Annotated in this window: 204 protein-coding genes and 5 pseudogenes (1 of these 209 cut by a window edge); 89 read left to right on the forward strand and 120 right to left on the reverse strand. The window is 71.0% G+C overall.

What is annotated here, in order from left to right:
- Both VA596_RS23785 and VA596_RS23790 read right to left on the reverse strand, forming a co-directional pair.
- A protein-coding gene (locus VA596_RS23785) for a (2,3-dihydroxybenzoyl)adenylate synthase (protein WP_323330144.1) crosses the window boundary here: on the reverse strand, window positions 1-539 show its 5' portion. Its footprint begins 1,120 nt before the window's first position; 539 of the gene's 1,659 nt are visible here — the first part of the coding sequence; it begins with the start codon at window positions 537-539; the stop codon falls past the left edge of the window.
- The gene (locus VA596_RS23790; RefSeq protein ID WP_323330145.1) at window positions 536-2,011 is read right to left on the reverse strand and encodes an FAD-dependent monooxygenase; all 1,476 of its coding nucleotides are present in this window, start codon (window positions 2,009-2,011) and stop codon (window positions 536-538) included. The genes VA596_RS23785 and VA596_RS23790 overlap by 4 nt, the downstream gene beginning before the upstream one ends.
- Window positions 2,012-2,148: 137 nt before the next feature.
- Between VA596_RS23790 and VA596_RS23795 the strand changes: the two genes are divergently transcribed.
- The 3 genes from VA596_RS23795 (at window position 2,149) to VA596_RS23805 (ending at window position 7,137) form a co-directional block, all read left to right on the forward strand.
- Entirely contained in the window at window positions 2,149-4,245 is a 2,097-nt protein-coding gene (locus tag VA596_RS23795; protein WP_323330146.1) for a hydantoinase/oxoprolinase family protein, read from the forward strand.
- Complete coding sequence (locus VA596_RS23800; RefSeq protein WP_323330148.1) at window positions 4,242-6,533, forward strand: hydantoinase B/oxoprolinase family protein; 2,292 nt, start codon at window positions 4,242-4,244, stop codon at window positions 6,531-6,533. The genes VA596_RS23795 and VA596_RS23800 overlap by 4 nt, the downstream gene beginning before the upstream one ends.
- A 211-nt stretch (window positions 6,534-6,744) precedes the next feature.
- Window positions 6,745-7,137 carry a hypothetical protein gene (locus VA596_RS23805; protein ID WP_323330149.1) on the forward strand — a complete coding sequence of 131 codons (393 nt, stop codon included), beginning with the start codon at window positions 6,745-6,747 and terminating at the stop codon, window positions 7,135-7,137.
- A gap of 456 nt (window positions 7,138-7,593) precedes the next feature.
- On the opposite strand, the gene VA596_RS23810 is transcribed toward VA596_RS23805, so the two are convergent.
- Complete coding sequence (locus VA596_RS23810; protein WP_323330150.1) at window positions 7,594-8,715, reverse strand: epoxide hydrolase family protein; 1,122 nt, start codon at window positions 8,713-8,715, stop codon at window positions 7,594-7,596.
- A gap of 85 nt (window positions 8,716-8,800) precedes the next feature.
- Between VA596_RS23810 and VA596_RS23815 the strand changes: the two genes are divergently transcribed.
- Window positions 8,801-9,358 (forward strand): CGNR zinc finger domain-containing protein, encoded by a 558-nt coding sequence (locus VA596_RS23815; RefSeq protein WP_323330551.1) that lies wholly within the window; start codon window positions 8,801-8,803, stop codon window positions 9,356-9,358.
- A 42-nt stretch (window positions 9,359-9,400) separates the two neighbouring features.
- On the opposite strand, the gene VA596_RS23820 is transcribed toward VA596_RS23815, so the two are convergent.
- Window positions 9,401-12,445: an AfsR/SARP family transcriptional regulator gene (locus VA596_RS23820; RefSeq protein WP_323330152.1), complete on the reverse strand. Its 3,045-nt coding sequence runs from the start codon at window positions 12,443-12,445 to the stop codon at window positions 9,401-9,403.
- A gap of 218 nt (window positions 12,446-12,663) precedes the next feature.
- Between VA596_RS23820 and VA596_RS23825 the strand changes: the two genes are divergently transcribed.
- Window positions 12,664-13,329, forward strand: coding sequence for a hypothetical protein (locus VA596_RS23825; RefSeq protein WP_323330153.1), 666 nt, complete (start codon window positions 12,664-12,666; stop codon window positions 13,327-13,329).
- A gap of 23 nt (window positions 13,330-13,352) precedes the next feature.
- On the opposite strand, the gene VA596_RS23830 is transcribed toward VA596_RS23825, so the two are convergent.
- The 3 genes and pseudogenes from VA596_RS23830 to VA596_RS50680 all read right to left on the reverse strand — a co-directional run.
- Window positions 13,353-14,852, reverse strand: a complete 1,500-nt coding sequence (locus VA596_RS23830) for a carboxylesterase/lipase family protein (protein ID WP_323330154.1) — start codon at window positions 14,850-14,852, stop codon at window positions 13,353-13,355.
- Entirely contained in the window at window positions 14,849-15,817 is a 969-nt protein-coding gene (locus VA596_RS23835; protein ID WP_323330155.1) for a hypothetical protein, read from the reverse strand. Before VA596_RS23835 ends, VA596_RS23830 begins: the two co-directional genes overlap by 4 nt.
- Before the next feature lie 593 nt (window positions 15,818-16,410).
- Window positions 16,411-16,671: pseudogene (locus VA596_RS50680) on the reverse strand (hypothetical protein); the annotation flags it as partial.
- A gap of 451 nt (window positions 16,672-17,122) precedes the next feature.
- Here VA596_RS50680 and VA596_RS23845 point away from each other — a divergent pair.
- Window positions 17,123-18,247 (forward strand): FAD-dependent oxidoreductase, encoded by a 1,125-nt coding sequence (locus VA596_RS23845; protein WP_323330158.1) that lies wholly within the window; start codon window positions 17,123-17,125, stop codon window positions 18,245-18,247.
- 31 nt (window positions 18,248-18,278) lie between these two features.
- On the opposite strand, the pseudogene VA596_RS23850 reads toward VA596_RS23845, so the two are convergent.
- Window positions 18,279-19,343, reverse strand: a pseudogene (locus VA596_RS23850) (HAD-IC family P-type ATPase); the annotation flags it as partial.
- Window positions 19,344-19,501: 158 nt separating this feature from the next.
- On the opposite strand from VA596_RS23850, the gene VA596_RS50685 reads away from it, so the two are divergent.
- The 5 genes and pseudogenes from VA596_RS50685 (at window position 19,502) to VA596_RS23870 (ending at window position 23,994) form a co-directional block, all read left to right on the forward strand.
- Window positions 19,502-19,801 (forward strand): hypothetical protein, encoded by a 300-nt coding sequence (locus tag VA596_RS50685; RefSeq protein WP_410171919.1) that lies wholly within the window; start codon window positions 19,502-19,504, stop codon window positions 19,799-19,801.
- A gap of 64 nt (window positions 19,802-19,865) precedes the next feature.
- Window positions 19,866-20,195: pseudogene (locus VA596_RS50690) on the forward strand (BTAD domain-containing putative transcriptional regulator); the annotation flags it as partial.
- Between the two features lie 231 nt (window positions 20,196-20,426).
- Entirely contained in the window at window positions 20,427-22,727 is a 2,301-nt protein-coding gene (locus tag VA596_RS23860) for a glycoside hydrolase domain-containing protein (protein ID WP_323330161.1), read from the forward strand.
- Entirely contained in the window at window positions 22,727-23,410 is a 684-nt protein-coding gene (locus tag VA596_RS23865; protein WP_323330163.1) for a hypothetical protein, read from the forward strand. Before VA596_RS23860 ends, VA596_RS23865 begins: the two co-directional genes overlap by 1 nt.
- Window positions 23,411-23,436: 26 nt before the next feature.
- Window positions 23,437-23,994 (forward strand): hypothetical protein, encoded by a 558-nt coding sequence (locus VA596_RS23870; RefSeq protein WP_323330165.1) that lies wholly within the window; start codon window positions 23,437-23,439, stop codon window positions 23,992-23,994.
- Between the two features lie 83 nt (window positions 23,995-24,077).
- On the opposite strand, the gene VA596_RS23875 is transcribed toward VA596_RS23870, so the two are convergent.
- Window positions 24,078-24,404 carry a DUF4832 domain-containing protein gene (locus tag VA596_RS23875; protein ID WP_323330166.1) on the reverse strand — a complete coding sequence of 109 codons (327 nt, stop codon included), beginning with the start codon at window positions 24,402-24,404 and terminating at the stop codon, window positions 24,078-24,080.
- Between VA596_RS23875 and VA596_RS23880 the strand changes: the two genes are divergently transcribed.
- Window positions 24,337-24,756, forward strand: a complete 420-nt coding sequence (locus VA596_RS23880) for an STAS domain-containing protein (RefSeq protein WP_323330168.1) — start codon at window positions 24,337-24,339, stop codon at window positions 24,754-24,756. The genes VA596_RS23875 and VA596_RS23880 overlap by 68 nt on opposite strands.
- Before the next feature lie 312 nt (window positions 24,757-25,068).
- On the opposite strand, the gene VA596_RS23885 is transcribed toward VA596_RS23880, so the two are convergent.
- On the reverse strand, window positions 25,069-25,506 hold the full coding sequence (locus tag VA596_RS23885) for a hypothetical protein (protein ID WP_323330170.1): 438 nt from the start codon (window positions 25,504-25,506) through the stop codon (window positions 25,069-25,071).
- Between the two features lie 1,103 nt (window positions 25,507-26,609).
- Entirely contained in the window at window positions 26,610-26,822 is a 213-nt protein-coding gene (locus VA596_RS23890) for a hypothetical protein (RefSeq protein ID WP_323330172.1), read from the reverse strand.
- Window positions 26,823-26,877: 55 nt separating this feature from the next.
- On the opposite strand from VA596_RS23890, the gene VA596_RS23895 reads away from it, so the two are divergent.
- The gene (locus tag VA596_RS23895) at window positions 26,878-27,249 is read left to right on the forward strand and encodes an LLM class oxidoreductase (protein ID WP_323330174.1); all 372 of its coding nucleotides are present in this window, start codon (window positions 26,878-26,880) and stop codon (window positions 27,247-27,249) included.
- On the opposite strand, the gene VA596_RS23900 is transcribed toward VA596_RS23895, so the two are convergent.
- Window positions 27,185-27,880, reverse strand: coding sequence for a TetR/AcrR family transcriptional regulator C-terminal domain-containing protein (locus VA596_RS23900; RefSeq protein WP_323330176.1), 696 nt, complete (start codon window positions 27,878-27,880; stop codon window positions 27,185-27,187). The genes VA596_RS23895 and VA596_RS23900 overlap by 65 nt on opposite strands.
- A 28-nt stretch (window positions 27,881-27,908) precedes the next feature.
- Here VA596_RS23900 and VA596_RS23905 point away from each other — a divergent pair, with 28 nt between their 5' ends.
- On the forward strand, window positions 27,909-28,532 hold the full coding sequence (locus VA596_RS23905) for a nitroreductase family protein (protein ID WP_323330178.1): 624 nt from the start codon (window positions 27,909-27,911) through the stop codon (window positions 28,530-28,532).
- 39 nt (window positions 28,533-28,571) lie between these two features.
- On the opposite strand, the gene VA596_RS23910 is transcribed toward VA596_RS23905, so the two are convergent.
- The 8 genes from VA596_RS23910 to VA596_RS23945 all read right to left on the reverse strand — a co-directional run bounded on the left by VA596_RS23910 (window position 28,572) and on the right by VA596_RS23945 (window position 37,544).
- Complete coding sequence (locus VA596_RS23910; protein WP_323330180.1) at window positions 28,572-29,834, reverse strand: bifunctional folylpolyglutamate synthase/dihydrofolate synthase; 1,263 nt, start codon at window positions 29,832-29,834, stop codon at window positions 28,572-28,574.
- Complete coding sequence (pabB, locus tag VA596_RS23915; protein ID WP_323330182.1) at window positions 29,831-31,933, reverse strand: aminodeoxychorismate synthase component I; 2,103 nt, start codon at window positions 31,931-31,933, stop codon at window positions 29,831-29,833. The genes VA596_RS23910 and pabB overlap by 4 nt, the downstream gene beginning before the upstream one ends.
- Window positions 31,905-32,708: a dihydropteroate synthase gene (gene folP / locus VA596_RS23920; protein WP_323330184.1), complete on the reverse strand. Its 804-nt coding sequence runs from the start codon at window positions 32,706-32,708 to the stop codon at window positions 31,905-31,907. Before folP ends, pabB begins: the two co-directional genes overlap by 29 nt.
- Window positions 32,709-32,793: 85 nt before the next feature.
- Window positions 32,794-33,084, reverse strand: coding sequence for a hypothetical protein (locus VA596_RS23925; protein WP_323330186.1), 291 nt, complete (start codon window positions 33,082-33,084; stop codon window positions 32,794-32,796).
- A gap of 21 nt (window positions 33,085-33,105) precedes the next feature.
- Window positions 33,106-34,371, reverse strand: coding sequence for a radical SAM family heme chaperone HemW (gene hemW, locus VA596_RS23930; protein WP_323330188.1), 1,266 nt, complete (start codon window positions 34,369-34,371; stop codon window positions 33,106-33,108).
- Window positions 34,359-35,042, reverse strand: coding sequence for a hypothetical protein (locus VA596_RS23935; protein WP_323330190.1), 684 nt, complete (start codon window positions 35,040-35,042; stop codon window positions 34,359-34,361). Before VA596_RS23935 ends, hemW begins: the two co-directional genes overlap by 13 nt.
- A gap of 20 nt (window positions 35,043-35,062) precedes the next feature.
- A complete protein-coding gene (locus VA596_RS23940) occupies window positions 35,063-36,184 on the reverse strand; it encodes an acyltransferase domain-containing protein (protein WP_323330192.1) in 1,122 nt (373 codons plus the stop codon).
- Window positions 36,185-36,212: 28 nt separating this feature from the next.
- A complete protein-coding gene (locus VA596_RS23945; RefSeq protein ID WP_323330194.1) occupies window positions 36,213-37,544 on the reverse strand; it encodes a M20/M25/M40 family metallo-hydrolase in 1,332 nt (443 codons plus the stop codon).
- A gap of 163 nt (window positions 37,545-37,707) precedes the next feature.
- On the opposite strand from VA596_RS23945, the gene VA596_RS23950 reads away from it, so the two are divergent.
- From VA596_RS23950 to VA596_RS23965, 4 genes are all read left to right on the forward strand, one after another.
- Complete coding sequence (locus VA596_RS23950) at window positions 37,708-39,096, forward strand: condensation domain-containing protein (protein ID WP_323330195.1); 1,389 nt, start codon at window positions 37,708-37,710, stop codon at window positions 39,094-39,096.
- On the forward strand, window positions 39,093-39,329 hold the full coding sequence (locus tag VA596_RS23955) for an acyl carrier protein (protein WP_323330197.1): 237 nt from the start codon (window positions 39,093-39,095) through the stop codon (window positions 39,327-39,329). Before VA596_RS23950 ends, VA596_RS23955 begins: the two co-directional genes overlap by 4 nt.
- Window positions 39,326-41,329 carry a beta-ketoacyl synthase N-terminal-like domain-containing protein gene (locus VA596_RS23960; protein WP_323330199.1) on the forward strand — a complete coding sequence of 668 codons (2,004 nt, stop codon included), beginning with the start codon at window positions 39,326-39,328 and terminating at the stop codon, window positions 41,327-41,329. The genes VA596_RS23955 and VA596_RS23960 overlap by 4 nt, the downstream gene beginning before the upstream one ends.
- An 88-nt stretch (window positions 41,330-41,417) precedes the next feature.
- Complete coding sequence (locus tag VA596_RS23965; protein ID WP_323330201.1) at window positions 41,418-42,254, forward strand: methylenetetrahydrofolate reductase; 837 nt, start codon at window positions 41,418-41,420, stop codon at window positions 42,252-42,254.
- Here VA596_RS23965 and VA596_RS23970 read toward each other — a convergent pair.
- Window positions 42,248-43,195: an aldo/keto reductase gene (locus tag VA596_RS23970; protein ID WP_323330203.1), complete on the reverse strand. Its 948-nt coding sequence runs from the start codon at window positions 43,193-43,195 to the stop codon at window positions 42,248-42,250. The two genes, VA596_RS23965 and VA596_RS23970, sit on opposite strands and share 7 nt — an antisense overlap.
- A 237-nt stretch (window positions 43,196-43,432) precedes the next feature.
- On the opposite strand from VA596_RS23970, the gene VA596_RS23975 reads away from it, so the two are divergent.
- The 6 genes from VA596_RS23975 to VA596_RS24000 all read left to right on the forward strand — a co-directional run bounded on the left by VA596_RS23975 (window position 43,433) and on the right by VA596_RS24000 (window position 50,697).
- Window positions 43,433-44,446 carry a hypothetical protein gene (locus tag VA596_RS23975; protein ID WP_323330205.1) on the forward strand — a complete coding sequence of 338 codons (1,014 nt, stop codon included), beginning with the start codon at window positions 43,433-43,435 and terminating at the stop codon, window positions 44,444-44,446.
- A gap of 85 nt (window positions 44,447-44,531) precedes the next feature.
- A complete protein-coding gene (locus tag VA596_RS23980; protein ID WP_323330207.1) occupies window positions 44,532-45,287 on the forward strand; it encodes an IclR family transcriptional regulator in 756 nt (251 codons plus the stop codon).
- A gap of 64 nt (window positions 45,288-45,351) precedes the next feature.
- Entirely contained in the window at window positions 45,352-47,067 is a 1,716-nt protein-coding gene (locus VA596_RS23985) for an AMP-binding protein (protein ID WP_323330209.1), read from the forward strand.
- A gap of 35 nt (window positions 47,068-47,102) precedes the next feature.
- Entirely contained in the window at window positions 47,103-48,350 is a 1,248-nt protein-coding gene (locus tag VA596_RS23990; RefSeq protein WP_323330210.1) for an MFS transporter, read from the forward strand.
- The gene (locus VA596_RS23995) at window positions 48,347-49,486 is read left to right on the forward strand and encodes a hypothetical protein (RefSeq protein ID WP_323330212.1); all 1,140 of its coding nucleotides are present in this window, start codon (window positions 48,347-48,349) and stop codon (window positions 49,484-49,486) included. Before VA596_RS23990 ends, VA596_RS23995 begins: the two co-directional genes overlap by 4 nt.
- A complete protein-coding gene (locus VA596_RS24000) occupies window positions 49,483-50,697 on the forward strand; it encodes a putative PEP-binding protein (RefSeq protein WP_323330213.1) in 1,215 nt (404 codons plus the stop codon). The genes VA596_RS23995 and VA596_RS24000 overlap by 4 nt, the downstream gene beginning before the upstream one ends.
- 499 nt (window positions 50,698-51,196) lie before the next feature.
- Here the strand turns inward: VA596_RS24000 and VA596_RS24005 are convergent, their stop codons facing one another.
- A complete protein-coding gene (locus tag VA596_RS24005) occupies window positions 51,197-52,228 on the reverse strand; it encodes an isopenicillin N synthase family dioxygenase (protein WP_323330215.1) in 1,032 nt (343 codons plus the stop codon).
- A 254-nt stretch (window positions 52,229-52,482) separates the two neighbouring features.
- Here VA596_RS24005 and VA596_RS24010 point away from each other — a divergent pair, with 254 nt between their 5' ends.
- Complete coding sequence (locus tag VA596_RS24010; RefSeq protein WP_323330217.1) at window positions 52,483-53,646, forward strand: S8 family peptidase; 1,164 nt, start codon at window positions 52,483-52,485, stop codon at window positions 53,644-53,646.
- Between the two features lie 54 nt (window positions 53,647-53,700).
- On the opposite strand, the gene VA596_RS24015 is transcribed toward VA596_RS24010, so the two are convergent.
- From VA596_RS24015 to VA596_RS24025, 3 genes are all read right to left on the reverse strand, one after another.
- Complete coding sequence (locus VA596_RS24015; RefSeq protein WP_323330219.1) at window positions 53,701-54,522, reverse strand: hypothetical protein; 822 nt, start codon at window positions 54,520-54,522, stop codon at window positions 53,701-53,703.
- Between the two features lie 543 nt (window positions 54,523-55,065).
- Window positions 55,066-55,206 (reverse strand): hypothetical protein, encoded by a 141-nt coding sequence (locus VA596_RS24020; protein WP_323330221.1) that lies wholly within the window; start codon window positions 55,204-55,206, stop codon window positions 55,066-55,068.
- A 407-nt stretch (window positions 55,207-55,613) separates the two neighbouring features.
- Window positions 55,614-56,213, reverse strand: a complete 600-nt coding sequence (locus VA596_RS24025) for a TetR/AcrR family transcriptional regulator (RefSeq protein ID WP_323330223.1) — start codon at window positions 56,211-56,213, stop codon at window positions 55,614-55,616.
- A gap of 109 nt (window positions 56,214-56,322) precedes the next feature.
- Here VA596_RS24025 and VA596_RS24030 point away from each other — a divergent pair, with 109 nt between their 5' ends.
- Window positions 56,323-57,018: an SDR family NAD(P)-dependent oxidoreductase gene (locus tag VA596_RS24030; RefSeq protein WP_323330226.1), complete on the forward strand. Its 696-nt coding sequence runs from the start codon at window positions 56,323-56,325 to the stop codon at window positions 57,016-57,018.
- A 306-nt stretch (window positions 57,019-57,324) separates the two neighbouring features.
- Here VA596_RS24030 and VA596_RS24035 read toward each other — a convergent pair whose 3' ends face one another.
- The 5 genes from VA596_RS24035 to VA596_RS24055 all read right to left on the reverse strand — a co-directional run bounded on the left by VA596_RS24035 (window position 57,325) and on the right by VA596_RS24055 (window position 65,319).
- Window positions 57,325-58,335 carry a helix-turn-helix transcriptional regulator gene (locus VA596_RS24035; RefSeq protein ID WP_323330227.1) on the reverse strand — a complete coding sequence of 337 codons (1,011 nt, stop codon included), beginning with the start codon at window positions 58,333-58,335 and terminating at the stop codon, window positions 57,325-57,327.
- 214 nt (window positions 58,336-58,549) lie between these two features.
- The gene (locus VA596_RS24040) at window positions 58,550-59,380 is read right to left on the reverse strand and encodes an MEDS domain-containing protein (protein WP_323330229.1); all 831 of its coding nucleotides are present in this window, start codon (window positions 59,378-59,380) and stop codon (window positions 58,550-58,552) included.
- Window positions 59,381-59,648: 268 nt separating this feature from the next.
- Window positions 59,649-61,646, reverse strand: a complete 1,998-nt coding sequence (locus tag VA596_RS24045) for a SpoIIE family protein phosphatase (RefSeq protein WP_323330231.1) — start codon at window positions 61,644-61,646, stop codon at window positions 59,649-59,651.
- A gap of 1,404 nt (window positions 61,647-63,050) precedes the next feature.
- The gene (locus tag VA596_RS24050; protein ID WP_323330233.1) at window positions 63,051-64,925 is read right to left on the reverse strand and encodes a Calx-beta domain-containing protein; all 1,875 of its coding nucleotides are present in this window, start codon (window positions 64,923-64,925) and stop codon (window positions 63,051-63,053) included.
- A gap of 124 nt (window positions 64,926-65,049) precedes the next feature.
- Entirely contained in the window at window positions 65,050-65,319 is a 270-nt protein-coding gene (locus VA596_RS24055; protein ID WP_323330235.1) for a hypothetical protein, read from the reverse strand.
- 436 nt (window positions 65,320-65,755) lie between these two features.
- Here VA596_RS24055 and VA596_RS24060 point away from each other — a divergent pair, with 436 nt between their 5' ends.
- Window positions 65,756-66,982 (forward strand): cytochrome P450 family protein, encoded by a 1,227-nt coding sequence (locus tag VA596_RS24060; protein WP_323330237.1) that lies wholly within the window; start codon window positions 65,756-65,758, stop codon window positions 66,980-66,982.
- A 454-nt stretch (window positions 66,983-67,436) separates the two neighbouring features.
- On the forward strand, window positions 67,437-68,051 hold the full coding sequence (locus VA596_RS24065; protein ID WP_323330239.1) for a TetR/AcrR family transcriptional regulator: 615 nt from the start codon (window positions 67,437-67,439) through the stop codon (window positions 68,049-68,051).
- A gap of 30 nt (window positions 68,052-68,081) precedes the next feature.
- On the opposite strand, the gene VA596_RS24070 is transcribed toward VA596_RS24065, so the two are convergent.
- Both VA596_RS24070 and VA596_RS24075 read right to left on the reverse strand, forming a co-directional pair.
- Complete coding sequence (locus VA596_RS24070) at window positions 68,082-68,423, reverse strand: UBP-type zinc finger domain-containing protein (protein WP_323330241.1); 342 nt, start codon at window positions 68,421-68,423, stop codon at window positions 68,082-68,084.
- 68 nt (window positions 68,424-68,491) lie between these two features.
- Window positions 68,492-69,448, reverse strand: coding sequence for a helix-turn-helix transcriptional regulator (locus VA596_RS24075; protein WP_323330243.1), 957 nt, complete (start codon window positions 69,446-69,448; stop codon window positions 68,492-68,494).
- 111 nt (window positions 69,449-69,559) lie between these two features.
- Between VA596_RS24075 and VA596_RS24080 the strand changes: the two genes are divergently transcribed.
- Together VA596_RS24080 and VA596_RS24085 are read left to right on the forward strand one after the other, a co-directional pair.
- Window positions 69,560-70,018, forward strand: coding sequence for a nucleoside deaminase (locus VA596_RS24080; RefSeq protein WP_323330245.1), 459 nt, complete (start codon window positions 69,560-69,562; stop codon window positions 70,016-70,018).
- A gap of 41 nt (window positions 70,019-70,059) precedes the next feature.
- Complete coding sequence (locus VA596_RS24085; protein ID WP_323330247.1) at window positions 70,060-71,022, forward strand: isopenicillin N synthase family dioxygenase; 963 nt, start codon at window positions 70,060-70,062, stop codon at window positions 71,020-71,022.
- Between the two features lie 21 nt (window positions 71,023-71,043).
- Here VA596_RS24085 and VA596_RS24090 read toward each other — a convergent pair whose 3' ends face one another.
- Together VA596_RS24090 and VA596_RS24095 are read right to left on the reverse strand one after the other, a co-directional pair.
- Window positions 71,044-72,246, reverse strand: coding sequence for a hypothetical protein (locus tag VA596_RS24090; protein WP_323330249.1), 1,203 nt, complete (start codon window positions 72,244-72,246; stop codon window positions 71,044-71,046).
- Between the two features lie 294 nt (window positions 72,247-72,540).
- A complete protein-coding gene (locus tag VA596_RS24095; RefSeq protein ID WP_323330251.1) occupies window positions 72,541-73,827 on the reverse strand; it encodes a GGDEF domain-containing protein in 1,287 nt (428 codons plus the stop codon).
- Between the two features lie 393 nt (window positions 73,828-74,220).
- On the opposite strand from VA596_RS24095, the gene VA596_RS24100 reads away from it, so the two are divergent.
- Window positions 74,221-75,129, forward strand: a complete 909-nt coding sequence (locus tag VA596_RS24100; protein WP_323330552.1) for a chitinase — start codon at window positions 74,221-74,223, stop codon at window positions 75,127-75,129.
- Between the two features lie 156 nt (window positions 75,130-75,285).
- Window positions 75,286-76,641 (forward strand): purine-cytosine permease family protein, encoded by a 1,356-nt coding sequence (locus VA596_RS24105; RefSeq protein WP_323330253.1) that lies wholly within the window; start codon window positions 75,286-75,288, stop codon window positions 76,639-76,641.
- Here the strand turns inward: VA596_RS24105 and VA596_RS24110 are convergent.
- From VA596_RS24110 to VA596_RS24160, 11 genes are all read right to left on the reverse strand, one after another.
- Window positions 76,629-77,132, reverse strand: a complete 504-nt coding sequence (locus tag VA596_RS24110; protein WP_323330255.1) for a hypothetical protein — start codon at window positions 77,130-77,132, stop codon at window positions 76,629-76,631. The two genes, VA596_RS24105 and VA596_RS24110, sit on opposite strands and share 13 nt — an antisense overlap.
- A gap of 140 nt (window positions 77,133-77,272) precedes the next feature.
- Entirely contained in the window at window positions 77,273-79,054 is a 1,782-nt protein-coding gene (murJ, locus tag VA596_RS24115) for a murein biosynthesis integral membrane protein MurJ (protein ID WP_323330258.1), read from the reverse strand.
- A gap of 97 nt (window positions 79,055-79,151) precedes the next feature.
- Window positions 79,152-79,409, reverse strand: a complete 258-nt coding sequence (locus VA596_RS24120) for a hypothetical protein (RefSeq protein ID WP_323330260.1) — start codon at window positions 79,407-79,409, stop codon at window positions 79,152-79,154.
- 86 nt (window positions 79,410-79,495) lie between these two features.
- A complete protein-coding gene (locus VA596_RS24125; protein WP_323330262.1) occupies window positions 79,496-80,107 on the reverse strand; it encodes a TetR/AcrR family transcriptional regulator in 612 nt (203 codons plus the stop codon).
- The gene (locus tag VA596_RS24130; RefSeq protein WP_323330264.1) at window positions 80,104-80,937 is read right to left on the reverse strand and encodes an SDR family oxidoreductase; all 834 of its coding nucleotides are present in this window, start codon (window positions 80,935-80,937) and stop codon (window positions 80,104-80,106) included. The genes VA596_RS24125 and VA596_RS24130 overlap by 4 nt, the downstream gene beginning before the upstream one ends.
- Before the next feature lie 10 nt (window positions 80,938-80,947).
- Window positions 80,948-82,114 (reverse strand): acyl-CoA dehydrogenase family protein, encoded by a 1,167-nt coding sequence (locus VA596_RS24135; protein WP_323330267.1) that lies wholly within the window; start codon window positions 82,112-82,114, stop codon window positions 80,948-80,950.
- Window positions 82,111-84,060, reverse strand: a complete 1,950-nt coding sequence (locus VA596_RS24140; RefSeq protein WP_323330269.1) for an acetyl/propionyl/methylcrotonyl-CoA carboxylase subunit alpha — start codon at window positions 84,058-84,060, stop codon at window positions 82,111-82,113. The genes VA596_RS24135 and VA596_RS24140 overlap by 4 nt, the downstream gene beginning before the upstream one ends.
- Before the next feature lie 7 nt (window positions 84,061-84,067).
- Window positions 84,068-85,666, reverse strand: a complete 1,599-nt coding sequence (locus tag VA596_RS24145) for an acyl-CoA carboxylase subunit beta (RefSeq protein WP_323330271.1) — start codon at window positions 85,664-85,666, stop codon at window positions 84,068-84,070.
- The gene (locus tag VA596_RS24150; RefSeq protein WP_323330273.1) at window positions 85,663-86,811 is read right to left on the reverse strand and encodes an acyl-CoA dehydrogenase family protein; all 1,149 of its coding nucleotides are present in this window, start codon (window positions 86,809-86,811) and stop codon (window positions 85,663-85,665) included. Before VA596_RS24150 ends, VA596_RS24145 begins: the two co-directional genes overlap by 4 nt.
- Complete coding sequence (locus VA596_RS24155) at window positions 86,808-88,499, reverse strand: acyclic terpene utilization AtuA family protein (RefSeq protein WP_323330275.1); 1,692 nt, start codon at window positions 88,497-88,499, stop codon at window positions 86,808-86,810. Before VA596_RS24155 ends, VA596_RS24150 begins: the two co-directional genes overlap by 4 nt.
- On the reverse strand, window positions 88,496-89,287 hold the full coding sequence (locus VA596_RS24160) for a TIGR03084 family metal-binding protein (protein ID WP_323330278.1): 792 nt from the start codon (window positions 89,285-89,287) through the stop codon (window positions 88,496-88,498). Before VA596_RS24160 ends, VA596_RS24155 begins: the two co-directional genes overlap by 4 nt.
- 140 nt (window positions 89,288-89,427) lie before the next feature.
- Between VA596_RS24160 and VA596_RS24165 the strand changes: the two genes are divergently transcribed.
- The 7 genes from VA596_RS24165 to VA596_RS24195 all read left to right on the forward strand — a co-directional run bounded on the left by VA596_RS24165 (window position 89,428) and on the right by VA596_RS24195 (window position 99,404).
- Window positions 89,428-90,258: an enoyl-CoA hydratase-related protein gene (locus tag VA596_RS24165; RefSeq protein ID WP_323330280.1), complete on the forward strand. Its 831-nt coding sequence runs from the start codon at window positions 89,428-89,430 to the stop codon at window positions 90,256-90,258.
- A complete protein-coding gene (locus tag VA596_RS24170) occupies window positions 90,255-90,854 on the forward strand; it encodes an acetoacetate decarboxylase family protein (RefSeq protein ID WP_323330282.1) in 600 nt (199 codons plus the stop codon). The genes VA596_RS24165 and VA596_RS24170 overlap by 4 nt, the downstream gene beginning before the upstream one ends.
- Before the next feature lie 303 nt (window positions 90,855-91,157).
- Window positions 91,158-94,109: a ribonucleoside-diphosphate reductase subunit alpha gene (locus VA596_RS24175; RefSeq protein ID WP_323330284.1), complete on the forward strand. Its 2,952-nt coding sequence runs from the start codon at window positions 91,158-91,160 to the stop codon at window positions 94,107-94,109.
- A gap of 14 nt (window positions 94,110-94,123) precedes the next feature.
- Window positions 94,124-95,197, forward strand: coding sequence for a ribonucleotide-diphosphate reductase subunit beta (locus VA596_RS24180; protein ID WP_323330286.1), 1,074 nt, complete (start codon window positions 94,124-94,126; stop codon window positions 95,195-95,197).
- 156 nt (window positions 95,198-95,353) lie between these two features.
- Window positions 95,354-96,814 carry a cytochrome P450 gene (locus VA596_RS24185; protein ID WP_323330288.1) on the forward strand — a complete coding sequence of 487 codons (1,461 nt, stop codon included), beginning with the start codon at window positions 95,354-95,356 and terminating at the stop codon, window positions 96,812-96,814.
- A gap of 237 nt (window positions 96,815-97,051) precedes the next feature.
- On the forward strand, window positions 97,052-98,872 hold the full coding sequence (locus VA596_RS24190; RefSeq protein ID WP_323330290.1) for a putative bifunctional diguanylate cyclase/phosphodiesterase: 1,821 nt from the start codon (window positions 97,052-97,054) through the stop codon (window positions 98,870-98,872).
- A gap of 70 nt (window positions 98,873-98,942) precedes the next feature.
- Entirely contained in the window at window positions 98,943-99,404 is a 462-nt protein-coding gene (locus VA596_RS24195) for a peroxiredoxin (RefSeq protein ID WP_323330292.1), read from the forward strand.
- Here the strand turns inward: VA596_RS24195 and VA596_RS24200 are convergent.
- From VA596_RS24200 to VA596_RS24220, 5 genes are all read right to left on the reverse strand, one after another.
- Window positions 99,401-99,928 carry a GNAT family N-acetyltransferase gene (locus tag VA596_RS24200; protein ID WP_410171920.1) on the reverse strand — a complete coding sequence of 176 codons (528 nt, stop codon included), beginning with the start codon at window positions 99,926-99,928 and terminating at the stop codon, window positions 99,401-99,403. The two genes, VA596_RS24195 and VA596_RS24200, sit on opposite strands and share 4 nt — an antisense overlap.
- Window positions 99,929-99,945: 17 nt before the next feature.
- Window positions 99,946-100,476 carry a GNAT family N-acetyltransferase gene (locus tag VA596_RS24205; protein WP_323330294.1) on the reverse strand — a complete coding sequence of 177 codons (531 nt, stop codon included), beginning with the start codon at window positions 100,474-100,476 and terminating at the stop codon, window positions 99,946-99,948.
- 41 nt (window positions 100,477-100,517) lie between these two features.
- Window positions 100,518-101,687 (reverse strand): LCP family protein, encoded by a 1,170-nt coding sequence (locus tag VA596_RS24210; protein WP_323330296.1) that lies wholly within the window; start codon window positions 101,685-101,687, stop codon window positions 100,518-100,520.
- Window positions 101,688-101,823: 136 nt separating this feature from the next.
- A complete protein-coding gene (locus VA596_RS24215; RefSeq protein ID WP_323330298.1) occupies window positions 101,824-103,077 on the reverse strand; it encodes a cyclopropane-fatty-acyl-phospholipid synthase family protein in 1,254 nt (417 codons plus the stop codon).
- Between the two features lie 95 nt (window positions 103,078-103,172).
- Window positions 103,173-103,865, reverse strand: a complete 693-nt coding sequence (locus VA596_RS24220) for an alpha/beta hydrolase (protein WP_323330300.1) — start codon at window positions 103,863-103,865, stop codon at window positions 103,173-103,175.
- Between the two features lie 131 nt (window positions 103,866-103,996).
- Here VA596_RS24220 and VA596_RS24225 point away from each other — a divergent pair, with 131 nt between their 5' ends.
- Both VA596_RS24225 and VA596_RS24230 read left to right on the forward strand, forming a co-directional pair.
- Window positions 103,997-104,725 carry an SIS domain-containing protein gene (locus VA596_RS24225; RefSeq protein ID WP_323330302.1) on the forward strand — a complete coding sequence of 243 codons (729 nt, stop codon included), beginning with the start codon at window positions 103,997-103,999 and terminating at the stop codon, window positions 104,723-104,725.
- 97 nt (window positions 104,726-104,822) lie between these two features.
- Entirely contained in the window at window positions 104,823-105,983 is a 1,161-nt protein-coding gene (locus tag VA596_RS24230) for a serine hydrolase domain-containing protein (protein ID WP_323330304.1), read from the forward strand.
- Between the two features lie 136 nt (window positions 105,984-106,119).
- On the opposite strand, the gene VA596_RS24235 is transcribed toward VA596_RS24230, so the two are convergent.
- Window positions 106,120-107,994, reverse strand: coding sequence for an ABC transporter ATP-binding protein (locus VA596_RS24235; protein ID WP_323330306.1), 1,875 nt, complete (start codon window positions 107,992-107,994; stop codon window positions 106,120-106,122).
- A 97-nt stretch (window positions 107,995-108,091) separates the two neighbouring features.
- Window positions 108,092-108,535 (reverse strand): MarR family winged helix-turn-helix transcriptional regulator, encoded by a 444-nt coding sequence (locus VA596_RS24240; RefSeq protein ID WP_323330308.1) that lies wholly within the window; start codon window positions 108,533-108,535, stop codon window positions 108,092-108,094.
- 72 nt (window positions 108,536-108,607) lie between these two features.
- On the opposite strand from VA596_RS24240, the gene VA596_RS24245 reads away from it, so the two are divergent.
- Entirely contained in the window at window positions 108,608-109,459 is an 852-nt protein-coding gene (locus tag VA596_RS24245) for an LLM class flavin-dependent oxidoreductase (protein WP_323330310.1), read from the forward strand.
- A 72-nt stretch (window positions 109,460-109,531) separates the two neighbouring features.
- The gene (locus VA596_RS24250; RefSeq protein WP_323330553.1) at window positions 109,532-110,857 is read left to right on the forward strand and encodes a glycosyltransferase 87 family protein; all 1,326 of its coding nucleotides are present in this window, start codon (window positions 109,532-109,534) and stop codon (window positions 110,855-110,857) included.
- On the opposite strand, the gene VA596_RS24255 is transcribed toward VA596_RS24250, so the two are convergent.
- The 5 genes from VA596_RS24255 to VA596_RS24275 all read right to left on the reverse strand — a co-directional run bounded on the left by VA596_RS24255 (window position 110,844) and on the right by VA596_RS24275 (window position 118,552).
- A complete protein-coding gene (locus VA596_RS24255) occupies window positions 110,844-111,053 on the reverse strand; it encodes a helix-turn-helix domain-containing protein (RefSeq protein WP_003071237.1) in 210 nt (69 codons plus the stop codon). The genes VA596_RS24250 and VA596_RS24255 overlap by 14 nt on opposite strands.
- A gap of 178 nt (window positions 111,054-111,231) precedes the next feature.
- A complete protein-coding gene (locus tag VA596_RS24260; protein ID WP_323330327.1) occupies window positions 111,232-112,860 on the reverse strand; it encodes an ABC-F family ATP-binding cassette domain-containing protein in 1,629 nt (542 codons plus the stop codon).
- A 146-nt stretch (window positions 112,861-113,006) separates the two neighbouring features.
- Window positions 113,007-113,657 (reverse strand): acVLRF1 family peptidyl-tRNA hydrolase, encoded by a 651-nt coding sequence (locus VA596_RS24265; RefSeq protein ID WP_323330330.1) that lies wholly within the window; start codon window positions 113,655-113,657, stop codon window positions 113,007-113,009.
- A 65-nt stretch (window positions 113,658-113,722) separates the two neighbouring features.
- Window positions 113,723-116,602: a S8 family serine peptidase gene (locus VA596_RS24270; protein WP_323330332.1), complete on the reverse strand. Its 2,880-nt coding sequence runs from the start codon at window positions 116,600-116,602 to the stop codon at window positions 113,723-113,725.
- A gap of 381 nt (window positions 116,603-116,983) precedes the next feature.
- Window positions 116,984-118,552: a deoxyguanosinetriphosphate triphosphohydrolase family protein gene (locus VA596_RS24275; RefSeq protein WP_323330334.1), complete on the reverse strand. Its 1,569-nt coding sequence runs from the start codon at window positions 118,550-118,552 to the stop codon at window positions 116,984-116,986.
- 82 nt (window positions 118,553-118,634) lie between these two features.
- Between VA596_RS24275 and VA596_RS24280 the strand changes: the two genes are divergently transcribed.
- A complete protein-coding gene (locus VA596_RS24280; RefSeq protein ID WP_323330336.1) occupies window positions 118,635-118,979 on the forward strand; it encodes a PASTA domain-containing protein in 345 nt (114 codons plus the stop codon).
- A gap of 124 nt (window positions 118,980-119,103) precedes the next feature.
- Here VA596_RS24280 and VA596_RS24285 read toward each other — a convergent pair whose 3' ends face one another.
- Window positions 119,104-119,739 (reverse strand): SRPBCC family protein, encoded by a 636-nt coding sequence (locus VA596_RS24285; protein WP_323330338.1) that lies wholly within the window; start codon window positions 119,737-119,739, stop codon window positions 119,104-119,106.
- Window positions 119,736-120,092 carry an ArsR/SmtB family transcription factor gene (locus tag VA596_RS24290; protein WP_323330340.1) on the reverse strand — a complete coding sequence of 119 codons (357 nt, stop codon included), beginning with the start codon at window positions 120,090-120,092 and terminating at the stop codon, window positions 119,736-119,738. The genes VA596_RS24285 and VA596_RS24290 overlap by 4 nt, the downstream gene beginning before the upstream one ends.
- A gap of 157 nt (window positions 120,093-120,249) precedes the next feature.
- On the opposite strand from VA596_RS24290, the gene VA596_RS24295 reads away from it, so the two are divergent.
- Complete coding sequence (locus VA596_RS24295) at window positions 120,250-121,914, forward strand: GGDEF domain-containing protein (protein ID WP_323330342.1); 1,665 nt, start codon at window positions 120,250-120,252, stop codon at window positions 121,912-121,914.
- Window positions 121,915-121,916: 2 nt separating this feature from the next.
- Here the strand turns inward: VA596_RS24295 and VA596_RS24300 are convergent, their stop codons facing one another.
- From VA596_RS24300 to VA596_RS24320, 5 genes are read right to left on the reverse strand one after another with little or no spacing between them, the layout of a single operon-like run.
- Window positions 121,917-122,402, reverse strand: a complete 486-nt coding sequence (locus VA596_RS24300; RefSeq protein ID WP_323330344.1) for a hypothetical protein — start codon at window positions 122,400-122,402, stop codon at window positions 121,917-121,919.
- A gap of 17 nt (window positions 122,403-122,419) precedes the next feature.
- On the reverse strand, window positions 122,420-123,580 hold the full coding sequence (locus VA596_RS24305; RefSeq protein ID WP_323330346.1) for a sulfotransferase family protein: 1,161 nt from the start codon (window positions 123,578-123,580) through the stop codon (window positions 122,420-122,422).
- An 8-nt stretch (window positions 123,581-123,588) separates the two neighbouring features.
- Complete coding sequence (locus VA596_RS24310) at window positions 123,589-124,371, reverse strand: SDR family oxidoreductase (RefSeq protein WP_323330554.1); 783 nt, start codon at window positions 124,369-124,371, stop codon at window positions 123,589-123,591.
- Between the two features lie 2 nt (window positions 124,372-124,373).
- Window positions 124,374-125,564 (reverse strand): hypothetical protein, encoded by a 1,191-nt coding sequence (locus VA596_RS24315; RefSeq protein ID WP_323330348.1) that lies wholly within the window; start codon window positions 125,562-125,564, stop codon window positions 124,374-124,376.
- A complete protein-coding gene (locus VA596_RS24320; protein WP_323330350.1) occupies window positions 125,561-126,040 on the reverse strand; it encodes a nuclear transport factor 2 family protein in 480 nt (159 codons plus the stop codon). The genes VA596_RS24315 and VA596_RS24320 overlap by 4 nt, the downstream gene beginning before the upstream one ends.
- Before the next feature lie 39 nt (window positions 126,041-126,079).
- Between VA596_RS24320 and cysD the strand changes: the two genes are divergently transcribed.
- The 3 genes from cysD to VA596_RS24335 all read left to right on the forward strand — a co-directional run bounded on the left by cysD (window position 126,080) and on the right by VA596_RS24335 (window position 129,705).
- Entirely contained in the window at window positions 126,080-127,012 is a 933-nt protein-coding gene (gene cysD / locus VA596_RS24325; protein WP_323330555.1) for a sulfate adenylyltransferase subunit CysD, read from the forward strand.
- Window positions 127,012-128,835 (forward strand): adenylyl-sulfate kinase, encoded by a 1,824-nt coding sequence (gene cysC, locus VA596_RS24330; RefSeq protein ID WP_323330352.1) that lies wholly within the window; start codon window positions 127,012-127,014, stop codon window positions 128,833-128,835. The genes cysD and cysC overlap by 1 nt, the downstream gene beginning before the upstream one ends.
- Window positions 128,836-128,919: 84 nt before the next feature.
- The gene (locus VA596_RS24335) at window positions 128,920-129,705 is read left to right on the forward strand and encodes a hypothetical protein (RefSeq protein ID WP_323330354.1); all 786 of its coding nucleotides are present in this window, start codon (window positions 128,920-128,922) and stop codon (window positions 129,703-129,705) included.
- Window positions 129,706-129,709: 4 nt separating this feature from the next.
- Here VA596_RS24335 and VA596_RS24340 read toward each other — a convergent pair whose 3' ends face one another.
- From VA596_RS24340 to VA596_RS24350, 3 genes are all read right to left on the reverse strand, one after another.
- A complete protein-coding gene (locus VA596_RS24340; RefSeq protein ID WP_323330356.1) occupies window positions 129,710-130,366 on the reverse strand; it encodes a response regulator transcription factor in 657 nt (218 codons plus the stop codon).
- A complete protein-coding gene (locus VA596_RS24345) occupies window positions 130,363-131,580 on the reverse strand; it encodes a sensor histidine kinase (protein WP_323330358.1) in 1,218 nt (405 codons plus the stop codon). The genes VA596_RS24340 and VA596_RS24345 overlap by 4 nt, the downstream gene beginning before the upstream one ends.
- A gap of 187 nt (window positions 131,581-131,767) precedes the next feature.
- On the reverse strand, window positions 131,768-132,301 hold the full coding sequence (locus tag VA596_RS24350; RefSeq protein WP_323330360.1) for a snapalysin family zinc-dependent metalloprotease: 534 nt from the start codon (window positions 132,299-132,301) through the stop codon (window positions 131,768-131,770).
- A gap of 169 nt (window positions 132,302-132,470) precedes the next feature.
- Here VA596_RS24350 and VA596_RS24355 point away from each other — a divergent pair, with 169 nt between their 5' ends.
- A complete protein-coding gene (locus VA596_RS24355; protein ID WP_323330362.1) occupies window positions 132,471-134,414 on the forward strand; it encodes an ABC1 kinase family protein in 1,944 nt (647 codons plus the stop codon).
- Here the strand turns inward: VA596_RS24355 and lepB are convergent.
- Both lepB and VA596_RS24365 read right to left on the reverse strand, forming a co-directional pair.
- A complete protein-coding gene (gene lepB, locus VA596_RS24360; protein WP_323330364.1) occupies window positions 134,338-135,093 on the reverse strand; it encodes a signal peptidase I in 756 nt (251 codons plus the stop codon). The genes VA596_RS24355 and lepB overlap by 77 nt on opposite strands.
- A gap of 38 nt (window positions 135,094-135,131) precedes the next feature.
- Complete coding sequence (locus VA596_RS24365; protein ID WP_323330366.1) at window positions 135,132-135,464, reverse strand: YnfA family protein; 333 nt, start codon at window positions 135,462-135,464, stop codon at window positions 135,132-135,134.
- Window positions 135,465-135,481: 17 nt separating this feature from the next.
- Here VA596_RS24365 and VA596_RS24370 point away from each other — a divergent pair, with 17 nt between their 5' ends.
- Window positions 135,482-136,279, forward strand: coding sequence for a DUF4184 family protein (locus VA596_RS24370; protein ID WP_323330368.1), 798 nt, complete (start codon window positions 135,482-135,484; stop codon window positions 136,277-136,279).
- Here VA596_RS24370 and VA596_RS24375 read toward each other — a convergent pair.
- From VA596_RS24375 to VA596_RS24405, 7 genes are read right to left on the reverse strand one after another with little or no spacing between them, the layout of a single operon-like run.
- Window positions 136,269-136,664, reverse strand: coding sequence for a metal-sulfur cluster assembly factor (locus VA596_RS24375; protein WP_323330369.1), 396 nt, complete (start codon window positions 136,662-136,664; stop codon window positions 136,269-136,271). The genes VA596_RS24370 and VA596_RS24375 overlap by 11 nt on opposite strands.
- Window positions 136,661-137,110 (reverse strand): Fe-S cluster assembly sulfur transfer protein SufU, encoded by a 450-nt coding sequence (sufU, locus tag VA596_RS24380; RefSeq protein ID WP_323330371.1) that lies wholly within the window; start codon window positions 137,108-137,110, stop codon window positions 136,661-136,663. The genes VA596_RS24375 and sufU overlap by 4 nt, the downstream gene beginning before the upstream one ends.
- Window positions 137,107-138,435 carry a cysteine desulfurase gene (locus VA596_RS24385; RefSeq protein ID WP_323330373.1) on the reverse strand — a complete coding sequence of 443 codons (1,329 nt, stop codon included), beginning with the start codon at window positions 138,433-138,435 and terminating at the stop codon, window positions 137,107-137,109. The genes sufU and VA596_RS24385 overlap by 4 nt, the downstream gene beginning before the upstream one ends.
- A gap of 37 nt (window positions 138,436-138,472) precedes the next feature.
- Window positions 138,473-139,243, reverse strand: a complete 771-nt coding sequence (gene sufC, locus VA596_RS24390; RefSeq protein ID WP_323330376.1) for a Fe-S cluster assembly ATPase SufC — start codon at window positions 139,241-139,243, stop codon at window positions 138,473-138,475.
- A 27-nt stretch (window positions 139,244-139,270) separates the two neighbouring features.
- Window positions 139,271-140,443 (reverse strand): Fe-S cluster assembly protein SufD, encoded by a 1,173-nt coding sequence (sufD, locus tag VA596_RS24395; RefSeq protein WP_323330378.1) that lies wholly within the window; start codon window positions 140,441-140,443, stop codon window positions 139,271-139,273.
- Window positions 140,444-140,445: 2 nt separating this feature from the next.
- Window positions 140,446-141,894: a Fe-S cluster assembly protein SufB gene (gene sufB, locus VA596_RS24400; protein WP_323330380.1), complete on the reverse strand. Its 1,449-nt coding sequence runs from the start codon at window positions 141,892-141,894 to the stop codon at window positions 140,446-140,448.
- Complete coding sequence (locus tag VA596_RS24405) at window positions 141,891-142,727, reverse strand: helix-turn-helix transcriptional regulator (protein ID WP_458364014.1); 837 nt, start codon at window positions 142,725-142,727, stop codon at window positions 141,891-141,893. Before VA596_RS24405 ends, sufB begins: the two co-directional genes overlap by 4 nt.
- A 143-nt stretch (window positions 142,728-142,870) precedes the next feature.
- Between VA596_RS24405 and mptB the strand changes: the two genes are divergently transcribed.
- The 6 genes from mptB to VA596_RS24435 all read left to right on the forward strand — a co-directional run bounded on the left by mptB (window position 142,871) and on the right by VA596_RS24435 (window position 148,713).
- Complete coding sequence (gene mptB / locus VA596_RS24410; RefSeq protein WP_323330557.1) at window positions 142,871-144,502, forward strand: polyprenol phosphomannose-dependent alpha 1,6 mannosyltransferase MptB; 1,632 nt, start codon at window positions 142,871-142,873, stop codon at window positions 144,500-144,502.
- 6 nt (window positions 144,503-144,508) lie between these two features.
- Window positions 144,509-145,435 carry an ABC transporter ATP-binding protein gene (locus VA596_RS24415; protein ID WP_323330382.1) on the forward strand — a complete coding sequence of 309 codons (927 nt, stop codon included), beginning with the start codon at window positions 144,509-144,511 and terminating at the stop codon, window positions 145,433-145,435.
- Window positions 145,432-146,217, forward strand: coding sequence for an ABC transporter permease (locus VA596_RS24420; protein WP_323330384.1), 786 nt, complete (start codon window positions 145,432-145,434; stop codon window positions 146,215-146,217). Before VA596_RS24415 ends, VA596_RS24420 begins: the two co-directional genes overlap by 4 nt.
- A 218-nt stretch (window positions 146,218-146,435) precedes the next feature.
- A complete protein-coding gene (locus VA596_RS24425) occupies window positions 146,436-146,687 on the forward strand; it encodes a hypothetical protein (protein WP_323330385.1) in 252 nt (83 codons plus the stop codon).
- A gap of 84 nt (window positions 146,688-146,771) precedes the next feature.
- The gene (locus tag VA596_RS24430; protein ID WP_323330387.1) at window positions 146,772-147,743 is read left to right on the forward strand and encodes a COX15/CtaA family protein; all 972 of its coding nucleotides are present in this window, start codon (window positions 146,772-146,774) and stop codon (window positions 147,741-147,743) included.
- A gap of 49 nt (window positions 147,744-147,792) precedes the next feature.
- Window positions 147,793-148,713: an acyl-CoA desaturase gene (locus tag VA596_RS24435; protein ID WP_323330389.1), complete on the forward strand. Its 921-nt coding sequence runs from the start codon at window positions 147,793-147,795 to the stop codon at window positions 148,711-148,713.
- Window positions 148,714-148,934: 221 nt separating this feature from the next.
- On the opposite strand, the gene VA596_RS24440 is transcribed toward VA596_RS24435, so the two are convergent.
- A complete protein-coding gene (locus tag VA596_RS24440) occupies window positions 148,935-150,098 on the reverse strand; it encodes a hypothetical protein (protein ID WP_323330391.1) in 1,164 nt (387 codons plus the stop codon).
- Window positions 150,099-150,570: 472 nt separating this feature from the next.
- Here VA596_RS24440 and VA596_RS24445 point away from each other — a divergent pair, with 472 nt between their 5' ends.
- The gene (locus tag VA596_RS24445) at window positions 150,571-151,248 is read left to right on the forward strand and encodes an alpha/beta fold hydrolase (RefSeq protein WP_323330393.1); all 678 of its coding nucleotides are present in this window, start codon (window positions 150,571-150,573) and stop codon (window positions 151,246-151,248) included.
- Here VA596_RS24445 and VA596_RS24450 read toward each other — a convergent pair.
- Together VA596_RS24450 and VA596_RS24455 are read right to left on the reverse strand one after the other, a co-directional pair.
- The gene (locus VA596_RS24450) at window positions 151,245-152,108 is read right to left on the reverse strand and encodes an ATP-grasp domain-containing protein (RefSeq protein WP_323330395.1); all 864 of its coding nucleotides are present in this window, start codon (window positions 152,106-152,108) and stop codon (window positions 151,245-151,247) included. The genes VA596_RS24445 and VA596_RS24450 overlap by 4 nt on opposite strands.
- Entirely contained in the window at window positions 152,105-152,410 is a 306-nt protein-coding gene (locus VA596_RS24455; RefSeq protein ID WP_323330397.1) for a hypothetical protein, read from the reverse strand. The genes VA596_RS24450 and VA596_RS24455 overlap by 4 nt, the downstream gene beginning before the upstream one ends.
- 95 nt (window positions 152,411-152,505) lie before the next feature.
- Here VA596_RS24455 and VA596_RS24460 point away from each other — a divergent pair, with 95 nt between their 5' ends.
- Window positions 152,506-153,477, forward strand: coding sequence for a quinone oxidoreductase family protein (locus VA596_RS24460; protein WP_323330399.1), 972 nt, complete (start codon window positions 152,506-152,508; stop codon window positions 153,475-153,477).
- A gap of 35 nt (window positions 153,478-153,512) precedes the next feature.
- Here the strand turns inward: VA596_RS24460 and VA596_RS24465 are convergent, their stop codons facing one another.
- The 4 genes from VA596_RS24465 to VA596_RS24480 are packed head-to-tail and all read right to left on the reverse strand — an operon-like array spanning window position 153,513 to window position 157,233.
- Window positions 153,513-154,043 carry a hypothetical protein gene (locus VA596_RS24465; RefSeq protein ID WP_323330402.1) on the reverse strand — a complete coding sequence of 177 codons (531 nt, stop codon included), beginning with the start codon at window positions 154,041-154,043 and terminating at the stop codon, window positions 153,513-153,515.
- The gene (locus VA596_RS24470) at window positions 154,043-154,366 is read right to left on the reverse strand and encodes a hypothetical protein (protein WP_323330403.1); all 324 of its coding nucleotides are present in this window, start codon (window positions 154,364-154,366) and stop codon (window positions 154,043-154,045) included. The genes VA596_RS24465 and VA596_RS24470 overlap by 1 nt, the downstream gene beginning before the upstream one ends.
- Before the next feature lie 43 nt (window positions 154,367-154,409).
- Window positions 154,410-154,970, reverse strand: a complete 561-nt coding sequence (locus VA596_RS24475; protein WP_323330405.1) for an FKBP-type peptidyl-prolyl cis-trans isomerase — start codon at window positions 154,968-154,970, stop codon at window positions 154,410-154,412.
- A 10-nt stretch (window positions 154,971-154,980) separates the two neighbouring features.
- Window positions 154,981-157,233 (reverse strand): HelD family protein, encoded by a 2,253-nt coding sequence (locus tag VA596_RS24480; RefSeq protein ID WP_323330407.1) that lies wholly within the window; start codon window positions 157,231-157,233, stop codon window positions 154,981-154,983.
- A 292-nt stretch (window positions 157,234-157,525) separates the two neighbouring features.
- On the opposite strand from VA596_RS24480, the gene VA596_RS24485 reads away from it, so the two are divergent.
- Window positions 157,526-157,669 (forward strand): hypothetical protein, encoded by a 144-nt coding sequence (locus VA596_RS24485; protein ID WP_323330409.1) that lies wholly within the window; start codon window positions 157,526-157,528, stop codon window positions 157,667-157,669.
- A gap of 53 nt (window positions 157,670-157,722) precedes the next feature.
- On the opposite strand, the gene VA596_RS24490 is transcribed toward VA596_RS24485, so the two are convergent.
- Genes VA596_RS24490 through VA596_RS24505 form a run of 4 tightly spaced genes read right to left on the reverse strand, consistent with a single transcriptional unit; the run spans window position 157,723 to window position 159,935 of the window.
- Window positions 157,723-157,848, reverse strand: a complete 126-nt coding sequence (locus VA596_RS24490; RefSeq protein ID WP_323330410.1) for a hypothetical protein — start codon at window positions 157,846-157,848, stop codon at window positions 157,723-157,725.
- Window positions 157,849-157,864: 16 nt separating this feature from the next.
- The gene (locus tag VA596_RS24495) at window positions 157,865-158,452 is read right to left on the reverse strand and encodes a hypothetical protein (protein WP_323330411.1); all 588 of its coding nucleotides are present in this window, start codon (window positions 158,450-158,452) and stop codon (window positions 157,865-157,867) included.
- Between the two features lie 8 nt (window positions 158,453-158,460).
- Complete coding sequence (locus VA596_RS24500) at window positions 158,461-158,913, reverse strand: hypothetical protein (RefSeq protein WP_323330413.1); 453 nt, start codon at window positions 158,911-158,913, stop codon at window positions 158,461-158,463.
- Between the two features lie 41 nt (window positions 158,914-158,954).
- Window positions 158,955-159,935, reverse strand: a complete 981-nt coding sequence (locus tag VA596_RS24505; protein ID WP_323330415.1) for a heme o synthase — start codon at window positions 159,933-159,935, stop codon at window positions 158,955-158,957.
- 294 nt (window positions 159,936-160,229) lie between these two features.
- Here VA596_RS24505 and tkt point away from each other — a divergent pair, with 294 nt between their 5' ends.
- From tkt to pgl, 6 genes are read left to right on the forward strand one after another with little or no spacing between them, the layout of a single operon-like run.
- Window positions 160,230-162,329 (forward strand): transketolase, encoded by a 2,100-nt coding sequence (gene tkt, locus VA596_RS24510; RefSeq protein ID WP_323330417.1) that lies wholly within the window; start codon window positions 160,230-160,232, stop codon window positions 162,327-162,329.
- Window positions 162,330-162,340: 11 nt separating this feature from the next.
- Window positions 162,341-163,453 carry a transaldolase gene (tal, locus tag VA596_RS24515; protein WP_323330419.1) on the forward strand — a complete coding sequence of 371 codons (1,113 nt, stop codon included), beginning with the start codon at window positions 162,341-162,343 and terminating at the stop codon, window positions 163,451-163,453.
- Between the two features lie 8 nt (window positions 163,454-163,461).
- Window positions 163,462-165,084, forward strand: coding sequence for a glucose-6-phosphate isomerase (locus VA596_RS24520; RefSeq protein WP_323330420.1), 1,623 nt, complete (start codon window positions 163,462-163,464; stop codon window positions 165,082-165,084).
- Window positions 165,081-166,604 carry a glucose-6-phosphate dehydrogenase gene (zwf, locus tag VA596_RS24525; protein ID WP_323330422.1) on the forward strand — a complete coding sequence of 508 codons (1,524 nt, stop codon included), beginning with the start codon at window positions 165,081-165,083 and terminating at the stop codon, window positions 166,602-166,604. Before VA596_RS24520 ends, zwf begins: the two co-directional genes overlap by 4 nt.
- Window positions 166,601-167,668, forward strand: a complete 1,068-nt coding sequence (gene opcA, locus VA596_RS24530; protein WP_323330424.1) for a glucose-6-phosphate dehydrogenase assembly protein OpcA — start codon at window positions 166,601-166,603, stop codon at window positions 167,666-167,668. The genes zwf and opcA overlap by 4 nt, the downstream gene beginning before the upstream one ends.
- Window positions 167,665-168,444, forward strand: a complete 780-nt coding sequence (gene pgl / locus VA596_RS24535; RefSeq protein ID WP_323330426.1) for a 6-phosphogluconolactonase — start codon at window positions 167,665-167,667, stop codon at window positions 168,442-168,444. The genes opcA and pgl overlap by 4 nt, the downstream gene beginning before the upstream one ends.
- Before the next feature lie 58 nt (window positions 168,445-168,502).
- Here pgl and VA596_RS24540 read toward each other — a convergent pair whose 3' ends face one another.
- The gene (locus VA596_RS24540) at window positions 168,503-168,871 is read right to left on the reverse strand and encodes a VOC family protein (RefSeq protein ID WP_323330428.1); all 369 of its coding nucleotides are present in this window, start codon (window positions 168,869-168,871) and stop codon (window positions 168,503-168,505) included.
- Window positions 168,872-168,932: 61 nt separating this feature from the next.
- Here VA596_RS24540 and VA596_RS24545 point away from each other — a divergent pair, with 61 nt between their 5' ends.
- Window positions 168,933-169,382: a MarR family winged helix-turn-helix transcriptional regulator gene (locus VA596_RS24545; RefSeq protein ID WP_323330430.1), complete on the forward strand. Its 450-nt coding sequence runs from the start codon at window positions 168,933-168,935 to the stop codon at window positions 169,380-169,382.
- Window positions 169,383-170,210: 828 nt separating this feature from the next.
- On the opposite strand, the gene VA596_RS24550 is transcribed toward VA596_RS24545, so the two are convergent.
- Window positions 170,211-170,771 (reverse strand): TetR/AcrR family transcriptional regulator, encoded by a 561-nt coding sequence (locus VA596_RS24550; RefSeq protein ID WP_323330433.1) that lies wholly within the window; start codon window positions 170,769-170,771, stop codon window positions 170,211-170,213.
- A gap of 125 nt (window positions 170,772-170,896) precedes the next feature.
- On the opposite strand from VA596_RS24550, the gene VA596_RS24555 reads away from it, so the two are divergent.
- The gene (locus VA596_RS24555) at window positions 170,897-172,048 is read left to right on the forward strand and encodes an FAD-dependent oxidoreductase (RefSeq protein WP_323330435.1); all 1,152 of its coding nucleotides are present in this window, start codon (window positions 170,897-170,899) and stop codon (window positions 172,046-172,048) included.
- A gap of 290 nt (window positions 172,049-172,338) precedes the next feature.
- Window positions 172,339-173,538, forward strand: coding sequence for a sensor histidine kinase (locus VA596_RS24560; RefSeq protein WP_323330436.1), 1,200 nt, complete (start codon window positions 172,339-172,341; stop codon window positions 173,536-173,538).
- Between the two features lie 1,048 nt (window positions 173,539-174,586).
- Here VA596_RS24560 and VA596_RS24565 read toward each other — a convergent pair.
- The 6 genes from VA596_RS24565 to VA596_RS24590 all read right to left on the reverse strand — a co-directional run bounded on the left by VA596_RS24565 (window position 174,587) and on the right by VA596_RS24590 (window position 179,907).
- Window positions 174,587-174,931, reverse strand: coding sequence for an RNA polymerase-binding protein RbpA (locus VA596_RS24565; protein WP_323330437.1), 345 nt, complete (start codon window positions 174,929-174,931; stop codon window positions 174,587-174,589).
- 109 nt (window positions 174,932-175,040) lie between these two features.
- Window positions 175,041-175,271: a preprotein translocase subunit SecG gene (gene secG / locus VA596_RS24570; RefSeq protein WP_323330438.1), complete on the reverse strand. Its 231-nt coding sequence runs from the start codon at window positions 175,269-175,271 to the stop codon at window positions 175,041-175,043.
- A 126-nt stretch (window positions 175,272-175,397) separates the two neighbouring features.
- Window positions 175,398-176,183: a triose-phosphate isomerase gene (tpiA, locus tag VA596_RS24575; protein ID WP_323330440.1), complete on the reverse strand. Its 786-nt coding sequence runs from the start codon at window positions 176,181-176,183 to the stop codon at window positions 175,398-175,400.
- Entirely contained in the window at window positions 176,183-177,397 is a 1,215-nt protein-coding gene (locus VA596_RS24580; RefSeq protein WP_323330442.1) for a phosphoglycerate kinase, read from the reverse strand. Before VA596_RS24580 ends, tpiA begins: the two co-directional genes overlap by 1 nt.
- Before the next feature lie 5 nt (window positions 177,398-177,402).
- A complete protein-coding gene (gene gap, locus VA596_RS24585; protein WP_323330445.1) occupies window positions 177,403-178,407 on the reverse strand; it encodes a type I glyceraldehyde-3-phosphate dehydrogenase in 1,005 nt (334 codons plus the stop codon).
- Window positions 178,408-178,725: 318 nt separating this feature from the next.
- The gene (locus VA596_RS24590; RefSeq protein ID WP_323330447.1) at window positions 178,726-179,907 is read right to left on the reverse strand and encodes a winged helix DNA-binding domain-containing protein; all 1,182 of its coding nucleotides are present in this window, start codon (window positions 179,905-179,907) and stop codon (window positions 178,726-178,728) included.
- A gap of 73 nt (window positions 179,908-179,980) precedes the next feature.
- Between VA596_RS24590 and VA596_RS24595 the strand changes: the two genes are divergently transcribed.
- Window positions 179,981-180,625: a LysE family translocator gene (locus VA596_RS24595; RefSeq protein ID WP_323330449.1), complete on the forward strand. Its 645-nt coding sequence runs from the start codon at window positions 179,981-179,983 to the stop codon at window positions 180,623-180,625.
- Here the strand turns inward: VA596_RS24595 and VA596_RS24600 are convergent.
- The 5 genes from VA596_RS24600 to VA596_RS24620 are packed head-to-tail and all read right to left on the reverse strand — an operon-like array spanning window position 180,606 to window position 188,553.
- Window positions 180,606-180,956 carry an ArsR/SmtB family transcription factor gene (locus VA596_RS24600; protein ID WP_323330450.1) on the reverse strand — a complete coding sequence of 117 codons (351 nt, stop codon included), beginning with the start codon at window positions 180,954-180,956 and terminating at the stop codon, window positions 180,606-180,608. The genes VA596_RS24595 and VA596_RS24600 overlap by 20 nt on opposite strands.
- Window positions 180,953-181,741 carry a TIGR03620 family F420-dependent LLM class oxidoreductase gene (locus VA596_RS24605; RefSeq protein ID WP_323330452.1) on the reverse strand — a complete coding sequence of 263 codons (789 nt, stop codon included), beginning with the start codon at window positions 181,739-181,741 and terminating at the stop codon, window positions 180,953-180,955. The genes VA596_RS24600 and VA596_RS24605 overlap by 4 nt, the downstream gene beginning before the upstream one ends.
- 37 nt (window positions 181,742-181,778) lie before the next feature.
- Window positions 181,779-186,266, reverse strand: coding sequence for a hypothetical protein (locus VA596_RS24610; RefSeq protein ID WP_323330454.1), 4,488 nt, complete (start codon window positions 186,264-186,266; stop codon window positions 181,779-181,781).
- 11 nt (window positions 186,267-186,277) lie between these two features.
- Window positions 186,278-187,078 (reverse strand): hypothetical protein, encoded by an 801-nt coding sequence (locus VA596_RS24615; protein WP_247049175.1) that lies wholly within the window; start codon window positions 187,076-187,078, stop codon window positions 186,278-186,280.
- Window positions 187,078-188,553, reverse strand: a complete 1,476-nt coding sequence (locus VA596_RS24620; RefSeq protein WP_323330458.1) for a hypothetical protein — start codon at window positions 188,551-188,553, stop codon at window positions 187,078-187,080. The genes VA596_RS24615 and VA596_RS24620 overlap by 1 nt, the downstream gene beginning before the upstream one ends.
- A gap of 118 nt (window positions 188,554-188,671) precedes the next feature.
- On the opposite strand from VA596_RS24620, the gene VA596_RS24625 reads away from it, so the two are divergent.
- From VA596_RS24625 to VA596_RS24635, 3 genes and pseudogenes are all read left to right on the forward strand, one after another.
- Window positions 188,672-189,109, forward strand: coding sequence for a PPOX class F420-dependent oxidoreductase (locus tag VA596_RS24625; RefSeq protein WP_323330460.1), 438 nt, complete (start codon window positions 188,672-188,674; stop codon window positions 189,107-189,109).
- A 61-nt stretch (window positions 189,110-189,170) separates the two neighbouring features.
- Entirely contained in the window at window positions 189,171-190,115 is a 945-nt protein-coding gene (hemF, locus tag VA596_RS24630; RefSeq protein ID WP_323330462.1) for an oxygen-dependent coproporphyrinogen oxidase, read from the forward strand.
- A gap of 323 nt (window positions 190,116-190,438) precedes the next feature.
- Window positions 190,439-192,430 (forward strand): annotated as a pseudogene (locus VA596_RS24635) (PQQ-dependent sugar dehydrogenase); the annotation flags it as partial.
- Window positions 192,431-192,488: 58 nt separating this feature from the next.
- On the opposite strand, the gene VA596_RS24640 reads toward VA596_RS24635, so the two are convergent.
- Complete coding sequence (locus tag VA596_RS24640; RefSeq protein WP_323330465.1) at window positions 192,489-192,863, reverse strand: hypothetical protein; 375 nt, start codon at window positions 192,861-192,863, stop codon at window positions 192,489-192,491.
- A gap of 106 nt (window positions 192,864-192,969) precedes the next feature.
- Here VA596_RS24640 and VA596_RS24645 point away from each other — a divergent pair, with 106 nt between their 5' ends.
- Window positions 192,970-194,097, forward strand: coding sequence for a hypothetical protein (locus tag VA596_RS24645; RefSeq protein ID WP_323330467.1), 1,128 nt, complete (start codon window positions 192,970-192,972; stop codon window positions 194,095-194,097).
- Here VA596_RS24645 and VA596_RS24650 read toward each other — a convergent pair.
- Window positions 194,072-194,680 carry a TetR/AcrR family transcriptional regulator gene (locus VA596_RS24650; protein ID WP_323330469.1) on the reverse strand — a complete coding sequence of 203 codons (609 nt, stop codon included), beginning with the start codon at window positions 194,678-194,680 and terminating at the stop codon, window positions 194,072-194,074. The genes VA596_RS24645 and VA596_RS24650 overlap by 26 nt on opposite strands.
- 73 nt (window positions 194,681-194,753) lie before the next feature.
- On the opposite strand from VA596_RS24650, the gene VA596_RS24655 reads away from it, so the two are divergent.
- The 4 genes from VA596_RS24655 to VA596_RS24670 all read left to right on the forward strand — a co-directional run bounded on the left by VA596_RS24655 (window position 194,754) and on the right by VA596_RS24670 (window position 198,220).
- Window positions 194,754-195,629 carry a sterol desaturase family protein gene (locus VA596_RS24655; RefSeq protein WP_323330470.1) on the forward strand — a complete coding sequence of 292 codons (876 nt, stop codon included), beginning with the start codon at window positions 194,754-194,756 and terminating at the stop codon, window positions 195,627-195,629.
- 97 nt (window positions 195,630-195,726) lie between these two features.
- Window positions 195,727-196,101: an effector-associated constant component EACC1 gene (locus VA596_RS24660; RefSeq protein ID WP_323330472.1), complete on the forward strand. Its 375-nt coding sequence runs from the start codon at window positions 195,727-195,729 to the stop codon at window positions 196,099-196,101.
- On the forward strand, window positions 196,082-197,284 hold the full coding sequence (locus VA596_RS24665; protein ID WP_323330474.1) for a caspase, EACC1-associated type: 1,203 nt from the start codon (window positions 196,082-196,084) through the stop codon (window positions 197,282-197,284). The genes VA596_RS24660 and VA596_RS24665 overlap by 20 nt, the downstream gene beginning before the upstream one ends.
- 6 nt (window positions 197,285-197,290) lie before the next feature.
- Window positions 197,291-198,220: a transporter substrate-binding domain-containing protein gene (locus tag VA596_RS24670; RefSeq protein ID WP_323330476.1), complete on the forward strand. Its 930-nt coding sequence runs from the start codon at window positions 197,291-197,293 to the stop codon at window positions 198,218-198,220.
- Between the two features lie 138 nt (window positions 198,221-198,358).
- On the opposite strand, the gene VA596_RS24675 is transcribed toward VA596_RS24670, so the two are convergent.
- Window positions 198,359-199,402, reverse strand: coding sequence for a glucosyl-3-phosphoglycerate synthase (locus tag VA596_RS24675; RefSeq protein ID WP_323330478.1), 1,044 nt, complete (start codon window positions 199,400-199,402; stop codon window positions 198,359-198,361).
- A gap of 87 nt (window positions 199,403-199,489) precedes the next feature.
- Here VA596_RS24675 and VA596_RS24680 point away from each other — a divergent pair, with 87 nt between their 5' ends.
- Window positions 199,490-199,834, forward strand: a complete 345-nt coding sequence (locus VA596_RS24680; RefSeq protein ID WP_323330480.1) for a hypothetical protein — start codon at window positions 199,490-199,492, stop codon at window positions 199,832-199,834.
- Window positions 199,835-200,047: 213 nt separating this feature from the next.
- Here VA596_RS24680 and whiA read toward each other — a convergent pair whose 3' ends face one another.
- From whiA to uvrC, 4 genes are read right to left on the reverse strand one after another with little or no spacing between them, the layout of a single operon-like run.
- A complete protein-coding gene (gene whiA / locus VA596_RS24685; protein WP_323330482.1) occupies window positions 200,048-201,043 on the reverse strand; it encodes a DNA-binding protein WhiA in 996 nt (331 codons plus the stop codon).
- Window positions 201,043-202,035 (reverse strand): gluconeogenesis factor YvcK family protein, encoded by a 993-nt coding sequence (locus tag VA596_RS24690; protein WP_323330558.1) that lies wholly within the window; start codon window positions 202,033-202,035, stop codon window positions 201,043-201,045. The genes whiA and VA596_RS24690 overlap by 1 nt, the downstream gene beginning before the upstream one ends.
- Before the next feature lies 1 nt (window position 202,036).
- Window positions 202,037-202,894, reverse strand: coding sequence for an RNase adapter RapZ (rapZ, locus tag VA596_RS24695; RefSeq protein ID WP_003101350.1), 858 nt, complete (start codon window positions 202,892-202,894; stop codon window positions 202,037-202,039).
- A gap of 42 nt (window positions 202,895-202,936) precedes the next feature.
- Entirely contained in the window at window positions 202,937-204,910 is a 1,974-nt protein-coding gene (gene uvrC, locus VA596_RS24700) for an excinuclease ABC subunit UvrC (protein WP_323330484.1), read from the reverse strand.
- Between the two features lie 166 nt (window positions 204,911-205,076).
- Between uvrC and VA596_RS24705 the strand changes: the two genes are divergently transcribed.
- Complete coding sequence (locus VA596_RS24705) at window positions 205,077-205,799, forward strand: S1 family peptidase (RefSeq protein WP_323330486.1); 723 nt, start codon at window positions 205,077-205,079, stop codon at window positions 205,797-205,799.
- 72 nt (window positions 205,800-205,871) lie between these two features.
- On the forward strand, window positions 205,872-206,648 hold the full coding sequence (locus VA596_RS24710; protein WP_323330488.1) for an exodeoxyribonuclease III: 777 nt from the start codon (window positions 205,872-205,874) through the stop codon (window positions 206,646-206,648).
- 102 nt (window positions 206,649-206,750) lie between these two features.
- Here the strand turns inward: VA596_RS24710 and VA596_RS24715 are convergent, their stop codons facing one another.
- The 7 genes from VA596_RS24715 to rpe form a co-directional block, all read right to left on the reverse strand.
- Window positions 206,751-208,835, reverse strand: a complete 2,085-nt coding sequence (locus VA596_RS24715) for an AIPR family protein (protein ID WP_323330490.1) — start codon at window positions 208,833-208,835, stop codon at window positions 206,751-206,753.
- A 153-nt stretch (window positions 208,836-208,988) separates the two neighbouring features.
- Window positions 208,989-210,215 (reverse strand): hypothetical protein, encoded by a 1,227-nt coding sequence (locus VA596_RS24720; protein ID WP_323330492.1) that lies wholly within the window; start codon window positions 210,213-210,215, stop codon window positions 208,989-208,991.
- A gap of 491 nt (window positions 210,216-210,706) precedes the next feature.
- Window positions 210,707-211,102 (reverse strand): PH domain-containing protein, encoded by a 396-nt coding sequence (locus tag VA596_RS24725; RefSeq protein ID WP_410171923.1) that lies wholly within the window; start codon window positions 211,100-211,102, stop codon window positions 210,707-210,709.
- 50 nt (window positions 211,103-211,152) lie between these two features.
- Window positions 211,153-211,659: a 6,7-dimethyl-8-ribityllumazine synthase gene (gene ribH / locus VA596_RS24730; protein ID WP_323330497.1), complete on the reverse strand. Its 507-nt coding sequence runs from the start codon at window positions 211,657-211,659 to the stop codon at window positions 211,153-211,155.
- Window positions 211,656-212,975 (reverse strand): bifunctional 3,4-dihydroxy-2-butanone-4-phosphate synthase/GTP cyclohydrolase II, encoded by a 1,320-nt coding sequence (locus VA596_RS24735; RefSeq protein WP_323330559.1) that lies wholly within the window; start codon window positions 212,973-212,975, stop codon window positions 211,656-211,658. Before VA596_RS24735 ends, ribH begins: the two co-directional genes overlap by 4 nt.
- A gap of 11 nt (window positions 212,976-212,986) precedes the next feature.
- On the reverse strand, window positions 212,987-213,622 hold the full coding sequence (locus VA596_RS24740) for a riboflavin synthase (protein WP_323330499.1): 636 nt from the start codon (window positions 213,620-213,622) through the stop codon (window positions 212,987-212,989).
- A gap of 87 nt (window positions 213,623-213,709) precedes the next feature.
- Window positions 213,710-214,381 carry a ribulose-phosphate 3-epimerase gene (gene rpe, locus VA596_RS24745; RefSeq protein ID WP_323330560.1) on the reverse strand — a complete coding sequence of 224 codons (672 nt, stop codon included), beginning with the start codon at window positions 214,379-214,381 and terminating at the stop codon, window positions 213,710-213,712.
- A gap of 120 nt (window positions 214,382-214,501) precedes the next feature.
- On the opposite strand from rpe, the gene VA596_RS24750 reads away from it, so the two are divergent.
- From VA596_RS24750 to VA596_RS24765, 4 genes are all read left to right on the forward strand, one after another.
- Window positions 214,502-215,701, forward strand: coding sequence for a sensor histidine kinase (locus tag VA596_RS24750; protein ID WP_323330501.1), 1,200 nt, complete (start codon window positions 214,502-214,504; stop codon window positions 215,699-215,701).
- Window positions 215,698-216,357 carry a response regulator transcription factor gene (locus VA596_RS24755; RefSeq protein WP_323330503.1) on the forward strand — a complete coding sequence of 220 codons (660 nt, stop codon included), beginning with the start codon at window positions 215,698-215,700 and terminating at the stop codon, window positions 216,355-216,357. The genes VA596_RS24750 and VA596_RS24755 overlap by 4 nt, the downstream gene beginning before the upstream one ends.
- A gap of 157 nt (window positions 216,358-216,514) precedes the next feature.
- Window positions 216,515-217,906 (forward strand): alkaline phosphatase, encoded by a 1,392-nt coding sequence (gene phoA / locus VA596_RS24760; protein WP_323330505.1) that lies wholly within the window; start codon window positions 216,515-216,517, stop codon window positions 217,904-217,906.
- 106 nt (window positions 217,907-218,012) lie between these two features.
- Entirely contained in the window at window positions 218,013-219,140 is a 1,128-nt protein-coding gene (locus tag VA596_RS24765; RefSeq protein WP_323330507.1) for a serine hydrolase domain-containing protein, read from the forward strand.
- 100 nt (window positions 219,141-219,240) lie between these two features.
- Here the strand turns inward: VA596_RS24765 and VA596_RS24770 are convergent, their stop codons facing one another.
- The 5 genes from VA596_RS24770 to fmt all read right to left on the reverse strand — a co-directional run bounded on the left by VA596_RS24770 (window position 219,241) and on the right by fmt (window position 223,629).
- On the reverse strand, window positions 219,241-220,041 hold the full coding sequence (locus VA596_RS24770; RefSeq protein WP_323330561.1) for an SLATT domain-containing protein: 801 nt from the start codon (window positions 220,039-220,041) through the stop codon (window positions 219,241-219,243).
- Window positions 220,042-220,106: 65 nt separating this feature from the next.
- A complete protein-coding gene (locus tag VA596_RS24775) occupies window positions 220,107-220,568 on the reverse strand; it encodes a cell division protein SepF (protein WP_323330509.1) in 462 nt (153 codons plus the stop codon).
- A gap of 219 nt (window positions 220,569-220,787) precedes the next feature.
- Entirely contained in the window at window positions 220,788-221,285 is a 498-nt protein-coding gene (locus VA596_RS24780; RefSeq protein ID WP_323330511.1) for a flavoprotein, read from the reverse strand.
- Window positions 221,282-222,706 (reverse strand): RsmB/NOP family class I SAM-dependent RNA methyltransferase, encoded by a 1,425-nt coding sequence (locus VA596_RS24785; RefSeq protein WP_323330513.1) that lies wholly within the window; start codon window positions 222,704-222,706, stop codon window positions 221,282-221,284. Before VA596_RS24785 ends, VA596_RS24780 begins: the two co-directional genes overlap by 4 nt.
- On the reverse strand, window positions 222,703-223,629 hold the full coding sequence (gene fmt, locus VA596_RS24790; protein ID WP_323330515.1) for a methionyl-tRNA formyltransferase: 927 nt from the start codon (window positions 223,627-223,629) through the stop codon (window positions 222,703-222,705). The genes VA596_RS24785 and fmt overlap by 4 nt, the downstream gene beginning before the upstream one ends.
- Window positions 223,630-223,826: 197 nt before the next feature.
- Between fmt and VA596_RS24795 the strand changes: the two genes are divergently transcribed.
- Together VA596_RS24795 and VA596_RS24800 are read left to right on the forward strand one after the other, a co-directional pair.
- Entirely contained in the window at window positions 223,827-224,312 is a 486-nt protein-coding gene (locus VA596_RS24795) for a GNAT family N-acetyltransferase (protein ID WP_323330517.1), read from the forward strand.
- 45 nt (window positions 224,313-224,357) lie between these two features.
- The gene (locus VA596_RS24800) at window positions 224,358-224,660 is read left to right on the forward strand and encodes a GNAT family N-acetyltransferase (protein WP_323330562.1); all 303 of its coding nucleotides are present in this window, start codon (window positions 224,358-224,360) and stop codon (window positions 224,658-224,660) included.
- Window position 224,661: 1 nt separating this feature from the next.
- Here VA596_RS24800 and ggt read toward each other — a convergent pair whose 3' ends face one another.
- On the reverse strand, window positions 224,662-226,461 hold the full coding sequence (gene ggt, locus VA596_RS24805) for a gamma-glutamyltransferase (protein WP_323330519.1): 1,800 nt from the start codon (window positions 226,459-226,461) through the stop codon (window positions 224,662-224,664).
- A gap of 200 nt (window positions 226,462-226,661) precedes the next feature.
- Here ggt and VA596_RS24810 point away from each other — a divergent pair, with 200 nt between their 5' ends.
- From VA596_RS24810 to VA596_RS24820, 3 genes and pseudogenes are all read left to right on the forward strand, one after another.
- The gene (locus VA596_RS24810; protein ID WP_323330521.1) at window positions 226,662-227,480 is read left to right on the forward strand and encodes a GH25 family lysozyme; all 819 of its coding nucleotides are present in this window, start codon (window positions 226,662-226,664) and stop codon (window positions 227,478-227,480) included.
- A 193-nt stretch (window positions 227,481-227,673) separates the two neighbouring features.
- On the forward strand, window positions 227,674-229,425 hold the full coding sequence (locus VA596_RS24815) for a helix-turn-helix domain-containing protein (protein WP_323330523.1): 1,752 nt from the start codon (window positions 227,674-227,676) through the stop codon (window positions 229,423-229,425).
- A gap of 95 nt (window positions 229,426-229,520) precedes the next feature.
- Window positions 229,521-230,603, forward strand: a pseudogene (locus VA596_RS24820) (hypothetical protein); the annotation flags it as partial.
- Window positions 230,604-230,686: the final 83 nt, after the last annotated feature.

Consider the following 230,686-nt stretch of genomic DNA (forward strand, 5'->3'; position numbering starts at 1 on the left):
CCGGCGTCGAGGTCCGCGCCGAGCCCGGCGACGGCGGTGCCGCGCGGGTCGTCGCCCAGCACCAGCACGTGCCGCAGCGTCGGGTGGTCACGGCCCTGCTCGAGCGCGAACCCGACCAGGTCGAACCCGCCGGTCTCCACCAGGTGCGCGACGGCGCCGACCCGGCGGCTGACCGCGCCGATCTCGTGCCCGCGGTGGGCCGGCAGGGTGCACACCGGGACCAGGCCCGCCTTGAGCACGCCGTACCAGGCGAGCACCGTGGCGAGGCGGTTCGAAACCTGCAGGAGCACCGGGTCCCCGGGCCGCAGGCCGAGCCCGGCCAGGCCCGCGGCCAGCAGGTCGGTGCGCTCGTCCAGCTCGGCGAAGGTGATCCGGCCGTCGAGGGCGACGACGGCCTCGCGGTCCGGGTGGGCCCGCGCGACGAGGTGCAGCTGGTCGGTGATCGTGCGGGTGCCCCACAGCCCGCCGTCCCGGTAGGCGCGCACGGCGGCCTCCGGGTAGGCGACGACCTTGTCACCCCAGCTGCCACCCCAGCTCATGCGGTCTCCTCGATCAGGTCGGTGCGGGCACTCACGAGCCCCGCGGCCAGGTCGTCCCGCAGGGCCGCGGGCCCTTCCACCAGGATGAGCCCACCGGCTTCGAGGCGGACGCGCTCGGCGAGGTCCAGCCGGGTGAGCAGCGCGCCGCGGTCACCCGGTCCGGTGAACCGGAAGCCGGTCGCGCCCCGCTCGCGGGCCGCGCGGGCCCGGGCCACGACCGCGTCGCCGGTCTCGTCCCACGGGTCCGCGACGACGTCGTCGACCGTGACGAGGTCGCCGGGCGGGGTGACCGCCCGGTCCAGGACCCAGTCGACGAGCCCGTCCGCGGGCGGCGACGTCCCGGCGTACTGCGTCAGCGCCGTGGTGACGAGGGCCGGGCTGCCGGCCGCGAAGCGCTCGAGGGGGACGTTCCCGGCGCGGGTCATGTAGGCGACCATCAGCTGTTCGGCCGGCAGGTGCGCCCGCGAGGGGAACGACTCCCACCACAACTGGCTGCGGCGGGCCAGCTCCTGCAGCCGTTCGACGCCGGGACGGCGGTCCGCCTCGTAGCCGGCGAACGCGCTCTCGAGGTCGTCGGCGTCCCGGAGCGCCTCGACCAGGCCGATCGCGTCCTCCATCGCGAGCTTCGTGCCGGAGCCGATGGAGAAGTGCGCGGTGTGCGCGGCGTCGCCGAGCAGCACGGTCGAGCCGGCCGACCACCGGGCACAGTGGACGGTCCGGAACCGCAGCCACCGCGTGCGGTTGCCGATCAGCGGGTGCCCGCGCAGCAGCTCGGCGAACGCTTCTTCCAGGTACCGCAAGGACGTTTCGTCCGAGGAGGTCTCTTCGGTGGTGACGTCAAAGCCGGCCCGGCGCCAGGTGCGCTCGTCGGTCTCGATGAGGACGGTGCTGTGACCCGTGCCGTACGGGTAGGCGTGGGTGACGAAGACGCCGTGCTCGGTGCGCACCGGCGCGAACACCGCGTCGTCCAGCGCGAAGTCGGCCCCGCACCACAGGTACAGGCCGCGCCCGGTGCCGATCGCCGCCCCGAACGGGCCCTGCTCGCGGGTCGCGCTGCCGACGCCGTCGGCGGCGACCACCAGGTCGGCGTCGAGGTCGGCGGCCGACCGGCGGACGCCGAAGCTCAGGCTGACCCCGGCCTTCTCCGCGTGGCGCTGCAGGATCGCCAGCAGCTCGGTGCGGGCGACGCCGATCAGGCGGTCGTTGCGGACCCGGGCGACGCGCCCGCCGACCCGCAGGGTCATGTCGTGCCGGCACCCCGCGGCGACGACGTCGCGCAGCGTGTCGGGGTCGGCCGCGGCCAGCTTGCGCTGGGTGCCGGCGGCCAGCCCGACGCCGAACCCGAAGGTCGCGTCCGGCTCGCCCTGCTCGTGCACGACGACTTCGCAGGACGGGAACGCCAGCTTGAGCAGTCTCGCGGCGTAGAGCCCTCCCGGCCCGCCACCCAGCACCGCGACCCGACGTGGCTGCATCCCGACCTCCTTGTTTGACGAATACGTCGACTATTTGACGTCAACGACCACGACCCGTCAAGAGGGTTGACTCTCGTCACATGCGTTGAATAGTCTACGCCGCAGTTAGCAACCTCCCGCGCAAAGGAGCGTGAGTCATGGCCTATGTCATCGGCGTGGACGTGGGCGGCACGTTCACCGACGCGGTTCTGGACGACGACGCCGGGACCGTGCTCGCCGCCAAGTCGCCGTCCACCCCGCCGGACTACTCACGCGGTGTGCTGGACGTGCTCGGACTGCTGGCCGAGCAGCTCGGCCGGTCCCTGCCCGAGATGCTGGCCGACACCCACCACATCGCGCACGGGACGACGTCGTCGCTCAACGCGCTGGTGACCGGCAACGTGCCCCCGGTCGGGTTCCTCACCACCAAGGGCCACCGCGACTCGATCTTCATCATGAACGTCGAAGGCCGCTACCTCGGCCGCGCACCCCACGAACTCCAGCACGTGCTCGGCCAGGCGAAGGACCACGGGCTGCTGCCGAAGCGGCACGCGCTGGAGGTGACCGAACGGATCGACCGCGACGGCGCCGTCGTCGTCCGGCTCGACGAGGACGAAGCCCGCGCCGCGATCCGCGCGCTGCTGGCCGACGGCGTCCGCGCGATCGCCGTGTCGCTGCTGTGGTCGTTCCGCAACCCGGCGCACGAACAGCGGATCCGCGAGCTGATCGCCGAAGAGGACCCGGACGTCTTCGTCGCGCTGTCGTCGGAGGTGAGCCCGCGCATCCGCGAGTTCGCCCGCAACGCGACCACGATCATGAGCACCCAGATCGGCCCCGGCCTGCGCGACTACCTCACCGCGCTCGAGGACTCCCTGCGCGAGAACCGGCTTTCCGGGCCACTGCTGGTGATGCAGAGCAACGGCGGCGCCGTCGCCGCCCGCGAGGCGCCGGCCGCGGCGATCAGCACCGTCGGCTCCGTGCTCACCGGCGGCGTCATCGGCTCGGTCGCGCTCGGCCGGCAGCTCGGCCACCGCGACATCATCTCCACCGACGTCGGCGGCACGACGTTCCTCGCCGGCCTGGTCGTCGACGGCGAACCGGTGCGCGACACCACCACCGTGATCAACCACCACCCGATCAACGTGCCCACGCTGCGGGTCGACGCGATCGGCTCCGGCGGCGGCGCGATCGCGTGGCTCGACGCCGGCGGCAACCTGCGCATCGGGCCGCGCAGTGCGCAGGCCGTGCCGGGCCCGGCGTGCTACGGCAACGGCGGCACCGAGCCGACCAACACCGACGCCAACCTGGTGCTCGGCATCCTGCCCGAGCGCGGCCTGCTCGGCGGCCGGAAACCGCTTTCCCTGGAGCTGGCCCGCGAAGCGATCGACACGAAGATCGCCAAGCCGCTGGGCCTCACCGTCGAGGAGGCCGCCGCCGCGATCTACACCGTGCAGAACGCGCAGACCGGCGACCTGCTGCGCAAGACCGTCGTCGAAGCCGGGCACGACCCGCGCGGGTTCGTGCTCTACGCCTTCGGCGGCGCGGGCCCGGCGCACTGCGCGGGCTACGCGGCCGAAGTCGGGTGCACCGAGGTCGTCGTCCCGCTCGGGCCGGTCGCGTCGGCGTTCTCCGCGTTCGGGCTCGCGTCGTCGGACATCGTGCTGGCGGCCGAGCTGTCCGACCCGCTGAACGTGCCCTTCGACCCGCAGCGCGCCGAACGCAACTTCGACCGGCTGGAGCAGCAGGTCCGCGAGGGCCTGGACCGGCAGGGCCTGAAGTTCGAGAAGGTCGAGCTGTACCGCGAAATCGACATGCGCTACTCGATGCAGCTGGCCGAGGTCACGACGCCCGTTGTTCAGGGACCCCTGGACACGGCGGCGATCGAGGAAGCCGCGACCGGCTTCGAAGAGCGTTATGCCGCGCTGTACGGCAAGGACGCCGGCTTCCGCGAGGCCGGGATCCAGGCCATCACCTTCCGGGTCCGCGGCGTCGGCATCCTGCCGTTCAGCCCGAAGCTGCCCGAGGTTCCCGCCGCGGATTCCCCCGCCACGCCGGCCGGCACCCGGCCCGTCTGCCTCGACGCCGCCGCCGGGTACGTCGACACCGCCGTCTACGACTACCGGGAACTGCGCAGCGGCCACGTGCTGGCCGGCCCGGCGATCATCGAGGTCCCGACCACCACGGTCGTGGTGCCCGCCGGCTCCACCGGCACGGTCGACCACCTCGGCAACCTCACGATCAGGAGCGCCGCATGAGCATGCCCATTCCTGGCTCGGAGCAGTTCTCCAGCCGTCCCGTCGACGTCGACGAGCTGCGGCGGTCACTGCCGTCCACTTTGGACGTCCACAGTGTCACCCAGGACCAGATCGACGCCCTCGACCCGCTGACCTACGAGGTCGTCCGGCACCGGCTGTGGTCGGTCACCGACGAGATGGGCGAGGCGCTCAAGCGCATGTCCGGCTCGCCGATCGTCACCGACGCCAACGACTTCGACTTCGCCATCTCCGACGAGCTCGGCCAGGAGGTGCAGGTCGGGCTCTACAACACGATGCTCGTCGGCGCGGTCGACCTCGCCATCTACTGGACGCTGCGCCACCGTTCCGCGAACCCGGGCATCGAAGCCGGCGACATGTTCCTCACCAACGACCCGTGGGTCGGCGGCGGCCTGCACCAGAACGACGTCATGGTCTACCAGCCCGTCTTCCACGACGGGAAGCTGTTCGCCTGGACCAGCGCCATCGCCCACCAGCCGGACCTCGGCGGCGTCGGGCTCGGCTCCTTCTCCCCCGCCGCCGAGGACGTCTTCTCCGAGTCGCTGCCGACCCCGCCGGTGAAGGTCGTGCGCGGTGGGCAGCTGCAGCGCGACGTCGCGGACCTCTGGGTGCGCCGCTCCCGCGTGCCGATGCTCGTCGGGCTCGACCTGCGCGCGAAGGTCGGCGCCAACAACGTCGGCGCCGAGCGGCTGCACGCGCTGATCGCGCAGTACGGCCCCGACACCGTCAAGGCCGTCATGAAGCGGATGATGTCCGACGCGGAAAGCCGGTTGCGGGACAAGCTTTCCGCGCTGCCGGACGGCAGCTGGTCGGCCACCGGGTACCAGGACCAGTCGCACGAGGGAGACCGCGGCCTGCACAAGATCACGGTCACCACCACCAAGACCGGCGACCACCTGAGCTTCGACTTCACCGGCACCGACCCCCAGGCCGGCGTCATCAACTGCACCTACGCCGGCATGCGCGGCGGCGTCATGCTCGCCATCCTGCCCATCCTCGCGGGCGACATCCCGTGGTCGGCGGGCGGGCTGATGCGCTGCTTCGACCTCGTCACCGAGGAGGGCACGCTCAACAACGCGACCTTCCCCGCCGCCGTCGGCCGCGGCCCGATCGGCCCCGCCTGGCTCACCGGCAGCCTCGTCGCCGAGTGCCTGGCGCAGATGCTCGACCGCGACCTCGAGCTCGGCAAGAACGTCCAGGCGACCTGCTGCGGCACGTGGGACACGGCGGTCATCGCCGGGCTCGACGAACGCGGCGAGACCCCTGCGCCGTTCCTCAGCATCCTCATGGAGCCGATGGCCGGCGGGTACGGCGCGCGCCCCGACGCCGACGGCATCGACACCGGCGGGCTGTTCTGCATCCCGATGGGCCGCGTCCCCGACGTCGAGATGACCGAGTTCCTGTACCCGGTGCTGACGTTGTGGCGGCGCGAGGTCCCCGACTCCGGCGGCCCCGGGCGGCACCGCGGCGGGCTCGGCGCGTCGATCGCGATGACCCCGCACGGCACGAGCATCCCGATGGGCCTGGTCCTGGCGTCCGCGGGCAAGGCCGTCTCGCAGAACAACGGCCTCGCCGGCGGCCACCCGGGCAACAGCGGCCTGGACGTCGTGGCGCGCCAGAGCCGGATCGCCACGCTCCTCGCCGACGGCCGCCTGCCGTCCACTTTGGACGAAGTGAGCGACACTTTGGAGCCCGGCCAGAACTACGCCTCGAGCTACCTCGCGCCGGGCGAGGTATTCGCGATGACGTGGCAGGGCGGCGGGGGCTACGGCGACCCACTCACCCGGGAGCCCGCGGCCGTGGCCCGCGACCTGCGTGAGGACAAGATCACGGCGGACGCGGCCACCGCCGTCTACGGCGTCGTCCTGTCCGACGGCGAGGTGGACGAACCCGCGACCACGGCCGAACGGCAACGCCGCCGGAACGCGAGGCGCGACCGTTCCCAGGCGTCGGCGTCGCTGGGCAAGACGGACCTGACCGGCGCCCGCCGCCTCGACGACAACCTCGTCGAGCCCGCCCAAGGGGGCCTGGCCTGCGGCCACTGCGGCGAGCACCTCAGCACCCCGGACGGCGAACCGGCGGTCGCGGTCCACGAAGGCCCGCCCTCGGACGCCGGACCGCAGATCATCGCGAACGCGGCCGACTACGTCGACGCTCGCGTGGTGTTCCGCCAGTACTGCTGCCCGTCCTGCTGGACGGCGCTGTACTCCAGCGTCGTGCCGGCCGAGCACCCCAACACGCTGGCCCTGCTCGGGCACCGCACCGGTTAGCCGACCCGCCGGTCGCCGGGGCGGGCGTGCACCCCCGCCCCGGCGAGCGGCGGCACGGCACACCGCACCCACACGAGGCGCACGATAAAACACGTCTGGCGGTGTACCGGACCCCGCCGGTGCCCTTGCCTGGAGAAGCGACACGACCGGGTCCGGTGGGAGACCACGCGCCACGGGCCGACGGATCTGCTGGTGGGGCGGCGATGATCTGGTGACAGCCGACGACGGTCATGGCCGCGGGCTGGTCAGGAGATACAAGCGCCGGCCCGAGGACGTACCGCCCGGCGAAGCCGCGGATCTCAGGCGGCGCCACGACTCGGGCGAATCCCTGGCCAAGCTGATGGACGGTTTCGAGGGCAGCTACCGCACCCTGCGTGCGGTGCTCCGCTCCACAGGTGTCGTCTTCCGCCCGCCACCGACCACACCACCCGCTCCGCCAGGCCTCGCCGAGGTCTATCTCAGCGGCAAGTCGCTCGCGGCCACCGGCGAGGAGTTCGGCCTCACGCCCGGCGTGGTCGGCCGCATGCTCGACAACGCCGGCGTTCCGCGGCGGCGGCAAGGACGACCGGCCAACCCCCACTCGAGCGAGCCGCAGGACACCTGAGCGCGCCGCCGGACGCCGTCAGCACAGCCCGGCCCTGGTCTTCCTGAGTCACGGCCGGAGACGGAGGGGGTGTACTCGCGTCTCCTGCCCGCGCGGAAAGGCGGGCCGCCGGATCAGGTCCGTCGGTCCGGGGCCGGCGCCTAGTAGAAGCGCCACCACGCCGGCATGAGCACCAGCAGGCCGAACGCGAACATGCTCAGAGCCATGATCTGGGCCTGGTACCGCTTCACGAGTCTCCTAGGTCCGGCGGAGCTGGACCGTCACATCAAGTGGACCGTCCGCAAGTTATTGCGCCGAGACCTTAGCGTGGCCATCCGAGCCGGAAACTCCCGGGGTCCACCTTTTCAGCTACAGGCAACCCGTCCGCGCGGCGGAACCGACACCACGCCGACCCCGGAGATCGGTATCCGCACGCGGACCCTACCCCATAGAGTGACCACAGATGCCGGAGAGTAGTCAGCGGAAGAGGCGGAAGAACCCGCGCACCTGCTCGACCAGCGACTCCGGCTGCTCCAGCGCGGCGAAGTGGCCCCCTCGCGGCAGTTCCTCGAACCAGCGCAGGTCGGTGAACCGCAGCTCGGCCTCCCGCCGCGACGGGCGGGTGATGTCGCGCGGGTAGACCGACAGCCCGGACGGCGCGGTGACCTTGTCCCGGAAGCTGGCGAAGCTCTCCCAGTACAGGCGCGCCGACGACGTGGCCGACGCGGTGAACCAGTAGACCGAGATCTCGTCGAGGATCTGCTGCCGCGACACGGCGTCCTCGGGACCGCCGTTGTTGTCCGTCCAGGCCTGGAACTTCTCGGCGATCCAGGCGGCCTGGCCCGCCGGCGAGTCGGTGAGGCCGTAACCGAGCGTCTGCGGCCGGGTCGCCTGCTGCCCCGAGTACCCCCGGCCGGTGCGCTGGAACTCCTTCGCCGCCTCGAGGTTCGCCAGCTCCGACGGCGTCGGGTCGTCGAACGTGCCCGCCGCCACGGACCCCAGGTTCAGGTGCACGGCCGCGACCCGCTCGGGCGCCACCTCGCCCAGCGCGCCAGACACCGCCGAGCCCCAGTCACCGCCCTGCGCGCCGTACCGCTCGTACCCCAGTGACACCATCAGCGCGTCCCAGGCACGCGCGGTCCGCGTGACGCCCCACCCGGTCGTGGTCGGCTTGTCGCTCCAGCCGTACCCGGGCAGCGAGGGCGCGACCACGTGGAACGCGTCCGCCGGATCGCCGCCGTGCGCGCGCGGGTCGGTCAGCGGGCCGAGGACGTCCAGGAACTCGAGCACCGAACCCGGCCACCCGTGCGTGAGCACCAGCGGGAACGCGTCCGGCTCCGGCGAGCGGGCGTGCACGAAGTGGATGCCCAGCCCGTCGACGGTGTCGCGGAACTGCGGGAAGACGTTCAGCCGCGCGGCGAACCCGAAGTCGTAGTCCTCGGCCCAGCTGCGGCACAGCTCCTGGGTGTAGGCCAGCGGGATGCCCTGCGACCAGTCGTCCACCGGCTCGGGCTCGGGCCACCGCGTCCGGCGCAACCGTTCCCGCAGATCCGCGATCTCGGCTTCGGTGACACTGACCTCGAACGGCTCGGCCGCCACGGCGGCTCCCTTCGTCGGTAGGATGTGACACGTAAAAGCTCCTTCGAATGTCACCGTACGGACCGGCCAGGAGACACGTCAAATGATGGACACGTGTAACAGACCATCGGCGGTCCAGACGGCCGTCGATCTCGCCAACACCCTGAGGCCGGTCAAGGGAGACGACACACTCGAGACCGTGGAGCAGCTCCAGGCGTTCCTCGACACCCATCCGGCCGCGGCGGACAGGACCGGCCCGCGCCTCACCCGCACCGACCTGGCCGAGGTCCGCGAGCTGCGCGACACGGTGCGTGCCGTGCTCGAACGAGCGAGCACCGACGCGGCCGGAGCCGCAGCCCTGATCAACGACGGCCTGCGTCACAACCGCGCCACCCCGGCCCTGCGCCACGATCACGACCGCTGGTGGACCGAGGTCACCTCCGACACCGACCGCTGCGCGGCGCACCTGGCCGCAACCACGCTCAGCGCCCTGGCCACCGTGATCACCACACTCGGCCCGGCGCGTCTCGGGGTGTGTGCCGGTCCGACCTGCCGGGCCACCTTCGCGGACCTCTCACGCAACGGCTCGAAGCAGTACTGCACCCGAACCTGCGCGCACCGAGCCAGCGTCGCGGCCTACCGGAGCCGGAACAACCCACGCTGAAGGCCGGCACCTGCCGGGTCGAGCAGGCGTCCCCCGGACACCTCAGTTCCGGCCGTCGGCGCCGCCCCCGACACGACCCAGCCGCAGTCGCGGCGGCGGCATGGCCACCGTGTCGCGCTCGCCCTCACGAGCCGCCGGAATCAGCGGCCCGCCGGCGTCCAGTTCGGCCAGCAGGGCCTCGATCTGCCGCGCCTTCGTCACCCGCTCCCGCCCCCGGTACAGCTCGGCCGCTCGCTCCCACAGCGACCGCGCGTCTTCCCGGTTCCCGTGCGCGTGCAGGATTTCCGCGAGCACGGCGAAAGCCCGCGCCTGACCCGTCGCATGGCGCGATCGGTCGGCCAGCTGCACCGCCCGGCCCGCGTGCCGCAGCGCCATCCGGTCATCACCCTGGGCGTGCCGCAACCGGGCCAGCACCGTGTTCAGCTTCATCGCCGCGGGAAGGTGCTGCCCCTCGTTCACCAGATCCGACGCACACCGGCACTGCCGCTCCGCGTCGGCGAACCTGCCCAGCCGGACGTACAGCTCGCCCAACGCGATGTGCGACTGGATCTGCCCCGCGACGTCGTCCATGCCGGCCCGCCGAGCCAGCCCCTCCTGGTACAGCCGCAGCGCGTCCTGTTCACGCCCGTGCTGTTCCAGCAGGGCATCAGCCAGCCGATGCGCGGCAGCGGCCCAGCGCTCGGGCTCACCCAGCCCGCGTGCGAGCTCGAGCGCCTCCTCGTACATCGACGTCGCCTCCTTGGCCCGGTCGGCGTGCAACCGCCCGCGCGCCAGGTTCAGCAACACCGAAATCCGGCCGATCACGATGCCGTGGGCATCGACGAGTTCCAGGGCTCGTTGCAGGAACCGCTCGGCCTCGCTGTCGTTGCCGACCAGCAAGAGGACATGACCAAGGTCGTTCAGGCTCGAGGCCTGGGCCGGAACGTCGCCGGCCGCGGCGGCAGAATCCGCGGCGACGGTCAGCCCGACGATGATGTCGTCGTAGAAACCATGCCTGTCCAGCACGTCTCCGGTCACCGACGGAATCATCCAGGCGATGTCGTGCCGGCCGTGCCCGGCGGCGACGCGTACGGCACTGGTCAGATTGGCCCGCTCCCGGAGCAACCATTGCCTCGCCGGGACCGCGGAGCCGAACAACGGCTTTTCCGCGGGTACCAGCGTCTGCGGCAACGGTGGCCGTTCCTTGTGCGGGTACAACAGCCGATGTGCTTCGAAGGCGGCCTGCAGGTAGAACTCGAGCATGCGCTGCCGAGCGGCGTCCACATCGGACAGCCGCCCGGCGAGGGACGCGGCGAACACGTGCAACAGGTCGTGCACGCGGTAACGATCCAGGTCGGCCGGATACTCGATCAGGTGCGCCGCCACGAGCACGTCGAGCGACCGCCGCACCGCCGTCACGCTCCGCCCGTCCGCTGCGGCGAGCGCCTCGGTGCTCACCTCCGCACCCGGGTGCAACCCCACCACGGCGAACACCCGCTGCTCAGCCGGTGGTAACGCCCGATACGACACCGTGAACGCCGACCGCAGGCTTCGGGCGGGCAGGTCGCCCTCGTCACCGAGATCCAGCAGCATCTCCGCGTCCTGCAACGAGTTCGCCAGGGTCGCGAGCCGGGTTCCGGTTCGAGCCGCCGCGCGGTCGGCCACCAGGGTCAGCGCCAGCGGATTTCCCTGGCACATCCTGATCAACGCGGCGACACCGTCCCGGTCGTGCCGTGCCCGCTGCCCGATCCGGCGGACGAGAAGACCTCCCGCGTGCCGCGGATCCAGCGGCAGCACCGTGACCACCGGCGGCGTCAGCTTCGCCGACAGCGACTTCAGCTGCCACCGGGACACGACCACCACCGTGCACGACGCCAGGACCCCGATCAGGGAGTCCACCTGGTCGGTGCTGCGGACGTTGTCCAGCACGATCAGCATCGGCCTCCGCTCCAGCAGGCGCGTCAGTTTCGCCGCGCGTGCCACGGGGCTCACGACTTGATCCACCGGGTAGTCGAGCAGCGAGAGCAACGTGTCCACGACTTCGCCGGCTTCGGCGCGCCTGGCCTGGCTGTCTCCGCGCATGTCCAGCAGCACGACGTTGTTCCGGTAGCGTCCCGCGGCTCGATGCGCCCACCGCACGGCGACGGCGGTCTTCCCCACTCCGGGGCCACCGGTCACCACCACGACGCCACGACGCGGGCGCCCGGCCGAATCCGTCGTGAACGCGTCGAGCTCCACCAAGAGCTCGTCGCGGCCGTCGACGTGCTCCAGGTCCGGCGGCAGGTGCCGCACGACCGGCACTTCCCCGGCCTCCGCTCGCGGGTCCGGCACGGGTGCACGAGGGAAGATCCCCTCACCGCGGATGATCACCTCGTCGTGGACGGCGAGCAGCTCGTCCGCGGCGCGCAGTTCTCCGGCCTCGCGATAGCGGCGATGCGTCGCGAGAAAGTAGTCGGTGGCTTCCGACGGGCGCTCGGCGGCCGCCAGCGCACGAACCATCAGCTTGGTGAGGCTGAGCTGCATCGGATGAGTGCGCTGCAGCTCGCCCAGCCGGCCGACCGCGGCCGCCGCCTGGCCGGCCGCCAGCTGCTCGGTGGCGAGGAACGCGTTGGCCGGTATCCACTCCGACCTCAGCCACCCGGTCCGCCACCGCTCGGCCGGCTCGGTCTGCAGGTCCGCCAACGGCGTGTCCCGCCACAAGCCCACCGCTTCCACCGCCTGCGCGTGTGCTCGCTGCCCCTGTCCCGCGTCACGGAATCCGCGGGCCTGGGCCATCGCCCGGGCGAACCCGACGTGGTCGATGCTTTCCTGGGCCACCTCGAGCAGGCAACCACGCTTGCTCGCCTCCACCCGGGCCGGCACCTGGTAGGTGTCGAAGACCTGCCGCAGCCGGGCCGCGTACTGGTGGATCGTCGTCAACGGGTTGCGGGGCGGCTGCTCGTGTTCGGCCCACACCCACGCCACCAGTTCATCGACCGGCACCCGGTGGTTCGCCGAAACCAGCAGCGCGGCCAGTACCTGCCGCACCCGGGGGCTGGACCAGTTCACGTCCACATTCCCGTGCAGGCGCACGGCCGTCCGGCCGAGAATTCCGAACACGAAATCCATTCGTACCCCCCTCGTCACGGCACCCCGATGCCGCAGCCCTCGCACCCATCCGATAATCACATTCCCGCCCGGAAAATACCAGGTCACAAACGTGACAGAACGCCGCTGACAACCGATGATGATCGATTGTCAACGACCGGATGAACAGGCCGGAAGGCAATTCTCAAGATCCTCCGGAAACTGGTGACGGATACCGGACACCACCGAAGGAGCACACGATGAGCCACGATCCCGTCCCGCGCCCTTCGGCGTCACCCGAGGCCGCCACCGCGCACTGCACGATCATCGGGCTCGACATCGAGGGCTTCGGCCGGCACGACCGCAGCAACACCAACCGCCTGCGAATCAGGAAAGGCCTCTACCAGGCCGTCCAGAACGCCTTCGACGCCGTCGGCATCGCGTGGGTGTCCTGCCGTCACGAAGACCTCGGCGACGGCGTGCTCATCCTCGTTCCCGCCGACATCCCCAAGCCCCTGTTCGTCGACGAGTTGCCCGAAACCCTCACCGATCAGGTGCGCCGGTACAACGCGTCACACCCGCGGCAGGAGAAAATGCGGCTTCGGCTCGCGGTGCACGCCGGTGAGATCAGCTACGACGACCACGGCTTCACCGGCGCGTCGATCATCCACACGTTCCGCCTGCTCGACGCCCCCGAGCTCAAAGCGACTCTCGCCGCGAACGCCGCGCTCCTGGCCATGGTCAGTTCCGCGTGGTTCTTCGACGAGGTGATCCGGCACAGCGAGTACAGCAACTCCACCTGCTATCACCGGACCGACATCACCAACAAGGAGACCACCACACAGGGCTGGATCCGGCTGGTACCGGCGCGACGGAACACACGCCGGCGAATTCAAGCCCACAACATCGACGGGCCGGCCGCATAGGCGCCGGCTCGTTCCCGGCGGTGTCAGGGTTTTCCCGCTCCCCCGCGCGTTTCCTGGTGGCTCTTGCGGTCGGCCACACGCCTCCGCCACGCCTTCAACTGCGCGTCACGCGGCGCATCCACAACAGACGACGTCGGCGCGTCGAAAACCATCGTCGGACGCTTCCCGTCCCAGCCGCGCCAACCCGGATCCCCCGTCGACGCGAACGCCACCCAAGCCGCGTGCATCTCCTCCGCCAGCTTCTGTGGTGCCTCCGGGCCGGTCAGCGGCGTCCAGTCCGGCGACGACAGCCGGTCGAACACGAACGGGAGTTCCATCACGTGCGCCGCGCCCAGGTTCTCCACCTGGCTCTGCCAAGCGAACTCGTACACGTAGGTCGGCGCCGCGCCGCGGGCCAGGCGGGCGTCCGCGGTGCGGTGCAACGGGATGCGCAGCAGCAGGTCGACCACGATGGTGCCGAACAGCTCGCCGCGCCCGGCCGACGGGTACGCGATGCGGTAGGCGCGCAGCACCCGGCGGCCGATGCGGAACCGCAGCCGGGCCGCCGTGAACAGCAGCCGGCCGACCCGGTCGATCAGGCCGGACGGGACGAACCACAGCCGGTACTCCTCGGCCGTCCAGCCCAGCAGCACCGGGATCGGGTCGCCAGCACCGTCGAGGATCGCCTCCAGCGGCCGCCGGGGAACGATCTCGTCGCCGATCGCCGCGCTGTAGCCGGCGCCGCCGGTCAACGGCGTCGAACCCGCCATCACCGCCGCCTCCGCCGCCAGCAGCCGCTCCGGCGGGATGCCGGAGAACGCCGCCCGGGTCGGGGCGACACCCAGCTTCCGGGCGATCTTCCGCGTGATGCGCCCGGCGCTCTTGCGCGTGCTCGCCATCGGGGCGCCGCTCTGGATCACCACCCGGTCGAACAGCTCGGCCGCCCCCGGCTTCGCCAGCAGGGTCCCCAGCGCGATCGCGCCCGCGGACTCGCCGAACGCCGTCACGGTGCCGGGGTCGCCCCCGAACGCGGCGATCTCGGCGCGGACCCAGCGCAGCGCCGCCACGACGTCGCGCAGGCCCACGTTCGCCGGCGCGTCCTCGAAGACCGAGAAGCCTTCGGAGCCGAGCCGGTAGTTGACCGACACGAACACCACGCCGTCCCGCGCGAAGGCGGTGCCGTCGTAGCCGTCGAGGGCGTTCGAGCCGTGCGCGAACGAACCCCCGTGCACCCACACCATCACGGGCCGGTCGCGGGCCCCGGCGGGCGCCCACACGTTGACGTTGAGATACTCCTCCCCCGGCGTGACGACGTTGGCGAGCAGCCGCGCGGTCTCGGCGCTGTACGGGTTCTGCGGTGCCGTGGGCCCCATTACCGTCGCGTCGCGCACGCCGTCCCAGGCCGGTACCGGAGCCGGCTCGGCGAACCGCCGCTGCCCGACCGGCGCCGCCGCGTAGGGGACGCCGAGGTAGCGGTCGATCCCGTTCTCCCGCGTGCCGCTCAGCCGGCCGCCGGAGATCCGGACGGTGGGCTCCGAAGTCATGCTGGTGTCGCCTTTCCGGTCCGCAGGTAGAAACAGTTGTCCTCGAGACGCATTGTCGGTTCCGGGTGCGTGATCCGCACGCCGTAGCTGTAACCGTGCGAGTGAACTTCCAGCCCGCCTTCGACGGCGACGACGTCCACCTTGCCGTCCCCGACCTCCAGCTCGCCCAGTTCCGCGAAGTGCTTCCGGGCCGAAGGGAAGGCACTGTCGGGGCTCGACGCCCAGGCGTGGTGCGCGGCGTCCTGCCGGACGTGCCCGGTCCACACGACCTTCGAGGTGCCGGGTGACGCCGAGCCGGTCACGCGCTCGACCCGCCAATCCGCGCCGTCGAAGCGGCCCAGTTCGACGTCGATCGCGACCGTCGCGGCCGAACGGGTGTTGTTGACCAGCCACAGTTCCACGGCGTCCCCCACCGCCCGGAAGCTGGCCGCCGGCGGCGCCGACGCGCGGGCGACCGCGTAGTAGGCGGCCTTGGGGACGCCGTCGACGTCGACGAGCGACCAGCTCATCGCGGGCCAGGTGTCGTTGAACTGCCAGACGAGGGCGCCCGCGGTGTGCGGTTGCCGCCGCCGGAAGTGCTCGATCGCGAAGGCCATGCCCTCGGCCTGCACCGCCTGGGTGAGGGCGGTAAATTCGTCCACATCGGACGGAACGCCGGTCGTGACCTCGAGCAGCGCGTCCCCCTTGTCCGGCGGATCGTCGGTGAGGTGCCGGTCGAAGATCTCGTCGTGCAGGGCGACGCCGGGCAGCCACCGGTCCAGGGTGCCGCGGTCCGGGGCGGAGAGGATGCCGAACTCGCTGACGAAGCGGCCGGTGTCGTCGGCGTAGCGGCGGTAGTGCCGCACGTCGCCCGGTGTCGGGTACTCCGGCGATCCGGTGGCGAACCCCGGGGCGACCAGCCCGTGCCAGACCTCCCAGTCGTGCCGGTCGCCGTCGCGCACGCCGTTGACGCCGTCCTCGCCCACGGGCTTCCCGGCCAGTACGGCACGAGCCCGTCGTGTTCGGTGACGGCGCCGGGCAGGACCTCGTGGAAGATCCGCCGGCCCCAGTCGCCGTTCTCCTCGCCGTGGTTGCGGATCAGGTGCAGGACCTCGACCTCGTTGTTGCCACACCACAACGCGAGGCACGCCCGGTTGCGCAGTCGGGCGACCTGCGCCCGAGCCTCGGCCGCGACCTCGGCCCGGAACTCCGCCAAGTCGCCGGGGTATTCGGTGCAGGCGAACATGAAGTCCTGCCAGACGAGCACGCCCGCTTCGTCGCAGGCGGTGTAGAAGTCGTCGTGCTCGTAGACCCCGCCGCCCCAGACGCGCAGCATCGTGAGGTGGCCGTCCCGGGCCTGGCGGACGCGCTCGCGCAGGAGGTCGCGGTCGCTGGAGCCGACGAACGGGCTCGGCGGCACCCAGTTGGCGCCGCGCACGAAAAGCGGGAAGTCGTTGAGCAGGAAGCGGAAGAAGCGGCCAGGCTCGACGGGGTCCGCGCCGCGGTCAAGGGTGATGGTGCGCAGGCCGACCCGGTCCTGGACGACGTCGAGGAGGACGCCGTCGGCGGTCAGCTCGATCCGGACGTCGTGCAGCGCCGGCTCGCCGAGGTCGTGGGTCCACCACAACACCGGATCGTCCAGCTCGACCTCGGTGGCGCGGGAGTGGTCGGCCGCCAGGTCCGTGACGCCGACGCGGTGCCCGGTGAGGACCGCGCGGTGCTCGGTGCTCAGCCACACCGGACGCCAGATCCCTCCGGACGGCAGCCGGGGCGCGAACTCCCAGCCCCAGGAGAAGCCCGCCTTCCGCAGCCCGCCGGGGACGATTGTGGGGAGCCGCACCGGATGCCGCGGCGCGCCGGGGTGTGCGCCCGCACCGGAACCGCGGCAGGTCAGCCGGACGCGGGTTGCAAGCTGTTCATGAGCAGGCCGAGGGCGAACTCGAAGCGGTCATGTCCGGTGCCGGCGACCGGCTCGGCGACGTGGCGTCGAGCCTGCGGGAATTCTCGGCCGGCAGTGCGGTGAAGCGATCCAGCAGTCCTCGTGGCCGAGCACCCATTCCTGGTCCTCGTGCCGGCGCCGTTGGACAGTGCGTCGCGGGTCCAGCCGGCCGTTCTCGGTTCGATGCCGGCCGCCAGCAGGATCGCCGGCACTCCCTCGCCGACGACGTCCAGGGCGGCGTCGGTGATCGGCGGCCATGCCGGTCACGGTACTTGACAAGAACTAAGTTCGTTAAGTAGAACCTAGTTCGTAAGTACGAACTAAGTTCGTTCATCGAAGCGGAGGTAGTCGGATGCGAGTGTCCGTTGTCGGAGCCGGCCTGGGTGGCCTGGCTCTCGCGCAGGGTCTGCGTGGCGCCGGGATCGAAGCCGAGGTGTTCGAGCGTGACCCCGGGATCACCGCGCGGTTCCAGGGCTACCGGCTCGTGCTGAACCCGACCGGTTTCCGGGCGGTGCGCGAGTGCCTTCCGGTGCGCTGGCACGCGCTGCTGGACGAGATCGTCATGGACGCCTCCGCGGAGCAGCTGATCCTCGACCCGCAGCTCACCGAGATCGGCAGGCTCGGCGCCGGCCGGACCGGCACCGTGGTCGACCGGCAAGTGCTGCGTCACCTGTTGCTGACCGGCCTCACCGTGCACACCGGTGCCGCGCTGACCGGCTACGACGTGCTGGCCGACGGCACTGTCCAAAGCCGGTTCGCCGGCCGCGACCCGGCACGGGCGGACCTGCTCGTCGGCGCGGACGGCGTCAACTCCGCGGTCCGCGGGGTGCTGTCGCCGCGGACGTTCCCGACCGACACCGGCGTCCGGTTCGTCATCGGCCGCACCCCGCTGACCGACGAGTTCGCCTCCCTGGACAGAGCCTACGGCTCGAAGATCACCGGTGACGGCGTCAGCCTGCTGCTCGGCGCGATGCGCTTCCGCACCCCGCCGAAGGAGGCCGCCGAGCGACTGGCCCCCGAAGTCTCACTGCCCGACATCGGCGACTACGTGCGCTGGGCCATGATCCTGCCGCCGAACGGCTCGCTCGAGAGCCTGTCCGCGCAGGACGCCGTGCTGTCCAGAATGGACGGTTGGCACCCGGAGCTGCGCGCGCTGGTCGAGCAGGCCGACCCGGACAACAGCACCCTGCTGTCCATCCGGGTGGTCGAGCCCGGACAGCGCTGGGCGGCCGGCCCGGTCACGCTGCTCGGCGACGCGATCCACGCCACCTCCCCCACCGGCGGCAACGGGGCGAACACCGCCCTGCGTGACGCCGACCTGTTGCGCCGCTGCCTCGTCAAGGCCGACGAAGGCCGCCAAGACCTGCTCGACGCGATCGACGACTACGAACGGCAGATGTTCGAGTACGGCACCGAAGCCGTGCGCAACAGCCTCGAGAGGCTGCCCGCCTTCGCTCCCGAGGCGACAAATTCCTGAGGTCGAAACGCACGTCGCCCGGCCAAGCACGGGCCGCCAGCCGCTGCGTCACCGGCAGGACGAAGAACAACCCGGAAATCAGCACCATCACCGAGACCGGACCGGCCTTCCACCACGTGTGCGGCCGCGCGATGACCCCCAGCACCCACACCGCGAGCACCATCAACGTGATCAGCGCGGCCTGGCTGGTGTCACAGCCGGGATGCACCAGGACGTAGGCGACGAAGCAGGCCACGGCGATCGCCACCCCGGCCGGAACGGCCATCCGCAGCACCCGGCCCACGAACCCGCCACGCGCACGGTCGTTGTTGGGGGCCAGCGACAACACGAACGCGGACAGGCCGATGGTGAACCAGCCGATCACTCGCCGCCCCTCGCCCACGAACTGCGGCAACGTCGCGAAAGCGTTGTCCAGCAACACGATCTGGGCCACCGATCGGGTCGCGGGGCTACCCGCCCCCATCGCGACACCGACGTCCGCGTCCTTCAGCGCGAGGACGTCGTTGACGCCGTCGCCGGTCATCGCGACCGTGTGCCCCCGCGACTGCAGGGCCGCGACCATGGCCCGCTTCTGAGCCGGGCTGACCCGTCCGAACACCGTGCCGGTCTCCACCTCGGCGGCCAGCGCGCCGGGATCCTCGGCCAGCTTCCGGGCATCGACCGGCGCCTCGGCTCCCGGCAGCGCCAACACGCGAGCGACCGCGCCCACCGACGCGGCGTTGTCGCCGGAGATCACCTTCACCGCCACGCCTTGCGCGGCGACGTAGCCCAAGGTCTCGCGTGCGTCACCGCGGATCTTCTGCTCCAACACCGTCAGGGCGACCGGGGTCACCTCGCCGGGCGCTCCCGGCCCGGCCGAGCAGCAGCACCCGCAGCCCCTGCGCGCCGATCCGCTCGGCTTCGCGCGCTCCGCCGCGCCGTCGGGCAGCAGGACGTCGGGTGCGCCGAGCACCCACGTGCCGGTTTCACCGAAGTCCGCGCCGCTCCACTTCCGGGCGGAGGAGAACGGTACGACCGTCTTCGCGACCCAGCCGGGCGCGGGTGGGCAGGCCTGCGCGATCGCTTGCAGGCTCGCGTTCGGACGGGGGTCGGCGGCCGTCGTCCGCTCTCCAGCCAGGCCCGTTCCATCGGAGCACTGCTCGTCCACGTTCTCATCCCGCACGTGAGCGCGGCCGTACCTGGCCGAGCCGTCGAGGCTGGTCGGCCTCTCTCGGCGCGCCAACACGAGCGTTCACCCGCCGGTTCCGCAGGGAGGTGGGCCCGAGCCCACGCGGATGGCTGGTCCACCGGCGGCTGGTCCGTGCTCGGCACCTGCGGAAGACGACCCGCCTGCCGATCACCGAGGTCGCCGGCGCGGCAGGGGTTCGCAGACCCGCTCGTGCTGCGCGGGCACCTTCGGAACACCACGGGCCTGATACAGAACACCTACCACCGCGCGTACTCCCACCCGCTGACCCCGCTCGGCGCGACCGCGTACCGCCAGCCGCAGCAGGTGGAACCGGCGGTGACAGCAGTGGTCACGGTCCTCGATGCGGAACGCGGTCATCACCATGATGATGTCTGTGTGGCTGATCAGCACCGGCGACGAACATTCACGTGTTGCCCATTGCCGTAGACGATGCCCCTCCCGTCCGACGACCGCCGTCCGGCGCGGCCAACTCCGCGCCGACCCGCTCCATCGGCGGCAGGATCGCCCCGTCCACGCTCGGAGGGCTGTCGGCAGGACATCACAGCCGGTGACGTGGAGGATCGGTTGCTCACCCGCGCGGGTGGTTATCTCCTGTGCGTCGAGCCCGGCGAACGCGACCAGGCGGCGTCTGAGCTGCGGGAACTCGCGGCACGGAACCCGCTGCGGGAAACCCCGTGGGCACAGGCGATGCGGACCCTGGCGCACGCGGGCCGCCGAGCCGAAGCGCTGGAGGCGTACCTGCAGATCCGCCGCCGGCTGGTGGAAACCCTGGGCATGGAGCCGGGAGCGGCCCTTCGCGAACTGCACCAGCGCATCCTCCGCGGCGGCTTCCCGGGCGACGCGGTCTTCGCGGCCCACACCCGGATCTTCGGCCGAGGTCGACCCCGGCCACTCGGTCAAGGGTCCGATCGGCTGTCCTCGACGATCGGGACCGGTCCCGGGCCTGCCCCCGCAGGCTCTGCGCAGTGCCGCGCAGCCCGAGGAGTGTCAGTGGTCGATCAGATGGTTCTTCAGGCCCAGCAATGGGTCAACGCGACGTACACGGCCGCCGCCGGATACCAGCGGTGCCCTGAAGACGGCCGCACCGGGTGGTCGACGATGTACTCCCTGACGATGGCGCTGCAGCGCGAAATCGGCATCACCACGCTCTCGACGTCGTTCGGCCCGGCGACGCTGGCGGCCTTGACCGCGCGTGGCGGTGTCCCGTACACGGAAACGAACCGGAACATCGTCAAGATCGTCCAGAGCGCCTGCTACTGCAAGGGGTACAACGCCGGCTCGATCAGCGGCTACTTCGACTCGACGACACAGTCCGCCGTGCTCGGGATGACCGCCAACGCCGGGCTCGGCACGTCGTGGTCGCAGAACTCGCCGAAGCTGATGAAGGCCCTGCTGACCATGGACGCCTACGTCGTGGTGTCCGGCGGCAGCCCAGAAGTGCGCGCGGTCCAGCAGTGGCTGAACGGCCGCTACCTCCCGCGCCGCGACTTCTTCGTCATGCCGTGCGACGGGCACTTCTCCCGAGATGTCCAGAAGAACCTGCTGATGGCGATCCAGTACGAGCTCGGGCTGAGCGACGACCTGGCGACGGGCACGTTCGGGCCGACCACCCAGAACGGGCTGCGCGTCCACACCGTGCAGCAGGGCTCGACCGGGATCTGGGTACAGCTCTTCAGCGCGGCGATGGTGTTCAACGACCGGGGTCGCTTCACCGGCACGTTCGACGCGGACCTCGCCGCCGACGTCGCGGACTTCCAGGGTTTCTCGGCGCTGCACCTCACGTCCCAGGCAGACTTCGCCACCTGGGCCCAGCTGCTGGTCTCCACCGGGGACCCGACCCGGCCCGGCAGCGCCTGCGACTGCAGCACGACGGTCACCGCGGCGCGCGCCGCCGCGTTGAAGGCCGCCGGGTACTTCGCCGTCGGCCGGTACCTCGACCAGGTACCCGGCGGGCTGGACAAGAAGATCAAGCCGGGCGAGCTGCAGACCATCTTCGACGGCGGGCTGCGGGTGTTCCCGATCTCGCAGTACAACGGCGGCGAACGCGGCTACTTCACCCAGGCCCAGGGCGTCGCCGACGCGACGGCCGCGCACGACGCGGCGGCCGGGTACGGGTTCGCGCCCGGAACGGTGATCTACTTCGCGGTCGACTACGACGCGACGCAGGAGGACATCGACGCCTACGTCGTGCCCTACTTCCGCGGCGTCGTCGCCGGCTTGGCGAGCCGCGGAAAGCGCTACCTGCACGGCGTCTACGGCTCGCGCAACGTCTGCGCCGAGGTGACCCGGACGACGCTGGCCCGCTGGTCGTTCGTGTCCGGCATGTCGACCGGGTTCTCCGGCAACCTCGGGTTCCCGCTGCCGGCCAACTGGGCGTTCAACCAGATCCAGACGACCACCGCCGGCTCCGGAACCGGCGCGATCCAGATCGACAAGGACGTCTGGCAGCCGGGCACCGACCCGGGCACGGCCGTGGTCGGCGGCGGCGGCGACGGCCAGATCCAGCTGTTCCTCGACAGCCTCCAGCAGATCTACGACGCCGCCGTCGGCTACGGGCAGGGCGATCCGAACCTGCTGGTCATGGAGTACCTGCGGCACTGGGACTACGACAACGCCCAGTTCGACCAGCTCATCGGGCCGATCGACCAGAACTGGATCCAGTACGCGACCGCGCACGGGATCACCCACGTCGCGAACATGCCGGACCCGTTCTACGGGATCGTCATCGACCCGGCGCACTTCGGCGCGTCCTGCAACGGCGCCTACCTGATCCCGCCGCCGCCCGGCGTCGCGTTCAACCGCGGTGACGTCGCCGGCTGGGCGGGTGACCTCTACACGTTCTACGGCGAATGGCGCCGCGACAGCGACAGCATCGCCTCCGGGTACGACTACTGCCGGCAACGGCTCGCCAGGATCGACGACACGACCGGCACGTTCAAGCTCACGGACCTGCTCGAGGACTCCACCGCCTACACGATCGCCACGGCCGTCCGCGGTGGCCGCACCATCGTGCAGGCGATGCAGGACCACCTCCTCGGCGGCTACACCACGAGGCTGAAGCGGTTCGTGCAGGACCGGCTGGGCGGCACCGCGGCCAGTATCGCGGCCTTCGCACGGGAGGCCCTGCTGCGGGCCGACGACACCGTGATCGCCCTCGGCCGGATCTACCTCATCGAGACGACCGGCGGGGTGCCCACCGCCCAGCCCAACTCCCTGCCCGACTCCCTGCTCGATCCGTTCTGCCAGGGCTTCGGCGAGACCCTCGCCGCGCTCGTCACCCAGGAGGGCTGATGACCATCCGACTGTCCGACCCCGACGGCTCGGGGCTTTCCCGCCGCCGCGTGCTGTTGTCGAGCCTCGCCCTGGCCGGCGGGGCCGTGGCCGGTCTGCCGGCCGCGACGGCGTCCGCGGCGCCCCGGAACGGGACCGCGGCCTCGACGGCCAACGGCTGGCCGGTGCTCCCGTCGGCCGTGACGACCCTCGTGGAAGGCAGTGACCTCACCGTTTCGCTGTGTCCGGGACCGGCGACGGTGATCCTGGTCCATTGCCTGCGGCGTTACCTCTACGAGGTCGACGCGACGGTCCGCCAGGACGAGCTCACCGGCTACCGCGCCGATCGGGTGGCGTCGACGGCGGAGGCGGGCAACCACCGGTCGGGCACGGCGATCGCGGTCCGGCCCGCGGCCTACCCGGACGGCGTGGCCGGTGGCTACTTCCCACCCGGCGTGGCGGTCATCCGCGACATCGTCGCCGAGTGCGAGGGAGTCGTGCGGTGGGGCGCCGACTGCGTCCCGGTGCAGGAATCCCGGTTCCAGATCGACGTCCCGCCGAGCGACCCGGCGCTGCTGCGGGTGGCGGACAAGATCACGGCCTGGGCCGGCCGGCCGGGTGAAGGAGCGGGTGTCGTCGTCGATCCCGCCGAGCCGGGCCGCCGGGCGGCCGCCATCGCACTTCAGCGCCAGCAGCGGCGCTGATCACCCGAAACAGGAGGAGCTCCACCATGCGGTTCGGTTTTCGGAAGACGTTCGCCGTCGCGGCGCTGGCCGCGGTCGCCGCGACGGTGCTGTCCGGGGCGCCGGCCTCGGCCGCGACGCGGTTCGCGGCCGACGGGACACGGGCCGGCCTGACCGCCGGCCAGGTCGGCTGGCTGCAGGGCGAGGTGAACCGGTACCTCGCACGGACATCCGGGCAGCAGACCGGGCTCAACGTGGTCAAAACCGCGACCGGCGCCGAGTTCAGAGCCGCCCTGCCCGGCGAGGCCCATCCCCGGAACCTGAGCGCCACGGCCGCGTCCGGACCGTGCGACGGCGGGACGGCCCCTGGGTACCTGTGCGTCTACAGCGGCCCGCACGGCACCGGTTCCCAGATTGCGATGTACACCTGTGGTGGCATCGATCTGCCCAACTGGAACGGGTACGGCTCGTGGGGTGACAACCAGACGCCGGGCACGGTGACGTACTTCTACACGCAGTACTACGGCATCGCCGACAAGTTCACCGCGAAGTCCAACAACCAGAACTACAACTGGACGCCGGTCTGGCACATCGACCCCTGCTGAGTCGCGGCATCGGGCTTGCGTGCGGCCTCGACCCGGCCCGCGCGCAAGCCCGACGGCACCGCCGCGTCGTCGCCGCGGTGGCGCTACGACACGGTCACCGAAGAGCGGATCGGCCAGTTCCAGCAGAGCGCGTACGTGCCGGGGGCCGGCGACGACGGCACCGTCACGGTCTGCGCGCCGGGCAGCCAGGTGCGGGGGTCGGCGGCGAGCGGGATCCGCGTCACCACACCGGTGGCGGTGTTGCGCAGCACCGAAGACACGGTGCGGGGATGGGCCGCCGCCGCGTAGCCGGCGCTCGCACCCGGGCGCGATCGACGGGCACACCCGAGGTCGGTACACCACATGAACCACGTCCTGCCCCTGACCTGCTCAGCGGTCGAGATCAACGCGGCCACCGTGCGCATCGACATGGCCGGTGACCTGGAGTTCGCCCGGGCCCGTGCGCTGCAGGACCTCGCGGCCACGGCGCCGGCCCAGGCCGGGTTGCGCACGCCGGTGCTCGACTTCGCCGAACGGGGCTTCCCGGACTCCTCCGGCCTGTCCACGCTGCCGATGATCCATCGAAACGCCGCGACGGCCGGTGCAAGGCTGCGGCTGCAGGCGCGCACCCACCGGCTCGATCTCATGCTGCGGCGCACCGGCCTCTATCGGTACCTGGTCACCGATCCCAACGCTGAACCCGCGCCCCGGGAACCGGTCAGCTCCACCCGCCGCCGCAGCTGCGCCGATGGCACCGCCAGAACACACACGGCTGCGGTCTGAACCGGACCGTCCTGGCGAACTTCACGACGGGACTTCCGGCGCGAACCGGAGGCCGTGCCGGCCTTGACGATCACGCCAAACAGGTCGATCACTCGGCGAAGTCGCTGCCACCTGGCATCGCGTTACCCAGCGAGGCCAGTCCACGACCAAATTCAGGATCGCTACAGGACGATCAGCTCCAGACTTGCTGGCGCGATCGACCGCGGCGACCTGGTGGACAGCGGAGACACGCGAGGAACCGGAAAGTCGGCTGACCGAGTACGGCCGTGAAAGTGCCGGCAGCAGACAGGACCGCTCCTGCTGTCGAAGCGCTCAGCCCACCAACTGCTCCGCGACCGCGTCGCGGTGTGCGTGGAGCGGCTCGCTGCACTGGCTCGGTCCCGGCAGGCAGATCTGGATCTTCACCCGGTCGAAGCCGCCGACCACGTTCGTGGTGAGCGAGACGTTGAACGGCACGTCCTCGCCTGGGCGCGCGGTACGGGTGTCGCTGTCAACCTTGGTGCTTCCGGCGTAGGCCTCGAAGTAAACGGTCGTTCCGGAACCGGACAAGGACCTGATCTGCCCCTTCACCAGCGCCGAGCGATCGCTCCAGACGATGCCGCCGTTGGACTGGGCGGGACAGGGCGCGACCGGGACGCACACGATGAACGTGTCGTTCGGCCAGGTGGCGGCTGGGCTCGCGGCAGCGAGCGTCGTCGCCGTCATCAGCGCGGCTGCGGCCACCGCGCCAGTCAGCAGAAGTCGGATCATGAGCCGGATCCCTCCCCGGGGGCCCCGGCCGGTCCGGAGCCTTCGGCGGGTACACGCCCGAACCCGCGAAGCGGTTGCGTCCGCATACACGAATCACTCGGGAAACAACGCAGCAGTCAACCGGACGGCAACACCACATCCCTCGGCCGGTGGTCGCCGATCAACGGATATTGCGGTCCGAGAACCGCCTCCCGAATGTCCCCTACGCGGAGATGCTTCGCTCTGCCCCCAGAGCCTTCCGGAGGTTCTCGGCAGAGACCGGGCGCTGATACCGCCGATCCTCACGCCGTGCCCAGGCGACTGAGACCATTCCCCGGTATCTGTCACCGCACGGAAAGGCAGGGCCCACCTGAGACCACGAGCATCTCGAGGTCAGGATTCAGCGGGGAGGACAGCTGAGATCGCCGCCGGTTCCCGGCGCGACCAGACCGCGGCTGCGGCGAGCGCTCCCGCGGTCCCCGCCCACGCAATCGCCGTCGCCGCCCCGACCGGTTGCGCGAGCACCCCGCCGAGCACGACCCCGCACCGGCGGCGGAGTCAGCTGCACGAACGTCGCGCCCGCCGTCACCTGATACGCCGAGCACAACGCCGTGTCCGGCGAACGCCTTCCGGGCCGGCGGCACCGGGTGCGGCTGCTGTGTCACCAGCACGACCAAGCGATCTTGCCTTCCCGAGCTGTCCGCGCGACGATCACAGCGCTCGTGTCCCGGGGCAGAGGGGTGAAGCGGTGCGAGCAGATCCCACGAGCAGATGGTCACGGCCGCCCACGACGTCACGCCGAGCGTTCATCGCCGTGCTCGGGCTTGATCGTTGTCGCCGCCCAGGCCGGCACGCCGAGTCCGTTGCGAACCTGTGAGCATCAGCCTGCGCGCAAGGCCTCCACGACGGCTGGTAAGGGATCGGTGTCCGTGACCGTGCCCTCGGTCGAAACCGGAATCCGGTGGTGATCCGGCTCGTCATCCGCCGGCGGCCCAGGTCTTGGAAGCGGGCCCGGTCATCGAGGGGGAGGTAACAACCGGGCCCGCGCGCACAACATACCCAGCTTCGCGGCCAGAAATGCCTCAGCTCCCGAACTTCCTCCATGTGGATGCAGAACCAGCCCTTCACGGTCCTGGGGGCGGATCAAGATCGGCGAGGCTCTCGGCGACGGCGTGGCTGAGCACCCCGAGGAACCCGCGGCGGGGACACAGGGGGCGCCGCAGATCGCGCCACGTCGCGCAGAAGCCCTCGACCACCCGCCGTTCCAGTTCCTCGTCACTGCTGCCGCCGGCCTCGAGCGACGGCTGCAGGACCGTCTTGCTACTCCCTCCCGCCAAGATCACTCTCGGCCGGTTTCCGGTGCGACGCAACCGTCCTGTTCGACCGTCACGCGTGCGCACCCGGCTCGCCGAGCAACGCGTGCACCGCGTCGGCGTCGAGGACCTCGGGAGCCCGGTAAAGGTCGAAGCCGCGGTCCGCTGGAGGCTGGGCGGTCGTGTCGGTGAGGGCTCGGGCGCCGAGGGCGCGATCCCGTTCCCCACGCCGGAAGAAGCGGCCGCGCACGCGTGGACGGACGAAGACCGCGCGCTGGTCGCCGACCGCGTCGACACCCAGCTCACCGGCTCGCCGGCCACGGTCACCGCCCGGCTCCGCCAGCTGCAGGAGGCCACCGGCGCCGACGAGCTCGTCATCACGACGATCACCCACGACCACGCGGACCGGGTCCGGTCCTACGAGCTGCTCGCCGAGCACTGGAACCGCTGAGCGGCAAGGGATCCGGCCGCAGGCCGGCGGTGAACACCGCGAGCTGGTACTCGAAGTCCTGGACGCAGTCGCCGGCCTCCAGAGCGGGCAGCACGCGGTGGAGGCTCGGCAGCTCCTCGGCCGTCACCATCCGGCGGAACCACGCCACGACCGGCTCGGCCCGCTCCGCACCGGCGCCGGTCGCGGTCGTACCGACGAGCACCGAGCCGAACAGCATCCCCAGCAGGGACCGGTAGCCGCGAGCCGCGGCTTCGTCGGACAGACCGGCGTCCAGCAGGGACTTCACCACCGCATCGATCACGCGCAAGGCGCCGGCCGAGCGTGGATTCGCGTCCTGCGCCGCCAGCGCCCGGACCACGACCGGGTGCCGGGAGAAGCTCGCGTGCAGACCTTCGGCCAGCGAGCGGAGCCGCTCGTCCCAGCGCTCCGCCGGGTCGGGCAGGGCGACTTCCTCGAAGATCCGCGCGGTGAGCCCGTCCAGCAGGTCGCCCTTGTTCTCGACGTGGTTGTAGAGCGACATCGCCTCGACCCCCACCGCGGCGGCGACCTTGCGCATCGACAGGGCCGGCAACCCCTGCTCGTCAGCCAGCCGCAACGCCGCGTCGAGGATTTTCTCCCGGGTCAAAGACATACTTACAGTGTACGCATACAGTGTAAGTATGGACGCCGAAACCGTGCTCACCACCACCCGATCGGTCCGCCGCAAACTCGACTTCGACCGCGAAGTGCCGCAGAGCGTGCTCGACGACTGCCTCCGCATCGCCCAGCAAGCCCCGGCAGCGGGCAGCATGGCCGCGCAGTTCCGCTGGCTGCTCGTCCGCGACGCCGGCGCGAAGGCCGAAATCGCCCGGTACAACCGCGAAACCGCCGAAGCGTCGTGGGCGAAGTACGGGCACCTCGTCGAAAAGCGCGCACTCGAGTCGGCCCAGTACCTCGTCCGCAACCTCGAGCGCGTGCCGGTGCTGGCCATCCCCTGCATGATCGGGCGCCCACCCGCCGACACGTTCTCCCAGTCCGCCTACTTCGGTTCCGCCTACCCGGCCATCTGGAGCTTCCAGCTCGCCTTGCGCGCCCGCGGGCTCGGCAGCTCGATCTGCGGCTACCACCTCCAGGACCACGAAGCGGACGTCGCCGCCGTGCTGGGCATCCCGGACGACGTGCAGCAGATCAGCCTGCTGGCCGTCGCGTACACCACCCAGCGCGACTTCCGGCCCGCCGCCCGCCCCGGCTTGGCGACCACCGTCTACTTCGACACCTGGGAGCGCACGGCACCGGACGCGTGACGAGGACCGGTTCCACCCCGGGCACGATCCGGCAGGCGGTCACGGCGGCCCGATCGCGGCCAGCAGGTGAAAGGAGCCTGCCACGATGATCGGCACGTCGTCTTCGGCCGACGTCACCGCACGGCACAGGGCGGCGGCCGGGTCCCGCTCGACCGTCGCCGGGACGCCGGCCGCCCGGGCTGCCGAGGCGATCTCGTCGGCGGAACGTGCCCGTGTCTCGGGGTGGTCGCCACCGCCGGAGGTGAACTCCGTCGCGATCACGAGAGCGGCGAGCGGGGCGATCGTGCGGATGACGGCAGCCAGGTCCTTGTCCGGCTTCACCGCCAGCACCCACGGCACCGGCCGTGAACCGAACAGCTCCCGGACGGTGGCCACCACGGCGGCGAGCTTGAGCGGGTTGTGGGCGCCATCGAGAACCACGGTGTGGTTGCCGATGGTCCGCCTTTCGAAGCGACCGGGCAGCCGCGCCGACGCCAGTCCCCGCGCGATCGCGCCGGCCGTCACCGTCCAGCCGTCGCGACGGGCCAGGAACTCGGCCGCGCGCACGGCGACGAGCGCGTTGACCGCTTGGTGGCGCCCGGCCAGCCCCAAGGGGATCCGCACGTCGAGAGCACCGTCGACGAAGTCCAGCAGGCACTCGCGGTCGGCGGCCGACCGGACGAGGACGGCGTCGACATCCGGGCTGTTGCGGACGCTGATCGCGGCACCCCCGTGCGGGAAGATCCCGGCCTTCTGCGCCGCGATCTCCGGCAAGGTGCCGCCGAGCACCTCCGTGTGGTCGAAGCCGATGGACGTGAGCACCGCCAGCTTGTCGGGGCGCGTGATCGTGTTCGTCGCGTCGAGGAGCCCGCCGAGCCCGGTCTCGATCACGCTGTAGTCCACCCGGCCGGCGAACAGGTCGAACGCCAGCGCGGTGGTGACCTCGAAGAACGTAGGACGGCCGTCACCGGCCGACTCGGTTTCGGCGATCGCCGGGCGCAGCCGGTCCACGCCGGCGGTGAACTGCTCGGGCGTGACCGTGGTGCCGTCGATCCGGAAGCGTTCCAGCACGCTGTGGACATGGGGTGACAGGTGCGCTCCTACGCGGAACCGGTGCGCCGTCAGGATCGCCGAGAGGAAGGCGCACACGGAGCCCTTGCCCGCGGTTCCCGCCACGTGGACCGTCCGCGGCACGTCCTGCGGGTTGCCGAGACGCCCGAGCAGCGCGCGGACGCGTTCGATTCCGGTGCCGTCGAACGCTTTCACCGGAGTCAGTTCCTCGAGGAGGTACCGCACCGCGGGCAGCCGCGCCGTGCTCGTCATCGCCGGCTCCCGGGAAACCCGGTGTGCAGGAGCCGCAGCAGGGGAATCGCCTTGACGGCGGTCTCCTCGTACTCCTCGTCCGGGTCGGAAAGCGCGACGACGGCGCCGCCGATGCCGTAGGACAGCTCGCCCGGGCGCACCACCGCGGTCCGGATGACGATGCTGAGGTCGGCGGCTCCGGTGAGGGAGAAGTAGCCGATCGCGCCCGAGTAGATCCCCCGCGGACCGTCCTCCAGGCTGTCGATGATCTCCATCGAGCGCTGCTTCGGGGCACCGGTCATCGACCCGCCGGGGAACGCCGCGCGAACGCAGTCGACGGCGGAACAGCCCTCGCGCAGGCGCGCGGTGATCGTGCTGACCAGCTGGTGCACGGTCGGGTGGCTCTCCACCGCGAAGAGGCTCGGAACCGTCACCGACCCCGGCACGGCGGTACGGCTCAAGTCGTTGCGGACGAGGTCGACGATCATGAGGTTCTCCGAGCGGTCCTTCTCGCTCGCGGCCAGCTCCGCCGCCAGCAGCCGGTCCTCCTCCGGCGTCGAGCCGCGGGCGCGGGTGCCCTTGATCGGCGCGGACTCGGTCCGGCCGGTGGAATCGACGCGGAGGAACCGCTCCGGTGAGGCGGACAGCACGCTCGTGTCGCCGAAGGACAGGAAGGCGGCGAAGGGCGCCGGGCTGATCCGGCGCAGCAGGCGGTAGCACTCCCACGGATCGAACGCGCCACGCGCCACCGCCGTGTTGGTCAGGCACACCTCGTAGGACTCGCCGATCGCGATCTTCTCCTGACAGCCGGCTATCTTCTTGATGTAGGGCTCCCGGTCGTACCGCAGCTCGAGCGATACGTCGCGCGGAATCGGCTCGGGCGGCGGCAAGGCGGTGGTGGCGACCGCGCGGAGCCTTTCGACGGTCTCGTCCAGCCAGGCGTCCTGCGCCGCGGCGGACGACGCCGGGTCCTCCTCGGGGACCAGGGCCAGAACGTGAGTGGTGCCCTCGCGGTGGTCGAGGACCACCGCCCGGTCCGCGAATACCAGCTCGGCATCCGGGATCGCCGACCGGTGCGCGGCCGTGCCACCCGTCTCGGCCTTGAGTTCGTACCCCAGGTAGCCGACCCAGCCCAGGGCGAAGCCGGTGCCGAGATCGGGCTTGCGCGTGACGCGGTACCGCCGGAGGTCCGCGTCGAGCCAGTCGAAGAACCCGGACGCGATGGTCTCCCGCACCGGGCCGGCGCCGCCACGGCGGGTCACGGTCACCGTGCCGGCCGCCACATCTGCGGTGACGGTCCGCGCCCACGGGCCGGTCCCGTCGCCCATGATCGAAAACCGGCCGCCGGACGCGCTGTCCAGCCAGAACGCCGACGCCCGGCCCCGGAACAGCTCGTGGAAGGCCCGTTCGCCGTCCCAGCCGGTGGGGACCGTGCGAACCGCCACCTGGAAGGCCGGCGCCGCTTCCGGGGCCGGGCGGGGCTTCACCGGCCGCAGGACCGGCCGGCCGCGCCCGCCGGGCGTCACCCGCCGGTGTTCGCGCCACCACGCGTGCGTGAGATCGCGGAAGTTGCGCAGCAGCAACCGGCCGTGCTCGGTGTGGATCGACTCGGGGTGGAACTGAACCCCCCACAACGGAAGCCGCCGGTGCGCGATCCCCATCGGGACGCCGTCTTCGGCTCGTGCGGTCACCTCGAGGGAATCCGGTATCCCGTCCAGCACGAGCGAGTGGTAGCGCACGGCCCGGAAGGGCGAGGGGATCCCGGCGAACAAGCCGGTGCCCGGGTGCCCGACCATGCTGACGCGGCCGTGGCGGGGCTCGGCGGCGCGACGCACCTGGGCTCCCGAGCCGACCCCGATGCCCTGGAACCCCAGGCAGATCCCGAGGATCGGCAGCCGCGCGGCACGCACGACCGCGGCGCACACGCCGAAGTCCTCGGCGCGCTCCGGGGTTCCTGGTCCGGGAGAGATCACCATGTTGTCGAAACCGTCCGGCAAGGACGCCGACCACCGCGGGTCGTCGTTCTCCACGACGACCGGCTCGGTGCCGTTGATCTCGGTCAGGTAGTGGTGCAGGTTGTAGGTGAAGGAGTCATGGTTGTCGATGAGCAGGGTGTTCATGCCAGGTGTCCCCCGTGATGGCGCTCGCCACGCGTAGCCCGTCCAGGGTCGCTCGCACGTCGTGGACCCGGATCAGGTCCGCGCCCGCGGCTGCCGACCAGGCCGCTGCCACGACGGACCCCGGGACCCGCCGTTCCGGCCGGGTTTGGCCGGTGGCGTGCCCGATGAAGGACTTCCGGCTGGCGCCGACGCAGACCGGGAAGCCGGTCGCCACCAGCTCGCCGACCCCGCGCAGCAGGGCGTAGTCGTGCCGCGGCCGCTTGCCGAACCCGAGCCCGGGGTCGATCCACAGCCGGGTGACCCCGGCGGTCTTGGCCTTCTCCGCCCGGTCGACGAGGTAGCCGGTGACTTCGCGCAGCACGTCGTCGTATCCGGGGTCGTCCTGCATGGTGGCGGGCGTGCCGCGCTTGTGCGTGGCGATCCAGCCGGCTCCGAGGTCCGCGGCGACAGTGTAGAGCTCGGCGGACACGTCGTTGAGGATGCTCGCGCCGGCCTTGATGCACGCCCTCGCCACGCTTTCCTTGGTGGTGTCGACGGAAACCTCGCACCGTCCCGCCAGCGCTTCCACGACCGGCAGCACCCGGCGCAGCTCCTCGGCCTCGCCGACCGGTCGCGCACCGGGCCGGGTCGATTCCCCGCCGACGTCGATGATGTCGGCGCCGTCCCGCAGCAGTTGCTCCGCCCGCCGGATCGCCGCGCCGGGTTCGTCGTACAGTCCCCCGTCGGAGAAGGAATCCGGGGTGACGTTCAGGATTCCCGCGATCCGCGGACCCATGGTTCCTCCCGGTCTCGCGCCGGGGCCGGTCCGGCGACGCGGCGGCCACCGCCACCACCTCGCCGGACCGGCCTCCGGCCACGGTTCAGACAGCGAGCGCGTCGGCCTCGACGTCGCGGCGGACGGCCACGTTGTTGTCGGCCTGGATGTCCGCCCAGCGGGTGCGGAGCTTCTGGAGATTGGCCGCGTACGGCGACAGCGACAGTCCCTTCACGACGTCGACCACGGCGAGGGTCTCCGCCGAGGTTAGGTCGATGCCTGCCTTGCTGACCGCCTTGTAGGGATCCGCGATCAGGTCCGGCAAGAACTTCTTCGCGTCCTTGCGCGCCACCTCCAGCACGAACTCGACCTTGCCGAGCGCATGGGCTAACAGCATTTCCTCTTCCTCCCTGGTGTGTCAGACGGCGAATGTCTTCATCACTTCGGTCGCGTACCGGATCCCGGCTTCGGTCAGGGTCCAGCGGCTGCCCCTCGTGGTCAGGTAGCCCGCCGCGACCAGCCGCTCCCGCTCGGCCGAGAGCGCGGTGTCCACGCTGACTCCGGCACGCCGCTCGAGCGGTGCGGTGTCGATGTCGATCATGCAGAGGCTCATGGCGAGATCTCGTCGCAGCTGGTCCTCGCCGCTCATCCGGATGCTCTTGCCGACCGGTGCGAGCCCTTCCGCGATCCTCCTTTCGTAGGCGGCGTGGATGACGTCGTTCTCCCACAGCTGCCCACCGGCCCGGCTGTAGGCACCCGGGCCGAGCCCCAGGTAGTCCGACCCGTCCCAGGTGGTGATCACGTAGTCGCACGCGTGCCCGGGCCGGCTGTACTCGGTGAGCGAGTACCGGGACAGCCCGGCGTCCTCCAGGCGCCGCAGGGTCGTCTCGCGCATCTCCTCGATCGCGTCCTCGGACGGACGCTCCGGTGCGTCGCCCTGCCGCAGCTGCCGGTCCAGCAGCTCGTCGGGGAACACGATCAGCGGGTAGACCGAGATGTGCGGGACTTCCAGCGCGATCGCCCGGTCGAGGCTTTCCTCCCAGTCCCGGGTGCTCTGGCCTGGCAGTCCGTACATCAGGTCGATGTGCAGGTTTTCGAAGCCCGCTTCCTTGGCCGCCCGCACCTGGGAGACCGCCATCGCCACGTCGTGCGAACGGTTCAGGCGGCGCAGGACGTCGTCCTGGAAGGCCTGGATGCCGATGCTGACGCGGTTCACGCCGGCTTCGAGGAGAACCTCGTAGTCCCCGGCGGACTTCGTGCCGGGCTCGCATTCGAGGGTGACCTCCGCGCCGCCGGAAAGGCCGAACCGGTCTCGCAGGTCCCGCAGGAACCTGACGATGTCGGCGTTCGGCAGCAGCGACCCCGTCCCGCCGCCGATGTAGACCGAGTGAACGGCGGCGGCCGAGAAGTCGTCGCGCGCCCGCACCAGGTCGAGCTCCCGCCACAGGTGATCGGCGAAGTTCGCCAGCGAGCCCCGCCTCAGCCGCTTGCGCTCGAAGGTGCAGAACGTGCAGATCTTCTTGCAGAACGGGACGTGGAGGTAAATCGAGTAGCGCTCCCAGCGCTGCGCCGGGACTTCCTCGTCGCGGTGCCACAGGAACTTCGGCGGGTGGTGGAAGACGTACGCCGCATCGTTTCGGGGCGGCGTCGCGGCGTCCGACGCCAGGACCTCTAGTGACGCCATGAGAAAATCCTTTCCGGAGGACTGCCGACGGGGCACGAATCAATGCACTCACGGCACTCGAGGTAGCTGCGTTCGGTCAGGGCGATGGCCTCGCTCTTCGGATTCCACGGCGCGGCGACGAGCTTCGAGCACGCCGCCGCGTTGAAGTCACCTGCGCTCAGCGCGTCGGCCGGGCAGTCCGTGATGCAGGCCATGCACTTGACGCAGACGTCTTCGGGATAGGCCGAGAGCGGGTCTTCTTCCAGCTCTCCGGGGGTGGCGAGTGCTTCGATCTGCAGCCAGCTGCCGTAGGTGGGGTGCAGGAGAAGGTTGTTCCACCCCCGGGTGCCGAGCCCGGCGAGCTCGCCCAGCTCGACCATCGAGACGCCGTTGGCGGTGTGCTCGCTCACGCTGAGGACTTCCTCGCCGGCCTCCCGCATCGCGGAGCGCGCCGCGTCGAAACCCAGTGCCAGCACGTAGTTCGCCATGAGCGAGCGCCGATCGCCGTGCCGGTGCCAGACCCACAGCCCCTCGTCGGTGATCGGGACCGCGTAGACGAGGACGGACCACCCCACCAGCTCGGCCAGCTTCGCCCGCGCCGCGGCCGGAGCCCGCTGCACATCGCGCTCCGATATCCGGCAAACCCCGTGAACGACGTCCGGGATGACGGTTTTCACCGCGTCCACCATCAACGCCCGACGCTGCCGTGGACTCAAGAGCCCTCCCCCGTATCCGACGATGCACCGGACGAGTCGACCATGACCGCGACCCCGGGTCCACGATTCTCAGCGGGCTTCTCTCCGAATGAGAACGCATCCACGTCACCGGAAACTCGTTGCCCGGCCAGCGAAAAGCCGCGCGTCCTCAGCACACCGGCGGTGCCGAGCACCCGGCCGAGCGCGGATGTCCTTTCGATGCGGCCGGGCAGGCTCGTGAGCAGTGTGTGCCGGGCCGCGGCCGCCCGGCGCCGGCGGGCCAGGGTGATCAGCGTGTCCCCGGGGCCCACCTCGAGGAAGGCCTTCGGCTCACCGTCCATCGCCGTCGACAGGGCATCGGCGAAGCGCACCGTCCGCCGCAGGTGGGAGACCCAGTAGCGGGGATCCCGGGCGTCGTCGTCGCCGACCGGCTCGCCGTTCGTGTCGGAGATCCACGGAACGGCGGGGGCACGCAGCTCCACGTCGCGGACGTGGGCGCCGAACTCCGCCAGCACCGGATCGAGCAGGTGGGAATGGGCCGGGCTGGAGATCCGGAGCCGGAGGCTCTCGACCCGCCGCTCGGCGAGCTCGGCCTCGAACCGCGCGATCACGGCCGGCGAGCCGGACACCACGCACTGGGTGGCGTCGTTGACCGCGGCCACCGAAAGTTCCCCGGGCAGCAGGGATCCGAGGTCGTTCTCGGGCAGGAAGACCGCGAGCATCGCCCCGGCCGGGAGGCTGCCCAGCAGCCGGCCGCGGGCGACCACGAGGGCCAGCGCGTCGGCGACGGACAGGACGTCCGCCGTGCAGGCCGCGGCGTAGGCGCCGAGGCTGTGGCCCAGCACGCACGACGGGGAGAGCCCCCAGGACCGCCACAGCCCCGCGAGCGCGTACTCCAGGGTGAACAAGGCGGGCTGGGCGGTCTCCGCCCCGTCGTGTGCCGCGGCGGAGGCCGGTTCTCCGAGCAGAACCCGCCGGACCGAGGCGCCGAGCCCCGGCTCGAGCGATCCCGCGCACTCGTCGACGCGGTCGCGGAACGCGGGCTGGTGCTCGTAGAGCTCCCGGGCCATTCCCGGGTACTGGCTCCCCTGCCCGGGGAAGAGAAAGGTGACCGGGAGCGGACCGGGGCTCGCGTCCACTGCACGCTCCTTCCGATGGTTCTGCGGCTCACGCCATCCGTTCCGCGACCCCGATCCACAGCGCTCGCAGCAGGAGCAGTGATTCGTGGTCGATCCGCTCGTCCACGCCGTGGAACATGGCGAAGTACTCCTCCGCCGGGATGGCCGTGCCGAACAGGCCGAACCCGTAGCAGGGCGAGCCGAAGGGCCGGACCCAGCGGCCGTCGGTGGTCGCCGAGCTCAGCGCCGGGACCATGCGCGCGCCCGGCATCAGTTCGTCGACGGTTTCCTGGAGGGTCGACCACAACGGCGTTTCCGCGGCGGACACCGCGCCGTCGCGCCAGCCGTAGAACTCCAGGTGGACGTCGGCACAGCCGGTGAAGAGCCCGGAGAGCGCCGCCTCGACCTCCTGCCGGGTCTCCCCGGGGAACACCCGGACGTCGAGGTGGATCTCCGCGGTCGAGGGGATCACGTTCTTCTTCCCGCCGGCGCGCACGATCGTCGGTGTCATGGTGGTCCGCGTGACCGAGTGGAAGTGCCGGGCCAGCCCGACCGGCAGCCGGTCGAGCGTCTTGTCGAACGTGTCCACCGTGGACAGCCCGGCCAGCCAGCCGGTGGGCAGGGCCATGCCCTCCGCGTAGCGCCGCCACAACGCGTCCAGTCGCGGTCCGGGCGCGTAGCCCCGCAACCGGTCGAGCACCTCGGGCAGCTTCATGAGCACGTTGTCGGTCCGGTAGGGGTACGCGCCGTGCCCGGGCGTGCCGCGGATCCGCACCGTGCAGCCGAGCGTGCCCTTTTCCCCGACGAAGCACTCGAGCTTGGTGCCCTGGTCGGTCGGCAGCGGGAACCCGCCCGACTCCGTCAGCACGGACCGGTCGCGGAAGTGTTCGGGGCGGTGGCGGGCGATCCAGCCGGCGCCGAGCCGGCCGCCCGCTTCCTCGTCGGCGACCGCGCAGAACGTGAGGTCGTGCCGGGGGCGGAAGCCACGCACGGCCAGGTGCCGCAGTGCCACGGCCATGCTCGCGGTCATGCCGAGCATGTCGATCGCACCGCGTCCCCAGACGGCGCCGTCGCGGTCGATGCCTTCGAACGGCGGGACGGACCAGTACTGCTCGTCGGCGGGCACGACGTCGGTGTGCCCCAGCAGGGTCAGCCCGCCGGCCGGGCCTTCGTGTCCGGGCAGGGTGGCGATCAGCGAGCCACGGCCCGGCTCGGGCTCGACGAGCTCCAGCCGGAGCCCTGCACCGTCGAGGTGGTCGCCGAGCAGTTCGGCGCTGGTCGTCTCGCCGACCTCGTCCGACGTGCCGTCGTTCACGCACCGGTTCCTGATGAGCGCGCTGACGAGTCCGGTGCACTCCTTGAGGATCGCGTCGTCTGACACCCGCGAGAACCCCCTTTTCGAACGCTCTTCCTTCCCGATGCCGACCTCAGCCGACCAGTGCCGGGGATGGCTCGTCCAGCATTATCAGTACAATTCTCGCTCGTCGAGAACGAGTTTTTCGATACCTTGACGAAATTGCGAAAACAGTGTTTGACTCCGGATCATGCTCGGCGAATTTCCCCAGCACGTGTCGTCGGTCGAGGCGTACGGAATGCAGCGCGAGATGAGCCTGCACGCGGAACCCGATGCGGCCGGCGACCCGGAGACCTCGCGCAGCGCGCCCGTCTTCGACGCGTACGCCATTTCCGGCGACCTGGACGCGGACGCGCTCCACCGCGCGGTCGAGCTCGTCCTCGCCGGTGCGGACGTGTTGCTCGGCCGGCTCACCGGGCGGGGACCGCGGGCGCGGTTCGTCCGCACGGCGCGGGCCGCGGGCGTCCCCGTCACCCGGGCCGACCTGCGGGGCTGCCCCGAGCACGCCCGGGAAAACCGGCTCGGTTACCTCCTCCACCACGCCTGGACCGGGTTCCGGGACCTCCAGAACGGACCGCTGGCCTCCGCGGTCCTCGTCCGGCTGGCGGAGCACGAGCACGTCCTGGCGGTCACCTTCGACCACACCGTCAGCGACCACACCAGCCTCGTCGGCGCCTACCGGCTGATCTCGGCGACCTACGACCGCCTCACCGAAGGGGCGGCCGCCGACGCCGGGCGGATCGCCAGGTCGCCCAGCTTCTTCGAGTTCGCCCGCGCGGCCGAGGACGACGGCGAGGGCCGTGCGAACGCCGCCGCTTTCTGGCGCGAGGCGGCCCGGGTACCGCCCGCGACCTTCGACTTCCCCGGCGGCAAGTTCCGCCCGTGGCGGGACCGCACCGCCGTCGCGAGCCCGGGAAAGCAACTCGCCGAGCGCGAGCTCCGCGAGCTCTCGTCCGCTTGCGCCCGCTTGGAGACCACGCCCAGCCACGTCTTCCTCGCGGCGATCACCCTCGTGGCAGCGGGGGTCACGGAGACTCCCTTCGCGCCGGTGGGTTACCTTCGCGGCGGCCGGCCGATCAGCCGGGCACCGGTGTTCGGACCGCTCTGGGAGACCGTGGCGACCTGCGACGTCCCCGAAGCGCACCACAAGTCCCTCGGCGAGTGGGCGCGTGCCTTCGCCGCGCGCAACATGGCGGCGCCGCCCCTGCGGGGACTGGCCCTGGTGGACTTCGTCGACCTCGACAGCGCCGTCGAGCTCAGACGGCTGTCGCTCAACACGTTGCGGCCGACCGGCACCGTGCCCTCGGCCCGGCTGCGCTGGAAACTGCTGGAGCTGCACCACATCCCCGAGCCGCCGGCCCACCCGGTGCGGGGCAACCGGCGGAACGTCCAAGCCCACCTGGCGTTGCACGAGAACGGCGTGTACGTCAGTCTGCGCCACGATCCCGGGGACCTGCCCGACGGCGGCCGGTACCTGGCCGCCCTGAGCCACGCCGTTCACCTCATCGCCGACGAGCCCGACGTGGAACGAGCGCGTGCCGCCGCGCGGGTCGCGCGGAAGCTGGAGGTCGGGCCGTGACGGAAGAACCGATCGACGAGCGGGTGGGCGCGCTCTGGACCCGGGTCCTCGGCATGGCCCCGGCGGGTCCGCACGACGACTTCCTCGAACTCGGCGGGGCATCGATGCTCGTCATCCGCTTCCTCGCCGCCGTGGAGACGGACTTCGGGGTCCGGATCCGGGTCGAGGACTTCCTCCGCGACTCCACGTTCGGCGCGACGGTGCGGGCCGTGTCGGCGCCCCGGGCCGGATGAGCACCGCGATCGTCGGGATGGCCTGCCGGTTCGCCGGGGCGGCCGGCTTGGCGGCCTTCTGGGACCTGCTGCTCCGCGCGGGCGACGGCGGAACCGATCTCGACGAGCCGGCCACCCCCGACCCGCGTTACGTGCCGCGCGGCTACTTCCTGGAGAACCCGACCGGCTTCGACGCGGAGTACTTCGGCATGACTCCCGAGGAGGCCGCCGCCCTGGACCCCGCCCACCGGCTGCTGCTCGAATGCGTGGACGAGGCCCTCGGCGACGCCTGCCACCAGGCGCCCGGCAGCAGGCCCACGGTCGGCCTGTTCGCGGCGTCGGCGCCCAGCACGTTCCGCGAGCGCCCGGTCGACGCCGATCCGACCCTGACCGCCCGATTCGGCGAGTTCGCGCTGCGCGCGATGAACGATCCGGCGGCGTTGACCGCCGGAGCGGCCTACCGGCTCGGGTTCACCGGTCCCTGCGTAACCGTCTCGACGGCCTGTTCGTCGGGGCTGACCGCGGTCCAGCTCGCCGGCCTCGCGCTGGAGCGGGGCGAGTGCGACATCGCGATCGCCGCCACGGTCGACCTCGTGGACCCCAGGCCGTCCGGGTACGCCCGCACGGCGGACGACGGCTTGCTCTCCTCCACCGGACGGCCCCGGAGCTTCGACGCGGCCGCGGACGGCACGGTCTTCGCCTCGGGGGCCGGCGCGGTGGTGCTGCGGCGGTTGCCGGACGCCCTGGCCGACGGTGACCACGTCTACGCGACGATCCGCGGCGCCGCGATGAACAACGACGGCGCGGCCCGGCTCAACTTCACCACGCCGAACTGGGACCGGCAGGAAGAGGTCGTCCGGCTGGCTCTGGACCGCGCGGACGTCGGGCCCGGGACGGTCGGGTTCGTCGAGTGCCACGCGCCCGGCACGCCCGTGGGCGACATGGTGGAGTTCCACGCACTGGCCTCGGTGTTCCGCGAGGTGCCGGCGGGGAGCACCTGCGTCGTCGGCTGCGTCAAACCCAACATCGGGCACGCCGGGGTCGCCGCGGGCATGGCCGGCCTGATCAAGGCAGCGCTGGCGGTCCGGCACGGGGTCATCCCGCCCACCGCCGGGTTCCGCACGCCCAGCCCGGACCTGCCGTTCGACGCGACGCCGTTCTTCGTGAACACCCGGCCGGTCCCGTGGCCGGCCGGTGACGGCCCGCGACGGGCCGGTGTCAGCGCCTTCGGCATCGGCGGGAGCAACGCCCACGTGGTCCTCGAGCAGGCGCCACCCCCGGACGACGGTGCCGAGGGGCCGTCCGTGCCGTGCCTGCTCCCCGTCTCGGGGCGTACCGAGGCGGCGGCGCTGACCGCACGCGACCGGCTCGAAAGCGCCCTCTTGGCCGGTGCCGAGGCCGTCACCGACGTGGCGTTCTCGTTGCAGGTCGGCCGGGTGCACCACCGCTGGCGAACCGCGCTCGTGCACAACGGCGAAGGGGGAGCGTGGAGCGCGGTGACCGAGGCCGGGCGCTCGCCCCGGATCGCGTTCGTGTTCCCCGGCGACTCCGGTGCCTACCCGGGGATGGGCCGGGAGCTCTACGAGACCTGGCCCGGCTACCGGGTGCACGCCGACGCCCGCGCGCACGCCACCGAGCCGCTCGCGGCCGGGTACGCCCTCGCCGGGCTGCTCGTTTCCTGGGGGATCGAGCCCAGCGTGGTGGCCGGCATCGGCACGGGACGGCTCGCCGCCGAGGCCGTCGCGGAGCGGCTCACGGCGGCGGAGGTCGTCGACGCCGGTGCGCCCCTGGCCGGCCGGGCCGACCTGCTCCTCATCCTGGGCCCCGGAGGGATTCCCGGCCCCTCTGCGGTCCCGGCGGTCACCGCGATGGCCGAGGGTGGCGAGTCTGCTGCACTGCTCGGCGCCGTGGCCCGCGCGTGGACGCTCGGGGCGGAACCGGACTGGCGGCGGTTGTGGCCGGACCGGCGGCCCCGGCGGGTGCCGTTGCCGCATTATCCGTACCAGCGCGTGCGGTGCTGACCCGTTCCGACGATGCGGGAACGCTGGTTTCGCCGAAAAGCGAACGATAATCTCCGAACGCAACGCCGGTACGGCTGGGGAGGAACCGTTGCCTTCACCCGACACATCCGAAAAGCTCGACACCCACCGGTTCGAGGTGATTTGCGAGGTCGAGCCGCCGACTCGCCCGGACCTGACCCGGGTGCGGCACCAGATCGGGGTGCTGAGCCAGGTGGCCGGTTCATTCCTGGTTCCCGACAACCACATCGGCCGGGCGACGGTGTCGAGCGTGGCGGTGGCCCGCGAGGTGCAGGCGATGGGAGCCCGGGGAATCGCGTGCCTGAACTCCCGGGACCGGAACCTGCTGGGTTTCCGGCGTGACCTGTTGACCGCGGCCGCCTACGGCGTGGAGCGCTTTCTGTTCGTCCACGGCGACAAGCCCAGCTCCGGCAGCCGGACCAGCGAGCTGACCGTGCGCGCGATGGCGGAGGAAACCCGGACGGCCACGGCGGACCCGGTCTTCGCCGGGTGCGGGCGGTTCGAGGTCGGCATGACGTCCGGCTTACGGCCGCTCCCGGCGTGGAAGGCCACCGCCGACTTCCTGTTCGCACAGATCAGCTTTTCCCTGGAGAACCTGCTGCGGTGGCGGGAGAGCGTCCGGCCGGCCGGCCGGGTCTACGCCGGGGTGATGGTCCTGGCCAGCGCGGCCATGGCCCGCAACCTCGCCGCGTCGATCCCGGACATCGCCATCCCGGACCGCCTGGTCGAGGCGGTCGAGGCGGACCGCGACGCCGGGGTCGAGGCCGCTTGCCGTCAGGTGCTGGCGATCCGGGACAGCGGCGCCTTCGACGGCGTGCACCTGGTGCCGGTGAGCCGGTACCGCCAGGTCGCCGCGCGGCTCGAAGCGGAGTTCGGGCCGCGCCGCGCCGCGCGGGCCCGTCAGTAACGCGCGCCCTCGACCCGGCCGGCGAGCGGGTCGAGGGCGGCGAGGTCGTCCGGGGTCAGCGTGAGGTCCACGGCCGCGGCGTTCTGCTCCAGCCACTTCACCCGCTTCGTCCCCGGGATCGGCACCACCGGGACACCGAGCCGGTCGGCTTGGGCGCGGACCCAGGCCAGCGCCACCTGCGCGGGCGTCGCGCCCCTCGCGGAGCCGACGGCACGGATCGTCTCGACGAGAGCCTCGTTCGCCGTCGCGGCGGCACCGGTGAACCGCGGCATCCGGGTCCGCATGTCCCGGTCGCCGCCGGGCCGGCCGACCGTCCCGGTCAAGAACCCCCGGCCGAGTGGTGCGAACGCGACGAGGGCGACGCCGAGCTCGCGCATGGTCGCCAGCGCCTGCGTCTCGACATCGCGCGTCCACAGTGAATACTCGCTCTGCACGGCGGTGATCGGGTGCACGGCGTGGGCCCGGCGCAGCAGCTCGCCGTCGACCTCCGACAGCCCGAGATGTTTCACCTTGCCCTCGGCGACCAGCTCCGCCATCGCACCGACGGTCTCCTCGATCTCGGCGGTCACCGGCGGCCGGTGCAGGTAGTAGAGGTCGATCACGTCGGTGTCCAGCCGGAACAGAGAGGTCTCGCACGACCGTTTCACATATGCGGCTTCGCCGCGAACGGTCCGGCGGGCGCCCCCGGCCGAATTGTCGATGCCGAACTTCGTCGCCAACCGCACTTCGTCCCGGCGCCCCGCGATCGCGCGCCCGACGAGGACCTCGTTGTGCCCGGCGCCGTAAATGTCCGCGGTGTCGAGAAACGTGATCCCGAGCTCGAGCGCCCGGTGAACCGTCGCGATCGACTCGTCCCAGTCCGGCCTGCCGTACCCGTCGCTCATCCCCATGCAGCCCAGTCCCTGCTCCGAAACGGTGAGCCCGCCCAGCACCGTCGTCATCGGTTCCCCCATTCGCGTCGTCCGCCACCGGCAACAATGGGGATTCCGGACTCCCCGGCGGCATCGTACCCACAATAGTTTGCCGGCGGCGGAGAACAGTGCGACCGGGAAAATCAAGCGATCCCGGCGGTTTTCCCGCGGTTTCCCAGAGGCTGGAATTTTGTCGACAGGGTCCAGACCACTCGGTAATTCTTGCTTGTGCAGAGATCGCGGCTTCACGCGCTCCACATCGCGGGGGTGGACATCATCGTGGAACGGCACGGATCACCCCGCCTGCTCGAGGTGAACGACCGGCCACTCGGGCTGAGCGCGATCCGGCACGCCGGTCTTTCCCCCGCGCAACGGCTGGCCCACGACCTGCGGGCGCACGCGGGCGACCGTGGCGAGGTGGGGGTCGTGCTCGCAGAGGCGTTCGCGCTGCCGCGCCCGGTCACCGTCCGGGGGCCCGTCCGGATCAGCGCACCGGCTTCCGGGGACGACGCGCGGATCGGCGCCGTCACCGCGGACCTCACCGCCTTCTCGGACGCGGTGACTTCGAAAGGGGGAACGGTGGTCTTCGCCGGGGCCACGGACCGGCCGCCACTCGCGCCGGGGACACCGGTGTGGAACCGGTCGACCCGCTCGCTCGGCCGGGAGTTCGCCGTGGTGAACTCCGCCGCGGCGTCGGCCGTCTGCGTCGACAAGACGGTGCTGCGCGGGCCCGAGGCGCGCGCAGCGGCCGCCGGTGCTCTCCACGTGCTGAAGCCGCGCTGGGGTTCTGGCAGCCGGCACGTCCACCGCGGCACGCTCGCCGAACTCGACGGGATCCGGCGCGCCCACCCGGGCGAGGTTTTCCTCTGCGAGCCCTGGATCGACGGCGCGGTGCTCCAGTGCGCCGGAAAGCCCTACCGGTTCGATCTGCGCGTCTTCGTGGTGGGCGGCCGCGCCGCGGGCACGGTGGTGCGGCGCGCCGCCGCCCCGGCCGTGGCACCGTTCGACGACTCGCCGCTGTCCTGGCTCACCACGACCGGTCCCGTCCTGAACGCCGTCGCCGGCGCGGACCGCCGCCCATCCGCGCGAGACGGGCTGGCACGGTTGCCCGGCACGTGGCTCGCCGGGGCGGCGGAACTCGCCGAAAGCACGGTCTCCGCCGCCGAGCGGGCCGCCGCGGGCGCCACCGCGGCGGGAGAACGCCCGGAATTCGGGCGCCTGCACGGCATCGCCGGCCGACTGGTGCCGGTCCCGCTCGGGTTCGCGGAGGCGGGGAGCTGATTTTGCGGTTGCGCACTGGGGATTTCCGCTGAGCACGACGGCGGTCGGGGGCGATCATTCGCCAGTCGAACAGGGGGTAGTGCGGATGAGCGCGCGCGAGACGTCATCCCTGATCCGGGGACTTCGGATTCTCGAATCCATCGCTGTCGCGGGCAAGACGAACGTCGAGGACCTCGCCGCACGCACGGGCGTGCCGATCTCCACGGCCTACCGGTACATGCGCAGCCTCCGCGAGCACGACTACCTGACCGAGTCCGGCGGGCTCTACTCGCTGGGCACGCGGTTCGCGCTGGATCCCCACCGGGGCGGCTCGGGGCACCTGGTCCAGATGGCCGACGCGGTGCTCCGGTCGCTCCGGCAGCGCACCGGGCAGACCGCGGTGCTCACCGTCCGCGTGGGCAGCTCCGCGCTCTGCCTCGACCGGGCGGTCTCCCCCACCCCGGACTACGCGCCGCCACGGGGCACGGTCCTCGCGCTCGACGCCGACGCCAGCACCACTCCGCTGCTCGCTTTCGCCCCCGCCTCGCTGGTCCAGGACATCGCGGACCGGCAGAACCGGAGCGCCGAAAGCATCTTCGGCAAGCTCGGGCTCATCCGCGAACGCGGCTGCGACGTGACCCGCGGGCGGCCCACGCCGGACACCGTCGTGGTCGGGGCGCCGGTTTTCCGCGAAGGCCGGTGCGTGTGCGCGGTGAGCGTGCTCGGCCCGGGACGGGCACTGCACGGCGCGGCGCTCGACCGCGTCGTGCGGATGGTCCGGGACGCCGCCGGGCACTTGACCGGGGATCTGGCCTCCGCCGACGGCGCGGTCGCCTGGATCGCCTTGGAGAACCAGGGATGAACGATCGGATGACCTTCGAACCGGTTTCCGGGAGCGAACCGTCCACCACCACCCGGACGACGGCGTGAGCGGGGTGCCGCTCGTCGCGGCCACGGTTCCCGAGCTGCTCCGGCGCCGCGCCGCGGCGGAACCGGACGCGGCCGCCGTCATCGACCCGCGAGGCCGGGTGCTGCGGCCCGGCCCGTGGCTGGCCGAGGCCGAGAGGCTGGCCCGCGGACTGGTCCACCGGGGCGTCCACGCCGGCGACTTCGTCTGGCTCGTCGCGGCGGAGGAGGACTACCGGGACTTCGCGGTCGCGTACCTGGCGGTGCTGCTGGCGGGCGCGGTCGCCGTCCCCGTGTCCGCCGGCGACCACGCTCCGGCACTTCGGGCCCACCCGAGGCTGCGCGACGCGTTCACGCTCTCCTTCGGCAGCGGTCCCGGTGTCGCGTTCGCCGACCTGGCGGCCGGGCCGGAAGCGCCCGGACCCCTGCCCGGGATCCGGCCGGACATGCCGGCGGAGGTCTCGTTCACCTCCGGCACGGAGGGCGAGCCGAAAGCGGTCGTCTCCTACCACGAGACCCTGTGCAGCACCTACGCGTCCGAGGCCCTCACCTCCCAGCCGCAGCAGGGCAGCCGGTTCCTGCTCGCCCTGCCCTTCGGGCACACCTTCGCCCAGACGATCTTCATTGACGCGCTGCAGACCCTGGGCGCCGAACTCCACGTGCTGTCCGGGTTCGAACCCCGCGCGTTCGTCGCCGAGCTGGGCAGGCGGTCCATCGCCGTGACCTTCCTCGTCCCGTCGATGCTGGAGATCCTGATGCGGGAGCCCGAGCTGGACTGGGCCGGCGCCACCGCGCTCGAGGTCGCCTGCGTCTCGGGAGCCGCGGTCCGCCGGGAAGCCCTGGACTTCCTCGCGAGGCAGGTGCCGCACGCGACCGTGGTCAACTCCTACTGCGGCACCGAGGTCTGGCCGGCCGGCACCGACTGGGTCTACCGGCCCGACGAGCCGGTGTCGGCCGGATTGCCCTGGGAAGGAAGGGAAATCCGCGTCACCGGCCGGGACGGCGAGCCGCTGCCGCCCGGTGAAGTGGGGACGCTGAGCATGGCTTCGCTCGGCGTCCTGCCCCGCACGCCGCTCGAGGACGGGGGCAGGCCCGAGCGCGGCCGCTGGATCCGCACCGGGGACCTGGCGTCCATCGGCGCCGACGGCAGGCTGACCATCGTCGCCCGGGCCGGTGACGTGTTCGACTGCGGCGGCGTCCTGATCTCTCCGGAGGAGCTGGAAGCGGTGCTGCTGGACCACCCGGCCATCACCGACGCCGCGGTGGTGCCGGCCGCCCACCCGACGTTGCAGGCGATCCCGGTCGCCCTGGTCGTCACCGCGCGGCCGGTCGAACCCGCCGACGTCCTCGCCTTCGCCCTCGACCGGCTCGGCCCGGAGCGGGCGCCGCGGTCGGTGCGGCTCGTGCCCGCGGCGCCCGGGATTCCCCGCAACCGCGCCGGGAAAGTCCTCCGGCGGGAGGCCGCCGCGCTCCTGGACCGCTTGGCCGGGGCGGAGTTCACCGCCGATCACCGGTCGGTCGAGCTGTACCTGGCGACCACGCTCGGCGATCTGCTGGGCGCGCCGGCGCGGCCGGGCAACTTCTTCGAGCTCGGCGGCGACTCCCTCACCGCCCTGAAGCTGTGCCTGCGGCTCCAGGCCGACCACGGGATCCGGCTGGACGCGCGGCTGATCCGGGAACACCCCGAGCTCGGCGATCTCGCGAAAGCGATCACCGGCACCGACCGGCTCCGATGAGCCCGGCCCCACGCTCGCCGGGAAAGGACGGTGGCATGCTCTCGACCCGCCGCGTGCCGCGGCTGCTGGAACCATTCGGATCGCGGGCGTTCGCCCAGCTCTGGGTGAGCCAGGTGCTCAGCCGCGTCGGTGACGGCATCTTCAGCGTCACGCTCGTGCACGTCCTGGTCGCCGAGCGCGGTTCCGCGGTGGACTTCGGCGCGCTGCTCGCCGCGCAGAGCCTGGTCGGCCTGCTCCTGCTCGTGTACGGCGGGGTCGTCGCCGACCGGTTCAAGCGCACCCGGGTGATGGCGGGCGCCGACCTGCTACGCGGGACGGCCGTGCTCGCCATGGTCTTCGTCCCCGTTGACGGGCCGCTGTGGCTCTGGGGCGTCCTCACCTGCGTGGTCGGCGCGGGCGGTGGCCTGTTCCGGCCCGCGTACTCCGCGGTGGTCCCCACCCTGCTCCCCGAGCGTGACCTCGAGGCGGGCAACGCGCTGCGGTCGATCGGGTCCCGCGCGGCCATGATCGCCGGGCCCGCCCTCGGCGGGCTCGTCGTGCTCGTGGACAGCGGGCTGGCCTTCGGCTTGGACGCGGCGACCTTCGCCGTCAGCCTGGTGATGCTGCTGGGCATCGTGGAGCCCGCCCTCGCGGCCGGCGGCCCGCGCCGGAACGTCGCGGTCGAAGCGTGGCTGGCGATCCGGGCCGTGCGCGAGCGACCCTGGATCGCGGCGACCATCTGCTCCGGCGCGGTCCAGATCCTCCTCGTCATCGCTCCGCTGACGGTGCTCCTGCCCTTGGCGCTGCACGATCGGGGCCAGGACGGGTGGTTCGGGTTCCTGACGTCCACCATGGCCGTGGGAGCGGTGCTCGGCATGGTCACGGCCGCGCCCCGGCGACCCGCGCGGCCGGGTACGACGGCCATGCTCGGCACGCTCACCCTCGGCCTTCCCCTGACGTGCTACCTGCTTCCGACGCCGCTGTGGCTGCTCGGCGGAGCCCTGTTCGCCGCCGGTTACGGCTCCATCCTCTTCACCGTGTACTGGCCGTCGGCGTTGCAGCGGGCGGTCCCGGTGAACCTGCGCGCGCGGGTCTTCGCGCTGGACGAGCTGGGCGCCTACCTCCTGCAGCCGGTGGGGCTGGCGCTGACGCCGCTGGTGGTGACCGCGGCGGGGTTCCGGCTGCCCGTCGTGATCGCGATCGCGGCCCTGGCCGTGACCGCGCTGCTGCCCCTGGCCGTCCCCGGGGTGGCGCGTTTCTCCGACGTGGAAGGTGTTCGCACGGAACCGGGACGCGGCCGATGAAGAGCGCGATCCTCTTCGGTGCCGGCGCCGACATCGGCAGCAACCTGCTCGGGCGCAACGATCCGGAGCGCGACGGGTTCGCGATCACCGACGTCGTCACCCGGCACATCACCGCCGATCCCGAGCTCGCGTCGCTGTCGTCGCTCACCCAGCTCTACGGGCGGCTGCTGCTCGCGGACCCCACGCTGCTCGGGCGGCTCACCACGGACGAGGCCGGCTCGCGGCTGGTCATCGACGGCCGCCCGGTCACCGTCCACTTCGGCGAGCTCGAGGACGACTCGATCTTCGAGCTGGGGTGGTTCGACCTGGCCATCCTGGCGACGCACCGCGCGCACATCAGGTCGCCGGAAACGCTTGCGCGGCTCGGCAGGCTCGCCGACCGAGTGGTGGGCCTGGCGGAAAACCCGGCGCTTCCCGCGCTCTACCCACCGCTGGCCGGGGCCGACACCCGGCTGCTGGGCCTCACCGAGCCCGTGCCGGACACCGGGCGCGGCTACGCGCTGGGCAGCTGCCAGAGCGTGGGCTGGGCTGTCCAGCTGCGTGGCCTGCTCGAAGCCGCCGCGCTCGCCGGGCTGGACGACCTCGGGCTGGTCCGGGCGGAGGTAGAGGTCGTGCACCCCGACACGGCGTCGAGCCGGTTGGGCACGCAGGGCATCGGCGCGCGGCGGGAGGACGCCCGGGACAACCTCCGGCCGGGCTTCTCCCAGCTCCAGTCCACCATGCTGCGGGTACCGGGCATCTCGGCGCTCAACACCGTCTCCCTGCGGGTGCTCACGCAGCCGCCGGGTTACCAGGTGTGCCGGTTCTTCGTCCGGGCCCGCCTCGACGCCGACACGGTCCGGGCCGGCTTCGCGCGGGCGGCCGCGCTGCTGCCGGACGTCGTCGGGACCACCGACCTCCCGATCGGGTCCCGGGCCTTCTCCCGCTCCCCCGCGGCGGCCACCGTCATCACGGCGGACAGCCACCTGAAGGTCGTCGGCGACGTGCTGCCCGGCTCGGGCATCACCGAGGTCGTCACCCAGGCGTACGTGCACAACACGACCGGCTACTGCACCAGCGTGCTGGCCGCCGGGCGGCTGCTCGTCACGAGTCCGGAGCGCACGACGCTGCTGCCGCCGCTGCGGGCGAGCGCGTGACGGACGAGCCGGCCCCGGCCGGTGCCGGCACTCCGGCGACGCTGCGCACCCGCACGCTGGCGATGCCCGATCTCCCCTTCACCGCGGTCGCCCACCGGGGCGAGCCGCCGGAAACCGGGACGGAAACCCTGCTGCTGGTCGAGCGCTCGCTGTCGTTCGGCGCGGTGCGGGTCGCGCTGGAGGACGCGCGGGTGGCCGGCATCGTCGTGGGCGACCCGTACGTCCCCGACCACGCCCGGAAGATGCTCCGCGAGGGTGGCAAGGCGCTCGTCCGGTGCGACGAAGACCTGTCGGCCGTCGTCGACGGCGCCCGCTACCAGGTGGACGAGCACGGCCTGATCGACCTCGGCCGGCTGCCCGTCCCGGTCAGCGCGATCTGCTCGTACTTCACCGACGACACCGAACGGCTCTACCAGCGGTGGAACGTCCGCGACGTCGGGTACTTCCGGCTGAAGTTCTGCCTCTTCCGGCTCTACGCAGAGGAGCCCTCCGCCTACGCGAAACCGGACCTCATCGCCGACCAGCTGACCGGGGAACTCGAGCGGCTGGCCCGGCGGGGGTGGCGGCGGGTCCGGCTGGTCCTGTCCGATCCCACCACGAGCGAGCTGCGCGAGCTGGGCATCGACGTCCCCCGGGAGGCCAACCCCGAGCTCGGCGCCAGGGGCCCGCGCGAGGCTCAGCGCTGGTGGCCCGAGCTGCAGGCGATCGACGCGCTGCTGCGGGCCCACCCCGAGCTGGAGGTCGAGGTGAGCATCCCCTTCGTCTCCAGCATCGCCGAGTACGAGCTGGTCGCCGACATGGTCCGGACCGAGGGGCTGACCGGCCGGATCCGCCTCGGGTTCACGCTGGAGGTCCCGGCGATGGTGTACGCGCTGCCCGAACTGATGGCCCGGTGCCGCCCCGCCTTCGTCGCGGTCGGCACGTCGGACCTGTTCGCCTTCGTCAACGCGATCGACCGCAGCCACAGCACCCTCAAGGTCGATCCGTTCAGTGCGGTCAACCGGCAGGTGGTCACCCAGATCGCCACGGCGGCCGCGGAGCTGGGTGTCCCCTTCTTCTTCTGCGGCGAGCTGCGGCACAGTCCGGCCGCGCTCCGCGAGTTCGTGGCCCGGGGGTGCACCGAACTCATCGCCGGTCCCTCGGCGATCGAGCTCGCTCGCATGGTCCGCGCCTCGGCCGAGCGGAAACAGGACGGCGAAAGGGTTCCTTGACCGCCGGGGCGGTTCACCCGCAGTCCCGGCGGTCGTCGCCCGGTGACGGGCTCAGAGGTAGCCGATCCCGGTGCGCCCACAGCCGTCGGCCGATCGCCGGTCCGGGTTGAGCCGGACCTCGGTGACGCCACGGCGTGTCTCCCAGGGCCCGCTCGGCGGCGAGTACGGCGACCAGCACCCACCCGATGCGACACCCGAGCAAGGCCTCATCCTCGCTGCGCACCCCACCCGCAGCGAACGGTTTCACCGGTCGTAGCGAACTCCGCCTCGACAACAATGCGCTCGAGAGCGTCACCATTACCGCCGGGCACCGCCGGCTCGGCTACGCCGGTTTCGGCGGCGACCCCGATGCCTGGGAAATCCGTCGCGCCGAAGCCGGTCGATCACCGAAGTGGACTTCTGCCCCGAGGAACACAAGCAGCTGTTCGAGGCCCCGCACGGCGGACTCCGGGTCGGTCCGGGCGGGCGCCGGCGTGGATCTGGCGGGTCTCGAAGGTGCTCACCCGCGCTCCGCCAGCACGTCGCCCCACCAGCGCTGCGCAACCTTCGGGTGCGACCGCAGCCAGCCGACCAGCGCGTTCTCCCCGAACGCCGCGTGCAGCGGGTTGTCCGCGTCCTCGCTGACGCCCTTCGCGTCCGCAGCCAGCTCCGGCGGGAGCCGCAGCGGTTCGACGACAGCGTCGAGCCGGGGCCCGAGGAAGAACGGCACCGAGAACCGCTCGATGCCGGCCGGCGGGCTGACGACGCGGTGCCGGGTGGCCGTCAGGTAGCCCTGGGTCGCGATCTCGAGCATTTCGCCGATGTTGAACACGAAGCTGCCCGGGATCGGGGTGGCGTCGATCCAGCTGCCGTCGGCCGCCTGGACCTGCAGCCCGCCGATCTCGTCCTGCTGCAGCAGGGCCAGGTAGCCGTAGTCCTTGTGCGCGCCCACACCCTGGTCCTGCTCGGCCGACGGCCGTCCGGGATACCTCAGGATCTTCACGTGCGTGGACGCTTCTTCGTCGAACCACGCGTCGAAGTAGTCCTCGTCCTGGCCCAGCGCCGCGGCGAGCGCGCGCAGCACCTCGCGGCTGACGCGCAGGGCTTCGGCCTGCCATGCGAGGGTGATCTCCCGGAGTCCGGGAAGCGCTTCCGGCCACTGGTTGGGACCAATGAGCCGCTGCCACGCCGGCCCGCCGGGCGCGACCGGGTCCCGTTCCGGGCCGATGTCGATCTGCTCCCGCCAGTCCGGCGACCCGCCGGTGTACTCGTGACCGGTCCGGGTGTATCCACGGAACTGCGCGGAACGGATGTTCTCGATCGCCAGCCGCTCCTCGGCCGGCAACGCGAAGAACTGCTGGGCCGCGTCGAAGATCCCACTGGTCAGCCGCTCGGGCACACCGTGGCCGACGACGTAGAAGAAGCCCACTTCGTGCGCGGCGCGGCGCAGCTCGGCCAGGAACTCGGCGCGGTCCGCGGCGGGGTCGCGGAAGCGCGAGATGTCGATCAGCGGCAGGACGGTGGCCGCCCCGGATTCCTCGAGCGTCGTCACGTCGGGCAGCCTAAGCCGCCTCGGCGCCCGGGTCGGGCGTTCCCACATCGCGGACACGCGGGGGCCCGACGCCGGCTTTTGTCCAGGGCGTCCAGTCCGCGGAAACCTCCTTTCGTCGCACGGAAAGCGCTTGCCCAGCGCCGATACGGAGCCGTAAAACCAGCCGCAAAACCGCAAAAACCCGTGACTGCCGAAGAAACACCCGGCGACCTAACTTCGGAGTCGGAGAAACCCACCTTCCCCGAGGAGCAGGAATGCGCGCAGCGAGATCCGTCGGAGCCGCCGTCGCCGTCACGGCAGCCGTCGTCCTGACCGGAGTCACCCCCGCCCAGGCCGCAGAAGGCATTGTGCTCGGCGCGGCCGACGCCAACGCCGTCACCGGCAGCTACATCGTCGTGCTCAAGGACAACGCGACGAACCGCGGCGACCTGGCCCGGCGCTACAGCGGCACCGTCGACCGGGTCTACACGCAGAACCTCGCCGGGTTCTCGGTGCACCTGGACGAAAAGCACGCCAAGCGGCTCGCCGCCGACCACGCGGTCGCGTTCGTCGAGCAGGACAAGACCGTGCGCACCGAGGCCGTGCAGCAGAACCCGCCGTCCTGGGGCCTGGACCGGATCGACCAGCGGAACCTGCCGCTGGACAGCAAGTACACCTACGCCACCACGGCGTCGAACGTGAACGTCTACGTGCTCGACACCGGCATCCGCGCGACCCACCAGACCTTCGGCGGCCGCGTGCACCAGGGCTACGACTTCGTCGACAACGACACGAACGCCGACGACGGTTACGGGCACGGCACGCACGTCGCCGCGACCATCGCCGGGTCGCAGTACGGTGTCGCGAAGGGTGCGCAGCTGTACCCGGTGCGCGTGCTCGGCTCCGACGGCAGCGGCACCACCGCCGGCGTGATCGCCGGCGTCAACTGGATCACCTCCCACGCCCAGAAACCGGCCGTCGCCAACGCCAGCCTCGGTGGCGGGGTCTCGACCGCGCTCGACACCGCCGTCCGCAACTCGATCGCCTCCGGTGTCACCTGGGCGGTCGCGGCCGGGAACTCGAACGCGAACGCCTCGACGTCGTCGCCGGCCCGGGTGGCCGAGGCGATCACGGTCGCCGCCGCGGACAAGACCGACACCCGCGCGTCCTTCTCCAACTACGGCGCCGGGGTCGACCTGTTCGCTCCGGGAGTCGGCATCACGTCGGCGTGGAACACCAACGACACCGCCACCTACACCGGCAACGGCACGTCGTTCGCCTCCCCGCACGTCGCCGGCGCGGCGGCGCTCTACCTGGCCACCCACACGACGGCAACCGCAGCCCAGGTCGCGCAGGCCCTGATCACCGCCTCGACCCCGAACCTGGTCAAGAACCCGGGCAGCGGCAGCCCGAACCGGACGCTCTACGTCACCCCCTGACCGCCGCCACGAAAGGAAGGTGTGGCCCCGGCACCCGCCGGGGCCACACCCGTTTCACGGTTCCCAGCGGATCCCGATCCGGCCCACGACGTCGGCCTCGGCAACGTGCACGGTCCCACCGGAGTCCGGCACCAGCTCGCGGCCGGCGTCCTCGGCGTGGACACGGACGCACTGCGCCGGCAGCTCGGCGAACCGGGCTTCGAGCAGGTAGTCGCGCACCGGCCGGTCGAAGATCCGTACGTACCCCCGCGCGACGGGGTGGGCCGGGAACGTCGCGCGGTATTCGACGACGACGGACTCGCCGGGTGCGGGCGGTGAGTCCAGCACGAGTTCGGCGGTCAGCCGGTCGTGGTCCAGGTCGTGCTCGACGATGCCGACACGGCAGTTGCGGTCCGCGAAGATCTTCGGCGCGACGCCCGGTTCGAAGTGCCACCGCACGGGCCAGCGGTCCAGCCCGGCTCCGGTGGCGCGCAGCACGACGCGGGCCCGGACGGCCGAGAGCCCGCCAAGCGCGTCGATCTCCGCTTGGTCGTGCTGGCTCACGGTCACCAGCTGCCCGGCCCGGCCACGGACCGGAGCCCGGCCACGCGGGCGTGGCGGCCCGAGCAGGATCCCGAGCGACCCGGCGGGCAGCTCGAGCACCTGCTCCAGTCCGGCAAGGACACGCAGGGACTCAGCGCGTTCCGGCCGGCGACGGCCCGACTGCCAGAGGCTCAACGTGGGCACGCTGACCGAAAGCCCACGCCGCGCGAGCCGGTGGCGGATACGGTCGAGCGACAGCCCGCGGGCGGCGATCGCCGCCCGCAGCGCGGCCGGGAACGGCCCGTGTGCGAGCAGGTGGTCGAGGTCGGCCGGCCGTTCGGTGGCGCGGTGCATGAGGGCTCCTCGGGACGGATCGGTCGCGGAGACACGCTCAGCGACAACAGACCCGTCTCGCGGGCACCTTCGGACACGGTCGTGTGAGACGCCATCCCGTTGCTATGCACCGAAAGTAAGAACACGTGCGTAAAGTGTCAACGATGTCCGAATCATGAACATCACTCACGACACACCTTGCCAAGTCGCTCACGGCAAACTCTGGGATCGGCCCGGCAACAGCGGGATCATCGAGGGACAGTGCTGCTTGTCGTTCGAACGTCCGCACATCACGTCCGCGAACACCTCGATGTGCTGTGACCCTGCTACGCAGTGAAGAGGTCGAACGCCGCGCCATGCATTCAGCTCGGCAGGAGATCGTCGACACCCCGGCAAGCACGTCGCCGTCCGCGCTGGTCTGGGCCCTCGGACCGAGGATGCTGCGGATCGACTGCCCGGCACGGACGGCAGCGAACCAACGTCGGCGCGGTCCGGTGTGCGGCACCTCGGCGAGGGTCGCGTCATGCTCGACTTCGGCCAGCAGCCCGGCGCCAATCCGGATGATCAGCGGGTTGCCCAGCCGGCGCGGAAGATGGCGAACAGCTCAAGCGGGTAGGTGCGCAGAGCGCCGGTGTCCAACGTGGGCGGCAACGCGTCGGCGACCTTGCCCCGGATCAGCTCGGAAAGCTGAAGACGCCTCGACAAGCCGCATCCGCACCGCACTCGCGCGAAGCGCCGACGTAAACCCTACGGAGCGGCTCTCACCGGAGCTCGGCAAGTCAGTCAGGTCGTGAGGGACCAGTACTCGGATCCTTCGATCTTCCCGAAGATCTCCTGCTACCGGCCGAACGCTACTGCTCTCATCACCCAGCCAGGCGAGCAGCCCGAACCGCAACGCCGCCCACGACCAGCCACAACCTCCTGCGTCCGACACGCACAGCACACCAACCCGCACGGACCAGTCGCGAATCAGCCGAAGGGCTGCACCAGCGCGGAATTCCCGGCCGTAGCGAACGCACCCTTGTGCCGCGAGCCGGTCGAAAACGGATGTCCGCGCGCGCTCCAGTGCCGAGGCCGAAGCAGCGCCCTGCGGCCCAGCCGGCCGGCAGCACTCAGTCAGCGCGGGGCCGGAGCAGGTCCTCGCAGAGAGTGTCCACGAGGCCGCGGGGAACGCTCGCCCCCGTGAGGGCACAGTAGACGACCGGACCCAGCAGCGCGTCGATCGTGGCGTCGGGGCCGAGCTTGGGGGCGATCTCGCCGGCTTCGGTGCCGGTGGCGAGCAGCTCGCGCTCCCGGACGCGGCGCGGGCCGAGGAAGCGCTCGTGCAGGCTCTTCGCCGTGCCGGGATCGTGCTGCGCCTCGGCGAGGAGGGCGAGCAGGACCTTGCCGGCGGGATCACGGGTGACGAACCGGGCGAAACCACGCACGTAGCCGCGGATGCTGTCCGCCGTCGGGCTGCCGGCCGGGACCGGCAGCCGCTTCTCGCTGTCCTCGATCAGCGTGTCGAGGAGGATCTCGACCTTCGAAGGCCACCAGCGGTAGATCGTCTGCTTGGCGACGCCGGCCCGGCGGGCGATGGCCTCGACGGTCAGCGCCCCGAAACCGTGCTCGACGAGCAGGTCGTCCGCAGCGTGGAGCACGGCCAGGCGCGCGGCGTCGTCGCGCCGGTTGCCGGAGTGCACCCGGCGGGGCTGAGGCTTTGCGGCGGACATGCGCGACACGATACCCGGCGCCACCGGTGTCACAACGTCGAGACGCGACGTCTTGTCTAGACGCGACGTCTCGTCTAGGTTGAGGTTTCCACCCCCCGAAGGAGTCGTTGTGTTCCCTGATGCCCACCGCCATGCCCTCGTCATCGGCGCCTCGCGAGGGCTGGGGCTCGTCCTCGCCGTCGAACTCACCCGGCGCGGCTGGCGGGTGACCGCCACGACCCGCACCAGCGGCGGCGAGCTGCGTGCGCACGCCGCCGGCTCGGCGGGACGGCTGACGGTCGAAACCCTGGAGATGACCAGCTCCGCGCAGCTGACCGCGCTGCGCGAGCGCCTGTCGGGCCACCACTTCGGCCTGCTGTTCGTCAACGCGGCGATCGACCGCGGCAACCTGCCGATCAGCGAGGTCCCGGCCGAGATGTTCACCGAGGTGATGACCACCAACGCGCTGAGCCCCCTGCACACCCTCGAGGCCCTGCGCGCGCTCGTGGTGCCCGGCGGCACCGTCGCGGTGATGTCCTCCGAACAGGGCAGCGTCTCACGCAACACCGAGGACGGCTTCGAGCTCTACAAGGCCAGCAAAGCTGCGCTCAACCAGCTGATGCGCAGCTACGCCACGCGTTACGCCGACGACGGGCACACCAAGCTGCTCATCGACCCCGGCCACAACCGGACCCGGCTCGGCGGCCCCGGCGCTCCTCTCGTCGCCGAGGAGACCATCCCGGCCGTCGTCGACGTCCTCGAGGCCCAAGCCGGCGCGCCGGGGCTGCAGTTCCTGGACCGTCGCGGCGAGGTCGTACCCTGGTAACGCCTCATCCGGCGCGCATGTGGAGGCTTGACCGCTCAATCCCCACCGCCGCTCACTCCGAGACGGCTGGACGCCTTCTGAGCAAGAGAAGACTGGCCACCCCTGCCAGCGCCGCGCAGCACGCGACCGCGACCACGGTGGGGGTGAAGGCGTGCGCCGACGCCGCGGCACCTGGTCCGTGCCGCAAAGACAGGTAGAGGGTGCCGAGCGTGGCGACCCCGACGACCTGCCCGAGCTGCAAATGTGCCGGGTACCCCGGCGACGGTCCACTAAACGCCTCGCCGTCAACCGCACGCCCGGCAGGCGCTACGCGTCACGGTCCAGGGTTTGGCTCGGCAGGACCCCGTAGGCGTTGCGATACCCGGTGGCGAACCGGCCCGGGTTCGAGAACCCCCACCGATAAGCGGTCGCGGTGACCGAGCCGTGCCCTCGGTCGGTGGCGAGCAGCTCGTGGTGGGCACGGTCGAGGCGGACCCGGCGCAGGTAGGCCATCGGCGTTGTGCCGAGGTGACGGCGGAACGCCAGCTGGACGGCGCGGGGGGTGACGAACGCCGCGGCGGCGACGTCGGCGACGGTGATGTCGGTGTGGGCGTTGTCGTCGATGAACGCGATGGCGCGGCGGAGAGTCTCAGGACGGGCATCGCGGCTGCCGGGGCCGAGGGGGTCCGTGCGGACGGTGCCGGGGAAGACTTCGAGGATGGTGGCGGCCAGGTGCCGGGCGGCGCTGCCCATGATCAGCGGGCTGGCGGCGGCCAGTTCGTTCTCGAGCATGTCGTGCGCGTAGGTGGCGGTGCGCTTCCAGAGTGCGGCGGCGGCCGGGGAGACCGGGCGCAGGGTGTCGAACCGCAGCTCGGGCGGAGGCCGTCCGGGCAGGATCCCGGCGGCTTCGGCGAGGGCGTGGGCCGGCACGGTGAGGATCGTGGCGCGGAAGTCGAGGCAACGGACCTGGTAGTCCCCGTGCGGGAAGCTGCCCAGGAACGCGTCCCCAGGGACGTAGCGTTCGGTGTGCTTGCCCAGTTCCGCTTCGGTGCCGCCGGTGATCAGCGTGGTCACCGACACCTCGTCGGTGCCGTCGAGGTGCAAGGTCAGGTCCGGGGGCATGGTGAAGTCCACATAGCTCAGCCCGCCCGCGCTGACCTGGGAGATGGACACCGGCGACACCCGGGCCAGCCGGCCGGCTTTCGGTGGCTGGGCGCGGTACATCCGGTCGATGAAGTCCTGCGCCTCGTCCGGATCGGTGGTGGCGAACTGGAAACGCTGCCGCCCGCTGTCGGACGTCGTGCCGGAGTCGGGTTCCTGCGGTGGTTGCTCGGCCACGTTCGCTCCCGCGCTGCCTTACGGGCTACTGGTGTAGCGCCGGTGAACCGAAGGGTTTTCCCTCGTGCGCAACTTGTCAAGGCACGACGTGCGCGTCACCGGCGCAGCGCAGCCGGGCGCCATCCGGAACCGGAGCCGCGGCCCAACCAGGCAGGGCCGGTATTCCGGACATCGGCCACGTGGCTTTGGGCAGACTCCTCGCGGCCTCGCGCGGTCAGTTGTCCAGGACGATGACGCCGGAGGCGAGCAGTCCGGAAACGTGCAGTACACGCTGGACCAGCGGCCCGGCGTCGAGGAAACGCACCTGCTCTGCGCTTCGGCCGAGCGGCGCGGTGGCCGCGTCCAGCGCGCGCAGGCCGGCCGCGGACAGGAGCCTGAGGCCCGCGACGTCGACGGTGCGGACACCAGCCTGGATCGCCGCGCTCAGCACGGCGGCGAACCGGGCGGCATTGCTACTTTCGATCTCCCCGGTCAGGGTCAGCCGGTCACGGTGGCGGTAAGCGGCGAAGACGACGTCTTCCACCGCCGGTGCGTGCACCCTCAGCAGCCCATCGAGGTCGTCGTCGGTCTCGACAGCCAGGTCGTAGCGGCACAGCACGGCCACCGCCGCCGCGGCCGCCAGCTCGGTCAGGTCGCGTTCGTGCGCCATCCTGGCCGCCGGCTCCGGAGCGATGACCCGCAGCGCGGATCCGTCACAGGCCAGCGCCAGACCCGCGTAGCCCTCGGCGCGAGCGCGCCCGAGGTGCTCCTCGTGCCACGCGCGCAGCGCGGCAGGCCGCCCGCCGGTATCGGCGAACACGTCCGCCGCATCGACCGGCGTGACACTGCCGGGATCACGGCCAGCCGATCCGATCAGCTCGGCCACAGGCCAGGCGAGCCCGGTGTACTTGCACAGGACCCGGAACCCCCGGTCGAGGGCGGCACCGACCCACGCTCCGGTCCGCTCCCGCGCAACCCGCGGCGAGCGGTGGACCAGCATCGAATGCCCTTCGGCCGACATCGCCGCCGGGCTGTCGCACGAGGACTGCTCGGCATCCGTCGCCACCACTCACCCCCTGCCCACAACGAGCCGTCGAACCAAGCTCCGGACCACCACCGTGGCCCGCTCGAACGGACACCCGCACCACACCGAGCGAAATCACGGGAGACAGAAAACGAACCACGGCATCCGCACCGGCAACACCGTCGAGCCCCGGACAGCCGGCGGCTGCGCCGCCACGCCGTTTCCGTAACGCTCGCGGCACCCAGGGATCGGTGAAGATTTGGTCCAGCTCGCCGCTGTTCCCGCGGGCCACGGAATCGGCGGCGTCAGATCAGCCGGCGTCGTCGGATTCCGTGTCGGGGTCGAGAGTCCGGTGAGGCAGGTCCACCAGCGTCATGACCATGTCGGCGTTGCCGCCGACCGGGGCGAACAGCACGAGCTCGGTGTGGTTGCCCCGGTGCAGCGCGGCGAGCTTGTGCAGCACCGCGACTCCGGCGCTGGCCAGGTGGGTGACACCGGTCAGGTCAACCGTGAGCGAGCGGGCACCAGTGGAACCGGCGGTGAGGATCTCGTGTTCGACGGTGGCGGCGGTGGCGCCGTCGATCGGGCCGTCGATCCGCAGCCGCGGTTCGGGCGCCGACGGCTGGTCCAGAACGATCAGCGGGTCGGCCTGCGGTGCCGGCCGCGCACCGGCGGCCGGCCCCCGGGATTCGGCGGTGAGCAGCCTGGCCGGCCGGTTCAGCCGGTGACGGACGATCGCGGTGGTGCCGTGCGCGTCGTGATCCAGCTGCAGGCTGTCCACGACGCCGGAGGTCACGTGCAGCCCGAGACCACGATCGGGCGAAGGCCGGGGCTCGCGCCATCGCCCCTGGTCGATGACCCGCACCTCCAGCCGGCCGGTGCTGTCGAGCGCGGCGGTGACGGTGACCGGGTGGGTGTCCGGAGAGTCGAGGTAGGCGTGGTCGATCGCGTTGGTGACCAGCTCCACCACGGCGTGCCGGAGCGCGTCGATGTCCGGACGGGCGACCCGGGCGGTGGTCAGCCACTCGTCCAGGCCGGTGCGAAGGGTGACCAACGAATCGGTGTCGGCGGGAACAGTCAGGGCGAACCCGGCCGGCGCCGGGGTGAGCTGGGCCGCCAGCAGGGTGATGTCGTCGTCGTGCCCGGTGGCGCGGATCATCAGCTCGATGGTCTGCTCGCAGACCCGCTCGACGGTCAGGCCGGGACTGCCGGGCAGGGCCCGGTCGGCGGTGACGTCGGCGGCAACCCGCGCGAGGTCGACCGTGCTCGTGCTCAGCTCCTGGCCGGGGCGTTCCAGGATGCCGTCGGAGTAGAGCAGCACCAGGTCACCGGTGGTCAGCTGGGTGGTAGCGGACGCGCGGTCTCCCTCGAAGCCCAAGGGGCCGCCGGCGGTGGTGTCGAGGTAACGCCCCTTGTCCTCGTCGCCGGCCGGTACGAGCAGCGGAGGTGGGTGGCCTGCCGTGGTGTAGGTCAGCTGCCCGGTGGCGGGGTCGAGCACCGCGACGCAGACGGTGGCCGCGCGAGCCCCCGGGATCCGGGCGGTCGCCGCGTCCGCGGCCTGCACGGCGGCGAGGACGTCGCCGGTGCCGGCGAGGTGCTCCTCCAGGACGATGCGCAGCTGGCCCATGGTCGCCGAGGCGCTCACGCCGTGGCCGACGACGTCGCCGACGACCAGCGCGACGCGGCCGTCCTCCAGCGCCAGAGCGTCGTACCAGTCGCCTCCCGCTGCGGTGTCGGCGTCGGCGAGCAGGTAGCTGGCGGCGATCTGCGCCCGTGGGAGAACCGGCACTCCGGCGGGCAGCAGCTCACGCTGCAGCGTGTCGATCACGTCGCGGGCCTGGGCGTAGCGGGCCTCGGCGACGTCGGCGCGTTCCTGGGTGGCGCGCCGCTGCCGCTCCTGCTCGGTGACGTCGACGACCTGGGCGATGACGCCGGTGACCTCGCCGTCGGCACCCCGTTGCGGGACGGCGGTGACGTCGACGAACACCTCGATCCGCCGGCCCTGCTGCTCGAACTGGGCCCGCATCGCCCGCACGTCCAGGGGGTTGCCCGTGCGGTAGACGCCGGCGAACATCTCGAAGATCTGCTGCCCCATCGTCTCCGGGTACACCTCGCGGAACGGCAGGCCGATCATCTCCGACCGCCCCGCCAGGACGCGGTAGGCGGCGGTCGTGGCGGTGACTTCCAGCTCCGGACCGGCCATCGCGAGCACCAGCACCGGCATGGCGTCGAACACCCGCCGCACGTCCTCCTCGCGCCCGATCTGCCGATCCGCGACCGCGTCGTACTCGTTGCCTTCAGAAGTCACTCGTTCCTCGCCTCCGCAGCCGAGCGCCCACCGTGATTCAGCAGAAATATCAGGGCTGTGATACCCGCGCAGCCCGTGGCCAAGCCTGTCGGCCACTTCGGGCAGGCCGCGTCACCCGCCACCCCCGGTCGCCGCGCGTTGTCCCCCTGGGCGGGGCGTTCGACACCCCAATCACAAGGCCGTGACCAACGAGCTACGGCATGCATTGACGGATCTCCCCCGCGGACTTGTCCGCGGGGGAGATCACCCACGCTCTCGACACCAGCTACCGAGCCGCTGAGCCGCCCAGACGTGCAGTCACGACCAGCCTGGGGGTGATGACATGAACGAGCAGACGACATCCGTCCAGCGGTGCAGGACACACCGTGCGGCCCGGATGCCGGCTTCACGCAGGTGAAGGCCGCGAGCGCGGACCCGATCCGCCACGGCTTTCCGGCCTGCCACGTGGTGCTGCGACTGCGTCCGGACGCCCTGATCGTCAACGACTTGAGTCACACCGTCTGCGCACCTGCAGCAGCTTCGAGCCGGCCGTCCGGTGCGGCGCACCAACGGCCAGGCAGGTTTGACGCCGAGCAGATCTCTGCGGACCCCCGGTGTGTTTCGCCGACTATCCCGTCTACGAAACCTCTTACACCGACGCGAGGGGAACGCATGGAGCGTAAATCATGGGGAGTTCGACCGCGGCGACTCACCGTCTCGCGTCCCCATGGCGATCCAGTGGTCGTCACCTTCGCCGGTGAGTTGGATTCCGGCACAGTACTCATCGTGGTACGCGCGATCGGCGCCATTCTCACCAGCTGCCCATCACCGAAAACCATCATGCCGCAGCCTTTCTCGGCCGGTGGATTGGACCGGGTGCTGGACATCTACCCCGACCGGACGTCGGCGCTACGCGTCGACGAGAGAACCCGCCCACGCGATCCGGTCATGCGCCCTGATCGGAGATTTCGGCCATCGGTCCTCCTCGGTGCGGTTGATCATGATTGGCAGATCGCCCTGATGAGGTCTGACAAACGCCAGATCCGGCGTCGGGCGATTCCCGAACCACCGTACGGACTCGCACTGTCCGGATCGTCGACACGGCCCGGGAGGTGCCGGTGAGCCATGAGACGCACGTTGTCCTCATCTCGGGCGGGCTTGCCGATCACCTTGAAAGCCTTCGGGTCGAGATGCCCGGGCGCCACGCTTCTGTGGTCCTCGAGTCCGAATGCCGGCGCGGCAACTGCAGGACGCCGGCCAGGCGCCGCACGTTGTCCATCCGGCGATCCGGCCTGGTCGCGGGCGTAGCGCAGAACCGCGGGGTAGTCGCGGCGCAGCGCTCACCGAAAGGCAGCCGCCGGAGTTCCGCCACGCGTGAACCGCGGCCGGGGCGGGGTTTCGCCCGCCCCGGCCCGGTTCACCGGATCACCGCCGGCAGGGGTCGCCGGCCGGGTGCGCGACGGTTCCGTGCACGTCGGCCTGGGACTCCGCCAGCACGATCTTCGCCAGCGCGGTGTCCAGCGCCACCGCCTGCTGCTTCACCACGCCACCCGAAACGGTCTGGCCGTTCAGCTTCAGCGAGCCGATCACCAGCGGGATCGTCAACGGGGCCGAACCGACCGTGACCGAGACACCGTTGATCTTCAGCGACGCCACGTTCGAGCTGCCGGTCAACACCGGGGCGAGCCCGCCCGTGGCCGGCTGGCAGGTCGCCGCCGCCTGGGACTGGATCACGCCCAGCTCGATCGTCAGCCCGACCGTGCTGATCACCGTCTTGTCGATCTTGGCCGACGCCTGCGCGTGGTCACCGGCCGCCGGGGCCACGGACTGGTTGTCCGGGGTCAGGTCGGTCGACGACGTCAGAGCGTGGGTCTGCACCTGGATCAGGCCGGCGTTGAGCGTCGCGTCGAGGACGGTCTTGCTGTCGTCGGCGCACGGCAGGTTCTGCGGGTTCGCCACGGCGGCGGTGACGCCGAGGACGTTCGCCGCTGTGCCGGTGCAGGAGAAGGCGCCGTCCCGGTCGTCGTCGACGATCGTGCCCACACCCGTCGGGTCGACCAGTCCCGCGCCCACCGGGGCCGAGAGGGTCACGGTGAACGTCTCGTCCGGCTCGTCGACGGTGTCCGGGTTGACCGGCACCGTCACCGGCTTGCTCGTCTCACCCGGCGCGAACGTGACGTCGCCACTGGTGGCGGCGTAGTCGGCTGGCGCGGTGGCGGTGCCGTTCGCGGTGGCGTAGTGGACGCTCACCGGGTTCGGGCTCACCCCGCCGAGCAGGGACACGGTGAAGGTGGCCGGCACCGGCGCCCCGCCCGAACCTTCGGCCACCGTGACGTCGTTGATGCTCAGGCCGAGCACGCGCACGGTGGTCGTCTCGACGAAACCGCGGGACATGCCGTCGACCAGGTAGTCGACCGAGCAGTGATAGGTGCCTGGGGCGGCGCCGGCCGCGGTGGCGATCGTCTCGGTGAACGTCGCGACGTCACCGCTGGTCACCTTGGCGCTCGCCGGGGCGTTCGTGAGCGTCAGCTGCGGGTCGCACGTGGTGACGTGCGGGGTCACGGTGACCTCGATGGACTTGATGCCGGTCAGGATGGCCTGGGACACCTGGTTCGAGGGCACGTTGTTCAGCAGGACACCCCCGGTGGCGTCGGCGATGGCGCTGGCCTGCCCGTCGGCGTCGAGGTTGCCGACGTTGACCGCGACGACGCGGATGTTCGCCGCCTTCAGCGCGGCGATCGTGTCGGCCAGCGAGTGCCCGCCGCTGGGGTCGTGCGACGGCGCGTCGCCGAACCAGGCGACGATGCGGGTGCCGTCGGGGCGGAAGGTGACCGCGCCGGTGGCCAGCTGGTAGAGCGCGTTGAGGTCGGCTTCGGGAAGGTCACCCCCGCCGGAGGCCACCCATTGGTTCGTGCCCGCCTGGACCGCGGCGGTGTCGCCGGTGATGCCCTGGTTGACCTTGAACGGCACCGAGTCGGTGAAGTCCTTGTACTCGGCGACGCCGAACTGGGCGGTCGGCTGCGCGGCGAGCACGTCGCCGGTGATGGCGTTGGCGTTGGTCCGCACGTTCGTGATCGCGCCGCCCATGCTGCCCGTGGTGTCGGCGAGCAGGACGAGGTCCGGGTTCGGCGGGACGGCGGAGGTGGTGACGTGCTTGGTGACGGTCGTGCTCTGCCCGGCGGCGAGTGTGAGGTCGACGGTGGCCGGGTCGACGCCCGGCGGCGCGGCGGCCGCCACCGCGGTCGGGGCGAGCAACGCGCCGACCGCGGCGAGGGCGACGAAAACTGATCTTCGCGACATGGGTTTCCCTTCGGGCACCGGCGAACGGCCGGATTCGGTGTGGGGTTCCTGTGAAGAGACGGAATACCCGGGAATTCGTTAGCCGGTCCCGGAAACGTCACTCGGAGCGCCCTGCGTCAAGGCCTCAACGGGCTACCGGCGTGCGCACAGGACCACGCAGATCATGGCCGAAATGCGCCGAACGATCGAAATCCGCCGGGAAACTGTCACACTTCGGAGTGACGAAGATTGCGTTTTCCGAAACAGTGAGTGTCGGGATTTCCGCTGATGCACCGGTTTGGCGCGAGAAGTGAACCCGGATGTCGTAGCGCGGACAGGTGAGCGCCGGCTCCGCGGCCGTCGAACCGGCCGACGTCAGATGAGCGAGTGACCACACCGACTGGAACCTGCTCACCGCACGGCGTGAACGCTCAGCGCTCGGCCGCCCCGCCGCGAAACCGCATTAATTACCCATCGTTCACCTGATCCGGGCGCCAATATCCCCCACGCGGGTGACTTCACTGGGCTGGCGGATTAGTGCCGGTTGCGCGTCATTTCACTCGTTGAGGGCACGCGAGCCGCGTCCTCGCGGTGGCAGACTTATCAATGCTGCCGAACGGCGATCCTTGGGAGGGGTAACGCCACAACGGGAACCCGGAAGGCGCTGGCCGATTCAGGCGGCAACAGTCCACTCGGCCGCGGCGCACCTTTCCTGCAGCGTGGGGTTTGGACGCTCTTGAATCGAGCGCGACCGTGATCTGCATCCTGGACGCGCACTGATCCGCAGCCGGTATTCCGTATCCGAGTTCGGCCGGGGTCCACGCGAGAACCGACGGGGGGGGGGAATGAGAATGGAACAGCCGATCACGCTCGACGTCACCGCCTCCGACGTGCACGCCGAAGGCGCCCGCCTGCGGGAACGGGGGCCGGTCACCCGGATCGAACTGCCCGGTGGCGTTCCGGCCTGGGCCGCTACCGGCAACGATGTCCTGCGTCGGCTGCTGGCCGACCCTCGGGTGTCCAAGGACGCGGTGCAGCATTGGCCCGCGTTCACCAACGGGGAAATCGATGAAGACTGGCCGCTGCGGATCTGGGTGTCGATCCGGAACATGTTCACCGCCTACGGCGCCGACCACCGGCGGCTGCGTTCCCTGACCGCCGCCGCCTTCACCGCCCGCCGCACCGAGGCGCTCCGCCCGAACGTCGACGAAATCACCCGGGACCTGCTCGACGCCCTCGACGCGGATTCCGGTGACGCGCCCGTCGACCTGCGGGCGCGGTACGCCTACCCGCTGCCGATCGAGGTCATCTGCCGCCTGTTCGGCGTCCCCGGCGACAAACAAGCCGGGATCCGCGAAGTAGTGGACAGCTTCTTCGACAGCGCGATCACCGAGCAACAAGCGCAGGCGAACGTGGCGGCGGCGTACGCCCTGTTCACCGACCTGATCGCGCAGAAACGCGCCGCGCCCGCCGACGACCTGACCAGCGCCCTGATCGCCGCGCGCGACGACCGGGACGGCGCACTGACCGAAACCGAGCTCGTCGACACGCTGATGCTGATGATGACCGCCGGCCACGAGACCACGGTGAACCTGCTCGACCACGCCATCATCGCGCTGCTGACCCACCCCGATCAACTCGCCCTGGTCCGGTCAGGGCGACGATCCTGGACCGCCGTGGTGGAGGAGACGCTGCGCTGGCAGGCACCGATCCCGTACACGCCCCTGCGGTACGCGGTCGAGGACATCGAGGTAGACGGCACAGTGATCCGGCGCGGCGATGCGATCCTGGTCGGCTTCGGCGCCGCCGGACGCGACCCCGCCCAGCACGGCGACACCGCCGACGAGTTCGACATCACCCGTCCGGCCGCACCGCACCTCACCTTCGGCTACGGCGTACACCACTGCCCCGGCGCGCCGCTGGCCCGGCTCGAAGCCGAAGTGGCGCTCCCCGCGCTGTTCGACCGCTTCCCGGACCTGACCCTCGCCGTGCCGACGGAGAACCTGACCACCCTGCCCACGTTCCTGTCCAACGGGCACACCAGCCTGCCCGTCCGCCTCCGGCCCGCACCTCGCTGACACCGAAACCGCGAACACGGACGCCTGGCTCGCGGAGCCCACGAAACCGCACCCCGAGGAAAGCACGCCAATCTGCAGAATTGTTCAGCGCCCGCTCGCCGCGGCGACGAGCGGGCGGAGCCCGCTGACAGCGCGGGTCGACGTGACACCCCTCGGCGCAGAGGGCGCGGTTCGCAGTCGACCACGCAGCTTCGTCACCGAAGCTCGTTCGGGCCGTTCGGGGAAGCCGGTGCAGCGCGCCGAGGGGACGCGATGGTGCGGATCGCACTTCCCCTGCGGCCGCACCATCGCAGTGGGATTCTACCAAAGTCTCGAACTGACGTTCGACCGTCAGGCCATCAGCCTGCCGGTATGACCTCCCTCTCCTGGACCAAGCGCTCACTTACACTGAGGGCGATCGAGGTGGGCCGCCGAGCCCGTCGCCCGTGGGTGCCGCGTCTGAGAGGATCTCCCGATGACGATGTCCCTGTCGGCCGAACTGTGGCCCGATGTGCAGCCCGAGACCGCGCGCCGGCTGATGCTGGCCGGGGTCGAGGCGTTCGCCAAGCGCGGGTACCACGCCACGACGACCCGGGACATCGCCGGCGCCGCCGGGATGAGCCCGGCCGCGCTCTACGTGCACTTCCCGTCCAAGGCCGCGCTGCTGTTCGCGATCAGCCGGTACGGCCACGAGCAGACGCTCGCCCTGGTCGAGAACGTCGTCGCCAAGGTGTCCGACCCCGTCGAGCGGATCCGGCTGATCGTCGAGGACTTCGTCGCCTGGCACGCGCGGCGCCACACCGTGGCCCGGGTCGTGCAGTACGAGCTGCAGGCCCTGCCCGACGAGGAGTTCGAGGTGGTCGCCGAGCTGCGGCGCCGGATCGAGCGGATCGTGCGCGAGGTGATCGCCGAAGGGGCCGGCGCGGGTGCCTTCACCGTGTCCGACCCGCACGTCGCGGCCCGCGCGGTGCTGTCGCTCGGCGTCGACGTCGCCCGCTGGTACAGCGAGCGCGCCCGGCAGACGCCGACCGCGCTCGGCAAGGAGTACGGCGGCCTGGTGCTGCGCATGCTCGGCGTCCAGGTCGCCTGACTGAGACCTCCGCCACAGACTAAGCGGTCGCTAACCGTTCAGGTGCTGCTGCCAGTCCGCCGGCAGGCGTTCGACCGGGCCCGGCACGGGCTGGCCGTCCGGGTGCGAGTCCGGTTCGCTCAGCGCCGGTCCCTCGCTGGCCGTCTCGGTCTCGAAGTTCCAGAACCAGGACTCCCCCGGCTCGAAGCTCTGGATGTACGGGTGCCCGGTGGCCTTGAAGTGCGCGGTCGCGTGCTGCGCCGGCGAGGTGTCGCAGCAGCCGACGTGCCCGCACTGCGCGCACCGGCGCAGGTGCACCCACCAGCCACCGGCCGCGTCGCACTCGACGCAGCCCGCACCGCTGGGCGCGACCGACGGATCGATTCCAGGCACCGAGCTCACAGTCACCCTCCGGGTTTCTCACCGCTACCGGCCACCGAGCCTACCCGGCACGGCGGCCCTCAGCCGACGGCGCGCGCGAAGCGCTCCGCGATCACCCGAAGCTGGTCCACGAAGCCCGGCGGCGCCTCTTCGACGACGAAGTCGTGGCCCCACTGCGCCAGGTAGTACGGCACCGCGTCCAGGTTGGCCGCCCCGGTCCGCACGCGGCAGCTGTGCTCGTCGATCGGCTCCACCATGCCGCTCGTCGGCGGGATCCGGGCGGCCACCACCTCGGCCGAGGCCGCGACCCGCACGACGAGCTGGTGCGGGTACGGCGCGGACGAGATCTGCCGGGAGACGTACGCCGCGAGGTCCTCGGCCGGCGGTTCGCGCGGGGTGAACCGGAAGCCCGCCACCGGCACGCCGGTGATCCGGTCGACGCGGAAGGTGCGCCAGTCCTGCTTGCCGATGTCGAAGGCGACCAGGTACCAGCGGCGTCCGGTGTGCACCAGCCGCAGCGGCTCGGCCGAGCGCTCGGTCGCCGCACCCGAGCGGTCGCCGTAGCCGAAGCGCAGCCGCTCGTGGTCCCGGCAGGCGGCGGCGATCACGGTGAGCACCCCGGCGTCGACGGTCGGGCCGCCGCCGGGCAGCGACACCGTCGCGGCCTGCAGCGCGCCGACCCGCGGGCGCAGCCGGGCGGGCAGCACCTGTTCGAGCTTCGCCAGCGCCCGCACGGACGTCTCCTCGATGCCGCTGACCGTGCCGCTCGCCGCCGTGCGCAGGCCGACCGCGACCGCGACGGCCTCGTCGTCGTCCAGCAGCAGCGGCGGCAGCGCGGCCCCGGCGCCGAGCCGGTAGCCACCGGCGACACCCGGCGTCGCGTGCACCGGGTACCCCAGCGATCGCAGCCGTTCGACGTCCCGGCGGATCGTCCGGACGTCCACCTCCAGCCGCGACGCGAGGTCCGAGCCCGGCCAGTCCCGCCGGGTCTGCAGGAGCGAAAGCAGCCTGAGCAGTCGCTCCGAAGTGCCGTACATGACACGCAGTGTGCCAGACATCGAGGACAGTTCTGGTCCTCGATCCGCCGGATGGTGCAGTTGAAGTGTCAAACACTTGCCAGGCACGGCTCCGGGCGGTGAGAGTGGCGCATGCCGATCGACCCTTCAGCCATGCTCGCCGTCGCCCGGGAAGAAGCCGAACTGGGCCGCGACGAGGGCGGCGTGCCGATCGGGGCCGCGTTGTTCGACTCCGCCGGTGCCCTGCTGGGCCGCGGGCACAACCGGCGCGTGCAGGACGGCGACCCGTCGATGCACGCCGAGACCGCGGCGTTCCGCAACGCGGGCCGCCGCCCCCACTACCGCGACACGATCATGGCCACCACGCTCTCCCCCTGCTGGTACTGCTCCGGGCTCGTCCGTCAGTTCGGTATCGGACGCGTGGTCATCGGCGAAGCCGAGACGTTCCACGGCGGGCACGACTGGCTCGCCGGGCTCGGCGTGGAGATCACCCTGCTCGACGACCCCGCGTGCACCGCGCTGATGACGGAGTTCATCGCCGCGCGCCCGGACCTGTGGTTCGAGGACATCGGGGTCGAACAGTCCACCTAGGACAGCTTCACTCAGGACAGCTTTCCGTGCGAGGAGCTCGTATGCCGTCATCCGTACCGCTCGTGGACCTTTCGCCGTGGTTCACGGGCACCTCCGAGGGCCGGGCCGAGGTGGCCGAACAGGTCGACCGGGCGCTGCGGGAGTCCGGGTTCCTGCTGGTCACCGGGCACGGCGTGCCGGACGAGCTGCGCCGGCGGACCCGGGAGCTCGCACGCCGGTTCTTCGCACTGCCCGAGGACGTCAAGCAGCGGTACGCGGTCACCGTCGGCGGCCGCGGCTGGCTGCCGCCGGGTGTGGAGGCCAACGGCTACGCCGAGGGCACCGAAACCCCGCCCGACCTCAAGGAGTCGTACTCGGCGGGCGCGGACTTCGGCGTCGGCGTCGCCGAGATCGACGGGTTCTGGTTCCAGCCCAACGTCTGGCCGGACGAGGTGCCGGGGCTCGCCGAGACGGCCACCGAGTACATGCGCCGCATGCGCGCGCTGTCGGACCACCTGCTGGAGATCTTCGCCGCGGCGCTCGGCCTGGCCGAAAGCCACTTCACCCGGCACACCGCGCACCCGACGTACACGTTCAACATCAACTGGTACCCGCCGATGACGCACGTCGGCCAGCCGGAGCCCGACCAGTTCCGGATCGGCCCGCACACCGACTTCGGCACGGTGACGGTCCTCGACCGCCAGACGGGCGTCGGCGGCCTGCAGGTCTACACGGCCGGCGGCGAGTGGGAGGACGCCCCGCACCACCCGGAGGCGTTCACGGTGAACATCGGCGACCTGATGGCCCGCTGGACGGGCGACCGCTGGCGCTCGACCCGCCACCGCGTCCTGCCGCCGGCACCCACAGCCCCGGACGAGGACCTGATGTCCCTGGTCTTCTTCTACGAGACCGACCACGACGCGCGCATCACGTCCCTGGCCCCGCCGCTGGGCAAGCGCATCTACCCGGAGGTCATCGCGGCGGACTACCTGCGGGACAAGCTGGACGCCATCACGATGAGCTGAGGCCCGGCTCCGCGCAGCCAGTCACCGCCGCCGTTTGCCGTAGACCTGCATCGGTTTCTTGGGCCGTTCTTCTGCCGGGGCGGCCGGGGCAGCCGAAGTGCTAGGTCCGCGGCCGTGGAACAAATAGGGCGCGCCGACGACGATCAGTTTCTCGGCCAGGGTGCCGTGTACCGCGTCCACCAGCGAGGTCGTGTAGGTCTCCTCCGTGATCGCGAAGGCGAGGAACCCCACGGCGGCCACGACTGCGAACAGCACGGCGACCCCGGCGTACGGCCACAACGGCAACTGGAGACCCAGCTCTTCGAGCACGACGTAGGACATCCGGGTCCCGGACCACGCCTCGGCGAGCTGCACCGGCATCGCCGCGACGGCCAGTGTGTAGATCAGCGCGAACGTGATCGCGAGGACACCCAGCAGGAGCGTGCAGAGGCGGACAGCGCACTGCCTGCGGAACCCGGATGCGACCAGTTCCGCCAGATCCGCGGCCGTCCCTCGTAGCGCGTTTGGAGCGAACGCCTGGCGTTGGTAACGGTCCAGCTTCCGGCTGTCCGGCCAGCTTTCTCTCGTCAGGCACCGCGAGTGCAGAATCACCACGCCACGTGCCACGGCCGCGTCGGCATTTTCGGCCACGGTGACCGCCGCTCGCTCGAACACCTTCCTCACCCGCACCCGTCGCAGCCGTACGAGCACCAGGGCCAGCAGCGGAACGATCGTCAACAACGCCAGCAGTGCCAGCCGTCCCTTCGCCGCGGCAACAAAGTGCCACGGATCCTCGGTGAGCAACGGGGCGGTCACGATGACCAGGGCCGCCGGAACGAAGAGCGGGACCCGCAAGGCCAGCTCCAGAGCCCGTAGGCTCCACCGGCCGACGAAGGTCACGGCCACCGGCATCAGGTGAGTCACCATCAACGCCGCTCCGCGGTGATCAGCCACCAGGACGACGCCCGCCGCCAGCCACAGGCTGAGCAAGATCAGGAGGTCGAGCGTCGGTGTCAGAAGACCCACCAAGCTGAGCAACAGCACGACGGCGATCCCACCAGCGACCAACCCGACCGCCGCGAAAGGCCCGAACCCACCCAGTAGCATCGTGCTGCCTACCAGGCCTATCACCGTCGCCGCGGCGACGCTGCCGCTGAACATACGCCCTGCGTTCGCCTGGTCATGGAGGGCCTCGGGACAGACTTCACCGAAGCCCGACCGGCGCAGGGCCCGCACGCTCAACACACGCGGCTCCACAGGCCGACGTCCCGGCCTGACCAGCGAACGGGCCTTCTCATTCCGCTGGTGTTGGCGCCACCGCCAACCGCCTGAGTCGAGCACGTCGAGGGACTCCCTCCGAGGCCGAGCATGGTCGCCTACTGGTCGCCGGCCGACAACGGATTGTTACCGCCGACCAGTGTCCGGGCGAAGAGTTCGGCCGCGAAACACGGTCCGAGCTCGCTCGGCGTATGCGGTCGGAGGACGTGGCTCACCCATCACTGCCGCGTTCCTCATGAGTGTGCGGTCGGGTCAGAACCTTCATTGCCGTTCCTGGCCCGGCTCCGCGCAGATCGTGCGGTTGCGGCCCGCGGCCTTCGCCTGCAGCACCGCCGCCTCCGCGGCCAGGAGCGCGTCCGCCAGTACCTCGTCGGGGCCGCAGCCCGCGACGCCGATCGAGACCGTCACGCCGACGAACTGCGGGCCGTCGCCCGAGGCCTTCAGCGCCACCAGGGTCGAGGCGACCCGCAGCCGGATCCGTTCCGCGATCGCCATCGCGTCGAACCGGCCGGTGCCGGGCAGCAGGACGGCGAACTCCTCGCCGCCGGAGCGTCCGACGAGATCCGCGGCCCGGACCTCGTCGCGCAGGGTGTCGGCGACCGCGCGCAGCACCGCGTCGCCGATGCGGGCGCCGTAGCGGTCGTTGAGCTGGCGGAAGTGGTCGAGGTCGAGCAGCAGCACGGCCTGGCCGGGGCCGTGCCGGCCGAGCCGGGCCACCTCCGTCTCGGCGGCGCCGCGCCACGAAGCGGCGGTCAGCACGCCGGTGCCGGGATCGAGGGTGACGTGTTCGCGGCGGCCGCGGCCCAGGCCGCCGCGGTGCAGCACGACCGTCGCGCCGGCCAGGAACGGCACGAACAGCGGGGCGGCGAGGGCGGCCCAGCCGAACAGGACGCCGAACGTGGTCATCGCGGCGTCGAAAGCGTGGCCCGTCGCGGCTTCTCGGGACGGGCGAGGGCCGTCGGCGGCGGTCACGAGCGCGGCGTTCACGGCGAGGAACGCCAGCCCGGCGAGGACGAGCAGGGCGACCGTGCGCGTGTCGAGCGCCGCGGCGAGCGGCTCGACGCGGGTCGCGGTGAGGAACGCCCCGGCGACGAGTCCCGCCAGCGCGGTCGACGCGGCGCCGAACACCTGGCGGTACACGGGTCTTCTGCGGACCCGGAACCACTGGTGCAGCGCGGAGAGCACGACCAGCGCGACGGCGAGGCCCGGCCGGAGCACGACCACCCCGGCGAAGACCCACGGGGTGTCGACGCCGGGTCCGAGCAGGGTGTCCTCGCGGTGGCGTTCCACCGGCCGGGACAGTTCCGCGGTGACCAGCATCCCGCCCGCGAGCAGCGCGAACGACGGCAGCATCGGGGCGAGCGGCGGGAACCGGACGGCGGCGGCGAGGGCCACGGCGGCGACGGCGAGCACGTCCACCACGACGACGAAGAAGACCTGGCCGCGGCGGGGCAGGCGCCACACCGCCCAGCGCTGCAGGGGCACGGCGAGCAGGAACCGGCCGGGGCGGCGTCCCCCGCCGGCTGCGACCGTGGAATCCCCCACCATTTCGGCAAACTAGCCGGTCTGCCGCGCGCTGTCACTCCGCCTTCAGGGGAATCTCACACGGCCCCCCGAAGCGGGACGCTCAGGAGCCGCGCGCGCACGGTGTGTCATGTTTCCGACCGAAGAAGGGTTGACACGCGATATTGGTCTAGTCCACTGTGTGGTGGCACACAGCGCTCCTCCCGGGATGATCCCGCCGCCTCAAACCGGAGGTGCTCCATCCTTTTCCGTTTGGAGGACCCCATGCTGAATCGTTTGTCGCCGACCCGACCGCAGTCACGGCCGAACAACCTGGTAGTAAAGGTTGCGCGCCGCTCGGGGGGCGGCCTTCTTTCGGCCGGATCGGCGACCCGGGTGCGCCGTCTGGTGACCCTCGCGGTCGCGGCCGGAGCCGCGATGGCGACGGCGGTCGGTCTCGCCCCGCAGGCCATGGCCGCGGTGGACCCGGTGCTCGCTTCCCCGTACCTGTACCAGTGGGGCGGCCAGACCAGCCCGACCGCGGCGATGTCCGCGACCGGGGTGAAAGCGTTTACCCTCGCGTTCGTGCTGTCCGACGGCACCTGCAACCCCAAGTGGGACGGCAGCCGCTCGCTGACCGGCTCGGACAAGACGCTCATCACGAACATCCGCAACGCGGGCGGGGACGTCATCCCCTCCTTCGGCGGCTGGTCCGGCACGAAGCTCGGCTCGAAGTGCACGTCGGCTTCGGCGCTGGCGGGCGCGTACCAGAAGGTCATCGACGCCTACGGGCTCAAGGCGATCGACCTGGACATCGAGAACACCGACGAGTTCCAGAACAACACGGTGCAGGACCGCATCCTCAACGCGGTCAAGCTGACCAAGCAGGCCAACCCGAACCTGAAGGTCGTCATCACCATCGGCACCACGACGACCGGCCCCGACAGCTACGGCAAGCGCCTGATCAACCAGGCCAAGGCGATCGGCGCCCCGGTCGACGTCTGGTCGGTCATGCCGTTCGACTTCTCCAGCGGCGGTGACATGGCCGCCATGACCAAGTCCGCGGTCGACGGGCTGAAGAACCAGCTCAAGACGACGTTCGGCTACACCGACGACACGGCGTACCGGCACAGCGGCCTCTCCTCGATGAACGGCAAGACCGACAACGCGGGCGAGACGGTCACCGTCGCCAACTTCACCTCCATCCGCGGTTACGCGACGAGCCACCACTTGGGCCGCTTCACGTTCTGGGCCACCAACCGCGACTGCAGCGGCGGCGGCGAGTGCAGCGGCATCACGCAGGACAAGTACGCGTTCACCAAGATCGTCGCCGGGTACACCGGCTGACACGGAGCCCGTAGTGGGGCAGTCGAAGGCCCTCTCACCGGCATCGGGGTCGGTGAGAGGGCCTTCGCGGTTTCCCGGTGAGTGGGACCCGGTTGCCGGTGACCGGGACCCGGATTCCGTCACACCGCCGCAATATCCGTCACCTACCGTCGGTCCATGACGACGACCGAAGGTGCCCACTACGGCGACAAGGTCGTCGCCGTCGAGCCCGGCGGGATCGAACCCGTCGCCGACGCCGACCGGCACGGGACGCCCCGGCAATTGGCCTGGACCTGGGCCTCCCCCAACCTCGAGTTCGCCACGGTCTTCGTCGGCGTGCTCGCCGTGACCGCGTTCGGGCTCTCGTTCTGGCAGGCCGCGCTCGCCGCCCTCCTGGGCAACGGCCTCGGCGCGCTGGCCCACGGGGTGCTGAGCGCGCGAGGCCCGCGGTACGGCGTGCCGCAGATGGTGCTGGGGCGCGCCGCCTTCGGGTACCGGGGGAACCTCGTGCCCGCCGCGCTCATGTCGGTCATGGCCGGGATCGGCTGGTTCGCCGTCAACAGCGTCAGCGGGGCCTTCGCGCTGACCAGCCTCACCGGCCTGCCCGTGCTCGCCTGCCTCGTCATCGTCGTTGCGGCGCAGATCGCGATCGCCTTCTTCGGGCACAACCTCGTCCAGGCGTACGAGAAGTACGTCTTCGCCGTCCTCGCGATCGTGTTCGCCGCGGCGAGCGTCGTCGTCTTCGCGAAGTCCCACCCCGGCACCGCCCCGGGCACCGGCGGGCTCGGCGGGTTCCTCCTCGCCGTGGGCACCGCGTTCGGCTACACCGCCGGCTGGAACCCGTACGCCGCCGACTACACGCGCTACCTTCCGCACACCGCGTCACCACGCGCGATCGGCATCTACGCCGGCCTCGGGCTCTTCCTGTCCACGACGGTCCTGATGCTCGTCGGCGCCGCCTCCACGACGATCGGCGGGGCGGCCGACGACAACCCGGCGACGGCGTTCACCGGGCACCTGCCCGGTTTCCTCGCCGCCGCGACGCTGCTGGCGATCGCGCTCGGCGCCGTCGCCGCGAACGTACTCAACGTCTACTCGGGCGCGCTCGCCTTCCTCGCCCTCGGGGTGAAGCTGCCGCTGGCGTGGCGGCGGGCCGTCGTCGCGCTCGCGTTCGGCGCGGTCGGGTTCGTGCTGGCCTGGCTCGGGCTGGCCGACGCCGGCCACGCCTACGAGAACTTCCTGCTGGTCATCGCCTACTGGATCGGCCCGTGGCTGGGTGTGCTGCTGGCCGACCACCACCGGCGGCGCGGCACCGGGTTCGGCACCCTGCTGACCGACAAGGGGTACGGCAACGCGGCCGGGTTCACCGCGTTCCTCGTCGGGCTGGTGGTGTCCGTCGGGCTGTTCGCGAACCAGGCGCTCTACACCGCGCCGATCCCGAAGGCCGTCCCGGAGACCGGGGACCTCACCTTCGCCGCCGGCTTCCTCATCGCCGGCGGGACCTACCTGCTGCTGCGGCGTCAGCGCGTGTGACCGCCGTGGTGGTCACCACCGCCGTAGTTCGCGTAGCCACCCGGGTACAGCGTCCGCAAGTCCACTGTGGTCGGTGGCGGCACCGTGGTCGTCGGCGGCGGGATCTCCACCGTCGACACCGAAGGTGACGGCGTGGGCGTCCGGGTCGGGCGCGCCTGCATGACCACCGGGGACGGCGTGGTCGTCTGCGTGGGCACGGCGACCGCGCTCGACGACGGGACGCCCGTGGCCGGCTGCAGCTGCGGGAACCCCGTGGACCCCGGGACGGGATCGGGCTGCGTCACCAGCGCGAGCACCAGCCCGCCCAGCACCACCGCGACCGCCGACGCCAGCGCGATCCGGGCCCCCGGGCTGTGCGGCTCGGCTTCGGGGTCGCGGCGCGCCGCCACCTCGGCCGAGCGCGAGCCCGGTTTCCGCGGCCGGACCCCGGCCTGCCGGAGCAGTTCGTCGACCGAGACCCGGTCACGCCGCCTGCGCGCGCTGCGCGTCATGAACGACCTCCACCCCTTCGCTGATTCCGCTGGATATTAGGAACCGGCGCCGGAATTGTAAACGTGCTGATCGCAGCGCTCTCGTTATCGTTTCGAGACGTCCGGATCGCGGATCCGGCCGTAGTCGTCAACAAGGGTTCCTAGCGGCGCAGCAACCCCGCCACGCGCCGGGTCACGGGGGTGAACTCCGGCAGCTTGAGCAGGGCCAGCAGCCCGAACGGCACGGCGATCCCGAGCAGGCCCTGGATCGGCAGCTTCACCCACGCGGTGGCGACCTCGCCGAGCGAGGCGGGCACGGCGTAGCCGGCGAGGACCGCGGCCAGCACCCCGAGCCCGCTCGCGCCCAGCGTGATGAGCCCGACCCGCAGCGACCGGCGGCTGCGCAGGTGCCCGAGCCGGACCCACAGCCAGACCTGGCCGAGCACGGCGCCGACGACGAACCCCGCGCCGTTGACCAGCATGACGCCGTAGACGACGTGCTCGCCGTCGAGCAGCCCGTGGCACAGGAACAGCAGCGGGATCTTGACCGCGGTCATCACCAGCATGATGAGCGTCGGCGTCCGGGCGTCCTTCATCGCGTAGAACACCCGCAGCTGCAGCATCACCAGCGCGTACGGCAGCAACCCGACTGCGGAGACGGCGAGGGTCTGGCCGAGCCGCTCGGCGTCGTCGAGGGTGCCGCGGCCCCAGGTGAAGATCGCGACGCCGATCGGCGTGCCGACGACGGCCAGGGCCGCGGAGATCGGCACGAACAGCACCGTGGAGATGCGGGACGCGAGCGAGAGGTCGCCGACGAGCCCCGCGGTGTCGCCGTCCGCGGCGGCCCGGCTCATCCGCGGCATCAGCGCGGTCAGCAGCGAGACGCCGAGGATGCCGTACGGCAGCTGGAAGAGCAGCGACGCGTAGCTGTAGGCGGTGACCCCGCCGCCGGTGCCGCCGGTCAGGACGCGGGTGGTGATGACGAAGCCGACGTGGCTCACCACGACGTACCCGAGGATCCACGCGGCGAGCCCGCCGAACTCCTTCATCCGCGGGTCGAAGCCCCAGCGCCAGCGGAACCGGAAGCCGGTGCGCAGCAGCGCCGGGACGAGCACCAGCGCCTGCACGACGATGCCGAACGTGGTGCCGAGGCCGAGCACGAGCAGCTTGGGGTCGCTCATCCGCGCCGGGTTGACCGTCAGCTCCCCCGGCATCACCGCGAACGCGACCAGGGTGGCGGTGACGACGACGTTGTTCAGCACCGGTGCCCAGGCCGGCGGCCCGAACACGTTCTGGGCGTTGAGGATGGCCGACATCAGCGCGAACAGGCCGTAGAACAGGATCTGGGGCAGCAGCAGGTAGGCCAGCGCGGTGGTCAGCCCCGGGTTGGCCTCCGCTGACGATTTGTCGACGTAGAGCGCGGTGAACAGCGGGGCGATGGTCACCGCGACGGCCGTCCCGACGGTGAGCAGCACCAGCGCCATCGTGAGGAGCCGCTGGGTGTAGGCGCGGCCGCCGTCGACGTCGTCCTGCGAGCGGACCAGCAGCGGCACCACGACGCTGGCCAGCACACCGCCGAAGAGCAGCTCGAACACGATGTTCGGCAGGGTGTTGGCGACGGTGAAGGAGTCGTTGACGACCCCGGTCCCGACCACCACGGCCAGCAGCAGCTTGGCGACGAAGCCGGTGATCCGGCTGACGGTCGAGGCGATCGCCATCCGCCCGCTCGAGCGGGCCAGTGACGACCCGGCGCCTTCGCCGCGGCCGGCGGACACGGGCGACGCGGGTGGCCTCGCGACGATCTGCGTGGCGAACTCGTCGTACGGCCGCCGCGAGACGTCGAGGTCGCGGGTCGGCCAGTGCAGGCCGCGAAAGTCTGTGGGGAGGAAGACCGTCGCTTCCTCGTCCCCCGGCTTCGTGGCCGGGGGGTCCTGATCCGCCATGTGACCACACTGCCAGGTCAGGGCGGTGGACGGGAACGGCGGTGGGCACCGAACGTGCGAGCGAAACCCGCGACGCTGCGTGACGGCGCGCTCGGGCTCAGGCGGCGAGCGTGATCTCCAGCGCGGCGCGACCGGCCTCGGTCAGCTCGGCGGGGACGCGGCCGACGGCACCGTCGGCGGCGGGGCGCACGTAGCCGCCGTGGGCCAGGGCGTGCGCGGTCATCTGATCGCAACAAGCGAATCCGTCGACGAAGAGGTCGGGCTCGCAGCTGCACGACATCTCAGCGCGTCCGGCGGCCACCGCCCTCAGCATCGCCATCGCGCGGTGGGTGAGCTCGACTCCTGAACCGGACACCGGACTGCCTTTCTGCTCCGTGAACCTACTACTACGAGTCATCGTCCATTGGGCCAATTGTGTTAGCTACGGCACTAGGACGTTTACTAGAGCTCGGAGGTTCCGGCCAGTCGGAGTTCCAGAGTCTGGGCCCACTCACGCACGATCTGGCGACGGCGCCGGGTGTCGTCGGTCAGCAGGTTCGCCAGGCCCAGGCCACGGGCCAGATCGAGAGTGGCCTGGACCAGCTCGCGGACCCCGGCCCGCGACTCGTCGACGCTCAGCAGTTCGACGGTCACCCGATGGGCTTCCCGGCCGACCCGGGCCTCCAGCGGCACCAGCACGTCCCGCAGGGCCTCGTCGGTCGCCGCGACCGCCCAGAGCTGCAGCGCGGCCCGGAACAGCGGCCCGGTGTACAGGTTCAGCACCATCTCGACGACGCGCTCGATGCGCGACGACCCGCTCGGCAGGCCGGCCGCCTGGGCGCGCAGCTCGTCGATCTGCGCCTCACCCAGGAGGTCGACCGCCGCCGCGACGAGCGTCTCCCGCGTCGGGAAGTGGTGCTGCGCGGCGCCCCGGGAGACGCCCGCGCGTTCGGCGATCACGGCGACCGTGACCCCGTGCCAGCCGCGCTCGCCGAAGCTGTCGAGCGCGGCCTCGATCAGCCGCCGCCGCGTGGTGCGGCTGCGCTCCTGCTGGGGTTCGCGGACGCCGGTCAAGCCGGGTCGACCCAGAAGTCGAGCTGGAGGTCCTCCTCCGAGCCGCCGATGCGGTACTTCGCGAAGTCGGTGACGCCCGCGGCGCGCAGGACCTCGTCGTCGAGGAAGAAGTTCCCGGTGGCTTCCCGGCTCGGCTTGGTGAGGATCGCGTACGCGGCGTCGGCCATGATCTCCGGCGTGCGGCTGCGGTCGGCCAGTTCGGCGCCGACGACGTTGCGGATCGCCGCGGTGTCGATCGTGGTGCGCGGCCACAGCGAGTTGACGGCGACGCCGTCCTTGCGCAGTTCCGCCGCGAGGCCGACCGTCACCAGGCTCATCGAGTACTTGGCGATGCTGTAGGCGAGGTGGCCGGCGGTGAACCACTTCTCGTCGAGGCTGATCGGCGGCGACAGCGTGAGGATGTGCGCGTTCGCCGCCTTCTTCAGGTGCGGGATGGCCAGTTTGGACAGCAGGAACGTGCCGCGCGCGTTGATGTCCTGCATCAGGTCGTAGCGCTTCATGCTGACCTGCTCGGTCGGCGTCAGGTCGATCGCGCTGGCGTTGTTCACGACGATGTCGATGCCGCCGAACTGCTCGACGGTCTTCGCCACCGCGGCCGCGACGCCGTCGTCGTCCCGGACGTCGCCGAGGATCGGCAGGGCGTGGCCGCCGGCCTTCTCGATGGCCTCCGCGGCGGTGTAGATCGTGCCGGGCAGTTTCGGGTGCGGCTCGGCGGTCTTGGCCAGCAGCGCGACGTTGGCGCCGTCCTTGGCGGCCCGCAGCGCGATCGCCTCGCCGATGCCGCGGCTGCCGCCCGACATGATGATGGTCTTGCCGTCCAATGTAGACATGGCGACCCTCCTAGTAGGACTTGGGCAGGCCGAGGCTGTGCTGGCCGACGAAGTTGAGCACCATCTCGCGGCTGACCGGGGCGATGCGGCCCAGCCGGACGGCGGTGACCAGCGTGCCGAGGCCGTACTCGGTGGCCAGGCCGTTGCCGCCGTGGGTCTGCACGGCCTGGTCGGTGGCGCGGATCGCGACCTCGGCGGCGGCGTACTTGGCCATGTTGGCCGACTCCCCCGCACCGAAGTCGTCACCCGAGTCGTAGAGCGAGGCGGCCTTCTGGGTCATCAGCTTGGCCAGCTCCAGCTCGACCTTGATCTCGGCCAGCGGGTGCGCGAGGCCCTGGTGGGCGCCGATCGGGGTGCCCCAGACCTGGCGCTGGTTGGCGTAGGAGACGGCCTTGCCCAGCGCGTACCGGGCGATGCCGAGGGAGAACGACGCGCCCATGATGCGTTCCGGGTTGAGGCCGGCGAACAGCTGCGCGATCGCCGCGTCCTCCTCGCCGACGAGGGCCTCGGCGGGCAGGTGGACGTCGTCGAGGAACAGCGAGAACTGGTTCTCCGGCGAGACGATGTCCATCGGGATCTTGGTGTACTCGAACCCGGCCGTGCCCGTCGGCAGGATGAACAGCGCGGGCTTGAGCCGGCCGGTCTTGGAGTCCTCCATGCGGCCGACGACGAGCACCGCGTCGGCCTCGTCGACGCCGGAGATGTAGACCTTGCGTCCACTGAGGACCCAGCCGTCGCCGTCACGCTTGGCGGTGGTGGTGATCTTGTGCGAGTTCGACCCGGCGTCCGGCTCGGTGATCGCGAAGACCATCCGCTTGCTGCCGTCGGCGATGCCGGGCAGCCACTGCTTCTTCTGCTCTTCGGTGCCGAAGCGGGAGATCACGGTGCCGCAGATCGCCGGCGAGACGACCATGAGCAGCAGCGGCGAGCCCGCGGCGGCCAGCTCTTCGAGCACCGCGGCGAGGTCGGCGATGCCCGCGCCCCCGCCGCCGTACTCCTCGGGGATGTTGACGCCGAGGTAGCCCAGGCGGCCGGCCTCGTCCCACAGCTCGTGGGTCTTCTCGTCGGCGCGGGCCTTGCGCGCGTAGTACTCGTGCCCGTACTTGGCGCCCAGTTCGGCGACGGCCTTGCGGAGCGCGATCCGCTCCTCCGGCTCGCTGAAGTTCATCGCGTTCATGCTTCTTCTCCCACCACGGCCAGAATTGTGCCGACTTCGACCTGCTGTCCCACTGTCACCGGCAGCTCCGTCACCACGCCGTCGGCGGGGGCGGCGATCCGGTGTTCCATCTTCATCGCTTCGAGCCACAGCAGCGGATCGCCGGCCTTGACCGGATCCCCGGCCTGCACGGCCAGCCGGACGACCGTGCCCGGCATCGGCGCGACCAGCGACCCCGCGGCCAGCGCGGCGTCCGGGTCGGCGAACCGGGGCTCGGCTTTGAGCGCCACCGAACCGAGCGCTGAGTCCACGTAGGACACCCCGTCGTGCCGGGCGACGTCGAAGGTGCGCCGCACCCCGGCGACGTCGAGGACGACCCGGCCGGGTTCGGCGGTGACCAGCTCGGCGTCGTACCCTTCGGCCTTCAAGCCGTCTCGGGTCAGCGAGTAGACGATCTCGTACTCGCGGTCGCCGATCGAGAAGAGCTTGCGCTGCCCCGAAGACCGGACGTTGCGCCAGCCGCTGGGCAGCCGGCGCTGCGCCGTCGCCGACGCCCGGTTCGTCGCGGCCTCCGCCAGCGCGGCGGCCAGCGCGGAGAGCCGTTCGGTGTCCACAGTGGCCAGCGGCGCGGCCAGGGTGTCCAGGCCGTGCCGGTCGAAGAACGCCGTGTCGGTCTCCCCGGCCAGGAAGGCGTCGTGGCGCAGGATGTTCACCAGCAGGTCGCGGTTGGTGACCACGCCGTGGATCTTCGTCGCCGCCAGGGCCTTGGCGAGCCGCCGGGCGGCCTCGGCGCGGGTCGGCGCCCAGGTGATCACCTTGGCCAGCATCGGGTCGTAGTGCACCCCCACGACCGAGCCGCTGACGAACCCGGAGTCCAGCCGCAGCCCCGGTCCATGGGTGAAGGAGCGGTCCACATCGGGCACTTCGAAGGTGTGCAGCGTGCCGCTCTGCGGCTGCCAGTTCGCGGCCGGGTCTTCGGCGTAGAGCCGGACCTCGATGGAGTGCCCGGCGGTCGGCGGCGGGTCGGCGGGCAGCCGTTCGCCGTCGGCGACGCGCAACTGCAAGGCCACCAGATCCAGACCGGTGACGTTCTCGGTCACCGGGTGCTCGACCTGCAGCCGGGTGTTCATCTCGAGGAAGTAGAACCGGCCGTCCGGCCCGGCGAGGAACTCGACCGTGCCCGCGCCGACGTAGTCGATCGCCTGGGCCGCCTTGCGCGCGGCGTCGAACAGCTCCGCGCGCATGACGTCGTCGACGAACGGCGAGGGTGCCTCTTCGACGACCTTCTGATGCCGGCGCTGGATCGAGCACTCCCGCTCCCCCACCGCCCACACCGTGCCGTGCCGGTCGGCCAGGACCTGGACCTCGATGTGCCGCCCGGTCTCCAGGTACCGCTCACAGAAGACGGTCGCGTCGCCGAACGCGGACGCGGCCTCCGCGCTCGCCCCTTCCACCGCCTCGGCCAGCTCGCCGAGGGAGCGGACCACGCGCATGCCTCGCCCACCACCCCCGGCGGACGCCTTGACCAGCAACGGAAGATCGTCCTGGGTGACGTGCTCCGGGTCCAGTTCGGACAGCACCGGGACACCCGCCGCGGCCATCAGCCGCTTGGACTCCACTTTGGAGCCCATCGTCTCGATGGCCTCCGGCGGCGGCCCGACCCAGGTCAGCCCGGCGTCGAGGACGGCACGGGCGAACGCGGCGTTCTCGGACAGGAAGCCGTAACCGGGGTGGACGGCGTCGGCCCCGGTGTCGGCCGCGGCCTTGACCAGCAGCTCGGCGCGCAGGTACGTCTCGGACGGCGCGTTGCCGGGCAGCCGGACGGCCGCGTCGGCTTCGAGGGTGTGGGGCGCGGCGGCGTCGGCGTCGGAGAACACGGCGACCGTGCCGATCCCGGCGTCACGGCAGCTGCGGAAGACGCGGCGGGCGATCTCGCCGCGGTTGGCGACCAGCAGGTTCTGGATCATCGCTCACTCACATCCGGAAGACGCCGAAGCCCTCGGCGCCCTTCACTGGTCCATTGTGGATCGCGGACAGGCTCAGCCCCAGCACGGTGCGGGTGTCGCGCGGGTCGATGATGCCGTCGTCGTAGAGCATGCCGGAGAGGAACATCGGCATCGACTCGGCTTCGATCTGGCCTTCCACCATGGCGCGCATGGCCTTGTCGTTCTCCTCGCTGTACTCCTGGCCGCGCGCCTCGGTGGCCGCGCGGGCCACGATCGACAGCACGCCGGCCAGCTGCGCCGGGCCCATCACCGCGGACTTCGCGCTCGGCCAGGCGAACAGGAAGCGGGGATCGTAGGCGCGGCCGCACATGCCGTAGTGCCCGGCGCCGTAGGACGCTCCCATGAGGACGGACAGGTGCGGCACCTTCGAGTTCGACACGGCGTTGATCATCATCGCGCCGTGCTTGATGATGCCGCTCTGCTCGTACTCCTTGCCGACCATGTAGCCGGTCGTGTTGTGCAAGAACACCAGCGGGGTGTGGATCTGGTTGGCCAGCTGGATGAACTGCGCGGCCTTCTGCGACTCCTCGCCGAACAGCACGCCCTGCGCGTTGGCCAGCACGCCGACCGGGTAACCGTGGATGCTCGCCCAGCCGGTCACCAGGCTCGGCCCGTAGAGCGGCTTGAACTCGTCGAAGTCGGAGCCGTCGACGACGCGGGCGATGACCTCGCGCGGGTCGAACGGCACCTTGAGGTCGGTCGGCACGATGCCGAGCAGGTCGTCGACGTCGTAGAGCGGCTCATCGTAGTCCGGCTTCGGCGACGGCCCCTGCTTCGTCCAGTTGAGACGCTTGATGATGTTGCGGCCCAAGCGGATCGCGTCCTGCTCGTCGACGGCGAGGTAGTCGGCCAGGCCCGAGGTCCGCGCGTGCATCTCGGCGCCGCCGAGCGACTCGTCGTCGGACTCCTCACCGGTGGCCATCTTGACCAGCGGCGGCCCGCCGAGGAACACCTTCGCGCGCTCCTTGACCATCACGACGTAGTCCGACATGCCCGGCAGGTACGCGCCGCCGGCGGTCGAGTTGCCGAACACCAGCGCGACCGTCGGGCAGCCCGCGGCGGACGCCCGCGTGATGTCGCGGAAGATCCGGCCGCCCGGGATGAAGATCTCCTTCTGCGTCGGCAGGTCGGCGCCGCCGGATTCGACGAGGTTGATCGTCGGCAGCCGGTTCTGCGCGGCGATGTCCGCCGCCCGGTAGGACTTCTTGGCCGTCCACGGGTTGCTCGCGCCGCCCTTGACCGTCGGGTCGCTGGCCGAGACGAGGCACTCGACGCCCTCGACGACACCGATGCCGGTCACCAGGCTTGCGCCGACGCGGTAGTCACTGCCCCAGGCCGCCAGCGGCGACAGCTCCAGGAACGGCGAGTCCTCGTCGAGCAGCAGCTCGATCCGCTCGCGGGCGAGCAGCTTGCCGCGCTTGCGGTGCCGCTCGACGTACTTCTCGCCGCCACCCGCCACGGCCTTGGCCTGCTCGGTGTCGATCTCGGCGAGCTTCTCGAGCATCGCCTCGCGGTTGGCGCCGAACTCGGCGGCCCGCGTGTCCACTGTGGACCTCAGGGTCGTCATGAGGTGTATCCCAATCGCTTCGCGGCCAGGCCGGTGAGGATCTCGTTGGTGCCGCCGCCGATACCGAGGATCCGGACGTCGCGGTAGTGCCGCTCCACCTCGGCCTCGCGCATGTACCCAAGCCCGCCGTGCAGCTGGACGGCCTCGTTGACCACCCACTCGGCGGCCTCGACGGCGGTGTTCTTGGCGAAACACGCCTCGGCGATGACCTCCTCGCCCGAGACGTGCCGGATGGCGGCCTGCCGGGCGTAGGTCCGGGCGACGTCGGTCTTGCGCGCCATCTCAGTGAGCTTGTGCTGCACGAGCTGCCGCGAGATCAGCGGCCGGCCGAACGTCTCGCGCAGCCGGCACCAGTCGAGCGTCAAGTCGAGTGCGCGCTGAGCGTGCGAGTACGCCTGCACGGCAAGGGAAAGCCGTTCGGTGACGAACTGGGTGGCCACCTGGGCGAACCCGCTGTTCTCGGCGCCGACGAGGTTCTCGACCGGCACCCGGACGTCCACGTAGGACAGTTCGGCGGTGTCGGAGCAGAGCCAGCCCATCTTCTCGAGCTTGCGCGACACGGTGAACCCGGGCGTCCCGCGTTCGACGACGATCAGCGACAACCCGTGGGCACCTTCACCGCCGGTGCGCACGACCGTCGTCACGAAGTCCGCGCGGCAGCCGGAGGTGATGTAGGTCTTGGCACCGTTGATGACGTATTCGTCACCTTCGCGGACCGCCGTCGTCCGGATCCCGGCGACGTCCGAACCGCCGTCCGGCTCGGTGACGGCCAGGGAGCCGATCTTGTCCCCGGCCAGGGTCGGGCGCACCCAGCGTTCGATCTGGACGGGGTCGGCGGCCTCGGCGATGTGCGGGACGGCGATGCCGCAGGTGAACAGCGACGCGAACAGCCCGCCGGAGCCGCCCGCGTAGTGCATCTCCTCGGCGACCACGAGCGCGTCGAGGTAGTTGCCGTCGCCCCCGCCGACCTCCTCGGGGAAGGCCACACCGAGCAGACCCAGGTCACCGGCCTTGCGGTGCAGGTCGCGCGGCAGCTCGCCGGCGCGTTCCCAGTCGTCGAGGTGCGGCAGGACCTCCTGCTCGACGAACCGGCGCACGGTCTTGCGCAGCTCGGCCCGCTCGGGCGTCCGGAAGGGATCGGTCACAGGAGCACCTCGGGGATGTCGATTTCGCGGGACCGCAGCCACTCGCCGAAGGCCTTCGCCTGCGGGTCGAACCGCGCCTGCGAGGCGACACCTTCACCGAGGATGCCCTCGACGACGAAGTTCACCGCCCTCAGGTTCGGCAGCAGGTGGCGCGTCACCGGCAGGTCCGCGGTCTCCGGCAGCAGCAGCTTGAACTCGGCGACGGTCAGCCGGTGCACCAGCCAGCGCCAGGCCTCCTCGGACCGCACCCAGACGCCCAGGTTGGCGTTGCCGCCCTTGTCCCCGCTGCGCGCACCGATGACGCTGCCGAGCGGCGCCCGCCGCACCGGCCCGTGGTCGAGCGGTTCCGGCAACGTGGGCTCGTCCACATCGGACAAGTCCTGAGTGGACGCCGAAGGCGCTATGTCGACACGCATCCCGTCCGGCAGCACGGCGACGTGCGGCACCGTCCCGGCGTCCACATAGGCTGCGGTGTAGACGCCGTACGGCGAAGCGTCGGATGGCGGGGCCGTGACGTGGAAACCGGGGTAGCTGGCCAGCGCGAGTTCGACCGCGGCGCTGGTGAAGGCGCGCCCGGCGACCTTCGGGTCGGTGTCCTTGACGGCGACGTGCAGCAGCGCGCTCGCGGTCTGCTCGGTGTCGGCGTCGGCGTGGTCGGTCCGGGCCAGTGTCCACGTGACGTCGGCGGGCGGCCGGTCCTTCAGCGCGCCTTCGAGTTGTTCCTTCACCAGCGCGGCTTTCGCCTCGATGTCGAGTCCGGTGAGGACGAACGTCGTCTCGTTGCGGAACCCGCCGAGCCGGTTGAGCGCGACCTTGAGCGTCGGCGGCGGCGCCTCGCCGCGGACCCCGGAGATCCGCACGCGGTCCGGCCCGTCCTGGCTCAGGGAGAGCGTGTCGAACCGCGTGGTGACGTCAGGCCCGGCGTAGCGCGCGCCGGTGATTTCGTAGAGCAGCTGGGCGGTGACCGTGCCGGTGGTCACCACTCCCCCGGTGCCCGGGTGCTTGGTGATCACGCTGGAGCCGTCGGCCTCGATCTCGGCGATCGGGAAGCCCGGCAGGCCCAGGGAATGCTCGGTGAAGAAGGCGTAGTTGCCGCCGGTGGCCTGCGCGCCGCACTCGATGACGTGCCCGGCCGCGACGGCGCCGGCGAGCGCGTCGTAGTCGTCACGAGCCCAGCCGAAGTGCGCGGCGGCCGGCCCGACGATCACCGAGGCGTCGGTGACACGCCCGGTGACGACGACGTCGGCGCCCGCGTTCAGGCACTCCGCGATGCCCCACGCGCCGAGATAAGCGTTGGCGGTCAACGGTTTCCCGAGGCCAAGCTCGTCGGCGCGGGCGACCAGGTCGTCCCCTTCGACGTGCGCGATCTTGACGTCGACGCCGAGCTTGTCGGCCAGCTCGCGCAGCGCGCCGGCCAGCCCGGCCGGGTTGAGCCCGCCCGCGTTGGCGACGATCTTGACGCCGTTCTCCTTCGCCAGCTCGAGGTTCTCCTCCATCTGGCGGAGGAACGTCTTGGCGTACCCGCGGTTCGGGTCCTTCAGCCGGTCGCGGCCGAGGATGAGCATGGTCAGCTCGGCCAGGTAGTCCCCGGTCAGGACGTCCAGCGGCCCGCCGGTGAGCATCTCGCGCACGGCGGAGAAGCGGTCGCCGTAGAACCCGGACGCGTTGCCGATCCGCAGGGCTGTCATGCGAACTGCCCCGCTTCCCGCCCGGAACCCGGAGGTCCGGCGAAGGCCTGCGCGATGGTCAGCCACTCCTCGACGTCGGCGCCCTGCGCGACCAGGTCCGTGTCGGCCGGGTGCCGCCGCTGGGTGATGACCAGGCAGAAGTCCACGGCGCTGCCGGTGAGCTTCTGCTCGGCGTCCTCCGGCCCGAACGTCCAGGTGGTGCCGTCCGGTGCGGCCAGCTCGACGCGGAACTCCTCGGTCGGCGGCGCGAGGGAGTTGAGCAGGTAGGCGAAGTCCCGGGTCCGCGTGCCGAAGCGGGCGATGTGCCAGAGCCGCGCGGTGGGCTCGTGACGCAGACCCAGAGCGTCGTAGACGTCCTGACCGTGGGCCCAGGTCTCCATCAGACGGGCCGTGACCATGGAAGCCGCGCTCATCGGCGGGCCGTACCAGGGCAGTTTCTGCCCGTCCGGCACCGCGGCCAGCGCCTCGGCCAGCTGCGCCCGCCCGGCGCGCCAGCGTTCGAGCAGCTCCACAGGGGGCAGCTCGGCACCTTCGGCCGCGGCCTCGTCGACGTAGTGCTCGCCCGCGGTGAGCAGGCTTTCGACCTCGGCCTGCCAGTCCTCCGGATGGGCCGCGGCGATCAGGGCCTTCTCATCGGTCCAGGTGAGGTGCGCGATCTGGTGCGCGATCGTCCACCCCTCGGCCGGCGTCGCGCGCGCCCAGTCGGACGCGGGCAGGTCCGCCACCACGTCGTCGAGTGTCCGAGATTCCGCGTCGAGATCCCCGAGGATCACGCCGAGGTCCGCCATCGCCGCCTCCTTGCGTACTGGCGCCCAGCGTGGCACCGGCCCCCGGAAAAATCAAGCACGCCTGATTGTTTCGCCCCGGACGCTGCGGACACACTATTGACATCTTGCCAGTAGTGCCGGTCTGCCTTAGTTTCATCGCCATGGCCGAGACCACCTACGCCGTCGCGGACCGGATCGCCACGGTGACGCTGAACCGCCCCGAGGCGCGCAACGGCTACACGATCCGGATGGCCGACGAGCTCGGCGCGGCGATGGACCGCGCCGACCGCGACGAGGACGTCCGCGTGGTGGTGCTGACCGGTGCCGGGAAGGACTTCTGCGTCGGCGCCGACCTGTCGCAGGGCGGCTTCGACTTCGACCCGGCGACCGGCCCGGACGCGGCCTGGCAGGAACCCGCCGGCCGCTGCTCGAAGCGGATCTTCACGATGAACAAGCCGGTGATCGCGGCGCTGCAGGGCGCGGCGGTCGGCGCCGGCAGCACGATCACGCTCCCCTGCGACTACCGCCTCGCCTCGGAGGACTCCCGGTTCGGTTTCGTGTTCACCCGCCGCGGCATCTACCCCGAAGGCGCGTCGGCCTGGTTCCTCCCCCGGCTCGTCGGCATGGGCACCGCGCTCGACTGGATGATCAGCGGCCGCGTCTTCCCCGCGGCGGAAGCCCTCGCAAAAGGCTTGGTACATCAGGTTTTCCCGACCGGAACCGTGCTCGACGAGGCGTACGAGCTGGCCCGCGAACTCATCGCGAACACGGCGCCGGTGTCCGTCGCGGTCACCCGCCAGCTGCTCTACCGGATGGCGAGCGCCGATTCGCCGTTCCCGGTGCACGAACTCGACTCGCGCCTGATCGGCGGCCTGGGCAGCAACGCGGACGCCGTCGAAGGGGTCATGTCGTTCCTGCAGAAGCGGCCGCCGTCGTGGAGCCTGCGCGTCGACAAGGACCTGCCCGACCACCTCCCCTGGCTGGACTCATGAGCCTCTACCCGCCGCAGCCCTGGAACCTCGTCGCGGACGCGCGCGTGTCGGTCTGGCGCGTCCCGGTCGCGGACCTGCCCGCGGTGCCCGCAGAACCGGTGGTGATCGCCGGGCACGCGTCGGTGTTCACGGCCTGGATCGACTACACCCCGCCCGGCCAGCTCGCCTACCACGAGCTGCTGGCCGCGGTGGCGGTCAAGGGCCGCCGGGTGTCGTGCTCGATCACCGAGATCTGGGTCGACAGCGAGGCCTCCCTGGCCGGCGGCCGCGAGCTGTGGGCGATCCCGAAGGACCTGGCCACGCTGGACTTCACGGGCGGCCGCACCTTCACCGCGACCGCGGCGACGTCCGAAGACTGGATAGCGACGGCCGCGTTCCGGCGCCGGACCGGCCTGCCGGTCCGGCTCCCGACGTCGTTCGAGGTGGTCCAGGAACGCGACGGCCTGCTCCGCACCCCGGTGGGCGCGAAGGTCGGCCCGCGCCCGGCCTCGGCGGACTGGAGCTTCAACCCCCGCGGCCCGCTGGCCTACCTGGACGGCCGACGCCCGGTGACGAGCCTCGAACTCCCCGCCTCCCAGCTCCGCTTCGGCGCCTGAGGACTTCGTCCGGAGCGGTCTGGCGAGGCTCGAAACCGGTCGCCCAACCCCCGGTTTCGCGGCCTGAGCAGCACCTCTCGGTGATCGCGTAACCCGCGAGGGTGAGACCGCGACACGCCACCCATTGGGGCACGTGCAGCCGTCAACCCCTACATGTAGTCTCTGGTGACCGGCAGGGCCCAGCGACGGGGAGACCGCTGCAGAGAACTGCCGGGCGTCTTTGAAGAACCTGCAGCGCACGGCCTCGCGAGGCCGTGTGGCGATCCAACGCGTCCATTTTCCGAGAGCACCGTGGAGACACGCATGTCAGTCGAAACCGGTCAGCGGCCGCCCGCCGCCGCCGACTCCAGTTCCACCGCGATCCGGGTCATCCGGCGGGACGGCAGCGTGTCGCCGTTCGACGCCGGGAAGATCTCGGTCGCGCTGACGAAGGCGTTCCTCGCGGTCGAGGGCGGCGACGCCGCCGCGTCCTCCCGCGTGCACCACGTCGTCGCCGAGCTCACCGAGCAGGTCGAGACGACCCTGCTGCGCCACGCCGGCCCCGAGACCGCCCTGCACATCGAGCAGATCCAGGACATCGTCGAGCTCGCGCTGATGCGCGGCGAGCACCACAAGGTCGCCCGCGCCTACGTCCTCTACCGCGACGAGCGCATGAAGGCCCGCGAGGCCGCCAAGCCCGCCGCGACCGAGGTCGCGCTCAGCGTCAAGGGCGTCGACGGCGTGCTGCGCCCGCTCGACTGGGCCCGCGTGTCCCACGTCGTGGGCGAGGCCGTCGCCGGGCTCGAGGACGTCACCGCCGAGCCGGTGCTGGCCGAGGCCAAGCGCAACCTCTACGACGGCATCAGCGCCGACGAGCTCGCCCTGGCCCAGATCATGGCCGCCCGCGTGCTGGTCGAGCAGGAGCCGAACTACTCCTACGTCAGCGCCCGGCTGCTGCTGGACAAGCTGCGTGGCGAGGCCCTGAGCTACCTCGCGAAGAAGCCGCGCCTGGCCAGCCAGGACGAGATGGCCGGCGAGTACCCGGCGTACTTCCGCGCCTACCTGCGCCGCGCGGTCGAGCTGGAGCTGGTCGACGGCGAGCTGCTGTCCTTCGACCTGGACAAGATCACCGCCGCCATCGAGGCCAAGCGTGACCTCGACTTCGGCTTCCTCGGCCTGCAGACGCTGTACGACCGGTACTTCCAGCACCACAACGGCACCCGCTTCGAGCTGCCGCAGGCGTTCTTCATGCGCGTCGCGATGGGCCTGGCGATCCGCGAGGACGACCGCGAAGCCCGCGCGATCGAGTTCTACGAGCTGCTCTCGACGTTCCACTTCATGGCCTCGACGCCGACGCTGTTCAACTCGGGCACCACGCGCGCCCAGCTGTCGTCCTGCTTCCTCACCACGGTGGACGACGACCTGGACTCGATCTTCCAGGCGTACAAGAACAACGCGCTGCTGGCCAAGTACTCCGGCGGCCTCGGCAACGACTGGACCCCGGTCCGCGGCCTCGGCGCGCACATCAAGGGCACCAACGGCCAGTCGCAGGGTGTCGTGCCGTTCCTCAAGATCGCCAACGACACCGCCGTCGCGGTGAACCAGGGCGGCAAGCGCAAGGGCGCGGCCTGCGCGTACCTCGAGACCTGGCACGTGGACATCGAGGAGTTCCTCGACCTGCGCAAGAACACCGGTGACGACCGCCGGCGCACGCACGACATGAACACCGCGAACTGGGTGCCGGACGAGTTCCTGCGCCGCGTCGAGGCCGACGCGCAGTGGACGCTGTTCTCGCCGAACGAGACCCCGGACCTGCACGACCTCTACGGCAACGCGTTCTCGGACCGCTACCGCGAGTACGAGGCCGCCGCCGACCGCGGCGAGATCAAGGTGTTCCGGCGGGTGCGGGCGGTGGAGCTGTGGCGCCGCATGCTCACCATGCTGTTCGAGACCGGCCACCCGTGGATCACGTTCAAGGACCCGTGCAACCTGCGCTCGCCGCAGCAGCACGTCGGCGTCGTGCACTCGTCGAACCTGTGCACCGAGATCACGCTGAACACCAACAGCGAAGAGGTCGCGGTCTGCAACCTCGGCTCGGTCAACCTGCTCAAGCACGTCACCCCCGAGGGCCTGGACACCCAGCGCCTCGAGAAGACCGTGCGCACGGCCGTCCGCATGCTGGACAACGTGATCGACATCAACTTCTACACCATCCCGGAGGCGCGCCGCTCCAACCTGCGCCACCGCCCGGTGGGCCTGGGCATCATGGGCTTCCAGGACGCGCTGTTCGAGATCGGCGTGCCGTTCGCCTCCGAGGACGCCGTCAAGTTCGCGGACGTCTCCATGGAGCACCTCTCCTACTACGCGATCTCGGCGTCGACCGACCTCGCCGAGGAGCGCGGGCAGTACCAGTCGTTCGAGGGATCGCTGTGGAGCAAGGGCATCCTGCCGATCGACTCGCTGCAGCTGCTCATCGACGCCCGCCAGGGTGACGGCCTCGTCGTCGACACCTCGTCCACCTTGGACTGGGCGCCGCTGCGCGAGCGCGTCAAGACCGTCGGCATGCGCAACTCCAACGTGATGGCGATCGCGCCGACCGCGACGATCTCCAACATCTCCGGCGTCGGCCAGTCGATCGAGCCGCTGTTCCAGAACCTGTTCGTCAAGTCGAACATGTCCGGCGACTTCACCGTCGTCAACCCGCACCTGGTCAAGAGCCTCAAGGCCCGCGGCCTGTGGGACGAGGTCATGGTCAGCGACCTCAAGTACTTCGACGGCAGCCTCGGCCAGATCGACCGCGTGCCGGCCGACCTGAAGGCGCTGTACGCCACGGCGTTCGAGATCGAGTCGAAGTGGATCGTCGACGCCGGTTCGGTGCGCCAGAAGTGGATCGACCAGGCGCAGTCGCTGAACCTGTACATCGCGGCGCCGAGCGGCCGCAAGCTCGACGAGCTGTACCGCTACGCGTGGCACAAGGGCCTCAAGACCACGTACTACCTGCGGGCGCAGTCCGCGACGCACGTGGAGAAGAGCACCCTGCGCGGCACCGACGGCAAGCTGAACGCCGTCTCGGCCACCCCGGCCCCGGCGGCTCCCGCGGCGGCGGCTCCGGCCCCCGCGCCGGCCGCGGCTCCGTCGCCGTCGGCCTCGGTCCCGGCCGTGCCGGTGACCGCGCCCGAGCCGAAGGAGATGCCGAAGGTGGAGGACGTCGACTTCGTCGCCACCGAAGGCGCCGCCTGCCGGATCGACGACCCCGACTGCGAAGCCTGCCAGTAAGGAACCCGAAGAACATGACCAACGTGGAGACGACAGGCGCCACCGGCCTCGGCGAGATCGAGGTCGGAGCCGCCCGGATCAACGTCGACGACAAGCGCATGATCAACGCGCGCGCCGACGTCAACCAGCTCCTGCCCATGAAGTACACCTGGGCGTGGGAGAAGTACCTGGCCGGCTGCAACAACCACTGGATGCCGACCGAGGTCGCCATGCAGGCCGACATCGCGCTGTGGAAGTCGAAGGACGGCCTCACCGAGGACGAGCGGCAGATGCTCAAGCGCAACCTGGGCTTCTTCGCGACCGCGGAGTCCCTGGTGGCCAACAACATCGTGCTCGCGGTGTACCGGCAGATCACGAACCCCGAGTGCCGCCAGTACCTGCTGCGCCAGGCGTTCGAGGAGGCCGTGCACACGCACACCTTCCAGTACATCTGCGAGAGCCTCGGCCTGGTCGAGGGCGAGCTGTTCAACATGTACCGCGAGGTCCCGTCCATTTCGGACAAGGACGCGTGGGCGCTGAAGTACACGCAGCACCTGGAGGACCCGGACTTCGAGACCGGGACGCCGGAGGCCGACACGGCGTTCCTGCGTGACCTCGTCGCGTTCTACGTGATCTTCGAAGGCATGTGGTTCTACACCGGCTTCGCGCAGATCCTCTCGCTCGGCCGCCGCAACAAGATGGTCGGCATCGCCGAGCAGTACCAGTACATCCTGCGCGACGAGTCGATCCACCTGAACTTCGGCATCGACTGCATCAACCAGATCAAGATCGAGAACCCGCACCTGTGGACCCCGGAGTTCCAGGAAGAGGTCCGCGGGATGCTGAAGGACGCGTGCGAGCTGGAGGTCGCGTACGCGCGCGACACCATGCCGCGCGGCATGCTCGGCCTGTCGGCGCAGCTGTGCGAGCAGTACATGCACTTCATCACCGACCGGCGCGCGCAGCAGATCGGCCTCCAGCCGATCTTCGGCGAGACCGAGAACCCGTTCCCGTGGATGTCCGAGGCGATGGACCTGAAGAAGGAGAAGAACTTCTTCGAGACCCGCGTCATCGAGTACCAGTCGGGCGGCGCCCTCGACTGGGACTGACGTCTCCCGCTGCTCCAAAACCGTGAAGGCCACCTTGAGGGACTCTGAGTCCCTCGAGGTGGCCTTCACGGCTCACCCGAAAAGAGGACACCTCCACCTGTTGTCAGGTGGTCAACAAGGGTGCATCGTGGAGGCATAGCCGATCTCGACGGGGAGATGGTCACCTTGACGAGCACTGTGGGCCGGGCCGCCGAAGCGCTGCGTGAACGCGTTCCGCCGCTGACCTCGCTACCGCTCCCCCCGGGCGTCGACCGGCGGTGGCTGGCGTCGCGCTGGCCGGTCAAGGAGCTCGCGACGCCGCCCGCCGGCAGCGGCCTCAAGCCCGTGCTCGGCGACGAAGGCCCGCCGGTCGTCGGGCACATGCTCGAGATGATGCGCTTCGGGCCCGCCTTCGGACTGCGCCGCCACGAGCTCTACGGCCCGGTGTCGTGGACCAAGGGGTTCGGCAGGCGGATCGTCGCGCTGTCCGGGCCGGAGGCGACGCAGATCGCGCTCGTCAACAAGGACAAGGCGTTCTCGCAGGAGGGCTGGAAGTTCTTCATCGAGAGGTTCTTCGAGCGCGGCCTGATGCTGATGGACTTCGGCGAGCACCACCTGCACCGCCGGATCATGCAGGAGGCCTTCACCCGCGACCGCCTCACCGGCTACGTCAACGAGATGGGCCCCGCCCTGCGCGAAGGCGTCGCGACCTGGGGAGCGAGCGAGCGGCCGCGGCTGTACTGGTCGCTCAAGCAGCTCACCCTCGACGTCGCGACCCGCGTGTTCATGGGCATGCGCAGCGGCGCCGACGCACACCGCATCAACCGCGCCTTCGTCAGCTCAGTGCGGGCCGGCACCGCGCTCGTGCGCGTCCCGGTGCCCGGCGGGCGGTGGTCGGCCGGGCTGCACGGGCGACGGGTCCTGGAGCGCTACTTCGGCGAGAACCTGCCCGCCAAGCGGGCCGCCGACGGCGACGACCTGTTCGCCGCGCTCTGCCACGCCACCACCGAGGACGGCGACCGGTTCACCGACACCGACATCGTCAACCACATGATCTTCCTGATGATGGCCGCGCACGACACGACGACCATCACCAGCAGCGCCATGGCCTACTACCTCGCCAAGCACCCGGAGTGGCAGGAACGGGCGCGCGAGGAGTCCCTGGCGCTGGGCGACGACGTCCTCGACATCGCGACCATCGACAAGCTCGAGACGCTCGACCTCGTGATGAAGGAGGCGCTGCGGCTGGTCGCGCCGGTGCCGACGCTGACCCGCCAGACCGTCAAGGACACCGAGGTCCTCGGGCACTACATCCCGGAGGGCACGCTGGTCGGGGTGTCACCGACGGTGAACCACTTCTCGCCGGAGTGCTGGACGGACCCGTTCACCTTCGACCCCGAGCGGTTCGCCGAACCGCGCCGCGAGGACAAGTCGCACCGCATGGCCTGGATGCCGTTCGGGGGTGGGGCACACAAGTGCATCGGGCTGCACTTCGGCGGTCTCGAGGTCAAGCTGCTGATGCACGAGATGCTGCGCGCCTACCGCTGGTCGGTTCCGGAGAGTTACACCGCACGCTGGGACTACGTGTCCCTGCCGGTGCCGGCGGACGGCCTGCCGGTGCGGTTGACGCCTCGCTGACCCGCCACCCGTCCGTGGCCCGATACACATGGTGACACGATGTCACCAATCGTGGAGGTCTGTCACTCGTTCAGCCGGTAGACACCCCGGTACGCACATGATGGCGTGGCATCGGTCGCGGCCGAGGAACACCCCCTGGGGGGTCAAGATCCCGGACACCGGGCCTGAACTGGCCAGACCTGTGCGTGAAGTAGGTGGAGAGTGTCTGAGCCCGGTGCCGCGCCAGGGTTGCTGGACGTGGCCCGCAGGTGGGCGGCGACCCTCGCTGACACCAAAGGAGTAACGCTTCCCCCGGAAGAGCTCGAACAGCTCTTGCTCGGGGTCGCGAACGACGCCGTCGACCACGTCAGCTCGGGGCACGACGGGGCGCTGCTGCGGTTCAGCGCGCTCTACGCCGCGTCGCCGATGGGGATCGCGCTGGCCGACCCGGACGGCGAGGTCGTCGAGGCCAACCTCGCGCTGGGGCAGCTGCTCGGCTGCCCGCCGGACCGGTTGCGCGGCCGGCACATCACCGGCCTCGGCTCGACCGACCACGACGTCTCCCGGCTCAAGGCCGGGCTCGAGCAGGTGAGCTCCGGGGTCGAGCGCTTCCGGGAGCGGATGCTGCTCGACCACGCCGAAGACGGCCAGCTCTGGACCGACGTCACGCTCGCCCGGCTGCCCGGCGACCGGCCGGGCTCGGTGTACCCGGTGCTGATGGTGTCCGACGCGAACGAGCTGCACCTGCTGCAGGAGCGGCTGGTCCACCAGAACGTCCACGACCCGCTCACCGGGCTGCCGAACGCCTCGTCGTTCAGCACCAAGCTCGAAGCGGCGCTCACCGCCGGTGCCCGTGACGACATCGCGCTGATCTACCTCGACGTCGACGGCTTCAAGGTCGTCAACGACGGCCTCGGCGCCGGGGTCGGCGACCAGGTGCTGCGCGGGGTCGCGGGCAAGCTGTCGGCGGTGTTCACCGGCCACCACGACGGGTTCGTCGCGCGGCTGTCCGGTGACGGCTTCGCGGTGCTGCTGCGCGGCCGGCTGTCGGCCGCCGAGGTCGTCGAGCTGGTCGAGCGCGCGCTGGAGGACCTCAACGAGCCGATCTACCTCGGCGGCCACGGCATCGGCGTGAGCGCCAGCGCGGGCATCGTGGTGCGCGCGGCCGTCGAAGGCGGGGCCGCGGAGCTGCTGCGGGCCGCGGAGATCGCGCTGCACCGGGCCAAGGAGGCCGGCAAGGCGCAGTGGATGCTGTTCGACCCGGAGCTGGACGCCCGGGACCGCGGCCGCTACCAGCTGGGCGCGGTGATCGCCGGCGCCCTGGAGAACGGCGAGTTCTCGCTGGTCTACCAGCCGACGGTGAAGCTCTCCGACACCGGCAGGATCGCCGCGGTCAACGCCGGCCTGCGCTGGAACCACCCGGAGAAGGGCGAGCTCGACTCCGACGAGTTCTACCCGCTGGCCCAGACGACCGGGATGACCGTGCCGCTCGGCCGCTGGCTGCTGGCCGAGTCCCTGGCCGCGACCGCCCGCTGGCGGACCCGCCTCGGCGACGCCGCGCCGGACGTCTGCGTCCGGCTGCCCGCACGCCTGGCCATCGACCCGGACCTGGTGCTGCTGGTCCGGGAGCAGCTGGACAAGCACGAGCTGCCGGCGACGGCGTTGCGGCTGTGCACCGACCGCGACTCGGTGCTCGACCCGCGCGGCGAGGTGCTCGACTCGTTCGCCGTGCTGGCCGACCTGGGCACGCAGCTGGTGCTGACCATCTCCGGCTCGGCGGACCTGGAGCTGATCCCGCAGCACGGCCTGCCGGTGCGGCACGTGATCCTGTCCGGCCCGGTGATCGACGCCCTCGACGCCGACGAGCCCGCCGAGCCCGACATCCGGCACCTGACCCAGCTGGTCACCCGCGCCCGCGAGCTGCAGCTGAAGGTGGGCGCGGAAGGCGTCCGCACGCACGAGCAGGCGACGAGGCTGCGCCAGCTCGGCGTGGTGGCCGCACGCGGGCCGTTCGCGAACGACTCGGCCACCGGCGACGAGGTCGACGCGCTGATCGCGCGGCACCCTGGCGGATCTTGACCAAGCCGGTCGCCCGGCGGCTCCGAACACCCGGCAAGATGGGTTCTGCCGCCGACGAGAAGGGACCTCCATGGACGCCGGAGACCTCGCCCCCGATTTCACGCTGCCCGACGACCAGGGCCAGGAGCGCAAGCTCTCGGACTTCCTGGCCACCGGCCCGGTGGTGCTGTTCTTCTACCCGGCCGCGATGACCGGCGGCTGCACGGCGGAGAGCTGCCACTTCCGCGACCTCGCCGCGGAGTTCGCCGAGGTCGGCGCGCACCGTGTCGGGATCAGCCCGGACGGCGTCACCAAGCAGCGCCAGTTCTCCGAGGCCAACGGCTTCGACTACCCGCTGCTGTCCGATGTGGAGGGTGAGGTCGCCAAGCAGTTCGGCGTGTGGCGCAAGCTCCTTCCCCTGCACGCGAAGCGCGCGACCTTCGTGATCGGCGAGGACCGCCGGGTGCTCGAGAAGATCAAGAGCGAGCTGAACTTCACGGTCCACGCCGACCAGGCGCTGAAGGTCCTGCGGGAGCGCAACAAGGTCTCCTAGGCGGTCAGCCGCCACACGTGGTTCGTACCGGCGCAGGACGGCGCCAGCGGCTTGTCCTCCGGTTCCTCGCGCACCTTCGTGAACCCGAGCCGGGCCGGCACCGCGCCGCTGCGGGTGTTCAGCTCGTCGTGCTTGATCTCGACGTAGCCGGCGCCGAGGCGGAACGCCTCCGCCGTCAGCAGCGCGACGGTCCGGGTCATCAGGCCGCGCCCGGTCCAGCCGGAGGCGAGCCAGTAGCCGATCTCGACACCGCCGTCGCGGGTCATCACGCCGACGCCGCCGGTCACTTCGCCGTCCTCACCGATCGCGTACTCGTACGCTTCGCCGCTCTCCCAGCGTTTCCCGGTCAGCCGGAGGAACTCCGACGAGTCGTCCGAGGTGTAGCCGCCGGTCGCCCAGAACAGCCACGGCCCGAGGTGCTCGACGGAGCCGCTGACGAGCCGGGTCAGCAGGTCACGGTCGCCGGGGTGCCAGCGGGTCAGCGTCAGGTCACCGTCGCGGTAGGTCTCGGCCGGGGTTTCCATGCGCGAGGTCTCCTCTCTCAGGGGCGCTCGAGCCGCCAGACCACGGCGGTACCGGAGCACGCCGGCGCCCGGTCCGGGTCGGCGGTTTCCTTGCGTGCGGGCGAAAACCCTAGCCGGGCCGGGATCGCGCCGCTGCGGGCGTTCAGCTCGTCGTGCTTGATCTCCACGTAGCCGGCGCCGCGGCGGAACGCGTCGGCGATCAGCGACTCGGCCGCGCGGGTGATCAGACCTCGGCCGGTGAAGGCGCGGACGAGCCAGTACCCGAGTTCGACCCCGGCGTCGCGGGTGAACACGCCGATCCCGCCCGCCAGCTCGGTGCCGACCCGCAGCGCGTACTCGTACGCCCGGCCGGTTTCCCAGTTGCCGTGCGTGAGACGGAGGTACGCCGCCGCGCTGTCGGCGGTGTACCCACCGGCCGCCCAGGGCAGCCAGTCGGCGAGGTGCGCACCGGACCCCGAGACGGCGGCGGCCAGCGCCGAGCTGTCCTCGAAGCGCCAGCGCGCCAGCGAGAACTCGTCGCGGGTCAAGGCCTCGGCCGGGGTCTCCATCGACCCATGGTGCCCCGGCCGGGCCGTGCCGCGCGCGGGAATTAGTTGACGATGACGCTGTCGGGCACTTCGGTGTCGTTCTTCAGCGCGTCGAACAGCTGCTTCGACTTGTTCTTGTCCCAGTTCTCCGCCGAGCCGCTCGTCACCGGGACCGTCGTGGTCACCACGCCACCGGAGGAGATGCCGCGCATGGCGATCGCCAGGCCGGCGAGGTTGTGCACGTGGTCGCCCGAATCCATGGTCAGCGCGTCCGGCGCAGCGGACAGCAGCGGGAAGAAGTCGAACGGGTTGAGCAGCGTGCCCGGGCTGGCGATCTGGCTGACCAGCGCGCCGATGAACTTGCGCTGGTTGGCGACGCGGTCGAGGTCCGAGCGCGGGGTCGCGTCGCTGTGCCGCATCCGGACGAAGCCGAGCGCCTCGCGGCCGTCGAGGGTCTGGGGGCAGCCGGCCTTGATGCTGATGCCGGTCACCGTGTCGTTCATGTCCTTGTCGATGCACATCTCGACGCCGCCGATCGCTTCGACGATCTTGGCGAACCCGCCGAAGCCGATCTCCGCGTAGTGGTCGATGTGCAGGCCGGTGGCGCCTTCGACGGTCTGCGCGAGCAGCTTCGGCCCGCCGAGCGAGAACGCCGCGTTGATCTTGTTGGTGCCGTGGCCCGGAATCTTGACCTGGGAGTCGCGCGGCAGCGAGAGCAGCGTCGGCTTGGTGGAGTTGTCCGGCAGGTGCGCGACCATGATCGTGTCGGTGCGCTGCCCGCCGGCGGCCGCGACGTCACCCGTGGCGAGGTTCTCCTCGTCGGCCGCGGTGAGGCCTTCGCGGCTGTCCGAGCCGACGATCAGCCAGTTGGTGCCGGCCGCGGCGACCGGGCGGCCTTCGTAGTCGGCCAGCGCGTCGACGCGCTTGATGGAGAACTCGAGGTAGACCCAGATGCCGGCGAGGAACACGACGAACACCAGCAGCAACGTCATCAGGATCCGGCCGAAGCCCCAGCGGCGACGCCCGCGCGGCGGCCGGGACGGCGGGTAGTCGTCGTCCTGGCGCGGCGGAGGCTGCCGCGGCGGCGGCTGGGGCGGCACGTAGTCCTGCTCGCGGTGGCCCATCGGGCGGGTGCGTTCGTCGTACGGGCTCTGGCCGCGCCCGGGCAGCGGCATCATCTGCGCGCGCTGGTGGTCCCGGGGGCGCCCGGCGGGCGGGCGGGGCGGGGGCATCCGGCGTCCGCCGTCATCGCCACGGTACGTCATCACCCATCACCCAATCCCGATTCGGACAAACACGTCGTCGTCAGTCAACCGCACGTCCTCGAAAGGAGGACGTGCGGCACCGGGTCGGGGTTGCCGACGGAGGTTACTTGTCGGTCACCTCGTAGCCGAACTGGTGGACCTTGAGGTACCCGGAGCGGAACCCGGCCTCGGAATAGGCCAGGTAGAACTCCCACATCCGGCGGAAGACGTCGTCGAACCCGAACCCGGCGATGTCGGTCCAGCGGTGCAGGAACCGTTCGCGCCACAACCGTAGCGTGTGGGCGTAGTCCTGGCCGAACTCGCGCATCCCGGCCAGCTTGAGCCGGGTGTTGGTGACCAGGCCGTCCTCGATCGAGCGGACCGACGGGATGATGCCGCCGGGGAAGATGTACTTGTGGATCCAGGTGTAGGCCCGCGACGCCGCCATCATCCGGTCGTGGTCCATGGTGATGGCCTGCAGCCCGAACCGGCCGCCGGGGCGCAGCCGCTCGCCGATGGTCGCGTAGAACGTCGGCCAGTAGGACGCGCCGACGGCCTCGATCATCTCGACGCTGACCACGGCGTCGAACTGCCCGCTCGACTCGCGGTAGTCGCACAGCTTCACTTCGACGCGGTCGCTGAACCCGGCCGCGGCGATACGCTCGGTGGCCAGCGCGCGCTGCTCCTCCGAAATGGTGAGCGACGTGACGACGGCGCCGCGCGCGGCGGCGCGGATCGCGAGTTCACCCCATCCGGTACCGATTTCGAGGACTTCGCTGCCCGCGCGGACCCCGGCGTAGTCCAGCACGCTGTCGATCTTGCGGTGCTGGGCGGCGGTGAGGTCGTCGGCCGGGCCGAACAGGGCCGAGGAGTACATCATCGACTCGTCGAGGAACGTGGCGAACAGGTCGTTCGACAGGTCGTAGTGCCGGTGGATGTTGGCCCGCGCGCCTTCGAGGGTGTTCTCCTCGGCCGGCGGCTGGGTGCGCTCGGCGATCTTCCGGAACTTCTGCAGCACCGGTGGCACGAGCGTGGCCATCCGCTCGGCGAACGGCGTCAGCACCTCGGCCAGGTCGGACGCGGTCCAGTCACCGGCCATGTAGGACTCGCCGAAGCCGATCTTGGCGTCGACGCCAAGGCGGTGGAAGAAGGCCTCGGGGCGCAGGATCCGCATTTCGGGTGATTCCGGCCCGCCGTTGCCCAGCACCGTCCCGTCCGGGAAGACCACCCGGACGTCGAGCGGGCGGACCGCGCGGCGGAACAGCGAGGCGGCGATCCGCGCCCGCAGCGCGGAGTGCGGTGGGGTGGCCAGCCCCGGCCACCGGTTTTCGTCGGGGACGTCCTGAGCCGACACACGGTCGACACTCGAGGTGGTCACGGGTTCTCCCTCCGCCCGGCTTGGTGCGCCGGTGATCGATCGTAGTCGCCGCACCCCCGCGGCGCGCTTCACTGAATGCCCTGTTCGGGGCGTTGTCACACGGGTATTCGGAGCCGCTGGGGTCCCGGCGCGGCCCACGCCCCCGTGAGTGTTTCGTCGGTGCTCCCGGCGATTACTTCCATTGTGAAAGCAATCGCCAGCCGGGTCCAGACGGAAGAGCGGCGAAGCATGGCGTGGCCCTCGTTGGCGATCTCGAACCGGGCAACCCGGGCGGCGACGCCCTCGGCGCGTTCGGCGAAGGCGTGGGACTCGGCGGGGCTGGTCATCCGGTCGCGGGTGCCGTGCACGACGAGCACCGAGCACCCGGCGACGGCCTCGACCGGCTCACCCCGCGGCGTCCAGGGCGCCAGGGCGCAGACCCCGCGCACCGCCGGGTCGTCGGCGACGCGCAGCGCCACCCGGCCGCCCATCGAGTGCCCGACCAGCACCACCGGCAGGCCGGGGTGGTCGGCGTGGATGCGCTCCAGGGCCCAGCGGGCGTCCTGGATCGGGTCCATGGCGGGGGCGTTCCAGCCGTACCGGCGGTTGCGCAGCAGGCGCACCTCGACGCCGTGCCCGCGGCCGGCCCGGTGCAGGGCGCGCGCGATCGGCACCATCCGCAGGTAGGCGAGCTTCCAGGGCGGTACGCCGCCCGTGCCGTGCTCCGCGCCGCCGTGCAGCACGAGCACGACCGCTTCGGTCCGCCCGCGCGCCGGCCACACCGAGACCGCCGGTTCCGCTTCGCTCACCCCAAGCCCTCCCATAGTCCGGGACCCGCCGCCCGCATCCGGATAAACCTGGAACGGCCACCCGGCTATTCCACCGCGTACCACCATCTTCGCGGTAGATTCGGCGCCCGATCCCCGACGGAAGGGTGGGTGTGGTGAGCACCACGGACATCTCGGGCAGTGTCGCCAAACAGCTGGCGGACGTCGAGCAGGCCAACGCCGAGGCCGTGCGGGCCGCGGCCGATCTGGTGCTGGGGGTGATCCGGGCCGACGCACTGGTCTATACCGCCGGGGCCGGGCACTCGCTGGCGGCCGTCGCCGAGACGTTCTACCGGGCCGGCGGCCTGGCCTGCGTGTACCCGCTGTACCACCCGGAGCTGCTGCCGCTGCACGGCGCGGTGAGCAGCACGAAGACCGAGCGGCGCACCGGCCTGGCCGCCGAGGTCCTGGCCGAGCGCGCGCCGGGACCGGACGACGTGCTGGTCGTGTTCTCGACGTCCGGGTCGAACCCGTACCCCGTCGAGCTGTGCATCGAGGCGCACAAGCGCGGGGCGGCGGTCATCGCGATCACGTCGCGGGCGTGCGTGGCCGCGGCGCCGCGGCGCTCGTCGAGCAACCTGGTCGAGCAGGGCACCGTCGTGCTGGACTCGCTGGTCATCCCCGGTGACGCGAGCTACCCGCCGGACGCCCCGCGCACCGCGCCGCTGTCCACTGTGGTCAACGCGTTCCTGTGGAACCTCGTGCTCGCCCAGGTCTACGACCGCGGCGTCGCCGAGGGCCTCGACGTCCCGTTGTGGCGCAGCTCCAATGTGGAGGGCGGCGACCAGGCGAACGAGGCGCTGCTGGCGAAGTACGGCGCGATCGTGCCGCAACTGAAGTAGCGCACGGGCCGGGCATGCCTTGACGGCGTGCCCGGCCCCCTCTAGCGTCGCCATACCGACTGGTCGGTGTGCTCAACGACGAGCTGAGGAGACTCCCATGGACGATCCGACGGTGCACGGCACCTGCGCCCCCGGGTTCGAGCCGGTCCGCGCGGCGTTCGAGGAGAACTTCCGCGAGCGGGGCGAGCTGGGCGCGGCGTTCACGGCGCTGCGCGACGGCGAGGTCGTCGTCGACCTGTGGGGTGGCTGGGCCGATCCGGACCGGGCGCGGCCGTGGCAGGCGGACACCCTGGCCAACGTCTGGTCGACGACCAAGGGCATGACGGCGATCTGCGCGCACCGGCTCGCCGACGCCGGCGAGCTGGACGTCGACGCGCCGGTCGCGAAGTACTGGCCCGAGTTCGCCGCGGCCGGGAAGGCGCGGGTCCCGGTGCGGTGGCTGCTCTCGCACCGCTCCGGCGTCCCCGGGATCGGCCTCGAGCGGCCGGTGGCCGTCGAGGAGCTGTACGACTGGGACCTGATGACGTCCTTGCTGGCCGCTCAGGAACCGTTGTACGAACCCGGTTCCGCGGGCGGGTACCACGCGCTGGCCTACGGCTGGCTCGTCGGCGAGGTCGTCCGGCGGATCGCCGGGCAGGGCGTCCGCGAGTTCTTCGCCGAGCAGGTCGCGACGCCGCTCGGGGCGGACTTCTCGATCGGGCTGGGCCCGGACGCCGACCTCGGCCGCTGCGCAACCCTCGTCGACCCGGTGCTGACCGAGGAGATGGTGAACGCGCTGGCCACGGCCTTCGCCGCGGCCGGGCCCGTCGCGCAGGCGGCGTTGACCAACCCGCAGCTGGCGGGGCACCACGCGAACGAACCGGCCTTCCGCCACGCCGTCATGCCGGCCCTGAACGGCCACGGCACGGCCCGCGGCATCGCCACGATCTACGGCGGCCTGCTGGACGGCACGCTGCTGTCGGCCACCGGGCTGGCCCGAGCACGGGAAAGCCAGGGCAAGGAGATCGACGCCGTGCTCGGCCTCCCGAACGAGTGGGGCCTGGGCTTCTACCGCGGCAGCGACGCCCGCGGCTTCGGCCCCAACCCCGCGGCCTTCGGCCACGACGGCCTCGGCGGCTCCACCGGCGCCGCCGACCCGGAGAACGGCATCGCCTTCGGCTACACCCTCAACCAGCTGGGCCCCCTGATCCGCGACGACCCCCGCAAAATGGCCCTGGTCCAAGCCCTCTACACGTGCGTCAAGGGGCATCAAGCGTGATCAGCGGGGCATCACCCGTGTCTGCAGGGGCATCACGCGTGATTGGAGGGGCATCACTCCGATGCCCCGCCAATCACGGGTGATGCCCCCTCAATCACGTGTCATGCCTCTTCAATCACGCGTGATGCCCTTCTGATCACGCCGCGGCGGGTTCTTGGTCGGCGAACTGGGTGGCGTGGAGGGTCGCGTAGCGGCCGTTCGCGGCGAGGAGTTCGTCGTGCGTGCCGCGCTCGACGATCTCGCCGTGCTCCAGGACCAGGATCTGGTCGGCGGCGCGGACCGTCGACAGCCGGTGCGCGATGACCAGGGCCGTGCGGCCGGCCAGCGCGTGGGTCAGGGCTTCGCCGACCGCCGCCTCGGACTCGGAGTCCAGGTGCGCGGTCGCCTCGTCGAGGACGACGACCTTGGGCTGCGCGAGCAGCAGCCGCGCGATCGTCAGCCGCTGGCGCTCGCCGCCGGAGAGGCGGTAACCCCGCTCCCCCACCGTGGTGTCGAGGCCGTCCGGCAGGGAGTGCACCAGCTCGCCGAGCCGGGCGCGCTCCAGCGCTTCCCAGATCTCGTCGTCGGTGACGCCCGGGCGTGCGTAGGCCAGGTTCGCGCGGATCGTCTCGTGGAACAGGTGCCCGTCCTGCGTGACGACGCCGACGGTTTCCCGCAGCGAAGCGAAAGTCAGGTCGCGAACGTCCACATCGGACAGCCGGACCGAGCCCGAGTCGACGTCGTAGAGCCGCGGCAGCAGCGACGCGATCGTCGACTTCCCCGCGCCGGAGGACCCGACCAGCGCGACCATCTGCCCCGGCTCCGCGCGGAACGAGATCCCGTGCAGCACCTCTTCGCCGCCGCGGTGGTCGAGCGTCGCGACGTCCTCCAGCGACGCCAGCGAGTACCGGTCCGCGGCCGGGTAGCCGAAGCGGACGTCGGAGAACTCCACCGCCACGCCCTCCTCGGACGCGGGCAGCGCGGCAGCGGACGGCTTCTCCTGGATCATCGGGTCGAGGTCGAGCACCTCGAAGACGCGCTCGAACGACACCAGCGCGGTCATCACGTCGACGCGGACGTTGGCCAGCGCGGTCAGCGGCGCGTAGAGCCGGGTCAGGAGCAGCGCCAGCGCGACGACGGTGCCCGGCGCGAGCTGGCCGGTCAGCGCGAGGTAGCCGCCGAGGCCGTAGACCAGCGCCTGCGCGAGCGCCGAGACGAGCGTCAGGCTGGTCATGAACCAGCGGGTCAGCATCGCGGTCCGGATGCCGATGTCGCGCACGCGCCCGGCGCGCACGCCGAAGTCGTCGGCCTCCTGCACCGGGTGGCCGAAGAGCTTGACGAGCGTGGCGCCCGGCGCGGAGAACCGTTCGGTCATCTGCGTCGTCATGCCGGCGTTGAGGTTCGCGGCTTCTCGCTGCAGCCCGGCCATCCGGCGGCCGAGCCGGCGCGCCGGCAGCACGAAGATCGGCAGCAGCACCAGGGCGAGCAGCGTGACCTGCCAGGACAGCGTGAGCATGACGGCCAGCGAGAGGGCCAGCTGGATCGTGTTGGTGACCAGGCCGGACAGCGTCGCGGTGAACGTCCGCTGCGCGCCGATGACGTCGTTGTTCAGCCGCGAGACCAGCGCCCCGGTGCGGGTGCGGGTGAAGAACGCGATCGGCATGCGCTGCACGTGCTCGAAGACCGCGCGGCGCAGGTCGTAGATGATGCCTTCCCCGATGCGCGCGGACTGCCACCGCTCGATCAGGCCGAACCCGGCGTCGGCGACGGCCAGCCCGGCGATCACGATCGCCAGCCAGATCACGACGGACAGGTCGTGCCCGCTGACGATCGCGTCGACCACCTTGCCCGCCAGCACCGGTGTCGTCACGGCCAGCACCGCCGAGACGACGGTCAGCACCAGGAAAATGAGCAGCGCCCGCCAGTGCGGCCGGGCGAAGCGGGCGACCCGCTTGAACGTGCCGCGGGTCAGCGCCTTCGGCACGTCGTTGGCGCGCATCGCCGAGCTGAGCAGCGCCCAGGTGTTGTCCACGGGAGACCCCCAGTTCCAAAACCTCTACCAAAGCTGAGGTTTTCTTCGGATATGACCTGGACAACGCGGTTGCCGTCCGATTGCTTCCCGATCGCGTTCACTCGCCGCGAACGACCAGCTGCAGCGCGGCACGCAGCCGCTCCGCATCGGCGCCCAGGGGCGCCAGCAAGAGGGTCTCGGCTTCGCCCGTGGCCGCTTCTCCGGCCTGGCGAACCCGCTCCCCCTCCTCAGTCAACCGGACGAGGCGCTTGCGGCGGTCACCGGGCGCGACCTCGCGCCGGACGAGCCCCTTCGCCTCCAGCTCGTCGACGAGCGCGACCATCGTCGTCCGGTCGATGCCGAGCCGGGCCGCGCCGTCCTGCTGCGACTGCGCCGGGCCGTCGCCGAAGAGCGTGAGCAGCGCCAACTGCCGCCCGGTGACCCCGAGCGGCTCGTACAGCGGCTCGGCCAGCTCGTACAGCCGCAGCTGGGCGTGCTTCAGCAGGTAGCCGAGCCGCCGGGTGACCGCGGGCGGCGGGCCGGTCTCGAGGTCGCTGGACATGCGAGAACTCTACCCCTACCCTGATCGTCAGTCTTGCTGATGATTTTTTTAACTGATAATCAGGAGCGCGCCATGACCACCGTGGGTCTCAAACCGTCCCAGCAGCACGTCAGCGTTGCCACCCTCCGCGAACTCTGGGCGATCGCCGACGACGGCGGCTTCGACGGCTGCTGGGTGTTCGACCACCTCGCCCCGATGGGCCCGGACCGCACCGGCGACATCTTCGACGGCTGGAGCCTGCTGGCCGCGATGGCCGAGGCGACGAAGCGCGTCCGCCTCGGCTGCCTGGTGTCCGGCAACACCAACCGGCACCCCGGCACGTTCGCCAAGATCGCGGTGACCGTCGACCACCTCTCCGGCGGACGGCTCGACGTCGGCCTCGGCGCGGGCGGCGACGCCCTGACCGACACGATGATGGGCACGCCGACCGCCCCGGCGGTCGAACGCGTCGAAAGGCTCGCCGAAACCTGCGAGATCCTCCGTCTGTTGTGGACGAGGCCGGTCACCGACTACGACGGACGGCACTACACGCTGACCGGCGCGCTCAGCGATCCCAAACCAGTACAGGAAAAGCCGCCGCTGTGGCTCGGCAGCAGCGGCGAGAAGCGCGGCCTGCGCGTGGTCGCCGAACACGCCGACGTCTGGCTCAACGCGGCCCTTCCCGGCACGGAAATCGTCGAACTGCAACGGCTTTCGTCGGTTCTCGACCGCCATTGCGCCGAGATCGGCCGTGACCGGGCGGAAATCCGGCGCGCGGTGCAGTTCCGCGTGCCGTCCGATGCGGACAGTGCGCTGCGGCTCGCGGAGAGCTACGTCGAAGCCGGGTTCACCGAGCTGGTCCTGATGCCGACCGGGCACGGTGACGTCGTCCGCGCGTCCGAAGCCGCCGCGAAACTGCTGCCCCGCCTGCGCGACCTCGGCTGAAGCGGACCGCGGGCCGCTCGGTAGCCTGACCTGGTGGAAACGGAGGTGGGCCTGGCGCCCGAGCGGGGGCGCGTGGTGCGGTTCTTCACGGCAACGGCCCACTCCCCCGGGCCCGGCCCGCTGAAGTGGGACCTGGGCTTCTACCTCGGCTGCCTGGCCTTCGCGCTGCCGACCGCGCTCGTCGCCGAGTTCTACGGCTACCGCGTCTGGGGCAACTTCGCGACGGCCGCGTACGGCTTCGGCGCGCTGCACAGCGGCTGGCTGCTGCTGTCCGCACGCAACGGGCGTACGCCACGCGGCCTACTCGGTTCGCGCTGGTGCGGGATCGCCGCCGTCGCCCTGTTGGCGATGATCCTTCCGTTGGCAGTCCTGGTGATTCGCCGCCTGACCGGAGTGGACTGGCTGATCACGCCGGTCTCGTGGGCCGCCCAGCCCGAGGTCTGGGTGATCGAGCGGTCCGCGGATCTGCTGCTGCACCACGGAACCCCGTACGTCGACGTCACCGCGCTCGGCCGGGCGCCGGTGGTCAACGACTACACGCCCTACGGCCCGGTGATGACGGTCTTCGGCCTGCCGCGGGCGCTGTTCGGCGGCACCCCGCTGACCGACGCCCTCACCGACGCCCGCTGGATGTTCGCGCTCGCGGCCTGCGCGTGCGTGCTCGGCACGCTGAAACTGCTGAAGTGGCCGCGGGTCCCGGTCGGTGCCGCGCAGCTCGCGCTGGCCTGCCCGCTGACCGCGCTCACCTGGGCCGTGGCCGGCCCGGACCTGGCCATCGTGGGACTGCTGGTGCTCGCGTGCGCACTCGCCGCGACCGGACGCGGTGCCTGGGCGGGTGTCGTGCTCGCGCTGGTGGTCAGCGCGAAGCTGATCGTCGCGCCCGCGGCCGCGGTGCTGGCCGTCTTCGTGCTGGTACGCCGGGGAAAGGGGCTCGACTGGCCCGCGCTGGCGCGGTTCGCGATCGCCCTGGTGGCCACGACGGCCGTGCTGCACCTGCCGGTGTACCTGGTGGATCCGGCGGCGTTCGTGGAGCACGTCTTCCGGTTCCCACTGGGGATGGGTGTCGTGCGGTCACCCGCGGCGAGCCCGCTGCCGGGTCACCTCATCGCCGAAACCGGGGCGATCGGCCAGGTGGCGGCGTTCGTGCTCGTCGGCGCCGCGGCCGTCGCGATGCTGGTCTGGCTGGTGCGCCGGCCCCCCGCGAACGGCTCCGGTGCACTGCTGCGCATCGCCGTCGGACTCGGCGCGTTGATCCTGCTGACTCCGGCCACTCGCTACGGCTACCTGGTGTACCCGCTGGTCCTCCTCGGCGGGTACCTGGTGTTCCGCATGGCCGAAGCCGGGACTCACGGTCCCGCTGCGCCCCCCGCGCAGCAGTCAGCGGCTACTTCTTCTTGACCCGAGTGGCCCCGCCGCGCCCCCGCAGCTGAACGCCGGACTCCGACAGCACCCGGTGGACGAACCCGTAGGAGCGGCCCGTCGACTCCGCGAGGGCCCGGATGCTCGAGCCCTTCTCGTATTTCTTCTTGAGGTCAGCGGCCAGCTTGTCGCGCGTGTTGCCGGTGATCCGCGCGCCTTTCTTGAGATCAGCCACGTCGATCGCCTTCCCGCCGAGAGTGTTCTGGGCCACATATCGGCCCCTGCCGGGGCAATGATCGAACACTGAGCGCCGGAATGCCAGACGACAGCCCTAAAACGGCCGAAACTGCGATCACATTGGGCCATTCCAGTGCCTCACCGGCAGTGATCTTGCACCCGAATGGACGCACGGCTCACGCAAGCTGGACAAGTTCCAGATAGTCCGGCGACCAATGGTCCTCGGTGCCGTCGGGCAGCAGGATGACCCGCTCCGGCTCCAGGGCTTCGACCGCGCCCGGGTCGTGCGTCACCAGGACGACGGCACCCGAGAAACTACGCAAAGCGTCCAGGACCTGGGCGCGGCTGGCCGGGTCCAGGTTGTTCGTCGGCTCGTCGAGCAGCAACACGTTGGCAGCGCTGGAGACCAGGCCGGCCAGGGCGAGCCGGGTCTTCTCACCGCCGGAAAGCGTGCCGGCGGGCTGGTCGAGTTGTTCGCCGGTGAAGAGGAACGAACCGAGGAGGTTCCGCAACTCCTGCGCGCCCGTGTCCGGAGCGAGATGTCGGATGTTTTCCCACACCGACGCATCATGATCAAGAGTTTCGTGTTCCTGTGCGTAATAGCCCAAACGCATTCCGTGACCCGGGACGATGCCGCCGGTGTCCGGCGTTTCCATTCCGCCGAGCAGCCGGAGCAAAGTGGTCTTTCCGGCGCCGTTCAACCCGAGCACGACCACCTTCGAGCCGCGGTCGACGGCGAGGTCGACGCCGGTGAAGATTTCGAGCGAGCCGTACGACTTCGACAGCCCCTCCGCCATGAGCGGCGTGCGGCCGCAGGGCGCGGGCTCGGGGAACTTGATCCGGGCGACCTTGTCGGCCTGGCGGGTGGCGTCGAGCGAGGACAGCATCTGCTCCGCGCGCCGCGCCATGTTCTTGGCCGCCACGGCCTTCGTCGCCTTCGCGCCGAGCTTCGCGGCCTGCGTCTGCAACGCCGACGCCTTCTTCTCGGCGTTGGCGCGCTCGCGGCGGCGGCGCTTCTCGTCGGTGGCGCGCGCGTCCAGGTACCGCTGCCAGCTCATGTTGTACAGGTCGAGCTCGCCGCGGGTGGCGTCGAGGAACCAGACCTTGTTGACGACGTCGCCGAGCAGCTCGACGTCGTGGCTGATCACGACCAGGCCGCCGTCGTGCTGCTTGAGGAACCCGCGCAGCCAGTTGATGGAGTCGGCGTCGAGGTGGTTGGTCGGCTCGTCGAGCAGCAGGATCGTCTCGGACTTGCCGCCCGCGCCGGCCTCGGCCGCGGCGAACAGGATCCGGGCCAGCTCGACGCGGCGGCGCTGGCCGCCCGAGAGCGTCCCCAGCGTCTGCGAGAGCACCCGGTCGGCGAGGCCGAGGTTGGAGCAGATGCGGGCCGCTTCGCTTTCGGCGGCGTACCCGCCCTGCGAAGAGAACCGCTCTTCGAGCCGGGCGTAGCGGTCGATCGCCTTGTCGCGCTGCGCGTCGTCGACCAGCTCGGCCATCAGGGCCTGGGCCTTCTCCATGTCGCGCATCAGCTTGTCGAGGCCGCGCGCGGAGAGCACGCGGTCCTTCGCCGTGACGGACAGGTCGCCCTCGCGCGGGTCCTGCGGCAGGTAGCCGAGCTCGCCGCTGCGGCGGACCTCGCCCGCGTGCGGCTCGCCTTCGCCGGCGAGGACCTTCAGCGAGGTGGTCTTGCCCGCGCCGTTGCGGCCGACGAGGCCGATGCGGTCGCCGGGCTGGATGCGGATGGTCGCGCCGTCGAGCAGGATGCGCGAACCCGCGCGCAGCTCAAGGCCGGTGGCCGTGATCAAGGAAAACTCCCGGTAAAAGGGGGTGAAAGGTGGACAGCGTCAAGCAGCCGGTCGGGTTTGACCGGCGCGACGGCTCACTCCAGAAGGATCTCCACGCAACCAGTGTACGGGGCGGTGTCCACGGGTTTTCGGCGACGTGTGCGGGCTCACCCGTCGCGCAGCGTGATCTCCACGTCGAGGGCCCGGACGGCGGCTTCTTCCAGCAGGCCGCGGCTCGGCTCGCCGAGCTCCAGCACGCGCGGCTCGGCGCGGGCGAACAGCGGCGCCAAGCGGCGGTCCGTGCGCAGCTCGTCCAGGGCCCGCCGGTCGCCGCCGAGCACGACGGCGTCCACTTCGGACAGTCGGGGGACGAGCACCTCGGCGGCGTCGCGCGCGGCCGCCTGCAGCGCGTGGCGCGCCTGTCCGTCCCGACGCCGGGCGAAGCGCTGCTGCGACCAGCCGCCCGCGGCGGACCGGCCGTGGACGAGGTGCCGATCGGTGCGGGAGACCTCGACCCGGCCGTCGTAGGCGATGCCGACGCTGTGGCTGCCGAGCCGCACCAGCAGGAGCGCGATCCGGCGTGGTGCCAACGCGTGCGCCACAAGGCCTTCGAGCGAAAGGACTTCCGACGGTCCGAAAGGGACGGTCGCGACCGCCGTGGTGCCGTCGCCCGCGACCACCCGGACCTCGCCGGGGGTGGCCTCGGTCGTCACGACGCCGTCGTGCCGCCCGGCGAACCGGTCGAACCAGCCGGCGAGCCGGTCCGGCGGGACCTCGACCGCGCGCCCGCCGCCCGCGACCTCCCGTGCCTTCGCCATGGGCCCAACGGTACGGGGCCGCCGCGTTTCCGCGACGGCCCCGTGGTTTCCGTTATCCGATCAGGTTACTGCGGGTGCACCGGACCGTTGTTCGTCACGCTGTGCACGTTCGACGGACGGCCGGCCCCCGCGGGCTGGACGAACCCGTTGATGTGCAGGGCGACCGAGCGGATCGAGCCGACGTCGCCACCGGCCACGTCGGTCACGAAGAACGTCCAGCTGCCGTCGACGACGGCACCGGTGAGGCTGCCGAGGGCGTTCGCCGGCTTGTACGAGCCGGTGAACGGCGCGTTGGACGCCGTCACCGTGCTGAACGGGACCGCGGCGTCGTCGGCGAAGACGACCTTGCACAGGTTCTTGCCCGAACCGCCGTTGCGCTGGAACACCGTGGCCTTGGCCCCGGACGGCGAGGTCAGCGAGCCGACCAGGTCACCGACGTAGGAGTGGTTCAGGCCGACCGTGGTCGAGAGCGGGTCGGTGCTGCAGGTGGTGCCGTCCACCGAGAACGACACCTTCGACGCGCGGCCGACCCCGGTGACCGGGATGCTCACCGAAGCGCCGACCGGGCTGTTGTCCGGGATCGCCACCGGCGCGCCGGTGTAGGCGAAGTCCTGCGCGACCGGCGACGGGGTGCCGACCGGGAGCGAGAACGTCGACGTCGTCGGCGAGTGCGCACCGGCGAAGGTGACCTTGGCGTTCAGCACGACCGGCACGCCGAGCTGCTGGCTCGCCGGGACGGTGATGGTGAAGTCGTTGACGCCGGTCTGTCCCGGGCTGATGGTGCCGTAGGACTTGGAGCGCGGCGCCACGGTGACGCCCGGGGTCGGGCTGGTGAGCACGACGCTCGTGGAGACGGCGGCGCCGTCACCGTCGTTGGTCACCGGCAGGGTCACCTTGGCGGTGTCGCCCGGGTCGAGCGCGGAGCCGCCGTCGGCCGGGGTGACCGTCGGCTGCTTGGCCACCGCGAGCGGCTGCGGGCTGGCACCGGTGTAGGCGAGCACCTTGTCGGCGAGGATGACGCCGGCGCCGGTGACGTTGTCCCGGCCCGGGGTCTCGATGTCGACGGCGGTGTTGAGCAGCGCTTCCCGGACCTCCGAAGGCGGCAGGCCGGGGTTGCCCGAGAGCACCAGCGCCGCGATGGCCCCGGCGTGCGGCGCGGCGGCCGACGTGCCGAAGAACGGGCTGAAGCCGGTCACGCTGGTCTGCACGCCGTCGGCCGCGGTGATCTCCGGCTTGTTCCGGACCTCACCACCGGTCGAGGAGACGTTGCCCGGGGTGATCGGGGTGCCGTCGGCCTCGTAGAACACGCGCCGCGGGCCGTCGGAGCTGAACCGCTCGGCCTTCGACGAGCTGCTGAACGAGCCCGGGAACGGGCCGGCCGGGTTGGCCGGGTCGCCCGGCTCGAGGGGACGGCCGAACGCCGCGGCCGCCGGGGTGGCGGCCACGCTGAAGGCGTCGCGCGCGGCCGAGTGGCCGACCGTCACGCCCGGGGTGTTGTAGGCCTTGAGGCCGTCCGCCGAGTCCTTGAACCGCCCGCGCAGCGCGGACAGCGACAGGTAGCGGTTCGCACCGGAGAACTTCACGACGGCCAGGCGCAGGCCCGAGCCGCCGAAGACCGGCGTCTGCAGGATCTCGAACGGGTCCTGAGTGCCGTCCTGGACGTCCTGGCTGAAGCTGACGACCGCGCCCGTCGAGTCGAGCAGGTAGAGGTCGTAGTCGTTCGACGAGGCGCCGAGCGGGTCCGACCAGTGCAGCGTCACCGGCACGCCGGCCGAGGACGCGTCCGAGACGGGCTCGTAGATCTGGTTGCCCGCCGCGCCGGCGAAGTTGTGCGCGACACCGGCGAACTTGCCGACCGACTTGCCGGAGTCGACGAAGTCGCCTTCCCAGTGCCCGGCGGTGCCGTCGAGGACGTTGCCCTCGTTGCCCGCCGAGGAGAAGTACAGCGCGCCGTCGGCCGTCACGTCGTTCACGGCCTGGGCGATGATCCAGTCCTGGAACGGGGATTCCTTGAAGTAGATGACGTCGTCGACGATGACGTCGCAGTGCGACTCGAAGCGCAGCTTGCGGATGTTGTCCGCGAAGCTGGCGTCGGAGTTGAACGCCGACGCGAAGCCGAGCGCGGCCTTGGGCGCGAGGTCGTGGATGATCTCGAGCATCGCGGTGCCCTCGTCGCCGTCGCCCTCCTGCCCGGCGATGACGTCGACGTTCGGCGGCAGCTCACCCTTGGCCTGCGAAGTGGCCAGGGAGTCGACGCCGTCGGACAGGGCGCACGCCTTGACGCCGACGCCGGTGACGCCGAACTGCTGGCGGGCGATGTCGGCGTTGTGCGCGCGGTCGCCCTCGCTGGTCAGCGGGGCGGCCGCGACGGCGCTGCGCTGCTGGGACTTGCTCGCGAGGGCCTTCTGCAGCTCACCCGAAACGCGGGCGGCCTTCTGCTGCTTGGTCTCGGCGGCCTTGCCCGGCGTCGTCGCGGGGGTGGCCAGTTCGCGGGCGGTGAGGGCCTGGTCGGCCTGCTCGACGCGCTTGACGTCGCCGCGGGCGGCGATCGCGCTGACGGCGGCCAGCGGCACCTCGGCCCGGATGCTGCCGTACCGGTCGGACACCGCGCGGATGCCCGCCCCGGCCTTGGTGAGCCCGGAGATGAGGTCCGGGGAGACCTTGGTCGCGCGGATGTCGACCAGCACCGTGCCGGTCTTCGAGACGGCGGCCCCGGACTGCAGTGCGGTCAGCTGCTTCCCCACGCCCTTTTCGGCGACGAGCAGCTTGCTGTCTACTTTGGACTCCGCCGCGGTCTTCCCGGCCTTGACGGCCTGCAGCGCGGCGATCTGCTGCTGCGCGGTGGCACTGAAAGTGTCCGGTGTGGACGCGGTGGCGGCGCCCGCGGCGGGCGGCGACACCAGGCCGAGCGCGGCGAGCAACGCCGCCGCCCCGGCCGTGAGCACAGTGGATCTCGATCTCGTGGAACGGGTACGACGCACGTGCGCCCTCCGATATCTCCAGGCGCGTGCCCCGACTCACGCTGACCGACGCCGGTGATCACCGACGGGACCAAGCTAAGTACTGTGAGTTCCCTGTAAGCAGCGGCCGTTCGAGTGACATGGGATGGGTAATTTCCGGAATGGACCGTAAGTCGTAGGCCGTTCAGCGGAACCGCTCATCGCGGTACAGGACGCACAGCGCTCACGAATGGACAAGAACCGGACAACCCGTGGGATCGTTCCCACATCACAGGACGAACGAGTCCGGCCGGGGCCGGCTGGATCGGCCGGACAAAGCGTCCAAAAGCGTCACCGTCCGCCCCGCCGGGCGCGAACACCGGGCGGTCACAGGACGAACGAGTCCGACCACGGCTGCGCCGAGCGCCCGGACAAAGCGTCCAAAAGCGTCACCGCCTGCTTGTCCGTCAGCGACGCCACGAAGTCCACCACCGCCCGGCCGCGGGCGAGGTTGCGCACCGCGTCCGCTCCGGTGACCGGCTCGCCCGTGGCGCCGACCAGCAGCTCGGGTGCCGTGCGCGCCAAGCCCGTGTACTCGGCGCGGGCCAGCTCGACCAGGTCGTGCAGGCGGCGGGGCAGCCGGGAAACCTCGTCGCGATCCAGCAGCCACGCGTCGAGCGCGTCGACCAGGCTCGCGACCACCCCGGCCTGGCCGCGCTGGTGGAGCGCGAGGTCCGGGCGCAGCAGCACGAACCGCCGGTGCACGAACTTCAGCACCTGGACCTCGTGCCACTGGGCCGTCGCCAGCGTCACGTGGCCGGCGCGGGTTGACGGCGAAGCGACCACGAACACGCCGTCGACCAGGCGGGCGGTCCAGTTCGCGGAGAACGCCGCCGTCGCCTGCTCGGCCTCGGTCGAGCCGTCGAAGGCGCCGGCCAGCAGCCCGTCGACGAGTTCCGCGCGCACCCGCGCGACCGCCGCGGCGAAGGCGTCGTCGTCGACGATCCACGCGTCCTTGGCGTGCATCCGGCGGCGCAGGCGTTCCAGCGACCGGCCCGGGCGGCGCAGTTCGGCGTACAGGGTGTCGTCGTCGAGCCCGGCGAGCTCCTCGGCGTGCAGCAGCCACTCCCCCAGCTCCGCGGCGACCGGCGCGTGCTGCAGGACGCCGATGCGGTGGAAGTCCTGCAGGTCGTGGATGGCGTAGGCGATGTCGTCGGCGGTGTCCATCACGGACGCCTCGACGGTCTGCTGCCAGCTCTCGATCCGCCCGGTGAACGCCGCGCGGGCCTGCTCGAAGTCGTCGAGCTCGGTGGCGTAGGCGGAGAACTTGGCCGCGCCGGTGCCCGGGTGGTCGTCCGGCTCGGCGGCGCCGCGCGGCGGGACGTCCATCTCCGACGGGTGCGGCGCGGGGTGGTGCAGCCGCAGCCACGGGTACTTGAGGACGGCGGCGCGCACCGCGGTGGTGAGGTCGAGCCCGATCGCCGACGGCCCGCGGACGTCAGTCGTGGTGATGATGCGGAACGACTGCGCGTTGCCCTCGAAGCCGTCGGCGAGGCCGAAGCGGTGCCGGGCGATGCGGTCGAGCGTCTGCTCACCGAGGTGCCCGAACGGCGGGTGCCCGAGGTCGTGCGCGAGCGCGGCGGCCTCGGCGACGTCCGGGTCGCAGCCGCCCAGCTTCGCGGCGAGGTCGGCTTCGGGCCCGGCGGTGATCCGCTCGGCGATGGCCCGCGCGACCTGCGCGACCTTGAGGCTGTGGGTGAGCCGGTTGTGCAGCAGCCCGGCCCCGCCGGCGCTGACCACCTGCGTCACCCCGCCGAGCCGCGCGAAGAACGGCGACGCGGCGATCCGGTCGCGGTCGATCCGGAACGGGCTGCTCGCCAGGTCGGTGAACCCGCCGGCGTTGGCCACCGGGTCCCGTCGAGCCGCGCGGGGGTCCGTCTCGGTGCCGTGATCCATGCGCCCGACCTTATCCGGCTTCACCTGATCGGCGGGCGCACGCCGTCCCGGGCGTGGGTACCCCTCGTTCCAGGAGGTCACCATGTCCCGAACCCCGGTCCTGCTGCTCGCGTTCGCGCTGGTCGTGGCGGGGTGTGGCGCCCCACCGGGCGATCCGGTGCGCGCCCCCACGACGTCGATCTCCACCTCGGCCCCCGCCAAGCTGATCAAGGTCCCGGACGTCTCCGGCATGAACCACCAGGACGCCCAGAACACGATGCAGAAGGCCGGCCTCTACAACCTGCGCGAGGTCGACGGCACCGGCCAGGGCCGCGCCCTGCTGGTCGACCGCAACTGGGTCCAGACGGGCCAGGACCCGGCCCCGGGCACCGAGGTCCCGCCCGACACGGTGATCACCCTGACCGCGGTCAAGACCACCGAACGCTGACACCGTGTCGTCCATCCGCGTACGCGTGTCGTCCGCCTGAGTACGCGTGTCGTCCATCCGCGTTCACGCCGGCGTCGCACCTGAACGGACGACACGCGTACCTGGGTGGACGACACGATGCTGGTCAGGCCTCCGGCGGGGTGGTGTACGCCGCCAGGGTGCGGTCGGCCGCGCCGCGGGCGTTGACCGGGTCGGCGCCCGCCGCGACGTCGGCTTCGTACCAGGCTTCGCCGGACGCCGTCATGAACCGGATGCCTTCCGGCGACATCATCCAGGCCATCGCCGCTTCGGCGTCGACGGCCGTGCCCGGGTCGGCCAGGTGCAGGACCAGGCCGACCAGCATCCCGTCCCAGCCGATGCCGACCGCGCCCGGGCCGAACTCGTCCCAGCGCTCGTCGACGTGCGCGACGTGCTCCAGTTCGAACCGGGTGCCGTCGCCCTCCGGCGTCAGCCGCACCTCGATCCAGCTGACGTTGCCGCCGAACTCCCACGTCGCGGCGAAGCCGCGCGGCGGGTCGCAGCGCTCGACCGTGCCGCCCGCGTTGCCCTCCAGCTGGTAGTGCCCGCCGAGCTTCAGCTCGCCGCTGACCGGCAGGAACCAGCGCGGGATGCGCTCGGCGTTCGTGCAGGCGTCCCACAGGTCGTCGACGTCGGTGTCGTAGACCTGGCTGATGGTCAGGACGCGGGCGTCCTTCGCGTCGATCACCCGGTCGCCGAGCGTCCGGCGGACGGCGCTGATCTGGTGGCTGACGTCGATCACGGAGAGTCTCCTTCTGGTGGTTCGGCGAGGCGGCGGGCGCGCTTGCCGCGGGCGATTTCGGTGGCCAGCGCGTCGAGGTGCGGGGTCCAGAACCGGCGGAACCGGGCGAGCCAGACGTCGATGTCATGCAGCGGCTCGTGCCCGACCGCGTACAGCCGGCGCGTGCCCTCCTGGCGGACGATCGCGAAGCCGTTGTCACGCAGCACTTTCAGGTGCTGGGACACCGCCGGCTGCGAGATGCCGAACTCGGCCCGGATCACCTCGGTCACCGCGCCGGCGGCCCGTTCGCCGTCGGCCAGCAGCTCGAGGATGCGGCGGCGGACCGGGTCGCCGAGGACGTCGAACGCGTGCACCCGGCCAAAGTACAATCTCCCACTTATATAAGTCAAGGACGAACTAGTGGTAGGTGTCACAGCGAGTTACTCCGATGTGGCTAACCCCGGCACCGCCGTGGTGAACATCAGCTGACATGGGTTTCGTTTCGGCGCGCGAGCGGCGAGCATCGGAGGCGTGAAGTCGCCACGCGCGGTCCGCTTCGCCTTCCAGCCGCTGTACAGCCTCCAGACGGGGGGCGTCGTGGCTCACGAAGCGCTGGCCAGGCCGGGCAACGGAACCGTCCCGGAGCTGCTGACCCAGGCCCGCCGCGAAGGCCGGCTCGCCGAGGTCGACCTCGGCCTCGCGATCGCCGCCGTCCGGCAGGACGAGACGTCGCTGCCCCTGCACCTGAACCTCTCCGCCCGCACGCTCGGCGCGCCACTGGCGATGCTCGACGACCTGCTGGCCGAGCTCGGCGACGCCGGGCGCCGCACCCGCGACGTCGTCCTCGAGATCGGCCCGCCGTTCTCCCCGCTGCCGGCCGAGCGCGCGCTGGCCGGGATGCGGGCGCTGGCCGAGCTCGGCTTCCGGCTCGCCCTCGACGGCCTCGGCCGCGGCGACCTGCCGCTGAGCCTGCTGGTCGAGGCGCCGGTCGACCTGATCAAGCTGGACCGCAGCGTGCTGCGCGGGCTGCCCGACGACCAGTCCTCGGTCGCCGTCGTCGAAGCGCTGCAGCACTACACCAGCCGCACCGGCACCCGGCTGGTCGCGACCGGCCTGGAGACCGACGCCCAGCTCGACGCCGTCCGCGGGCTCGGCATCCGGATCGCGCAGGGCAACCTGCTCGCCCCGCCGACCGCCGCCGGCCCGGCCCCGGCCCTGCTCAACCGGGCCCCCGCCACCGCCGCCGCCCCGGGCCCGGCCCAGTGCGTCGGCGACTTCCTGCGCCCGGCCACGACGCTGCCGGAGACCGCGACGTGCGACGAGGTCCGCGAGGTGCTCGCGGCGGCGGACGCGCCGTCGGGCGTCATCGGCGTCGACGAGCTGAACCGGCCCCGCTGGTCGGTCGACCGGACGCGGTTCCTGGTCGCCGTCACCGGGCCGTACGGCCACGCGCTGCACGCGAAGCGCCCGGCCAAGCGGCTCGCCGACGCCCCGCACACGATCGAAGCGCGCGCCGGGGCGATGGAGTTCCTCGAGCTGGTCACCGACGCCGACTGGGGCCGCACCGGCGACGACGTCGTCGTGGTGGACGACGCCGGCCGCTGCGTCGGTGTCGTGCTGGTGACCGAGGTGGTCCGCGGCGTGGCCGAGGCGAAGGTCGAGGCCGCGGCGGCGCTCAACCCGCTGACCCGCCTGCCGGGCAGCGACACGGTCGCCCGCGACCTGGCCCGCCGCATCACCATCGGCGAGGCGTTCGTCGCCGCGTGGCTCGACATCGACGCGTTCAAGACGGTCAACGACACGGCCGGGTTCGCCGCGGGCGACGACCTGATCCGCGAGCTGGGCGCGGCGCTGACGTCCCTGTCCGGCGGCCTGCGGCGGATGCGGGTCAGCCACGTCGGCGGCGACGACTTCCTGGTGGTCTGCGACGTCGACGAGATCGCGACGGTGGCCGGAGCGCTGCTGGACCGCCACTGGCAGGCGGACGGCATGCCGGTGACGGTGTCACTGGCGACGCTGGTGTGCGCGAGCGGCTCGATCCGGTCGTACCAGGAGGTTTCCCGCCTGCTGGCCCCGCTGAAGAAGCGCGCGAAGGCGGTCCCCGGGTCGAGCTGGGTGCTGAGCCGCCCGGGTTCCGAGCGCGTCGAGGTCCTGCGCGGCATCGGGACGCGAGGTCTGCAGGCCGCGGCCGGGTGACTTCAGAACGTCGACAGGCGCCGGTTCGCCTTGTCGATGAACCTGCCCAGAGCCTCGGCTGCTTCGTCGCTCCGCTCGCGTGCCTCGCTCAGCATGTTCGACTCCGCGGTGATCAACCGTGACCGGCTCATGACGTCTTCCGCGTCGCGGACCAGCTCCCCGTCGATGTCCGGGTCGGCGAGGAGCCGGACGAGGTAGTAGGCGCTCTGCGCCTCGGCACGCAGGTGGTACGTCTCCTGCCGCACCGCTTCGCGATCGTCGCCCTTCACACCCTCGAGACGCTTCTTCGCCCGATCGAACTCCGCCCGCCTGAGCGTGGCGGCCACGGACGCGTACGCGGCGACGGCGTTGGTGAACTCCTCACGGCGCTTCTCGCTCCGGGCTTCCGCGGCGGTCCGCCGCAACGTCAACCGCTGGAACAGGTAGGTCAGGCCGGAACCGAGGAGCGTTCCCGCCACGGCGACGATGGCCGTCCAGTTCGAAGACACACGAGGCAGTCTCCCACTCACGAGCCGAAGGTAGGCAAGTAATCCGCGAACCGCTCGTCGACCTCTTCGGCCGTCAAACCGAAGTCCGCCAGGCTGTACTTGTGCACCGGCTTCGCCGAGCCCGTGCGGCTCTCCTCGTGCACCGCCGTCATCGCGGCTCGCGCTTCGGGCGACAACGTCAGTCCAAAATGGTCGTACACAGTGGACACCGTGCCAACCGGGTCCGCGACGAAGTCGCCGTACGCCACATCGCAGAACTGCGCCGGGTCGTACCGGGCGCGAGCCGCGTGGAACTCGTCCGCGCCGCGCGCCCACAGGTCGAGCTGCGAACGCCCGATCACCTCGCCACGAAACCTCGACGACCAGCCGTCCGCGGCCTTCTCCGCCAGGCTGCACATCGAGCCCATGATCGTGCGCGGCGCGCGGTGGGTCTGGATCACCAGCGCGTCCGGGTACGCCGCCATCAACGCGTCCAGCGCGAACAGGTGGCTCGGGTTCTTCAGCACCCAGCGCTTACCCGCGTCCGGCAGTCCGATCAGCTGCAGGTTGCGCCGGTGGCGGGCGTACGCGTCCGTCCAGTCCTGCTTCGCGAGCCAGCGCGAGTAGCGCGGCAGGTGCGCGAGGCACTCGAACGACACCGACCGCATCGACTGCCGCAGCAGCTGCCAGCACTCCTCCACCTGGTCCGCCGACATGTGGTGCACCCCCATGAACTCCGGGTGCTCGACGTGGTGGCGCTCGTAGCCCGCCTGGATCCCCTGGAACACCGGGTTTTCCGCCCACGTCGAACGCGGCGGCCGCGGCTGCGGGACCTCGGCGAGCCACACCTCGAGCCCCTGGTGCGCGGGGTCCTCGACGAGCAGCCGGTGCAGCGCCGTTGTCCCGGTGCGGGGCAGGCCGGTCACGAAGATCGGCCGCTCGATCGCCACGGAAGCCGAAGCCGGGTGCTGTTTCCAGCCCACCTCACTGAGCAGCCGGGCGACGAGTGCGCCGCGCAGCATCGCGCGGTGCACCTTGTTCCCGAACGGCGTCAGGTCCTCGTCGGCCTCGAACGACTCCAGCAGTACACGCAGGCCTTCGGCGTATTCGTCGCCGCCGAAGTCGTCGAGCCCGGTGAGCTTCGACGCCGAGGCGTGCAGGTCGTCGAACGTGCCCAGGTCGGCCCGGCCGGGGAGCATGGATCCTCCTAGTGGTGGTACTCGCCGCCGTTGACGTCGAGGCACTGCCCGGTGATCGCGCGCGCCATCGGCGAGGCGAGGAACACCACCGCGTCGGCGATCTCGTCGGGTTCCGGCAGCTTCCGCAGGTCTATTGTGGACGCCGTTTCGGCGTAGACCTCTTCGGACGTGATACCGCGTTCCTTGGCCAGATAATTGAAGTACCACTTGAGGTTCGGCGCCCAGATGTACCCGGGCGCGACCGTGTTGACCCGGATGCCGTCCGGCCCGAGTTCGCTCGCCAGGCTCTGCGAAAGCGACAGCAGCGACGACTTCGCCATCTTGTACGCGCCGAACGTCCGCCGCGAATGCCGCAGCACGGCCGAGTTGATCATCACCAGCGAGCCCTTGCTCTCCTTGAGCGCGGGCAGGAACAGCCGGGTCAGCCGGAGCACGGAGATCGCCGCGGTTTCGAAACCCGCGCGGACCGCGTCGAAGTCCACAGTGGCCAGATCGGTCAGCGGCGGGACGGCGAAGGCGTTGTGCACCAACGCGTCCACCCGCCCGAACGCCTCGACGGCCTCGCTCACCAGGTTGGCGGCGGAGTCGGCGTCGTCGATGTCGGTCCGGACCGCGACGGCGCGGCGGCCGAGGTCGGTGACCTCCTTGGCGACCTCGGTGAGCCGCGACTCGGTGCGCGCGGCGAGCACGACGTCCGCGCCGGCCATGGCGCTGCGCACGGCGATCGACCGGCCGAGCCCCGGGCCGATCCCCGAGACCACGACCACCTTGTCCCGCAACAACTCCGTCATGCTCACCCCAGCATCCTGGCGGCGACGGCGTCCTGCCGGGCCGCGATCCTCGACGCCCATTCCTCCGGCGTCACCCGGGCCTCGTCGTAGAACGGCACCCGGTCGGGCAGGTCGTCCACCTTGACGACCTCGACGACCGGGCCGTCGTCCGGGCCGAGGTCGCGCGCGAGCCGCTGCCAGCGGATCTGGACGTACCCGCGGTCGTGCCCGGTGCGCTCCAGCCAGTTCGCCAGGCCGGGATCGCGCTCGCTGATGACGAACCGGATCTTGCCGTCCGGGTCGACGCGCGCCTGGTCGGCGGTGAGGCTCGTCTGGTGGTTGATGTAGTCCAGCGAGACGTACCAGAGACTCCCCAGCTGGATGCCCTGGTACGGCGCGTCCGCGCACTTCGGCACGGTGACGACCATCGCCTCTTCGTCGCCCAGCTCGTAGTGCCCGGCCGACGAGAACTGCGTGGTCAGCCCGCCCGGCGTCGAGCGCGGCTCGGTCATCGTGTTCACCGGCAGGTCGTCGTAGAACCACTTCGGGAAGGCCAGGAACGTCTTGAGCCGGCTCAGCAGGATCTTGCCGGTGACGCCGTAGCGCTTCGCCAGCGCGGATCGGTCCGGTACCGGCGGCGCCTGCCCGGCGGTGTCGACGCACTGGATGCGGATCTCACCGCGCTTCTCGGTCGCCCAGTCGCTGTGGACCTCGCGCACCACGAGCATCGACGAGCCCGGGCCCAGGGTGAAGTAGTTCGGCCCGGGGTTGTCGCGCGCCGGGCCGAAGCGCAGCTCGAACCGGCCGTCTTCGCCGATTTCGATGGCCCGGTCGTCGAACGCGGCGAGGCTGTCGGGCACCACGACCGGCGAGTAGTCGCCGTTGAGGATCTGGAAGCTCAGGTCGGCGGTGGTCCCCCGGACGCCGGTGACCAGGTACTCGCGGTCGTCGCGGATGTTCGCGTTGAAGTAGAGCGTGTCCGGGTTGTCCAGCCCCATCTTCGTGTACGGCCCGGTGGAGGCGGTGAAGTACGGGAAGTCGCGCTGGTAGGCCCAGGCCATCTGCAGCGACGCCCGGATGCTGCCCGCGAGGTAGTCGTACCCCTCCAGCAGGCCCTGCTCGGTCTGCGCCGGCGGGGCCTGCGCGAGCAGCTTTTCGGCCTCGGCGATCGCGTCGGCGAACGGCCGCGTCAGCGAGAACTCGTTCTCGATCATGCCGGAACGGCCCAGCGGTTCGCGAGCAGCCGGAAGCCCGGGTTGCCCTCCCAGGACGTCATCGACTCGTACGTCCGCGTGTAGCCGATGTGCGTCATCCGCCACGCGCCGTCGGTGTCGCGGCGGTAGGTGTCTTCGTAGAACGCGGCACCGTCGATGATCACCTTGTGGTCGGGCACGATCACCTTGTCGGTGAACGACCACCTCCCGGTAGCGGTGTCGCCGTCGACGTCGATCTCGGGCTGACCTGCGTGGTGCACGGTGATGATGCCGTTGCCGAGGCTCTTGGTGAGGAACTCGAGAATGGCGTCCCGGCCGGCGAGCTGATGCCCTTCGCGGCCCGTGGCGCGGGTCCCGTAGTCGGCCGTGGCGTCCACCGTGAAGGTGTCGGCCACCTCGTCCCACTGCTTCAGGTCGACGCCGCGCAGGTAGCGGTACTTCAGCCGGCGGATCTCTTCGAGTACGACCAGGTCCATCGTCACAGGGTCTCGCACCGCTTGACCGATGACAAGAACATGTTCTACTTTTTTCGGGTGTCCGTGACCTCGTACGAGCTGTCGCACCTGGCCGCGCTCGAAGCGGAGGCCGTGCACGTCTTCCGCGAGGTGGCGGCGACGTTCGAGCACCCCGTCCTGCTCTTTTCCGGCGGCAAGGACTCGGTGGTGATGCTCCACGTGGCGGCGAAGGCGTTCTGGCCGGCGCCGCTGCCGTTCCCGGTGCTGCACGTCGACACCGGCCACAACTTCGACGAGGTGCTGCGGTTCCGCGACGAGACCGTCGCCTCCCTCGGCCTGCGGCTGCACGTCGCGAGCGTCCAGGACGACCTCGACGCCGGGCGCGTCGTCGAGGAGACCGGGCCGCGGGCCAGCCGCAACCGGCTGCAGACGGCCACGCTGCTGCGCGCGATCCGTGAAGGCGGTTTCGACGCCGTGTTCGGCGGCGCCCGCCGCGACGAGGAGAAGGCCCGGGCCAAGGAGCGCGTGTTCAGCTTCCGCGACGAGCACGGCCAGTGGGACCCGCGCGCGCAACGGCCCGAGCTGTGGAACCTCTACAACGGGCGGCACCGGCGCGGTGAGCACATCCGCGTCTTCCCGCTGTCCAACTGGACCGAGCTGGACATCTGGCAGTACATCCGCGACGAGCGGATCGCGTTGCCGCCGCTGTACTACGCGCATCGGCGCGAGGTCGTCCAACGCGACGGCATGCTGCTCGCGGCCACCCGGTTCCTGTCTCTTGTGGACGGTGAGACGCCGTACGAGGCGACCGTGCGGTTCCGGACCGTCGGCGACGCCACGTGCACCGGTTGCGTCGAGTCGTCGGCGGCGACACCGTCCGAAGTGGTCGCCGAGGTCGCCGCGACGCGCGTCACCGAGCGCGGTGCGACCCGCGCGGACGACCGGATTTCCGAGGCAGGCATGGAAGACCGCAAGCGGGAAGGCTACTTCTGATGCAGCTGCTGCGGATCGCCACGGCGGGCAGCGTCGACGACGGCAAGTCCACGCTGATCGGGCGGCTGCTGTTCGACTCGAAGGCGATTTTCACCGACCAGCTCGCCGCCCTCGAACGGACGAGCCGCGAGCGCGGCGAGGACTACCCGGACCTCGCGCTGCTCACCGACGGCCTGCGCGCCGAACGCGAGCAGGGCATCACCATCGACGTCGCGCACCGCTACTTCGCCACGCCCAAGCGGAAGTTCATCATCGCCGACACCCCGGGGCACTTGCAGTACACCCGGAACATGGTGACCGGCGCGTCCACCGCGGACCTGGCCCTGGTGCTGGTCGACGCGCGCAAGGGTGTGCTCGAACAGTCGCGGCGGCACGCGTTCCTCGCGTCGCTGCTGGGGATCGGGCACCTCGTGGTGTGCGTCAACAAGATGGACCTCGTCGGCTGGTCGCCGGAGCGGTTCGACGAGATCCGCGAGGACTTCCGGCGGTTCGCGATGAAGCTCGACGTCGCCGACCTGACGTTCGTGCCGGTCTCGGCGCTGCACGGCGACAACGTCGTCCACCGCAGCGCCAGCATGCCTTGGTACGAAGGGACTTCGCTGCTGCACCAGCTGGAAGAAGTGCACGTCGCCTCCGACCGCAACCTGATCGACGCGCGGTTCCCGGTGCAGTACGTGATCCGGCGCTCGGACTTCCGCGGCTACGCGGGCACGATCGCCGGCGGCGTGTTCAAGCCGGGCGACGAGGTCGTCGCGCTGCCGTCCGGGTTCACCTCGAAGGTGCGCGCGGTGTGGGGCCCAGGCGGGAAACCGCTGTCCGAGGCCTTCACGGGACAGGCGGTGGCGGTCGAGCTGGCCGACGACCTCGATCTCGGCCGCGGCGCGATGCTGTGCCGCCCCGGCAACCGCGCCGAGTCGGCCCGCGAGGTCGACGCGCTGGTCTGCTGGTTCTCCGAACGTTCTTCCCTGACCCCGGGCGCGACGTACGTCGTCCGGCACACGACCACCGAAACGCGTGGTTCCGTGGAGAAGCTGGACTACCGCCTCGACGTCACCACGCTGCACCGCGACGAGACGGCGGAGTCGTTGCGGCTCAACGACATCGGCCGGATCCGGCTGCGCACCCGCGCGCCGCTGCTGTTCGACGCCTACCGCCGCAACCGCGCGACCGGCGGTTTCCTGCTGGTCGACGAGCACACCGGCGACACGGTCGCGGCCGGGATGATCACCGGCGCCGCGGCGTCCCCGGTCGTCTGGCACACCACGGCGGTGCGCCGCGAGGACCGGCCGACGCGCGGCGCCACGGTGTGGCTGACCGGGCTCTCGGCGTCGGGCAAGTCGTCGGTGGCGGTGGAACTGGAACGCCGGCTGGTCGCCGCGGGCCGCCCGGCCTACCTCCTGGACGGCGACAACCTGCGCCACGGCCTCAACGCGGGCCTCGGGTTCAGCCCGGCGGACCGCGCGGAGAACGTCCGGCGCGTCGCCGAGGTCGCCAAGCTGTTCGCCGACGCGGGAGTCGTCGCGATCGCGTCGCTGATCAGCCCGTACGCGGCGGACCGGGAGCAGGCCCGGTCGATCCACGCGGGGCTGCCGTTCGCCGAGGTCTTCGTCGACACGCCCCTGGAGCTGTGCGAGGCGCGCGACCCGAAGGGGATGTACGCGAAGGCGCGCGCCGGGGAGATCACCGGGTTCACCGGCATCGACGCACCGTACGAGCGTCCCGAGGCCCCCGACCTGGTGCTGCGCCCCGGCGACGGCGACCCGGCCACGATGGCGGCGGCGATCCAGGCCCTGCTCGACGACCTCGACCGGACCGTGTCCTGAAGCGGCCAATCCGGCCGTTTCGTCCCACCTTGGCTGATCACCGGGTTATTTTGCGTGCACGGCCGGTGACATCGAGGGGGAACCGTGAAAAGCGTGGTGTGGTGGTCGATCGGCTTGTTGTTCGGCCTGAGCCTGGTGGCGCTCGGCCTGTTCGGCTCCGGCGAGCCCAGCGCCAAGGTGCTGTGCGGCAGTGAGGAGATGCGGCCGGGCCAGACCTGCGACCGGACGCAGTACGGCTTGACGACCACCGAGACCTACGAAGAGAAGCGCCAGGAATCGCTGGACAGCGCGGACACCTTCAAGAACGGCGGCCGCTGGGTCACGTTCGGCATCGGCACGGGAGTCGCGGGCCTGTGCGGCTGGCGGCTGGTGGTCGCGATCCGGCGCCGGGAATCCGGCTCGGTCGTCCAGGGCGTGCCCGGGCAGCAGGTGGGCTTCGGTTCGCCGCACGGATCGGGCGCGGTCGCCCAGACCGTGCCCGGCCAGCAGGCCGGTTTCGCTCCGCAGCCGGGATACGCGCCGCAGGGATTCCCGGTACGACAGGACTTCCCGCAGCAGCCGGAGTTCCAGCAGCAGCCGGGATTCACGCCGCCGCAAGGGTCTCGGCAACAGCCGGGATTCACCCCAGCACTGGGCTCACAGCAACAGCCGGAATTCGCCCCAGCGCACGGACCTCAGCAGCAGCCGGGATCCGCCCCGCCGCAGGGGTCCGAGCAGCAGCCGGGGTTCACGCCGCCGCAGGGGTCTCAGCAACAGCCGGGATTCGCCCCAGCACAAGGGTCTCAGCAACCGGGGTTTGCCCCGCCACACGGGGTTCAGCAAGCCCCGCCGCCGGGATACCAGTCGCCGCGCGGGCCGTATCACCAGTAGCGCGTCAGCTGCCGCTGGGGGCCACGAAGCCCGAGTCGTACGCCCGGACCACCGCCTGGGTGCGGTCCCGCGCCCCCAGCTTGGACAGTACGTTGCCCACGTGGGTCTTCACCGTCTGGACACCCAGGTACAGCTCGCCCGCTATCTCCACATTGGACAGTCCGGTGGCCATCAGCCGCAGCACTTCGCGCTCGCGCTCGGTCAGCCCGGCGCTCGCCAGGCCGTCGCCCGACGGCGACGGTGAGTGCTGGGCGGCCAGCCGCCGGATCGCCGACGGGAAGAGCAGCGACTCCCCCGCCACCACGGTCCGGATCGCCGCGACGATCTCCTCCGGCCGGGCCCGCTTGAGCAGGAACCCGCTGGCGCCCGCGACGAGCGCGTCGTAGACGTAGTCGTCGTTCTCGAAGGTCGTCACCACGATCACCTTCGGCGGATCGTCCACAGTAGACATCAGGTGCGTGGTGGCACGAATCCCGTCCACCGCGGGCATCCGGACGTCCATCAGGACGACGTCCGGGCGCAGCCGGGCCACCAGCCCGGGCACCTCGGCGCCGTCGGCGGCCTCGCCGAGCACGGTCAGGCCGTCTTCGCTGTCGACGATCACGCGCAGCCCGGCGCGGATCAGCGGCTCGTCGTCGACCAGCAGCACCCCGACGTTCATCGCCCGCTCCCCCACGGCACCCGCACCACGACCTCCCACCGCTCCCCCGCCCGTCCGGCGGTCAGCTCGCCGCCGAGCACCGCCGCCCGCTCGGCCATGCCGCGCAGGCCCCGGCGCCCGGCCCGCGGCGTCCCGCCGCCGAGCGGGTTGCCGACCCGGGCGACCAGGGCGCTCGCCGCGACGTCGACGGCCAGCGTCACCGGGACCCTACCGGCGTGGCGCACCGCGTTGGTCAGGCATTCCTGCAGGATCCGGTACACCTCGCGCGACACCACCGGCGGCACCGCGGCCAGGTCGCCCTCGATGTCGGCGGTGACCTCGGTGCCGGCCAGCCGGGTCGCGTCGAGGAGGTTCGGCAGCTCGGTCAGCGACGGCTGCGGCGTCCGGCCCGCGGCTTCCTCGCGCAGCAGCCCGAGCACGTGGTCGAGGTCGTCGAGCGCGGTGCGGGCGGAGTCCTCGATGGCGCCGAGCGCGCGTTCGGTGAAGTCCGGGTCGGTGCGCAGCGTCCGCCGGGCGGCGCCGGCCTGGATCGAGACGACGCTCAGCGCGTGCCCCACCGAGTCGTGCAGCTCCCTGGCCAGCCGGTTGCGCTCGGCGAGCTGCTCGGTCCGCCGTTCCAGCTGGGCGATCCGGTCGGCGGCGGTCATCCCGAGCAGCCGGGCCGCGGCCCGGCGCAGCAGCCCGCCGATCACCCACACGGCGTAGATCAGCACCACCAGGGCGACCGCGGAAACCACCGGGATCCACGCGGACGCCCAGCCTTTCGGCACGGTGACCTCGGCGTCGCCCTGGATCAGCTTGCCGGTGAAGACCGCGCTCACCGCGAACCCGAACGCGACCGGCGCGGCCAGGCTGGCCAAGCTGACCCCGAACCCGACCACCACGTGCAGCACGAACATCACCGCGGCCCGGACCCGCCCCGGCCGCGACCGCGGTTTCGCGGGCGCGCCCGGCGCCGGGTTGTCGAGCAGCTCGCGGACGGCGGTGGACTCGAGGACGTGCACGGCGGGCAGGAACGCCGTCCCGGCCACGACGAGCAGCGTGACCACCCCGCCGATCTCGGCCGCTCGCTCCAGGGTCGCGGCGAACGGCAGCAGCGACGGCACGGCCACGGCGGCGAACAGCAGGTAGGGCACGCCGATCGCCCCGCCGAGGACGAGGTACACCCAGCGGCGGTAGGTCGCCCTGCTCACCAGCGGCCGGAGTACACGCACCCGGCGATCTTCGCAGGTCGCGGGCCCGGCCGCTTCCCTCTCGAGATGGAGGCGCCCCCCGCCCTCTCCGGGGGTCCGGCCCCGCTTCCAGCGTACCGGGGCCCTCCGACGGAAAGCCCGAAAAGCCGCCGCCGGCGCCTGGTTGTCCACATCTCGCGTGCCCTGTGGGCAACCAGGCGCGAAGCGGCTAGTAAGCGACCTGGCGGGTCTCCGACGCCGCGAAGCCGTTCGCCCACAGGGACTGGACCTTCGCCGCCTCCGCGGCCGACGGCTTCGCGTTCTTGCACGCCGTGCCCGGGCCGTGACCGGACATCAGCTCGGTGCACGGGCCGGTGTAGTCGTCGGGCAGGCCGAGGTTGTGGCCCAGCTCGTGCGCCGCGATCCGGGTCGGGTCGAAACCCTCCGCGACCTGGCTGGTGTCCAGGTAGATGTCGCCCCGGCCGTGGCCATTGGTGTTCGTGTACGAGCCGCCGCTGTGGATCTCGTGGAACTTGACCGTGGCACCGCTGCTGCGCTTGACCAGCTTGACGTCGGTGACGACGGCGTTCCAGTTGGCCGCGCCCTGGTCGATCTGGGCCAGGTAGTCAGGCGCGCCGGACGAGCTGTAGTACACCGTCGTGACCGCGGCCGGCGCGGCGGAAGCAGTGGTGAGCCCGGCGCCCAGCGGCACCGAGACCGCCGCGGCCAGCACCAGGACCCGCCCGAGCAGACGTCCGTTCATCGTGTCTCCTTTTGTCCGGTTAGAGAACACTTCACCGTGGTTCGCGCGGTCAGGTTAGAAGTCCACCGGCGGTCCGGGCCACGGCCGAAAGTAGCTCCCTCGCGCGAGGGAGGCCGGTCCCGCCGCTGCGTGAGCCGCCCCGCCCGGCCGCCGTGGTCTGCTTCCCGGCGTGGACATCCTGCTGGGCCTGCTGACCCTCCCCCTGTACGCGCTCGTGCTGTGGCCGCTCGTGGCCGCGTCGAGGCGGGTGCTCGGCTTCCGCATCGGCACCGCCCGCGCGCTGTGCGGCGCCGCGTTCGGCTGGCTCGTCGCGGGCGCCATCGGGCGGGCGTTCCCGGTTTCCCTGCTGCACCACGGCGGTGCGGCGCTCGGGCTGCTGATCCCGTTGGCGGGCAGCGCTTTCCTCGCGACGCTGCTCTTCCTGTTCGTCGCCGAGATGGCGTTCCCGGGCGGCCTCGGGCTGGGACGGCTGCGCGCGGTGCGCGCCCGGGTGTCGCGCGCCCGCCGGTATTCGCAGATCAGCCGGATCGCGCTCAAGCACGGCCTCGGCCGCTACCTCGCCGGGCGCCGCGAACCCGGCCTGGCCCCGGGACGGCACGCCAAGCTCGCCCGCTCGCTGCGCCGCGCCCTCGAGGAGGGCGGCGTGACGTTCGTGAAGCTCGGCCAGCTCCTTTCGACGCGCTCGGACCTGCTGCCGCCGGTGTTCGTCGACGAGCTGGGCAAGCTCCAGGACCAGGTCACCCCCGCCCGCGCCGACGCCGTCTGGGCCGTCCTGGAGGCCGAGCTCGGCGGCTCGCCCGACGACGTCTTCGCCGAGTTCGACCCGGAACCCCTTGCGGCGGCGTCGATCGCGCAGGTCTACAAAGCACGGTTGCGCAGCGGCGAGGACGTCGTCGTGAAGGTCCAGCGGCCCGGAGTGCGGGAGCAGGCCGAACGGGACGTCGACATCGTCCGCCGCGTCGCCGCCGCGCTGGAGGGGCGGGCGGACTGGGCGCGCTCGCTCGGCGTCGCCGAACTCGCCGACGGGTTCGCCACGGCACTGTCCGAAGAGCTGGACTTCACCATCGAGGCCCGCAACATCGCCGCCGTGGCCGCCACTTCCGGCCCGGACGTCGCGCTGCCGACCGTCCACAAAGCACTGTCCACCGAGCGCGTCCTGGTGATGTCCCGGCTCGACGGCAAACCCCTGGAGACCGCGCCGGCGCCCGAGCGCGAGCGGCTCGCCCGGTCGCTGCTGCGCTGCCTGCTCGACCAGGTCATGATCGGCGGCGTCTTCCACGCCGACCCGCACCCGGGCAACCTCATGCTGCTGGCCGACGGCCGACTCGGCCTGCTCGACTTCGGCTCGGTCGGCCGCCTCGACTCCGCACTGCGCGGCGGCCTGCAAAACCTCGTGCTGGCCCTGGACCGCGGTGACCCGGCGGCCCTGCGCGACGGGCTGCTGGAGATCGTCGACCGCACCGGCGACATCGACGAGCAACGCCTCGAACGCGCCCTCGGCGCCCTGGTCGCCCGCCACTTCGGCCCCGGCCGAACGCCCGATCTCGCCCTGTTCACCGGCCTGTTCCGGGTGGTCACCGACTTCCGGCTGAGCGTCCCGCCGCCGGTGGCCGCGGTGTTCCGGGCCCTGGCCACGGTCGAGGGCACGCTCGCGGCCCTCTCCCCGGGGTTCGACGTCGTGGCCGAGTCCCGTGCGTTCGCCGTCGAGCAGGTCGGCGCCGGCCTGCGGCCGGGTTCGCTGGGCCGCACCGCGGTCACCGAGCTGACGGCGCTGCTCCCGGTGCTGCGCCGCATCCCCCGCCGCGTCGACCGGATCGGCGCCGCGCTGGAGGAGGGCCGGCTGTCGGTGAACGTCCGGCTGTTCTCCGACGAGCGCGACCGCGACGTCGTCACCGGCCTGGTCCACGAGGTCCTGCTGGCCTTCGTCGGTGCGGCAACGGGCTTGATGGCGGTCTTCCTGCTGACCGGCACGAGCGGCCCGCGGCTCCTGCCGGAGCTGACGCTGAACCAGGTCTTCGGCTACAACCTGCTGGTGATCAGTGCACTGGTGGGGCTGCGGCTGCTCTTCGTCGTCTTCCGGCGCTCCGGACAGCGCTCACGATCACGCCGATGAGCCCGGCGACGAACAGCACGAACCCGCCGAGGATCCACCACCGCAGGGTGGGGAGCGTCGAGTCGGAGTACGGGGTTCCGGGCAGGCCCGCGTCGGTGAACGCGGTCACCGGGGTCAGTGACCGCGGTGTGATGACCGTGCCGGTCGCGACCACGAACCCGATGACCCCGGACAGCCGCACGGGACCGCTGAACCGCGAGTCGTCGGAGTTGCCGCGGTTGTCACCCTCGACGAAGATCGCGCCGTCGGGAACCTTGGTGGAGAACCCGAAGAGGGCGTCGTCGCCGGGGTTGATGTAGGGCTCGGTGATCGGCTTGCCGTTCACCGAGAGGTTCCGGTCGGTGCAGCAGGCGACGGTGTCCCCGGCGATCCCGACCACGCGGAAGACGCTGACGCCCTCGTGGCTCGGCTGGGCGAACGCGCCGGCGTCGATGGCGACGAGGTCCCCGCGGTGCACCTCGGTGCCGTTCGCCCGGCGCACCACGAGCTGGTCACCGGGCACCAGGGTCGGGCTCATGTGCGCGCCCGGGATCTTGTAGGCCTCGTACCCCACCATGATCCGGCCGACGCCGTAGCCCCCGGCGGCCACCCCGAGCACCGCGACGACGATCATCAGCAGGAGCACCTTGGACACGCCGGAGCGTTTCGGCGCGGACGGTGGCGCGGACGGAAAGGACATCTCGGTCACGATGATCTATCGGGCCACGACCGCCGTCGTTACCCCGTCCGGGGCGCGTACATGATCACCGCGACCCCCGCCAGGCACAGCAGCGCGCCCAGCACGTCGTAGCGGTCCGGGCGGTAGCCGTCCGCCACCATTCCCCAGGCCAGCGAGCCCGCCACGAACACGCCGCCGTACGCCGCCAGGATGCGGCCGAACTGGGCGTCCGGCTGGAGGGTGGCCACGAAGCCGTACAGGCCCAGGGCGACCAGGCCGCCGCCGATCCAGAGCCAGCCGCGGTGCTCGCGAACGCCTTGCCAGATCAGCCACGCGCCGCCGATTTCGCAGACCGCCGCGGCCAGGAACAGGAGGATCGACCGCAGGACCACCCCGGGATACTAGCTCCGTGCCGTTCACGCTGAGTCATCCCGCCGCCGTGCTCCCGCTGCTGCGCGGGCCGCTGGTCCCGTCCGCGCTCGTCGCCGGGTCCGTGGCGCCGGACGTCTTCTGGTTCGTGCCACGGCTTCCCGGCGTCGGCCTGACGAAGACGCACGAACTCACCTCGGTCCTCTGGCTCGACCCGCTCCTCGCGCTGGTGATCCTCGCGCTCTTCCAGGTCGTCCTGAAACGCCCCCTGCTGGCCCTGGCCCCGAAACCCCTGGCCGAACGGCTCCCCCGTCACCCCTTCGATTGGCGACGGCCCGGCTGGATCGCGCTGTCCCTGGTCATCGGCGCCGCCACCCACGTCGGCTGGGACGCCTTCACCCACGAGAACGACGGGTTCGCCTTCCTGCGGACCCCGCTCGTCACCGGGGTCGACGTCGGCCGGCTGATCCAGCTGGTCAGCACGATCGCCGGGGCCGCGATCCTCCTGTGGTGGCTGCGGAAGTGGTACCGCGCGGCCCCCGCCGAACCGGCGCCGCCCGCCATCCGACGCCGCAAAGCGACCGCAGCTTTCCTGGCCGCCGGGACGCTCACCGGCGTACTCGCGGAAGTGCTGCCGTTCCTCGCCCACCACGACCCGATGACCCGCGCGGGCGTGGTCGGCAACGCGACCTACCTCGCGGTCACCGGCGCCGGCAGCGGCTTCCTCACCACGCTCGTCCTGTACGCGCTGGCCTGGCACGCGCGGTATAGGTCGTTATACACAAAGCGGGCCACCCCGGAGGGTGACCCGCTCGATGGGCGAGAAGTCAGACGGTGAAGCCGAGGGCGCGCAGCTGCTCGCGGCCGTCCTCGGTGATCTTCTCCGGGCCCCACGGCGGCATCCAGACCCAGTTGATCCGGAAGTCCTTGACGAGGCCGCCGGACGTCAGCGCGGCCGACGTCTGGTCCTCGATGACGTCGGTCAGCGGGCAGGCCGCCGACGTGAGCGTCATGTCGATGGTCGCCGTGTTGTCCGGCTCGACGCGGATGTCGTAGACCAGGCCCAGGTCGACGACGTTGATGCCGAGCTCCGGGTCGACGACGTCGCGCATGGCCTCCTCGACGTCTTCGAGCTTCGCGAGGTCGATGTCCTGCGTAGCGGTGGTCTCGGCGTCGAGGTCGGCGGCGGTGCGCCCCTCACGAGTGGCGGTCTCTTCGGTCATGCTTTCTCAACTCCACTGGTGGTCCGGGCGACGGCGTCCTTGAAGGCCATCCAGCCGAGGAGGGCGCACTTGACCCTGGCCGGGTACTTGGCGACGCCCGCGAAGGCGATGCCGTCCTCCAGCACTTCCTCGTCCGGTTCGACCTTTCCCTTGCCCTGCATCAGTTCGACGAACGCGTCCATGGTGGTGAACGCTTCCTCGAGGGTGTGCCCGGTGACGAGGTCCGTCATGACCGACGTCGAGGCCTGGCTGATGGAGCAGCCCTGGCCGTCGTAGGAGACGTCGGAGACCTTCCCGTCCTCGAGCTTGACCCGCAGCGTCACCTCGTCGCCGCAGGTCGGGTTGACCTGGAACGACTCGGCGTCGAACGGGTCCCGCAGGCCACGGCCGTGCGGGTTCTTGTAGTGGTCCAGGATGATCTCCTGGTACATGCTTTCCAGGTTCACCGGTCCACCCCGAAGAACTTCTGGGCCTCGCGAACACCCGCTACCAGGGCGTCCACTTCGGACAGCGTGTTGTAGAGGTAGAACGACGCCCGCACGGTCGCCTGCGCGCCGCACGCGCGGTGCAGCGGCCACGCGCAGTGGTGGCCGACGCGGACGGCGATGCCGAGGCTGTCGAGCACCTGGCCGGCGTCGTGCGGGTGCACGCCGTCGATCACGAACGACACGGTCGCGCCGCGGTCCTTCAGGTCGGTCGGCCCGATGATCCGGACGCCGGGGATGGCGCCGATGCCTTCGAGGGCGGCCGCGGCGAGCTCGTGCTCGTGCGCCGCGATCCGGTCCATGCCGATGGCCGAGAGGTAGTCGACGGCCGCGCCGAGGCCGATGGCCTGCGACGTCATCGGCACGCCCGCCTCGAACCGCTGCGGCGGCGGCGCGAAGGTGGTGGCCTCCATCTTGACCATCTCGATCATCGACCCGCCGGTGAGGAACGGCGGCATGGCCGACAGCAGTTCGGTGCGTCCGTAAAGGACACCGATGCCGGACGGGCCGAGCATCTTGTGCCCGGAGAACACCGCGAAGTCGACACCAAGCGCGTGGAAGTCGACAGCGAAGTGGGGCACCGATTGGCAGGCGTCCAGCACGGTCAGCGCACCGACGGCCTTGGCCTTCTCGACGAGGAAGTCGACGGGGTTGACCGTGCCGAGCACGTTGGACTGGTGCGCGAACGCGACCACCTTCGTGCGCGGCGTGATCAGTTCGTCCACATCGGACAGGTCGAGCCTGCCGTCCGCGGTCACCTTGAACCACTTCAGCGTCGCCCCGGTGCGCTGGCACAGCTGCTGCCAGGGCACGAGGTTCGCGTGGTGCTCCATCTCGGTGATGACGATCTCGTCGCCCGCGCCGACCCGGAAGCGCTCGGCTTCCGGACCGGCCGTCGCGGCGTTGCTCATCGAGTACGCGACGAGGTTGATGCCCTCGGTCGCGTTCTTGGTGAACACCAGCTCCTCGGGGTCGGCGCCGACGAACTCCGCGATCTTCGCGCGCGCGGACTCGTAGGCGTCGGTGGCCTCTTCGGACAGCTGGTGCGCACCGCGGTGGACGGCGGCGTTCGACGTGAAGACGTAGTCGCGTTCGGCGTCGAACACCGCGGTCGGGCGTTGTGACGTCGCCCCGGAGTCCAGGTACACCAAGGGTTTCCCGTCGCGGACGGTGCGCGACAGGATCGGGAAGTCGGCCCTCAGGGCGGTCGCGTCCAGCGGCACACCCGCCGAGGCACGCTTTCCCGCCGAGGTGGCATCAGCAGAGCTGGCCGAGGTGGTGGTCATCGGGCCGACTCCTCTCTTCTCGGTGTAATAGAACGTGTCAGAGCGCGGCCGGCTCGGCCTTGCCGGCGTACTTGACGTAGCCGTGCTCCTCCAGCTCGTCGGCCAGCTCCTTGCCGCCCGACTCGACGATCTGGCCGCCGGCGAAGACGTGCACGAAGTCCGGCGTGATGTGCCGCAGGATCCGGGTGTAGTGCGTGATCAGCATGACGCCGACCTCGCTCGAAGCCTTGTAGGCGTTGACCCCCTCGGACACGACGCGCAGGGCGTCGACGTCGAGACCGGAGTCGGTCTCGTCGAGGATGGCGAACTTCGGCTTGAGCAGCGCCAGCTGCAGGATCTCGTGGCGCTTCTTCTCGCCGCCGGAGAAGCCCTCGTTGACCGAGCGCTCGGCGAACTCCTGCGAGATCTCGAGCTTGCCCATCTCCTCCTTGACCTCCTTGACCCACAGGCGAAGCTTGGGGGCCTCGCCGCGGACCGCGGTGGCCGCGGTGCGGAGGAAGTTGGACATGGAGACGCCGGGGACCTCGACCGGGTACTGCATGGCCAGGAAGAGGCCGGCGCGGGCGCGCTCGTCGACGCTCATCTCGAGGACGTTCTCGCCGTCGAGCAGCACCTCGCCGGAGGTCACCTGGTACTTCGGGTGGCCGGCGATCGCGTAGGACAGGGTGGACTTGCCGGAGCCGTTGGGGCCCATGATCGCGTGGGTCTCGCCCGACTTGATCGTCAGGTTCACGCCCTTGAGGATCTCCTTGGCGCCCTCGTCGGTCTCGACCGAGGCGTGCAGGTCCTTGATTTCCAGGGTAGCCATTTCTTCGTTTCCTAAGTCAGAGAGCGGTCAGGCGCCAACGGCTTCGAGCTCGGCCTCGATCGCGGCTTCGAGGCGCTCCCGCACCTCGGGGACGTCGATCTTCACCAGGATCTCGTGGAAGAACCCGCGCACGACCAGACGGCGGGCGGCTTCTTCGGCGATCCCGCGCGACTGGAGGTAGAACAACTGCTCGTCGTCGAACCTTCCCGTCGCGCTCGCGTGGCCGGCGCCTTCGATCTCGCCGGTCTCGATCTCCAGGTTCGGCACCGAGTCCGCGCGCGCCCCGGGCGTCAGCACCAGGTTGCGGTTGAACTCGTAGGTGTCGGTGGCCTCGGCCGCGGCGCGGATCAGCACGTCGCCGATCCAGACCGTGTGCGCGCCCTCGCCCTGCAGCGCGCCCTTGTAGCCCACCCGCGACTTGCAGTTCGGCACCGCGTGGTCGACGAAGAGGCGGTGCTCCTGGTGCTGGCCGCCGTCGGCGAAGTAGACGCCGAGCATGTCGACGTCGCCGCCCTTGTCGGTGAAGGTCGCCGTCGGCGAGACGCGGACCAGGTCACCGCCCAGGGTGATGACCGTGTGCCGCAGCGCGGCGTCGCGGCCCAGCTTGAGGTGCTGCTCGGAGACGTGCACCGCGTCGTCGGCCCAGTCCTGGACGCTGACCACGGTGACCTTGGCGCCGTCGCCGATGACGAACTCGACATTGTCGGCGTAGGTGCCGGAGCCGACGTGGTCGAGGACGACGACGGCTTCGGCGAACGCCTCGGCGCGGACCTGCAGGTGCCCGTAGGCGACCTGGTCCACACCCGGGCCGTGGATGCGCAGCACCGACGGCTTGGACGCCTTGGTCTCCTTGGGCACCGTCACGACGGTGGCCTTGGTGAACGAGGAGTAGGCCTGCGCGGCGATGCGGTCGCTCGGCACGCCGGCCTGGCCCAGCCGCGAGTCATCGCGGCCGACGGTCTCGATGGTCAGTTCGGGGGCGGCGTCGGCTTCCAGCGTGATCTCGCCGGTGGCGGGCGCGCTGCCGTCGTGCAGGCCGCGCAGCCGCTTCATCGGCGTGAAGCGCCAGTTCTCCTCACGGCCGCCCGGGACCTCGAAGGCCTCGACGTCGTAGGAGGTGAAGCGCTCCGCGCGGGAGGCCGCCGGAATGACGGCCCCCTCGCGGAGAGCCTCGGAAACGTTGTTCTCGGTAACCGACATGACTAGCCGACGGACCCTTCCATCTGGAGCTCGATCAGGCGGTTCAGCTCGAGCGCGTACTCCATCGGCAGCTCACGCGCGATGGGCTCGACGAACCCGCGCACGATCATCGCCATCGCCTCGGCCTCGTCGAGGCCGCGCGACATCAGGTAGAACAGCTGCTCTTCGCTGACCTTGGACACCGTGGCCTCGTGGCCCATGGACACCTCGTCGTTGCGGATGTCCACGTACGGGTAGGTGTCCGAGCGCGAGATCGTGTCGACCAGCAGGGCGTCGCAGACCACGCTGGAGCGCGAGTGGTGCGCCCGCTTCGCCACGCGGACCAGGCCGCGGTAGGAGGTGCGGCCGCCGCCGCGCGCCACCGACTTCGACACGATCGTCGAGGAGGTGTACGGCGCGAGGTGCTCCATCTTGGCGCCCGCGTCCTGGTGCTGGCCCTCGCCCGCGAACGCGACCGAGAGGACCTCACCCTTGGCGTGCTCGCCCATGAGGAAGACCGACGGGTACTTCATGGTCACCTTGGAACCGATGTTGCCGTCGATCCATTCCATGGTCGCGCCCTCTTCGCACTTGGCGCGCTTGGTGACCAGGTTGTAGACGTTGTTCGACCAGTTCTGGATGGTCGTGTAGCGGCAGCGGGCGCCCTTCTTGACGATGATCTCCACGACCGCCGAGTGCAGCGAGTCGGACTGGTAGATCGGCGCCGTGCAGCCCTCGACGTAGTGCACGTACGCACCTTCGTCGACGATGATCAGGGTGCGCTCGAACTGGCCCATGTTCTCGGTGTTGATCCGGAAGTAGGCCTGCAGCGGGATGTCCACCTGCACGCCCTTGGGCACGTAGATGAACGAGCCGCCGGACCAGACCGCCGTGTTCAGCGCGGAGAACTTGTTGTCACCGGCCGGGATGACCGAGCCGAAGTACTCCTCGAACAGCTCCGGCTGCTCGCGCAGCGCGGTGTCCGTGTCCAGGAAGAGCACGCCCTGCTTCTCGAGGTCCTCGCGGATCGAGTGGTAGACGACCTCGGACTCGTACTGGGCCGCGACACCGGCGACGAGGCGCTGCTTCTCCGCCTCGGGGATGCCGAGCTTGTCGTACGTGTTCTTGATGTCTTCGGGCAGGTCTTCCCAGCTCGCAGCCTGCTTCTCGCTGGAGCGCACGAAGTACTTGATGTTGTCGAAGTCGATCCCGGAGAGGTCGGCCCCCCAGTTGGGCATGGGCTTCTTCTCGAAGAGCTTGAGCGCCTTCAGTCGCGCTTCGCGCATCCACTCCGGTTCGGACTTCTTCCCGGAGATGTCGGTGACGACATCCTCGTTCAGCCCGCGACGGGCGCTGGCGCCCGCTTCGTCGGAGTCGGCCCAGCCGAACGCGTACTTGCCAAGGGACTCGATGGTCTCTTCCTGGCTCAGTGGCGCGGTGGTGGGAGTGCGCTGCTCGGCAGCGGCAGTCATGCGGGTTTCCCTCCATTCGGGATCCGTGCTGTGCGCCCTGAGGGCACCGTTCTGACCGGCTCGGGATGGGCCGGCGGACCCGCCGAAGCGGGTACGTGGGTGGTGCACGCGGAGTCACCGCGTGCGATGGTCGCCAGCCGCTGGACGTGGGTGCCCAGCAGCTCGGCGAACGCCTCGGTCTCGGCCTCGCACAGCTGCGGGAACTCCGCGGCGACGTGGGCGACCGGACAGTGGTGCTGGCAGAGCTGGGCGCCGACGTTCTGTCGAAGGCCGGGCCCTTCTTCTGAAGAACTCAGTGCGCCTACCTGACGGGTCGACGCAGCGTAGCCCTCCCTGGTCAGCGCGGTCGCCAAGGCCTCCGCGCGCGCCGCCGGATCACTCGATCCAGTGATCGCGGAGCGGTGCGGCCCGACGAGCTTCTCGATGCGCTGCTCGGCGAAGGCGCGGACGGCGTCTTCACCGGCGTGCTCGGCGAGGAAGCGGATGGCGGAGACGGCCAGGTCGTCGTAGGCGTGCCCGAAGCGGGCGCGGCCGGACTCGGTCAGCAGGAAGAGCTTGGCGGGACGACCCCGGCCTCGGGGGCCGCGGCGCGACGCGTCCCGCGTCTCGGCTTCGCCGTCCGCGAGAAGAGCGTCCAGGTGCCGGCGGACGGCCGCGGGGCTGATCCCGAGCTGCTCGGCGACCACGACGGCGGTCATGGGACCCTGTTCCAGGAGCAGCCGGGCGACCTCGTTGCGGGTCTTGCCCTCGGCGCTGACCTGCGACGGGACAGCGTTGACCGAGGCGCGGGGCATGTCGCCGCCCGCCGGGTCACCCGCCTCCGTCTTTTTCACAACACAAGTGTGTCTTATTTCCGGTCGGACGGCAAAGGCGGGGTCTTCGGCAGTGACCCGACTCACTCGGCACCGGCGGCGATACCCTGGCTCCCGTGGCTGTGGGCGAACTGGGTGAACATCCTGCACGGCAGGACCGGCGAGTGGCGGACGTCGTCACCGGGAGCACGCATCCGGTGACGCTGTCGCCCGTCGAGCCCCGGGTGGCGCTCCCCCTGGAGGGGGACGAGGTCCGGGGGCTGAACGTCGTCCGGCGGTTCGGCACGATCGGGTCGCTCTTCCTGGCGCTGGGCTCCCTCGGCGCCGGCGCCGCGCCGGTGATCAACCCGGTGCAGGAGATCCCGGTGCTGCGGCTGTTCACCCGCATCCCCACCGTGTCGCTGGCCATCGCCATCTCCGGCATGGGCATCCTGGTGCTCAGCTGGCTGATGCTGGGGAAGTTCGCCCGCCCGGACCGCGCGCGCCTCGCGTCGCAGGGCCAGCTCGCCCGCACAATCGCGCTGTGGGTGCTGCCGCTGCTGGTGATCCCGCCGCTGTTCTCCCGCGACGTCTACAGCTACCTCGCGCAGAGCGAGATCGTGCACCGCGGGATGGACCCCTACACCCTCGGCCCGGCGCAGGCCCTCGGCGTCGCCGACCCGTTCACCGCGGGCGTGTCGAACATGTGGCGCGAGACGCCGGCGCCGTACGGGCCGCTGGTGCTGCGCCTCGGCGGCTGGCTCGCGCCGATCTCCGGCCAGAGCATCGCGATGGGCGTGCTGCTGCAGCGCGTGCTCGCGCTGGCCGGCGTGGTCCTCATCGTCTGGGCCCTGCCCCGGCTGGCCCGCCGCTTCGGCGTCCAGCCCGCGACCGCGCTGTGGCTCGGCGCGCTGAACCCGCTGCTGATCTTCCACTTCGTCGCCGGCGCCCACAACGACGCGCTCGCCATCGGCCTGATGCTCGCCGGGCTCGAGGTCGGCATCCGGCGGCTGCCGATCCGGGTGAAGGGCGACACGCCACCACCATTGGCACCGGGTGAGCTGCTGTACATCGGGCTCGGCGTCGCGATCATCACCCTCGGCGTCGCGGTCAAGGTGCCGGCGGTGTTCGCGCTGCCGTTCTTCGCGGTGATGGTCGCGCGGCGCTGGCACGGCAGGCTCAAGGACCTGTTCCTGGCCGGGGCGCCGATGGCGGCCTGGTTCGGCGTCGTGCTGACCGCCGTCTGCTTCGGCTCCGGCCTCGGCTTCGGCTGGGTCGGCGCGACGTTCAACACACCCGGCCTGGTCCGCGCCTGGATCTCCCCCACCGCCGAGCTGGCGAACCTCTCCGGGGTGCTCGGCATCGCGCTCGGGCTGGGCAACCACACCAACGCGCTGGTGCCGATCCTCGGCGCGCTCGGGTACCTCATCGCCGTCGCCATCACCTTCAAGTTCCTCTGGGACAGCTTCAAGTGGCGCTATCGGCCGATCATCGGCCTCGGCGTCTCGCTGGGCGCGGTGATGATCCTGCAGATCAACCTGCAGCCCTGGTACGTGCTGTGGGCGGTGATCCCGCTCGCCGCGGCGGCCGGGACGTCCCGGTTCCGGGTGGCCGCGACGGTGCTCTCCGCAGCCCTGCCGTTCCTGCTCCCGCCGACCGGCAGCACCTTCGACGGCCGCCCGTACGTGCTGCCGTTCGCCTACGTCGCGGCGATCGTCGTGTGCGGCGCCGGAATGCTGATCGTGCGGCGGCTCGCCCCCGTCCTGCTCTCCAGGCCGTCCCCGGGGGTGCCCGCGCATGCCGACGCCGTATCGTGACCCGATGTGAGTGCCCCCGCCGTCGAGATCACCGGGCTGGTGAAAAGCTACGGCTCCACCTGCGCGGTCGACCATCTCGACCTGCGGATGGAGCGCGGCAGCCTGCTCGCCCTGCTCGGCCCGAACGGGGCCGGCAAGACCACCACCGTCGAGATCTGCGAAGGCTTCCTCAAGCCTGACGCCGGTTCGGTGCGCGTGCTCGGCCTCGACCCGCGTCGTGAATCCGCCGCGCTGCGCCCCCGCCTCGGGATCATGCCCCAGGGCGGCGGCGCCTACCCCGGCGTGCGCGCCGACGAGATGCTGAAGCTCGTGGCGTCCTGCGCCGCGTCACCCCTGGATCCCGCCTGGCTGCTGGACGTCCTCGGGCTGGCTTCGGTGCGGCGGACGCCGTTCAAGCGCCTCTCCGGCGGGCAGCAGCAGCGGCTTTCGCTGGCGTGCGCCCTGGTCGGGCGGCCCGAGCTGCTGTTCCTCGACGAGCCGACCGCCGGCATGGACCCGCAGGCCCGGCGCCTGGTCTGGGACCTGCTGGGCGCGCTGCGCTCCGACGGCGTCTCGGTGCTGCTGACGACCCACCTGATGGAGGAGGCCGAAGCGCTGGCCGACACCGTGGTGATCATGGACCACGGCAAGGTCGTCGTCTCGGGTGCGCCGCACACGCTGACGATCGACGAGAGCGGCACCGCGGGCCTGCGGTTCAAGGCCCGCGCGCGGCTCGACACGGCGCTGCTCACCGCGGCGCTGCCCGAGGGCTACGACGTGCGCGAGTCGGCGCCGGGCACCTACGTCGTGGTCGGCTCGGTCGACCCGCAGGTCGTGTCCACGGTCACGTCGTGGTGCGCCCAGCAGGGCGTGCTGCCGGAGGAGCTGCAGGTCGGCCGCCGCACGCTCGAAGAGGTCTTCCTGGAGCTGACCGGACGGGAGCTGCGGGCATGACGGCCTTCGAGCCCGGCACGTTCACCCCGGCCCCCGGACGCGGCTCGCTGGGCCGCATGCTGCGGACCCACGCGCGCGTCGAGGCGAGCCTGACCCTGCGACACGGCGAGCAGGTGCTGCTGACCCTGCTCATCCCGCTGGCGCTGCTGATCGGCCTGTCGCTGCTGGACATCCTCCCGGCGTCCCAGCTCGGCTCGACGTCCAAAGTGGACTGGATCACGCCCCGCATCCTGGCGCTGGCGGTGATGTCGTCGGCGTTCACGGGCCAGGCGATCGCACTGGGCTTCGACCGCCGTTACGGCGTCCTGAAGCGCCTCTCGGCGACGGCGTTGCCACGCTGGCTGCTGGTGGCCGGGAGGCTCATCGCGGCGCTGGTGGTGGTAGTGCTGCAGTCCGTGGTGATCGGCGTGGTGGCGGCGTTCCTGGGTTGGTCGCCTTCTGTTTCCGGGCTGGCCTCGGCGGTTCTGCTGCTGGTGCTGGGGACTTTGGCGTTCGGTGCGCTGGGCGTGCTGCTGGGCGGGGCGCTGCGCGCGGAAGCCGTCCTGGCGCTGGCGAACATCGTGTGGTTCGTGTTGCTGCTGGCGGGCGGGATCCTGCTGGCGCCTTCGGCTCTGCCCTCCGGACTGGCCGTCGTCGTCGAGCTACTGCCGTCGGGGGCTTTGGCTGAAGGCATGCGCGCGGCGCTGGTGGACGGGTCGTTCGCGCCGGGGCCTGCGCTGGTCCTGGTGGTGTGGGCGGTGGCCGCGGGCGCGCTGGCTTCGCGGACTACGAAGCTCACCTGACGCCCGGCCCCGAACCAGCGCACTGTCGGCAGTGCCTGCCGGTAGGGGCCTCGGGAGTTCAGGATTCGATCTTCGCAAATCCAGTCCTACCAGCGGTCCCATGCCTCATTGCGAGCCGCCTCGAGATCGGGATCGGCGCGGGGTGCGTCCGCGCGGAGTTCGAGGCCGCCGGGATCGAGTGGGGCACGCCCGGGCAGCGGTTCGCGCGGTTGAAGGGCGTGGTCGCCGAGATCGAGCGGGTGTACGCGGGTCGCGCCCGGCCGCCGCTGCTGCTCGGCGGCCGCGGCGACCGGATGCTGACGTTCGCCGCCGAGGGCGACACGCACCCGCCACAGCCCCTGCTGCGAAACCTGGATGTGGCCTTCGGCCCCGCCGCCACTCTCGACGGGGCCGTGGCCGCCTTCGGTGCGTCAGACGCAACCAAGGCCGCCCTGGGGGCGCTCATGCTCAGGGTCCCGGAAGCGGCGTGACCTTGGTCCCTTGTGCCCGTCCCGGTGTTCTGGGCGTCAGGACCTGCCGAAAGCCGGATTTCCGCGCGCTCTACCATCGATGCCGTGCCGTTCACCAGCCTTGTCGCCCGCCTGCCGTATCCCTCCGCCGCCGTGCAGCGGGCCGTCGGGATCGCCGCGGTCCTGGCGCAGGCGCTGATCGGCGTCACCGGCTCCATCGTGCGTGTCACCGGGTCCGGGCTCGGTTGCCCGACGTGGCCGCAGTGCGTGGCCGGCAGTCTCGTGCCGAAGCACGACTCCGGCATCGACGCGCTCAACCAGTGGATCGAGTTCAGCAACCGGATGCTCACCGGCGTCGTCATCGCCGTGGCCGCGATCGCCGTCCTCACCGCGTGGCGCGTCCAGATCGACCACCCGTCCCGCAAGCGCCTGGTGAAGCTCGCCTGGACGATGCCCGGCGGCGTGGTCCTGCAGGCCGTCGTCGGCGGCATGACCGTGCTGGCGAAGCTGGAGTGGTGGACCGTCGCGATCCACTTCCTCGCCACCACTCCCCTGGTCTGGCTGGCCGTCCTGCTGCTGCGCGCGTTCCGCGAGGGCGACGAGCCCGCGCGGTCGCTGGTCCCGGCGGCGGGGCGCAAGCTGCTGGTCGTGCTCGCCGTCGTGATGTGGCTCGTGCTCGCGGCCGGCACCACCGTCACCGGCGCCGGCCCGCACAGCGGCGACATCAACACCCACCGCCTCGCCGTCTCGGTCGAGACGCTCGCCCAGGTCCACGGCGGACTGCTCATCGCCTACCTGCTGCTGCTCGCGGTGTTCGGCCTGCAGCTGATGCGCGCCGGCGCCCCTAAGGGCCTGTGGCAGCGCTACACGGCCGTCTGGGTGGTCGCGCTCGCGCAGGGCGGCCTCGGTTCGCTGCAGTACGCGCTGGGCGTGCCGGAGGCCATGGTGTCGTTCCACGTGCTCGGCGCGATGGCCGTCATCGTCGCGACGGCGTCGTTGTGGACCGGCAGCCGCGACCGCGGCCCGGTCGTCTCGCTGGCCGCCGCGCCGAAGGAACCGGAACTCGCCACCGCTTGAGCAACCCGCGGCCACGCCGTCGTAACTCGGCCAGGCTACGGTTCGCGCCATGACGACGCGCTCCGCGCCCAAGCCACTCATCTCCCACCGCCGCGGCACCGGCGAGATGATCGTGCTCAAGACGTTCCTGCTGGTGCCGTTCGCGGCGCTGCTCATCGCCGTCCCGCTCGTCTGGGGCTGGGGCATGTCCTGGATCGACCTGATCCTCGCCGCCGTGTTCTACGTCTTCGCGACGCTGGGTGTGACGGTCGGCTACCACCGCTACTTCACCCACGGCGCGTTCAAGGCGAACCGGCCGCTGCGGATCGCGCTGGCCGTCGCGGGCAGCATGGCCGTGCAGGGCTCGGTGATCTTCTGGGTCGCGAGCCACCGGCGGCACCACGCCTTCGCCGACCGCGAGGGCGACCCGCACTCGCCGTGGCTGTTCGGCACGTCGCCCTCGGCCCTGCTGCGCGGGTTCTGGCACGCGCACATGGGCTGGATGTTCGGCCGCGAGGTGACCAACGCCGACCGCTTCGCCCCGGACCTGGTCGCGGACGCGGACCTGCGCGTCGTCAACCGCTTCTTCTGGCTGTGGATCACGCTCAGCCTCGCCCTGCCCGCCGTGCTCGGCGGCCTGCTCAGCTGGTCGTGGTGGGGCGTCGTGACGGCGTTCTTCTGGGCCGGCCTGGTCCGCATCGCGTTCCTGCACCACGTCTCGTGGTCGGTGAACTCGATCTGCCACCTGATCGGCGAGCGCCCGTTCGCCAGCCGCGACAAGGCAGCGAACTTCTGGCCGCTGGCGATCCTCTCGATGGGCGAGTCGTGGCACAACTCCCACCACGCGGACCCGACGTGCGCGCGGCACGGAGTTCTGCGGGGTCAGGTGGACGTGTCGGCTCGGGTCATCTGGGGCTTCGAGAAGCTCGGCTGGGCGACCGACGTGCGGTGGCCGCGGGTGGACCGGTTGACGGCGAAGCGGGCGGCTTGAACGTCCACCCTCTGCACGCGCCTGCGAACACGCACGGTAGTCTTTCTCACGGGGCGTAATTCTTGCGCTGAACAAATTCATAAAGGAGACGGAAGCGTGTACCGACACCACCACAAGCGTGGCGGTGGCGGCGGAGAAGGCGGCGGCAACACCGGCAACTGATCCACGTCACGTTTCCAGGGAGGAGAAGCCGCAGCGCACCCTCTGCGGCTTCACTCCATTCAAGTTCGGGGCCATCTGAAGGCAATTCCGTACTCCTCCCGCGGATGGCAAGGCCCCTCGAAGGTGTGCTGCACGAACCCGTCCCCGACGTCGAGCAGACGCGGATCCCCCGCCGGCGGCCGGCGCAGTCGTTCGACTTCCAGCTGTTCTGCGTACCACCAGCAGGCTTCCGGCAGGCATTCTTCGTCGAAGTTCACCCGGATCGTCAGCTTCCCCGGCGCCACACCGTGGTGGTCGATGGCGACGCCGATCCACTGCCGCTCTTCGTGGGGACGCTCGTCGACCGCTTCGGATGCGAAACCGTAGGACTCGTTCAGCCGCAGCCTCCGCCGGAACCGCAGCCTGGGCACCACGGGATCGCCCGGGTGCTCCCCGGGCAGCGCGACGAGGCGGCAGTTCCACAGGGCCTTGACGGGGAGGTCGCTGAGGTTCCCGGACCAGCCGATCACCGCGTGCACGTCGTATCCGTCGAGACCGTCCTCGCGAGCCACGACGACCCGTTTGGTGAAGCGGCGCAACGCTGTCCGGCGATCCATGACAACGGTGACGACCATCTGTTCCACGAACACCGGCTGCGCGCCCTCGGACGGAGCACGGAATCCCTCCGCACTCCCGGTTCCGGGCATGGTTCCTTCCGCGGCCGAGCGGCCGATCTCCACGTAGGGCAACCAAGCTTCCCCCTCGAGACGCGCGAGGTCTCGCGCCACGGCGTCGCAGAGCGTCCCGAGCGCGCTCCCCCACGCCCGGTTCATCGGCGTGTCCGACAGGGGTTCCCGGCTGCCGAACAGGCCGCGCACCTTGGCCAGCTGGCGGAACCGTTCCTGAAGGGTCGGCGCCCAGGTCGCCCCGCCGTCCGGCACCGGCGGAAGCCGGAACGCGGCGAGCAGGGTGAAGTGCTCACGCGGTTCCAGCACCGAGCCCAGCCGGCCGATCCGGTCGACGATGAGCCCCCAGATCGCCAACGCGCGCACCTCCGGCGTGGCGGCCAGCGACGCGGTCGGATCGACGAGACAGGTGAGCACGGTGGGGGAACCGCGTACCGAGGATTCGATCGCGCGCCGGAGAGTGCCGAGCAGATCCCCGTCCTGCCGCCTGGCCAGCAATCCCAGCGCCGCCTTCTCGGGAGACCTCCCCAAGCGTTCGCAGTCCGGCTGGGCCGTCACCGCGCCGCCTCCGGGCAGAGGCCGGAAACCGGCGGAAGAACCGGACAGCGGCGGAAAAAGAAAAGCGCCGGTCCGACTGACAGAAACACCTTCGCACCATCAAAGATCATTCCTGGTCCCAGACTTCGAGAGGCACACTCGACACTATGGCGTACTAGTACACCATAGTGAGGGGTAGTACAGTGAGCAAAGAAATCGGGGGGCGGCCGGCCCGCGGAGGTGGTTCCCGGGGGCTACGGGAATTGATCAAAGCCGGGCTAACCGGAATAGGCGGCCTTTACGTGATCACCGGATCCGTAGCCGTCACCACGATCGGCGCGGTCGTGATCATTGCACTGACGGTCGCATACCGGGCTGCCCGATGATCTCCATGAAGGCAGGCCTTCCGTCCAGTGGAAACGTGGCTGGTTCTTCGGCCTGGCTTCCGCTGGGCTGTTCGCGCCTGACCCCGCGCGAACCCTGTGGAGACCCGATGACGCGTCCGACCTTGCTGCTCGTTCACGGGGCCTGGCACGGCTCCTGGTGCTGGGAGCCCGTTCAGACACTGCTCGTCGCCCACGGTTGGCGGGTCGAGACCGTCGACCTGCCCAGCGTCGCCCCGGACGAGGACCGGCCCGGGCTGCACGATGACGCCCGTGCGGTCCGCGCTGCCCTCGACGCGATCGACGGGCCGGTCGTCGTGGTCGCGCACTCCTACGGCGGGGCGCCCGTCAGCGAGGGGGCCGCCGGGGCCCCGAACGTCGTGCACCTCGTTTACGTCACCGCTTTCCAGCTCGACGAAGGCGAGTCGCTGCTCGGCGTCGTCGGCGGGCAGCCGCCGTCCTGGTGGAAGGTCGATGGTGATCTCTTCACGCCGCTGACGCCGCACGAGATTTTCTTCGCCGACGTCGATCCGGATGTTGCCGCAAAGGCGATCGCCCGGTTGCGGCCGCAGAGTTACGCGGTCGCGAGCGACCAGCTCACCGCGGCCGCGTGGAAGACCGTGCCCAGCACCTACGTCGTGTGCGAGGACGACAACGCCATCCCCGTGTTCGCCCAAGAAGCCATGGCGGGGCGGGCCGGGCACGTCGAACGGCTGCCGTCGTCCCACTCGCCGTTCCTGTCGCACCCGGCCGAGCTGACCGCGATCGTCGAGGCCGCCGCCGGTTAGGCCAGCTGCTGGCGCACCGCCGAGGCGAAGCGCATCGCCGCGGCCGGGTCCGTCTGGCGGAAGCCCAGTGACGGCTCCGTCAGCTCCAGCTCCAGCAGCAGCGGCTTGCCGTCCGCGCCGCGGACCAGGTCCACCCGGGCGTACAGCAGCTCCGCGCGGAGGATGCCCAGCAGCGCCGAGGCCGCGTCCAGGACGTCCTCGGCGACGGCAATCGCGTCGGCCGGCGGCTCGGCCTTGGCCAGCTGCTCGGTCAGGTACAACCCGGAGTCGTCCATTGTGGACCCGAGCATCGCACTCTTGGCGAAGGCGTGGGAGTAGATGCCACCGAAGTACGACAGGGCCAGCTCGCCCTCGGTGTCCACACTGGACTGGTACGGCTGGATCAGCGCCGTGTGGCCGTCTTCGTGCAGGGCGGCCACGTGAGCGGAAGCGTCCGCGCCGGCGTCGAACCGGGCCGCGCCGCGGGAACCCGCGCCGACCGACGGCTTGACCACGTACGCCGACTTCGGGAACTTCGCCGGTTCACCCGGCTCGACGAGCGTGGTCGGGACCACCGGCACGCCCGCGTCCAGCAGCTCCGCCAGGTACGACTTGTCGGTGTTCCAGCGCACCACGGCCGCCGGGTTGTACAGCGCGGGCACGGACTCGCACCAGTCGAGGAACTCGCCGCGGCGGGCCGGGTAGTCCCAGGTGGCGCGCAGGATCACGGCGTCGGCCGCGCCGAAGTCGACGCGGGAGTCGTCCCAGGCCGCCCACGAGACGCCGAAGCCCAGCTCGGTCAGCGCCGCCGGGACGGCGTGCTCGTCGCCGTCGCCCTCGGGCAGTTCGGCGCAGCCGACGAGGATCGCGGTGCGGCTCACCGGCCGGCCATCTTGCGGCGGTGCGCGGCACCGATCTTGGTGGCCTTCACCGTCTCCGCGTCCCACGAAGCGGTTTCGAGGTCCTCGACGGCCTCGACCAGCGCCTCGCCGGTCGCGACGGCCGGCACGACGACGTCGCCGAGCGCGCCGTCGGCCCCGACCAGCACGACCCGGGCACCGGCGCGGCCGATGTTCTCCACCACCGCGCGGGACGGCTTGCCGTGCGCCTTCACGAACTTGCGCGCCGCGGTCAGCTGGGCCGACGTGGGCGCAACCGTTTCTTCCGAATCCGAATCAGCCACGTCCCGAACCATAACCAACCGGCGGCCGGGACGCGGAACAGCGTGGCGTCGGCCATAGTTGTGCCTGGAACAAGCCCTGATTCCGAGGAGGACGCATGCCCACCGCAGTGCAGGTGACGAAGACCGGCGGCCCGGAAGTGCTCGAACCGGCCGAAGTGGACGTCGCGGCCCCCGGCGCCGGCGAGCTGCTGGTCGACGTCGCCGCGGCCGGCGTGAACTACATCGACACCTACCAGCGCCAGGGCATCTACCCGATGGAGCTGCCGTTCGTGCCGGGCCTGGAGGGCGCGGGCACGGTCGCCGAGGTCGGCCCGGACGTCGACGGGTTCGCGGTCGGCGACCGCGTGGCCTGGCAGGGCTCGCTGGGCAGCTACGCCGCCCGCAAGCTGCTCCCGGCGTCGGTGGCGGTGAAGGTGCCCGAGGGCGTCTCCCTCGAGACGGCCGCGGCGACCATGCTGCAGGGCGTCACGGCGCACTACCTGGTCGCGTCGACGTTCGAGGTCAAGCCGGGTCACGACGTGCTGGTGCACGCGGCCGCCGGCGGCGTCGGCCTGCTGCTGGTCCAGCTGGCGAAGGCCCGCGGCGCCCGGGTCTTCGGCACGGTGTCGACCGACGAGAAGGCCGAGCTGGCACGCGGGGCGGGCGCCGACGAGGTGATCCGCTACGACCGCGAAGACTTCGCGAAGCGAGTCCGCGACCTCACCGACGGCGAAGGCGTGGACGTCGTCTACGACGGTGTCGGCAAGGACACGTTCGACGCCAGCCTGGCGAGCCTCAAGGTCCGCGGCCTGCTCGCGCTGTTCGGCGCGGCCAGCGGCCCAGTGCCGCCGGTCGACCCCCAGCGCCTCAACTCGGGCGGCTCGCTGTACCTGACCCGCCCGACGTCGGTGCACTACGTCCGCACGCGCGAGGAGCTGGACTGGCGCGCGAAGGAACTGTTCGACGCGGTCCTGGCGGGCGACCTGACCGTCCGCATCGGCGGCACCTACCCGCTCGCCGACGCCCGGCGCGCCCACGAAGACCTTCAGGGCCGCCGGACGACCGGCAAGGTGCTGCTCATTCCTTGACGGGTGGGGCCGGGGCAGGATGCGCCCCGGCCTGCTCACCGGTCGTAGGCAATGTCCAGCGTCGACGAGTAGCCGCCCGGCTCGGCGGCGGCGAACGACGCCGGGCCGCACGGACCGCAGAACATCGAGTAGTGGAACACGAACTTCAGGTTCGCGGTCCCTGGCCCCTGGACGCGGAAAGTGCAGTTCCCGAAGAGATCGTACTTCTTGTTGTTCGACTGGTTCCCCTGCACCGTCGAGTGCCAGAAGTAGTCGACCGGCACGGCCGGGTGGTTGTCGTGGTAGTTCAGCTGCATGTGGCCCGCCGAGCAATCCATCGGGCTGGTGGCGATCGCCTGAACCGCGGGCGAGATCCGGAACGACCAGGCCATCGGGACCGCGTGCCCCGGATTGGTCTGCGCTTGACCGGTGAACCTGCCGTTGCGGTCCGTCTGGTCGAACGTGGTGCCGGTCTGCGTGAACGTGAAGTAGTGGTCCGCGGCCGCCACTCCGACGGTCCCGCTGGTGAAAGCCAGCAAGGCCGCGCCGACGGTGAGCACCTCACGGATGCAGCGAATCTTCGTCATCACGGGTTCCCCTTCGTGGATTTGACCCAGAGCGCCCTCAGATGGAATTCATCTTGTTCGGCTCGCTCGACCGTGAGCTCCACTTCGTCACCTTCGTAGAGGTGACGGAAACCGCCGACGAGCACTCCCCAGCTCTTGGGGTCCACTGTCGAATAGTGCACCCAGATGGGATCGTCGAAAGCGGGCGACTCGACCACGCCCCAGCCGTCGTCCTTGTGCCACAGGCGAACCCGGCCACGGTGGACCTGCCCGTCCGAATACCCCAATTCGGACTCACCCCCTCTTTCGCCAAGATAGGTGGCGCGAGAACCGAAGGTCAACATCCGAAGGCGGCTGTACCTCGAACGGGCAGGGCGTACCACTCGGTCAGGCGGCTGGGACCGCCACGGCGTCGGTGACGAACACCAGCGTCTCGTTCGGTTTGATCCCACGGCCACCCTGGCCGTACGCGAGGTCGGGCGGGATGATCATCATCCGCCTGCCTCCCTGCTTGACGCCGACCAAACCCTGGTCCCAGCCCGGGATGACCTCACCGGCACCGAGATTCAGGTCGAACGGCTTGCTGTCGAACGAGCTGTCGAGGACCTTCTTGTCCGACCACGTGACGACGGTGTAGTTCATCTTCAGCGCCTGGCCGGCCTTCGCGCCGTTGCCGGTGCCCTCGGACAGGTCCTTCGTGATCAGCTTCTTCGGCGGGTCGCAGTCGTCGGGGATGGTGATCGTCGGCGCCTCGCCGAACTTGCCCGTCGTCTTGACGTCGTCGGCCGTGCACTCGCGGCCCTTGCTCTGGGTCGCCGGCGCGGCGTTCGACGACGGAACCGGCGGGCCCGCCGGCGCGGCCGTCTGCTGGGGCTGGGCCTTCTGGCCGCACGCGGCCAGGGACAGCGCCGCCGCGACGGCGACCACGATCTTCCCGATTTTCTGCATGCCGGGCAGACTAGCCAAGCACGGAGAGTGCCGGCACGTCGTCACCGGTCCGGACCACGCCGAGCCGCCGGGTCGCCCGGGTCAGGGCCACGTACAGGTCGTTGAGCCCGCGCGGCGAGCCCGCGACGACCTCGTCCGGCGCGACCAGCACCACCGCGTCGAACTCCAGGCCCTTGGACCGCTCGACCGTCAGCACGCTCAGCCGTTCGCCGAAAGCGCCCAGCACGGCCGAAACCTCGTCGAACCGGGCCGCGGGCACCAGGACCGCGACCGTGCCACCGTCCACAGCGGACAGTTCGGCGGTCACCAGATCGGGCAGCTCCGACGCCAGGTCCGCCGACCGCACCGACCACGGCGGGACACCGGTCTCCCGCACCGACGACGGCGCGGTCAGGCCCGCGTCGACCTCGGCCAGCACCCGCGCCGCGACCGCCATGATCTCGGCGGGCGTGCGGTAGTTGACGGTCAGCTGCTCGAGCCGCCACCGGTCCTCGACGTACGGCGAGAGCACCTCGCCCCACGACCGCGCGCCACCCGCGGCGCCGGTCTGCGCGACGTCCCCGACGAGCGTCATCGACCGGTTCGGCGAGCGCCGCATGAGCAGCCGCCAGTCCATCGCGGACAGTTCCTGGGCCTCGTCGACGATCACGTGCCCGAACGTCCAGGTCCGGTCCGCCGCGGCACGCTGGGCCGCGGTCAGCTCGCTGCGCTCCTGCTGGCGCTCGGCGAACAGCTCGGCGTCCAGGACGTCCGAGACGCGCAGCAGCTCTTCGTCGATGATCTCCTCGTCCTGCTCGAGGATGTCGAGCACACCCTCGGCGTACGCGCGGTCCTCGCGCTCACGGCGTTTCCGCTCGACGCGGGCCTCGGTGTCGTCGACGCCGATCAGCTCGGCCAGCTCGTCGAGCAGCGGCACGTCGGACGGCGTCCACTTCGCGTCACGGCTGCTCTCCAGCAGCGCGCGCTCCGCCTCGGACAGGTGCTTCCGGGCGGCGCTGCCGAGGCGTTCGCGGTCGGCGAACAGGTCGTCGAGCACGCCTTCCGGGGTCAGCACCGGCCACAGCTCGTCCAGCGCGGCGGCGATGTGCTCGTCGGCGGCCAGCTCGGCGCGGATGTCCTGGACGTCCTGGCTGTCGAGGAGGTCCTCCCCCAGCTTGCGCGAGGCCTGGCGGGTCAGGGCGTCGAGGACGTCGGAGACGAACAGGCGCCGCGCCGGGTTGTGCGGGCGCCGCGAGCGGCGGGCGCGGGTCCGGGCGTCGGTGCAGGTCTTGCGGTCGAGCTTGAGGACGTCGTGCTCGTACTCGACCTCCAGCACCGGGTCGGGGACGCGCTGGCGGTCGCGGACGGCGTTGGCCAGCACGTCGGCCATGACCAGCCGGCCTTTGATCTCCGCGGTCTCGCGCCGCTCGACGCCGTCGGCGTCCAGGCCCGGGTAGAGCTGCCCGACGGTGGCGAGCAGCACGCCGGTCTCCCCCAGCGACGGCAGGACCTGGCCGATGTAGCGCAGGAACGTGCTGTTCGGCCCGACGACGAGCACGCCGCGGGTCGTGAGCTGCTGGCGGTGGGTGTAGAGCAGGTAGGCGGCGCGGTGCAGTGCGACGGCGGTCTTGCCGGTGCCCGGCCCGCCCTGCACGACCATGACCCCGCCGAGCGGCGCGCGGATGATCCGGTCCTGCTCGGCCTGGATGGTCGCGACGATGTCGCTCATCTCACCCGTGCGGCGCTGCTCGAGGGCGGCGAGCAGCGCCGCTTCCCCGGCGAGGCCGAGGTCCTGCCCCTGGTCGGCGGCGGCGAGGTCGAGGATCTCGTCGTCGAAGCCGGTGACCTTGCGGGTCAGCGACCGCAGGTGCCGCCGCCGTCTCACCCCTTCGGGGGACGCGGCGGTGGCGAGGTAGAAGGGCCGCGCGACGGGCGCGCGCCAGTCGACCAGCAGCGGCTGGTAGTCGTCGTCCTCGTCGAACAGCCCGAGGCGGCCGATGTAGGTGGTCTCCTCGGTGCTGCCGGGCACGAAGTCGAGCCGCCCGAAGGCGAGGCCCTGCTCGACGGAGCCGAGCTGCGCGAGCCGGTCGGTGTAGAGGGTGGTCGCGACGTCGCGTTCGGTGCGGGCCTGCGGGGTGCCGCCGGTCAGCCGCAGCGTCTCGTCGAGGCGCCGCTGGGCGTCGACGCGTTCGGCGTCGAGCTTGGTGTAGAGGGTGGTGACGTACGCCTGCTCACGAGCGAGCTCGGCGGCGTGTGTTTCGTCCGGCGAGACGGACAAGAGCATCCTGCTTTCGCCTCAAGGAAAAGGGCCAGCCAAGTTTAACGGCGACCGGGGCGCGATCATTCCGGAGCGAGGTCAGGTGCCGACTGGAGCGCCCGTACGGGACGACCCAGGTCTCCCGTTCTCCGGTTGGAACACAACGGGCTCGCCGGGTGCTGCCAGTCGCCACCGAGGTCGCGGTCCTGCGTGTCGAGGAAGACGATCAGGTCCAGCGGCGCGCGGCAGCCAGGCGTTCGGCCCCACACCCGTCTCGGCGGCGGCCACCCGGACCTTCCCCGCATCGGTGCCTTTCCCGGTGCCCGATCAGCTGGCCGGGCAGCAGCGGGAGCTCAAGGGCGTCGGCTCCGGGAAGCTCGTGATACGCGGCGTCGAACAGCCGAAACCGCACCGGGATCCGGCGGGCGACCTCGGTGCCGGTGTTCTCCACGACGGTCCCTGAGACTTCCCGGCCGTGATCCCGCGCGAGCACACCGGCGTCCGCGCCGGGCGGGATCAAATGTCACAGCTGTCGTCCGAGGCGGATCCGCCGGTCCAGGGCAGCTTGCCACCCGCCGAGACGACGATGGCGGCGAGGACGACGACAACGCCGAGTATGGCCAGGAGCCCTTTCTTGTTCATCCGCAGAACCGTTTCCTCAGAGGTCGCAGTACGGGTAGACCTCGGTGCCCGCCCCGAGCGAAGCCGGTAGCTCATGATCCCCCGGCACGCAGGACACGCTCGCCGCCGGCAGCTGGTCCGCGCCCACGATCCGGCCGCCCGCGTCACGGCGAAGCGCCGCCCCTCCGCGGCTGGTCAGCGCGCGGCAGTTCGACGAGTGAAACCTGACCCCGCCTGGGACCACCGTGGCCGTCACCGGGGTGAAGCCGCCCAGGGACTCCGGGGTCAGCCAGGTGACCTGGCCCAGCACGCCACCCGTGGCCACGCCGATCCGGGCGCCCGAGGTGAGCAACGGCACCACCGAGGGCCCGACCGGGATCCGGTAGGCGACCTGCGTGCTCGTGTTCTCCAGCACCGCGCCGGACGGCGAAACCTCGGCCACCCGGATCCCGCCGCCGCCCGGGGCCGCGTCGGCGGGGCCGGGGACCGCGGTGATCCGGGACGGGATCGCGCAGCCCGTGCCGAGGAGCGTGTTCTCGTCCAGGGACACCTTGCCGCCGCCGAGGTAGAGGAGGGCGGCGAACAGAAGGGCGACGACCGCCGCGAGCACGACCTTCTTGACCATCCGGCGCCTCAGGGCGTTCCGCTGCTCGGGTTGACGAGCTTGTAGACGTCACCGGCCCGGCCGTAGTACGACCCCGCGACCACGTAGACGAGGGTCCGCGAGCCGGGCTGCCAGTACGTGCGCATCTCGGCCGGGTCCACCGGGTACGGCACCTCGGCCAGGGCCACGTCCCGCGCCTCGAGCAGCGCGGCGACGTCGGCGAACGGGACCGGAACGGGGACGATGCCGTAGCGCTCGCGCAGGACCGGGCTGATCAGCTCGGGGTCGCCGACGCGGAGGCGGTGCGCCTGGACCGAGAAGTGCGTGCCCTCCCACGGCTGGCCGGGGCCGGAGCGCTGCCAGAAGAACTCGGCCAGGCCGTGGTCACGGCCGAGCGAGTGGTCCGACGGGTTGTCGCCGTAGTCGTCACCGAGCAGCTCCGCCACCCGCTCGGGCGACCAGGTGCGGTCCGCACCGAGCACGGTGCCGGACTCGACGACGTCCGCGAAGAACTCCGCGGTGCTCAGAAGGGCAGGCCCAGCGTGGGCAGGCCGATCGCCGAGTCGACCGCCAGCGCCACGAACACGATCATCAGGTACGTGTTCGAGCGGTGGAACAGCGCCATCGGCTTGGTCTCCTCGCCGCGGCGGACCGCGGCCTGGAGGCTGTGCGCGTAGAAGAGGAACCAGCCGCCCGCGAGGATGGCGAACGTGCCGTACAGCCACGACGTCACCGGGAGCAGCAGCAGCGTCCAGGCCACCATCACCCACGAGTAGATGACGATCTGCTTGGCGACGTGCTGGGCGGTGGCCACGACCGGGAGCATCGGGACGCCCGCGCGCTCGTAGTCGTCGCGGTACTTCATGCCCAGCGCCCAGGTGTGCGGCGGCGTCCAGAAGAAGATGACGCCGAACATCACGAACGCCGGCCACTGGACCGTGCCGGTGACGGCCGCCCAGCCGATGACCACCGGCATGCAGCCGGCCGCGCCGCCCCAGACGACGTTCTGCGACGTGCGCCGCTTCAGGCCGAGCGTGTAGACGAAGATGTAGAAGAGGATCGTGGCCACGGCCAGCACAGCCGACAGCAGGTTGACCGTGAAGTAGAGCACCACGGCCGAGGCGACGCCCATCACCAGGCCGAAGATCAGCGCGCCGCGCCGCGGCACCGAGTCCTTCACCAGTGGACGCCGCTTCGTGCGGTTCATCACCTTGTCGATGTCCGCGTCGATCACGCAGTTGAGCGCGTTCGCGCTGCCCGCGGCCATCGTCCCGCCCAGCAGCGTGGCCAGAACGAGCCACGGCGAGGGGATCTGACGGCCGGCGAGGAACATCGCCGGGATGGTGGTCACCAGGAGGAGCTCGATCACCCGCGGCTTCGCCAAGGCGGCGTAGGCGCCGACGACCTGGCGGATGCTTCGCCGGTCACCGTGCGGTCGTTCACCGGTCGGGTGCACGGCGCTGGTGTCCTCACTGCGTCCGTGCGCAGCGTTCACCAACGACATTTCACTCCCTGCGTCAGGTTCGGGGCGGGCCCGATGCCGGAGGCGTGTGGTGCCGCTGAAAACCGCCGGTCTGAACCCTCGAACGATGTTAGACGTGGTGAATCCCGTGGGTGATCGCGGGTCCTCGACCGGCTCAAGCACTAGGCTGGCCGGGTCGGGCCGCGATTGCCCCGGCGCACGGCCGCGAGCAGGAATATCGTCCCTTCGGGATCGATTGAGATAGATGTCCGTGCGCACGGGTAACCGGAACGAGGAAGACCAGCCGCAACCATCATGACCGGGAGTTGGAGTTCAGTGTCCGATACCGCCCCTACCAGCGAGAACAACCCACTCCTCCGGCGTAACGTCCCCGCCGACTGGACCGACACCGACACCCGCGCCGTGGACACCGTCCGGGTGCTCGCCGCGGACGCGGTCGAGAACTGTGGCAGCGGCCACCCCGGCACCGCGATGAGCCTCGCGCCGCTGGCCTACACGCTGTTCCAGCGCACGCTGCGTCACGACCCGAACGACCAGCACTGGCCGGGCCGCGACCGGTTCGTGCTGTCGGCCGGGCACAGCAGCCTGACCCTCTACATCCAGCTGTTCCTCGCCGGCTACGGCCTCGAGCTCGAGGACCTCAAGCAGCTGCGCAAGTGGGGCTCCAAGACCCCGGGTCACCCCGAGTACCGCCACACCGACGGCGTCGAGACCACCACCGGCCCGCTGGGGCAGGGCCTCGCGAACGCCGTGGGCATGGCGATGGCCGCCCGCCGCGAGCGCGGCCTGCTGGACCCGGACGCCGCTCCGGGCCAGAGCATCTTCGACCACTTCATCTACGCCATCGCCTCCGACGGCGACATCGAAGAGGGCGTCACCGCCGAGGCGTCGTCCATCGCGGGCCGCCAGGAGCTGGGCAACCTGATCGTCTTCTGGGACGACAACAAGATCTCCATCGAGGACGACACGAACATCGCCCTTTCGGAGGACACGGTCGCGCGGTACGAGGCCTACGGCTGGCACACCCAGTTCGTCGAAGGCGGCGAAGACGTCGTAGCGCTCGAAGAGGCCATCAAGAACGCGAAGGCCGAAACCGGCCGCCCGTCGTTCATCGCGGTGCGGACCGTCATCGGGTACCCGGCGCCGAAGAAGATGGGCACCGGCAAGGCGCACGGCGCCGCGCTGGGCGCCGAAGAGGTCGCCGCGGTCAAGACCGCGCTGGGCTTCGACCCGGAGCAGTCGTTCGTCGTCGAGGACGACGTGATCAAGCACACCCGCCAGGCGCTCGAGCGCGGCAAGACCGCGCACGCCGAATGGCAGGAGAAGTACGAGGCGTGGGGCCGGGCCAACCCGGAGCGCAAGAAGATCGGCGACCGGATGGCCACCCGCACGCTGCCGGAGGGCTTCGCCGACAACCTGCCGAAGTGGGAGCCGGACGCCAAGGGCGTCGCCACCCGCAAGGCCTCGGGCGAGGTGCTCAACGCGCTCGCCGAGCCGCTGCCGGAGCTGTGGGGCGGGTCGGCGGACCTCGCCGAGAGCAACAACACCACGATGAAGGGCGCCGACTCGTTCGGCCCCGAGAAGGCTTCCACGGACATGTGGAAGACCAGCCCGTACGGCCGGACGCTGCACTTCGGCATCCGCGAGCACGCCATGGGCTCGATCCTCAACGGGATCGCGCTGCACGGCGGCACCCGCCCGTACGGCGCGACGTTCCTCATCTTCTCCGACTACATGCGCCCGCCGGTCCGGCTGGCCGCGCTGATGAAGGCGCCGGTCACCTACGTGTGGACGCACGACTCGATCGGCCTCGGCGAGGACGGGCCGACGCACCAGCCGATCGAGCAGCTTTCCGCGCTGCGCGCGATCCCGGGCCTCAACGTCGTCCGCCCGGCGGACGCCAACGAGACCGCCTACGCGTGGAAGGCCGTGCTGGAGGACATCCACCACCCGTCCGGCCTGGCGCTCACCCGCCAGAACGTGCCGGTGCTCGAGGGCACCAGCGCCGAGGGCGTCGCCAAGGGCGGGTACGTCCTGGCCGACTCCGACGGCACCCCGGACGTCGTGCTGATCGGCACCGGCTCGGAGGTCCAGCTCGCCGTCGAGGCGAAGAAGGTCCTCGAAGCCGACGGCGTCAAGGCGCGCGTCGTCTCGATGCCGTGCGTCGAGTGGTTCGACGCGCAGGACGCGGCCTACCGCGAATCCGTCATCCCGGCCGGTGTGAAGGCCCGCGTGTCCGTCGAGGCGGGCATCGCCCAGTCGTGGCACCGCTTCACCGGTGACGCCGGGGTGAACGTTTCGATCGAGCACTTCGGCGCCTCCGCCGATGCCGCCACACTGTTCCGTGAGTTCGGTTTCACCACGGAGGCAGTCGTCGACGCGGCCCGCCGCTCGATCGCCAACACCAAGAACTGAAGGGGACATTGATGAGCAACGACAAGCTCGCGCAGCTGTCCGAGGCCGGTGTATCGATCTGGCTGGACGACCTCTCGCGCGAACGCCTGAACACCGGCAACCTCGCCGCGCTGGTCCGCGACAAGCACGTCGTCGGCGTGACGACCAACCCGACGATCTTCGCCAACGCGATGTCGAAGGGTGACGCCTACGACGAGCGGACGAAGGAGCTCGCGGCCCAGGGCGCCGACGTCGAGGCGACGATCCGCGACCTGACGACGACCGACGTGCGCAACGCCGCCGACCTGTTCCGCGACGTCTACGCCGCGACGAACGGCGTCGACGGCCGCGTCTCCATCGAGGTCGACCCGCGCCTGGCCAAGGACACCGACAAGACGGTGGCCGAGGCCAAGGACCTGTGGAAGACCGTCGACCGGCCGAACACGCTGATCAAGATCCCGGCCACCGAAGAGGGCCTGCCGGCGATCACCGCCACGCTCGCCGAGGGCATCAGCGTCAACGTCACGCTGATCTTCTCCGTCGAGCGCTACAAGAAGGTCATCGAGGCCTACTTCGCCGGCCTGGAGCAGGCGAAGGCCAACGGCCACGACCTGCGCGGCATCCACTCGGTCGCGTCGTTCTTCGTGTCCCGTGTGGACACCGAGATCGACAAGCGGCTCGACGCGATCGGCACCGACGAGGCCAAGGCGCTGCGCGGCAAGGCCGCCGTCGCCAACGCCCGGCTCGCCTACGCGGCCTTCGAGGAGCTCTTCGCCACGGACCGCTGGAAGGCCCTCGCGGCCGACGGCGCCCACGCGCAGCGCCCGCTCTGGGCCTCCACCGGCGTCAAGAACCCGGACTACTCCCCCACCCTCTACGTCGACGACCTGGTGGTGCAGGACACCGTCAACACCATGCCGGAGAAGACGATGGACGCCGTCGCCGAGCACTCCGACCTCAAGGGTGACCAGGTGACCGGCCGCGGCGCCGAGGCGCAGGAGGTCTTCGACCGGCTCGAGGCCGTCGGCATCGACATCACCGACGTGTTCCTCGTCCTGGAAAACGAGGGCGTCGAGAAGTTCGAGAAGTCCTGGACGGAACTGCTCGACACCGTCAACGGCCAGCTCGAAAAGGCGAAGGGCTGAAGCACGACATGACGACAGGGGAAAAGACCGGCGTCGAGATCGTGGACGCCGAACTGGCCGGGCGCGCCACGCCGCTGGCCGAGCGGCTGGTCGCGGACCAGGCCGCGTCGAAGCTGGCCGCCCAGGACGCCACGCTCTGGGGACCGGACGCCGAGTCCGAGGCGTCGATCCGGCTTTCGTGGACGTCGCTGCACAAGTCGTCCCGGCCGCTGATCGGCGAGATCGAGGCGCTGCGGACCGAACTGCGGTCCGAGGGCGTCGACCGCGTCGTGCTCGCCGGCATGGGCGGCTCGTCGCTGGCGCCGGAGGTCATCACCGGCACCGACGACGTCGCGCTGACCGTGCTCGACACGACCGACCCGGGCCAGGTCGCCGACGCGCTCGCCGGTGACCTCGAGCGCACGGTGATCGTCGTGTCGTCGAAGTCGGGCGGCACCGTCGAGACCGACAGCCACCGGCGGATCTTCGCGAAGGCGTTCGCCGACGCGGGAATCGACGCGGCGCGGCGGATCGTGGTCGTCACCGACCCGGGCTCGCCGTTCCAGGAACTGTCCGAAAAGGAGGGTTACCGCAAGACCTTCCTCGCCGACCCGCACGTCGGCGGCCGCTACTCGGCGCTGACCGCGTTCGGGCTCGTCCCGGCCGGCCTGGCCGGCGCGGACGTCGCCCGCCTGCTCGACCAGGCCGCCTCGGTGGCCGAGGAGCTCGGCGCGGACTCGGCGGACAACCCGGCGGTCAAGCTGGCCGCCGCGTGGGCCGCCGCGCACGAAGCGGGCGCCGAGAAGGTCGTGCTGGCCGACTCCGGCTCCGGCATCAAGGGCTTCCCCGACTGGGCGGAGCAGCTGATCGCGGAGTCGACCGGCAAGCAGGGCACCGGATTGCTGCCCGTGGCGGTCGAAGGCACCGAGGCGCCCGGCTTCGCCGACGCGAAGTCCGACGCCACCGCGGTCGCCGTCGGCGCCCCGAAGGGCGCGGCGAAGATCGCCGTCACCGGCTCGCTCGGCGCGCAGCTGCTGCTCTGGGAGTTCGCGACGGCGCTCGCCGGCCGGCTGCTCGGGATCAACCCGTTCGACCAGCCCGACGTCGAAGCGGCCAAGAAGGCGGCGCGCGCGCTGCTGGACGACCCGGAGAAGCTCAAGGGCGGCGAGACGGCGTCCAATGTGGACGGACCGGTCGAGATCTTCGGCAGCGACGGCGTCGCCACCGAAGGCAGCCTGACCGACGTGCTCCGCGCGTTCTTCGCGTCGGCGCCGGAAGCCGGCTACATCGCGGTGCAGGCCTACCTGGACCGCCTCGACGACGCGTCGACCGAGCTGCTGCGCGGCGAGATCGCCAAGCGCACCGGCCTGCAGACGACGTTCGGCTGGGGCCCTCGGTTCCTGCACTCCACCGGGCAGTACCACAAGGGCGGCCACCAGAACGGCGTCTTCCTGCAGATCAGCGGCGCCGTCGAGCACGACCTCGACGTGCCGGACCGGCCGTACACCCTGGGGCAGCTGCAGCACGCCCAGGCCCTGGGTGACGGGCAGGTGCTCGCCGAGCACGGCCGCCCGGTGCTGCGCCTGCACCTGACCGACCGCGCCGCGGGCCTCGCCGCCGTCGTCCGCGCGGTCCAGGAGGTGGGCGCATGACCTGGAGCAACCCGCTGCGCGATCCGCGGGACAAGCGGCTCCCGCGCATCGCCGGGCCGTCCAGCCTGGTGATCTTCGGGGTCACCGGCGACCTGGCCCGCAAGAAGCTGATGCCCGCCATCTACGACCTGGCCAACCGCGGGCTGCTGCCCGCGGGCTTCTCGCTCGTCGGGTTCGCCCGCCGCGACTGGGAGCACCAGGACTTCGGCGAGCTGGTGCACGACTCGGTCAAGGCGCACGCGCGCACGCCGTTCAAGGAGTCGGTCTGGAACCGGCTCGCCGAGGGCATCCGGTTCGTGCAGGGCACGTTCGACGACGACGACGCCTTCGACCGGCTCGCGCAGACGGTCCAGGACCTCGACAAGGAACGCGGCACCGGCGGCAACACCGCGTTCTACCTGTCGATCCCGCCCGGCGCGTTCCCGGTGGTGACCAAGCAGCTGGCCCGTTCCGGGCTGGCGAACGCCGACGAGAACACCTGGCGCCGCGTGGTCATCGAGAAGCCGTTCGGCCACGACCTGAAGAGCGCCGAAGAGCTCAACGCGATCGTCAACGACGTCTTCCCCGAGGAGTCGGTGTTCCGCATCGACCACTACCTCGGCAAGGAGACGGTGCAGAACATCCTGGCGCTGCGCTTCGCGAACCAGCTGTTCGAGCCGATCTGGAACGCCAACTACGTCGACCACGTGCAGATCACCATGGCCGAGGACATCGGCCTCGGCGGCCGCGCGGGGTACTACGACGGCATCGGCGCGGCCCGCGACGTCATCCAGAACCACCTGCTGCAGCTGCTCGCCTTCACCGCGATGGAGGAGCCGCTGTCGTTCGAGCCGCGGGCCCTGCGCGCGGAGAAGATCAAGGTGCTCTCGGGCACCAGCGCGATCGGGCCGCTGAGCAAGACCACCGCGCGCGGCCAGTACGCGGGCGGCTGGCAGGGCGGCACGAAGGTGCCCGGCCTGCTGCAGGAAGAGGGCTTCGCGAAGGACTCGAAGACCGAGACCTACGCCGCGGTGACCCTCGAGGTGCAGAGCCGCCGCTGGGCCGGGGTGCCGTTCTACCTGCGCACCGGCAAGCGGCTCGGCCGTCGCGTCACCGAGATCGCCGTGGTGTTCAAGCGGGCGCCGCACCTGCCGTTCGACTCGACGTCGACCGAGGAGCTGGGGCAGAACGCCCTGGTCATCCGGGTGCAGCCGGACGAGGGCATCACGCTGCGGTTCGGCTCGAAGGTGCCGGGGACCACGATGGAGGTCCGCGACGTCACCATGGACTTCGGCTACGGGCACGCGTTCACCGAGTCCTCCCCCGAGGCCTACGAGCGCCTGATCCTCGACGTCCTGCTCGGCGAGCCGTCGCTGTTCCCGGTCAACGAAGAGGTCGAGCTCTCCTGGAAGATCCTCGACCCGGTCATCGAGCACTGGGCCAAGGAAGGCTCGCCGGAGCAGTACCCGCCGGGCACCTGGGGCCCGCCGTCCGCCGACGAAATGCTGGAGCGCACCGGCCGCAAATGGAGGCGCCCGTGATCATCGACCTGCCGTCCACCACGACTTCGGCGCTCAACAAGAAGCTGGTGGAGATCCGCGAACAGGGCGGGCAAGTCGCGCTCGGCCGGGTGCTGACGCTGGTCATCGTGGCCGACGACGACAGCCACCTCGAAGCGGCGATCGAAGCGGCCAACGGCGCGAGCCGCGAGCACCCGTCGCGGGTGATCGTGGTCGCCAAGGGGGCGCGCACCGCGTCGCCGCGCATCGACGGCCAGATCCGGGTCGGCGGCGACGCCGGCGCGAGCGAGGTCATCGTGCTGCGGCTCTACGGCCCGCTGGCCGCCCAGGGCCAGAGCGCGGTCGTGCCGCTGCTGCTGCCGGACGCGCCGATCGTCACCTGGTGGCCCGGTGCCGGCCCGAAGGACCCGGACAAGGACCCGCTCGGCGAGCTGGCCCAGCGCCGGATCACCGACTCGGCCGCGGAGAAGAGCCCCGTCAAGGCGCTCACCACGCGGGCGAAGGCCTACGCGGCCGGCGACACCGACCTGGCCTGGACGCGGCTGACGCACTGGCGGGCCCAGCTCGTCTCCGCGCTGGACCTGCCGCCGTACGAGAAGATCACCTCCGCGACGGTGACCGGTGAGGCCGACTCGCCGTCGACCGAGCTGCTGGCCGCGTGGCTGGCCGAGTACCTGAAGGTGCCGGTCAAGCGGGTCAAGAGCTCGGGCGCGGCCGGGATCATCTCGGTGAACCTGGAGCGGCGTTCGGGCGCGGTGGAGCTGCACCGGCCGGACGGGCGCGTCGGCACGCTGACCCAGCCGGGCCAGCCGACCCGGCGGATCGCCCTGCAGCGGCGCAGCACGCAGGACTGCCTGGTCGAGGAGCTGCGGCGGCTCGACCCGGACGAGGTCTACGAGGCGGCGCTGCACGGCCTGGGCAAGATCACGTCCGGCACCAACGGCAAGACGGGCGCGCCGGCCAAGGCCGACGTCACGTCCCCGGCGGCCGCGGGTGCCGGTGCTTCTCCTTCGGCTCCTCCGGCTCCGGCCAAGGCTCCGGGGAAGGCCAAGGCGGGTGCCAACGGCAAGAAGAGCACTTCATGAGCAAGACCGAGGTCGTCGTCTACGCGAACCAGGACCTGCTGGCCGCCGCGGCGGCGGCCCGGCTGGTCACGCGGCTCGTGGACGTCCAGGCGGCCAAGGGTTCGGCCTCGCTCGTGCTCACCGGCGGCGGCACCGGCATCGCGGTGCTGTCGGAGCTGCGGGGATCCTCGGCCCGGGACGCGATCGACTGGTCGCGCCTGGACATCTACTGGGGTGACGAGCGGTTCGTCCCGGCCGATTCGGACGAGCGGAACGAGAAGCAGGCCCGCGAGGCCCTGCTCGACCACGTCCCGCTCGACCCGAAGCGGGTCCACGCGATCGCGGCGTCGGACGGCGAGTTCGGCGATGACGTGGACAGCGCTGCCGCGGCTTACGCCCAGGTGCTGGCCGACAACGCCGGCCCGGAGGACCACGGCGACGTGCCGTCGTTCGACATCATGCTGCTCGGCCTGGGCGGCGAAGGGCACACCGCGTCGGTGTTCCCGGAGTCCCCGGCGGTGTACGAGACCGCGCGGACGGTGGTGGCGGTGCGCGACTGCCCCAAGCCACCGCCGACGCGGGTTTCGCTGACGCTCCCGGCGATCCGCCGGGCCCAGGACGTCTGGCTGATGACCGCGGGTGAGGCGAAGGCCGACGCGGTGGCGCTGGCCCTGTCGGGAGCGGGCGAGGTCCAGCTCCCGGTGGCGGGGGCCCGCGGGCACCGCAGGACCCTGTGGCTGCTCGACCGCACGGCGGCGGGCAAGCTCACCAAGGTGTACCAGCCACCGACGGCTTGACCGTGTCCGTTCCGTGAAGGCCTCCTGCCCGCGTGGCAGGGGGCCTTCACTGTTTTCCTCACGCGCGGTCGTGGAGGGTGACGTGGTAGCCGTCGGGGTCGGCGAAGGTGAACGTCCGGCCGAAGGGGCCGTCGATGGGCGCCGAGACGATGGTGTGGCCGTCGGCGGCGAGCGCGTCGTGGATGGCCTGGACGTCGGTGGCGTGCAGCCAGATCGCCGCGCCGATGCCGGGCTGGGCGACGGAGTCGAGATCGGTGCCGGGAACGACGTCCCGGAGCGCGAACGCGATCGGCTTCGTCTCGAAGACGACGGCGTGCGGCGGCCCGGCCGGCGAGCGGACGAGGCCGAGGTACTGCTCGTAGAACGCCTGCGAAGCGCCGAGGTCGCGCGCCTGGAGGGAGATGAAGTCGGGTCCGGTGACGGGCATTGATGCTCCTTCTAGTCGTGTCAGTCTTCTGACACGCACCAACCTATGTCAGAATACTGACATGAGTCAAGACGGGGCCGGCGTCGACTTGGAGACGTCACTGGGATACCTGCTGAAAGAGGCGTCAAGCGCGCTTCGCATCGCGATGGAGGAGGTGCTGCGGCCGCTCGGGATGACCGTGACGCACTACTCGTGCCTCGAACTCCTGGCGCAACGCCCGGGCCTGTCGAACTCCGACCTGGCCCGGGGCGCGTTCGTGACCCGGCAGTCGATGAACGTGCTGCTCCAGAATTTGGAACGGGAGGGCCACGTGACGAGGCCGGCGGCGGCACCCGTCGGGAAGGTGCTTCCGACGCGTCTCACGCCCCGCGGACGGCGGAGCCTGGAGAAGGCGTCGGCGGCGGTCCGGTCTGTCGAGGTCAGGATGCTGGCCGGCCTCAGCGAAGACGAGCAGGCGGGCGCGTTGCGGGTTCTGCGGAGCATGATCCGTTCTTTGCGCGGGGGCGCATAGCGTCTGCGATGAGCCGGAACCCGGGGCCGCTCAGGTCATCCGCATCCTCGGCCGGCCGCTCTACGGGGGCCGTTCACTCCGCGCGCCCGCAGCCCAGCCTTCATCCCGAGCGCTCTCGCCCGCTCCCCCGGCTTTCGAGCGGCTGCCGTCCGGGTCCAGCCGTTCAAGCTGAACTCTCTCGCCCACTCCATGGCCGCTGATTCCATGCGCGAGCGGCATTCCGCGCAGCGCTACCCCGGTCCAACCGCCCACCTGAGCACCTTCGCCCATTCCGCGAGCGCACCAGCGGCATTCGACGCGACTGCCGCCTGGCTCACATCGGAGCGCCCACCCGCTCTCCGGCCCCGCGCACCAGCAGCACCCCGCGCAGCCGCCACCCGGACCAACCGCTCACACTCGCGCTCTCGCCCGCTCCCCGGCCATCAACCCCGTGCACAGCAGCACTCCGCGGCCGCAACTTCGGTCCAACCGTTCACACTCGCCCACTCCCCGGCCGCTGACCCCGCGCACCAGCAGCACCCCGCGCAGCCGCCACCCGGTCCAACCGCTCACATCGGAGCGCCCGCCCGTTCCCCAACCGCCAACCCCGCGCCCCAGCAGCACTCCACACAACCGCCGCCCCGGTCCGACCGTTCACACTCGCGCACTCTCGCCCGCTCCCCGGCCACCAACCCCGCACCCAGCAGCACTCCACACAACCGCCGCCCCGGTCCGACCGTTCACACTCGCGCACTCTCGCCCGCTCCCCGGCCACCAACTCCGTGCACCGGCGGCATTCGGCGGCCGCCACCCTCGGTCCCACCGTTCACCCCCAGCGCTCTCACCTATTCACTCCGTGCGCCAGCCGCGCTCCAGGCGGGCGAAGATCTCCTCTGCCGCGCGGCGGGGGTTTTCGTGGGCCGCGATCAGCTCCCGCGATGCCAGCGCGAAACGGGCCAGTGCCGCGCACGCCACGTCTTCCTCCGGGGCGCCCGACTCCTCCGCGATCGCGCGAGCCAGCGCCGTCTCGTGGCGCATCCACATCCGCCTGCTGTACTCGCGCAGGGCCGGGGTGCTTTCGATGAGCCGGAGGAACGCGTCGTCCGGGCTTTCGGCCACGTCGACCAGGATGTGCTTGCGCAGCGCGTCCACGATCGTGTGCCCCGGCGGCCGGCCGCGGACCGCGTCGACCAGCGCCGTCTCGATGTCGGCCTCCTGGTCGAACACCAGGGCCTCCTTACTCGGGAAGTGTTTGAACAGCGTCGTCACCGAGACGTCGGCCGCGTCGGCGATCTCCTTCACCCCGACCTGGTCGAAGCCGCGCGCGAGGAACAGCTCGAGCGCCGCGTCGGCCAGCGCCTGGCGGGTCTGCGCCTTCTTGCGCTCACGGCGCCCGATCGCTTCCGTCATGCCCTCAGCCTACGTGATGGTGAACTCACTTTGAAAGTGTAGTCATTGCACTTTCGTAGTGACTCTGATTTCCTGGGTTCATCGCCGCCGGAGAGACCGGCGGCCCGAACTTCCCGGGGGAAGCCATGAACACCAGCACCAGCAACACCACAAGCACCAGCTGCAACACCAGCACCACCAAGATCGCCGTCGTCGGCGCCGGGCTCGGCGGCCTCGCCTGCGCCCGCGTCCTGCAGTTGCACGGCCTCGACGTCACCGTCTTCGAGCAGGAGGCCTCGGCCGACGCCCGGCCGCAGGGCGGCACCCTCGACATGCACGGCGACACCGGCCAGGTCGCCCTCCGCACGGCCGGCCTGCACGAGACGTGGCGCGCGCTCGCCCGGCCCGAAGGCCAGCAGATGCGCGCGATCGACCCACTCAGCGCCGACGTCGTCATGGACGAGATCCCCGCCGAGGACGACGAGTTCAAGCCGGAGATCGACCGCGGCCAGCTCCGCGGCCTCCTGCTGGACTCGCTCTCCCCCGGCACCGTCCGCTGGGACCGCGCCACCCGGGACGTCACGCCGCTGCCGGACGGCACCGCCCGGCTGCGCTTCACCGACGGCGTCACGGAGGACTTCGACCTGGTCATCGGCGCGGACGGCGCGTGGTCCCGCGTCCGCCAGGCCCTGACCGGGGTCCGGCCCGAGTACAGCGGCGTCGCGTTCGTCGAGTTCGGCCTCGACGACGCCGACCGGCGTCACCCGGCCCTGGCCGCGTTCACCGACCAGGGCACGATGGTCGCGAAGACCGGCGGGAACGCGATCTTCGCCCAGCGCAACAGCAACGGCCACATCCGCGGCTACGCCGTGTTCCACGCGCCGGAGGACTGGCACGCCGGCTTCGCCTTCGCCGACACCGCCGCCGTGCGCGCGACACTGCTGGAGCGCTACGCTGGCTGGCACCCTGACCTGCTCGGGTTTCTGCGCGACAACGACGGCGAGTTCACGCACCGGCCGCTGTACGTCCTGCCGGTGCCCCACGCCTGGACGTCCACCCCCGGCGTCACGCTGCTCGGCGACGCCGCGCACCTGATGCCGCCACTCGGCGTCGGCGCGAACCTCGCCATGCTGGACGGCACCGAGCTGGCGACCGCGCTGGCGACGTCGCCGACCGTTGCCGACGCGATCCGCGTCTACGAGGCCCGCATGCTGCCGCGGTCGATCGAGACGGCGGCCGCGTGCCAGGAGGGTCTCGTCCACCTTCTGAGTGACGAGGTCCGGCCGGCCGCGGCCTGACGAGCTATGCCGGGCGGCCACGGAGAGGTAACGTGATTCCCACGATGTGGTCGTCCCGGTGCACGCTCGGCAGTGACAGATCCACTGTCAGTAGTGCGCCGTCGGCGCCATCGCCCGAACGGCGCAAGCGAATGCGAAATCCGGACGCCAATACACCGACGGCGCGTGAAACTTACCGTCTTCCCACGCAACCTCGTTAGCATCCGCACATTTGTTCTCTCCTGCGCGTCCCGATCGGGCCCTGAGCACCTCTCACCATCAAGTCCACAAGACGAATGGGGTCGCCAGCGATGAGTACAGAGGGACTCTCGATTCCAGGCATCTCGATCGCCGGCTCGGGGCCGTCGGCCGCCGAGCGGGTGCGAAGGCGTGGTCTGAGCGCGTTCGGGTCGCTCCCCCGCCCCGCTGTGGTCATGTTCGCCATCGAGGCGGCCGCGGTCATCCTGGCCGTGCTCGACGTCTGGCTGGTGATCCCCGAGAAGGCCCAGCCCTACTCGATCTACCTGTCCGGCGCGGCCTGCCTCGCCGTGGTGTTCCGCCGCAAGTTCCCGTTCCTGGCCGTGCTCGTCGCGGTCCCCGGTTTCCTGGCCGGGTGGGCGCAGCTGGCGAGCATGATCACGCTCGGCATGCTCGCCACCCGCCGTCAGCTGCACTGGCAGACCTGGGTCGGCGCCGCGCTGGTGTGGACCTGCCGGTTCGTGCAGTGGCCGCTCGAGGACTTCGTCCAGCTGAGCTGGCGCGAGCACATCCTCGACGGCATCTACGGCGTGCTCGTCGCCGGCATGCCGATCGCGATCGGCATGCTCATCGGCGCCCGCACCGAGGTCGCGAACAAGCTCGCCGAGCTGGCCACGAGCCGGGACCGCGAGCGCCGCTTCCACGCCGACGCCGTCCGCGCCGAAGAGCGCGCCCGGCTGGCCCGGGAGATGCACGACGTCGTGTCGCACCAGATCACGCTGATCGCGATGCAGGCGGGCGCGCTGCAGGCCCAGACCACCGACGAGCGGTCGCTGGAGACGGCTCAGGTCATCCGCGGCCTGAGCAAACGGACGCTGGAGGAGCTGCGGTCGCTGGTCAGCGTGCTGCGCGCCGGTTCGGAGGACGATGGTCCCCGCCCGGGCATCAACGAGCTCGACCGGCTGATCCGCACGTCCGACGTCCCGGTGCACCTGACGGTGGAGCACCTGCCGGACGCGCTGCCCAACCAGGTCTCCGCGGCGGCGTACCGGACGGTGCAGGAGTGCCTGACCAACGTCCACAAGCACGCCCCGGGCGCGACGGCGACCATCCGCATCCAGGGTGAGCACGGAGCGCTCAAGATCGAGGTCCGCAACGAGCGCGCCCGCCGCACCGGCGAAGCGCTGCCCTCGGGCGGCCACGGCCTGACGGGACTGGCCGAACGAGCGCGCCTGCTGGGCGGCAGCTTCGAGACGTCGGGCACCGAGGACGGCGGCTTCCGGGTCCGGGCGCGGTATCCGCTGAGCCTCTGAGCTGCGGAAGGGTTTGAGGCTTGGGGCGCAGCCCCCGGTTTCCAGCTTACGGGCGGGCACCGACGATTCCGGCTTCGATGACGCCGCGAGCGGCGGATTCAGGACTCCAGCGTCCTGGGTTCGCCGCTCGCGGCTTTTCGGGCTCCGGACTTGTCGGTGGCTGCCCGTAGCGTTGATTCGGGGGCTGCTCAGGCGGGTCGGCTCATCTGTCTGGATGGTCGGTTGGCAGTCGGCTCACGTACCTGGATGGCCGACTCGCGTACCTGGACGGACGCCTCGCGTGCCCGGGCAGTCGGTTGGTGTACTTGCCAGAGTCGGCTCGCCCACCTACCGGGGTTGACTCGCGCCCAGGGTTGGCTCACAGCCTGCTGAGTCGGCTCGCATACCTAGAGGATCGGCTCACATACCGGTAGGAGCCAACTCACGTACCTAGCTGAGTCGGCTCGCGCACCTGCAGGGTCGGCTTGCGCACGCAGGCTTGGCTGACTTGCCTGCCGAGTCGGGTCGCGTGTCTGGATGGTCGGCTCGCGCAGCTAGAGGGTCGGCTCACGTACCCGGAGAGCCGGCCAGCGCACCTGGAGAACCAGCTCGCGCAGCAAGGCTGGCTCACGTGCCTGCCGAGTCGGCTCGCACACCTGGAGGATCGGCTGACGTACCCGGAGAGCCCGCCCGCGCATTAAGGGCTGGCTCACGTACCTGGGGGAGTCAGCTCACGTGCCCGGAGTCGGCTCAAGTGCCCGCTGAGTCGACTCCTGTGTCTGGAGGGTCAGCGCACGTATCTCGAGGTCGGCCCGCGTGCCCAGGGAGTCGGCTCGCGTACCTGGTTGGTCGGTTCGCATCATCGCAGGGTCGGCTTGCGTGATTGCGGAGCCGAATCGTGTGATTGGGAGGTCGACACGTGATTGCGGAGCCGAATCGCGTGACTGGGAGGTCGACACGTGATTGGGGGGTCGACACGGCGTCGGGTGGCGAAGCAGCGAGCGGGCGTGGGCGCGCGAAAAGCCACCTCGAGGGGTTGCTTCCTCGGGGTGGCTTCCGGCGGTGACGCTTAGATGATCTCCCGGCGCTGGCGCAGACGCTCGAGGGCTTCGGCGAGGATGGCCTCGCCGTCGGCGTCGCTGCGCCGCTCCTTCACGTACGCCAGGTGGGTCTTGTAGGGCTCGGTCCGGGGTGCGGCCGGCGGGTTCTTCTCGTCCTGTCCGCCGGGGAGTCCGCAGCGGGGGCAGTCCCACTCATCGGGGATCTCTGCCTCCATCGCGAACGACGGACGGGCCTCGTGCCCGTTGGCGCACCAGTAGCCGACTCGGCGCCGTGGCGCCGACTCACCTCGTTCCGATTCGCCCGTAGGTCCGGCACCCACCCGGGTGCCCCGAATCGCGTTACCGCCAACCATGAATCCTCACACCTATGGAATCGGCGGCGCGCCCCCCAATAGGCACGCCGAATCGCTGCGCACCCCGCTGGTGTGACCCGGTCTCGATCGCCGGCGGGGGCGCCGGACGTCACACCTTGAGCAGCAGGCCCAGCCCGATGATGCTGATCAGCCACACCGCACCCAGCAGCAGGGTGATCCGGTCGAGGTTCTTCTCGGCCACGCTCGACCCGGCCAGGCTCGACTGCATCCCGCCACCGAACAGCGACGAAAGGCCACCGCCGCGCCCGCGGTGCAGCAGAACCGCCACCACGAGGAACACGCTGGAGACGATCAACAGGATTTGCAGGAACAGCTTCATGTCATCCTCTGGGCTCTAGGAGAATGCAGGGGCACGGCATGGTCGTGACGACCACCACCGTACCCCTGGACTCGTCCACTGCTGTGTGACGGACCGGATACACAGGTTACCCGGTCGTGGCCTCGATCAGGGCAGCGGCCCGCCCGCGGCGAGTGCGCAGAGTTTCGTGAACTCCTCGCCGTCGAGGCTCGCCCCGCCGACCAAGGCGCCATCGATGTTTTCGCAGGCCACCAGCTCGCCGATGTTGCCCGACTTCACCGAGCCGCCGTAGAGCACCCGGACCGACGTCGCGATCTCGTCGCCGTACTTCTCCTGCAGGGTGGCGCGGATGGCCTTGCAGACCTCTTCGGCGTCGGCCGAGGAGGCGACCTTGCCGGTGCCGATCGCCCAGACCGGCTCGTACGCGACGACCACACCGCTGACCTGCTCGGCCTTGAGGCCCTTCAGGCCGTCGATCAGTTGCGTCGTGGTGTGGTGGATGTGCTCGCCGGCCTCGCGGACCTCGAGCTTCTCCCCGATGCAGAGGATCGGCGTGATGCCGTGCTTGAGCGCGGCCTTGACCTTCTTGTTGACCAGCTCGTCGGTCTCGGCGTGGTACTCGCGCCGCTCCGAGTGCCCGACGGTGACGAACTTGCAGCCCAGCTTGGCCAGCATCACGCCCGACACCTCGCCGGTGTAGGCACCGGCGTCGTGCGAGGAGATGTCCTGCGCGCCGTAGGTCAGCGACAGCTTGTCGCCGTCGACCAGGGTCTGCACGCTGCGGATGTCGGTGAACGGCGGCAGCACCGCCACGTCGACCTTCGCGTAGTACTTCTCCGGCAGCGCGAAGGCGATCTTCTGCACCAGCGCGATCGCCTCGAGGTGGTTCTGGTTCATCTTCCAGTTGCCGGCGATGAACGGCTTGCGTGCCACTAGTTCTTCTCCTCCAGGGCGGTCACGCCCGGCAGTTCCTTGCCTTCGAGGTACTCGAGCGAGGCCCCGCCTCCGGTGGAGATGTGCGAGAAGCCGTCCTCGGGCAGCCCGAGCTGCCGCACCGCGGCCGCGGAGTCGCCGCCGCCGACCACGGTGAACGCGTCGCTCTTGACCAGGGCTTCGGCGACGGCACGGGTGCCGCCGGAGAACGCCTCGAACTCGAACACGCCCATCGGGCCGTTCCAGAACACGGTCTTGGCGTCGGCCAGCTTGCCGGCGAACAGCTCGCGGGTCTTCGGGCCGATGTCCAGGCCCTCGCGGTCGGCCGGGATGGCCGTGGCTTCGACGACCTCGTGCTCGGCGTCGGCCGAGAACCCGGTCGCGGCGAGGACGTCGACCGGCAGCACAAGTTCGACACCCCGCTTCTCCGCCTCGGCGAGGAAGCCCTTCACCTGGTCGAGCTGGTCGGCCTGCAGCAGCGACTTGCCGACCTCGTGGCCCTGGGCCTTGAGGAAGGTGTACGCCATGCCGCCGCCGACGAGCAGCCGGTCGACCTTGGTCAGCAGGTTCGCGATGACGCCGAGCTTGTCGGACACCTTCGCGCCGCCGAGCACGACCACGTAGGGCCGCTGCACGTCGTCGGTCAGCTTCTTCAGCACGTCCAGCTCGGCCAGCACCAGGCCGCCCGCGTACGCCGGGAGCACCGAGGCGACCTCGTAGACCGAGGCCTGCTTGCGGTGCACGACGCCGAAGCCGTCGGAGACGAACGCGCCGCCCGGGACGAGCGCGCCCAGCTCGGCGGCCAGCTCGGAGCGGTCCACGGCGTCCTTGCTGGTCTCGCGCGCGTCGAAGCGCACGTTCTCCAGCAGCATGACACTGCCGCCAACGAGGCCGGCGGTCAGCGCCTTGGCGGACGCGCCGACCAGGTCACCGGCCAGCGCGACGTCGGCACCGAGCAGCTCGGATAGCCGCGCGGCGACCGGGGCCAGCGTGTACTTCGGGTCCGGCTCGCCCTTGGGGCGGCCGAGGTGCGCGGTGACGACGACCTTGGCGCCCGCCTCGGCGAGCTTCTTGATCGTCGGCAGCGCGGCGCGGACCCGGCCGTCGTCGGTGATGCGGTCCCCGTCGAGCGGGACGTTCAGGTCGGAACGCACGAGTACGTACCGGCCCTGAACGCCCTCGCCCAGCAGGTCGTCGAGGTTCTTGACGGTCATCGGGTTCAGGAGAGCTTCGAACCGACGAGCTTGACCAGGTCCGCGAGCCGGCTGGAGTAGCCCCACTCGTTGTCGTACCAGCCGACGACCTTGACCTGGTTGCCGATGACCTTGGTCAGCGGCGCGTCGTAGATGCAGGACGCCGGGTCGGTGACGATGTCCGAGGACACGATCGGGTCGTCGCTGTAGCGCAGGATCCCGGCGAGCGGGCCGTCGGCGGCGGCCTTGTAGGCGGCGTTGATCTCCTCGACCGTGGCGGCCTTGGCGAGCGTGACGGTGAGGTCGGTGGCCGAGCCTGTCGGGACCGGGACGCGCAGCGCGTAGCCGTCGAGCTTGCCCTGCAGCTCCGGCAGCACGAGGCCGATGGCCTTGGCGGCGCCGGTGGAGGTCGGCACGACGTTGATCGCGGCGGCGCGGGCGCGGCGCAGGTCCTTGTGCGGCGCGTCCTGCAGGTTCTGGTCCTGCGTGTACGCGTGGATCGTGGTCATCAGGCCCTGCTCGATGCCGAAGGCGTCGTTGAGGACCTTGGCCAGCGGGCCGAGGCAGTTGGTGGTGCACGAGGCGTTCGAGATGATGTTCTGCGAGCCGTCGTACTTGTCGTCGTTGACGCCGAGCACCACGGTCAGGTCCTCGCCCTTGGCGGGCGCGGAGATGATGACCTTCTTGGCCCCGCCGGCGATGTGCGCCTTGGCGGCGTCGGCGTTGGTGAAGAAGCCGGTGGACTCGACCACGACGTCCACGCCCAGGTCGCCCCAGGGCAGGTTGGCCGGGTCGCGCTCGGCGAGGGCCTTGATGGTCTTGCCGTCCACGACGATGCCCTCGTCGCTGACGCTGACCTCACCCGGGAACCGGCCCAGGATCGAGTCGTACTTCAGCAGGTGGGCCATGGTGGCGACGTCGCCGAGGTCGTTGAAGGCGACGACCTCGATGTCGTGGCCGCTGGCCTGCACGGCGCGGAAGAAGTTGCGGCCGATGCGGCCGAAGCCGTTGACACCTACGCGAACGGTCACTGCTGCCACTCCTCTGAGGATCGGCCGGGAGTCCCGGCCGTGACTTGCGGGCTCGCGGCAACCCTAGCGTGCGGGCATGCGCGTCCCTGACTGCCCTGACGAGACTTCCACCACTTGGCGAACGGGTCAAGAATCGATTAAGAAGCCGGCGCGTGTCGGGGCTCGGAGTTCACGTGTTCGTCATCCGGACCACGGCGGACCAGGCAGGCTCGCGGTCCGCCGGTTCCGGCTGGCCGCGCGGGGTGCGGATGCCTCCCCGGCTGGTACTGGGCCGCGGGTCCGGTGAGCGACTCAATCGATCAAGTTCCCGGCCTCCCCTCACTCGGCCAGCTCGCGTTCGAGCGGGGTGCGGAACCGCGGGATCACCCGGACCACGCCGAACCACTTCGCGCAGCGGTCCGCCGCCGCCTCCACCTCGGCTTTTTCCTCCGCCGAGACGTCCTCCAGCAGCCGGAACACCACCTCGCCCGACTCACGCTGGGCCCAGCCGCCGACGATGCGGCCGTTGGCCCAGACCGTCGGGCCGACGTTGCCGAAGCGGTCGAACAGCGCCGCCTTGTGCTCGCCGAGGAACCAGTCGCGGTCCTGCCAGCCCATCGGGGTCGGGTCGAGGCACGGGAGGAACGCGGCCCAGGCCGGCGGCTCGGGCACCGGCTCGACGTCGTCCGCCAGCGCCACCCCGGGCACGCCGCCGAGGTCGACGTCCGCCGTTTCGAGCCCGGCCAGTGCCTTCCTGGTCTGGCCGAGCGTCCAGCCGGTCCACCAGCGCAGGTCCGTCAGCGGGGCCGGGCCGTACGAGCGCAGCCAGCGCCGGGCCAGCTCGACGCGCGCCTCGGCGGCGCTCCACGGGGCGAGGCCGCTCGCCACCCACTCGTCCAGGGGATGCCAGACGTACTGGGTGCTCAGCCAGGTGCCGCGCGGGCGGCCGCGGACGATGCGGCCGTCGACCGCCAGCTGGAACAGCACCCGGCTGGTGACGTTGCCGATCGCCTCGTACGGCTTGCCCTTCGACATCTGCAGCCGCTGCCGCAGCCGGGGTTCGGCCTCGCTCAGCTGCTGCGCGGTCGCCGAGCCGAAGCCGCGCAGCTTGGCTTCGACCGCCGTTTCGACGTCGGCCAGCCACTTCCCCGGCTCCGGCACGTTCTCCGGGTATCCCTGCTGCCCGAGGTGCTGCTCCAGCAGCCGCCGCTGCTTCGCCGCGATGTCCGCCGAACAGCCGGCCTGCACGAGGGCCGCGGTCTCCAGGCCGGTGACGAACACCGTGCGGCGCATGCCGAGCAGCCGCAGCACCGTGCGGTCGTCGTACAGCGCGCGCTCGACCTCGGCGATCGCCGGCCCGACGAGCCGGGCGGCCGCCGAGAGGTGGACGGTCGCCGGGTCGGTGGCGTGCAGCGCGACGACACCCGCGACGGCGTCCTCGACCGTGGCCGCGGGCGCGGCGAGGTGGTGGCGGACGCCGAGGCGAGCCCGGCGCTGGGCGGTGGAGATCTCGAGAGGCACCCGAGATTCCTACCACCCGGCACCGACGAAAACGCGTGGTCACCCCGCCGGCCACGGCGTTAACCTCGGGGGCATGGTCTCCAGCGCGCACCTCGCGGCATTCGCCGCGCTGACGTTCCTGATGGTCGTCGTCCCCGGGCCGAGTGTGCTGTTCACGATCAGCCGCGCGCTGACCGTCGGGCGGCGCGACGCGCTCCTCACCGTCCTCGGCAACGCCGTGGGCGTCTACACGCAGGTCGTCGCGGTGGCGTTCGGCCTCGGCGCGCTCGTGACGACGTCGGCCGCGGTGTTCACCACGATCAAGATCGCCGGCGCGGCCTACCTGGTGTACCTGGGGATCCAGGCGGTGCGGCACCGCCGCCGGCTCACCGACGCGATGGCCGCGCGCGTCGCCGCGGCACCCGGCCGGGTGATCACCGTGCTGCGCGACGGTTTCGTGGTCGGCTTCGCGAACCCGAAGTCGATCGTGTTCCTGGCCGCGCTGCTCCCCCAGTTCGTCGACCCCGCTGCCGGTTCGGTGCCGGCGCAGATGCTGGTGCTCGGGCTCTGCCTGCCCGCGATCGCGCTGGCCACCGACAGCGCGTGGGCGCTGGTCGCGGGCACGGCGCGGGCGTGGTTCGCCCGCTCGCCACGGCGGCTGGAAGCGGTCGGCGGGACCGGCGGCCTGGTGATGATCGGCTTGGGCACGACGCTGGCGTTCACCGGCCGGAGCGACTGACGCGGATGTCCGCCGGGTCGCGCAGCACCAGGGCCAGCAGGCCCGGGAAGGCTGCGTCGAATTCGGGGCGGCGCAGGCGGTTCAGGCGCCGGGGGCCGTCGTCGCGCTGTTCGATCAGGCCCGCCGCGCGCAGCACCGCGAAGTGGTGGCTGCGGGTCGCCTTCGCCACCGGCAGATTGAACGTGCCGCACGCCTTCGTCCAGTCCGGCACGGCCGCTAGCTCACGCAAGATGCTGCGGCGGACGGGGTCGGCGACCGCCGCCAGGGCGTCCTGCAGCGACACCTCCGCCGGCGGCGCGTGCGTGAGCCCGCGGGACCGTGCCGTCGTCACCGCAGGGCCTCCGCCAGCACCGGCCACCACTCGCGGGGCAGGTCGCCGGCCGGGACGACGACCTGGTCCGCCCCCGCCGCGCGGTACTCGCGCAGCCGGGCGACGACCGTGTCGAGGTCGCCGCGCACCGTGAGCCCGTCGACCAGCCGGTCGGACAGGTCCGTGATGTCGGCGTCCGTGAAGCCCATGCGGCGGAAGTTGTTCGCGTAGCCGGGCATCCCGGCCAGGAACCGCAGCGAGCCGTCGCGGGCGCGCTCGCGGGCCGCGGACGGGTCCGTCTCCGCGACGACGCTCAGCAGCACCACCAGCTGCTTCCCCGCGCCGAGGATCTCCCGCGCCGACGCGACGTAGTCCGTCGTCACGAGGAACGGGTAGGCACCCGAAGCGCGGGCGCGCGACAGCTCCAGCATCTTCGGGCCCAGCGCGGACAGGATGCGGGCCGACGCGGGGACGGTGTCGTCGAGCTCGTCGAGGTAGTCGTTCAACGTGGCGAAGGGCCGGGGGCCGTGGGCGCCGCCGAGGCCGACGACGAAGCGCCCGGACGGCAGGTCCGCGTACGCCCGGGCCACGTCGGCGGACGGCACCCGGTCGACCGGCAGGATGCCGCTGGCCACCGGGATCTTCGCCGTCCCGTGGATCACGTCGGCGATCAGCGGCAGGTTGCTGGCCTGCCCGCCCGGCAGCCAGATCGCGCCGTACCCCAGCTCCTCGAGCTCGGCGGCGGCCGCGACGGCCTCCGGCCCGGTCGTGTTCAGCGTGGCGCCCAGCGCCCCCAGGTTCGTCATGCGCGGGTGAACCCCGGACCGCCGCCCGATGTTCCCGTCACGCGGTTTGTTCGTCCTCAGCGGAATCGGTGGTTTCCCCGGAGTCGGGATCGAGGGCGTCCCCGACCCGCGAGAACATCCGGGTCGCCGAGAGCCGCGCGACGCCGTCCGGGTCGCCGAGGTCGTCCAGGGAGTTGCGGACCGTCGAGTCGACCGACAGGTACTTGCGGCCCGCGCGCAGGTCGGCGTCGTTGCGCAGCCGGACGATCAGCGGGAACTCCGAGAGCGCGCCCGCGTCGAACAGGCCCGTCGTGTAGATCAGCTGCACGCCCAGCGCCTCGGCCACCGCCCGCTGCAGCTCCAGCAGGTACCCGGCGGACGCGCGGCCGATCGGGTTGTCCAGGAACAACACGCCGGAGTGGCGGTTGCGGACCTTGCCGCGGTTGTTGGCGCGCAACGCCGCGAGCGTGCAGTAGAGGATGATCGCCGCGGTCAGCTGCTGACCGCCCGAAAACACGTCACGGATCTCCGAGACGCGCTGGCGTTCGGTGCGCAGCACCGAGTCCGGCTTGAGCATGTCGACGCGGAAGCCCTTGGGCGCCGCGGCCCGGACCCCGCGCAGCACCAGGGAAAGCCCGTCGCGCTTGACGTCGCGGCCGTCCGCGGTCTTGCCCACCGCGGCCTCGTCGACGACCTCGCCGAGCTTCTCGGTGAGCGCGTTGTCCTCCAGCTCGGTGAACCGGATGCGCAGGAACTCCTGCCCGGACCAGTCGCCGAGGCCGTCGGGCAGCCGCGAGACGCGCTGGGCCGAGCGCAGCTGCCGCAGCGCGCCGTCGACCATGCCCTGCAGCCGGGTGATGATGCCGCCGCGGTGCCGGTCGATCTGCGCGAGGTCGTCGGTGAGCGACCGCAGCCGCGGCCGCAGCGCCTCCGCCCACTCGGCGGCGTGCGCGGGCAGCTGGTCGCGCTTGACCGAGATCACCTGCTGGCGCACCGGTGTACTCAGCTTCTCGAAACGCTTCTCCGTCGCGTACTGGGCCAGCTGGTCCGCCGCCTCGCGCACCCGGCGGTCGCCCGCGTCGGCGGCGTCCTGCGCCTCGGTGAGCGTCGCGTTGAGCCGCGTGTGCTGGGCGCGCGCGGTGTCGACGTCGCCGTCGTAGGCGTCCGCGTCCTTGTCGGTGACCAGGTGGGCCAGGGAGTCGGCGAGCAGCGAGAAGCCGGACGCGGAGTTCCGCGCGGAGTCCAGCGTCTCCTCGGCCGCGGCGCGGCGTTCCTGCAGCTCTTCCCACTTCCGCGCGGCGACGGACACCTCCAGCCCGGCGGCGTCGATCAGCTCCAGGCCGTGCTCGATGTCGCGCGGCTTTTCCCCGTTGACGCCGTTCTGCAGCGGCAGCCCGTCCAGCTCGGCGCGCCGCGTCGAGACGAGCCCGATCGCTTCGGTGCGCTCGTCTTCGAGGCCGTCGACGACCCGCCGGGCGCGCGCCAGGGCCGCCGCGCGGGCGGACGCGTCGGAGCCGTCGGGCGTCTCCAGCAGCTCGGCGGCGGTGGCGCGGACGGCCTCGTCCAGCGACTCGACGGCGGAGCTCGCGGCGGCTTCGGCGGACTCGGCCTGCTCCAGCTCGGCCCGCAGGTCGCTGCCGACCTCGACCTTCGCGTACGACTCGGACGCCGACAGGTAGGTCCGGCGCAGCGCGTCGACCGGCTCGGACGGCAAGCCGTCCACAGTGCCGTCGATGTCGGCCGCGCCCGGCACCTCGGCGAGTTCGGCGCGGGCGGTGGTCGCCGTCCGGCGGTGCCCGTCGGCCGTGCGCTGCTCCTCCCCCGCCTGCTCCCGCAGCCGCGCGGCCTTGCCGGCGGCGTCGGACGCCTGCAGGTCGGCGCGCTCGGCCACTTCGGTGGCGCGCTCGACGTCCTCGGTCCACTCCGCGATCCGGGCGCCGCGCGCGGCCAGCTCGCCCAGCTTCCGCGCCCGCTCCTCGGACTCGGCCGCCGCGGCCCGCAGCTCCGGGACGCGCTCGCGCAGCGACGCCGTCTTTTCGCTCAACCGCGCGAACTCCGCCTCGGCCTGCGCCAGCGCCGTGCGCGCGGTCTCGCGCGCGCTACGGGCGGCCTGGGCCTGTTCGGCGAGGGTCGCGATGGCGCCGGGCGGGTAGTCCTCGCGCCACGTCGTGAGCTTCCACGTCAACGCGCCGTCCACGGAAAGCTTGGCGGACAACGCTTCCAGCCGCCGCTGCCGCTCGGTGTTGCGCCGGGCGACGGCTTCCCGTTCGGCGTCCGCGGCTTCTTCGTCGTACATCGCGGGGTTCGGCGGCACGAGGAACTCGACACCCGGCGCGGCCGCCGCGTCGGCCAGCAGGGCCTCGGTGGTGCCGACGGCGATGATCGCGGACGGCAGCAGCCGCCGTGACGTCAGCACCTCGCGAGCGCGGTCCGCGTGCGCGGCGTCGTTGAGCAGCACGCCGGAAACCAGCTGCGGCAGGGTTTCCAGCACCTCGGCGCGCCGCGCGGCGTCCAGTTTGGACAGATAACGCCAGCCGGACCACGCGGTGATCCCGGCTTCCTCCAAGGCATCGAGGGCGGCCTGGACGTCCTGCGGCGGCGGCAGCAGCCCGCCGGAACCGAGCGCGGACAGGGCCCGCTCGTCGGCGGACTCCTCCATCCGCAGCGCGGTCTGCTCCTTCTCGACGGACGCGCTCGCCTCGCGCAACCGTTCCAGCAGCACGGGAAGGTCGCTCTCGAGGGCGACGTCGTCCGCGCCGAGCAGCTCGACCAGGCGGCCTTCGGCGGCGAGCGCGTCGGTGCGCCGGTGGGCGCGATCGAGGTCCTCGGTGGCGCGCTCGAAGCGGTCCTGGGTGGTCCCGGCGAGCTGGTGCGCCTCGTTCACGGCCCGTTGCGCCGCTTGGAGATCCGTCGCGACGCGGTCGAGTTCCTGCTCGCGCCGGGTCAGCTCGGCGGCCGCGGACTCGGCCGCCGAACGGGCCGCCCGCGACGTGTCCGCGACGTCGGCGCCCGAGGGCAGCAGCCCGCCGCGGACGGCGTTCTGGACCTCTTCGCGCAGCTCGGTGATCCGGGTGGTCAGGCCGCGGGCCTCGGCGCGCCGGCCGGCCGCGAGGTTGGCGGCCTCGTCACGTTCGGTCTGCGCCTTCTCGGCTTCGGCGCGCAACGCGCCCGCGTGCGCCTCGGCCTTGTCGGCCTGGCGCTGGGCGTCCTGCGCCAGCGACTGCAGGCCCCTGGCCAGCGCGGCCGCGGCGGTGTTGCGCGCCTGCAGCGCCGGGCGCGCCTTCTCCTCGCGGCTGCCGACCAGCTCACGCAGGTCCTTGGCCTTGCGGGCGGAGTTCAGCTGGTTGAGCACGGTCGCCGTCTCGCGCCAGGCCTCGGCCGCCGTCTTCGCCTCGGCCAGCTCGGCGTCGACGCGCTTGCGGGCCTCCTGGGCCTCGTCCAGGCGCAGCACCGCGACCAGGCGGCGCAGCTCGGTGACGCCGGCCGCGAGCCGCCGGTGGTCGCCCTCGGCGAGCTTCTCGGCGGACTTGACCTCGTCGACGTGGTCTTCGAGGCCCGACAGCCGGGCGTTCTCCAGCTCGTTGCGCGCGACGACCCGGCCGGCCAGCGCGGCCATGTCGGCCTTCGCGGCTCCGGCGATCTTCCGCGACGCCGCTGCGACGCCCTCTTCACTGGCCAAAGGCCCGAGCAGATCGAGCGCGCCCGCGACGAAATCCCGTTCCGACAACAGGTCCCCACGCTGCGCGAGGTTGTGCGAGTAGGTCGAGACGACCTCGGCGAGGTCCTTCGGCTCGTCCTCGGAGACGACGGCGCGCAGCAGGAACTCGACGAACGCCTCGTCGGTGCCGAACGCGAACGCGTCCGCCGCCTCGCCTTCGCCCGCGTTCATCGCGCGCTGGTAGCGGAACAGCTCGGTGTCGAGGCCGAGGGTGTCGAGCCGGCCGGTCCACTCGTGGTGGCGCCGCGTCCAGGACAGCTCCAGCTCGGGCTCGGCCAGCTGCGCCGCGGCGAGCTTGTCGTGGAAACCGGACATGGTGAGCAGCCGGCCCTCCGCCGTCATCGGCAGGGAGTCGAGGCCCAGCGCCGAAGTCGGGCGGAAGCAGTACCAGGAGTCGGCGAGGTTCTCGGAGTCGGCGGAGACGACGTGCCCGCGCCATTCGGAGACCTTGCCGGTGATGATCCGGTGGCCGGTCTCGACGTGCAGCCACTCCAGCACGACGTGCGAGACGTCCTTGGCGGCGACGAACTTCTCGAGCACCTTGGTGCTGGTCGTGCCGACGACCTGGCGGCGGCCGGGCAGCATCACCGAGAAGATCAGCTTGATGAGGACGGACTTGCCGCCGCCGTTCTCCAGGAACAGCACGCTCGCCGGGGACGGGCGGCGCAGCTCGGCCGGGCCGGTCGCGTGGATGCCGGCGCTGAACAGCGCGTCCTGCTGGGGCGCGGTGATCTTGGCGCCGACGCCGCTGAAGTCGAGCACGACGTCCTGGTAGCGGGCACCCGCCGGGCCCACGGAATGCAGGCGGACCCGCGAAAGCTCGTACATCTACTCCCCTTTTAGAGCGTGTCGGAGGACGTCGCGCGCAGCGTGCCCCCGTCGTTCGCGACGGCCACGACGTCCAGTGCGAGCAGGTCGTCGAAGGCGGCGTCGGCGGCGAGTTCGCGGACCTGGATCTGGTAGCGCGGGGTGGTGCGGTAGGTGCCGCCCTGCTCGTCGCTCACCGGGACCAGGAAGCCCTGGTCGGCGAGGAAACGGAGGGCGCGCGAGACCATGCCGCGGGTGGTGTCGGCGGCGAGGCGGCCGTCCTTGGTGGCCGCCGCAGCGGGCCGACGGGTGTAGGCGCGCCAGGCCTGTTCCAGCTCGGGCGCGTCGGCCAGCGGGTCGTTGTTGGCCTCGGCCTGGGCGGCGCGTTCGTCGAGCATGCGGGCGGCTTCGCGGACCATCGCGTCGACCTGCTCGACGCTGACGCGGCCGATGTAGGTGTCGTTGGCGAGGTCGTCCGGGCGCGGGTAGCCGAGCGCGGCGGCGGCGAGGTGGATGAGGCCGTGCAGCACCTTTTCCGTGTCGCGGCGCTCGCGGATCTTGGCCTGGCGGGCGTAGGAGTCCATCTTGATCTCGAAGACGGACTCGTCGGTGGCCGCCAGCACCGCGCCGGCCTGCTGGTTGACCTCCAGCACCATCAGCCCGAGCCCGGAGGCGACGGCGTGGGTGAGCGCCTTGAACGCGTTGTCCTCGCCGTAGCGGCGCACGAGGTCGCCGTAGACGACGTCACGGGCGGGCAGCTGCTTGGGCCGCATGCCGAAGGCGACCAGCCGGGCCGCGGCTTCGGCGTCCACGCTGCTGTGGGACAGCGCCATTACGCGACTTCCTCTTCTTCGTCGGCACGCTCTACGGCGGCGGTGGACAGGAGCAGGTCGGCACCGCCGAAGTCCGGGTCGTCGAGCAGCGTGCCGTCGTCGACGGCGAGCAGCACCGAGCGGTCCCCCTGGCGCCGGGCGGCGCCGATCCCGGGACTGTATGCGTGGACCGCGCGCAGCGCGACCAGGGCCGGGAGCCCGGGCTGGCGGCTGCGGCGGGCCTCTTCGAGCAGGCCGGACAGCCGGCGCGGCACCTCGGGCAGGTCGAGCAGTTCGTCGGCGCGGCGCCAGACGTCGTCGCCGAACTTGTCGGTGACGTCGGCGGGCATCAGCTCCGGTTCGGGGATCTCGCCGACGAGCTGGTCGCGCTCGGGTGCGGGCCGCAGGAGCAGCGACACGAGCGACGAGAGCGACGGCACGACCGGCGCGGAGATGCCGGCGACGGCGTGGAAGAAGTGCTCGGCCGGGGTGACGGCGTCGGCCAGCGGCAGGCCCAGGGTGGGCACCAGGAGCTGGCCGAACAGGTCGAGCGTCGCGCGCTGCGGCGGGCCGGAGAACTGCTGGCGGTCCTGCTCGGCGCGGAACACCGCGCCGGCGTCGGCCAGCCGGGACTGCAGGCGGGTGTGCCGCCGGATGCAGTCGCCGACGATGTCGACGAGCTCGGCCGCGCGGCGCTTGCGGTCGAGGTCCTCGGTCTCGTCGCGGGCGGTGGTGATGTTCTTGAGGATGGCGTTCTCGGCGCGGAAGCGGGCTTCGATGTGGCTCAGCGCGCTGTCGAGCAGCTCCGGGACCTCGCGCTCCCAGTCGACCGACCGGACGTCGCGGCGGGTCGCGTCGAGCTTCGCGCGCAGCACCTCGCCGTACTGGACGGTCCGGTAGCGGGCCTGCTCGGCGGCCAGCTTCGCGTCGGCGAGCCGGCCGCGGTTGATCAGGTTCTCGAGCTTCACCTCGGCCGCGATCTGCGCCGATTCGACGTCCGTGTCGAGAGCGCCGACGAGCACGTTGATCGCCTCGTCGGTGGCGCGCAGGTAGACCTCGCCGTCCGGGGCGGCCAGCTCGACGAGCAGCTTGAAGTCGAACTGGCGGCGCTGGTAGCCGCCCGGCCCCATCGAGCCGTAGACGCGGCGGAAGCCGCGGTCGGTGGTGCCGACGTTGATCAGGTTGTCGAGCACCCACCTCGCGACGCGGACGTGCTCCTCCGGCATCCGCGACAGCGCCTGGGCCGCGATGAACGGCAGCAGCCGGTCGATGACCTCGTCGTGGCCGGCGCCGGTGTCGAAGTCCATCGCGATGGTGACCTGGTCGATCGTGTGCAGCGCGATCTCGGCCATCTGGTAGATCGTGGCGTCGGCCCAGTCGAGCTTCGCCTTCCGCGCGTCGAGGTCGTGCAGCGGCGCGGTGCAGGCCAGCGCCTTGAGGCGGCGCGTCAGCCCCTCGTCGGCCAGGCCCTGGCCCCCGGTCTCGTCGTCTCGCACAGCAGGCCAGGCTAGTCGGCCACCCTCTGCACACGCGCGGGTGACGGTCCATCCATGCCCCCACCGCCACCCTCAAAGGTGACGCTGACGCGTCGCGGTATGATTTAAGGTCGCTCTCATGCGTGAGATGAGCCGTGAAGAGTGGTGGCAGTTCGCTTCCGAAGGCACCCGGACGGGCATGCTCGGCCTGGTCCGGAAGGACGGCGCCCCGATCGTGACGCCGATCTGGTTCCTGCTGAACGAGGGGCCGGACGGTGACGAGCTGATCTTCAACACCGGCACCGAGACGCTGAAGGGCAAGGCGATCACGCGCGACGGGCGGATCTCGCTGGCCGTCGACGACCAGCGCCCACCGTTCTCCTACGTGCAGTTCACCGCCGAGGCGCGGCTGACCCACGACCACGACGAGATGCTCGAGTGGGCGACGCGGATCGGCGGCCGGTACATGGGCGCCGAGCGCGCCGAGGAGTACGGCAAGCGCAACGCCGTCCCCGAGGAGGCACTCGTCCGGGCGAAGATCACGAAGGTGATCGCCCGGGCCGAGATCGCCGGCTGACTTCCGGATTCCCGCCCCCACCTGCGGATCGCTGCTAATCTCGCGGGTGGGGGTGGGGTTCATGCTTTCGGGTGGGGACAGCAGACGGGAAGCCGTGACGGCGATGGTGAACGCCGGGCAGCGGGAACTGGTGGCCGAGCTGGAACGGCTGGACGGCGGTGCCCGCTTCGGCCGGTCCGGCTGGGAGCGGCCCGGCGGGGGCGGCGGGCAGGCGCGGCTGCTGGAGGACGGCGACGTCTTCGAGCGGGCCGGCGTCAACTGCTCGGCGGTGCACGGCGACCGCCTGCCCGAGCTGGTCGCGCGGCAGCACGGGCTGGACCCGGACAGCGGGTTCTTCGCGACCGGGCTGTCGGTGGTGGCCCACCCGCGCAACCCGTACGTGCCGGCGTTCCACGCCAACTTCCGGTACTTCGAGTCCGGCGGCACGTGGTGGTTCGGCGGCGGCGCGGACCTGACGCCGTGCTACGGCTTCGCGGACGACGCGGCGCACTTCCACCGCGCCCTCAAGACGTACTGCGACACCTTCGACCCGGCCTTCCACGCGCAGGCCAAGCGCGCCTGCGACGAGTACTTCACGCTGCCGCACCGCGGCGAGACGCGCGGGGTCGGCGGCATCTTCTTCGACCACCTGCACCCCGAGGGCCCGGACGGCTGGCACCGCGCGGCGGCCTTCACCGCGGCGGGCATCGCCGCGATCGCCCCCGCGTACCTGCCGATCGTGCGGCGCCGCAAGGATCTCCCGCACGGCGACCGCGAGCGGCAGTGGCAGCTCTACCGCCGAGGCCGCTACGTCGAGTTCAACCTGGCGCACGACCGCGGCACCCGGTTCGGACTGCAGACCGGCGGCTACGTCGAGGCGATCCTGATGGCCCTGCCGCCGCTGGCGCGCTGGGAGTTCGAGCTGACGCCGGAGCCGGGCAGCCCCGAAGCGGCGCTCGCGGACTTCCTGGTACCGCGGGACTGGGCGGGCGAAGAGCTGGCCCCGGAAACCCGCGTAGCCGGCTGACGTTCCCGGCCGCGGCTCGCCGAGCCGCACTTTCGCCGGGAAAGATGAGTTTGGTGGAACTCGGGTTTCAGCATGTGGGGCGCTCTTGGCGCGGCCGCGCAACCCCTGTGCGCTGGGCCGTCCGGGCGCATCCGCCCCGCTGAGCGGGAAGCCGGTTTTCACCGTGGGTGAGGGCGTGTGTCCGGTATTGACACGACCCGCTCGCAGGGTGTGTGATCTGTCCCATAGATAGGAAACTTTCCTAACTATTTCTGGGAGGTCCCGTGGCACCCCGCCCCGCGTGGCGCGCCGGCATCGTCGTCGCGGCGCTCGCCGGCACCGCGATGTCGCCGGCAACCGCTTACGCCGCAGCAGCTGTGGACTACGAGGCCGAGAGCGCCGTGATCTCCCAGGGCGTCGTCGAGTCGAACCATGCCGGGTACTCCGGCACCGGGTTCGTCAACTTCGACAACGTCGCCGGGAGCTACGTCGAGTACTCCGTGAACGCCGCGCAGGCCGGCACGCACACGCTGACCTTCCGCTACGCCAACGGAACCGCCGACAACCGGCCGGTGAAGCTGGTCGTCGACGGCGGCGACAAGGGCACCGTCGACTTCCCCGCCACCGGCGACTGGACGACGTGGAAGACCGTCACCGCGACCGTGCAGCTGACCGCCGGGGTCAACAAGGTCCGGACCACCGCGACCACCGCCAACGGCGGGCCGAACGCGGACAAGCTCACCGACACCTTCACCGCGCCGAGCGACAGCGAACCGCCGTCGCCGCCGTCGAACCTCGCCGCCAGCAACATCCTCCCGACCGCCGCGACGTTCAGCTGGACCGCCGCGACCGACAACGTCGGCATCGTGCGCTACGAGATCAACCGCGGCGGCAACGTCCTCAAGACCGTCGACGGGACCACGACTTCCGCGACCGTGGACAACCTGACGCCGAACACCGCCTACGACATCTCGGTGGGCGCGTACGACGCCGCGGGCAACCCGTCGCAGCAGAGCAACGTCGTCGCCTTCACCACCCCGCCGAGCAACGACACGACCCCGCCGAGCGTGCCGGGCAGCCTGCGGTCGACCGGTGTCACGGCGAACAGCGTTTCCTTGGCCTGGAACGCTTCCACGGACAACGGCGGCACGATCACGGCCTACGACGTCTTCCAGGGCGCCACGAAGGTCGCGTCCACGACGTCGCTCACCTCGACGGTCACGAACCTGAACCCGAACACGTCCTACACCTTCACCGTGAAAGCGCGGGACCCCAACGGGAACAGCTCGGCCGCGAGCAACGCGGTGACCGTCAAGACCAGCGCTCCGGGCGGTGCCGGGGGCATCCCGGAGTACGACAAGGACATCGCGAAGGTCGACCTCGGCTGGGCGGTGGACTTCCTGCCAAACGGCAACGCCCTGGTGACCGAGCGGGACCGGTTCGAGATCCTGCTCGTGACGCCGTCCGGCCAGAAGACCACGCTGGGCCGGGTGCCGGGCGCGGTGACCACCACCGGCGAAGGCGGCGTCCTCGGCCTGGCGATCTCGCCGAACTGGGCGAGCGACCACGCGATCTACGTCTACCACACGGCTTCCGGCGACAACCGGATCGTCAAGATGACCTACGACGGCACCACGCTGTCCTCGACGTCGACGCCGGTGCTCACCGGGATCGCGAAGAACCGCTACCACAACGGCGGCCGGATCCGGTTCGGCCCGGACGGCAAGCTTTACGCCACCGTGGGCGACGCGAAGAACAGTGACAACGCGCAGAACAAGAGTTCGCTCAACGGGAAGATCCTGCGGCTCAACAGCGACGGGTCGGCGCCGGGCGACAACCCGTTCTACGCCACCGGCGGCAACGCCCGGTACGTCTGGAGCTACGGCCACCGCAACCCGCAGGGCCTGGCCTGGGACTCGCGCGGCCAGCTGTGGGCGGCCGAGTTCGGCGAGAGCAGCCTGGACGAGCTCAACCTGATCCAGAAGGGCGGCAACTTCGGCTGGCCGAGCTGCGAAGGCACGCAGGGCAGCTGCAGCGGCTTCATCGCGCCGAAGAAGACCTGGCCGACGTCGCAGGCCGGGCCGTCCGGCGTGGAGATCGTCAACGACTGGATCTACATCGCCGGCGTCACCGGCAAGCAGCTGTTCGCGACGCAGATCAACGCCGCGGGCACCGGCGTCGGCACGGTGTCCACGCTGTTCTCGGGCCGCTGGGGCCGGCTGCGCTCGGTGACGAAGACGCCCGACGGCGGCCTCTGGCTGACGTCCACGAACAACGACATGAACGGCGGCACGCCGACGGTCCTGGACAACGTGATCGTCCGGCTGAAGTTCCCCGCCGCCCACTGACCGCGGCTGGGGTGACCGGAGCGGCGCCGGTCACCTCAGCCGCGCTTCACACCGGCTCGGCGGTGACCCGCTCGAGGTGGGCGTCCACGTCGAAGCCGTGCTCCTCCAGCCGGCGGCGGGCGAGCAGGCGTTCGTCGGCGGTGAACAGCGTCTCGTACTCCGGGCGGAGCATCGTCGCCTCGGAGCTGCGGGCGAGCTGGTTCTTCTCCCAGAGCAGGGCGAAGCCGCCCGCGGTCCCGGCACCACGCAGCAGCCGCCGCGCGGCCTCGACACCGCCGTGCTCGCGGACCATGCGTTCGAACTGGAGCGGCCGAAAGCCGTAGTCGGTGGCGAGGACGCGGCAGCCGTCGAGCAGGTCATCCGTGAACCGCCGGGCCAGCCGCCGGTCGGCGACGGGGACGGTTTCGGGCAAGTCGGACATTCGACACCTCTCGACGGGACACCTATCCCCTTTCAGTCGCGCGGGAACCCCGTTTCGCTACGCCGCAACGCCGGAAACTGTCGGTCCCTTCTGCAAAGGTGACTCCATGCGCACCGTGGTCGACGGCGAGGTAAACGTCCACTATGGACAGATCTATGTGCACAGCGAAGGGGGTGATCCGTTCGACGGCGACCTGACGGCGTGTTTCGCCGGGCAGCGCAACGGGCTGTGCGGGGCTGCGGTCCCCGGGACGTTGTTCCTGATCACCGGCCTGCACACCGGGAAGGTCGGGTTCACCGCCGAGGTCCACGACACCGAGCCGCCCGGCACCGGCGGCGAGGACGTCGTCGAGGCACCGTTCCGCGCGGAGGGTGCGGCCCGGCTCGTGACCTGGGGCGGCGGGGAGTGGTGGGATCTCGAACTGTCACCGGGCGACTACCGCGTGCGCTACAGCGGGTCCGGGATGGACGCGGGCCGCGACCGCGACACCCGCCTGGACGGCGAACCCGCGCTGGACCGCTACCTGCTCCAGTTCTGGCCCGCGCCACCGGCGCCTGACATCGTTGTCCGGCAGCGCAGCGCGATCGCCGCGTACTGGCACGGTTTCGCACGGGAGCTGCCGACGTCCGAAGAGTTCACGGCGGCCAAGGCGCGCATGCAGGAGGCGCGTGAGCGCGAGGCCGCGGAGGCCCTTGCGAAGGACCGGCACGAGCGGCTGCTGCGGGAGTGGGGCGGTTCGCTGCCGCCCGAACGCATTCTGAACCTGCCCCATCCCCTGCGTGAACTGGCCAAACAGGACCGCGGGTTCGTCGCGGACGCGATCGACGCCGCGCCGGAGGTGCAGCACGCGCTGGCGCGCCGGCTGGCCCGTCACGCGTTCACGCTGGCCGGCCTGGACACCGTCGCCTGGATCGCCGAGGGGTTGCGCGCGCTCGACGAGGGGCGTGCGCTGCCGCCGCCGTTCGGCGACTGGACGGCGGCGTGGGATCGCCTGCTGTCGGACCCCGATGTGCCGCACACCCTGGTCCGCACCCCGGACGGGCGGCACGACAACGCGTTGCAGCAGGCCATGGCGTTCCCGGCGATCTTCGCCGCGGCAAAGCCGGATCCGGTGCAGGCGTTGAGCGAGACGCTGTCGGCGGCCTTGGTGACCCAGGGCGGCGACAGCGCGACACTGTTCGCCTGGGCACGGGCGGCGCTCGCCGAGCTCACCAGCCGAACAGGCGGTCCATGATCCGGGCGCAGCGGGCGGTCATCGCCGTCGCGTCCTCGTCCGGGCGGTCGATCCACCAGCTGATCAGCGAGTCGACCACACCGGTCCAGACCTGGGCGATGGCCTCGATGTCGACCGGGTCGGCCAAGCCCCGGGACGTCATCAGCTGCGTCGCACCGAGGAGGGCGAAGGCGTCCAGCCGGCGCCGGTAGTCGGCGGCCGCGGTGGCGATGTCGCCGCTGCCCGGCACGGTCGCGTCGCGCAGGAGGCGCCAGGCGTACCGGTCGTGGTCGAAGGTCGTGAAGATCGCCGAAAGCACCTTGAGCGGCATCCGTTCGGGCTCGCCGCCGGAGGCCATGGTCGTCGCGACGCCCTCGGTCAGCCGGCCGCCCGCGCGGTGCAGGCAGGCGAGGTACAGGCCGTCCTTCGAGCCGAAGTACTGGTACAGCAACGGTTTCGTGACGCCGACCCGGCGCGCGATCTCGACCATCGACGCGCCCGCGTACCCCGCCCGGCCGAACTCCTCGGTCCCGGCGACGACGAGCTGCGCCTCGCGCTCTTCGCGGGGCATGCCCTTGGTACCGACCGGTCTTGACTCCGTCACGGTCCAGACCCTACCGTGCGTGAAGTGACCCTCGGGTAAGTTACCACTGGGTCAGATCATCCTAGGAGGCGACGTGGCCGAGTTCCTGGCGCACCTGCGCGACCCCGTGCTGTTCGCGGTACCGGTGTTCCTGCTGTTCGTGACGATCGAGATCGTCGCCGTGCACGTGCTCGGCCACGACGACGACGTCATCGGCTACAGCCCCGCCGACACCCGCACGAGCATGCTGATGGGCACGGTCGCGGTCGGCGTCAACGCGTTGTTCCGGCTGGTGATGCTGGTCGTCTTCGCGGCGCTGTTCGAGCTGGCGCCGGTGCAGCTCGACCCGCGCGACTGGTGGACGTGGGTGCTCATGCTGCTGGGCCAGGAGCTGGTGTTCTACGCCTACCACCGGGCGAGCCACCGCGTCCGGCTGCTGTGGGCCGGGCACCAGGTGCACCACTCGAGCGAGCACTACAACTTTTCGACGGCGCTGCGGCAGAAGTGGACCCCGTACTTCCAGCTGCCGTTCTGGTCGGTGCTGGCACTGTGCGGGATCCCGCCGTGGATGATCCTGACCGGCCTCTCGATCGACCTCGTGTACCAGTTCTTCGTGCACACCGAGAAGATCGGCAAGCTGCCGCGCTGGTTCGAGTACGTCTTCAACACCCCGTCCCACCACCGCGTCCACCACGGCAGCGACGCGGAGTACCTGGATGCCAACTACGGCGGGATATTCATCGTGTGGGACAGGCTGTTCGGCAGTTTCGTACCGGAGGGCAAGCGCCCGACTTACGGGCTGACGAAGAACATCGCCACGTACAACCTCCTGAAGGTCGGCTTCCACGAGTACGGCTCGATCCTGCGAGACCTGCGCGGGGCCCGGAATTGGCGCGAGCGCACGGGTTTCGTCCTCGGACCGCCCGGCTGGCAGCCCGCCGGAACCCGCGCGCTCGCGAACGCGGAGTGACCACTCGGGTGTAACACCGTGAGCGGACGTCCGACTGGAGGGGGTGCGACCCGCCGGACCCACGGCGGGCTCCGTCGAGACGATCACCGGGAGCGCAGTGACGATCGCCATCACCTTCGAGGGCAGCACCGGCCCCGACGACCTCCCCGGATGGCTGGCCCTGGAAGAGGATCTGCGCGGCCGGCTCCGGACGATGTCCGGCCAGGCGGCCCCCGAGACCATGGGCTGGGACGTGGTCGTCGGGGCGGCGGTCGCCGCGGTGCCCGTCCTGACCCGCTCGATCTGCGGGTACCTGGTCGAACGCGACCGGCTGCGGAAGGGCGACCTGTTCCTCACCTACACCGCCGAAGACGGGCGAGAGGTGCAGGTCCGCCTCACCGGCGCCACCGAGCCGGCCGCGCTGGCCGAGACCCTCCTGGCGCACCGGTCGGTGACCATCACCGAGGACGGCGATGCGTCTTCCCGTTCCTGAGTCCTCGCACGCCGTCCTCGTCGGTACGACCACGTACTCGGGCTCGTTCGCCGCGCGGCCGCTGCCTGCCGTGGCCAACAACGTCACCGACCTGGCGGCCGTGCTCACCGACGAGCAGTACGGCGGTTTCCTCGCGGAGAACTGCACTTCCGTGCTGGACGAGGACGACCGCAACGTGATCCTGCGGGCGGTCCGCGCCGCCGCGGCGCGGGCCACCGACGTCCTGCTGGTCTACCTCAGCGGGCACGCGCTGCCGAAGGAACTGTCGAGCAACGAGATCCACCTGCTGCTGCCGGGAAGCGACGACAGCGGCGAGGACTTCTGGTGGAACCACGCGCTGCCGTACTCCGACATCCGCAGGATCGTCCGGGAAAGCCAGGCGGCGTGCCGGATGGTCGTCATCGACACCTGCTTCAGCGGCCGGGCGCTGGCCGAAGCGATGGGCAAGGCCGACGGGGAGGCGTTCGTCATCTCCGGCTCGTACGTGCTGGCTTCGGCCGGCAGCAACGTGCACGCCGTCGCACCCGCCGGCGCCCGGCACACCGCGTTCACGGGGGTGCTCGTCGACCTGCTGACCAACGGCATCGACGACCCGTCGCCCGAGCTGTCGCTGCCGAGGATCTTCCCCCGGCTGCGCCAGACCCTGCTGGCGGCCGGGTACCCGGAACCGGACCACAGCGCCACCAGGACGGTCGACCAGAAGGCCGTGGTCCGCAACCGGGCCGCGCTCATCGCGCGGGACCTGGCGCCCGACGTGATCACCGACCTGGGCAGCGATGTCAACACGATCATCGTGCGCGGCCTGCGGCGCCTGGAGGACCTCTACGACCAGGGCACCCGGTCGGTGCGGGACCGGATCCGGTCGGAGGTCCTGCGGTTCCTCGACCACGACAGCAAGATCGTCTCGCAGGAGGCCGGGCGTCTCTACGACGTCATCCGCGCCTGGGAGGACGCCCCGGGCGAGCCCGCCGAGCCGAAGCGCCCCGGTCGCCTGCGCGGCGCGCTGGCCGACCCGTGGCTGGGCGCGTCCGCGGTGGTCCTGGCGCTCGTCGCGGGCACGGTCCTGTGGTGGACCGGCCTGCCCGCCGGGCTCGCGACGGCGGTGGCGGCCCCGCTCGCGGTGCTCGGCTACGCGGCCGCGATCGCGGTCGCCGTGTTCTCCACCCCTCCCGAGAAGGACTGAAACCAGATGCGGAAACGCTCACTCGCCCTGAGCTCGGCGGTGCTGGTGGTCGCGGTGGCCACCACCACCGCGGCGATCACCCTGCACCCCGGCGCCGATCCCGGCGCGGCTCCGGAACGCCCGTCGTCCGCCGTGGTAGTGCCTCCGGTCACGTCCGAGGCCCCGGCCTCCGGCGCCGAGCTGTGGCCCGTCGCCGGCAAGACGCTGCGGGTCGGGTTCAACGGCGAGATCCCGGGGTGGAGCTACCCGGACATCAACCCGAAGGGGTTCGACGTCGACCTGGCGAACTACCTCGCCGGCCGGCTCGGCTTCACGGTCGTGCCGGTGGCGCTCACCCCGTACGACCGGGAGGGCGCCCTGCTGCGCGGCGAAGTCGACCTGGTCATCGCGAACTACTCGATGGACGGGGCCAGCACGACCGACCCGGCGAAGCGCCGGAAGGACTTCGTCGACTTCGCCGGGCCCTACTTCGTCGACCGCTCCGGCCAGATGGTCGACCTCGGCAAGCTGGCGGCCATCACCCACCAAGCCACGGTGCTCGACTCCGAGCACACCTGCGTGACCAAGGGCACCACGGCCGCGGACAAGATCGGCGCCCGGGCGAAGGACACCCTCCGCGAGTGCCTGGACCCCTTCCTCAACCCCGACGACCGGCAGTTCGACGCCGTGGAGACCGACGAGGCGATCCTCCTCGCCGTCGCCAACTTCCGGAAGGCCAAGGTCGACCCCGCCTACTGGGAAAGCGGGGGCTTGGTCAACCCGAAGGAGTTCTACGGGGTGGCGATGCGCAAGGTCGATTCACGGGCCTGCAACGAGTTCACCACGAAGATCCACGACTTCGTGAACTCGCAGGCCTGGGAAACGTCCTACGACGCCCTGCACATCAAGACGACCATTCCGCACAAGCCGGAGGACACGGACCACGCGTACTGCTGATGGCCGGATCGCCCTCCAGACCCGTGGCGGCTTGATCTGGGAGGATGTTCTTCTCCGGCCTTCCCGCACCCGTCCGCCTCAAGGGGACCCGGAGGGGCCGATGGCTTCGGCCTCGCCGCGGATCCCCTTGCCGAGCGACTACGCGGTGTCCTGCAGGTCCAGCTCGTTCTCCGGGCGCAACGTCACCGGCAGGCTCGCCAGGGGCGGGCGCTGCGGGGACGTCAGGTCCGTCAGCACCAGTTCGCGCTCGACGCCGTCCGTGGACGTGCCTCGCTGGAACTGGGCCAGGATCGTTGCCGGGGGGATGGCCGTGACCAGGCGGCCGTAGCGTTCCAGGCGGTCGAACAGCGTCTGCATGATCTGGCCCGACATGCGGCCCAGTGCCTGGGTGCTCTGGTGGCGGTGCACGCGGTGGCCGAGGTCGACCTGGGCGAGCGCGTCCAGGCCGCGCAGCTCCAGCAGGTCGATCAGGTGGCCGATCTCGACGCCGTAGTTCACGACGAACGGGATGCTCTCCAGCACCTCGCGCCGGCCCGCGTACTCGCCCGCCAGCGGCTGGACGAAACCCGACAGCTCGGGCCAGAACATGTTGATCAGCGGCCGCGCGACGAGCTCGGTGACGCGGCCGCCGCCCTCGGGCTCGCTGCCCGCCGCGCCGTTGAGCGGGCGGTGGTAGAAGCCCTTGACGTAGGCCACCGACGGGTCGGTGAGCAGCGGGCCGAGCAGCCCCGTGACGTAGTCGGTGGTGAAGTCGTAGAGATCGCCGTCGACGAAGACGACGAGGTCGCCGGTCGTCGCGGCGACGCCCTTCCACAGGGCCTCGCCCTTGCCCTGGAGCCCGTCGAGGTCCGGGAACACGGCGTCCTGCGCGACGACCCGCGCGCCGGCCGCGGCGGCCACCTCGGCGGTGGCGTCGGTCGAGTGGCTGTCGACGACCAGGATCTCGTCGACGAGCCGGTGCCGTTCGCAGAGTTCCTCGCGGATGGCGGTGACGATCGCGCCGACCGTCGTCTCCTCGTTGCGCGCGGGGATGACCACCGAGACGGTCGTGCCGCGTTTGGCCTCGGCCAGCTGGTCCGCGGTCCAGTCGTCGGCCCTGCTGCTGCGCCGGGCGAGCCAGGTGCCGACCTCCGGCGACACCTGCAGCTGCGCGCGGTCATTGCTGTTCCGGCTCGTGCGCATGCGTTCCCCTTCCCTCGTTCGGCGTACTCCCTCCCGACCGAGGTTCGACGCGCCGCGTTTCGGCGACCACTCCCCCGTGCTACCGGGGTGTTACGAGTTCGGCCGGACGGCACCGATCCCGTTAACCGCACGGACGGAAAACGGCCTGACCAGCACGGCCTGGTCGCGGCCCGCCTGGCAGACCTGATCGCCGAGCACGACTGCACCTGCTGCCGCTCTCCACCGGGCTCGTGGGCGGTCTGTGGGGCGGCCTCGCCGCGGCCGAGGTCGCGCAGCTGCGGGCGAACCTCGCCGCGCACGGTCTCGCACCGGACCTGCTCGCCCGAGGGGCCGAAGCCGGTCGTCCTCGTCGACGTGGTGTCGTCCGGGCGGACGTTCGAGCAGTTGCTGGACATCCTGCGCGACTGGGCCGCGGCCGAGCGGGCAGCCTGACCCGGCGCACGCGCACCAGCCCGAACACCCGGCGGTGGCAGCAGCACCGCCTGGGCGCACGAGGTGACGATCCGGAACGTGTCCGTCGAGCCCGCCTTGTTCGGCCACCTCGCGGACCACCAGCAGAAGCTCACCCGGTCGTTCGGGCGCTGCTCCCCGGCCACGACCACCGCACCCGGCGGGCCCTCGCCGAACCCTGGTTGCGGGACCTCGTCAGGCGTCTTCCTCTTCCTCGAGCATCTCCGGGGTGACCGCGGACTCGGTGTCCGGGATGCTCAGGTCCTTCGCCCGCTTGTCCGCCATCGCCAGCAGCCGGCGGATGCGGCCGGCGACCGCGTCCTTCGTCATCTGCGGGTCCGACAGCTGGCCCAGCTCCTCCAGTGACGCCTGCCGGTTGGACAGCCGGAGCTTGCCCGCCGCCAGCAGGTGGTCCGGGGCGGTGTCGCCGAGGATCTCCAGGGCGCGCTCGACCCGGGCCGCCGCCGCGACGGCCGCGCGGGCCGAGCGGCGCAGGTTCGCGTCGTCGAAGTTGGCCAGCCGGTTCGCCGTCGCGCGGACCTCGCGGCGCATCCGGCGTTCCTCCCACTGCAGCACGCTCGCGTGCGCGCCCAGGCGCGTCAGCAGCGCGCCGATCGCGTCACCGTCGCGGACCACCACGCGGTCGGCGCCGCGGACCTCGCGCGACTTCGCCTGGATGCCCATCCGGCGCGCGGCACCCACCAGGGCCAGCGCCGCCTCCGGACCCGGGCACGTCACCTCGAGCGACGACGAACGGCCCGGCTCCGTCAGGGAACCGTGGGCGAGGAACGCCCCGCGCCACGCCGCTTCCGCGTCGGCCACGCCACCCGACACCACGGCCGCGGGCAGGCCGCGCACCGGGCGGCCGCGCTGGTCGATCAGTCCGGTCTGCCGGGCCAGGCCTTCCCCGTCCTTCACCACGCGCACCACGTACCGCGTTCCCTTGCGCAGTCCGCCGCTGGCGGTGATGACGTGGACGTCCGAATGGTGGCCGTAGAGCTCGTGGATCTCCTTGCGCAGCCGTCGCGCGACCGAGCCCGTGTCCAGCTCCGCCTCGACGACCACCCGGCCGGCCACGATGTGCAGCCCGCCGGCGAAGCGAAGCAGCGACGCAACCTCCGCCCGGCGCGGCCCGACCTTCGTGATCTCCAGCCGGCTCAGTTCGTCCTTCACCGCGGCGGTCATCGCCATTACTGCCCCTCCCTGCCTTTCGCTCCTCCCCCGTGCTCCCCGCCCCTGCCGAGACCGAGAGCCTCCCGCATGCATCGCGCGAGCGCATCAGGATCATGCCGTCCCGCCACTTCCGGGTCGCCCACCGCCCCCAGGTGGGCCCGGCCGCCGAGCCGTTCCGCCGCGCGCCGGAGATTCGCCGGGTCGGGGACCGAATCGCGGTCCGCGATCACCGCGTCCACCCGCAGATCGGGTGCGTGCTCGGAGAGCACGTCGAGGTGCCGCTCCGGCGAGAACCCGGCGGTTTCCCCCGGCTGGGGGACAAGGTTGAGCACGAGCACCTTCGTCGCCGACGTCTTCACGAGCGCGTCGTGCAGTCCGGGCACCAGCAGATGCGGTAGAACGCTCGTGAACCACGAGCCCGGGCCGAGGAAAACGACGTCGGCCGCCAGCACCGCTTCCACGGCTTCGGCGCACGCCAGCGGCGGCCGGCCCGACCCGCCCGGCGCGCGCAGGCTGACGCGCTGCACCTGCCCCGGCGTCGACGCCACCGCGACCTGGCCGCGGATCGTGCGCAACGCCGAAGGGTCTTCGCTGTCGAGGCCGCTGACCTGTCCTTCGATCTCCAGCGGCTCCGGGGACATCGGCAGCACCCGGCCGGAGACGCCCATCAGCCGGCAGGCCTCGTCGAGCGCGGCGACCGGGTCGCCGAGCACCTCGAACAGGCCCGCCAGCAGCAGGTTCCCGACCGCGTGCCCGGCCAGTGCGCCGTCACCGCCGAAGCGGTGCTGGAACACCTCGGCCCACAGCGTGCCGCCGTCCTCCGCGGCGAAGGCGGCGAACGCCTGCCGGAGGTCGCCCGGCGGCAGCAGGCCCAGTTCGCGCCGCAGCCGGCCGGACGACCCGCCGTCGTCGGCCACGGTGACGATCGCGGTGACGTCGGGGGTCACCCGCCGCACCGCGGACAACGTGGCGTGCAGTCCGTGGCCGCCCCCGAGGGCGACCGCCCGCACGTTATTCACGACCAAGGTCGCGGTGCACCACCTTCACGGCCATTCCGTCCTCTTTGGACAGACGCTGGGCGAGCTCGACCGACAGCGCCACACTGCGGTGCTTGCCGCCGGTGCAGCCGACGGCCAGCGTCAGGTACCGCTTGCCCTCGCGCTTGTAGCCGGCGCCGATGAGCCGCAGCAGCTGGTGGTAGCGGTCGAGGAACTCCTCGGCGCCTTCCTGGCTGAGCACGTAGTTGCGGACCTCGCCGTCGAGGCCCGTGTGCTCGCGCAGCTCCGGGATCCAGAACGGGTTCGGCAGGAACCGGACGTCCATCACCAGGTCCGCGTCCATCGGCAGGCCGTACTTGTAGCCGAACGACAGCACGGTGACGCGGGTCTGGGTGCTCGCCTCCGAGCCGAACGCGTCCTCGATCTTGGCGCGCAGGTCGTGCACCGACAGCGACGACGTGTCGAGCACCAGGTCGGCCTCCTCGCGCAGCGGCTCCAGCAGCGTCCGCTCCGCCGTGATGCCGTCGGCGAGCCGGCCGTCACCCTGCATCGGGTGCCCGCGCCGGACGGCCTCGAAGCGGCGCACCAGCACGGCGTCGGTCGCCTCCAGGAACAGCACCCGCGGCTTGTAGCCCCGGGCGTCCAGGTCCTTGATCACCGAGGCCAGGTCGTCGGTGAACGCGCGCGAGCGCACGTCCATGACGACGGCGACCTTGGTGATCGCGCCGCGCGCCTGCGCGCCCAGCTCGACCATCGTGGCGATCAGCTCCGGGGGCAGGTTGTCCACGACGAACCAGCCCAGGTCCTCCAGGCACTTGGCCGCGGTGCTGCGGCCCGCCCCGGACAGCCCGGACACGACCGCGACCTCCATGCCGGACCCGCGGATCTCCTCTTGCGCACTCACAGTCTTTCCCTACTCCCCTGTCCTTGTGCCCGGGCCCGCGCCGGACTCCCCGGCCAGCGCGGCGACCACGGCCTCCGCGGTGCGCCTGCCGAAGCCGGGCACCGCCTCGATCTCCTCGACCCTGGCCTGCTTGAGCTTCTTCACCGAGCCGAAGTGCTTGATCAGCGCGGTGCGGCGAGCCTGCCCCAGCCCGGGCACACTGTCCAATTCGGACGCCTGCAGCCGCTTGGAGCGCTTCTCGCGGTGGTAGGTGATGGCGAAGCGATGCGCCTCGTCACGGAGGCGCTGCAGCAGGAACAGCCCCTCCGACGTCCGCGGCAGGATCACCGGATCGGGGTCGGCGGGCAGCCACACCTCTTCGAGCCGCTTCGCCAGCCCCACCACGGAAATGTCGGTGATGCCCAGCTCCGCGAGCACGTCCGCGGCCGCGGTGGCCTGCGGGCCGGCGCCGTCGACGACCAGCAGGTTCGGCGGGTAGGCGAACTTGCGCGGCCGCCCGGTCTCCGGGTCGAGACCCGGCTTCGACGAGTCGATCGGGACGTCGGCGCCTTCGGCGGTTTCCTTGAGGTAGCGGTTGAAACGCCGCCGCACGACCTCGGCGATCGACGCGACGTCACCCTCTTCGGCCGCCTCGCGCAGCGCGAAGCGGCGGTACTCGGACTTGCGCGCCAGCCCGTCTTCGAAGACGACGAGCGAGGCCACGACGTCACTGCCCTGGATGTGGCTGATGTCGATGCACTCGATGCGCAGCGGCGCGGTGTCCAGCGCCAGGAAGTCCTGCAGCTCGGTGAGCGCCGCCGACCGGGCGGTGAGGTCGCCGGCCCGGCGCAGCTTGTGCTGGGTGAACGCCTCGCCCGCGTTGCGCTCGACGGTCTCGGCCAGCGCCTTCTTGTCGCCGCGCTGCGGCACGCGCACCTGCACCCGCGAGCCGCGCAGCCCGGTCAGCCACTCCGAGAGCGCTTCGGCGTCGGCGGGCAGTTCCGGGACGAGGACCTCGCGCGGGACGACCGGCCCGGCGTCGACGTCGTCACGGGCCTCCAGCTCGGCCTGCTCGCCGTAGAACTGCGTGATGAAGTGGTCGACCAGCGCCGGGACGTCCATCTCCTCGGCCTTGTCGATCACCCAGCCGCGCTGGCCGCGGACCCGGCCGCCGCGCACGTGGAAGACCTGGACGGCGGCCTCGAGGTCGTCGTGGGCGAACGCCACGACGTCGGCGTCCGTGCCGTCGCCGAACACCACGGCCTGCTTCTCCATGGCGCGGCGCAGCGCGCCGAGGTCGTCGCGCAGCCGGGCGGCGCGCTCGAACTCCAGCTCGTCGGACGCGGCCGCCATCTCGGTTTCGAGCCGCTTGATCATGACGTCGGTCTTGCCCGCCAGGAAGTCGCAGAAGTCCTCGACGATGTCGCGGTGCTCGTCGGCCGAGACCCGGCCCACGCACGGCGCCGAGCACTTCTCGATGTAGCCGAGCAGGCAGGGACGGCCGATCTGGCCGTGGCGCCGGAACACCCCCGCCGAGCAGGTGCGCGCCGGGAACACCCGCAGCAGCAGGTCGAGCGTCTCGCGGATGGCCCACGCGTGCGAGTACGGCCCGAAGTACCGGACGCCCTTCTTGCGCGCCCCGCGGTAGACGTGCAGGCGCGGGAACTCCTCGTTGAGCGTCACCGCGAGGACTGGGTAACTCTTGTCGTCGCGGTAGCGGACGTTGAACCGCGGGTCGAACTCCTTGATCCAGTTGTACTCGAGCTGGAGCGCCTCGACCTCGGTCGTGACGACGGTCCATTCGACGCTCGCGGCCGTGGTGACCATCTGCCGGGTCCGCGGGTGCAGGCCGGAGAGGTCGGCGAAGTACGAGTTCAACCGGCTGCGCAGGCTTTTCGCCTTGCCCACGTAGATGACCCGCCTGGCCGCGTCGCGGAACTTGTACACACCAGGGGCGTCCGGGATGCTCCCCGGCGAGGGACGGTAGGTGGTCGGGTCAGCCACGCCCCCAAGACTATGGCTCACCCCCGACAGTTCTCGCACGCCCCCGGTTCGCCCGCCGGAAGTAGGGTGTTCGTCCGCTTCCGACCTTCGTCGGTGTACCCGGGCGTGACGCGGTGGTTACTTTCCGACCCAGCAGGTTCGGGTCCCATCCGAAAGGGTCACCACCGTGAGCTCTCTTCGTGTCCTAGGTGCCGCCGCCGCGGCCGCCGTCGCGCTGACCCTCGCGGGTGGCGCCGCCGCTTCGGCCGGCGTCCAGCCGAACATCGTCGGCGGCACCACCGCCCCCACGGTCTCCTGGGGCGCGCAGGTCTACGTCAACACGCCCGGACGCGACTTCCAGGGCTTCAACTGCTCCGGCACGGTCATCGCGTCGCGCTGGGTGATGACCGCCGTGCACTGCCTCGACCAGGACGGCTCGGGCATGCACGTCAAGGTCGGCAGCAACACGCTGTTCTCCGGCACGCAGATCGCCGTCGACGGGAAGTACGAGTCCCCGAACGGCGACATCGCGCTGCTGCACCTGGCCTCGGCGACCAGTGCCGGCCCGATCTCGCTGGGCAGCGCCGACCCCTCGACCGGCAGCACCAACCAGCTCTACGGCTGGGGCCGCACCACGCCGACCGGCCCGCCGGCGTCGGCACTGAAGGTGGCGAACGTCCAGGTCACCGGCCGGTCGTCGGACGCCTACGGCGGCCGCGCGATCCAGAGCGTCGGCGTCAACGGCTCGGCCTGGAAGGGCGACTCGGGCGGCCCCGAGGTCTCGAACGGCGTCCAGGTCGGCGTCGCCTCCACGGTGCAGAACCAGAGCGGGACCAACACGCGCGGCACGAACAACTACGCGAGCGTGGCTTCGAGCCGGTCCTGGATCCGGTCGACCGCGGGCGTCTGAGTTCTGCTTTCCGGAAGGGGCGGCGCGCGGCGCCGCCCCTTTCCTGTCGGTGGGGTGTGGGAAACTCGCGGCATGCGGATCGCCACCTGGAACGTGAACTCCATCGTCCCCCGCCTGCCCCGGGTCCTGGAGTTCCTGGAGCAGACCGCGCCGGACGTGCTGTGCCTGCAGGAGCTGAAGAACACGACGGAGAAGTTCCCCGCCGCCGAGGTCGAGGCGCTCGGGTACGAGGTCGCCGCGTACGGGCTCGGGCGCTGGAACGGCGTCGGCATCGTGTCGCGGGTGGGCCTGTCGGACGTGGTGCGCGGGCTCCCGGACGAGCCTCGGTTCGACGGTGAAGCGGAGGCCCGCGCGATCGGCGCGACGTGCGGCGGGGTGCGGGTGTGGTCGGTGTACGTGCCCAACGGGCGCGAGCCGGACAACCCGCACTACGCGTACAAGCTGGAGTGGCTGGAGTCGTTGCGGTCGCTGGTTTCGTCGGAGCTGTCTTCCGGCCCGTTCGCGGTGCTGGGCGACTTCAACGTGGCCCCGACGGACGACGACGTCTGGGACATCGCGGTCTTCGCGGAATCGACGCACGTGACGCCCCCGGAGCGCGAAGCCCTGGCGCGGCTGCGGAAGCTGGGCCTGACGGACGTCTTCCCGAGGCCCCTGAAGTACGACCACCCGTTCACGTACTGGGACTACCGGGCGGGCAACTTCCCCAACAACAAGGGCATGCGCATCGACCTGGTGTACGGGAACTCCGCGTTTGCTTCCGCGGTGAAGGATTCCTATGTGGACCGGAATGCGCGGAAAGGGAAGGGGCCTTCGGACCACGCCCCGATCGTGGTCGACCTGGATCTCTGACGCCAGCTACACCCGCTTCAGCGTTTTACTGTGCGGATGCTCGCGCGGATCGCGTAGCTGAAACACGAGCATACGTGCAACAACTCACGACCGCCGAAGCACTTAGGTGGTCTCGGTGGACTCAATGCCCTCTTCGGCTTCCTGCAATCGCAGGGCCATGCTCCACAGACTCTCTCCTCCTTTGACCTTCCATCGAGTGGTGCCCTGATTTGCGACAGGTTGCTGTTTCCAGTCGGCGAGCTGCCACATCTCACGGACAAGGCCGGACGGCGAGTACTGCCTCTGGTCGGCCTCCCATAAAAGCGGTTTCGTACGGCTGTTCACCCAGGTCGCCCGACTACGGCGCGAATCCTCCGCGAGCCATCCGGCAAGGGCCGCCTGCTCGTTTGCGACAGGACTGTCGTAAACGAGTGCGGTGCCCTCAGAGATGGCGTTCGCGTCGACGAGATATGGGACTGTATTCGGCCGACGCGGCTTACGCTCAGCACGGACATACTCCACCGGAAGCGTGGGAGGCTTTTCCCTGGACTCTGCAGAACTCAAGGTGAGAGAGGCCAGTTTGCGGGTCTGGTCGGTATTCGCCAGAATGGTCCGTATCTGCGTATCCGAGCCATATTCCGCGTCGGCATGGTGGATGAGCCAGGGCACCAATGTGGCGACCGCGTCGGCGACGCGTGGCAGAAAGTCCTCGTCCCAGCGACAGCTGGGCTCGTCGATGACCTGGGACACCTTCAGGTGTTTCAGGACCAGATGGGCGATGAGGTACTCACCGTGCTGTGCTACCGCAGCAGCCCTCCCCTCCCGCTGCGACCGTGTCGCGTGCAACGTTTCACGCACGGCCCGCACCGCGGTAACTGCTCGCCAGATCTGCAGGGCCGGGGGACGCGGGTCGAATAACACATCATACGCGCCTCGTTCGCCGCGTTCCCAAAGCGGATCGAGCGAGCGAGCCAGGCGCGCCGAGTAGCTCGCAGTGGGATGGAGACAGGCGAGCGCCGCAGCAGCCTCGACGATTGAGCAACCAGACTCGGGCGACGGGTCGGGAGTTCCGCGCTTGACGGTGTACTGCTTGTCGAGCTCAGCAGCGAAGTCCTCCCGGATCTCTCCCTGAACCGGATCGAGAGCAATGAAGTCCCGAGCCTCGACACTGTTTTGAAGATTGGTGGCTTTCGTCACATCTTCGGCGAACCCGGAGGCGCCGTTAGTGGCGATTACTCGAACACCGACTGTCGCGTACGCGGCAACCTCGGGATCGGTCCGCATTGCCTCTGCGATCGCGGTCACCGTCTGTGCACCATTGACAATGCTCGCATTCTCGGCGGTCAACTGCATCGGCGCGTTGTGCGGAGACTGCATCGAACCAGGACGGGGCATAATTCTGTCACACAGAATTGTTATACCGTTGTTGCGATACCAAAAGTTGCCAGGTTCAGCGATCAACGACTGGACAATTCCACTATTCGTCCGCGTCGCCCCGAGCGGGTCGCGGATGTTCGCACGAAATAGGCCGGCACCGTGCTTCGCAGACCACGAGGCGACATCTTCGACTCGTACTGACCCCTGATACGACATGTGCATCCCGTCATGCTGATGCCACGGCCTCATTGTGACATTGAGCGCGATGGGCTCGGGCGCACGATCCTCTCGCACCTGCCGGACGAAGTCTCGCGCGTATAGGAACCGGCATCCGACTCGAGGACCATGTTGATTGAATCGCGCAATCGCATTGTTTAAAACCGGCATAACACCATCAGGGTCGGGCGGTTTTTCACCCATCAATGCGATTACCAGAGTGACTGGCGCATTCCCTTCGACCATCAGCTCCGAAGCGGCCTCCCCGAGTGCCTCTCCTCGAGCATTGAATTCACTGAACAACTCGCGATCGAGATAGTCGAGTCCGACAATCAGTTCGCCCGCAGCTTTTCGGTCGAACGTGGCCGTGCCAGCATCACTCCACTTCGCCTGCACCAAGTAGACCTGCGGCGGATCCTTGCACAGCGCGATTGCGTCTATGCCCTGGTCAGCATGACCGTCTGTAACAAAACCACCAGCCGTAATCGGATCCGCTCCGGAAACCATTCGCACGGCGAGCGCTGTCAGAGCTCGTGAAAGCAGGCGCTGCTCCGCACCGTCTGCGCCATACCGTTCTAGATCTCCCACGTAGACGTGACCAGCGTAGTCACGCATGAGCGCCGCCCTCACTTGGCGTGCGTGACGTCGCGCATCCATGCCCTCAGCCATCCACCCGTTCCCGTCCGAAGATCAGTTGAATATCAACGTAGCGAACGCTCCGAAGATGCGCAGCAACGTCAAAACGCCCACCTACCATGCCTTAAATGGTCAGAATAGCCATTGCTCCCCAAAATGATGACTCTCTGCAACATCCCAGTTGCCATGTATTGCAACCACGACGGCTCGCCGGGCTTCAAGCGCTAGCTCGACGACGTCGCGGACCTGTTCGAAGCCAGCCGCACGCCCACCAAGCCATCCGGCACCGAGCAACGCAGCAAAGGTACCATTGCTCAAATGTCGCTCAGAACGAAAAGGGGCATCGCAAGAAATCTCATGATTCCTAATATCCTGCGCCACACGAATGGCTCCACCGAGGAGCCACTCCTTTTCAACTTCGAATTTCTTGACATTCACACGTTTGACGAATACCGGGTTAGATACAAGACGCGGATCGCTGGGATCATCCTCTCCCGCATACAGATCGTCAATTTCGTCTAGGTACTCATCAAGTATCCAATCTGCGCCGTAGTGAATCAGAGTAAGCACGCCGAAATTCGGATTAAAGTAGACGAGATCGACTCCTCCAAGTTCAGAATTGGGATCCGGCCTCGCATTCACCATGGTGACACCCGGCCCGTAGCCATCAGTGCGCCGAGCTACCCGCATCCAGCTGTAAGACGAGGGTACCGCACCTTCTTGAAGCCATGACAATTCACGATCAGCACTTGAGTGGTGATCGCTTGAATCGCGAGATTCGTCCAACCCTCCAATGAACCAAGGACACGAAGAAACCAGCTGCCACCCCGACAGTTTCGGCAACTCCGCTTGCAGGTTGGCCGCCTTCAATGAAAGCGCAACCGCGTCCCGTTCACAGGCAAGCAGAAAGCCATCGTTACCCTCAATGGCGTTACATCCAACTTGCTCGAGCAAAAACTCGACGTCGCGCGCGGCTACATCAGCGGAATTCGAGATAACAGATAGAAGGTCTTGCTCCTCTGAACCATTCAGCGGCGTTCGACCATTCAGTGCTCGGATCAGGCCGGGATACGCATCGTTGTCGGGTTGCACAACCACTTCGGGCTTAATCTTGCGACAGAGGTCAAACTCTAGGTTTCTGTTGGAGATGCCAGAGCGGTCACCGGGCGCCACCCTGCCGAGCCCAACGATCTTGAACCCATTCCCTGAGCTCACAACGAAGACAGCCAGATGCAGCTCGCCGCGCTTCAACGCACGATACGGATACGCATCCAAGCCGATGCGGCCGGAACGATCGAAATCCGACCGACTCATGGCCTGCCGCATCTGACCGGCAACTTCGAAGATCGCAACTGCCACGAGAGTTACGCTCCCCCGGTCGCAGCCGAGGGCCGGGACGCCTCAATCATAGCTGAGGCAGTACTGAGTACCGGCCATAGCTGCCGAATCAGCTTCCCCCGATCGACGTGCCCGTGGCCGCCGAGGAACGCGCTCCAGACCCCGCAGTAGCCACGAGCCCCGCCGGCTAGGCAGTATCCGGCGAGCACTTGTCGTTTGGCCAACTGCACTGTTCCGCCAGTCACCTTCCACCCCCGTCCGCGGGACACGCTCGCTGTTAACCCTGCCATAAGGATCGCCAGCAGGCGTAGCCATTCCGCGACGGCGTGTCTACCAGTCTGCAGAAGTCATCGGCCCCACGGACCACCTACTAATTGACGGACGTTCTGCAAGCGTCACGGCGCCTTGTTGCTCGGACAGGGTCCGCAACCACGGTGCACCAATAACGTAGTCCGCCGGCGGCCGTCAAATTGTTGCACCCACGATTCGGTGGCGGCCGCCACTGAGCCAGGTCAGCCGCCGGTGGCGGCGCGGTGGAGCTTTCGCAGGGCTCGTACCGCTTCCACCGCCCGGGCCCGGTCCACCGCCTGCACCGCCATCACCGCGTGGTACTCGTCCTCCGGCAGCTCCAGCCGCGCCCACGAAGCGCCGTCCGGGAAACTCACCGAAAGCACCTCGTCCCATGCGAAGCGCCGGGTCATCAGCACGTTGCGGACTTCGATCCCGGTCGCGTCCGCGCGTACCCGGGCGATCGCGAACAGCATCACGCCGCACGCCAGCAGGATGCCGATACCCACCATCGCGGCCTGGTCGGAGCGCTGGAAGCGGACGCCCGTGTCGCCGTTGCGCAGCAGCACCGCCACCACAACGAACACCGCCAGCAGCGCCACCGCCAGCACGCTGCACATGATCAGCGCGCGCCGGGGACGGATCACCAAGGTCGACGAAGTACTCACGCTCACACGAAGCCCCGCTCGGTCCACGGCTGGCGCAGGCTCCGCAGCACGTGCGCGCTGTCCAGCGCCGCCACCGTCGCCTCGTAGCCCTTGTCCTCTTTCGCGCCCGGGCGGCCCGAGCGGTCCAGGGCCTGGTCTTCCGTGTCACACGTCAGGACGCCGTTGCCGACCGGGGTGCTCTCGTCGAGCGCCACCCGGGTCAGGCCGGCTGTCACCGCGTCGCACACGTACTCGAAGTGCGGGGTGCCGCCGCGGATGACCACGCCCAGCGCGACGACCGCGTCGTGGTTGCGGGCCAGGGCCTGCGCCACCACCGGGAGCTCGATCGCGCCCGCGACGCGGACGACCGTCGGCTCCTCTTCGAGCTCGGCCTCGCGGGCCGCGAACAGGGCCCGCTCCAGCAGGACATCGGTGATGGCGGCGTTCCACTTGGTGGACACGATGCCGAGCTTCAGCGACTTGCAGTCGGAGAGGTCCAGCTTGAGGTCGGGACGGCCTTCGCCGCTCACAGCGCTCCTCCGTCGGGGTGCTCGTTGCCCGCGCCGACCTGGTCGTAGTGCTCCAGCTGGGCCAGGTCGTGGCCCATCCGGTCGCGCTTGGTCCGCAGGTAGCGCAGGTTCTCCGGGTTCGGGGAGATCGGCAGCGGTACCCGCCCGGTGACGCGCAGGCCGTAGCCCTCGAGGCCGATCCGCTTGGCCGGGTTGTTCGACAGCAGCCGCATGGTGCGGACGCCGAGGTCGCAGAGGATCTGCGCGCCGGTGCCGTAGTCGCGGGCGTCGGCCGGGACGCCGAGGGCGAGGTTGGCGTCGACCGTGTCGGCGCCGTCGTCCTGCAGCTGGTAGGCCTGCAGCTTGTGCAGCAGGCCGATGCCGCGGCCCTCGTGGCCGCGGATGTAGAGCACGACGCCACGGCCTTCGGCGGCGACGGCGGCCAGCGCCGCGTCCAGCTGGGGCCCGCAGTCGCAGCGCAGCGAGCCGAAGACGTCGCCGGTGAGGCACTCGGAGTGGACGCGCACGAGGATGTCCTGGCCGTCGCCGATCTCGCCGTAGACGAACGCGACGTGCTCGATGCCGTCCAGCAGGGAGTCGTAGCCGACCGCGCGGAACGTGCCCGCCGCCAGCGGGATGCGCGCCTCGGCGACCCGCTCGACCTGCTTCTCGGTGCGGCGGCGGTAGGCGATCAGGTCGGCGATGGTGATGATCGCCAGGTCGTGGTCGGCCGCGAAGACCTCGAGCTCGTCGCGGCGGGCCATGTCGCCCTCGTCCTTCTGCGACACGATCTCGCAGAGCACGCCCGCCGGCGCGAGCCCGGCCATCCGGGCCAGGTCGACCGACGCCTCGGTGTGCCCGGGACGGCGGAGCACGCCGCCCTCCTTCGCGCGCAGCGGGACGACGTGACCGGGACGGCGGAAGTCCTTCGCGGTCGACGCCGGGTCGGCGAGCAGCCGGATCGTGTGCGCGCGGTCGGCGGCGGAGATGCCGGTGCTGATGCCCTCGGCGGCGTCCACCGTGACGCTGTACGCGGTGCCGCGCGCGTCCTGGTTCGTGTGGTACATCGGCGGCAGGTCCAGCCGGTCCGCCTCGGCCTCGGTCAGCGCCACGCAGACGTAGCCCGAGGTGTAGCGGACCATGAAGGCCAGCAGCTCCGGGGTCGCCTTCTCCGCCGCGAAGATGAGGTCGCCCTCGTTCTCGCGGTCCTCGTCGTCGACCACGACGACCGCGCGGCCCGCCGCGACGTCCGCGATCGCCCGTTCGATGGCGTCGGCGTCGAACACCGCCCCGGCACCGCACGGGGTCCAGCCCGCTTCGGGCTCGGCCGAACTCATCTCTGGCTCGCTCATGACCGCTCCTCCGTGCTGCCGCCGCCGTCCCGATTCTGCACCTGGTCGCGGATATGCGCCTCGGCCAGCTTTTCGACGTACTTCGCGACCACGTCGACCTCGAGGTTGACCAGGTCGCCGGCTTCCCGGCCGCCGAGCGTGGTCACCTCGAGCGTGGTCGGGATCAGCGCCACCTTGAACCGGTCGTCGGTGACCGCCGCGACGGTCAGGGAGATCCCGTCGACCGCGATCGACCCCTTCTCGACCACGTACCGGGCCAGGTGCCCCGGCAGCGCGAAGGTCGTGACGCCGGTTTCGTCGCGCGAGAGGAACACGCCCGTCCCGTCGACGTGCCCCTGCATGATGTGCCCGCCGAGCCGGCCGCCGGCCGGGGTGGCGCGCTCCAGGTTGACGCGGTCGCCGACGGCGACCTTGGCCAGGCTGGACCGCTGCAGCGTCTCGTGGACGACGTCGACGGTGAACTCGCCGTCCGCCACTTCGACCACCGTCAGGCAGACACCGCTGACCGCGATCGAGTCGCCGTGACCGGCGTCGCTCGTCACCAGCGGCCCGCGGACCCGCAGGCGCGCCGCGTTGGTCAGCTGCTCGACCGCGGTGACCTCGCCGATCTCCTCGACTATGCCGGTGAACACGTCCGCTGCCTCCTAGTAACCGGGTCCCCCACCATCCAACACCCGAGACGCCGATGGGGCTTCTCCGCCCGCGCCTCGGTGCCGGATTCAGCCCGCTCGGACGCGTGCGGCCTGCTCACGCAGGGCGGCGACCGCCTTGCCGGGGTCCGCGGCGCCGTAGACGGCGGACCCGGCGACGAAGCAGTCGACGCCCGCTTCGGCCGCCTGCTCGATGGTTTCGGCGTTGATCCCGCCGTCGATCTCGACGACCAGCTTCAGGTGCCCGGTGTCGACCAGCCGCCGCGCGGTGCGGACCTTGTCCAGGACCTCGGCGATGAACGACTGCCCGCCGAAGCCCGGCTCGACCGACATGACCAGCAGCGTGTCGTAGTGCTTGAGCGCGTCGAGCCACGGCTCGAGCGCGGTGCCCGGCTTGACCGACAGCCCGGCCTTCGCGCCCGCGGCGCGCAGGTTCTTGGCCAGCGCGACCGGGTCCTTCGCGGCTTCGGCGTGCACGGTGACGTTGTAGGCGCCGGCTTCGGCGTACCCGATCGCCCAGCGGTCCGGGTCGTCGATCATCAGGTGGCAGTCGATCGGCACGTCGGTGCTCTTGAGCAGCGCCTTGACCACGGGCAGGCCCAGGGTCAGGTTGGGGACGAAGTGCGCGTCCATGACGTCCACGTGCACCCAGTCGGCGCGGGTGTCGCCGGTGCCGGCCACGGCGGCGATCTCGTCGCCGAGCCGGGCGAAGTCCGCGGACAGGATGCTGGGGGCGATCAGGGGTCGGTCTGCCACGTCCCGAGTGTAGGAGGCCGCTGCTAACGGTCGCTAACCGGTTGTGACCAGAATCTGGCTCCCGAGAGGGAAGTCACCCGTCTCCGGCTTCCCTACGCTCGCCGCATGCCCGGATTCCTCCAGTCCCTGACGCGGATCGGCAGCTACCGCAGCCTGCTCCACGCCGCCGCGGGTGCCGCCATCGCGGTGCCGGTGACCCCCTTCGCCCTCGCCGTCGCCGTGTCCGTCGAAGCCGATTCCCGGATCCGCGCGCTCCTGGCCCTGCTCGCCCTCGCCGTCCTGATGGGACTGCTGGGGTTGCTGGGACCGGTGCGGCGCCTCGGCGTCGGCCTGGCGAACACGCTGCTCGGCACCCGGATCCCGGCGCCGGCGGGCCGCCCGGACGCCGAGTCACGGCTGCGGTCGGGCCTGTGGCTCGCGCTGCACACGGCGGCCAGCGGAATCCTCTTCACCGTGCTGGCCTTCCTGGGCCTCGGGATGCTCGTGCCCGCGGTGTGGCTGATGGGCGGGCAGGACCGGATCTCGTTGTTCTGGGACGAAGTCCCGCTCGGCGCGTGGGCGGTCCCGTTCGGGCTGGTCGTGGCCCTCGTGGCGCTCGTGCTGACCGCGGCCGCCACCCTCGCCCTCCGCGTCGGCGCGACGGCGCTGCTCGGCCCGTCCGCCGCCGAGCTCACGGCGCTGGCCGAGCGCCGCGCAGCCGTGCTGGCGCAGCGCAACCGGCTGGCCAGTGAGCTGCACGACTCGATCGGGCACACGCTGACGACGTCGACCCTGCAAGCGGCCGCGGCGGTCGGCCTGGTCGAGACCGACCCGGCCCAGGTGCGGCGGGCGCTGGGCACGATCGAAGAGTCCTCGCGCAGCGCGCTCGAGGACCTCGACCACGTCCTGGGCCTGCTGCGGGACGAACCGGCCACCAAGGAGCCGACCCGCACGCTGACCGAGGTGGACGTCCTCGCCGTGCGCGCCCGCGAAGCCGGGCTCGACGTCCGGCTGACCGTCCGCGGCCCGGTCGCCGCGCTGCCCGCCACGGTGTCGCGCGAGGGCTACCGGATCGTCCAGGAGGGCCTGACCAACGCGCTGCGGCACGCGGGCCCCGGCGAGGTGGACGTCCGCGTCGAGGCCGGGCCGGAGCACCTCGAGATCGCCGTCGTCAACGCGCTGGCCGGTCCCGTCCCCCGCCCGGGACGCCGCGGGCTGGCCGGGCTCGCGGAGCGCGTCGAAGCCCTGCGCGGCGAGCTGGACGCGGGTCCGGACGGGCCGCGGTGGCGGCTGAACGCGACGATCCCGCTGCGGGCGGGCGCGTGAGCCCGACGGTCCTGCTGGCCGACGACGAACCCCTGGTCCGCGCCGGTCTGCGGGCCCTGCTGGAGCAGCAGGGCCTGACGGTCGTCGGCGAGGCGGCCGACGGCGCCGAGGTGCTGCCCGCCGTGCGCCGGACCGCGCCCGGCGTCGTGCTGATGGACGTCCGGATGCCCGGCATGGACGGCATCGAAGCCACCCGGCAGCTGCTGTCCGCCCTGGCCGAGCCGCCGAAGGTGCTCGTCGTCACGACGTTCGACAACGACGACTACGTGCACGAGGCGCTGCTGGCCGGGGCCAGCGGGTTCATCCTCAAGCGGGCGCGCAAGGAGGAGCTCGCCCACGCCGTGCGGACCGTCGCCGCCGGCGAATCGCTGCTGTTCCCCGAGGCGATCCGGCGCCTGGTGAGCGGGCGGCCGCCCGGCGGCGCGCACGCGCGGGCGGCGAAGACGCTGACCCGGCGCGAGGCCGAGGTGCTGCGGCTGATCGCGACCGGACTGTCCAACCAGGACATCGCGGCCGCGCTCGTGATCAGCCTCGAGACCGTGAAGACGCACGTGGGGAACATCTTCGGGAAGCTCGGCGCGGCCAACCGCAGCCAGGCCGTCGTCATCGCCTACGAGGCGGGCGTCGTCCGGCCGGGACACCTCGCCGGTCAATAACCGACGTGCTCCCGGTCACCTCGGGGAAGTGATGAGTTCGGGCATCGGACACCTGCTGCTCACCTGCCGTCCGTCCACGGCACACATGCACCGGAACTAATGACCCATGTCCGAAATCCGGACTGGAAAGCCCCGAAGTCCCCCGAAGAGGAGAAACATGGCTTCGCTGTTCACCGGCCGTCGCCGGTGGCTGGTCGCCGGCGCGCTCGGCGCCGCGCTGGTCGCCGCCGCCCCGGTCGCACTGGCCGCCAACGGCTCCGGCAACGCCGACGCGCGCTCCGCCGGCTCCGGTGACCGCACCAACGACGTCCGCTCCGCGATCCAGGGCGGCTCCGCGCGCAACGTGATCCTGTTCCTCGGCGACGGCATGGGCCAGTCCGAGATCACCTCCGCGCGCAACTACGAGCGCGGCGCCGCCGGCCGGCTCGCGATGGACGAGCTGCCGCTGACCGGCGACTACACCACCTACGCCGTCGAGCAGAACAACCCCGGCAAGCCGAACTACGTGACCGACTCGGCCGCGTCCGGCACCGGCTGGGCCACCGGCGTCAAGACCTACAACGGCGCGATCTCGGTCGACGCGTACGGCAACCCCGTGCCGACGATCCTCGAGCTGGCCAAGCGCGGCGGGCTGCGCACCGGCGACGTCACCACCGCCGAGGTCCAGGATGCCACCCCGGCCGTGCTCGGCGCGCACGTCGTCAGCCGCGACTGCAAGGGCCCGGTCGAGACGACCGCCAAGTGCGCGGTCAACGCCAAGGAGAAGGGCGGCGCCGGCTCGATCTCCGAGCAGCTCGTCCAGACCCGCCCCGACGTCCTGCTGGGCGGCGGCGCGACGTACTTCGACCAGACGGTCACCGCCGGCAAGTTCAAGGGCAAGACCGTGCTGGAGCAGGCCAAGGCGGCCGGCTACAACGTCGTCAACACCGCGGCCGACCTCGCGGCGGCCAAGAAGGGCAAGCCGGTCCTCGGCCTGTTCGCCAAGAACAACATGCCGGTGAACTGGACCGGCCCGGCCGCGGTCCACGGCGGCACCGCGCCGTCGCGCTGCACCCCGAACCCGGCGCTGCCGAAGACCCAGCCGAAGCTGGCCGACCAGACCCGCAAGGCGCTGGAGCTGCTCGACGACCGGCACTCGGACAAGGGATTCTTCCTGCAGGTCGAGGGCGCGAGCATCGACAAGCAGGACCACGCCGCCGACCCGTGCGGCCAGATCGGCGAGACGATCGACTTCGACGCGGCGATCGCGGCGGGCACGGCGTTCGCCCGCAGCCACCCCGACACGCTGGTGCTGGTGACCGCCGACCACGGCCACAGCAGCCAGATCGTCGAGCCGACGGCCACCCCGGGCCTGACCGCGACGCTCGTCACCAACGAGGGCGCGAACATGACCCTGGCCTACGGCACCGCCGAGACGGGCGGCTCGCAGTCGCACACCGGCACCCAGGTCCGCATCGCGGCCATGGGCCCGCAGGCGGCGAACGTCGTCGGCCTGACCAACCAGACCGACCTGTTCGGCACGCTGAAGCGGGCCCTGCGCCTGCGCTGATCGAGAGGTAGGGCTGGCCCCCGGAACGGTTCGGCGGTCTGCCCCACTGCCCCCTGGTGCCGGGCTCCCTAGGTTGGGGAGCACCACGACACCAGGGGGTTCTTTCATGCGGAAGTCCTTACGCGGCAAGCAGATCGTCGCCTGCGGCACGCTCGTCGCGCTCATCGCGGCGACCACCGCGGCACCGGCGCTCGCCGTCACGGCCAGTCCGGTGCAGCAGGCGCTGGACCGGGTCACCGCCCAGGGCGGCGCGCCCGGCGCCGAAGCCGTCGTCACCGACCACGGCCGCGTCACCGAGACGCGCAGCGGGGTCGGCGACCTGACCACCGGGAAGCCGTACCCGCACGACGCGGTCGTCCGCGTCGGCAGCATCACCAAGACGTTCGTCGCGACGGTGGTGCTGCAGCTCGTCGCCGAGGGCAAGGTGCGCCTCGACGACCCGATCGAGCGTTACCTGCCCGGCCTGATCACCGGCAACGGGAACGACGGCGCGAAGATCACCGTGCGGAACCTGTTGCAGCACACCAGCGGGCTCTACAGCTACACCGACGACGTGCTGGCGACGGGCGACCTCGAGTCGCTGCGCCACCGCGGCGCCGAGCCCGGCGAACTCGTCGCGCTGGCGCTCAACCACCCGCCGTTGTTCGCGCCCGGCACCGCGTGGTCCTACTCCAACACCAACTACATCGTCGCCGGGATGCTCGTCGAAAAGGTGACCGGGCACGGCCTAGCGGGCGAAATCACCCGCCGGATCACCCGGCCGCTGGGCTTGCACGACACGTCGCTGCCCGGCCGCGGCGACGAGCGGCTGCCGTCGCCGCACCCGCGCGGCTACGTGACGCTCGGCGGCCCCCTGACCGACTTCACGGACTTCGACCCGTCGATCGCCTGGGCCGCGGGCGCGCTCGTCTCGACCGGCCGGGACCTGGACACGTTCTACACGGCGCTGATCGGCGGCCGCCTGCTGCCGGCCGCGCAGCTCGCACAGATGCAGCACACGGTCCCGGTACCGGGCGAACCCGGCACGGACTACGGCCTCGGCCTCTTCCACCGCACACTCCCGGACGGCACACGCTACTGGGGCCACGGCGGCGACATCTTCGGTTTCGCCACCCTGTCCGGCGCCCTCGACGGCCGCCGCGGCGCTACTGTGTCGGCCAACGAGGATCCCTTGCCCGACAACGTCCGCGAGAACACCGAGGCGGCGTTCGAGGTCTCCCTGGCCCGGAGGTAGCCGGAACTGTCGGTGCCGCCCGGTAACGTGGATATCCGGGGGGGGCGGCCCGCTCAGGGCAGCAGATCCAGGGCTTCGGTCCACGGCTACCTGACAGAGCTCAGCTGTCGTTCGGGTTTCGCGCTTCGGGCGGTTGCTCAAGATTCTGCTGTCGCTTCTTCTGCTCACTCTTTAAACGATGTACTTCCTCAACAAACTCCGCAAGTGCCTCCTCTTCTGACATTCTCTTATATCTACCTACTCCAATTTCGACAGCCTCCCACTCTTGCTCAATTGCGTCGGCGGTCTGCTGCAGGTAAAAACTCCTCTCTTTATACTTGAAGTACCCCATAAAGCCACTTGAGATACCTACAACGAAAGTAATTCCAAGCGTAACCCAACGAACGACCGCCAGCTCCGCCGCTATACCAGACGCAGCCGTTGCCGCCAGAGAGCCAATAATCAAGACGCCTTGCAATGTGTTATTCACACTGCGATATTTCTTACTTTCCTCCCGCAGTTGATCGACATCAGAATAGGCATCTTCCTTGTATGTTATCTTCCGAACCTTCGGCTCAATATCCGCTTGCGCGAGCACCTGCTTGCGCGAGTCCCGATGTCGAGCCAGAGCCAGTTCGAGATCCCCTTCACTCTCTCGCATAAATCCGCCCCCCTCCGCGAGCACTTGCGGTCCGCCAGGGTTTCGCTTGAGGAAGTAAGAAGCAACACAACTAGCAAAAACAATCGGAACGGCAGGGATATAGACGGCAATTAGAATCTTCCTGTCAACTGCCGGAATCCATGCGATCGCATACAGTACAACCAGAAGAACGGGACCGAAAACAAGCGCAACATTAGACCACCTTTGTCTTCTGCGAGCAATTGCAAGGTGATGTTCAATCTCTCGAATTCGATGAGTCATCGTGAGCAACTGATCATTATTGGCCACTGTCTACAGTACTCCATGTCGCTACAGGGAAGCAGATACTATTTTCGTCGCGGGGGCGTCAAGATCAGCACAGTATCCGATGGCCGGAAAAGCCAAGCTGCCGCATGACAGGCAAGGCCGCAGCAAAAATCAGCCAATCGACGAGCCGCCTGAATCTCAAGTTGCGCAAAGTCCACTATAACAACGGTCCCAGCTCGCAGGGCGCGCCCGATTTCCAAAGCCGAGGACGCGAAGTCGACCGGGCTGACTCGAAGCGCGTTTGCCAAATGAACAGCGGGGTCAACTTCGCGATTTGCATATTGCACATTCAAAGCAATGGCCGCATCGAGGATTCCATCAAGCTCGTCGATGGCAGCCTTCAATTTTACCTGCCCGAGGGAAGCTTGAAATCGACCTCGACGTCCGCCATTTTGCAGTGCACGATCAACAAAGACGCAGCTCACAGAAACTGCTAAGACAGTAGCGATCGGCCAAGCCAGGCCGCCCCAGAACTCAAGCATCGATTCATTCAAGTGCGTCACAGACCCCTGACCACTGGCCGCTCCTCCCCGGCGCGGCGGTGCAAAATTTCTACCAGCTCGGACAGGTAAACGGCAAGATACATTTGTGGTCAGATTGTGGACAGCGTGAGGCGTCTCGTTGGCGTACTGATCTCTCGACCTGCGACTGAGCTGCAGCTCGATGCACGGCTAGGGACACAACCAAGAACGGCGCCCCGTTCAGGGCAGCAGATCCAGCGCCTCGGTCCACGGCCGCCCGGTATCGAGGCGGTGCAGCGTCACCCCGGCGCCCGCGAGGGTGTCGAGGTGACGCTGCCACGCCGGGTGGTGCACCCGGGTGTCCTGGATCTGGTAGGCCACCACGACCGTGATCCCGGGCGCGCCCAGGACGTCGCCGAGCACGGTCAGTGCCTGGTTGTCCGCGATCCCGAGCGCCAGCTTCGCGACGGAGTTGGCCGACGCCGGGGCGAACAGGAACACCGCCGGGTCCGGGTGTGGCCGGGGCTCCCCCGGCAGCCGCGACGCGCTGCGCACCGGCAGGTCGGTCGCGGCCTCGACGTCGGCCAGCGCGCCGGTCGACTCGAGCCAGCGCATCGCCGTCGGGGTCAGGGTGATCGCCGTCCGCCAGCCGCGGGCGGCGGCGGGCCGGGCCAGCTCGGCGGCGAACCGGACGTCCAGCCCGCCGCACGAGCCGGCCACCAGCCCGAGATCCCTCACGGCTTGCGGAGCACGGCGCAGAACATCGCGTCGGTGCCGTGGCGGTGCGGCCACAGCTGCACGTACGGCCCGTCACCGAGCTCGGGCACGCCGGGGAAGAACTCCCGCGAGTCCAGCACCTCGGCCTTGAGCCGCCGTGCCGTCTCGCCGAACACGCCCTCGGTCTCGGCCAGGTGCGGCGAGCAGACGACGTAGGTCAGCGCGCCGCCGGGCCGCAGCAGGGCGTAAGCCGCGTTGAGCAGCTCGCCCTGCAGCTTCGTCAGGTCCGCGACGTCGGAGGGCTGACGCCGCCAGCGCGCCTCCGGCCGCCGTCGCAGCGCACCGAGGCCGCTGCACGGCGCGTCGACGAGGATCCGGTCGTACCCCGGCTCCAGGCCGGACTCGCGACCGTCCGCGACGAACACCTTCACCGGCAGGTTGATCGTGGCCTTCTCGACCAGCTTCGCGCGGTGCGGCGCCTTCTCGACGGCGTCCACGGTCGCGCCGCTCAGCGCCGCGAGGGAGCCGAGCAGGGCCGCCTTGCCGCCGGGTCCGGCGCACAGGTCGAGCCAGCGCTCGTCCGTGCCCTCGACCGTCACCTTCGTCGCGGCGATCGCGCAGAGCTGGCTGCCCTCGTCCTGCACCGCGGCCAGCCGCTCGCGGATCGGCTCGGCGTCGGCCGGGTCGCCGGCGCCCGCGGGCAGGCGCACGCCGTAGGGCGAGTACGGCGCCGGGTCGCCGCCGGTGATCGCGGCCAGCTCGTCGGCGGTGATCTCGCCCGGGCGGGCGACCAGGTGTACCTCGGGCCGCGCGTCGTCGGCTTCGAGCGCGGCCTTGAGGCCGGCGCCCTTGTCCCCCAGCGCTTCGGCGAACGAGCGGGCGATCCAGCGCGGGTGCGCGGTGCGCAGCGCGTACGCGCCGATCGGATCGGTCGCGTCGTCCGGGGCCAGCTCGTCGAGCCAGGCCGCTTCGTCCTTTTCGGACGCCTTGCGCATGATCGCGTTCGCGAAACCCGTGGCCCACGAACCGGCTTCGGCGCGCACGAGGTCCACAGTGGACGTCACGGCCGCGTGCTCCGGGATGCGCGTGCGCAGCAGCTGGTAGACGCCGAGGCGCAGCGCGTCGAGCACCGTGGGGTCGGTCTTGGCGATCGGCCGCTCGGCGTTGGCCTCGATGACGGCGTCGAGCAGGCCCTGCGCCCGCGACGTGCCGTAGGCGAGTTCGGTGGCCAGCGCGGCGTCCCGGCCGCTGATCCGCCGCTCGCGCAGCAGGTCCGGCAGGACGAGGTTGGCGTAGGCGTCCTTCTCGCGCACGGCGCGCAGGACGTCGAACGCGGCCTGGCGGGCGGGGTCCACCTCCGGCGGGCGGCGCGGGCTTTCCTTGCGCGGGGCCGGGCGGCTCCGCTGCGGCCGTGACGGCCGCCGTTCCCTGTTGTCGTTCACCGGAGGCGTTCTCCCTGCTCGATCCGTGTTCCGCGAGCCCAGTCGGTGGCCGCCATCCGTTTCTTGCCGGGTGCCTGGACTTCGCCGAGCCGCAACGGCTTCGTCGCCGTCCCGACCAGCACCCGCTTGCGCTCCAGTACGAGCTCGCCCGGCGGCGGGCCGGGTTCGTCGAGCACCGTGACCGGGCCGAGCTTCAGCCGTTCCCCGCGGAACTCCGCCCACGCGCCCGGGTCCGGCGTGACCGACCGGATCTGGCGGTCGACCGCCGCGGCCGGGTCGGCGAAGGACACGCGTGCGTCGTCGACCGTCACCTTCGGCGCGTAGCTGAGCCCTTCGGCGGGCTGTTCCTGCGCGCGCAGGGTGCCGTCGGCGAGCCCGTCCATGGTGGACAGCAGCAGCTTGGCGCCGGACTCCGCGAGCCGGCCGAGCAGCTCGCCCGACGTGTCGGTCGCGGCGATGGTCTCGGTGACCACGCCGAAGACCGGGCCCGCGTCGAGCTCCTTGACGATCCGGAACGTCGAGGCGCCGGTGATCTCGTCGCCGGCGCGGATCGCGGCCTGCACCGGCGCGGCACCGCGCCACGCGGGCAGCAGCGAGAAGTGCAGGTTCACCCAGCCGAGCGACGGGATGTCGAGCGCGGACTGCGGCAGCAGGGCGCCGTAGGCGACGACCGGGCAGGCGTCCGGGGCGAGCTCGGCCAGGCGCGCGAGGAAGGCCGGGTCGCCGGCGCGGGCGGGCGTCAGCACCTCGATGCCGTGCTCGTCGGCGAGCGCGCCGACGGGTGAGCGGACGACGTGACGGCCGCGCCCGGCCTGGGCGTCGGGGCGGGTGACGACGGCGACGACCTCGTGCCGGCCGGAGTCGAGCAGGGCACGCAGGGCGGGGACCGCCGGGTCGGGGGTGCCGGCGAAGACGAGCTTCATCGGCCCACCCCCGGCGGGAGCAGGGATTCAGGTGGCTGGAACATCGGGCCCGAGTCTAGAAGGCCCCGCTGACGGAGGCGCGCTGCGGTTGTCCACAACCCGGCCGTGATGTGGACAGCCGGGTCCCACCGCGGCCTTTTCCGGGCCTTTCGTCGGCAGCCCCCGATACGCTGGACTGGGGACGCCCCCCGGAGAGGGTGGGGGCTGCGTTCGGGTTCCGGTCGGCGCCGGCCGATCTCCTCGGCACCTTCGAGGCCTTCGACGGCGACACGATGATCGGCTACGTGAAGATCCGCTACAAGCCGTTCGCGGACGAGGTCCACCGGGTCTTCCTGGACGGTGGGGTGCACCCCGGCCACCGTCGCCGGGGTATCGGCACCACGCTCGTCGAGGCGGGCGTGGCCGCCGCGAAGGTCCTGCACGCCCTGCACCACCCGGGACTGCGGCTCGCGGTCGACGTCCACCGGCCCGAGCACATCGCCGGCCTGGCCGAGCTGATGCGCTCCCGGGGCTTCGCGCCGGTCCGGTACTTCCGGCGGATGGAGCACGCTCTCGGGGGCGTCGCGCCGGTGGAGGCCCGGGTCGAGCCGTGGTCGCGGGAGACCGACGAAGACTTCCGGCGGATCCGCAACGCCGCGTTCGAGGACTGCTGGGGCGCGTCGCCGATGCCGCCGGACCTGTAGCGGAACAAGATCGTCAACCAGACGTTCCGGCCCGGCCTCAGCTTCCTGCTCCGGGACGCGGACCGGACGCCGGCGGGCCTGCTGGTGACGTTGTCCTGGGACGCCGACACCGAGGCCACCGGGATCCGCGACGCGCACTTCATGGTCGTCGGGACGCTCCCGGACCACCGGAAGCGCGGCGTCGCGACGACCCTGCTGGCGCACGCGCTGGCCGCCGCGAAGGGACAGGGCTACGACCGGGCGAGCCTGGTGGTGGACTCGGCGAGCCCGTCCGGCGCCTCCGGGGTGTTCGAGCGGGCGGGGTTCGTCCCGAAGGCGCCGTACATCCGCTGGGCTCTCGAAGCCTGAGCTACCAGCGCGCCGGCCACACCACCTGGGCCGAGCCGATGCCGCGGCGGACCGGTTCGGCCGCGGCCAGCCAGCGGCCGTCACGCAGGCGCTCGACCCCGGTGGCCGCGCCGATCTCCGCCGGCGCGGTCGAGAAGCCCTGGCCCCGGGCCTTGAGCACCGCCGTCTCGGGCAGGTTCAGGAACTCCTGCTCGACCTGGGCCTGCGCCGAGTTCCGCTGCGACGCGCGGGGCGCGGCGATGGCGTCCTCCAGCGACAGGCCGCGGTCGATCCGGCCGGTCAGCACCTGCAGCACGGTCGTGATGATCGACGCGCCGCCCGGCGAGCCGGTGGCGAAGAACGGGCGGCCGTCCTTGAGCACGATCGTCGGCGCCATCGACGAGCGCGGCCGCTTGCCGGGGCCGGGCAGGTTCGGGTCGGGCACGCCCGGCGTCACCGGGGTGAAGGAGAAGTCGGTCAGCTCGTTGTTGAGCAGGAACCCGCGGCCCGGCACGACGATGCCGCTGCCGCCCTCCTGCTCGATGGTCAGCGTGTAGGCGACGACGTTGCCCCACTTGTCGGCGACCGTGAGGTGGGTGGTGTTCTCGCCCTCGTACGGCGTCGGCGCGCCCGTGGTGCCCGCGGCGCACGGCGTCGGGTGCCGCGGGTCGGCCGGGGCGACCGGGCTGGTCGCGGCCTTGTCCTTCGAGATCAGGCAGGCGCGGGTGTCGGCGAAGCGCTGGCTCAGCAGCTCCTTGGCCGGGACGTCGATCACCGCCGGGTCGCCGATCCAGCGGTTGCGGTCGGCGAAGGCGAACCGCGTCGACTCCAGGAAGTACTGCAGGTAGTCGGCCTTGCTCGCGTGCTTGAGGTCGTAGTTCTCGAGGATGTTGAGCGCCTCGCCGACGGTCAGGCCGCCCGAGGACGGCGCCGGCATGCCGTAGACGTCCAGGCCGCGGTACTCGGCGTGGGTCGGCGTGCGCTCGATCGCCCGGTAGCCGGCGATGTCGCGGGCGGTCAGTTTGCCGGGACGCACGTTGAGCGTCGAAGCCGGGTCCTTCGGCGGGTTCTGCACGGTCTTCGCGATGTCCGCGCCGATCGGGCCCTTGTAGAGCGCGTCGACACCGCCCCGCTCGAGCTGCGCGTACGTCGCGGCGAGGTCGGGGTTGCGGAAGACGGTGCCGGGCGCGGGCGGCGCGCCGTTCGGCAGGTACAGCGAGCGCGTCGAGGGGAACGCGGCGAACCGCGCGGCGTTGTTCGCGATCTGCGTCTGGAAGGTCGGGTCGACGACGAATCCCTTGCGCGCCAGGTTTTCCGCGGGCTTCAGGGACTTGGCGAGCGAGCGCGTCCCCCACTTGCGGAGGGCCTCGGACCACGTCGCGGGCGTGCCGGGGACGCCGACGCTCAGCCCGCTCGTGACGGCGTCGTTGAACGGCAGCGGCTGGCCGTTTTCGACGAAGAGGTTCGCGTCGGCGGACTTCGGCGCGGTCTCGCGGCCGTCCAAGGTGTGGACGCGGCCGGTCTTGGCGTCGTAGTAGACGAAGAACCCGCCGCCGCCGACCCCGGCGGAGAACGGGTCGGTGACGCCGAGCGCGGCGGCGACGGCGACGGCCGCGTCGACGGCGTTCCCGCCTTCGCGCAGGACCTGGGTGCCGATCGCGGTGGCGTCGGCGTCGATGCTGGCCACGGCGCCGCCGAAGCCGGTGGCGACCGGGGTCTTCGGGGTGGGCGTGGCGGCGGTGGCGGGTCCGGTCGCGACGGTCGTGAGGAGCGCGGCCGTGGCGGCGATGACGAGGGTTCGGCGACTCCGGAGCGCGGGCATGCGGCGAGTCTGCTCCCTGCGCCAGGCCGCTTCAAGCGCCGAGCGTCCCTTTCGTCCGGTCCGTTAACTATTCACAGGCTTGGCCAGAGCGAGAAATTGAATCACATGGAGCAGTGACATGACCTGCGTAGATGTAACAGACTCATCCCGCGCGGCCCTGCACAGCCGCGCATCGCGAGGGCAACCGAAAGGACACATCGATGACAGCACCACGACGGGGGTGGCGGCGCCTGTGCGCCACCGCGCTCGCGGTCTCGGCCTCCCTGCTGGTCGTGACCGCCGCCGGCGCCTCGGCGTCGCCGGGACTCCCGGACCAGGACGCCACCGGCAACCACGAGATGGGCGCGGCGATCCGCGCCCACGACGGTGTCGCACCCGCCGGCCTGGCCCCGGCGTCGGTGGACGCGAGCGTCCCCGGCATCGACGTCAGCTCGTACCAGGGCAACGTCAACTGGGCGTCGTACTGGAGCGCGGGCAAGAAGTTCGCCTACGTCAAGGCGACCGAGGGCACCGGCTACGTCAACGCCTACTTCAGCCAGCAGTACACGGGTTCGTACAACGTCGGCATGATCCACGGGGCCTACCACTACGGCCGCCCGGACCTGTCCGGCGGCGCCGCACAGGCCGACTACTTCGTCGCCCACGGCGGCAGCTGGTCGAAGGACGGCAAGACCCTCCCGGGCACGCTCGACATCGAGTGGGGCCCGAACAACGCGTGCTACGGAAAGACCGCGGCGCAGATGGTCGCCTGGATCAAGGCCTTCAGCGACGAATACCACGCGAAGACCACCCGCTGGCCGGTGATCTACACGGCAACGAGCTGGTGGAGCCAGTGCACCGGCAACACAGGCGACTTCAGCTCGACGAACCCGCTCTGGGTGGCGCGGTACGCGTCGTCGGTGGGCACGCTGCCGTACAAGTGGGGGTTCTACACGTTCTGGCAGTACAGCTCATCGCCCATCGACCAGGACCAGTTCAGCGCGGACATCTCGCGCCTGAAGGTGCTGGCGACCGGCTGATCCCCGGGCCGGGAGCACACCCCCGCGTGCTCCCGGCCCAGTCACCTAGCGCCCTTGATCTTCTTCTCCAGGTCTTTCTTCGCTTTGGCGAGCCAGCTCGCTTTGACGGACTGATCGAAGTCCTCCAGAATTCCCCAGGGGACAACGTAGACGCGACGGAAATCCATCTTTCCAACCGCTCAACCCTTTAGTCGTGTGGACCACAAGAGATTCCTTCAGGCCCTCGTTGAACTGCGAAAAAAGGACGAAGATCAGCTGTCTACTGGTCAACGATGCGAACCCGTTCTTCGGGAAGGAACAGCGGCAGAACCGTCCACTCACCACATCAAGCGCCATATTCGAATTCCTTTCGAATGTACGGGAAACCGACGGTAAGGCGCGCGGACCGTCCTCGAGCCGTTTGCTGCGAAACCGGTGCACCCGTTCGGCGGCGTTCCCCGCCGAACCGGCCAGGCAAAATCGGGCGATGGCCACGGCTCGGCGCAGACGACCGACCTCGCTCGGCGATGACGAAGAGATCGACCCGTGGCCGCGGGTCGAACGGAGTCAGCTCGCGGCCTGGCTGCTCAAGATGTGGCGCCTCTACGGAGAAGACGACATCCTGACCATCCGCCAGTTGGCGGAGGCGGTGCGGACTCCCCCCGTCGACAACGCCACCGTTTCCCGTTGGGAGAACTCCCGGGCCACGGTTCCGACACCGGCTCTGCGCCAGTACGAGCGGCTCTTAGACCTCCCGCCGGGTGAGCTGGTGGCCGTGGTGACCGCACTCGGCCGGGACCGGCCGACGGGGCGCCGGACCGCGCGCCCCTGCGACGAACTGCTCGGCAAATGCCTCGACCGTGATCCCGTCTCCGCGGCGGAATGGGCGGACCTGACGGTTTCCCTGACCCAGCCGCGACGCAAACTCCCCCGGCCGAAATGGGACTTCCTCGTCCACCGGTTGCTCACCGAGATGTGCCTGTCCGTGGGCTGGCGGTATCTGCTCCGGCTTTCCGCGCTGCAACGAGTGCACCGGCACCCGGAAGGCGGCGCCGCGCTCGTCGCGGCCACCGAAGAATTCGTCACCGAGCCGGCCTGTCAGCTGATCATCGATCCGATCGCCTTGCTCGCAGCAAATCCGACACCGACGGCCTCCCGCCGCCTCCTTCGGCTGCTGTCCGATCCGCGGAACGAAGCCGAACAGCTCGGCGCGCTCCTCGCGTGGGCGGCCCGGCCGCCCGGTGTCCCTGACATGGTTCGCCGGCTCGAAGCCGTCTCCCGCGAACTGCAGTCCGGCGCGTCGACGTCGCCACCGATCAGGGAAGCGGCGTCAGACGTCCTCGCAGCCCTGTTACGGCACCGCCCGAGCCGTCCCGGCTCACGTTCGGCGCCCTTGGGAAGAGCAGGAGACGCGGCCTTCGACCAGTTGCACGGCGCCCTGATCAAAGCTCAAACCCGGCACCACGAACCGGACCTGCTCGGCCGGCGGATCCTCCGGCAGGCGCTGGCCAGCACCGACAGCGATCTGCGCATCCTCACCGTCAACGTCCTGCACGCTTCGCCGTTTCGCGGCGTGCTCGCCGACACCGTCGCGTCGATGCTGACCAGCGGACGCACGATGTCCGGCTCGGCCATGCACAGCGTGCTCGTGGACCTGCTCGGCAGTCTCGGCGAAGCTCGGCACCGCCCGGTCGTCGAAAACCTGATGCGGCGGGGCGCGGGGCGAGACGCGGCGGCCGTGGCGCTGGCCCACCTCCCCGGCCGGACGGACGTGCGTCTCTGGCACCACGTGCTCACCGCACAACCGACCGGCGGGAGCACCCAGCGAGCCGCGCTCTACGCGGTGGGAATGAAGGGCGACCGCGCCGGGCTGCGGCTCCTGCGGGCACACGCTCCCGTCGTCCGCGCCCGTGCGAACTGGTGGCTGCGGCTTCCGGCCGAGGCCTCCGCGGGCGCAGCCCTCTGACGATCGGACCGGCTGATCCCGACTTCCGCGGGTTCCGCGGGTGGCGCGGTCGACGGGAGACTCGGCCGCGTCACCCACGCCGTGGAGGGAAACCCGTGCGCCTGACCGCTCTGCTCCCCCTGCTCGCCGCCGTTCCGCTCTTCGCCTTTCCCGCCGTCGCCACAGCGTCGCCGGGGTGCTTCGACGCTTCCGTCCCGCTGACCGTGGAGGAACAGCGGCTCACCGCGACCATGCCGGCCGGCGGTCCCGCCGTCGGCCCCGAGCTCGTCCGGCTGGCCGGGCTGGATCCCTTGGTGGCCGGGGTGAAGCACGATCTCTGCGCGGCGCGGACCCCGCGCCGGGCCGAGCGGGTCGTCACCCAGGCCGGCGACCGGCTGTGGCGGACGGCCGTCGACCGCGCCCAGGGCCGCCGTCCGGATCTCGGCACGCTCGACCGGTTCGACGATCGGCCGTTGTACTGGGCGCGGCTGCAGCTCAGCAGCGCAATCCGCCAGTGGGCGCCGGCCTCCCCGTCGCAGCGGACTTCGCTGCTGACAGCGTTCGACCGCGGCTCGCGCGGTCTCGACGACGTCCGGTTCCCGCTCGGGAAGACGCGGCGGGTCATGGTGAGCGGGTTCGACCCGTTCCAGCTGGACGGCTCGGGCGTCCGGATCTCGAACCCGGCCGGGGCGTCGGCGCTGCAGCTCGACGGGCGCGTGCTGGACACGCCGTCCGGCCCCGCCGTGGTGCAGGCGGTGAGTTTCCCGGTGGTCTGGGGCTACTTCGACGAAGGCATCGTCGAAGCGGCGTACGGCTCGGCGCTCAGCGACCGCGCACGGCGGCCCGACGTGCTGATCACGATCAGCCAGGGCCGGCCGGGCCGGTTCGACATCGAACGCTGGGCCGGCGCCTGGCGCGGCGGTTTCCCGGACAACAACAACGTTTCGGTGACCGGCGGGGTCCCGCCCGCGGCGGGCTGGCCGCAGCCGGACGTCCAGTTCATCGAGACGACCCTGCCGTACCAGCGAATGCTCGCCGCGCCGGCCGGCGCGTACCCGGTGAACTTCAACCAGTCGTTCTGCGTGTGGCCCGATTCGGCGCACCCGGGAGCGGGCACGCCGGTGTGCCGTTCAGACGCCCCGGCCGCGGGCGAAATCGCGGCGTCGGGCGGCGGCGGGAACTACCTGTCGAAAGAGACATAGCGACAGTAGAGATTCAGGATTAGACCCCTGAGCTGCGGAAACCTTCCCGAGCCTTAACAGGAAGTTCACCCGATCAGGCC

It is taken from the genome of Amycolatopsis heterodermiae (assembly GCF_034929455.1).
Classification (GTDB): domain Bacteria; phylum Actinomycetota; class Actinomycetes; order Mycobacteriales; family Pseudonocardiaceae; genus Amycolatopsis; species Amycolatopsis heterodermiae.

Bases quoted from the DNA above. Each gene is read 5' to 3' on its own strand.
- VA596_RS23790 (WP_323330145.1), bottom strand. From the start codon at position 2,011: ATGCAGCCACGTCGGGTCGCGGTGCTGGGTGGCGGGCCGGGAGGGCTC.
- VA596_RS23795 (WP_323330146.1), top strand. From the start codon at position 2,149: ATGGCCTATGTCATCGGCGTGGACGTGGGCGGCACGTTCACCGACGCG.
- VA596_RS23800 (WP_323330148.1), top strand. From the start codon at position 4,242: ATGAGCATGCCCATTCCTGGCTCGGAGCAGTTCTCCAGCCGTCCCGTC.
- VA596_RS23815 (WP_323330551.1), top strand. From the start codon at position 8,801: ATGGACACGTGTAACAGACCATCGGCGGTCCAGACGGCCGTCGATCTC.
- VA596_RS23820 (WP_323330152.1), bottom strand. From the start codon at position 12,445: ATGGATTTCGTGTTCGGAATTCTCGGCCGGACGGCCGTGCGCCTGCAC.
- VA596_RS23825 (WP_323330153.1), top strand. From the start codon at position 12,664: ATGAGCCACGATCCCGTCCCGCGCCCTTCGGCGTCACCCGAGGCCGCC.
- VA596_RS23830 (WP_323330154.1), bottom strand. From the start codon at position 14,852: ATGACTTCGGAGCCCACCGTCCGGATCTCCGGCGGCCGGCTGAGCGGC.
- VA596_RS23845 (WP_323330158.1), top strand. From the start codon at position 17,123: ATGCGAGTGTCCGTTGTCGGAGCCGGCCTGGGTGGCCTGGCTCTCGCG.
- VA596_RS23865 (WP_323330163.1), top strand. From the start codon at position 22,727: ATGACCATCCGACTGTCCGACCCCGACGGCTCGGGGCTTTCCCGCCGC.
- VA596_RS23870 (WP_323330165.1), top strand. From the start codon at position 23,437: ATGCGGTTCGGTTTTCGGAAGACGTTCGCCGTCGCGGCGCTGGCCGCG.
- VA596_RS23880 (WP_323330168.1), top strand. From the start codon at position 24,337: ATGAACCACGTCCTGCCCCTGACCTGCTCAGCGGTCGAGATCAACGCG.
- VA596_RS23875 (WP_323330166.1), bottom strand. From the start codon at position 24,404: ATGTCGATGCGCACGGTGGCCGCGTTGATCTCGACCGCTGAGCAGGTC.
- VA596_RS23885 (WP_323330170.1), bottom strand. From the start codon at position 25,506: ATGATCCGACTTCTGCTGACTGGCGCGGTGGCCGCAGCCGCGCTGATG.
- VA596_RS23900 (WP_323330176.1), bottom strand. From the start codon at position 27,880: ATGTCTTTGACCCGGGAGAAAATCCTCGACGCGGCGTTGCGGCTGGCT.
- VA596_RS23905 (WP_323330178.1), top strand. From the start codon at position 27,909: ATGGACGCCGAAACCGTGCTCACCACCACCCGATCGGTCCGCCGCAAA.
- VA596_RS23910 (WP_323330180.1), bottom strand. From the start codon at position 29,834: ATGACGAGCACGGCGCGGCTGCCCGCGGTGCGGTACCTCCTCGAGGAA.
- pabB (WP_323330182.1), bottom strand. From the start codon at position 31,933: ATGAACACCCTGCTCATCGACAACCATGACTCCTTCACCTACAACCTG.
- folP (WP_323330184.1), bottom strand. From the start codon at position 32,708: ATGGGTCCGCGGATCGCGGGAATCCTGAACGTCACCCCGGATTCCTTC.
- VA596_RS23925 (WP_323330186.1), bottom strand. From the start codon at position 33,084: ATGCTGTTAGCCCATGCGCTCGGCAAGGTCGAGTTCGTGCTGGAGGTG.
- hemW (WP_323330188.1), bottom strand. From the start codon at position 34,371: ATGGCGTCACTAGAGGTCCTGGCGTCGGACGCCGCGACGCCGCCCCGA.
- VA596_RS23950 (WP_323330195.1), top strand. From the start codon at position 37,708: ATGCTCGGCGAATTTCCCCAGCACGTGTCGTCGGTCGAGGCGTACGGA.
- VA596_RS23960 (WP_323330199.1), top strand. From the start codon at position 39,326: ATGAGCACCGCGATCGTCGGGATGGCCTGCCGGTTCGCCGGGGCGGCC.
- VA596_RS23970 (WP_323330203.1), bottom strand. From the start codon at position 43,195: ATGACGACGGTGCTGGGCGGGCTCACCGTTTCGGAGCAGGGACTGGGC.
- VA596_RS23980 (WP_323330207.1), top strand. From the start codon at position 44,532: ATGAGCGCGCGCGAGACGTCATCCCTGATCCGGGGACTTCGGATTCTC.
- VA596_RS23990 (WP_323330210.1), top strand. From the start codon at position 47,103: ATGCTCTCGACCCGCCGCGTGCCGCGGCTGCTGGAACCATTCGGATCG.
- VA596_RS23995 (WP_323330212.1), top strand. From the start codon at position 48,347: ATGAAGAGCGCGATCCTCTTCGGTGCCGGCGCCGACATCGGCAGCAAC.
- VA596_RS24010 (WP_323330217.1), top strand. From the start codon at position 52,483: ATGCGCGCAGCGAGATCCGTCGGAGCCGCCGTCGCCGTCACGGCAGCC.
- VA596_RS24015 (WP_323330219.1), bottom strand. From the start codon at position 54,522: ATGCACCGCGCCACCGAACGGCCGGCCGACCTCGACCACCTGCTCGCA.
- VA596_RS24025 (WP_323330223.1), bottom strand. From the start codon at position 56,213: ATGTCCGCCGCAAAGCCTCAGCCCCGCCGGGTGCACTCCGGCAACCGG.
- VA596_RS24050 (WP_323330233.1), bottom strand. From the start codon at position 64,925: ATGTCGCGAAGATCAGTTTTCGTCGCCCTCGCCGCGGTCGGCGCGTTG.
- VA596_RS24060 (WP_323330237.1), top strand. From the start codon at position 65,756: ATGGAACAGCCGATCACGCTCGACGTCACCGCCTCCGACGTGCACGCC.
- VA596_RS24065 (WP_323330239.1), top strand. From the start codon at position 67,437: ATGACGATGTCCCTGTCGGCCGAACTGTGGCCCGATGTGCAGCCCGAG.
- VA596_RS24075 (WP_323330243.1), bottom strand. From the start codon at position 69,448: ATGTACGGCACTTCGGAGCGACTGCTCAGGCTGCTTTCGCTCCTGCAG.
- VA596_RS24080 (WP_323330245.1), top strand. From the start codon at position 69,560: ATGCCGATCGACCCTTCAGCCATGCTCGCCGTCGCCCGGGAAGAAGCC.
- VA596_RS24085 (WP_323330247.1), top strand. From the start codon at position 70,060: ATGCCGTCATCCGTACCGCTCGTGGACCTTTCGCCGTGGTTCACGGGC.
- VA596_RS24095 (WP_323330251.1), bottom strand. From the start codon at position 73,827: ATGGTGGGGGATTCCACGGTCGCAGCCGGCGGGGGACGCCGCCCCGGC.
- VA596_RS24100 (WP_323330552.1), top strand. From the start codon at position 74,221: ATGGCGACGGCGGTCGGTCTCGCCCCGCAGGCCATGGCCGCGGTGGAC.
- VA596_RS24105 (WP_323330253.1), top strand. From the start codon at position 75,286: ATGACGACGACCGAAGGTGCCCACTACGGCGACAAGGTCGTCGCCGTC.
- VA596_RS24110 (WP_323330255.1), bottom strand. From the start codon at position 77,132: ATGACGCGCAGCGCGCGCAGGCGGCGTGACCGGGTCTCGGTCGACGAA.
- murJ (WP_323330258.1), bottom strand. From the start codon at position 79,054: ATGGCGGATCAGGACCCCCCGGCCACGAAGCCGGGGGACGAGGAAGCG.
- VA596_RS24130 (WP_323330264.1), bottom strand. From the start codon at position 80,937: ATGTCTACATTGGACGGCAAGACCATCATCATGTCGGGCGGCAGCCGC.
- VA596_RS24135 (WP_323330267.1), bottom strand. From the start codon at position 82,114: ATGAACGCGATGAACTTCAGCGAGCCGGAGGAGCGGATCGCGCTCCGC.
- VA596_RS24140 (WP_323330269.1), bottom strand. From the start codon at position 84,060: ATGATCCAGAACCTGCTGGTCGCCAACCGCGGCGAGATCGCCCGCCGC.
- VA596_RS24145 (WP_323330271.1), bottom strand. From the start codon at position 85,666: ATGACGACCCTGAGGTCCACAGTGGACACGCGGGCCGCCGAGTTCGGC.
- VA596_RS24155 (WP_323330275.1), bottom strand. From the start codon at position 88,499: ATGACAGCCCTGCGGATCGGCAACGCGTCCGGGTTCTACGGCGACCGC.
- VA596_RS24160 (WP_323330278.1), bottom strand. From the start codon at position 89,287: ATGGCGGACCTCGGCGTGATCCTCGGGGATCTCGACGCGGAATCTCGG.
- VA596_RS24165 (WP_323330280.1), top strand. From the start codon at position 89,428: ATGGCCGAGACCACCTACGCCGTCGCGGACCGGATCGCCACGGTGACG.
- VA596_RS24170 (WP_323330282.1), top strand. From the start codon at position 90,255: ATGAGCCTCTACCCGCCGCAGCCCTGGAACCTCGTCGCGGACGCGCGC.
- VA596_RS24175 (WP_323330284.1), top strand. From the start codon at position 91,158: ATGTCAGTCGAAACCGGTCAGCGGCCGCCCGCCGCCGCCGACTCCAGT.
- VA596_RS24180 (WP_323330286.1), top strand. From the start codon at position 94,124: ATGACCAACGTGGAGACGACAGGCGCCACCGGCCTCGGCGAGATCGAG.
- VA596_RS24185 (WP_323330288.1), top strand. From the start codon at position 95,354: ATGGTCACCTTGACGAGCACTGTGGGCCGGGCCGCCGAAGCGCTGCGT.
- VA596_RS24195 (WP_323330292.1), top strand. From the start codon at position 98,943: ATGGACGCCGGAGACCTCGCCCCCGATTTCACGCTGCCCGACGACCAG.
- VA596_RS24200 (WP_410171920.1), bottom strand. From the start codon at position 99,928: ATGGAAACCCCGGCCGAGACCTACCGCGACGGTGACCTGACGCTGACC.
- VA596_RS24205 (WP_323330294.1), bottom strand. From the start codon at position 100,476: ATGGAGACCCCGGCCGAGGCCTTGACCCGCGACGAGTTCTCGCTGGCG.
- VA596_RS24210 (WP_323330296.1), bottom strand. From the start codon at position 101,687: ATGCCCCCGCCCCGCCCGCCCGCCGGGCGCCCCCGGGACCACCAGCGC.
- VA596_RS24230 (WP_323330304.1), top strand. From the start codon at position 104,823: ATGGACGATCCGACGGTGCACGGCACCTGCGCCCCCGGGTTCGAGCCG.
- VA596_RS24240 (WP_323330308.1), bottom strand. From the start codon at position 108,535: ATGTCCAGCGACCTCGAGACCGGCCCGCCGCCCGCGGTCACCCGGCGG.
- VA596_RS24245 (WP_323330310.1), top strand. From the start codon at position 108,608: ATGACCACCGTGGGTCTCAAACCGTCCCAGCAGCACGTCAGCGTTGCC.
- VA596_RS24265 (WP_323330330.1), bottom strand. From the start codon at position 113,657: ATGGCGAAGGCACGGGAGGTCGCGGGCGGCGGGCGCGCGGTCGAGGTC.
- VA596_RS24275 (WP_323330334.1), bottom strand. From the start codon at position 118,552: ATGGATCACGGCACCGAGACGGACCCCCGCGCGGCTCGACGGGACCCG.
- VA596_RS24280 (WP_323330336.1), top strand. From the start codon at position 118,635: ATGTCCCGAACCCCGGTCCTGCTGCTCGCGTTCGCGCTGGTCGTGGCG.
- VA596_RS24305 (WP_323330346.1), bottom strand. From the start codon at position 123,580: ATGCTCCCCGGCCGGGCCGACCTGGGCACGTTCGACGACCTGCACGCC.
- VA596_RS24310 (WP_323330554.1), bottom strand. From the start codon at position 124,371: ATGACGGAGTTGTTGCGGGACAAGGTGGTCGTGGTCTCGGGGATCGGC.
- VA596_RS24315 (WP_323330348.1), bottom strand. From the start codon at position 125,564: ATGATCGAGAACGAGTTCTCGCTGACGCGGCCGTTCGCCGACGCGATC.
- VA596_RS24320 (WP_323330350.1), bottom strand. From the start codon at position 126,040: ATGGACCTGGTCGTACTCGAAGAGATCCGCCGGCTGAAGTACCGCTAC.
- cysD (WP_323330555.1), top strand. From the start codon at position 126,080: ATGTTCTACTTTTTTCGGGTGTCCGTGACCTCGTACGAGCTGTCGCAC.
- cysC (WP_323330352.1), top strand. From the start codon at position 127,012: ATGCAGCTGCTGCGGATCGCCACGGCGGGCAGCGTCGACGACGGCAAG.
- VA596_RS24340 (WP_323330356.1), bottom strand. From the start codon at position 130,366: ATGAACGTCGGGGTGCTGCTGGTCGACGACGAGCCGCTGATCCGCGCC.
- VA596_RS24350 (WP_323330360.1), bottom strand. From the start codon at position 132,301: ATGAACGGACGTCTGCTCGGGCGGGTCCTGGTGCTGGCCGCGGCGGTC.
- lepB (WP_323330364.1), bottom strand. From the start codon at position 135,093: ATGTCCTTTCCGTCCGCGCCACCGTCCGCGCCGAAACGCTCCGGCGTG.
- VA596_RS24375 (WP_323330369.1), bottom strand. From the start codon at position 136,664: ATGACCGAAGAGACCGCCACTCGTGAGGGGCGCACCGCCGCCGACCTC.
- VA596_RS24385 (WP_323330373.1), bottom strand. From the start codon at position 138,435: ATGACCACCACCTCGGCCAGCTCTGCTGATGCCACCTCGGCGGGAAAG.
- sufC (WP_323330376.1), bottom strand. From the start codon at position 139,243: ATGGCTACCCTGGAAATCAAGGACCTGCACGCCTCGGTCGAGACCGAC.
- sufD (WP_323330378.1), bottom strand. From the start codon at position 140,443: ATGTCGGTTACCGAGAACAACGTTTCCGAGGCTCTCCGCGAGGGGGCC.
- sufB (WP_323330380.1), bottom strand. From the start codon at position 141,894: ATGACTGCCGCTGCCGAGCAGCGCACTCCCACCACCGCGCCACTGAGC.
- VA596_RS24420 (WP_323330384.1), top strand. From the start codon at position 145,432: ATGACGGCCTTCGAGCCCGGCACGTTCACCCCGGCCCCCGGACGCGGC.
- VA596_RS24435 (WP_323330389.1), top strand. From the start codon at position 147,793: ATGACGACGCGCTCCGCGCCCAAGCCACTCATCTCCCACCGCCGCGGC.
- VA596_RS24445 (WP_323330393.1), top strand. From the start codon at position 150,571: ATGACGCGTCCGACCTTGCTGCTCGTTCACGGGGCCTGGCACGGCTCC.
- VA596_RS24460 (WP_323330399.1), top strand. From the start codon at position 152,506: ATGCCCACCGCAGTGCAGGTGACGAAGACCGGCGGCCCGGAAGTGCTC.
- VA596_RS24465 (WP_323330402.1), bottom strand. From the start codon at position 154,043: ATGACGAAGATTCGCTGCATCCGTGAGGTGCTCACCGTCGGCGCGGCC.
- VA596_RS24470 (WP_323330403.1), bottom strand. From the start codon at position 154,366: ATGTTGACCTTCGGTTCTCGCGCCACCTATCTTGGCGAAAGAGGGGGT.
- VA596_RS24475 (WP_323330405.1), bottom strand. From the start codon at position 154,970: ATGCAGAAAATCGGGAAGATCGTGGTCGCCGTCGCGGCGGCGCTGTCC.
- VA596_RS24480 (WP_323330407.1), bottom strand. From the start codon at position 157,233: ATGCTCTTGTCCGTCTCGCCGGACGAAACACACGCCGCCGAGCTCGCT.
- VA596_RS24490 (WP_323330410.1), bottom strand. From the start codon at position 157,848: ATGAACAAGAAAGGGCTCCTGGCCATACTCGGCGTTGTCGTCGTCCTC.
- VA596_RS24495 (WP_323330411.1), bottom strand. From the start codon at position 158,452: ATGGTCAAGAAGGTCGTGCTCGCGGCGGTCGTCGCCCTTCTGTTCGCC.
- VA596_RS24505 (WP_323330415.1), bottom strand. From the start codon at position 159,935: ATGTCGTTGGTGAACGCTGCGCACGGACGCAGTGAGGACACCAGCGCC.
- tal (WP_323330419.1), top strand. From the start codon at position 162,341: ATGAGCAACGACAAGCTCGCGCAGCTGTCCGAGGCCGGTGTATCGATC.
- VA596_RS24520 (WP_323330420.1), top strand. From the start codon at position 163,462: ATGACGACAGGGGAAAAGACCGGCGTCGAGATCGTGGACGCCGAACTG.
- zwf (WP_323330422.1), top strand. From the start codon at position 165,081: ATGACCTGGAGCAACCCGCTGCGCGATCCGCGGGACAAGCGGCTCCCG.
- pgl (WP_323330426.1), top strand. From the start codon at position 167,665: ATGAGCAAGACCGAGGTCGTCGTCTACGCGAACCAGGACCTGCTGGCC.
- VA596_RS24540 (WP_323330428.1), bottom strand. From the start codon at position 168,871: ATGCCCGTCACCGGACCCGACTTCATCTCCCTCCAGGCGCGCGACCTC.
- VA596_RS24545 (WP_323330430.1), top strand. From the start codon at position 168,933: ATGAGTCAAGACGGGGCCGGCGTCGACTTGGAGACGTCACTGGGATAC.
- VA596_RS24550 (WP_323330433.1), bottom strand. From the start codon at position 170,771: ATGACGGAAGCGATCGGGCGCCGTGAGCGCAAGAAGGCGCAGACCCGC.
- VA596_RS24555 (WP_323330435.1), top strand. From the start codon at position 170,897: ATGAACACCAGCACCAGCAACACCACAAGCACCAGCTGCAACACCAGC.
- VA596_RS24560 (WP_323330436.1), top strand. From the start codon at position 172,339: ATGAGTACAGAGGGACTCTCGATTCCAGGCATCTCGATCGCCGGCTCG.
- VA596_RS24565 (WP_323330437.1), bottom strand. From the start codon at position 174,931: ATGGTTGGCGGTAACGCGATTCGGGGCACCCGGGTGGGTGCCGGACCT.
- secG (WP_323330438.1), bottom strand. From the start codon at position 175,271: ATGAAGCTGTTCCTGCAAATCCTGTTGATCGTCTCCAGCGTGTTCCTC.
- VA596_RS24580 (WP_323330442.1), bottom strand. From the start codon at position 177,397: ATGACCGTCAAGAACCTCGACGACCTGCTGGGCGAGGGCGTTCAGGGC.
- VA596_RS24595 (WP_323330449.1), top strand. From the start codon at position 179,981: ATGGTCTCCAGCGCGCACCTCGCGGCATTCGCCGCGCTGACGTTCCTG.
- VA596_RS24605 (WP_323330452.1), bottom strand. From the start codon at position 181,741: ATGACGAACCTGGGGGCGCTGGGCGCCACGCTGAACACGACCGGGCCG.
- VA596_RS24610 (WP_323330454.1), bottom strand. From the start codon at position 186,266: ATGTACGAGCTTTCGCGGGTCCGCCTGCATTCCGTGGGCCCGGCGGGT.
- VA596_RS24615 (WP_247049175.1), bottom strand. From the start codon at position 187,078: ATGGCGCTGTCCCACAGCAGCGTGGACGCCGAAGCCGCGGCCCGGCTG.
- VA596_RS24625 (WP_323330460.1), top strand. From the start codon at position 188,672: ATGCGTGAGATGAGCCGTGAAGAGTGGTGGCAGTTCGCTTCCGAAGGC.
- hemF (WP_323330462.1), top strand. From the start codon at position 189,171: ATGCTTTCGGGTGGGGACAGCAGACGGGAAGCCGTGACGGCGATGGTG.
- VA596_RS24640 (WP_323330465.1), bottom strand. From the start codon at position 192,863: ATGTCCGACTTGCCCGAAACCGTCCCCGTCGCCGACCGGCGGCTGGCC.
- VA596_RS24645 (WP_323330467.1), top strand. From the start codon at position 192,970: ATGCGCACCGTGGTCGACGGCGAGGTAAACGTCCACTATGGACAGATC.
- VA596_RS24665 (WP_323330474.1), top strand. From the start codon at position 196,082: ATGCGTCTTCCCGTTCCTGAGTCCTCGCACGCCGTCCTCGTCGGTACG.
- VA596_RS24670 (WP_323330476.1), top strand. From the start codon at position 197,291: ATGCGGAAACGCTCACTCGCCCTGAGCTCGGCGGTGCTGGTGGTCGCG.
- VA596_RS24675 (WP_323330478.1), bottom strand. From the start codon at position 199,402: ATGCGCACGAGCCGGAACAGCAATGACCGCGCGCAGCTGCAGGTGTCG.
- whiA (WP_323330482.1), bottom strand. From the start codon at position 201,043: ATGGCGATGACCGCCGCGGTGAAGGACGAACTGAGCCGGCTGGAGATC.
- rapZ (WP_003101350.1), bottom strand. From the start codon at position 202,894: ATGGAGGTCGCGGTCGTGTCCGGGCTGTCCGGGGCGGGCCGCAGCACC.
- VA596_RS24710 (WP_323330488.1), top strand. From the start codon at position 205,872: ATGCGGATCGCCACCTGGAACGTGAACTCCATCGTCCCCCGCCTGCCC.
- VA596_RS24715 (WP_323330490.1), bottom strand. From the start codon at position 208,835: ATGCGTGACTACGCTGGTCACGTCTACGTGGGAGATCTAGAACGGTAT.
- VA596_RS24725 (WP_410171923.1), bottom strand. From the start codon at position 211,102: ATGTGCAGCGTGCTGGCGGTGGCGCTGCTGGCGGTGTTCGTTGTGGTG.
- VA596_RS24735 (WP_323330559.1), bottom strand. From the start codon at position 212,975: ATGAGTTCGGCCGAGCCCGAAGCGGGCTGGACCCCGTGCGGTGCCGGG.
- VA596_RS24750 (WP_323330501.1), top strand. From the start codon at position 214,502: ATGCCCGGATTCCTCCAGTCCCTGACGCGGATCGGCAGCTACCGCAGC.
- phoA (WP_323330505.1), top strand. From the start codon at position 216,515: ATGGCTTCGCTGTTCACCGGCCGTCGCCGGTGGCTGGTCGCCGGCGCG.
- VA596_RS24765 (WP_323330507.1), top strand. From the start codon at position 218,013: ATGCGGAAGTCCTTACGCGGCAAGCAGATCGTCGCCTGCGGCACGCTC.
- VA596_RS24770 (WP_323330561.1), bottom strand. From the start codon at position 220,041: ATGACTCATCGAATTCGAGAGATTGAACATCACCTTGCAATTGCTCGC.
- VA596_RS24775 (WP_323330509.1), bottom strand. From the start codon at position 220,568: ATGCTTGAGTTCTGGGGCGGCCTGGCTTGGCCGATCGCTACTGTCTTA.
- fmt (WP_323330515.1), bottom strand. From the start codon at position 223,629: ATGAAGCTCGTCTTCGCCGGCACCCCCGACCCGGCGGTCCCCGCCCTG.
- ggt (WP_323330519.1), bottom strand. From the start codon at position 226,461: ATGCCCGCGCTCCGGAGTCGCCGAACCCTCGTCATCGCCGCCACGGCC.
- VA596_RS24810 (WP_323330521.1), top strand. From the start codon at position 226,662: ATGACAGCACCACGACGGGGGTGGCGGCGCCTGTGCGCCACCGCGCTC.